Raw genomic sequence first — 228,678 nt, 5'->3', positions numbered from 1 at the left:
CAGCAGTTCGGGATCATCTCGATTTTGTCCAAAAGCGTCCCGCGCCATATGCGCTATATCGGCGCGATGGGGGTGAAGGACCGGCTTGCCGCGGACCTCCCGTTAGAGCTGGGCGTGTTGGAACTTGCGGATGAAACCCGCACGTTTGAACGCCTCAAGGCCGTCGGCACGCGGTTGCGCGACGAGGCTATGGCGAATGTTGTGATCCTTGGATGTGCCGGAATGACGAATTTCCGCACGGACCTGGAAGCATACCTTGGAATTCCGGTGGTTGAACCGTGCCAAGCCGCAACTGCAATGGCGATCGGGCGGGTTGCTCTTCAAAAAACACGATAGGAAAGCTTATGACACGACTAACCACTTCTGCGGCGGGCGTTTTTGTGATTGCGGTAACCCCGTTTCATCCAGACGGACGCATCGACATGGAAAGCTGTGACCGGATGGTTGATTTCTATCTGGACGCGGGCGCGACAGGGTTGACCGTACTTGGCATGATGGGAGAGGCTCCGAAGCTGACGGTTGACGAATCCCGCGATGTTGTTGCGCGTATTCTGGCGCGCGTGAACGGCAGGGTTCCTGTGGTCGTTGGCGTATCGGCGCCCGGTTTCGCGCAGATTGCCGGGCTGACAAAGATGGTGATGGATCTTGGTGCCGCCGGCGTCATGATTGCGCCGCCCGGTGGGTTGCGCACGGATGATCAGATCGTGACCTATTACACCCAAGTCGCCGAGTTGATCGGCGATGTTCCCTTTGTATTGCAGGATTTCCCCTTGGTGACCGGCGTGCAGATGAGCAACAAGGTGATTGCCCGCATCGTGAATGACCTGCCGACATGCGTTTGCCTGAAACACGAAGACTGGCCGGGCTTGGAAAAGATTACGGCCCTGCGCGCTGAGGGTGTTTTGAACAAACGCATATCCATTTTATGCGGCAATGGCGGTTTGTTCCTGCCGGAAGAGATGGTGCGCGGTGCCGATGGTGCGATGACTGGATTTGCCTATCCCGAAATGATGGTGAATGTGGTCGAGCATTTCGCAAAGGGGCAGGCAGAGCGCGGGCGGGATATCTTTGATGCCTATCTGCCGCTTGCACGCTTTGAACAGCAGCCCGGGCTTGGGCTGGCAATTCGAAAATACACTTTGGCAAAACGTGGGATTATCGCCCATGACGCGCTGCGCAAACCCGGTGCAGCGCTTTCAAAACAGTGCCGCGACGAAGTTGATCGACTGATCGCGCGGCAAGAAAAACGCTTGGAGGAGCTTGGTTAATGGATCTTGGTATTGGTGGAAAGCGCGCGCTTGTCTTGGGTGCGAGCCGTGGGCTTGGAATGGCGATTGCGCAATCATTGGCCGCAGAAGGCGTGACCGTTTTTGCAGCCGCCCGCAGTCATGACAAGATTGCTGACTGGGCAAAAGGGATGGAAAATGTACACCCCCTGCAACTGGATCTGAGCAAGCTTGATGAAGTTGATCAAGCCGTTGACGGTTTGTTGGCTGATGGTGGTGTCGATATTATTGTCAACAACAGCGGCGGACCACCCCCCGGTACGGCAGAGAAAACCGAACGCGGGGTATGGCTTGCGAACTTCGAGGCGATGGCTGCCAATCTGTTCCATCTTAACACGAGGTTGTTGCCGATGATGAAAGAGCGCCGTTGGGGGCGCATCATCTCGATCACCTCGTCCGGGGTTGAACAGCCGATCCCCAATCTTGCGGTTTCCAACGGGGTGCGGGCGGCTGTCGTTGGCTGGTCCAAAACACTTGCGAACGAAGTTGCGAGTGACGGCATTACGGTAAATGTCGTGATGCCCGGCCGTATCCACACCCAGCGCGTTGATGAGTTGGATGGGGCCGCTGCCAAACGAACTGGCGCTGAAGTTGAGGAGGTTGCAGCCAAGTCTCGTGCGACGATCCCGGTCGGGCGCTACGGGAAACCCCAGGAATTTGCCGATGTGGTCACCTTTCTTGCATCGGAGCGGGCCGCATATGTGACTGGCTCACGCGTTAGAATTGATGGGGGTGCTATCAAATCGGTTTGATAGGTGCCGTCGGAATCTAAATAATCGGGGTGCGCTTCGTCAACTCCACGCAGAAGCGCACTCCACGGCCGGTCTTGATAAGGGGTTATGCATGTCAGTGGCAGGGCATGATCTATGGTTCGCAGCGAAGGGCTGCTTTCTCAACAGTGCCGATCTTTTGGTCGGAACACCACCTTAGAGGGGCGTTAAAAAAGCCTTCAAGGTCGGCGACATCACCTTTCAATTCGGACGTCACTCAAGTCCGTGAAATAGTATCCCAATCGAGCTTCCGTAACCAAAAAAATCCGACCTAATGCCCGCAAACCCTGCGGGATTTGTCGCACCCACATCCCCCAATGACAAAATCCCCGCCAATTCCCCTTCATGTTCAATGCGGTGACCATGTCGCGCGTCAGCCTCAGGGATCATACGCACCCTGGAAATCAGTCCGCGCAGCGTCTCGGTGGCCTCCATCTTGAGGCATGGATCTTGCAGCGCAGACGACAGATTGCGGATCTTGCTGCGATAGTGAGCCGAAAGGCTCGAATGCAGTCGTAGGGCAAATGACCGTCGAGATGCCTAGTTCGGCGGCAAACCATGGAGATATAGCTCAAAGTTGGTGATGGCCCTTGAGGGGCGGCATATCATGGCGTTGTTCACGCGCCGCAATTCTCGACCGAGAAAAGGATATGCCACATGACGACAACTACCGTTACCCAGCTGACCGATCCACAGGGATTTTCGCATGATCCACTGACGGAGCTGCTCCGATCGGGCGCGCAGCGTCTGATTGAGCAAGCCGTTGAAGCCGAACTTGCAGTTCTGCTGGAGGCCTATGCCTCCGACAAGACGGATGATGGTCGTGCTCGGCTCGTGCGCCACGGTCACCTGCCTGAACGCGAGATTGTGACTGGGGTCGGCGCAGTGCCGGTCAGAGTGCCGCGCGTGCGGGACCGAGGCGATGGCGAAGAGAATGTCCGGTTCGCGTCAACAATCCTGCCGCCCTATTTGCGCAAAACCAAATCCATCGAGGACCTACTGCCCTGGCTTTACCTCAAGGGTATTTCCACGGGCGACTTCCAAGAAGCGCTCGCCGCTCTGCTTGGCCCAAACGCGGCGGGGCTGTCTTCGACGACGATCTCAAGGCTCAAATCTGATTGGTGGGATGAGTATGACCGTTGGCAACGACGCGATCTGAGCGCACGTCGTTTCGTCTACATCTGGGCCGATGGTGTCTACTTCCGCCCCCGAATGGCTGAGGAAAAAACAATGCGTTATGGTGCTGATCGGGGCGCCTCTCGTGGTTTGCAGGCAAACCACTGCCGGTGACAGACGAGTGGTGCCTTGGGCTTCTGGAATGCCCTGCGCGAGGTCTTTGGTTCCACGAAAGAGCAGCGATGTTGGTTCCACAAAACGGGGCAATGCACTGAATGCGATGCCCACGTCGGTTCAGGCCAAAGCAAAGGGCCATCTGCACGATATCCACTGGCCGACAGGGCGTTGCGCAGCAATGGCCCGAGAGGCTGGCAGGCTGAAAGCCGTGTCGACGCTGAGGCTGCATTCGACTACTTCGTCGCGACATATGGTGTGAAATACGACAAGGCCGTCGCCAAATTGACCAAAGACCGCGACGTGCTACTGGCGTTCTATGATTTTCCTGCTGAGCATTGGAAACACATCAGAACTACCAACCCAATCGAAAGCACCTTCGCCACGGTTCGGCATCGCACCGGCAAAACCAAAGGATGCCTCAGCCGCAAAACGGGCCTTGCCATGGCGTTCAAGCTGATGCTGTCAGCCCAGACCAAATGGCGCAAACTCGACGGCGCAAACCGTATGCCTGAGATCATCCAGGGGATTGAATTCAAGGACGGTATCAAGCAACTTAAAAAGGCCGCCTAATCACGCTGTCACCAACTTTCGGGCATAGCTCTCAAACCATGAGAGGGGGGCAATATCCAACAGCCGCCTGATCCGTTTTGATGCGCGCAGCGTCACCTTCCGCGTCAAAGATTACCGTCTTAAAGGCGCAGGCCGCCACACCACCATGACGCTGGCCACAAATGAGTTCATCCGCCGCTTCCTGATCCACGTGCTCCCGAAAGGCCAGCACCGCACCGCCACTACGGGTTCTTCGGAAACGGTAACCGCGCGGCCAATATCGCCAGGATCCGGCAGCTGCTTGGCGCAAACATATCAGACCAAGGTCGCGGTGATGACGACAGCACCAGCGATACCAATGGACCGCCCCGTGTCCTCGCGCTGCCATGCCCGTGTTGCGGTGGCCAGTTGATCATCATCAACACAATCGCACCCGCTCAGCACCCCAGAGCGCCGCACGTCATAAATTGTAGTCTCAGCCGCACGCTACAACGTCTGCGGACCAACGGTCATGCGCAAATCAATATATTGAAGCGACAGAAGTCGATGACACCGATGCGATGCGGTGCATATCCGCCAAAGGTCAGAAAGATTCATAAGGCGTTTGCCCGAAAATGCCCTGTGCAACCAGCCTGTCCAGGCGGATCCAGAGCACCCAAACCCCACAAATCCCCATAGACGCCACTGATCCACCAAGACCAACCCCGCGATTTCTCGCTTGAGCGCTTCTCCGACGCCAGGCAATGATACGCGCCACACAAACGTCCGTGCGGGGCGTCCGAGAAACCTACACCCAAGCCGCCTTGCCAAATTGTCGCTGCGTGTCCACGCAGTATGATACGCGCTGCATTTGCTTTCTGTATGATGTTGCAGCGCAGCGTAAGAATTGGAAATTCAAGCAATTGGCACAAAGAATAGGGCAGCCGAAGATCAGGGCGCAAACACATCGCAATACGGAGAGACTTCTCGTCTTAAGCATAAAGGCAAATCGCCGCGGAACGTGACCTTCGTGAACAAAAGCGACGTAGCGACTTAACAATCACAGAGCAATTCTTGTGGTGAGGTAAAACGATTTGTTCAATTTTGGTAGCTTGCGACCGCTTTTGGGATTCAACAACACAAATCTACGGGGCAGTTCTCTCGGATATTTTTATCGTTTGACGCCTGCGCACGATCCATCTAACAATCTGTTTGAAATCTGTTGGGGTGCCCGTTTCCGGGCTGAGATGCACAAGCTGCGAACCCATTGAACCTGAACCGGTTAGGACCGGCGGAGGGAACAGTTGGCGGACCTTGCGTCCGTTCTGGTCTACACCCGTTGCATCCTGCCCCCTGAAACAAGGGACGATTGCATGGTGGCCAACGCGTTAACGATAGCTGGTTCTGATTCCGGTGGTGGTGCCGGGATTCAGGCAGATCTCAAAGCATTTTCGGCAATGGGAATTTATGGTGCCTCTGTTGTGACTGCGGTTACGGCACAGAACACCAAAGCTGTCACAGCCATTCATCCGATTCCGGATGATGTTGTCGTAGCGCAGATCAAAACTGTTCTGGATGACATTCGGATTGATGCGATCAAGATCGGGATGCTGGGGACACCGTCGCTGATTGAGGCGGTGGCCGACGCCCTGAATGGCTATGAAGGTCCGATTGTGCTCGATCCGGTGATGGTTGCAAAATCGGGTGATACGCTGCTGGAAGACAGTGCCATCGCCGCGTTGAAGTCATCGCTCTTTAGGCGCGCAACATTGTTAACACCCAACCTACCGGAAGCCGCAAAACTGGTGGGCGATGGATCTCTACACGCGCAGGCAAAGGCGCTTTTACACCTCGGTGTCGGCGCGGTTTTGATGAAGGGCGGGCACGCAGACGGTGAGGTCTGCACCGATCATCTGGTGTCGCCAACGGGGAGACATGAATTTTCTGCACAGCGTGTGAACACGCGCAATACCCATGGAACTGGATGTTCCTATTCCTCTGCAATTGCGGCGGGTTTGGCCCAAGGAATGGCGTTGAACGATGCCGTATCGCGTGCGCATGCGTGGCTGCATCAAGCGATCTTGCAGGCCGATAAATTGCACGTCGGACAGGGTCACGGGCCTGTTCATCACTTTCACGCGTTTTGGACATGAGCGACATTTGCACCATCATCGGCGGCGGCGTCTGCGGTCTGGCCATGGCGGCAGAGCTGTCCTCACGCGGTGCGCAGGTGACTGTGATTGACCCAAATGGCGCGCCCGGGGATCATGCCTGTTCATGGTGGGCAGGTGGTATGTTGGCCCCTGATTGCGAAGGGGTGAGTGCGGAACCTGAAATCGTGCGGCAAGGTCGTAAGGCCGCGGCATGGTGGGAAAGCCAAGGCGGAACCGTCCACCACGAAGGGACCATTGTTGTGGCACTGGGTCGCGATCAAAGTGACTTGACGACTTTTGCACGCCGCGCGCCGAACGGACAAACCCTTTCCAAGGCACAGATCGGCGCTTTAGAACCCCATCTGGCCGAACGCTATTCTAAGGCGTTGTTTTTACCTGACGAGGGACATCTTGATCCCCGTGCAACCCTGACCGCATTGCACGAGCGGCTGTCGCAAAGGGGCGTCCGCTTTGGCGGTGATATCGCGGGTCAGGTGATCGATTGCCGTGGGCTTGTCGCGCGCGATACGCTTCGTGATTTACGCGGTGTGAAGGGCGAGATGCTTGTCATCCGCAGCCCTGACGTTACCCTGTCGCGCCCTGTCCGCCTCCTTCATCCGCGGTTTCCACTTTATGTCGTGCCCCGTGGCGATGGTGTTTTCATGTTGGGGGCGACACAGATCGAGACCAGCGAACGGGGCCGTGCGACGTTGCGGTCGGTCATGGAGCTGATGAATGCCGCCTACGCGCTGCACCCCGCTTTTGGTGAGGCAGAGCTGTTGGAAATCGGCGTTGATGCGCGGCCTGCCTTTCCCGACAATCAACCGCGCATTCGCCGGATTGGTGAACGTATTTATGCAAACGGCCTTTTTCGGCACGGGTTTCTGCTTGCACCTGCGGTGGCGCAGATGACGGCGGACCTCGTGTTGGAAGGCAAAATACCGGAGGTTTGGTATGAAGATCATCGTGAACGGTGAAGCACACGAGACCAGTGCGCCCACGCTGGCAGCGCTGTTGGATACCCTTGGAAAAGGCGAGGCCAAAGTTGCCACCTCAGTCAATGAGGCTTTTGTGCCCAAACATCAGCGCGCAGATCACACGCTGCAAGACGGGGATCGCGTTGAAATCGTAGCACCCCGGCAAGGAGGATAATATGCCGACATTCTACGGCACCGAAGTGACATCCCAATTGATGCTGGGCACCGCGCAATATCCGTCACCCGCAATTCTGGCAGATGCCTTTCGCCGTTCCGGCGCGGGCATCGCAACGGTGTCCGTGCGGCGCGAAGCGGGTGGCGATCAGGCGGGGCAGGATTTCTGGACGTTGATACGGGATTTGGGGGTGTCGATCCTTCCCAACACCGCCGGTTGCTATTCAGCGCGCGAGGCGGTGACCACTGCACAAATGGCGCGTGAGCTGTTTGATACCAACTGGATCAAACTTGAGGTCATCGGTCACGCAGATACTTTGCAACCCGACCCCTTTGGGCTGGTCGATGCCGCCGCGCAACTGACCGAGGACGGGTTTGAGGTCTTTCCTTATTGCACCGAGGATCTGGTGCTGTGCGAACGGCTGGTTGAGGTCGGTTGCAAGGTCTTGATGCCATGGGGCGCGCCTATTGGCACCGGACGGGGCCTGAATAATATTTACGGTCTGCGCAGTCTGCGCGCCCATTTTCCAAATATTCCACTGGTTGTTGATGCCGGGCTGGGCCTGCCCTCGCACGCGGCGCAAGCGATGGAGCTGGGGTATGACGCCGTTTTATTGAACACCGCCGTCGCAAAAGCCGGTGATCCCGTCGCGATGGCCCAAGCCTTTGCGCTTGCGGTTGAAGCCGGCGCACTGGCCGCCCAAGCGGACCCTATGGATGCCCGCGATATGGCCGCCCCGTCGACACCCGTTTTTGGAAAGGCCACGTTATGACTCTGCCCCGCTTTTACCCGATTTTTGATGATGTGGTCTGGCTGCGGCGCATGCTGCCTTTGGGTGTAAAGCTGGTGCAAATGCGCCTCAAAGACAAATCCCAAGACGATCTGCGCGCCCAATTAACCGAGGCCCGTGATTTGTGCGCGGCCCATGATGCGGTGCTGGTGGTCAATGACCACTGGCAACTGGCAATCGACTTGGGGTGCGACTGGGTGCATCTGGGACAAGAGGACCTTGATGATGCAGATGTGGATGCAATTCGTGCGGCGAGCCTTAAGCTTGGCATCTCGACCCATGACAAGGCCGAACTGGCCCGCGCGCTTGCACTTGCGCCAGATTATATTGCCCTCGGCCCGATCTATCCGACCATTCTGAAAAAGATGAAATGGCACCAACAGGGCGTTGAAAAGCTGAGCGTTTGGAAGGATCTTGTCGGGGATACCCCCCTCATCGCGATTGGTGGCATGACCACAGAACGCGCGCCGGGTGCTTTTGCTGCTGGGGCCGATATCATCTCTGCTGTCACTGATATTACGCTCCACGACGACCCAGAGGGCCGCGTCAGGGCATGGCTTGAGGCCTGCGCGTGAACCGATATGTTCGACAAACAGCGGTCCTAGGTGACGCCGCGCAAAATCAGTTGGCCGGGGCATCGGTCCTTGTCATCGGTGCCGGAGGATTGGCCGCACCTGTGATGCAGTATCTGGTCGGCGCGGGCGTTGGTCATATCCGTATCGCAGATGCAGATGGCGTGAGCCTGTCCAACCTGCACCGACAAACGTTGTTTCGCGAGGCGGACATCGGCCTGCCGAAGGTCGATGTGATCGCGCAAACAATGGCGGCATTGAACCCCGACACGACCATGGAGCCGGTGCAACAACGCGTCGATCCTGCCAACATTAAAGCACTTTGTGCGGGCATGACACTGATCCTTGATTGTGCAGACAGCTTCGCTGTCAGCTATATCGCGTCTGATCATTGCCTTGAAACAGGCCAACCCCTTGTCAGCGCCAGCGTGGTCGGTCGGGACGGCTATGTAGGTGGTTTTTGCGGGCGTAAACCAGGGCTGCGCGCTGTCTTTCCTGATCTGCCAGATCAGCTTGGGTCTTGCGACACAGATGGTGTTCTGGGGCCAAGCGTTGGTGTCATTGGCAGCCTGCAAGCACAGATGGCCATGGCGATCTTGACCGGTGACACCCAAAGTTTGGGACAGCTTGTGACCTATGATGCCCGCACGCTCAGGTTTGGCGGGTTCCGTTTTGACATGGCACCTGACCCGCGTCCCAATCCTGCCTTTATCGCCGCTAATGATATTGCCGCGACTGATTTCCTGATCGACCTGCGCGCGAGCGGCGAACAGGGACCGGATCTGCCGCAAGCAACCCGTTATGTTGTGTCCGACTTTGGACCACATGGACCCACACCACATGATAACCAACGTGCCGTTCTGGCGTGTCGGTCGGGCCTTCGCGCCTGGCAGGCGGCTGACCGGCTTTCACAACACTGGCAGGGTGAGATCAAACTTCTCGCTCTCGGAGGGTAAGGAAACCCATATGAAACACCTCATCACCGCAGCGGCAATATTGATCGCTACACCTGCCTTGGCGCAAGACAAGATGACCTTGCTATTGGACTGGTTTATCAACCCCGATCACGGACCAATCATCGTGGCCGAAGAGCTGGGCTATTTCGCCGATCAAGGGCTTGAAGTCGAGATCATCGCCCCCGCCGATCCGTCCGCCCCGCCTAAACTGGTCGCGGCCGGCCAAGGCGATATCGCCGTCAGCTATCAGCCAAGCCTGCATTTGCATGTCGCAGAAGGTCTGCCACTTACTCGGGTTGGCACTTTGGTGGCGACACCGCTGAACTGTCTACTGGTTCTCAAAGACGGCCCTATTCAAGAGATCAGCCAGCTGAAAGGCGGGACAATCGGCTTTTCCGTGGCCGGTGTCGAGGAAGCCGTTTTATCGGCGATGTTAGGTCGCCACGGTGTCACGCTGGATGATGTCGAGATGGTCAATGTGAACTTCTCGCTTAGCCCCTCTTTGATGTCGGGGCAGGTCGATGCGGTCATCGGCGCTTACCGTAATTTTGAGTTGAACCAGATGGAAATTGAAGGCGTCGAAGGCCGCTGTTTCTACGTCGAAGAAGAAGGCGTACCGACCTATGACGAATTGATCTATGTGGCGAACCCTGACCGCATGGATACGGATCAAACCCGCCGCTTCCTGCGTGCGACAGAACTGGCGGCGCAGTACATTATCAACAACCCAGAAGCATCATGGGAGCTGTTCAAGGGCTATGCGCCTGAACTGGACGATGAGCTGAATGCAAAGGCATGGGTTGATACACTGCCCCGTTTCGCCCTGCGCCCCGAGGCCTTGGATGAAGGTCGCTATACGCGGTTCGAAGCCTTCCTGTCTGAGAGCGGTCTTGTAGAGGGCACGCGACCGGTGTCAGCACTTGCCGTCGACCTTGGTTCAGAATGACGTACGGCAACACCTTTACGGTCTGGCGCGATAACACGTCCGCCTGGCCAGCATATTCGCGCCATAAGTTCGTGCAGGGTTTGGGTGACGGGACCCTGCCGCACGCCGCTTTCTTGCACTACCTCAAACAGGATTATGTCTTTCTGATCCACTTTTCGCGAGCTTGGGCTTTGGCCATCACCAAAGCCGATACGGTTGAGGAAATGCGCTTCGCTGCGGGCACTGTGAACGGGCTGATCAACGGGGAGATCGCGCTGCACATCAAGACCTGCGCGAAAGTCGGCATTGATGAGGCTACACTGTTTGCCACGCAGGAACGCCAAGAGAACCTAGCCTACACCCGCTATGTTCTGGACGCGGGTCATTCTGGAGATCTACTGGATTTGCTGGCTGCTTTGGCACCCTGCGTCATGGGCTACGGTGAAATTGGTCGCCATCTGGCAGCAACCAAGACCTCGGACACCTACGCAGAGTGGATCAACACCTATGCAAGCGCCGAATATCAGCAGGTTTGCCACGATGTGGGCGTGCTGATTGACGGGGCCGTTGCGCGGCGTTTGGGCAATGACCCGACGGCCAGCCCACGTTGGACCACCCTTCAGGCGCGGTTTGCGATGGCCACACAGTTGGAAGTTGGGTTTTGGGACATGGGGTTAGATCCGTGAACCAATCCCTGCGAATGACAGGATCAGCGGCGATTGAGGGGACGACGATCTTCTCACAGCTTGATCTGACCCTGACACCGCACAGCTGGACCTGCCTTCTGGGGGCAAGTGGGGTGGGAAAATCCACCGTCTTGCGCCTCTTTGCCGGTCTGGCAGAGGGCGTTACCTTTACTGGATACCTTAGCGATCCCGGTCGTGTTGCGATGATGGCGCAGCAGGATTTGTTGCTGCCTTGGTTGAACGTATTGGACAACGTACTGGTCGGCGCACGTCTGCGGGGGGATCGCCCAGACAAGGGCCGCGCCCGTGATAGACTGGCGCAGGTTGGATTGGCGGATCATGCCGAAAAATTGCCCATCGCCCTGTCAGGTGGCCAACGCCAACGCGTAGCTTTAGCGCGCACTTTGATGGAAGATCGCGCGGTTGTCTTGTTGGATGAACCATTCTCGGCGCTCGACGCTTTGACCCGTGCGCAAATGCAGGAACTGACTGCTGAGCTGTTGAGTGGCTGCACCGTGTTGCTGGTCACGCATGACCCGAATGAGGCGGCGCGATTGGGCCAGACAATCCTTATCATGACGCCGTCAGGGCTTGTTGACGTCGCCGCCCCCACAAGCCCCATCCCGCGCGATATAAGCGCCCCAGATGTGCTGCGCGCGCAGACAGATCTTTTTGACCAACTTCGGAGACCGACATGAGTGCCACCCATTATCTACAATTGCTTGCCGCTGAAGACTGGAAGGTCGCAACGCACCACGCATTCACCGATGCCTTGGCGGATGGCACATTAAGCCAAGAAAAGATGGCAGGTTATCTGCAACAGGATTATCTCTTTGTCGAAGGCTTTGTGCGGCTTCTTGCATCTGCCGTCGCAAACGCGCCCACCTTAGCAGACGCGGTTCCCGCAGCGCAGTTTTTGGGTTTGATTTGCGGCCCCGAGAACACTTACTTTTTGCGCTCATTAGAGGCGCTTGAGGTCACATCAACCGCCAAGCCCGCGCCGGAAACGCGCGCCTTCCAAGAGCTGATGGATCAAGCACGGCATTCTGGGCGGTATGAGATCATGCTTTCGGTCCTCGTGGTTGCGGAATGGATTTACCTCGACTGGGCTACGCCGTTCGAGGGCCGAGCAGATGATTTGCCGTTTTGGTTCGGTGAATGGATCACGCTTCACTCAGGCGAAGGCTTTACGCAGGTCGTCGCCTATTTGCGTGGCCAACTCGATACGGCTTGGGAAACACTGGACGATACTGCGCGCGCAGAAGTCTCCGCGACCTTCACGCAAGCGGTGCGCTTGGAACGCGCGTTCTTTGATGCATCCTGGGCTGGCTTTACGGTCGCCAAGTGACGGGTTGGCGCGCAGGCCTTGCAGCAACCTGTCTGGTGTTGGCGCTGTGGCAGATGGTGATCTGGAGCACGGATGTCGCACGTTTCATTCTGCCGCCACCCGCGTTGGTCGCACAAACAATTTGGGAAAGCCGCGCGCTGTTGGCAGAGCACGCTATCATCACGATGATCGAAGTGTTGATCGGCCTCGCATTGGGCGCAGCACTTGGGTTTGTTTCTGCAATCGCGCTGGTCGCATGGCCAACCGCCCGCGCGCTTGTGCGGCCGATCTTGGTGTTCAGCCAAGCGGTGCCTGTCTTTGCACTCGCGCCAATTTTGACACTTTGGTTGGGATTCGGGCTTTGGTCCAAGATCACGATGGCCCTGATCATCATCTACTTTCCGGTGACGTCGTCCTTTTTTGACGCGCTTATGCGGACGAACCGCGATTGGATCGGTTTGGCTAAGGTAATGGGCGCAAGCCCCGCGCGCATCATGTGGCATATCCGGGTGCCCGCGGCCTTACCCGGCTTTGCATCTGGCCTGCGGTTGGCGGCTGTTTATGCGCCGATTGGTGCGATCATTGGCGAATGGGTCGGAGCCTCGAAAGGATTGGGGTATCTGATGCTTTTAGCCAACGGACGTGCCAAAACCGACCTCATGTTTGCCGCTCTAATCGTGCTGGCAGTGTTAACAATACTTCTGCATGCGGCCGTAAACAAGCTATGCGAAAGGACACTGGATCGTTCGGAAGTCTCTTGAAGCCCGCCAACTGGTTCGCAGCTTTTATCGATCGGTTCGGTGACCTGCGCTGCTTTCCAAAAAATTAGGAGCCACACATGCAAACGGCATTGTTGCGCAACTGCAGCCTAAGGGCATGACTTCCCCTTTCCTCGTTGGCTTCAGGCCACGCGAACGATCTCGGCGGTGCCGAGTGCGTTGAAGCGGTTTATGAGGGCGATGCGGACTTGGATTTCGGCAGTTTGCCGGTCTGGGTCTCTCGCGGCGATCCGCTCCCCAAAGGCCTTGAGGCACCGCATCTTTGCCTCGATCCGACTTCGTGCGTGATATCCGGTCCAGCGCTTCCAGAACGCCCTGCCGTAGTGCCGAGTGGCCCGCAGGGTATCGTTTCTCGCAATCGCCGCCGGGCAATCCTCTTTCCACGGCCGCCCATTCTTGCGGATGGGGATGATCGGCGTGGCCTGGCGGTCGATGATGGCCGTGTGGCAGCGGCGGGTGTCATAGGCGCCATCTGCGGTCACCGTGCCGATCACTTCGCCCTCGGGGATCTGGTCGAGCAACTCCGGCAAGACCGGGCTGTCGCCATCGCTGCTGGGGATGTCACCCCACCACTTCCAACGATTGTAGAGATGGGGTGGGTGCCGCCCTCCCAAGACGGCATCGCAAGGTGCCAAAGTGGTGTTGTTCAACGCCACGCGAAGAGGAGGACGGCGAGATGAAGGATATGATGATTGGGGTCGATCTGGCAAAAAATGCTTTTCAGGTTCATGGTCCCCCTCGAACGGGGGAGGTTCGGTTCCGCAAAAAGCTGACGCGAACACAGTTTCCTGTGTTCATGGCTCAGCAGGAGCCCTGCCTGGTCATTTTTGAAGCTTGCGGCAGCGCGCATTACTGGGCGCGTGAGATGGAAGCAGTTGGCCATGAGGTAAAACTGATCGCGCCACAGTACGTTAGCCCGTTCGTTAAACGTCAGAAAAATGATGCTGCTGATGCTGAAGCGATCGTCATCGCTGCCCGCCAGCCGGAGATGCGTTTTGTTGAACCCAAAACGCTCGAACAGCAGTCTCGCGCAGCCTTATTCCGTGGCCGTGAACGACTGGTTCATCAGCGGACCGCGGATCTAAATGCATTGCGGGCGCTTCTATATGAGCACGGACATGTGTTTCCCGTAGGAATGCACCACCTCAATCGCATAACGGCCCTTGTAGAAAGAAGATAAAACCGTCGGGTTGCACGCACTGATCCGCGAGGAGTGCTTGGAGCTACTGGCACCTATTGCAGAAAAAACGGCGCGTGTCATCGAACGCACCACAAAACTCAAGACGCTGGCCGCCGAGTCAGACAGGGCGCGACTTTGCGGCTTGGCTGGGTCTTGTTCCCAAGCAACATTCTTCTGGAGGCAAGGAACGTTTAGGGCGGATGACCAAGGCTGGCCAAGCTGATATCCGACGCCTTCTGATCATTGGCGCAATGTCGCGATTAGGTTGGCTTGTCCAGCGCACCATTTTGAAGGGCAGCTGGTTGTCACGGATATTGGAGCGCAAACCCATGATGCTGGTTGCGATTGTGCTGGCAAACAAGATGGCCCGCCAAATATAGGCTATGCTGACGAAGAACGAAGATTACAGGGATTCGGCGCTGGTGGGCTCGGCATGATGTTCATGTCAAACTGCTAGCGATGGCGCCAAGGGAGTGTAAGTAGAAGACCCGAATGGGCAAAATGATCGAACAGATCCGGATAGGGAAAACCAGTAAGACCCTGAAAGTAAGAAAGCTCGGTGTTGAGATTTGGACCAGATCCGCTGATCACCATCCCGGCCCGCGGTTTTTGAAAATGCCGTATCTTGAGGCCTGACAAAAGTTCGCACTCGATCACAGCCCAACAGGGTCAAAAACTTCTTGCATTATGGACGGCAACCACAGAAAGCGTCTTAGCTGGGCCTACTCTTTCGGAGTGTCGCTCCAACGTAAACCATTGCGATTAATGAATATAATTCCGATTAGAACGCGCTTATCATCCACGCGCGGCTTGCCGTGGCTCTTCGGAAAGAACGGCCGGAGCCGCGCTATCTGGTCTTCCGTCAGCCAATAAAGATTGCTCATAGCGCCCCCAAAATTTGGGCGTTTGAATCATGCAACCATCGCGGCCTCAAGCCGATTACTGGGTCTGGAGCCTAGGTCGACCGGTTTTTGACACACATATCCAGCGACGCTCACCTTGTCCGCACCTTTGTGGATTGTGTTGCCCTTGCTGTCCGGCTTTTTCCTACTCGAAGTAGAAGGCGTGGTCATACGGGCTGGTTTCAGCTGGCGCCTTGTAGGAGGTCGAGTGAGTATTTTTGAGAGCCTCATGTAGAATCTGAGGATTTATGTAATTTTCGACCTCGCGCCCTTCCGTGATCCAAACCAACCCACCTCCACCAGATAGATCGCTCTTTAGGCGGCTGACTGCAGGTTTCAGCTCGGCCCCCGGACTATCTTTATCGCTGTCGAGGATTATAGCCATGTTTTGGTTCAGTGCGCGCAAGTCGACAAACTCTTTCAAGCTTTCCTCATCAACTATTTCACTCGCCCCTAAGTGTCGAACCAAGGCACCCCACTGACCCGCTCCGAGCCGATTTATCCCGCTTTGAGTGGTGTCCAGCTGCGTTGTGGCGACCGCCAATCGATCCCTTCCAACAGCATCGCCAACTGGGAAGCGGTCAGGGAGATTTTGCCCTCCTTCGCAGATGGCCAGACAAATCTACCCCTCTCCAAGCGCTTGCTGAACAGGCATGCTGAAGTGGTCGTGCTTCTCAGGACAGGTTTTCGGCTTGGCTAAGGTGCATTTGGTGTATGTTCATGCCGCTTTTTGTATCTCCGCTTGGGTGAATTATGCGATGTTCGGAGTGCGCTTATCAAGGGCCGTGTGAGGGCGCTCTGAGTTGTAGAACTCAATCCAGTTATCGATGATCCGTTTCGCTTGGAAACCGTCGGTGATTTCATGCAGATAGACGGCCTCCTGTTTCAGCGACCGCCACAGCCGTTCGATGAAGATGTTGTCCAAGTAGCGGCCCCGCCCATCTATTACCGTCAGGGTATTGCATCGCAATATCCCGAGAGGCATCGAGATTTTAATTTCAGCCTTGGTCAAAGTCGTGATCCAGCCCGTGCCTGTGTATTGGCTGCCCTGGCCCGTATTCATTATCTCTGGTTTGCCATATCGGGCGATTGCCTCCTCCAACGCCTCAACACAAAAGCTGGCATCGAGCGTATTGGAAAGCTGCCAGGTCAAAACCTTGCGGGTCGCCCAGTCCATAATCGCCACCAGATACAGAAAGCCGTTCTTGACCGGAATGTAGGTAATGTCGCCGCACCAAACTTGATTGGGCTGCGTGATAGCGAGCTTTCTCAACAGATAAGGATAGATCCGATGTTGAGGATGCTTTTTGCTGGCGTTCGGCCCCTTATAGATGGTCTGCAACCCTAAGGCTGGAGGATCTCGGGCCAAGGTTATGGTCCTGATGCGTATGGAATTGCCTTATAAGTCAGGGTGGTTGTATTGTAAAATATTTTATATCAATAGCTTACGCTTTCGTGGTGAAGGGTCGAAGCAGTAAGGTGCGCACTCTTATGCTCCATCCACATCACTTCGGACCTTCGGCTATCAAGATGCGGATGTCATGCGCGGTTATTCAGATATCCTGATCGGCCTGGGCCCCTTTGGCCCGGTGCAATAGGCCTTGCCCGCCATGCTCGATATCGTGGCAGATCGCGCCGCGGGTCATGGCTTGGTCGCGCCGCCGCAGCCCTTCGAGCACGGTCAGATGCGGATGGGTATCGCTAAACGGGTTGCCGCCGTCATACAGATGCGACAGCAGGGGGCCGCAGCGCACCCAAAGGTTCTCGACGATTTCCAGCAAAATTGGCATCTCTCCCATGCGGCAAAGATGCAGGTGAAACTGTGTGTTGAGGTCAATCGCCTGCGCATAATCCCCGGCCTCAAAGGCACGAGATAGCGCGGCGTGCATGGCCTCAAGCGCTGCGATGTCTTCGGCGCTTGCAAGGGTTGCGGCGGCGGCGGCGGCGCGGCCCTCAAGGTCGACACGGATGTTGCGAATCTCGATCAACTGGTCGCGCGTCAATTCGGGCACCATCGCCGTACCGCGCGCATCCAGGGCCAGCGCATCCAGCGATACGAGTCGCAAAAATGCTTCACGCATCGGGGTTGCGCTGATTCCGAATCGCTTGGACATGGGCCGCAAACGCAGCTTTTCACCGGGTTTAAGCTGCCCGCCCATCAAGGCCGCCCGAAGGGCTAAGTACGCACGATCGCCTAAGTTTTCCTTGGCAATCGGGCTGACCCAATCATGAGTGCCGGCTATTTCACCAGCAGTTTCAAAACTCCGCGTTGACAATTGCGCATCCCCCCTGTTTATTCTTGTTATAACAAATAACGCATTCGCGACCATAGCTAGATATTACGCATAGATCCCCAGCAAAGCGAGATCGAAGCGTAACAAAGCCGTTGGATGCGGGGTGTCTGTCGTTCCGGGGAGGGAGCGCAGGCTTTGCACCCCGCCGAAATGCTGCAAGGGAGGAATAACGATGAGCGAATCGATGAAAGCCGTCATGGCCAGTGGTGCGGGTGGCCCCGAAGTGCTGGACGTGGTGACGGTGCCGCGGCCTACGGCTGCGCCCGGCCAGGTTCTGGTGCGGATCCATGCGGCAGGTATCAACCGCCCCGACGTGATGCAGCGCGAAGGCAACTACCCGCCGCCCCCCGGCGCGTCGGATATCCTCGGGCTGGAAATCGCCGGTGTGGTAGAGGCATTGGGCGAAGGCGCGACACGCTTTGCCATTGGCGACCGTGTGATGGCCTTGGTCCCCAGTGGCGGCTATGCCGAATTCTGCGCTGTCCATGAAACAAACGCACTGCCCGTGCCCGACGGTATGAGCATGACCGAGGCAGGCGCCTTTCCCGAGACTTATTTCACCGTCTGGTCCAATGTGTTCCAGCGCGCAGCCCTGAAAAAGGGCGAGACGATCTTGCTCCACGGTGGCACCTCGGGCATTGGCACGACGACAATCCTTTTGGCCAAAGCGCTGGGATGCCGTGTGATTGTCACCTGCGGCAGCGACGAGAAATGCGAGTCCGCCAAGGCCAACGGCGCGGATGTGGCTATCAACTATAAAACCAGTGATTTCGTGACAGAGGCCAAAAAGGCGACCGATGGTAAAGGGCCAGAGGTTGTCCTCGATATGGTCGGCGGCGAATACATGCAGCGCAATATTGAGGCGGTGGCCATCGACGGCCGTATCGCACAGATCGCATTTCAAAAGCCCCCTAAGGCCGATCTGAACATGCTTCAACTTTTGACCAAACGGCTGACGTGGACAGGCTCCACCCTGCGCGCCCGCCCGGTTGAGATGAAGGCAGAATTGGCCCGCGCGCTGGAGGAGCACGTGCTGCCCCTTCTGGCCAAGGGTATCGCGAAGCCGGTGATCGACAGCACTTATTCCCTTAACGATGTGCGCCAAGCGCACGCGCGGATGGATAGCGGCGGGCATGTCGGCAAAATTGTTTTGACCATGATTGCTTGACCAAGGCGGGCGGCACAGAGGAGTGTCGCTTGCTTATACGAAACCCAAGGGAGGATATAATCCAATGGTAATCCCCCCCGAAAGTAAGGGGCTGCGGAAGTAGAATTTTCTCGGCAAGATGAACGAGGAGATTTTGAATGAAAATGACCAGATATAGCGAACCCCAGATCCTTGCGATCCTGCGCCAAGCCGAAGGTGGTGTGCCGGTGGCCGAGCTTTGCCGTGAACATGGCATGAGCAATGCGTCGTTTTACAAATGGCGTGCGAAGTATGGTGGCATGGATGCATCCATGGTCAGCCAGATGAAAGCCATGGAGGAAGAGAACCGCAGGCTGAAGCGGATGTATGCAGATCTGAGCATGCAGGCGGACTTATTGAAGGAAGCCCTCGGAAAAAAGTAACGGGGCCATCTCAGCGCCGCGAGATGGCCGAAACGGCGGTAGAGCGACGGGGCGTCAGCATCGCGCTGGCGTGCCGGGCCTTCGAGGTCAGCGAGACCTGCTATCGTTACAGCCCGAAGCTGAAAGACGAGAACGAGGTGATCGCCGATCTGCTGACAGGGCTGACGGATGCGCGCAAGACTTGGGGATTTGGCCTGTGTTTCCTGCATTTGCGCAACGTGAAGGGGCATCCGTGGAACCACAAGCGGGTCTACCGGATCTACTGTGAGCTGGAACTGAACCTGCGCATCAAGCCGCGCAAGCGGCTGAAACGGGAGAAGCCTGACGTTCTGGCGGTCCCGAACAGACCGAATGTGACCTGGTCCATGGACTTCATGGCGGATCGCCTCGGCGACGGCAGGGCTTTTCGGCTTTTGAATGTGTTGGACGACTTCAACCGCGAAGGGCTGGGGATCGAGGTTGATTTCTCGCTCCCTGCCGAACGGGTCATCCGCAGCCTTGATCGCATTATCGAATGGCGCGGAAAACCGGGCACGATCAGGGTCGACAATGGGCCGGAATATATCAGCGAAACACTGAGAAAATGGGCTGAGAAACATAGTGTTACGATCCAGCACATCCAACCCGGACAGCCCCAGCAGAACGCCTATGTCGAGCGCTACAACCGGACGGTTCGGCATGAATGGCTGGATCAATACATCATCGAAAGCATCGAGGAGGCTCAGGATCAGGCCACACAATGGCTCTGGACATATAACAACGACCGCCCGAACATGGGCATCGGCGGCATCACACCCGCTATGAAACTGAAAATGGCCGCGTAAGTTCTACAGATGCACCCCGTTAAAAAGGGGGCGATTACCCAATGAAATTGAACAATATTTTGAAGATGACAGCTGCTGCTGGTGCCATTTTGGGCGCTCAGGCCGCCTATGCTGATGTGACCTTCGGCGCGCTTTACCCGTTCAGCGGCCAGCTGGCGCTTTTGGGCGAAGAATCCGCGCGCGGGCTGGAGCTGGCAGTGGATGAGATCAACGCCACCGGCGGTGTGCAGGGTGAGCAGATCGTGCTGGAGCGCGGCGATGCTGTCGACAACAACCAAGCCATCGGTGAGGCCCGTCGCCTGATTTCCCGCGAGGGCGTCAAGGCGATCTTCGGCTCCTATTCCTCCTCGCGCTCTATCGCGGCCAGCCAAGTGGCCGAGCTGTCCGGCATCCCTTATTTTGAGCTGGGCGCCGTGGCGGATGAGGTTACGGGCCGTGGGTTGCAATATCTCTTTCGGGTCAACCCGACCGCCGAGGATATGGCCGATACCGTTATCAACATGATCATCGACAAGGTCGCGCCTGCAGCCGGTAAGGCGCCGGGTGATCTGAAGATCGCTATTATCTATGAAGATAGCAGCTATGGCTCCTCGGTTTCCGGCCATGAAAAGCGTTTTGCCGAAGAGAACGGGCTGAACATCGTGACGTCGCTGGCCTATCCTGCCTCTACGGTTGATATGTCGTCCATCGTGCTGGACCTCAAGCAGCGTGAAGTCGACGTGGTATTGCAGACCTCATATCAGAACGACTCGGTCCTGTTTTTGCAGCAAGCACATGAGGCAGGGTTTAGCCCGCTGGCAATCATTGGTGGCGGTGGCGGTTATTCTACCCAGCCAACAGCCGACGCAGTGGGCCATGACATCATCGAAGGTGTGTTGAATGCCGACTTCACGCAATACGTCGTGAACAAGGAATTTACCCCCGGTATCGATGATTTCCTTGCAGCCTATCAGGCCAAATATGGCACCGAGCCGCGCTCCGGTCACTCCTTGACTAACTATGTTGGCGCGATGGCTGTGCTGCAATCGTTGAACGCTGCTGACGGCTTTGACGCGGATACGATCGTAGAGGCGGTTTCGGCCATCGACATCCCCGAAGGCACGACCGCTGCGGGCTACGGTGTGAAGTTCGGCGAAAATAACCAGAACGAGCGCGCCCGCATGATGGGTCTGCAATGGCAAGACGGCAAGCTGGTGACAGTCTATCCCGACGATGCTGCTGCTGCTGAACTGCGCAGCCGGAACTGATCCCAAAATCAATGATCCCGTAAAGGGGTAAACGGGGCGGGCCTTGAACGGGCCGCCCACATTCTGGACAAGGTGGGAATGTCGATGGACGTGTTTCTTCAAGTCGTGGTGAACGGCCTGCTGTTGGGTGGGCTTTTTGCCATCACCAGCGTTGGCCTGACGCTTATTTTTGGCATCGTGAAGGTGGTGAATTTCGCCCATGGCGAATTTCTGATGATCGGGATGTATGCTACATTTCTGATTAGCTCACGCTTGGGCCTGCACCCCTATGCTGCGGTTGTTGCGGTGGTGCCCTTGCTTTTCGTGCTGGGGATGCTGACGCAAAAACTGCTGATTGAGCCGCTTATGTCGGCGCGCAATCACGACATTCAGATTTTCGCCACCGTCGGCCTTTCGACTGCGCTGATCAATCTGGCGCTGTTGCTTTTCGGGGCTGATATCGCCGCCACGCCCGCCTACGGCTTGCGCACCGCGATTGAAATCGGGCCTGTCCGTATGCTGGTCGGGCAGATCGTCATGTTCGGTGTCGCCACCGCACTGGTCATCGGACTGCACTTCTTTATGCAGCGCACACGGGCAGGGCGGGGCATTCGCGCCGTCGCCCAAAACCGCGCCGCAGCCCAGCTTATGGGCATCAACGTGAGCCGTGTTTACATGATCACCTTTGGTCTTGGGGCCGCTTGCGTGGGTCTTGCCGCCTGCCTCGTCGCACCGCTTTATCCGACCTCGCCGGGGATCGGGACGTATTTCGTGCTGACGGCCTTTGTCGTCGTGGTTCTTGGTGGTCTCGGCTCTATCGGGGGGGCTTTCCTCGGGGCGATGATCATCGGTTTGATTGACAGCCTTTCGGGTTTCTACATCGGTTCTGACATGCGCGAAGTCGCAGTGTTCGGTGTCTTTCTTCTTATTCTAATCCTGCGTCCGCAGGGCCTGTTCGGAGGGCGACTGAAGCTGTCGCATGTATCATGACAGACCAGACCAACACCCCAAAACCCGCCGCCAAAACGGCCAAGCGCACTGCCGGTGCCATCGCAATGGCCGCACTGCTGGCTGCTATTTTCATCACGCCGGTCATCATTGATGACCAGTTCGTCTATCACATCTTTATCACGATCTGTATTTTTGCGGGCTTGTCCACCGCTTGGAACATCGTCGGCGGATTTGCCGGGCAGCTGTCACTGGGCCATGCGATCTTTTACGGGATCGGCGCTTATGCGGGCATCATGCTGACCAATATCGGCATCTCGCCGTGGATCGGCATGTTCGCCGGTGCGGGCATCGCGGCTGCGGTTGCCGCCATCATCAGCTATCCTTGTTTCCGTCTGCACGGGCCTTTCTTTGCCCTGTCGACTATCGCCCTTTTGGAAGTGTTTCGCGTCCTCGCCCTGCATTTCCGTGACTTTACCGGCGGTGCGACGGGCATGATGATCCCGCTGAATATCGGCTGGGAGTGGATGGTTTTCCGGGAACGTCTGCCCGCCCTGATCATCGCTTTCGGGATGATGTGTTTCATCCTTGCGGTGGCATGGTGGATCCGCTCACACCGCCTTGGCTTCCAGCTGGTTGCCACCCGCGAGCGTGAATCTGCAGCGCGTGCAGCCGGTGTTGGCACTGTCAAAGTACGTCTGTTTGCGGTTTCCATCTCGGCTGCTCTGACGGCGATGATGGGCACATTCCACGGCATGTATCTGACGTTTATTGAGCCGGAGTCCGCCTTTTCCCTCGCCTTTTCGATCCAGATCGCGATGTTCGCCCTGATTGGCGGGCTTGGCACGGTCTTTGGGCCGCTGCTGGGGGCGGTTCTTCTGGTCCCGCTGACGGAATTTGCGCGCGGTGCCTTGGGGGCCGAGGCGATCGGCCTGCACGGCTTCGTTTATGGCGCTGTTCTGGTGCTGGTCGTGATCTTTATTCCCAACGGTTTGATGGGCCTTGTCGGGCGCTGGTTTACATCACGCACGGCCACCACCGGCACCCAAGCCGCCGAGATTTCCACCCCTGATGAGGTGCGCACCTTCACCCCGCCAGAGCCGGGCGAAGAGATTATGCGCGTGCGCAACCTCAACAAACACTTTGGTGGTTTGCATGTGACCAATGATGTGTCCTTCACCCTGCGTGAGGGAGAGATCCTTGGCCTGATCGGTCCCAACGGGGCGGGCAAGACCACGCTGTTCAACATGATTTCGGGCTTTCTTGATGCCGATAGCGGCACGGTTGAGGTGAAGGGACCGGATGGCAAATGGCATTCCCCCACCAACCCCGCCGATTTCGCGACCTTGGGTGTCGGGCGGACGTTCCAGATCGTGCAACCCTTTGCCGCGATGACGGTTGAGGAAAACATCATGGTCGGCGCTTTCCACCGCTATCCGCATGTCGATGATGCGCGGGCTGCGGCACGGCGCACCGCCGAAAAGATGGGCCTCGCGCCATATCTTCACGCCGAGGCATCCTCCCTGACCATCGGTGGCCTCAAACGGCTGGAGGTCGCCCGAGTTATGGCAATGGAGCCGCGCGTGCTGTTGCTGGATGAAGTTATGGCAGGCATCAACCAATCCGACGTGCGCCGCGCCATCGACCTGATGCTATCTATCCGCGACGAGGGCGTGTCGATCATCGCGATCGAACATGTGATGCAGGCCGTCATGTCCCTTTCGGACCATGTTATCGTGCTCAGTTCCGGTGAGGTCATCGCCGAGGGCAAGCCGCGCGCCGTGGTCGAAGACCCCCAAGTGATCGAAGCCTATCTGGGCAAGGAGTTTACCCATGCTTGAGCTAAGCGGAATCCATTCGGGCTATGGCCAGACCACCATCTTGCAAGATGTCTCCCTGACCGTAACCGAGGGTGAGGTTGTCACCATCGTCGGCGCCAATGGGGCGGGCAAGACCACGACCCTGCGCACCATTTCGGGGCTGCTAAAACCAACTGCGGGCACGATCCGCTTTGACGGAAAGGATATCACCAAGCTCAGCTCTCATGAGACGGTTGAGCTGGGCATCACGATGATCCCCGAAGGGCGGCAGCTTTTCCCCGATATGACGGTGCGCGAAAACCTGCTGATGGGCGCATACCGCAAGGGCGCGCAGGCCAGCCAGTCGCAATTGATGGAGGAGGTGCTTGCCCTTTTCCCCCGCGTCGAGGAACGGCTGGAGCAAAGGGCAAACTCCCTGTCCGGGGGGGAACAGCAGATGGTCGCCATCGCGCGCGGCCTGATGGCCAAACCGCGTCTGTTGATGTTCGATGAGCCGTCCTTGGGCCTTGCGCCGATCATCGTAAGCCAAGTGTTCGATGTGATCGACAGCATCGTCAAGACCGGGGCGACTGTGCTGATCGTGGAGCAAAACGTGTTCCACACGCTGAAGGCCGCCGACCGTGGTTATGTGCTGGAAAACGGTGAGATTGTCCTGACGGATGATGCCGACGCGCTGCTGGAAAACCCGCATGTGCGCAAGGCTTACTTGGGGATATAAAGTATGGAACGTCACGAGATTACCCCCGAGGCGCTGGACACGCGGCCCAGCCATGCCGGTCGTCATGTTCTGGTGACCGGCGCGGGCAACGGGATCGGCCGCGCCATCGCGCTCGGCTTTGCCCGGCGCGGCGCTGTTGTCGGTGTCGCGGATATGAACGCCGAGGCCATTGCCGAAACATCGGCCCTGATCGCCCAAGCGGGCTTTGGCCGTGCCGTGCCGTTGCCGCTTGATGTCGCCGATTGGGACGCCGTAGAGGGCACATTGGCCAAGGCGGGCCGCGATCTGGGTGCGCCTTTTGATACGGTCATCAATAACGCCGGTATTTCCCCCAAACATGACGGCAAACCGCATGGTGTTTGGCAGATGGACCCTGCCGAATGGCGGCGCGTTGTTGATGTGAATCTGAACGGCAGCTTTAACACCATCCGGGCGCTGACCCCCGCGATGCGCGAGGCGGGGCGCGGCTGGATCGTCAATATGTCCTCGGTTGCGGGCAAGACCCATTCCCCCATCGTGGCAAGCCATTACGCCGCCACGAAATCGGCCATCGTCGGGTTTACCATCCACCTCGCGGCGGAGCTTGGCCCTTTTGGCATCCGCGTCAACGCGCTGGCTCCCGGCCGGATTGAGACACCTATGGTCGCGGGCGCAGGCAAAGTCGCCAATGACGAACAGATCCGCCTGACGCCAATGGCGCGGCTTGGCCAACCCGCCGAGGTTGCCGATACCGCGCTTTGGCTCACCTCTAGCGAATCCAGCTTTGTCACCGGGCAAACCATTGATGTTGCCGGCGGGCTTTACATGACGTGAGGCATGGCCTCGGATAGATATAAGGCAATTACATGAACGAAATTACTGGTAACACCCGCGTATACGGCATTCTTGCCGACCCCATTCACCACGTTAAAACCCCGCAGGTGATGAACGCCCTTTTTACCGAGATCGGCCATGACGGCGTGCTGGTGCCGCTGCATGTGGCCCCCGAAGGGCTGGAAGACGCGGTCCGCGGTTTGCGTCAAATCCAAAGCCTGTCGGGCATCATCGTCACCGTTCCGCATAAAACGGTGATCCCCGCGCTGTGTGATGATCTTACCGATCAGGCGCGTATGGTTGGTGCTGTCAACTGCATCCGCCGTGATGCAGATGGCAAGCTGACCGGTGCGATCCTTGATGGCATCGGCTTTGTCGAGGGGTTGCGCGGCGCGGGGCATGACCCCGAAGGTATGAAGGTTATCCTTGCGGGTGCTGGTGGTGCTGCCAGTGCCATCGCCTTTGCGTTGGCCGATGCGGGGATTGCCGCGCTTACCATCGCCAACCGCACCGAGGCGCGCGCGCGTGATCTGGCGGATGCCGTGGGGCGCGTCTATCCGAAGCTTGTTCTTTCGACCGATGCCAGCGCTGTTGCGGGGGCGGATCTGGTGGTCAATGCGACTTCGCTTGGGATGCGTGAAGGCGATGCCTTGCCGCTTGATATATCCCAGTTGCATAAGGGGCAGCTTGTCGCCGAGGCGATTATGGAGCCTGCCGTCACCCCCCTTTTGGCGGCCGCTGAAAAGGCTGGCGCACGCACCCATCCGGGCCTCCCGATGTTGCAATCACAGGCCCGTCTTATGGCTGATTTCATGGGTGCGCTCTGATGCAAGATGCTGGCCCTTTACTGGAAATGCTGCGCAGCATTTGCGGTGATAGCGCCGTGCTGACCGGTGCGGATATGGCCGGTTATGCCAGTGATTGGCGGGATATGTTCCATGGCAAACCGCTTTGCGTGCTGCGCCCTGCCAATACGGCCGAGGTTGCAAAATCAGTTGTCGCCTGTGTCGGGGCGGGGGTGGGTATCGTGCCGCAAGGTGGCAATACCGGCCTTGCCGGTGGGGCCACGCCAGACGATAGCGGCCGTCAGGTGGTAATTTCATTGGACCGGATGACAGCCATCCGCCGGATCGACTCCATCGGCATGACGGTAGAGCTGGAAGCAGGCGTGATCTTGCAAACAGCAAAAGAGGCAGCGGCGGCAGAGAACCGCCTTTTGCCCATCAGCCTCGCCGCCGAAGGCTCTGCCCGCATTGGTGGCCTGATTGCGACAAACGCAGGCGGCGTTGATGTGCTGCGCTATGGCATGACGCGCGGATTGGTGCTGGGGCTGGAGGTGGTTCTGCCGGACGGGCAAGTGCTTCACCGGCTGCGCCATCTGCGCAAGGATAACGCCGGATATGACCTCAAACAGCTTTTCATCGGCTCCGAAGGCAGTCTTGGCATCATCACGGCCGCTGTTTTGCGCCTTGTGCCTTTGCCGCGTCACCGCACAACCGCGCTGATTTCGGTGCCTGATATTGCCGCCGCGGTGCGCCTTTACGCCCGCGCCCAAGACGATATCGGTGAGGCGCTTTCCGCGTTTGAGCTGATCTCGGGGGACGGGCTTGCTCTTGTGGCCACGCATATGGGGCAAGAGGCCCCCGTCAAAGGGGCCGATTGGTATCTGCTGATCGAAGCGGGGTCCTCCTTGCCCGGTCTGCGCACGGCGATGGAAACCCTGATGGAAGCAGCCTTCGAGGAGGGCTGGGCCACGGACGGCGTTTTGGCGGAATCCGAAGCGCAGGCCGATGGGCTGTGGTCTCTGCGTGAAAGCCTGACCGAGGCCGAGGGCAAGGCGGGCGGCGCGATCAAGCATGATTTGTCGGTGCCGATCCCCGAGATCGCGGATTTTCTGCAAGAAACCGGAAAAATGCTGCGCAGCATGGTGCCCGAGGCGCGGCTCAATATCTTTGGCCATTTGGGCGACGGCAACCTGCATTACAACGTGATGAATGTTGCCAAGGCCGATAGCGCCCGCGTCAATACTGCGGTGCATGACATGGTTGCACGGTATAACGGCTCGATCTCGGCTGAACATGGGCTGGGGCAATACCGCACTGCGGAATGGGCCCGATTGGCGACCCCGCCCGAACATGACCTGACACATCGGATCAAACGCGCGCTCGACCCTATGGGCGTGATGAATCCTGGCAAGGTGGTACCCCTTCATGACTGATAGATTTGACTATATCATCGTCGGCGGCGGCAATGCAGGCTGTGTCCTTGCCAACCGCCTGAGCGCCTCGGGCAAATACACCGTCGCGCTGATAGAGGCAGGCCGTAAAGGCCAGAGCCACTGGGTCGATATTCCGGCAGGTTTTTCAAAATTACTGACCAATCCGCGTCATAACTGGCGGCTGACCAGCCAGCCCGAAGAGGCGACTTTGAACCGCGTGATCTCTATTCCCAAGGGCAAGGGGTTAGGCGGGTCCACCCTTATCAACGGGATGATCTATGTGCGCGGGCAGCCGCAGGATTTCGATGGTTGGGCGCAGCGCGGCTGCACCGGCTGGTCATTTGACGATGTTCTGCCCTTTTTCAAAAAGATTGAGGATTACGACGAGGCCAAGGGCGATTTGCGCGCGCGCGGCGGCCCCTTGCCCCTGACCACGGTCAAAGAACGTCCCGCAATCGGGCGCGCCTTCATTGAGGCTGCAAAGGCGGCGGGCCACCCCGAGAATGACGACTATAACGGCCCGTCACAGGATGGTTTTGGCTATTATCAAGTGAACCAAAAGGATGGCCGCCGTGTCAGCGCCGCCGCCGCCTATCTGGATCCGGTGCGGGATCGCCCCAATCTGACCATCCTGACCGACGCACAGGCCCGCCGCATCCTGCTGGAAGGCGGGCGCGCCACGGGGGTCGAGCTCTGCCAAAAGGGCGTGACCCGGACACTACACTGCAATGCCGAGGTGATCCTTGCAGCGGGGGCCTTCCATTCGCCGCAGCTGCTTGAGCTGTCGGGCATCGGTGATCCTGAGATTCTGTGCAAAGCAGGGATTGACGTGGTGCATGCCGCACCGGGGGTTGGTGCGAATTACATCGACCATTTCTGCACTCGCATGAACTGGCGTGTGACCCAGCCCGTCACGCTTAATGAGATGACGCGCGGGATGTCCTTGGTCAAATCGGTCTTGCAATATGCGCTTACGCGTAAGGGGATCTTGACCTATGGCACCGGCCTTGTGCATGGCTTCTTGCGCACGCGGCCTGATTTAATCGGGCCGGATGTGCAGCTTTTTTTCCTGCATGCCAGCTATGCCAACGCAGCCGAGCGTAAACTGGACAAGCGCCCCGGCATGACGATCGGGGTCACGCAACTGCGGCCGGAATCGCGCGGAACGGTGCATATTTCGGCACCGACGATTGAAACGCCCCCGGTGATTTGCCCCAATTTCCTTGCCACCCCCGAGGATCGCCGCGCCATGGTCGACGGCATGAAAATGACACGCGACGTGGTGGCCCAAGCGCCGATGGACGCCTATCGCGGGCATGAGATCAGTCCCGGAGAGGCCTGCCAGAGTGATGACGACTGGTTGCAATTTGCGCGGGCGAACGGCCAGACGATCTATCACGCCAGCGGCACCTGCCGGATGGGGAGTGACGCGGCCTCCGTCACCGATCCCGCGCTGAAGGTTCGCGGGGTGGAGGGGCTGCGCGTTGTTGATGCCTCGATCATGCCGACCATCGTGTCGGGTAACACGCAGGCCGCCGTTTTCATGATCGCAGAAAAAGGCGCTGACCTGATCCTGCGCGATGCACGCTAGAAAGGCTATGATATGACACGAGAATTTGTGCCTGCCACCTATCCCGGCCTTGCCGGTCGCGCGGTACTGAATACCGGCGGGGCCAAGGGTATCGGCTATGCGATGGCCGAGGCATTCGCCCGCCACGGCGCATATCTGTTGCTGATGGATATGGATGGGGATGCATTGGCGCAGGCCGCGACACGTCTGCGCGCGGCCTATCCTGATGCGAAGGTTGAAACCTACCAAGGCTCTGTCACCGATGAGGCTGATGTCGCGGCGGCCTGTGCGACCTGCAAGGATGTTTACGGCAGTCTTGATATCCTGCTAACCAATGCGGGGATTTCGATGAACCGGCCCAGTATTGACCTGTCGCTGGCCGATTGGCGGCGGGCGCTTGATGTGAACCTGACAGGTGCCTTTATCTGCGCGCAGGCCGCGGCACGGCTTATGATCGCGGGGGACGGAGGGGTCATCTTGAACACGGCCTCGATGTGGGGGTTGGCGGCCTCGGCCAATCGGGCGGCCTATTGCGCCTCCAAGGCGGGGGTGATTTCCCTGACCGAGGTGCTGGCCGATGAATGGGCCGCCCATGGCATTCGTGTCAACGCGATCTGCCCCGGCTATATCCGCAGCGACCTTACCAAAGAGCTGATTGCCCAAGGCAAGCTGGACCTCGACGCCATTGAAAAACGCACCCCGCAAGGCCGTATGGGCACCCCAGAGGAAGTTGCCGAAATGGCGGTTTATCTTGCCTCGGATGCGGCGGTGTTCGTCACCGGACATGCGCATCTGTCGGATGGCGGATTTCTTGCACGGGGGTTTTAAGCCATGAACGCGACATATGATTTTTCGGGGCGCACGCTGCTGTTGACCGGGGCGGCGGGTGGTATCGGGCGCTGCATCGCGCAGGTGTTCCACCGTTCGGGGGCCAATCTGGTCTTGGGGGATCGGGATGAGGGGGCGTTGACCGCATTGGCGGATGAATTGGGCGGCGCGCGTATTGCGACCCTTGCGGGGGATGCCGCCAGTGCCGATGACGCGCAGGCCTTGGTTGATCTGGCAGCGGATCGTTTTGGCGGGATCGATTTCCTGATCCCCGGCGCGGGCATTTACCCCGCACAGCCCTTCGCGCAGATGACGGATGAGGATTGGCGCCGCCTGATGGCGATCAACCTCGACGGTGTTTTCTATATCTGCCGCCGTGCGGTGCCGCATCTGAAGCCGGGGGGGGCGCTTGTGTTCCTGACCTCGCTTGCCCCGCATCGCGGCGCGCAGACAAACGCCCATTACGCCGCGGCCAAAGGCGCCGTGGGCGCCCTGATGCGCAGCCTCACGCGCGAACTGGCACCAAACATCCGCTGTAATGCCATCGCGCCGGGCATCATTGAAACCCCCATGATCGGCGATTTCGTCAAAACCCGCGCCGAGGAAACCTTCAAACTCACGCCGCTTGCCCGTCTTGGCCAACCGCAAGAGGTGGCCAGCGTTGCTGCCTTCCTTGCCTCGGATGCCGCCAGCTTTGTCAACGGTGAAACGATTCAGGTCAATGGTGGCCTCTATATGGTTGCCTGACAACAAAGGACCAAGAACATGCCCGAATTCCGCGACATCCAGCCCCTCGCCCCTTGGCGCGAGGTCATTGTCACCGATGCCGACCGCAATGCCATCGACCCCGAGACCGGCGGCACCATCCTTGCGCAAATGCACCTTATCCGCGCCTTTGAGGAAAAGGTGCTGGAGCTGGCGAGCAAGCAACTGGTCCACGGTCCCGCCCATAGTGCGGTCGGCCAAGAGGGCGGTGCCGTGGGATCGGCCATGACGTTGGGCGACGGCGATCAGGTCAACGGATCGCACCGCGCGCACCACCAGTTTCTGGCGAAATCCTTGCGGCATGTGGCCAAGACCATTTCCGCCACCGATGAATTTTCCGGCGATATCCGCGACCTGTCGAAACGCACCATGGCCGAGATCATGGGCCTTGCGCAGGGGTTTTGTCGCGGGCGTGGCGGCTCTATGCACCTGCGCTGGGAAGAGGCCGGAAACCTTGGCACCAATGCGATCGTGGGCGGCGGCGTGCCGATGGCGGCGGGGGCCGCTTGGGCGCATCGCAACGCAGGCACGGACCGCGTGGTTTACAGCTATTTCGGTGATGGCGCGACCAATATCGGGTCGGTACTGGAAACCATGAACATCGCGGCGGCGTGGAAGCTGCCGATCTGTTTCTTCATTGAAAACAACCGCTATGCCGTTTCCACCAAGGTTGAGGAATCAACCGCCGAACCGCGCCTGTCATCGCGGGGTCTGGCCTTTGGTATCCCCGCTTTCAAGGTTGACGGGATGGACCCGGTCGCGGTCTATCATGCCTCTCTTGCGGCGAATGAGATCATGCGCGGCGGCAATGGCCCGACCGTGATTGAGGCCGATCTTTACCGTTATTTCCACCAGAACGGTGCGCTGCCCGGCAGTGCCTTTGGCTACCGCGACAAGGCCGAGGAGGCCGCATGGCGCGCCCGCGATCCGCTAGACGCGATGGCGCGCAACCTCATGGACCGGCAAGTGTTGGGCGAAGATGCGATTACTGCGCTGCGCAACCGCTCGGTCGCGCTGATGGAGGATGTCGCCGGAGAGCTGATCGAGATGCACGAGGGCCGCCCCCGCATCATCCCCGCCCTTTGGCCCGAAGAAAGTTTCCGTGATGCGGGCCTGCGCGGTGATCTGTCGGAATTCCAAGGTGTGCGCACCGCCGAAGAAGCCAGTTTCGACGGCGCCCTGCAAGAGGCCCGTTTTGTCGATACCGTCGCCGATGTCATGCACCGCCGGATGGAACAAGACGACCGCATCGTGGTGATGGGCGAGGATGTGCACCGCCTCAAGGGCGGCACCAATGGCGCGACACGCGGGCTGGCCGAGGCTTTCCCCACCCGCACCCTTGGCACCCCCATCAGCGAGAATGCCTTTACCGGCATCGCCGCGGGCATGGCCGCCGATGGGCGTGTGCGCCCTGTGATCGAGTTTATGTACCCCGATTTCATGTGGGTCGCCGCCGATCAGGTCTTTAACCAGATCGGCAAGTTCCGCCATATGTTCGGTGGTGATGCCGATATGCCATTGGTCCTGCGCACCAAAGTGGCGATTGGCACCGGCTATGGGTCACAGCATTCGATGGACCCGGCGGGGATTTTTGCCACCGCCCCCGGCTGGCGCATCGTCGCGCCCTCGACCCCCTTTGATTATGTCGGGTTGATGAATGCGGCGCTGCTGTGCCGTGATCCGGTCTTGGTGCTGGAGCATGTGGAGCTTTACAACGCCAAGGGCACCGCGCCGGTTGATGATTTCGATTACATCATCCCGCTGGGCAAGGCGCGTATCGTGCGGCCAGGAACGAAGATGACCATCCTGACCTACCTCGCCATGGTCGAGAAAACCCGCCAAGTGGTTGAGGATTTGGGGCTCGATGCCGAGGTTATCGACCTGCGCAGCCTTGACCGTGCCTCGCTGGATTGGGAAACGATCGAAACCTCTATTCGCAAGACCAACAATGTGCTGATCGTGGAACAGGGCGCGCAGGGCACCTCTTATGGTGGCTGGTTGGCCGATGCCCTGCAACGCCGCGTTTTCGACTGGCTCGATCAACCCATCGCGCGGGTCACAGGGGCCGAAGCATCGCCCAGCATTTCCAAGGTGCTGGAAACCGCCGCAAGTGCTGGCATGCGGGAAATCGATGCAGCCCTGCGCGAGATGATGGTCAATATCGGGGAACCGATCTAGGGGCGGGGTAACCCCGCGGCGATGATCTGATCCGCCAGATCGGACAGGTCATCCGAGACAAAATCGGGTTGTGGAACATCGGGGAGGTTCAGCACGCTGTTATGGGGCCGGGCAATGAACGCGCCCTTATAGCCCACGGCCTGCGCCCCGATGGTATCCCAATCGTGACAGGCAAGCATACACAGCTCTGATGTGTTGAGGCCCAATTTATCCGCCACCAGTTGGTAGGTCGCGGGGTGGGGTTTGAACTTTTTGACCGCGTCGACGCTGAAGTGATGGTCAAAGAGCGCCGCGATTCCGGCCTTTTCCAGCGGCGTCGGCGATGCAGATGGCGCGGAGTTCGTAAGGGTGACAAGCCTGAAGCCCGCCTCGCGCAACTTGGTCAGGGCAGGGGCCACGTCGGCATAGGCGGGCATGGACCCGATAAGCGATTTCAGCCCAGAGATGTCATCCTCGGTGATCACAATTTGTTTGTTCTTTGCGACCATTCGCAGAACGCCGCCCGCCAGATCGGCAAAAGGCGTATAATGCCCCGACAGGGTAAGCGTCTGGGAATAGAGGACAAGCTCGGCAAACCACTCTCGCATAACATCCGCGGTGCCAAAGAGCCGCTGAAAAAGCGGGGCCAGCGTGGTGAGGTCAAGCAGGGTTTCATTGACGTCGAAAACGATTGTGGAAACGCGTTTATGATCTGACATGGTCCGGCCTTCTTCCCTGTTGTTTTATTGGGGGGCGACGCTCTTCTTGTTTTTGGGGGTACGCAACAGCAGATAAAGCCCGTTCGCCGCAATCATTGCAATGCCGCCAAGCTCCATGACCCAATTCATGCGAATATTGTTGATTTGATAGCCGATAAGCCGGTCAATGTGATGGAAGCCTGCCGCGCGAATGGCAACGAACGCAAGCAAAAAGACAAGCCCGAGCAGCGCCAGCCATATATGCGCCAGCTCCCGCCGCATCGTCCAGATCAGGAATGCCGCGATCAAGAAACTCGTTAGCACGATGAAAATGATGAACTTTATCTGGAAGGGTCGACGTTCGGCATACCAGCCTTGGGCCTTTGCGACGCAGCGACCGATGGCCGTGAGTGCGGATTGCAAATCAAGCTGCTTGTTAACCGTCAGTGCAAATAAAATGACGGCCAGGATCAGCCAGAAGATGCGTTGCCGCCCGGTTTTCCTGAAAAACACCAGTACCGAAAGAATACCGGCCAGAAGATAGCTGGCCACAGTCACCCAGCCCATGACTGTTGGATCACCGATTGTCGGTGACCATGTCGTGAAAACGCAGGTCCATGGGATATTCAGTGCCAAGGTGCTTCTCCTCTTGCGGGCCCATTTAAGACACAGGCGCGCAGAATACCAGAGAAGCCCTGGAACACTCGCGTGATCCCTCGCAGGTTGGTTAGAGGGCTGTGCTTGCTTCGAGACGGGCGCCTTTGAAATGGGCGATGCATCCCTCGATCTCTGCTCGGGACGGGTACAGGCAGGCGGCCGTCGACAGGGCATCTGCAAGCGCGGCCGAGTCTGCCGACACCGTGATTTCCCGCCAGTTGGTGCGTGACGGCCGTCCTGTTCTAGGGTCAAGAATATGGCCAACTGTTGCGGCCTCGTCAAAGGTGGTGCCCAGTGGTGCAGAAGTTGCCAGCGCGCGCGCCTCAAGCGGCACTTCGCCGCCTGCAGCCAGCTTGACGGGCCATGCGGTGCCATCAGGCTGTGGGCCAAGGGCACGAAATTCGCCCGTATCGATCAAAATATTTGTCAGGCCTTCGGCTTGCAGCAATCCCGCCACGCGGTCCGCGATATAGCCTTGCGCAATGCCGTTCAGGGTCAGCGCCATACCGGGCTGCATGGTAATGCCCGAACTGTCGAAGGTGATGCTTTGCCAGCCTGTAAGCGCCTGTGCTTTGCGCAAGTTGCTGTCTTTGGGGGGCAGGCCCTTTGCCGAGGCTTCGGCATAAACCGCCCAGAGCGGTTGAATGGTCGGGTCAAACCGGCCGCCACTGGCGCGGTAAACGGCACTGACTATCGAAAGACACTCAAGCATCTCGAAAGGTGCCATTTGCAAATGACCGGTGCGGTTCAGCTGCGAAAGGGCGCTGTCTGTACGGTAAAGGCTGAAAATATCTTCCAGACGTGAGATTTCGGCAGCGACGCGGGCACTGATCGCCTTGGCATCCGGATGTTGAAGCCGCAACGTGGCGCGCGCGCCAAGCGCCGTGCCGGTCCAAGTATGGATAGGCTTTGCCGAAAGGGCTGCGGGAAAGGCAAGGGCTGCGGCGCTGATGGCCAGAAAACGGCGACGGTTGGTCATGGCTTTACTCTCCGAATTCGCGCGACAAGGCACGCAGGCGTTTTTCAAAGTCTGTATCTGTGGTGTCATTATCCAGAACGACAGGGGCCAGAACGGCGCTATCGGGTATGTCAGCCAGTCGCATGACTTCTCCGCCATTGGCCCCGGCAAAACTGGCCGCTTTTCCGGCGTCTAGAAAGGGCACGATTTCTGGCGCCCCCATGCCGCCAACAACATGCCCGCCCACAACATAAAAGGCCTGATCGGCCTCAATCCAGTTGGTGGCGCCGGGTGCATCCCACTTTGCCCCTGCCGCGCCCATGTCGTTGACCCAGATGGCCATAATGGCATGGTTTTGTTCCGGCATCCGCAAGAAGGCCACGGCGTCGCGCACCTGGCTGAAAAACAGCGGCGCGCCGGGCAAGCCCTCTAGGTGGGCCTGCGCCTTTGGGCCGTCATGTTCCAGCAGGTTCATCTGGCAATAATGGCCGACGGAGTCCTCGGACAGGGGCACGGCGCTGGTGTCTTGCTGGACGGTGTCTTGGCAGGCGGTCAGGGCCATCAATGCGATTATGCATGAAAAATGTCTCATGGCTCCACCTTGCGGAAAGCTAGGGCGGCCAAGCCAAGCGACAGTAAGGGCCAGACCAGAACAGACAGCAATGATTGCCATTGCGGGATGGCGTTGGCAGCCCCGCCCACACCCGATGCGGCCCCTGTGGCTTGTGATGCCGTCAGGTTGAACAGGCGAAAGGCGTCCGCAGGATTGGCAAGCAGCGCAAACGGGAAGACGGTGGTCGTGAATGTCCCGCCGTCATCGGCAACGACGGCCGCCAATAGCCCCAGATCATAAAGAACAACCATGCCCAACCAAAGCCCGATGGCCAAGCCAGCAGCCCCTGAAACACGGCCCGCGAGGGATGAAAGCGCATAGCCTATCCCCAAGAAAGTGGCCCCCAACAGAACCGATGTCCATGTCAGCCGCCAAAGCGCTGTCAGCCCCGTCATCGCCGCCGAATCTGCCGCAATGGTCACGGCCGCAGCCACGCCATATCCGGCAACAATTGCCACGATCAAAATGGCGGTATGCGCCACAAGCTTACCCGCCAGCACCTCCCACCGCGCCACAGGATAGGTAAGCAGCAGGGGCAGGGTTCCACGCTCTACCTCGCCGGCCACGGCATCAAACGACATAAGCAGTGCCACCAAAGGCACGAGGTAAACCGACAGGGACGTCAGCGAGGCAACAACAACAGACAGGCGGTCCGCCCCCAGCGCACCTGTGGGGGCCGATCCAGCCGCGGATAATACGAGCGAGAAAATCACCATCAGTAGCACCGCAATCAGCACCCAACGGTTGCGTCGTGCGATGTGTATTTCGGTTGTTGCAGTGGCAAGGATGCGGTCGATCATTGGCCGTCCCTCCGGCTGAAATGGCTGTAAATATCTTCGAGGCTTGGCGGAATGATGTCGACATCGGCAAGTTTGCTTTGCAGGGACGCAACCTTGGCCAGCGTCGCAAGTTTCTCATCCTGACGGCAGTGCAGATGCAGCGCGCCGTTCACGCGGATTGCCTCTGGCAAGGCGGCCATGATGTCGCTGTCATAACCGTTAAGCGCCGTGATCTGCATCGAGACGGGCAGATCAGCCGCGCGCCGCAAATCCGATAACGTGCCCGTTGCAGCCATCTTTCCACCGGATAGAATAAGCAGGCGGTCAGTGCGGGCCTCTACCTCTGTCAAGGCGTGGCTTGAAAGTAGGATCGCCGCGCCATCTGCGGCAAGCCCGTCAAGCAGCGCATAAAAGTCGCGGCGCGAAATCGGATCAAGGCCGCTTGTCGGCTCATCCAGAACCAAAAGCCTTGGCTGCCCTATCAGGGCTTGGGCAAGGCCCACCCGCTGACGCATCCCTTTGGAATAAGTGCCGATCCGGCGCTTGGCAGCATGGCCAAGGCCCACCCGATCCAGCAGATCCATTGCGCCTGCGGTGTCAACACTGCGCAGGCGCATGTAATAGGTGATCTGTTCCAGCCCGGTCAAAGCCGAATGAAAAGCTGCATTCTCGGGCAAATAAGCGACATGCGCGCGGGCTTGTTCATTGCCGGGGCGCGCACCGCAAACCGAAATCTCGCCGCTGTCTGGTGCGATCAAACCCAGCACCAGTTTCATCAGCGTGGATTTGCCCGCGCCATTATGGCCAAGCAGGGCCACACGCTCACCCGCGGCGACGCTTAGCGACACGTTGCTGAGGGCTTTGACCCCGCCAAACGCCTTAGTGAGATGAGAGATCGTTAATGTCGAAGTCATCAAGTTGTCTTTCGTTGCGGTTGGCAGCGGCTTTCGCCTCAAGCGCGGTGTATTCGGGGGGAACGGGAATGGAGGGGGCGACCATCAACGGCGCGCTATCAACCACCCCGCCGGGCAGGGTTGCGGGAAAGCTGGATTGTGCCCAGCGGATAAGCTGCACCGCAGGCGCGCCGGTCAGGAGTGATGCGGCAGGTTGTGACCACAAGATGTGATCCATCAAGTCGTTTGGCCGAAAGGCGCTGTCGGCGATGCCATCACCGCCCAAGTCAAAGCCGGGGTGATCGGACCAGTAATTGCCGCGTCCCTCAAAGCTCCATTCAATGTCGCGCGTGCCGACATATTTCACTTGGGTGCGGTTGCCGATGAAGGCGTTGCCGGTCAGCACATTGCGTTCCGATCCGGCGGTGAAATGCACGCCGATATTGCAGCCCTCAAAGCGGTTGCCGTAGATGATATTCTTGTGCGCATTATAGATGAACGTACAGCGATCCGCCCCGCCACGCACCAGATTGCCCGACACGTCGGCATTATTCGCAAAGTTCAGCATCACGCCGTGGCTGATGTCGGACAGGCTTAGGTTGTCTTTCAGGACCACGCGGTTGGAAAACATGATGGCAAACCCGAGGTGGTTGCCGATCGAGACATTCCCCGACACTTCGGAGTCGTTGGTATACATATAATGCACCGCAAAGCGCAGGTCGCGGAACAGGTTGTTGCGGTAGGTGCCATCACGCGAGGTGTTGGAGAAAATACCGTCACGCCCCCAACGCACAGAGTTGTTTTCGATAACTGTACCGGGGGAGTTCCACACATAAATGCCGTTGCCGCGATCATTCATACGCGGGTTTTGCGTGCCCTCAATGGTGTTGCCGCGCACGATGGCATCATGCCCGCCATGAACGTCAACGCCGTGCAGGTTGCCCAAAACGCGGTTGTTTTCAACCAAGGCCCGGTCGGCTTTTTTCAAGATTTTGATGCCGGCATCGGTGTCTTCGCTATTGAGCCCGGAGCCGGTGACGGTAAGCCCCTGAACGGTAACGTCCGGCGCGTCGATGGTGATGACGGTGCCTTGTCCCAAGCCATCGATGATGGCCTCGGGCGGACCGATGAGTGTCAGGGGGCGGTCAATGATGATCGGGCCTTTGTAGCGGCCCGCCTCAAGGATTAGCACATCGCCGGGGGCCGCCCCGGCGATGGCAAGGGCAAGGCCCCCTGATGTTGGCGTCACGCGCAGCTCTGCCGCCCAAAGGGGCAGAGCCATCATGGCAGCCAACAGATATATCAGGGGGCGAAGCATTTTTATGCGTCCTTTGGTTCAACAAACATCCGGCCGCGCATCTCCATGTGGAGGGCGTGGCAGAACCACTGGCAATAGTACCAGAAAACACCCGGAGTGGCCGCAACGAAGGTGACCGAAGCGGTCGCCTGAGGTGCCACTTCCATCGCGACACCGTGGTTGCCCATGGTAAAGCCGTGTGTCAGGTCGTCGATGTCATCAAGGTTTGTCACATAGACGGTGACTTCGTCGCCTTGCTTCACAGTAAAGCTTTCCAGCGCAAAGTTTGGCGCCTGGCTTGACATGTAAACGCGTACTTTGTTGCCATCGCGAATGACGGTGTCTTGCCAGTCGTCAAGGTCAATCCCGTCGGCCTCTGCCTGCGTGCGCGCATCTGCCCACATCGGATCATTCCGGTCCCAGACCGATTTTGGATTGATCTTTGAGGGATCAACGATAATCGCATCATGCGGTTCGGCAAATGTCGGGCCATCATGGATCAGCGTCAGCTTGTCACCGTCGATTGCGAACAACTGCTCGTTCTCGGGCTTCAGCGGGCCAACATTGAGGTAACGGTCCTTGGAGAATTTGTTCATCGTCAAATAGTACTTGGCCGATGCTTCCAAGGTTTCGCCCATCACGGTAGAGTTGTGACCGGGCTGATAGTGCACATCCTCTTTCGTGATGATGGGATCAACATCCGCGCCATTGTAAAGCTCGATCGCCTTGGCAATGTCCCAAACAACAACCTGGCTGTCCAGGAACAGCGTGGTATAGGCGCGACCGGCACCGTCAAAACAGGTGTGCAATGGCCCAAGGCCCAGCTCCGGCTCGGCCACGACAACGCTGCGTGGATCGGCATCTTCGTCGAACACAGCATCAAGTTTGCGCACATCGATTACCGAGACCGTGGGCGACAGTTTGCCCGCGATGCAAAGGTGGATCTTGTCCGGTGCCATGTTACAGCCGTGCGGGTTGTTCGGGATCGGGATGTAGCGGGTGTATTTCTTGTTTTGCCCCTTACGCCCGTCCAGCACCTTAACGCCGTTCAGTTCGATAAAGTCACCGGCTGCGATGCCTGCCTCGATCTCTTTGATGTTGAACACAACAACATGGTCCATGTCGGACTCGGTCATATCGGCAAGGGTCATGCCCATTTCCGAGTTGTAAGAGGTCGAGAAGGCATATTTGCCGTCATAATCGCAATCGGTGTTGTCGAGGTTGCCCGACACCATCACCTGCCACGCCACTGTCATTTCATCAGCGTTCACAGCGGTGTAGAAGTTCACGTATTTTTCGGGCTCGTCCAGAATTTTGCCGTCGTTGATCATCGGCACTTCGTCTTCGCCGTTGCAAAAGACGTAATCCGTGCGGGGCCAGCGTTGGGGGCGCAGACCGTGGATCGCCTTGGCATTGGGGATCTCGATGATCTTGTCGCATTTCATCACGTCACAACGAACGCGGGCAACGCGGGTGTTGGCCTTGTCATTCATGAACAAGAAGCGTCCGTCATATTTGCCCTCGGTGAAGGACATATGCGGGTGGTGCAAGTCGCCGTTTGGCGGGAACAGATGACCGTTGGCCGCAAGCTGGTCTTTGGTCTTTTGTGTCAGACCTTCGGTCAGGATTTTCTTGGATTCGTTGGTGATGCCCCAACCGGTTGCGGAGCAGGTGTTGAACACTGGTACGCGCATCAGCTCACGCATGGAGGGCAGGCCCAGAATACGCATTTCACCGCATTGGCCCGAAGACCAGAAGCCGTAGTATTCGTCAAGCTGGCCGGGGGCGACACTGGCACCATCGGACGCTTTTGCACTTGTGGCGCTGGCCAAAGTCGCCGCACCGGCAACGGCCCCGCCGGCAAGCATCGCGCGCGAACCGAATGCGCCGGCAAGGGCAGCACCCCCTGCAGTCGCACTCAGCAGGCTTCGGCGTGAAATCGGCAGTCTTTTATCCTCTGACATGGTTTTTCCTTTCATGTTGTAGGAGGTTTAGGGTGTTGGTTGGGGTGCCCGACATAGCGTGTCAGGTCCGGCCCGCTTGCGTCTTTGCTGCGCCGCTTCATCTTTTTGATGACAACGGGGCAAGTTGTTTTTGACTGGTAAAGCACTTGGCAATGCAGGCAGTTGATGCATTCGTTGGGGTTAATCTCACCGGTTGGGTGGATTGCCTGAACGGGGCATTGATGGGCGCAGGTCTGGCACGGGTTGCCACACTCATGGTAGCGCTTGAGCCAGTCAAACATGCGCAACCGCGCAGGAATGGCCAGCGCCGCGCCAAGCGGGCAGAGGTAGCGGCAAAAGAACCGTTCTACAAACAGACCCGCAACCAGCAGCGCCCCGACATAGGCGACAAACGGCCATGCCCGCACGAAGTTGAGGATGATTGCCGTCTTGAACGGCTCCACCTCGGCCAGACGTTCGGCCTGCTCGATGCTGGTCAGGGATACGCCGAACAGTCCAAGGAAGATCATGTATTTCAGCGGCCACAGGCGTTCGTGCAGGCCCCATGGCAGGGTCCATTGCGGGATGTGCAATGCGCGCCCGATCCGGTTGAGCAATTCCTGAAGCGCGCCAAAGGGGCAAAGCCAGCCGCAATAGGCCCCGCGCCCCCAGAACAGCAGCGCCGCAGCAACGGCAAACCACAAGATGAAGGTCAGCGGATCAAGCAAGAACGCCTGCCAGCTAAAGCCTGAAATCAACGAGCCGAACAGGGCCATCAGGTTGACGACCGACAGTTGCGCATTGGCATACCAGCCCAGATAAACCAGCGTGACGGTAAGGAACGTCATGCGGAACCAGAAGAACCAACGCTCGTTGCGGGTGGCAAAGGATTGGAAAAAGAACACCACCGTAAGAATGGTCAACATCACGCCCAGCACGATGATCTCGGTGGTTTTGCTTTCCCAGATGCGCTTCCAAAGGGCTTGTTGCGCGTCCAGTTCGGACTGATCGGTGACTTGCGCAACGGCGGCCGGTACCGCGGCGGCTTCTGGCGGTGCAACAGCACGGACGTAGATGGGCGGAAGTTGATAGCCCAGATCGAAGGTCGTAAAGACCTTTTCAATGGCGGCCACGTCACGGTGCACCAACAGCTGGATGCGGAACGGTTGGGTTGGGTCAAACCCGCTGTCTGCAGGGATCTTGAACAGGTCAGCCTCGTTAAAGGCGGGCGCGCCGTCAGCGGCTATGGTGTTGATCCGCTTGTGCATCCGGTCACGGAACCGCACCGAGACATCGTTTTGGATCAGCACGATACGGTCAAAAATTCCGCCGCGCACATAGCCGGAACCCTTGAACGAATAAAGCCCGCGCCCGACGATCGCGATCGCGTGGTCGCCCTCGTCAAGCCAGTCTTCGATATTCTGTGCAACAGCGTCCCCCAATATCGCGCGCCCGATTGCAGGGTGTGACACCAATGCGACCTGCATTTCGATAAAGGTGGTTTCAGGCGCTTCGGTCAGCGCGCGTTTGGCGGCGCGCGGGTCATCCATCGCGGCAAAGGCGGCATTGACCTGCCCGACATCCAGCGACAGGCGGCGCAGCGTGCCGTCCCCCTCAAGCGTCATCCAGTCAGACGCGGCTTTTGCATCGGGGTTGATCTCGAATTGAGGGCCGGTGCCTGCCTCTTCGACCGCCAGCCCGCCAAGCCCGAGTTGCCGTGCAACTTTCAGGCCCGACCGAACGATGGAATCGTCGATCACCATAATGGTCACTGTGGCGCCGGAAATAATATCAAGCTGGTGTGATGATCCGCCAGACTCGGCCTCGGCCACCAGATCCAGCCCGGTGTAGCCATGCACCAGCGCTTTGATCTTGGAATCAGGGATGCCGATCAGGATAATCGGCTCTGAGTGTTTGACAAGTTCAACACCGATAACCTGTGCGGCGTCATCTACCGCAACCATGGTGTGAATTGGCTTGCCCGAATAGCCTGTCGTCGAAACATAGTCCGAGGTGACAAAGGCCCAGCCGATACGCTCCCCCCCTTTGAGAACCTCAACCGCTGCAACTTCGGGATGGAGGGCGCCGAATGCGTCAGCCCCCTCTACCAATTCCCCGGCTTTAACATCGGGCAAAAGTTTGGACAGGACCGTTTCAGCCATGGCCGGAAGCCCGCAAAAGAGCAACAGAACGGCAAATGCAATCGTTTTGAGAAGGTGGGGAAGGATCTTCATGCGGTGGCGTCCTTGAGAACTGGGCGCCCGTCGCTGCGTGTTTTATGGCCGTACCGCACCTGATCAATCAGGTACAGCTTTGGCGTGGTCAGCATCGTTTTGTGCATGGCCGGGGGGCCACGCGGCATGGGGCGTGTATTTCGTTTGTAGATATAAGGCGTATCGAGAAGCGGCAGCGCGTCTATGGCTTTTGCCGAGAAGACGTCCTGGGGCCTATCCCCCAAAAGCGTTGCCTGCGCGGCGAACAGGTCACAGCAAACAGGGCAATCGGGACAACCATCGGCGGGCTCAACAGGCACGCCGTCAAAATCGACACGCACAACCTTGGAAACACCGTCAGCGCAGATTTCCATGGTAAAGGCTGAGTCGCTGCTAATAGCTGCAGCTGTGCGTGATGGGCCATACAAAGTAAGGCTCATTGCAAGTAGCAAGCTGAAAATGAGAGAAGCGGCGCGTTTCATAGCGCCCACACTAGAGGTGTTCCGGCCCGTTCACATTGACATATCTCAAGTGGCATATTGGGGGCGTATTTAATTGTGCTTGAATGCGCCCCCGCGGCGGGCGGCACAATGTCCGCGTTCTGCCTGATCGGCGGGGCTGTCCCGAAAGGGTAGGGGTCTTGGTGGATGTTTAAAAATCCAGACCAAGATCAACGGTACGGGCCGAATGTGTAAGCGCGCCTGAGGATATGAAATCAACGCCCGTCGCGGCGATGGAGGCAATCCGCTGTCGGGTGACGTTTCCGCCAGCCTCGATAATCAGGCGGCCATCGACCACAACCAGCCCTCGTCGGTCCAGATGTAGGATATGTCTCCAGCCCATTTTTGATTGGGACCAGTGGCTAAGAAATCTTGATCCAGCAGATTAGGCGCAATATTGAAGCGATGATTGCCGTCAGTCGTGACTTTATGTTTGCGGGTTCGAACAAGTGTAAGCATCCGCCGAAGGCCGCTGACGTGCCCTATTGATCAAACGGGTTTTGGAACTGCCTTTGGTTTGCGGGGTTTTGGGGTCCACTTTTTGGCGAGGCGCTCGAAGTTGTCGAGGATGCGACCGATCTCTGCCTCTTCAGGGCCGAACTTTTCCCCATACCATTCCAGCATTCGGTGGTGTTTTTCGTGTTTGGGGTCGGCCATGGCGTCAACGAAGTCGGCATATCCGGGGAATCCACCCACATCTTCAGGGGGGCATGCCCCGATGGCCCTGACAAGGCGCGGATATGCAGCACCTGGGATGGCATCATCGATTTTCTCGACCTTGATCACATGGTGCCAGTTGTCGCCGAAGTCATAGATGGCCTTGGTGCCGACATCTTCGACGACATCCAGCAGGCTGGATTTGTTCGCGGGCAGCGGGCCATCGTAATAGCCGTCAGGATCTGGCGCGCCCCAGCCAACACCGCCGGCCCGGAACTCATAAAGGTGGCTGTCGGTCCATCCCATCGCGGCCTGGATCACGTCGTGCAGGCGGTTCAGCTTGATCTTGAGTGGCACATCGAAGCGCCGCAGCACCTGAGGCTCTACATCGGATAATGTCACCTTGAGACGTGCGACCAGCGTCATGCGGCAATCCTCTTCAATTCTGTTGCGGTCTTCCAATACCAAGGCAGCAATTCATGCACGCGCGAGATCGGGATATCCGGCAGACGGGCGAGCACATCGACCAGCCATGCCTGAGGGTCGATGTCGTTCATCTTTGCCGTGACGATGAGGCTATACATGAAGGCTGCCCTGTCGCCACCACGTTCAGACCCTGCAAAAAGCCATGATTTTCTGCCCAATGCGATGCCGCGCAGGGCACGCTCGGCGGCATTGTTGGTCAGGCAGAGGCGCCCATCATCAAGGAAGGCAGTAAAGGCGTCCCAGCGACCTGTCCCGTCGAGCATGTAATTGATCGCCTTAGCGACAGGGTTGTGCTTTGACATCCGTGCCCGCTCGGCCCGCATCCAGTCATGCAGATCATTGACCAGCGGCGCGACCCGCTGCTGGCGAACTTCATGACGCGCTGCGGCTGACAGGCCAGTGATTTCACGCTCGACAGCGAAGATGGCATCGATCCGCGTCACGGCGTCGAACGCAATGGGCGAGATCTCTTCTGCAACCTTTTTGCCCTTGCGGGCGATGGCTTTGATATCGGCTAGCTCGAAAAACTTGCGCCTTGCATGGCTCCAACACAGCGCAGAGCGCACCGGACCCGGGCTGCGATCTGCCAGATACAGGTCATTGTAGCCGCCATAGACGTCCGACTGCAGCACACCACACCATCCGGCCAGATGCCGGGTCGGATGTTCTTTCCGACGATCTGTTGAGAACTTGAAGAAGGCGGCAGGCGGCGCGCCGCTATCCCATGGGCGGTCATCACCATGCAGGCGGCCGCCGTCCAGCACATGACGCTCGATCAGCGCATGGATCGGGGCCAGCGCGACACAGGCATGACCAATCAGATCAGCCAGAGTGGACAGGCTGAGGTCGATACCTTCTCGTGCAATCCGTTCGGATTGTCTGTTCAGCGGCTGGTGCTGTCCGTATTTATCAAAGGCGATCATGGCGATCAGTTACGGTCCTGCCCATCCACGCGGGATCGCATGGAACGGGGCGGGTGGCTGATCTTCTCGCAGGCCCGACAGGTGAACTTCTCGCGGACCGTTTGGATCACCTTCCACTGACGCGGGATCACTTCCAGCGTCTCGGTGACATCCTCGCCCATCTTCACGATGCGGTCCGAACCACAGCAGGTGCAGCTGGTCGGCGCCTCGACCACCACACGTTCGCGCGGCACCCTCCCACGGTTTGCAGGCAAACCGCTGCCGGGCAATGGATGGTCGGGAAAGGGTTTGCGCACAGGCTTGCGCCGCGTGAAGGCGCGCACGGTGCTGATCTTGTCTGCAGCAGCGGCTGCTTGAGTCGCCAACGCATCCTCGGTGGCGGTGGCTTCCAATTCTTCAAGCTGCAATTCCAGCTGATCGATCAGTCGCGCGCGGCGCTCGGAGGAGATGCCGTATTTGTCGCGCCGCAGCTTGGCGATCTCCAGCTTCAATTCCTAGATCATCGCGTCCGTGCAGGATGCCAAAGCGCGGGCCTGCGCCAATTCGGCTTCCGCAGCCTGCGCACGGGCGGTCTGCGCGGCAAGTGCAGCGCTTAATCCGGCGATTTGCAAGGCGGCATCTGACATGGCAGATGTCTACCATGAACGCCACGAAAGGCCAATAAAGACAGGTGCCTCACCGCAAATTATCCAGCCGTTCTGGGCCTTTGCGTCCAACGCGGATTACGCCAGTCGATCCCTTCCAGAAGATAACCGAGCTGGGCAGATGATATCGCCACAGCCGTCCCGTCCTGGCTCACAGGCCAGATGAACTTGCCCGCCTCAAGCCGTTTCAGATACAGCGACATGCCAACCCCGTCATGCCAGAGCAATTTCACCAAGTCGCCTTTACGCCCACGAAAGCAGAATATCTCACCGGCATGCGGGTCACGCCCAAGTCCCTGTTGGACAGACAACGCCAAGGTGTTCATCCCGCGCCGCATATCCGTCACCCCACCCGCAATCCAAACCTTCGTGCCCGCCGGAAGCGCGATCATGGCCGCCCCGTCAAACTGTTCAGCAAACGTGCTGCTGCCTCCATGTCAAAGCCGGATGGGATCGACACACGACACCGAGGGCCAAGGTTTATCGTCAATACAGGCGCTGGCGGCGCTGGAACATCCGTACGGCCAGAACCGTCTTCGACCTGAAAAACGCGCAAAAATTGCGGGCCCGCCGCAAGCAGCCCATTCTTGTGCCTATATCGCCAATCGTAAAGCTGTGATCGCGAAATATCATGGCGTCGCGCAACCTCGGCCAATGTCACGCCATCGCCAAAGTTTTCCTCAACGATCCGGATCTTCTCATCATCCGTCCAACGGCGTCGACGACCCGTGTCAGAGACAGATAAAACTTGCATGCGGGGGGTGTTCTCGTGTGCGGCCATAAGGACACTCCGTAACCGATCAGAACCCAGCCCATCCAGACGGCCCTCGGCGTAGGTTTACGAACAATCTTTATCCCGTTCTCACGCATCAACCGTCCAACTCTACGGTGGCCAACACTCAATCCCAGTTCCTGCAATTCTTCGGTCATGCGCGGACGGCCATAGCTTTGCAGGCTGAGCCGATGCTGCTCACGGATATGGGCCAAAAGCACCATATCGCTCCGTTGCGTTTGGCTGATCGGTCGTGTTCGCCAAGCACGAAAGCCTCGAGAGGAAACCCGCAAGACATGACACAGAAACTCTATGGACCAGATCTTCTTCCATGTGTCGATAAAGGCAAACCTTACGGCTTTTGGCTCGCGAAGAAGATCGTGGTGAGTTCAACCGGTCAGCGCAATAGGGTGTATTTGGCTCTGCCCTGAAAGGATTGCGCTTGGTCGCTCCGGCTTATCCGCCGAACAGAAGTTGGAACTCTGGACACGTTGGAAGAACGGAGAGTCGCTCAGCGACATCGGCCGCGCTTTGGACAAACATGCAGCTTCGGTTTTTGATATTGTCGTGGCTAAAGGCGGCATAGCGCCGGCGATTAGACGACGACGACCGGGGTCCCTGACGCAGTCGGAGCGTGAAGAGATCTCGCGTAGTTTGAGTGCTGGCCATTCACAGCAGCGCATTGCGTCTGACCTTGGACGCTCAGCATCGACGGTAAGCCGAGAAATTACTCGCAATGGTGGGCGCAAAGCATACCGCGCCGCGAAAGCTGAGGAGAGAGCGACGCATTCTGCTTTGCGCGCCATGGTGGCACAGAAGTTGCAGGAGCAATGGTCACCTCAGCAAATAGCGGGATGGCTCAGGATCACGTTCGACGGAGACGAGACCATGCATGTCAGTCACGAAACGATCTATAAAAGCCTGTTCATTCAAGCCCGTAGTGTACTGAAGAAAGAGCTGATGGCACATCTACGCAGCCGTCGGATCATGCGTCGGGGTAAAACGGCCACCACAGCGGGGCAGACCCGTGGCAGATTATTGATGCGGTGTCGATCCGGGACAGACCGGCAGAGATTGAGGATCGCGCGGTACCAGGCCATTGGGAAGGCGATCTGCTGAGCGGAGCCAAAAATAGTCACATCGCCACGCTGGTAGAAAGGACTTCCCGCTTTGTCATGCTGGTTCAGGTGAAAGGCAAAGATAGCAACACCGTGGTGGACGCACTCATCCGGCAGGTTGGCCAACTTCCCAAAACTGTCATGGCATCGCTGACTTGGGATCGTGGCACTGAGCTGGCATATCATACCAGGTTCAGCGTCACGACGGATATCTCTGTCTACTTCTGTGATCCTCAAAGCCCTTGGCAACGCGGAAGCAACGAAAATACCAATGGGCTTTTGCGACAGTATTTTCCTAAGGGCACCGATCTATCATCCTTCAGCCAAGACGATCTCGACCAAGTGGCGCTGAAGCTGAATACGCGCCCAAGAAAAACACTTGGTTATGTGACACCCGCTGATAGGTTCAATGCAGCCCTTGCGCTGACCGGTCGAACTCACCACCGCCTTTTTTAAGATTTCCCGCTCCTCGCGCCGAAGCCGGTCATTCTCTTGGACCAGTCCCAAATCCTCATTCGACACTACGTCCGTGTCTCGGTGTGCCGTGATCCACTTGTTCAGCGTCGACATACCGACACCCAGATCGTCAGCCACCTGTTTGCGTGTCAGCCCACTGGTCGTCGTTATGCGAACCGCATCTCGTCTAAACTCGTCACTGTATCTCGGTGCCATTCTTCATCTCCTTCATTGCGAATATCGCTCGAAAGAGACAGGAACTAAATCCGGACAGGTCCAAGTCCAAATAGCCCCGATATCCTGAGCATTCATGCCAAAACCCATCGCCCCGAGTGGTACGATCAACAGAAGCCCGATAATCTCAAAGCAAAGTGCATGACGAATGCGATCATAAGATGTTCGCATTTTCTTTTCCCATCTGATGATCGGGCAGTCCCGATAAAATGCTCGATGGGGAGGTCGTCTTCCACGAGAATCTATATAGAGATTCGGGTAAGGTTTTCAATGCGGCAAGGATAAAATGGTGCTATTGGCCAAAAGTTCGGGAGCTGCCGCCATCCTCCCGCGGTACAGTAAGCGTGGTCTCAAAATACGCAAGCTTCACCGCCGTTAAGTTCGAGCATTTGACCGATGCAAGGCTATGCAGAAAGGCCGGATCGCTTTGCAGATAGTGCAGGAAAAAGATTTTATCAAAAACTGCGGAAAGGTTCTGGACGTCCCTGAATTCTGTTGCTAGATAGCCCTCACGGTTCCGGCGTAGCTCAGCGGTAGAGCAGTTGACTGTTAATCAATTGGTCGTAGGTTCGATCCCTACCGCCGGAGCCAATTTCAGTGTAAGTTGTTGAAATACCTAACGAAGCCACGGCGTGGCTTCGTAGGTGCGGCATCAGGGTGTTACATCCCCCTGTAGCCAGATGGCATGACCGTTTCGTATCCGTCTCAACCGGATCTGAAACGAATGTTGAACCAACCTCATCTCTCAAAACGCGGAAATACCTATCAGTGGCGGCGTCGTTTGCGCCGACAATCCACAGGAATCGTCGATATCAAGCTCTCGCTGGGGACGACAGACCTGCGCTGCGCACATATCTTATCCCGCAGGATCAGTGCGGAAAGCGATATCGTCATGGAACACCTCAGCCACCAACAGATCACGCCGGATATGGCGCGGCGCTGGCTTGCCAGTGTCATCACCAAAGAGCGGGAGAAGATCGAGAAGCTCAAACTGCTGCATCGTTTTGATTCCCGCGATCCCGCCGATGACCAGCGCCACGATCAGGCAACGGCGGATGCTTGGGCAAAGGTGAATGCGGATGGTTTGCATGGTGCGACGTCTGATCATCCCTTGGTCTCTTTGCATTTGGACATCATCCGCGATGACCTCACCAGCGAAGCCCGCCAGAACCTCATTCAACGCGATTTCAAGGCGTTAACGGGTCATCCTCAGCTTTCGGCCTTTGACCGTGCGAAGTTGATCTCCTTGCTGATCGCTGGAAAATCCGCGGCCTGGAACCGGCACGAAGAGGCCTTGGCTGATATCGACACGGCGGCGGATGATCTTTGGGACGGCGCCTCTCATGTGCTTGCACCAGAGCCGGAGTCGCCAGCCGTTCCCCCGTTGCTGTGTCCTGAGGTGGACGCGGGCACCCTCGATCCCGACATGCAGGCCGTTGTGTCGCGCATGAACGAGATGAAGCGCAGCGAAGGCATCGAAGAAAAGACCCTGCGCCAATACGAGAGCTTTGTTGGCCTCTTTACCACGCTGACCGGCATCAGTGACGTGCGCCTAATCCGGCAGGCCGATGCCACGGGGTTTCGCGCGGCGCTTTACAAGCTGCCGAAAAGCTGGGGCAAAAGTCCCGCTGACCGCAATGCCACCCGTGAAGAGATCATGGCCCGCGCCGCCAAACTTCCGCCGGAAAAGGTCGGGCTCTCCATCGGCACGATCAATCGCCATCTTGAGCATCTGGGCCAGATTGTCGAGTGGGCCTCGGATGAGGGCATTGCCGTCAATCCCAAGCTCAAACCCGGTAAATTGCGGCGCAAGGACACCGTTCGCGACTGTGACAAGAAACAGGCCTTCACCGAGGCAGAGCTGCACCTTCTGTTCAAATCCCCGGTTTGGACCGGATCGAAGTCCGAGTATCACCAGACCGATCCGGGCACAGAGGTTTACCGCAACGGCATCTATTGGTCGCCTGTGATCGGCGCGTTTACAGGGGCGCGGCGCGAAGAGATCGCAGGGCTGGCCCCTGCTGACATTGTCGAACGTGATGGCATCCCTTGCCTCAGCATCGAGGATTCCGAGCTGCGGCGGATCAAGAATATCTCGTCGAAACGGCTCGTGCCGATCCACAGCCGTTTGATCGCGCTGGGTTTTCTGGAGTTCGTGGACGAAGCCCGCGCAAAGGAACAAGCCGAGCTGTTCCCCGATCTGCGCGAGCCTGCAACGGGGAAACATGGCCGCAAGCTGGGCCGCCGGATGCGCCAGATCGTCGACAAGACCTTTGGGATCGAAGGCGCTGGCCTGTCATTCCACAGCCTGCGGCACTATGTTCAGGGCACGTTGGAGCACGTTCCGGAAGTGACCGACAAGGTGCTGCGCGACATCGTCGGCCATGAAGGTAAAGACACCCATGAGCGCACCTATAGCAAGCCTGCGCCGCCCGCTGTGTTGCAGGCGGCCATTGAGAGGTTGCCAGCCGTGATCTGATCAGACCCCTGGCCCGTCAGACGTCGGGTCGGTTTGCGCATGTGCGTTCAGAATGCGGGTCAACTCGGCCCGCTGCTCCGCCTCCAAAGTCTCGCGCTGTTCGAGAACATAGGCGGCATCTGCGGCAATCTCTGCGCGCTCAAAGCTCAGGGTTTCGTCAATCGTGCGGCGGATGGATTGCGCGAGCGGGACCAGCTTCGGCATTACCGGCCGCATGCGTGTCTCGATCCGCTTGTGCTCGTCTTTGGCTTTCGGCGCATTAGGCCCCCAGCCCAGCTTTTCCTCGCTCGGGTTGGGCGCTGTAATCCAGCGCAGCACGGCACTGCCAAGCATATCGATGCCTTCAACCAACACCTTCATCAAAGACTCCGCCTTTGAGAGTTTTGCCTCTGCAGTCACCACCTTGGCTTCAATATCCGCCAGCTCAGATTTTGCTACCTCCCGCTTCTTTTTCACCCCGTCCAAAGCCTGCGTTTCAGCCTGCCTTTCTGATTTCAGCGATTGAACCTGCCCCGAAGTCGCGGCCAAATCCGTCGTTTTCTTTTTCGCCAACGACTTCAGCCGATCAAGATTCTCGCCTTGTGTCACGACCTCAGCTGTAACCTGATCCCGTCTTAACGAAGCCTTCTCAACCTCTGCCTGCACATCCGTCAGCCCCTTTTCTGCATTTATTATTTCCGTTTTCACCCCCTGCAATTTCTCGGCCTCAACACCCGTCTCTGCCCTCACCTCCTGAAGTGTTGCCGTTGCCACCTGCGCTGCCTCAGCACTATTTGCCGACTTTTCTTCTATGGTGACGAGCGCAGCCTCGGCATCAGCCCTCGCTTTGCGGGCGGCATCCGCTGCCCGTTCCTCTTCTTTGCGGTGGCGCTCTGCCGCCGCCACCTCGCGCGTCGCCGCCTCTTTCCTGCGGCGCGCCTCCTTGATCGCGCGTTTGCGCGATTTCCGGATCGTGGCCTTGCCCATGATCCGCCCGTAAGCGATCATCTCTTTGGCTTTGTGCTGAGCAGCCTCCAAAATCTCGCTGGATTTCTCATGGCCCGCTGCCTGCTGATCGGCACGCCATTCCGATGGCGGGATATGGCGACGCTTTTTGGGCACGTCCTCGCCAGCCTCTTTCGTAACCCGCCGCGCCTCGGCCCGCCGTTCTCCTCGGGCAATGCCAAGGGGCGCAAACGCTTCCCCAGCCAAATCCTGCGCATGCTCATAGTTCTTCAAGAGCGGATTCATTGAGGCCTGCAACAGCATCTGCCGCCCGCGATTTGCCGTCACTTTCTCTGTCCAGACCACTGCAACGAAATGGATATGAAAGGCCTCCTCGTCATGATGCGCATTGGCATAGCGCAGCTGACCGTCAGGGAAGTGATTCCGCAGAAAGTCCATCGCCGCTTTCTTGAACGCAGCGACCTTCTCCGCATCCCATTCGGCTTGCCCCGTCCCGCCAAACCATTCCTTGTTGACCGTCAGGATGCCCTCACGCAAGGGACCACCGGAACAGCGCCGCCAAGGGTCGCTTTCCCCTTCAGCTTGCAGTGCCTCCCGTTCGGCTTTGCGGCCCTTCTTGCGCAAGGCCTCCATCCGTTCCCGAAAGTTGTCGCGCCTGGCTGCAGCGACTTCTGCCTTGATCGTCGCTTGCCATTTGGGTTCGCAATGCAGAACTTCATTCAGCTCTGACGCATTCAGATCAACATGGGAGAGATCGCCACCGTTACGATGATCATGCATATCAAAGCGGCCGAGGTTGTCCGGATGCAGCCCTTGGAACCGCAGCACAATCGGCGGCTTTGGGGCATTGACGGGTTGGGGATTGTCAAATCTGGCATGAACGGACATGGTGAACCTCGGGTTATCTGCTTCCCCCAAGAATACGCGGTACCCCCGAAAATCCCGGCACAGGTCGCGGCGGTTTTTTCTGGATTGCGCATCACGAACCCGTGAGAATTGCCGCTGCGCTACTCACTAGTCTTGTTGCAATTTCGGGCACCCCGAAATGACAACAAGACCGCTCGCTCGGGGGATACCCCCGAGACCCCTTCTCGAAATCGCTCAATGGGGCACCCCCATTTCACGATCCCTGCGACCAGCAGCCTGCTGGACCCGTGGCGTTATGCGAAATTGTTTTTCGATTATCTTTTCTGGAATGAGGCTGACTGGGCATGCCTATACCCGCCTGCGCTCAATGGGATCTATCCGTAACACTGCAGGGTATCCGGGATTGGGCGAACATCGGTGCTCAGGCCGATCATGCGGCTTCCACCGTTCGGCGATTTAGCTTCCAACCACCAGCGACGCTTATCGTATCACCTTTGCTCGCGCGTACGAAACACAAGTTCGGGCAAGACCGCCTCCCACTCATCGTGCTTGATGTAGGTATCGCACTCCCCGGAGCCGCCCTACGAAGAGTGATGCAGCATAATTGGGGAGGGACTTGGCAGCACAAAGGGATGACCCTGCCGCTCGCTGCGCCCAATTTTTCCCCGGGACTTACCTCAAGGCAGCGCGCAGACTGCCCAGTCTCAGACTATTTCGTGCAAAAATCCGGCAACTCACCACTGGGCAATATCGCCCCGCCCGGTGTCAGCACAACCTCAGCCCGTGGCACCGGCCCATCTTCATTCTCAGAGGTCATAATCAGTGAGATCCCTACCCTTTTCGAACGCCTCCCTTCTTGTCGTGATGGGGGACCTAATAACGATGAAGCAGAAAATGGGCCAGGCTGCTAACCAGAAGTATGCAGCCGGTCGCGATGGCCAAGAAAACAGTTCGGCCTGTTCAGATACGTCGCTTTTGGCTTCCTGAACGCTTCCATGATTTGGCAAGGTTGAATTCGCGCGTGCCGTGCAGGTCGGTTCTCCGGCCTACCTACAGGAACGTAGCGACCGGCCCTTTCCTGCCATTCGGGGCAATCGTCAACGCTGCGATGCAGCTTGCTCTAACCAGTCGTGGGCTAGTCCGATCCGATTGAGTTAGGCACTACTTGTTTGATCCCAGGGCTGGATGGTGCGATCTTTTCTCAGGAATGGAAGGAAGTATTATGGGACAAGTTCGTCATGGGAGCGCCACGACCAAGTACGCCGTCAAAGCTGCAATACAGCGATCGCAAGCTTCGATCTCGGCGTTAATCAAAGAACGCGGCATTAATCCAAAGACGGTTGCCAAGTGACGGAAGCGGGCAATGGCCTATTTTAATAGGGTGACTGGATTATAAGTGATGAACCGACGTTTGCACGACCACTCCAGACAGTCCGAATTTGGAAATGTAACGGGTTCGCGACCCCAAAATATACTCGTAAAAGCGTAGCGCAGAGCGACTGTTTGCACCATCTAGCGGGGTTTCGATGGTGCGAACACTGGATCGTCCAATGATTGCTCTTGGCTTTCGTATTGGGATGTGAAAGGTTTTGCGTTGTCACGGTTCCGCGCAAGCGGATGAAAAGGGAACGCAGGACGGGATTTATCCCTCTCTGCGGCTGCCCTCGCAACTGTAGGCGGCGAGTTTGATATCATGCCACTGGCTGCGACGCCGGGAAGGGATCATCAAACATTTGAGCCGCGAGCCAGGAGACCTGCCATGACAAACGCAAACGCCGACGAGGTGATCGGCTAGGAGGTAGCAATGGCTGGACCACGAGTACTGGGCGGAGTTCCGTTCGGACGCAGATCAAAGCTGCCTGCATTCTCGATCACCTTTGGCATTTTTCCTGATCGAGGTGATCTATGTTCTACAAATCCATCCTGTCCACCACATGTGTGTTGGTGGCGTGCTCTTCGGCTGTCCTTTCTGAAACCATCATTGACGATGTTGGCCGTTCGGTAGAGGTTGACCTGCCCATCGAACGGGCGGTGATTTTTAACCGCTATTCAGTCGAATTTGCGCGTGCCATCGGTGCGATTGATCAGGTCGTCGGGACCGGTGCCAGCACCTATCGTGACCCGGATTATTGGCCCCAGTTCACCCAAGCCAACGTCGTGGGGCAAGGCCAAAACGACTTGAACTATGAAGCAATTATTGCCAAAAATCCAGATCTGGTGATCCTGCCCCGCAATGGCGTCTATGAAGAAGCCGCGCGGCAGCTGGAACCCTTTGGAATTCCCGTGATGGTCATTACCGCATGGGATGCACTGAAACACGTCGAAAACGTAGAGCTGATGGGCCGTTTGTTCGGGCATGAGGAACAGGCCGAAGAGTTGGTCGATTTTTACACCGGGTATAAAGAGCTGTTGGCAGAGCGGCTGGAGGGTGTGCCAACTGTGCCAGTTTATTTTGAAGAAACGCGCCCGCTGGTGACCGTCACACCGGGGTCCGGCTGGCATGACATGATTGCTGCGGGCGGAGGCGCGAATGTTTTTGGTGATATCGTGATCGAGGACGAAGCAGCCGCGCGTGGCAATCCCAACGCCTTTACGATTGACCCAGAGGAGATCGTGCAACGGGCGCCTGCTGTGATTGTTAAACTGGAGCCCGGTTCGTACACCGCAATCCCTGAGGATCAGTTTTCCCGCACTTGGCAAAATCTGATCGGGCGGGAAGAGATCAAGTCGACACCGGCCGCGAAATCGGACAACGTTCATGTCATCAATTACTATCTGGCGGGTGGATCCTCAAAAATCACCGGCGCACTTCAGATCGCCAAATGGGCGCATCCCGACCTATTTGCTGACATCGATCCCGAAGAGGCCATGCGCCAGTGGATCGAGGATTTCCAAGGTCTGCCATATCAGCCCGGCATGACATACCAGAGCGGTTTTTGAGAAAACCCATGGTCTCCATCACTGAACACGGGGCGGCGATGACCGCCCCCACCTCGCTGGATGGCGCCTTGGGCGCTAGGTATCTGGCTTCGGGTCGGCGTCGCGCAGTCATCGTGGCGTTGTCATTTGCCCTGCTGATTGTGGCTGCGGCGGCAGTCACTGTGCAGGGCATCAATGAAACAAGCATTGGCACGCTCGCGCTGGTGCTGATCGAGAAAGCCAGCTTTGGTCAGCTTGATCTGGTCACGGATGACCAATCAGCGCGCGTTCTTGTGTACTTGCGCCTGCCGCGGGTGGTTATGGCGATCGTAGCTGGCGCTGCTTTGTCAGTTTCGGGTGTTTTGATGCAGGCGATCACTCGCAACCCGCTGGTCAGCCCCTATACCATCGGCGTGTCTTCGGCGGCGGGGTTCGGCGCCTCTATCGCCATCATGTTTGGTGTTGGCCTGCAATCTGCGGGGATCTATTTTGTCCCGCTTTCTGCATTTGCCTTCGCCCTGCTTTGTGCGGTCTGTGTCTTTTCGCTGGCGTGGTGGCGCGGAATGGGCGCGCAGGCGATGATCTTGACGGGCATCGCGCTGATGTACCTATTCAGCGCCATGACAGCCGCCGTACAGTTCGTCGCGACCGAGGAACAGTTGGCGCGGGTCGTTCATTGGACGTTTGGCAGTCTGAACGGCGTGCAATGGGATGCGGTCGGGTTATGCGCGGCAGTGCTGATCATTGTGCTGCCGGTCATGCAGGCCAAGGCATGGCAACTGAACGCATTGACGGTGGCGGGCGATGATGTCGCGCAGTCGCTGGGGATGAACGTCCGGCGACTGCGCGGTACGGCTATCTTGTTGTCGGTCGTTGCAGCGGCAGCGGTCATCAGTTTTGTGGGGGTAATTGGCTTTGTTGGCCTGATCGGGCCGCACCTTGCCCGAATGATCATCGGGGGTGATCACCGCTTTTTGTTGCCATTCTCTGCAATTTGCGGCGCGGCGATGCTGCTTGTCGCCGATACTGTCGGGCGGTTGGCGTTCAGTCCAACGGTTCTGCCGGTAGGGATCGTTGTGGCCTTTGTTGGTGTGCCGGTCTTTCTGCATTTGATTATTTCACGCAAGCGGGAGACATTCGCATGACCGGATTACATGCCCATAATCTACGGCAGATGATCGATGGGCGGGCTGTGCTGGATGATGTTTCCCTGTCAGTAACGCCGGGCGAGATTGTCGGCCTTGTCGGCCCGAACGGCGCGGGGAAGTCCACATTGGTCCGGGCGATGCTGGGCCAGTCCCGCCTTGCACACGGCGAGGTGCAGTTAGGCGGGCAGGACATTAGCACACTATCCGCTCGCGAACGCGCTCGGCACATTGCATACGTGCCCCAGCGCGCGCCGGACGGATTTCCCGTCAGCGTTTTCGACACCTGTCTGCTGGGACGTACGCCTTACATGGGGTCAAGACCCGCTCGCAAAGACATCGCCATTGTCGAGCAGGTACTAGACCAGTTGCAGCTTGCCGATCTGGCCTTTCGCACCATGGATGCCCTAAGCGGGGGTGAAAGACAGCGCGTCATGCTGGCTAGGGCGTTGGCGCAGCAGACGCCACTTATCGTGCTGGACGAACCGACGAGCGCGCTGGATATCGGAAACCAGCTTTTCACTCTGCGGCTTCTGGCTGATCAGGTGCGCGACCAGGGCATTGGCGTACTGGTCGCGATCCATGACCTTTCACTTGCCGCACGGTTCGCAACGCGGGTTGCCCTTCTTCATCGCGGCAAGATGCTCGCCGAAGGCGCGTGGCGCGACACCCTAACGACACAGACCATTCGCCAATCTTACGGCGTAGAGGCCGAATTCGGACAACTGCGCGACGCCCCGATTATCGCTCCGTTCGAGGTGGGCGCATCATGAGGATCGACATTGCTGGATTTGGGCGCGGCGGGCGGGAGTTGCCACACGAAAAACTGATGGAGATATGCGAACTGGCGGACGATCTGGGTTTTGGCGGTATCTGGTTTAACGAATTTCACTTTCAGACTACCCCACAAGCCTATCCGTCGACGTTGCTTCTAGCGTCTGCCGTGCTGGCGCGTACCCGTCGTCTTCGCGTTGGCACATCTATTGTGGTTCTTCCGCTCTATCATCCGTTGTTGCTTGCCGAGATGGTTGCGCAGCTGCATTGGCAAAGCGGCGGACGCTTTGATCTTGGCATCGGTCGTGGAACGCACCCCGATACATTGGCCCGGTTGGGAATCAGCCCCTCAGAAACCCGCACGCGTTTCGAAGAGGCCTTCACGATCCTGACGAATGCGCTGTACGACACTGCCACAATCGATATGGGCATGTCTTGGCCCTCCTCGGGCGCCCCTGTCGGCCCGCTGCTCAACGATGAGCGTGTCCCGATCTATATTGGCGGGTCCACAGATGAAACCATCGGTTTTGCTGCCAGAAACGCGCTGCCGCTGCTTCTTAGCCTTGAGCCTCCCGAAGCCGCGCAATTCGAAACCTACCGCCGGATTATTGCAACTGAAGGACTGACAGACCGCAGTGCTGATTCCTCCTTGTCGCGTTTCGTATTCATCGCTCGAACGCGGCCGGAGGCGCAGCGCTTACTGACGGACCGTTACGCCGCGCTGCATCAACGCCGAATAGACGCAGCCCGGCGCGCCGGGCGGGATCCAAGCCGTATCGCCCCGCCAGATTTGCATCGTTTCCGCGAAGCGCAGGCGATCGTTGGGGCGCCGGACGACTGCATCAGGCAAATCGCATCCCTTAAAGCGCGTTCTGGGGTGGAGTCTCTAAGGCTTGTTTTCAACGGCAACGGCGCGTTCGACACAGACGAGGCGATAGACGAGATGCGCCTATTTGGCGAAGCGGCATTTACGTAGTTCTGCCATGCCGATCTTTGGCACCGGATTTTCAGGATTTTGGATCCGTTTTACTTTGGTGATAAATGCGGTGGCATGTGAATCTTATGGGAATGGGGTTGTTCTGTTGAAAGTACTCTAATGTGGAATATATTCTGAGATCGCGTATGCAGCGAATGTCCGCATTCCGCCCTTGTTGTCGAAAGTAGCTCACGACCCAAACCATACCTACTTCAGTTGCGTCATTTGTTAGCATACGCTACAAAGTGCTACATCATACTGCGGCATCACCTACGGTTACGTTGCGGTCATATCTATATTTTTCAATGACTTACATAGGCATTGAAGATGGCTCCAATCCCTACCGCCGGAGCCAATAAATCTTAAATACCTGATTTATATGGCATTTCTCTCCTTAGAGTCGGAGGGTTAGTCACTTGGCACAAAGCCTGTCCCTCCGCTTGGCACAATCGCTGGCACAGGAGTCGCAGACTTGCGCATCTCAATCACATCACAGATTCATCTCGAATACCGAAAAACCGGTTTTCATTGGCGCAGACGCCTCCCACAGGCCCTACGGGCCTGGGGTGGAACCCCGTCGTGCAAAAAAATGTCACTGATCTTTCCACTTCGTTCCCATGTCATTCCCGAGGCCAAGGCACTCGCTCTGAAATTGACCCTTCTGAGCGATATCGCCTTCGCCGGGTTGACGGAGAGAACGATGGCAATTGCGCCCTACACAATGGAATCAATTCTGACCGAGCTCTGCCGCTTCATCATTGATGCAGCCGAAGCCGCGCGTGAGATTGCACCATGCCGCACTCCTGAGGTCGCAGCTTATGAGTTGGCCTGCGTAAACGCCGCCATCGATACACTCCGCCATGCAATTGCAATGCGCGATCGCCAATCAGCACGAGGCCCATTACAGGAGGTCGCAAATCGCCTCGGTCTTGTCCTCGATGAGAACGACCCCGATTGGCAAAGACTTGCCTTTCGTGCCCTTCGGGTCATTTTGGAGGCACAAGAAGAGAATCTGAGCCGTGAGCAGGGAATTTATGAATGCTCAACACAATATCGATCACTGCCCACTCAACCCGTGGCGCAACTGCAACGGACAGTAATTGCTCACGCCCACTTTCCCGCACCGATCACTGTCCCTCCTGTGCAAGCACACCAACCGTCCGTTAACGCTGCACCCTCTGGGGGATCTGCCCCTCTTCAAACTCAGAACAATGCTCTCATTGCACAAGCGGTTCCAACAGCTGCAACGGCGACCAACCCGCAGATGCCTCAACCTACCACAAAAAAGTGCAGTAAAATCAATGAGATCGTAAAGCAGTACGTCGAACTGAGATCCCAAGGGCATTCCAAATTCAAAGCCAGCGAGACGCTCAATAAAGACGCTGGTGCAAGCTGGGCGAAAAACTCCAGCCCAAACGTGTTCTCGACAGGACGGTTGATGACCCGGACATTCGATGACCGCCCTCTGGACCAAATTTCCGATAACGACCTAACTGCCGCCTTTAACTCGCTCCAGCGGATCCCGCGAAACTATCAGGCTGCGACAAGCAAACTCAGCCCGCAGGAAACCGGCCTGACTCTGGCGGGGGCGGGCATCGTGCGCTTCGCTATTACGTCTTGTTCGGCCGCCGGTGCCATTGTGGAGTCCGCGCCGGAGAAGGCCACTGATGACCTGTCTGTACTACGGTTGTACTTGACGGCAGAAACGGTTTGCGAATTGGCGCTTGAGCTCGACGACGGACGTTGCCTGCTCTTGCCGGTGATGCAGGGCTACCCTCATCGCCTTTCCAATCGTTGCGTCCGATAAGAAACCACCCCGCGGTGCCCAAAAAACATTTGGACAACCAGCGCGTCTGGGCAGCGCATTGAGAAAAGCTATTCCTTTCTCGGTAAGCACGACTTTTTTTGCTTTGTCATTGAAGGATACTTTGGATGCTTTCCGCCCCGGCTGAATCGTCCAGACTCCCCGTTCGAGATCAAACTCATCCCAAGTGGCGTACCTGACTGCTCCAGTCCTTGTTACAGTCATGGCTTGAAAGCGTAGCGCCGCAGCGCCCATACCTTCCGGGACCGCAAGGTCCCGCCACCACCGAGCCGCGTCTTTAACTTGAAGTGCCGGATAGTTCTGTTCTTTGCTGACCTTTGAGGGTGCCCCAAGCACGATAGAGAGATTTCCCTGCCATCGAGCTGGATTGTCGCCAGATTTGTAACCGTGAACGGTCGCGTAAGCGAGGGTTGGGGGATAGACGGAAAAAAGGTTGTGCCGCAGGCATTTGGGGCGGATGGACTAAGCCGCTCCGCGGCATTGGCGCCCAGTCGCGGCGTTCAGGATCATTTCAGCATTTTACTTTGTGATTGGCCTTTCTGGGCTGACGATCTGGGTCTTTCCCACCGTCAGACAGGAGGTTCCCATGAAGGAGGAAAAGACCACCGCGCTGCGTCAGCGCATGATTGAGGACATGCAAATTCGTGGCCTCGGCGAGAAGGCCCAGAAGGCCCACATCCGGAACGTGAAGCACTTTGCCGCCTTTCTCGGACGGCCACCTGACACAGCCACCCCTAAAGACCTGCGCGCGTATCAGTTACAGATGACCAACGACGGAGTATCTGCAAGCACCTACAACGTCAGGATCATCTCGCTCCGGTTCTTCTTCGGCTTCACCTGCGGTCGCGAAGAGATGAAGCGGTTCATGCAGTTCCACCGCAAACCCCGGAAACTGCCAATTGTCCTGAGCGTCGAGGAGGTGGCTGACCTGATGGCCGCTGTGCCTGGCCCGGGGCTCAAGTATCGCGCAGCGCTTGGGATCAGCTATGGTGCAGGATTACGGGCCGCCGAGGTCTGCAACCTCAAGGTCAAGGATATCGATAGCGATCGGATGCTGATCCATGTCGATGACGGCAAGGGCGGGCGCGATCGCAAGGCCATGCTGTCGCCCAGCCTGCTGGACCTGCTGCGGGAGTATTGGCGCGAGTCCCGCCCTGAGGGGTGGCTATTTCCGGGCAAACCGAAGATCAGTCCGCTCTCGCCACGCCAGTTGAATCGGGCCTTCACCTCAGCCAAACACATGGCAGGGATTAATAAACTGGCGACCCTGCACACATTGCGACACAGCTTCGCCACGCATCTGCTGGAGGCGAACACGGACGTGCGGGTGATCCAGGTGTTGCTCGGGCATGCCAAGCTGACCACCACGGCGCGCTACACCCATGTGGCGACAAAGACGATCCAAAGCACCGTGAGCCCCTTTGAGCATATGAAACTATTGCAGGATGAAACCCTTCGACGAGGGTTGGAGTAGTGATCGTGGCCGGTGAACCGGCCAAAGCTGGAAATCGCTGACATCTTCCGTGCCCATGGCCCTGCGTGGCGACAGGCCAATGCCGGGCATATCAGCCTCAGCCAGCTCAAGGTGATGTCGGCGATTGAAGCCTGCCGGACCGAGGCGCTCGGCGGGCATGTGGCTGGCTGCGCCAAATGCGGCCACCACCATATCGCCTACAATTCCTGCAAGAACCGACACTGCCCCAAATGCCAGGGTCCGGCGGCGCGGGACTGGATGGCCGCACGGGCCGAGGATCTGCTGCCGGTCGAATACTTCCACGTCGTCTTCACTCTGCCAACCGAGATCGCGCAGATCGCCTACTGGAACAAGAAGGCGGTCTATGGCTTGCTGTTGAGGGCGTCGGCCGAAACGGTGATAACCATCGCCGCAGATCCGAAGCGCTTGGGCGCGCGGGTTGGCATGACCAGTGTGCTGCATACTTGGGGTTCAGCACTGACCCATCACCCTCATGTCCACATGATCGTTCCCGGCGGTGGCCTGTCGCCGGACGGTACCCGGTGGGTCTCCTGCAGGCCGGGGTTCTTTCTCCATGTGCGGGTGCTCTCCCGGCTGTTCCGGCGCCTGTTTCTGGAGGGACTGATGGCTCTGCATCACGCAGGTGAGTTGGCCTTCTTCGGCGATCTCACCGGGCTGGCGGGTGCCGATGCTTTTGCCCGTTGGCTCGCGCCGTTCCGCAAATCCGAATGGGTCGTCTATGCCAAACCGCCCTTCGGCGGGCCTGACGCGGTGCTGGCCTATTTGAGCCGATACACCCACAGGGTGGCGATCTCCAACACCCGTCTGGTCAGCGCCGATGCAGAGACGGTCGCCTTCCGATGGAACGATTACCGCATCAAGTCTGGTGACAGACAAAAGGTAATGCGGTTGACCACCCCCGAGTTCATACGCCGCTTCCTGATCCATGTCCTGCCCGATGGCTTCCACCGCATCCGGCACTATGGGTTTCTGGCCAACGCGACCCGCAAGGCCAATATTGCGAAGATCCGCACCCTGCTCGGGGCACCGCGCCCTGAACACGAGGCCGTGCAGCAGGAGACCGAGACCGTGCCACTCACCCTGCGCGAACCCTGCCCATGCTGCGGCGGCCCCATGCGCATCATTGAGATCTTCCGGCGCGGCCAGAAACCCTGTTCCCGCGCGCCACCGAGGGAGCAGGCAGCATGACGAAACGCCCGATCACCGCATTGATGAAACCTCGGATCTCCCCGCAGTTCCGGCCAGGAAGCCATTTGCAAAGCGCGCCGGTCTGTAGACCGATACGCCCTGCGAACCTTCAAGTGTCGATAAATCCGCAGGCCATGCGCCTGGACCCAGTTGCAAAATGGGTCCAGGCTCCTTCCAGCCTCACGCCAGCTGCGGACACAGCCCCGACCGTCAGAGGTCTTTCCCCATAGGCTGATCCCAGACCCCCGCGGCTTCCTCCTTCCGAGGTTTGTCAACGCGGGCCGCCACCTCATGGCAGCCAACGTCATGCTGCGGCCCGCATCGAAAAACCTTCAGGAAACCGGACCTTAGCTGTATCTGCGAAGGTTCTGTGCCAGAATTGCAAAAGCGGCCATTAAAGCCGCAGCAGACCGAAGCCTCCATGCTGAGCTGCACGCCAAGGTCGGTTGTGCGCAGTTAGTGAGCTTTGCATATGTCCTGCGGATAACTGATACATGTAGAGATAGAATGGCCCTTGTTGGGACTATTTCTTGCAGGAGAATGCCTTTGTCAGAACCAAAGTTTCATCACTACGTTTCGAATTTTTATCTCAAAGGGTTTGCTGCCGAAGATAGAAAAAAGAAACATGCAATTCAGGTGTTTGACAAGTTTGAATTAAAAACTTTTGAAAAGCGCACTGACAAAACTGGCGGAGCAAAGAATTTTAACAGGTCCTTTTCGAAAGCCGATCCAAACAGTGTCGAAAAACTTTACTCTTATGCTGTGGAGGAACCTGCGGGCGCAGCTTTGAAGAAAGTTCTCCAATCGAAGAGTCTCTCATCGAGGGAAGATCTAGAGAGGCTTTTGCTGTTCTTCGCAATGACGACAGCCCGCAATCCAAAGCAACGTTCAATGCTTGAGGCGCCCATGCGGCAGCTTGACGGACTGCTGATCAGATCTGCTCTTGGCGACGATGGAAACGATATTCTAAAGAAGCGCAATAGTCGTAACTTGTTTTCTGAAGAACATGTCGGAATGGAACTACCGCTAATCGAACCAATTTTTGATAGTTTATGCTCAAAAAGTTGGGCTATCTTGGAGGCTGGCGACGACGCAGGGGAGTTCGTTACGAGCGACTTTCCACTACAGATCGCAACCGCGAACGAAGATCCACCGTGGGGGTTTGAGAGCCCTGGAGCAACAATCTTCGTGCCTTTGTCGAAAAATCTTGCAATACTGGGTCAGAGCGGCTCGCTAAAAGCCTCTAAGCTAATTCTCGACAAGACAATGGTCGCGTCCTTCAATTTTGGCACACTTGTGAATGCACATCGAAATATTTTCTTCAAAACGGATGACTTCCTTATACTCGACTGTGATTCCTCTTGTGTGCTTGATGGGCGAGAATTTTTCAGAAAATGCATTGGATAGACGCCAAAAATTCTTTCTCGGGAACGGTTGCCTACCGTCCGCTTCGGGCTGGGACCGGTCATCCGGTTGGTCGCGCAGAAGCCTGCAAGGTCAAGATTTGCCTGCCGCACCGCCGCAAGTCCGGTTTGAGCCCATTGTGTCCGATGCTGCGCATTGCACGAATGTCCGTCATCATGAAAGTTTCCAAAAACCTCCAACAACCACATGGATTTTGAACGGGGTTTTTGGCAGCGTAGATCGGCGTGGTTTTTGCCTGTGCCAAAAAGGAGCGTTTTTGGAATGGCCTTACCCATGAATCGTTACTCTCTGGTCACGAGACACTACTTTAGGTTAAATAAACCTCTATAGCCTCAATCGAAAAGCTCTCCATGTCCGATATTCAACCAGCTGCGCCAAAGGCGTTTTGAACCGCCCCGGGTTTACCGGAGAGTAAAACTCTCCAAGGATAACCCTTATGACACAACGCAAACATATCCCGTCTTATACGGCTGAGTTCCGCGCGCGCGGCGTTCGGCTTTTCAATGAACAACGCTCGGAATATCGCAGTGACAATGCTGCTTATCAGGCAATTGCACCCAAGCTGGGCTGTGCTCCTGATAGCCTGCGGGGATGGTGCCGTCAGTCTGAACGCGATGCTGGTGCCCGCAACGGTCCCACCTGTGAGGAGAAGGCCCGGATCAAAGAGCTTGAGCGTGAGGTTCGGGAACTGCGCCAAGCAAATGAGATTCTGAAGAAGGCTTCTGCGTATTTTGCTCAGGCGGAACTCGACCGCCCGTTCAGGAAATGATTTCATTCATTGAAGATTACCGCACGGACTTTGGTGTCGGGTCGATCTGCAAGATTTTGCGGGTCGCACCATCGTCCTACTATGCAAATTCGGCGATCAGACGAGATCCCCGGCTCGCCTCAAACAGGGCGCGCCAAGACGTAACGGACAGCGTGGAAATCCGGCGCGTTCACGATGAAAGTCGTGGCCGCTATGGCGCCAGAAAGGTCTGGCACCAACTGCGCCGTGAGAGCAAGGACATCGCCCGATGCACTGTCGAACGCTTGATGAAAGTTATGGGATTACAGGGCGTTGTTCGCGGCAAGCCAGTCATCACGACGAACCCCGATGCCTCTCAGCCGTGTCCGGACGATAAAGTGAACCGCGAATTCAAAGCACAATCCCCAAACCAGCTCTGGGTCAGTGACTTCACTTATGTTTCCACATGGCAGGGCATGGTTTACGTCGCATTTGTTGTCGACGTCTTCTCTCGAAGGATCGTCGGCTGGCGGGTCTCAACATCGATGACAACAGCCTTTGTGCTCGATGCCTTGAACCAGGCGATCTGTCAGCGCAGCCCTGAAAAAGGCGGCGGGTTGATACATCATTCCGACCGCGGATCTCAATATTTGTCCATTAAATACACTGAGCGATTGGCGGACGCTGGGATCGATCCATCTGTCGGAACCGTGGGAGATTCCTACGATAATGCCCTCGCTGAAAGCATCATTGGCCTGTTCAAAACTGAGGTTACAAAGTTGCTCGGCCCATGGAAATCAATGGGCCAGCTTGAATGGGAAACGCTGAAATGGGTCGATTGGTACAACACCAAGCGCCTGCACAGTGCCATCGGATATGTCACGCCGCATGAAGCAGAGGAGATGTTCTATGCAACCTTGAACCCAAATGAAAAAGCAGCCTAACATTCGAAACAAACGCTCTCCGGCAAACAAGGGGCGGTTCATTTATCTCCTACAGTTGGAGTAGCCCCGACCATGAAGCTCGGGTCTTAGATCTTGCGACCGACCTTCGTTCGGCTGGAGTTGATGCAATCCTTGACAAGTGGGATCTGCGCGAGGGCCAAGAGTCCACTGCTTTTATGGAGCAGATGGTTACAGATAAAGACATTCAGAAAGTCATAATCGTCTCTGACCGAGTTTACGCTGAGAAATCAGATCAGCGTTCTGGTGGCGCAGGAACCGAAGCGCAGATCATATCCCCAAAGCTCTATAGTGGCGAAGACGAAGGCAAGTTCGTCGCGCTTGTGTTTGAGCGGGATGAACACGGAAACGCCTGCTTGCCTACTTACTATACGTCGCGTATTTTTATTGATTTTACGGATTTGACCAGAGCGACAGATAGCTTCGAGCAACTTGTCCGTTGGATTTTTGACAAGCCACTTTACAAGAAGCCAGACGTAGGGCGTCCGCCAGCCTACCTGAAATCAGATGAAGCGACGATCACGCTTGCCACGAGCGCGGCGCACTGAACCGCCCCTTGTTTGCCGGAGAGCGTTTGTTTCGAATGTTAGGCTGCTTTTTCATTTGGGTTCAAGGTTGCATAGAACATCTCCTCTGCTTCATGCGGCGTGACATATCCGATGGCACTGTGCAGGCGCTTGGTGTTGTACCAATCGACCCATTTCAGCGTTTCCCATTCAAGCTGGCCCATTGATTTCCATGGGCCGAGCAACTTTGTAACCTCAGTTTTGAACAGGCCAATGATGCTTTCAGCGAGGGCATTATCGTAGGAATCTCCCACGGTTCCGACAGATGGATCGATCCCAGCGTCCGCCAATCGCTCAGTGTATTTAATGGACAAATATTGAGATCCGCGGTCGGAATGATGTATCAACCCGCCGCCTTTTTCAGGGCTGCGCTGACAGATCGCCTGGTTCAAGGCATCGAGCACAAAGGCTGTTGTCATCGATGTTGAGACCCGCCAGCCGACGATCCTTCGAGAGAAGACGTCGACAACAAATGCGACGTAAACCATGCCCTGCCATGTGGAAACATAAGTGAAGTCACTGACCCAGAGCTGGTTTGGGGATTGTGCTTTGAATTCGCGGTTCACTTTATCGTCCGGACACGGCTGAGAGGCATCGGGGTTCGTCGTGATGACTGGCTTGCCGCGAACAACGCCCTGTAATCCCATAACTTTCATCAAGCGTTCGACAGTGCATCGGGCGATGTCCTTGCTCTCACGGCGCAGTTGGTGCCAGACCTTTCTGGCGCCATAGCGGCCACGACTTTCATCGTGAACGCGCCGGATTTCCACGCTGTCCGTTACGTCTTGGCGCGCCCTGTTTGAGGCGAGCCGGGGATCTCGTCTGATCGCCGAATTTGCATAGTAGGACGATGGTGCGACCCGCAAAATCTTGCAGATCGACCCGACACCAAAGTCCGTGCGGTAATCTTCAATGAATGAAATCATTTCCTGAACGGGCGGTCGAGTTCCGCCTGAGCAAAATACGCAGAAGCCTTCTTCAGAATCTCATTTGCTTGGCGCAGTTCCCGAACCTCACGCTCAAGCTCTTTGATCCGGGCCTTCTCCTCACAGGTGGGACCGTTGCGGGCACCAGCATCGCGTTCAGACTGACGGCACCATCCCCGCAGGCTATCAGGAGCACAGCCCAGCTTGGGTGCAATTGCCTGATAAGCAGCATTGTCACTGCGATATTCCGAGCGTTGTTCATTGAAAAGCCGAACGCCGCGCGCGCGGAACTCAGCCGTATAAGACGGGATATGTTTGCGTTGTGTCATAAGGGTTATCCTTGGAGAGTTTTACTCTCCGGTAAACCCGGGGCGGTTCACACCGTCGGGCAATGGATGCTGTTCAAAATAGCAAACCACATGCCTTTGCCGCGACGCAAGAGTACTTAGAAACCCTGACTGATCAGCTAGAGGCATTCCGCATCAATGTCGAAACTGATCCACTGTCAGATGAAATATCAAGCAATTACGCTTCATTTCTACCATATAGGGATGAAGTAATAACGCTGGTGCGTGCAATTGCTCGAGCAGAACCTGAAACCCGTTACGGAGATGCGTTACACGCTTTTCTAGAACGGTTCATTCCCTATTTCCACGCGACGCCAGAGAGTGGCAGGTTGAAGTGGTCCGGCAAATTCAGACAGCGTGCTAAGATGTATCCAGCATTGACGACAGGATACAGAAATGACGACGAGACGTAGTTTTTCGGACAAGTTTAAGGCCACGGTAGCGCTTGAGGCACTTCGCGGAGACAAGACGGCGCAAGAGATTGCAGCCAAGCACAAGATCCACCCAACGCAGGTGACGACATGGAAGCGTCAGGCAATTGACGGCCTGACCGGCGTGTTTTCCGACAAGGCAAAGAAGGTCGAAGACAACGAGGCCCAAGTCAAAGAGCTTCATGCCAAGATCGGGAAGCTGGCGGTGGAGAACGATTTTTTGTCACAAGGGCTGAAGCGATGAGCCCGTCTGAACGCAAGGCTATGATCAACGCTGATCGCACTGACCTGAGCCTGACGAAGCAATGTAAACTTCTGAAGATCAGCCGGTCATCGTTGTATTATGCGCCGGTCGGTGTGAATGCCGAGACCCTGAAGCTGATGAATGAAATCGATCGGGTGTTCATGAAATACCCGTTCTTTGGCAGCCGCCAGATCGCAGCCTACCTGCCGCGAAACGGGTTTCATGCTGGTCGCCACCGCGTGCGCCGCTTGATGGGCGTTATGGGGTTGCAGGCGATCTATAAGGGCCCAAACACCAGCAAGAAGCATCCCCAGCACCCGATCTATCCATACCTGCTGAGGAAACTGCCAATCACGCGCCCAAACCAAGTTTGGTGCAGCGATATCACCTATATTCCGGTCCGGCGCGGATTCCTTTATCTGGTGGCAATCATGGATTGGGCGACGCGTAAGGTGCTGGCGTGGCGGCTCTCGAATACGTTGGATGCCAGCTTTTGTGTCGAGGCTTTGAAGGAGGCCATCGCCGAATACGGCAAACCCGAGATAATGAATACCGACCAAGGATCGCAGTTCACAGGGACGGCCTGGATCACCACCCTGACCGACGCCAAGATCAAAATATCAATGGATGGCCGAGGACGTTATCTCGACAACATCTTCATCGAAAGGCTGTGGCGTTCACTGAAACAGGAGGCTGTCTACCTGCACGAATTGCAGGACGGGTTCCAAGCCAAACGCGTCATCGACGAATGGCTCGAATTCTACAACGCCGAGCGGCCGCACACCGCGCTTGATAAACGGACACCAGACGACGCATACTTTGACCCAATACAGATGAACCAAGCAGCATGAAACTTAACCCCGATGCACCTTAGCTGAGCCGCAAACCTGTTCAGAAAAGCAGGACCACTTCAGGTATCGCAAATTTGATTTCGATAACTACAAATTCTTTGCACACGAATTCTTGCTGTATTTCTGTACAATTGCGATGACTGATGGCCGTTCTGACCTATTCGATGCAATCGCTGGACGACCCTATTACGACACCGTGCGTGGAGAGAACGGCGGTAACGCAGTGGGAACTTATGACGTGTTTTCCTTTCACGACAGCCTCCTTGACCATCGCAACAAACAACTAGGACTAAGGCGGTATTCGCTTCATGCTGATCTTCTCAAGGAAAGGGCTGCGGGAAGCGGATTGAACCGCCCCGGGTTTACCGGAGAGTAAAACTCTCCAAGGATAACCCTTATGACACAACGCAAACATATCCCGTCTTATACGGCTGAGTTCCGCGCGCGCGGCGTTCGGCTTTTCAATGAACAACGCTCGGAATATCGCAGTGACAATGCTGCTTATCAGGCAATTGCACCCAAGCTGGGCTGTGCTCCTGATAGCCTGCGGGGATGGTGCCGTCAGTCTGAACGCGATGCTGGTGCCCGCAACGGTCCCACCTGTGAGGAGAAGGCCCGGATCAAAGAGCTTGAGCGTGAGGTTCGGGAACTGCGCCAAGCAAATGAGATTCTGAAGAAGGCTTCTGCGTATTTTGCTCAGGCGGAACTCGACCGCCCGTTCAGGAAATGATTTCATTCATTGAAGATTACCGCACGGACTTTGGTGTCGGGTCGATCTGCAAGATTTTGCGGGTCGCACCATCGTCCTACTATGCAAATTCGGCGATCAGACGAGATCCCCGGCTCGCCTCAAACAGGGCGCGCCAAGACGTAACGGACAGCGTGGAAATCCGGCGCGTTCACGATGAAAGTCGTGGCCGCTATGGCGCCAGAAAGGTCTGGCACCAACTGCGCCGTGAGAGCAAGGACATCGCCCGATGCACTGTCGAACGCTTGATGAAAGTTATGGGATTACAGGGCGTTGTTCGCGGCAAGCCAGTCATCACGACGAACCCCGATGCCTCTCAGCCGTGTCCGGACGATAAAGTGAACCGCGAATTCAAAGCACAATCCCCAAACCAGCTCTGGGTCAGTGACTTCACTTATGTTTCCACATGGCAGGGCATGGTTTACGTCGCATTTGTTGTCGACGTCTTCTCTCGAAGGATCGTCGGCTGGCGGGTCTCAACATCGATGACAACAGCCTTTGTGCTCGATGCCTTGAACCAGGCGATCTGTCAGCGCAGCCCTGAAAAAGGCGGCGGGTTGATACATCATTCCGACCGCGGATCTCAATATTTGTCCATTAAATACACTGAGCGATTGGCGGACGCTGGGATCGATCCATCTGTCGGAACCGTGGGAGATTCCTACGATAATGCCCTCGCTGAAAGCATCATTGGCCTGTTCAAAACTGAGGTTACAAAGTTGCTCGGCCCATGGAAATCAATGGGCCAGCTTGAATGGGAAACGCTGAAATGGGTCGATTGGTACAACACCAAGCGCCTGCACAGTGCCATCGGATATGTCACGCCGCATGAAGCAGAGGAGATGTTCTATGCAACCTTGAACCCAAATGAAAAAGCAGCCTAACATTCGAAACAAACGCTCTCCGGCAAACAAGGGGCGGTTCAGATTTAGGTTCGAACAACTAATACAAACTGACTTTGTTCTGTTTCTGCGCCACCGCCTGCTCCACGCAGAACCCTACTACTTCTGGTTTCCGGTTACGATGTATCTTCTCTCCCGTGGCCATCGCCCGTTTGAGATATTTGCTCGAGCTCAATCGACACGAGAACTTATGCGCTTGTTTCCTATGCTTGGGATTGAAGATCGCGTGCCACTTGACGAGTTGGTCAAGGTCTATTCTGACGATCCGCAAAAAGCGCCAATTTTTAACGGTGGATGGGATCGCCTAGATATTGGGAGATTGACGGGGCACGATCAGCTAGGCACTCGACCTTGACCGCCAGCGCACGCGCTCCAAAAACGACCGTTTTTGGTGCTACGCCTGTGCCCGGAAGCGGCGCTGACATGACAACCACAGATGCATAGACCAAGGTGCGTTGTTAGCGAAGAAAATGGTCGCCGCACGCTTGTTCTTCTTGCTGGATCGGCGTCCCGCATTCTTGAAGTGCCACAGTTTCCCAGTTGAGCAACTGACGTCATTATAAATAGCCGCCGGCAGCTTTTGAATTGTCAATCCATGGGCATGACCGACCCCCGGGCCCGCCTTAATGTCGGCATCCTCAAGAACATCACTAAGGGCCATTTGATCACTTTTATCATCGATGCCGCATTCCGCCTCCCAAAATTTTACGACCTTCTGCACGGCGGGGGTGTTCTTGAAAAAAATAACGCCCGAGTTCAGCGTGCCGTTTAGAAAGGGGGACGGTGAACGCAGTTCTATGGGGTGGCGCGGCGTAACACAGAGATCCCCACCCAAGAACTCATCGGAGTAAATTGTTTCAAGAACAACGACATCAGCGTCTATATACAAAACATCTTGCGCGTAATTCTCCAGAAAATGCTGAATGCACCGCGGCTTATGTGTAGCTTTAATAGCACCACTAGAAGCTTGGAGCTTATAGCGGTCTGGCGGAGTGACTTTAATGACCTCGCTCTTGAGGCATGCCACTTGCGCTGGCGTCATTCCCAAATCGTATATCACGGGATATTCCCCCTGACGTTTGAGGATATTCTCTTCAAGCGAAGGCAGAAAATGAAAGAATCCTGCATCAGCACATAGCAAAATACGAAAGCTGTTTTGCGTCATCGGTGAGCCTTTCTTGTCGATAATAGGTTGTTGGGCTACATCTTGAACTACCCATGGCTGTGTGACAAACCATTATCTACCGCAAAACAGCCTCCCAAAAGCCACCGTTTGTTGAACGGTTCGCTGAAACCGACATTGGCGCACTTGCGGCGAATGTCAGAAAAGTCCGCAGACCGACGTTCTGGCCGACAAAATGCTGCACGATCCACGAATGTCTCCTTCAACGGACCGCACCGCAGCATAGTTAGGTGGTGGCCAACGGCAGCAATGGGCCGTTCACGTCGCTCGCCTCCATGTGCGGAAATCCTCCCTTGCGCCCGGCAGGTCGGTCCCGTTATGCTCCGTGGGTGATACACATGACCAAACCAAGGGGTAATCGCCCCCTTTTTAACGGGGTGCATCTGTAGAACTTACGCGGCCATTTTCAGTTTCATAGCGGGTGTGATGCCGCCGATGCCCATGTTCGGGCGGTCGTTGTTATATGTCCAGAGCCATTGTGTGGCCTGATCCTGAGCCTCCTCGATGCTTTCGATGATGTATTGATCCAGCCATTCATGCCGAACCGTCCGGTTGTAGCGCTCGACATAGGCGTTCTGCTGGGGCTGTCCGGGTTGGATGTGCTGGATCGTAACACTATGTTTCTCAGCCCATTTTCTCAGTGTTTCGCTGATATATTCCGGCCCATTGTCGACCCTGATCGTGCCCGGTTTTCCGCGCCATTCGATAATGCGATCAAGGCTGCGGATGACCCGTTCGGCAGGGAGCGAGAAATCAACCTCGATCCCCAGCCCTTCGCGGTTGAAGTCGTCCAACACATTCAAAAGCCGAAAAGCCCTGCCGTCGCCGAGGCGATCCGCCATGAAGTCCATGGACCAGGTCACATTCGGTCTGTTCGGGACCGCCAGAACGTCAGGCTTCTCCCGTTTCAGCCGCTTGCGCGGCTTGATGCGCAGGTTCAGTTCCAGCTCACAGTAGATCCGGTAGACCCGCTTGTGGTTCCACGGATGCCCCTTCACGTTGCGCAAATGCAGGAAACACAGGCCAAATCCCCAAGTCTTGCGCGCATCCGTCAGCCCTGTCAGCAGATCGGCGATCACCTCGTTCTCGTCTTTCAGCTTCGGGCTGTAACGATAGCAGGTCTCGCTGACCTCGAAGGCCCGGCACGCCAGCGCGATGCTGACGCCCCGTCGCTCTACCGCCGTTTCGGCCATCTCGCGGCGCTGAGATGGCCCCGTTACTTTTTTCCGAGGGCTTCCTTCAATAAGTCCGCCTGCATGCTCAGATCTGCATACATCCGCTTCAGCCTGCGGTTCTCTTCCTCCATGGCTTTCATCTGGCTGACCATGGATGCATCCATGCCACCATACTTCGCACGCCATTTGTAAAACGACGCATTGCTCATGCCATGTTCACGGCAAAGCTCGGCCACCGGCACACCACCTTCGGCTTGGCGCAGGATCGCAAGGATCTGGGGTTCGCTATATCTGGTCATTTTCATTCAAAATCTCCTCGTTCATCTTGCCGAGAAAATTCTACTTCCGCAGCCCCTTACTTTCGGGGGGGATTACCAGGGGATTGCGGTTAATCCCAAGCTCAAACCCGGCAAATTGCGCCGCAAGGACAATGTGCGCGACTGCGACAAGAAACAGGCGTTCACCGAGGCAGATCTGCACCGCCTGTTCAAATCTCCTGTTTGGTCTGGATCGAAGTCAGAATATCACCAGACCGACCCCGGTCCCGATATCTATCAAAACGGCACCTATTGGACGCCTTTGCTGGGCGCTTTTACGGGCGCGCGCCGTGAAGAGGTCGCGGGTTTAGCCCCCGCTGATATTGTTGAAATCGATGGCATCCCCTGCCTGAACATCGAAGATTCCGAGTTGCGGCGGATCAAGAACATATCGTCAAAACGGCTCGTGCCGATCCACAGCCGTCTGATCGCGTTGGGTTTTCTGGATTTCGTGGAAACAGCCCGCGCCAAGGGGCAAGCCGAGCTGTTCCCCGACCTGCGCGAACCTGCAACGGGGAAACATGGCCGCAAACTTGGCCGCCGGATGCGCCAGATCGTCGATAAAACCTTTGGGGCCGAAGGTGCTGATCTGTCGTTCCACAGCCTGCGGCACTATGTTCAGGGCACGTTGGAACATGTTCCGGAAGTGACCGACAAGGTGCTGCGAGACATCGTCGGACATGAGGGCAAAGACACCCATGAGCGCACCTATAGCAAGCCTACGCCGCCCGCTGTCTTACAGGCGGCCATCGAGAAGTTACCAGCCGTGATCTGATCATACCCCCGGCCCGTCAGATGTCGGGTCGGTTTGCGCATGTCCGAAGTTTGCGCCGTAGTTCCTTTTGAAGGTTGCGCAATTTGACCAAGTCCTGGTCCCGCGGTAGCACCGTGTCGAGACCGCGGCAAAGATGGGTCAGGCGATGGTACATCGTCGCCGGAGCCAATTTTTTTCCGAAAATGCCTTCGGGAAGCCGTTTTGAAGGGCACACTTCATCTGATCGTTGCTTCCAGCGAAAGAAACAATCCAGTTCACGAATGACAAACTTTCGATTGGATATCTCCATGTTAGACGCCAGGATGCGAGGGATGTGCGGCCACCATGGGCCCAACATCATTTCTTCCGGTGTCCTTCTGTCCGGAAAAGTTGCAAACAGAAAATCCCTGAGGACTAAATCGGGGCCGAAAATCCCTTCGTCATAGAGGTGACGCATGATTCCGCGGACGGCCACCGAAGAATGTGAACGCAAAAGCTCTTTCTTGAACTCTAAATAGTTCGACATCGTGACTGTCTGGGAATAACCGCGTGCCGAGCACCACGACGAAAACTCTTCCAATATCTTCTCTTTATCTGATCTGATTTTCCGAGTGTTTGATAGATTTCCTAACGGCACGGTGTCAGATAGTCCTGTTGCGAAATGTTTCATGATCAAACTCCGAGATTTCTGTAAATATTAGCTTGCGCTTGCATTACGTTTTGAATGACCGCATTTCTTGCTACGAAAGCATAACTTTTTTCGGCCACTTGCACGCTGATGCAGAGAAGTTCGGCAATATCTTCGATAGCTATGCGTTCCATGTCTCCCCATGGCGCGGTTTTCCATGGGAGCAGGTCATCGACGCGGTTGATCTTGTAGTCCGGGATGCGGGCAGCGTCGTGAACCCGCGTCGCATGTCGGTCACGCCAGCCGCAAGCCAGACCCGTGTGTTTGCCGGGACCGGGATCATGCTGAAAGGCCTCGGATCAAACGGGCCAGTGCCTCGGGGTCATAACCACCGATGATCCTAAGCCGGTGGCCACCCGCAATGTCGATCTCAATGGCGTTCTGCACGGGCAGGGTCGAAAACGTCAGTTTGATTGGGCAGCCTTCTAAAGGCGGTTGTGCAACCCGATCAGCTCCACCTGACTGTTCACCTGCATCTTCTCGAAAACCTGTTTGAGCCTCTGGCGCACAGTGGAGGCTTTGACGCTGAGCAATTCGGCGATCATGTTCGGTGTCTTGCCTCCGACCAGAAGCTCGACCGTTGTGATCTCCGCGGTGGACAGCCCGTAGGTCTCGCGCAGGCAGCTTTGCTTGAGCGCGGTGGTGTCGCTGCATTCGGTACGGATCGCGCAGACTTTGAAGTGCATAAAGAAGTGTCGCAAATTCGGCGGGATCTGGATGATCAGCACGCTGCTGCTCTTGGCGGCGATGTTGAACTGATAGGCGCGGCTCATCGAGAGGTTTGGATCACTGGAACACAGCTCCCTGATCTCGGCCCCGAGTGCCGCGCTCATCTCGTCGGGGATCACATCCCTCAAGCGCGCGCGGGTCTGAATCTTCCCGCTGTTGTTGATGCTGAAGCATTCTTTGCCATCGACATCGAGCACAAAGACCTCGGACTCCGTCCCTTTGAAAAACTGTGCGAAGGCGGCGATGCGTTTGCGGGCGATCTCGTCGGCCTGTGCCGTGGAATTGGCAAACATCGCCTGAATGCGTTCGATCAAAGCCACGTCTTCGGCGCTGATCGGCGCATGGTCGTTGTCGAAATGCACCGTCATCGCCCAATAGCCGTTGGGCGTCAGGATGCGGATGCAATAATGCACTCCGAAATTCAGCGGATAGAGATAGTCGCGGTAGATCGGGATCATGTCCCGCTCTGCACGGTCCGCGAATACGTCATGGTCGCAGGCATAACCGCGCTCCATCATCAGCCCGAGCACCGCCTCGCGCGGATCGTTGCGCACCCAGCCCTCGTTGATGTAGCTGGGCAATGCCTCTTTCATTTCCTTGGTGCCCGCCATCCATGTGCCGCGAAAGAACTGGTCCGTGGCGGGAATAAGTGCCCCCGTGCCCCCCAGAATTTCCACAACGAATTTGAGTGCCGTATCCCAATACCGAGCGTCTTCGGTTGCCCGATCCAGCGTGTCTTCAAGCTTTTGAAACAGGGTGTTCAAAGTTGGTCCTTGTCGTCGTGACGCCCCGAACAGGGCAGCGAAGCCACAGAGGGCAAATGGAGATTGCTAGTCGCCCGCCTGTCAACCCCTCAAAACGGGAGGTCCGAACAAAGGATAGCGCGTCTCTGATTCAACCCTAGGGTGATTCTAGACCATTTGGAAAATTTTTTTTCAGATATGACCCGACAACTCCCGTTTGGTAGTTCGCTTCGGTTTTTTTGCAACATACGCAAGCCTTAGCCCCGCGCACTGGGGGTCCGTTTTTTTACGATAGGAACTCCCATGGCCCGACGTTTTGCGACTGCCTCCTTGCGCTGTATTTTGATGACACTGGCGATGAGCGGCGGGGCGCCCACATTGGCGGTGGCGCAGAACCTGATCGTCAATGGTGACTTCGAGTCGCCCGTCGTGCCCAATTACGGGGACAATATTCTGGTTTTTCCAGCCCCATGGCTCACGACCTATTCGATGGGAAGCGGCGCTGGCCCGTTCACGTTGCAGGGGTCATTGGTGCGCGTTGATGGCGTGGGCGGTGCCACCAGCGTTGCCGAACCGGGGGTCAATGGTGGAGATGTTTTGCTTCAGGCCCTGCCGCAAGAGGATGCGTCCAATGGGCCTGACGGACAGTATCTTCGTTGGGTGAGCAATGACAGCTGGCAGACGGTCTACTGGCGGCAGTTTGGCCAACGGGTCGAGATGCCTCAAGACGGCTGTATCAAATTCGGGGCGGATATTGCCCGCGCAGCGCCGCCATCGGTGCCCGTCTGGCAGATCTCGAATTGGGTGAGGTTTGAAATTCATGAAATGTCGCCGTTAGATCTTCAGGAGATACAAGCCAACCCGAATCCGCCGCACATGGACCCTAGAATTGCACGTGGGGACGCGTTCGTTAACGAAGTGTTCACACTGACGCCAGACGGGCGCTGGCATGAAAAGGCCATACGGATGAACGTCGAGGCGGGCAAAACCTATGCTTTGAGTGCGTTTAGCTATTCGGGCGTCGCGATGGATGACGTCTATGCCGAATTTGTGCCCGTGGAACAATGCGTTCCCGGATGGACGCCACCAATCCCCACATTGGAGGCCAGCGATATCTCTCTCACCAAATCCTGCACGCCCGCGACCTCGGCCCAGCACAACGGCCAAGTCGGGCAGATGTGGGAATGTTCTGTGGATGTCACCATACCGAGCGCGCCTTTTGCGGGCACGTTGATCGTCACGGACCTCTACACCCCGAATTCGACCACCGCGAGCGAAATGATCTCTGCCAGTTCCGCTTCGGGCGATTTCGACTGCACGACGGGGGGGAGTTGCAGCATCGACGGGGCGGATTTTGATATGAGCGGCACAGACATGCTCGACTTTACGACCTTTGTCACCAGCACCGAGTTGCAGGACACCTACCCGATGCAGAACTGCGTCGAGGGCAGCTATGACGACGGGACGGGCGCGGTCACCCCTGTCGCGGGCACCTGTGTGAACGCAGAATGGATTCCGCGCAGCTCCATCGAGAAGACCTGCGACCCTCTCGAGACGGTCACATCGGGTCCGATGACGATGAATTGTCAGATCGAGGTCATGGGCACGGACCTTGCGACAGGGAGCTATATTCTCGCAGCGGATATGTTTAGCTCTTTGGCCCCCATGACCACGACGATTACGGGCACGATGATGAATGTCACCTCGACCGAGCCGTGGTCCTGTGTGGATCAGAGCGTCAATAACCCCGGATCGATCGGAGTGTGTGAACTCACTGCGTCCGATATGCTGGCCGCAGGCGGGGCGTCGACGATCAACGTCAGCTTCGATTTCGCCGCAAGTCAGACAGAAGGCCAAGTGCTCAACTGTCCCATGACCGACCTTCTGCCCGCTTCCTTCCATAGCGCTCCGGGCCAGCGCAGCGCCGCCCCTGACATGGACGCGCCGCAGCCCGACACGATTGCGGGCCTACCCGACAACTGCGTGGTTCTGGACCTGCCCGTGCCAACAGCCCCGCCGGAATTTTCCTTGAAAAAGGGCTGTCGTCTGGGCGGGGTGCAGGATGGAAACGCCTTTTATGCCTGCACGATCTACATCAGCCAGAGCAGCGGCGCGCCGATCACCGATCCGCTGACCTTTGACGAGCTGTTCTCGACCACATCGGGCAATCCCGCGACGCAATATATGCTGAACATGCAAGGCACCCCCGCCATGCCGAACGGGTGGGATTGCCAGCAGCCACCCTATGCCAATGGCGCAAGCTGCACGATTGCCGCCGCCGATTTTAACGCCAACCCGAGCCACCGGATTGATGCCTATCTGTCGATCCCGACGAGCGCCTTTGGCGACGAGGGGTTCAAGAACTGCGCGCAGGTGCGGATCGGGGATCAGGTCGTCGGCGCGGCGGATTGTATCGAGGTTGACGAGCCGCCCATTGAGACCGTCTTTGATGTCTCGAAACAGTGTAAGGAGGCCGGCCCGCGTCAGACATTCGGTTCCTCGGTCTGGTTCCAGCCCTATCAATGCACCCTCACTGTCGCGACCAATGGCGCGCCTTTTACGGGGCCGCTGTGGCTCTCGGAAAACCTGTCTTTCGGGCAGAACCCTGGCGCGGGCTCGATCCAGAACATCACCTCCGCCGATCCGTGGATCTGTTCCACCCCGCCCTATGCGCCTGCGGGCCAAGGCACGACACCGGAGTGCAGCATCGACGGCGCGCAATTCCCCGCCTCGGGCCATTCGACTCTGACCGTTGATCTGATGATGAACGGCGCGATGGACATGTTCGGCGCAAAGAACTGCGTCTCGATCGGTCTGGGCAAAGCGGTCGGAGAGGGCAAACCGCTGGCCAGTGATTGTTTCGAGATCGCCCCGCCGCCCGCGCCTGAGCCCGACCTCGACATCACCAAGGCCTGCGCCCCCGCGGCGCAGGGCGACGATGGCATCTGGACCGCAGAGTGCGAGATCAGCATCCATTTCCAAAACTTCGACACCGCGACCAACCATCAATTCTACATCTATGACGAATTGGGAGGCAGCGGTCCGCAAACACCTCTGACCTCGCTGATGCCGTTCAATACAATGGGCGCGGGCGGATGGGGCCCTCCATCAGGCACGCCCGCAGGGTTCAATACCGCCACCGGAATGCTCCTGAACTATCTGCAAGCCAATGGCAGCGCCACGATTACACAGCCCTATACCGCGACCTTCTCCGGTCCTGCGGGACAGCTCCTCAACGGCGGACCGATCACAAACTGCGCTTGGGTGACGATCCCGTCGCTCTCCCTGCGCGCGCCTGCGGGGCCTGTGGGGGACGAAAAGGTCTGCACGCCGATCACCTTCCCAATAAGTACCGTGGCGGGTGCATGGGGCACAACTGACCCCGCCGCGCCCGACACGCCCGTTGGCCCCGCCATCGGCACGGGCAGTATCGGATCAACCCGACCCGACATCGCGTTCCCGTCCCCCGTGCCCGCTGTGCCGCGTCCCGAATTGACCATGGTGAAGGAACAAACAGGAAGCTGTGATCCCGATCGCATCAGCCAGACCTATGACTGCGGCTTCCGCCTGCGTGTTACCAATACGGGCGACGGGGCCTATCTCGGGCCGCTGGTGCTGACCGATACGAGCAGCGCACCGGGGATGGTGGCGGCGCAGGTGGTGTCGGGCAATGGCTGGACCTGTGGCGCGGTGGTGAATGCGGCGCTGTCGTGTTCCAATCCCGCGCTCAACCTTGCGCCCGGCGCGTCTACCCATATCGACCTGCGCACGACGGTCAACGCCCTGCGCAAAGGCGGCACGTTCCAGAACTGCGCGGCGGTCGGGGTTCCGATTAACCGCACGGAGCGCGTGGCCCTGATCCAGAAACTCATGAATGATCGCGGCCTCAACGCGGGGCCTGTTGATGGCAAGCCGGGGCAAAAGACCTACACCGCTCTGTCCAAACTGCGTAGCGATCTTGGCCTGCCTGACAGCCGCGACTTTGACGATGCGCTGTTTGAGGCCCTCGGCTTGCCCCTGCAAGACAACGCCGTGAGCTCTTGTGTCACGGCCAAGCTTCCCGCCATGCCCGCGCCGCCCTTGCGTTGCGATGCGGCCAGCACGGTGAAACGGGGCGAAAGCTGTGCCTGTCGCTATGACAACATGACCGCCAACAGTGCCACCTCCTGCCAATGCGTCAAAGGGTTTGAACTGGTGAGAGGCAAGGGCTGCGTCGAGGTCAAAACCGACACACCTTCGCCAGCGCCACCCCCTACGCCCAGGCCCGCGCTGCAATGTGACTTGCGCTCGACCTATGAACGCGGTGACATCTGCGCTTGTATCGACCATAAAAACGCCAAGAATGTCTCTGCCACGCAATGCGGTTGCACCAATGGCCTGCCGATGATCAACGGCAAATGTATTCCTTTGGTGATCAAACCGGCAGACCCCGTCAAAGACGGGGAGAGCGCCGAGAAATGCAAAATCGAGATCAACGGAATTTGCATTAAATAACAACGAAGTAAAAAACATAAGCCCCATGCTATCCAATAACGTGGGGCTGATATCGCATTATTTCCGGTGATGAGGAATGACAGTCAGGCCAACAAGATCCGGAGCAAGCGCGACAGAACGCGGTCCGGCACCACGGTTCGGCATTGACACAAAAAAGGATAGGATCATGACTTTGAGACGCACATTTTTACTTGGCGCAGCCGCCTTCGGGATGAGCATGATGGCGGGGCTTTCCCCCGCACTGGCCATCGGCGGGAATGATCCCATTCCGGGCATCGATATTATCATTAAGAAAGACCCCGGCAGTCAGCCAATCAAGCCATTTTCACTAAACGGTGGCGAGATCAAAATGCTCAACGGCCTCAAAGGCGCGGATCGACCGGCCTTTGTTCTGAAAACCGTCGCCAAACACATCGGTGAGGATGGAGAGTTTGTAGGCTCTGGCATGAAGGCGCTTGGCGATATCTGGTGCGCTCCGTGTAAGATGGTCAATGACATCTCGGTGAAATTCCCCGTGGGCAAGACCACCTACATGCTGGACCTGCACATTTACGGCGATGGCATGGACGCACGCATGAACAAGGCGCAGTCGATCAAGGGGCACACCAGCCGTGGTAAACTCACCAACGACGGGGCCGTCGCCGACTGATCCCCGTCATCATCCGCATGATTGATCACATGCGCGGGCCTCGCGTTGTGCCCACGCAAACGAAATTCCAAACCGACGCTTTATCTCCATTTCCAATAAGGACAACACTATGACCCTTTTCATCACAAAAAACCTTCTCGCCGCAGCCACGCTTGGCCTCATCCTGCCGCTGTCTGCACAGGCACGCCCCTATGACGTGTGCTATGCCGAGAACAAGGACGCGATCGGCTGCTGGCTCTCGGAAGCGCTCGGTGGGGATTATATCCACTTTGGTGATCCGGGTACGCCGGAAGAGCAGGCCGAAGTACAAACCCTCAGAGCGAAGGGATACATGAAGCTCGACCCGATCAAAGGCGAGATGATCGAGAAGAAGGCGGGAACAATGAAAATCAACCCGATCAAGGGTGAGTCACCGACGGGTAAAGCACAAGCCAAGGGGGCAAAACACGTTCAGGTTTGCAAAACCGGCGAGATCATCGAGATGATCAAAGGGAAAGTCCCCGCCGAGAAGATCGCGGCAAGCTGCTACAAATAACATGACAGGGCGCGGCCCGCGTTGCTGCGGGTCGCGCTTTTGCCTATTCTTTTCAATTCGAGGTTTCCCGCATGTCCCGTCTCTTCTCCGCCGCGCATATGTCGCTTCTCGCCCTTAGCCTGACCGTCTCCGCCTCGGCGGCCTCTGCCGAGATGATGGAGGTTGTCGGCATTGCAGACGGCGACACATTGAACGTCCGCCAAGGCCCGAGTGCGTCCTCCGCCGATATTGGCGATCTGGAGGAGCATACGATGGTCGAAGTGCTGGGTCGGAACTTTGCGCAAACATGGGCGCAGATCCAGTATCGCGGCCAGTTGGGCTGGGTCTCAACGGCCTATCTCGCCTCCTCCGCACCGCCCCGTGCGGTGATCGGTGTCAATGTCGTGACAGGCATTGCCGCAGACGATCCTGACGGCGGGCTGGTGGTACGCGGTGGTGCGGGCACGGAATTTGCTGCCATCGGCGCGCTGCGCAACGAGACCTTGGTGCATGTCATCCAGATGGCCGAGGGCGGAACATGGGCGATGATCGGTTTCGGTGGCAATGTGGGCTGGGTCAGCACGGCCTATCTGACGGCGGCCAACACCCTGTCCACCCCGAGCGACGGAGTTGATCCGTATATCGCCCCCGATGGTGGCCCCCTGCCTGCGGTGTTTACCGTGACGGGCGTGGCAGCAGGCGACAAGCTCTGGGTCCGCGATGCGCCAAACATAACTGGCACGCGGCTCGGCGGGCTCTCTCCTAATTCGGTGGTCAGCCTCAACAGGCGGGCGTCCGGGGATTGGGGACAGATAACGCTCAACGGCCAGATCGGCTATGTCCACATGGGCTACGTCACCCGTGCCTCTGAAGGCGGTGGCAACACGACCGTAAACGGCTTTCCGCTGGGTCTAACCTGTCGCGGGACGGAGCCGTTCTGGACCCTGACCATCGCAGAGGACCGCACGGTGGAATATACCTCGCTCGTCAACGGCGCGGACCCGATCACCTCGCTCACCCAAACCACGCCTTCCATCGGTGGCGGCTATCCCTACACCTTCGGCGCGCAGCGGTATTCGGGCACGCTTGATCAAACGGCCTGTTCCGATGGCATGTCCGACATCAGCTACTCCATGTCCCTGACCCTGACCCGCGTGATCAACGGCGGCGGATCGGAAACGCTCTACGGGTGCTGCAACGTCGAATAGAACGGCGAGGACACGGCGCTGTACGAAGAACAGCGCCATGTCCATGTCCATGACAAAGCATATGCCTGCAAGCACTGAACCAGTGTGACGAGGAATAAGCCGATGCGCTGCTAGAGAAGGCGGTTAAATTCCGTGAGAAAAGGGTGTTTTAGCCAAGATGTCCCCAAAGGCGCAACCGGCGGTACGCTTCTCATCAATAGGTTGGAGGCGAATGCTTTTGAAGTTCTGAGTATCGCATATCATGGCACCAAGGGCCTTACGTAGGTAATGTCACCAGCCCATTTCTGGTTTGGTTGGTCCGCTGAGAACTCACGGTCCAGCAAGTTCGGCGCAATATTGAACTTATGATTGCTGTCCGTCGTGGCTTTATGTTTGCGCGTTCTGACCACAGATATACTGTTCTGGCGCATCAAACGCCCCACGCGACGATGGCCAATATCCAAGCCTATCTCTTTCAGTTCTTCAGTCATGCGCGGCCTGCCATAGCTGCCAAGGCTGAGACGGGATTGTTCTTTGATATGTGCCAAGGTGACCATATCAGACCGTTGTCTGCGACTGCCTGGGCGGTTAGGCGAGCGCCCGTAATCCGCGCGCGCTGACATTCATGACATGGCACATCCGTCCAATGGAAAATGCAAATTGGTGTTCTTCGATGAATCTAAACCTCACGGCTTTTGACTCGCGAAGAACACCGTGGCCTTTTTTAAGATTTCCCGCTCCTCCTTGAGGATGCGGTTCTCACGCCGAAGCCGGTCATTCTCCTGAGCCAGTCCCAAATCATCTTTCGACACCACACCCGTGTCTCGGTGCGCTGTAATCCACTTGTTCAGCGTCGACATACCGACACCAAGATCATCAGCCACTTGCTTGCGTGTAAGCCCGCTGGTCAGCGCTATACGCACCGCATCTTGCCTAAATTCGTCTGTTCGTTTCAGTCCCATAGTCAGTCTCCTTTGTTGCAATAAATGCTATCAAAGGAGCGGCATCAAACCGCGACAGGTCCAGAGCGAGCATCGCCAGAACGGTCGCTGGCAGGGGATTGCTGACCATCCCCGCGTTGCCGAGATGATCAACGTTTGGGGAGATGATGTGGCAAGATCGCCTGAGCCGCCCGCAGCAGAAGAACTCGACACGTTGTTGCGGCTTGCTCATGGAAATCGCAGCGAGCGGAAAGCTTGGTATGCCGCCCGAGAAAACTGGCGACCCAGCTTAGAGCCCGAACTGTTGTCGCGGTTACTTTGCAAACCAATTGATCCTGACCTTCGCTCCGAGCTTGCGTACTGCGGTCTCTGCGTTGCTCCACATACCCTCATAGACGCGATAGAGGCGCTGAAAGACCAACCTGCCGATCAGCTAATGCTGATTGTTGACGTCTGGGCTGCGCGGGGGCACGTCACATCTAAAAAACGCACAGCACGATTTAAGAAGATCGCGTTTGCCATTTCACCGGAACTCCGAGAGATCGCAGATGCCTTGGCCTATAAGAACCGTCCCGCGAAGGGTGTCCGGTCTCAGGCACTTTCGCATCTTCAAACGAATGCTGGATATTTGTCGATAGATGCGCTGGAAGCGGTCGTCCCAGTCATTCTGGCGAGTGGTGGCGACGCGACCGAGTCTATACGTCGCTGGCTGTTGGAGACGGAGGATAGTGCTTCAGCGCTTAAAGCCACGGAAACCGCCCAAGCGTCTGGATACCAAGAGCTCTTGCAGGTCGCGTTGGAACACAAGCGCGCCGAAGCGCGCTGTGCCGCACTTATCGGACTCGCCCCGACTCTGAGCGACCCTTTGCCGGACCATATACTTGCCATGGCGAAGGACCCAGGTAGCAGAGTTCGCCGGGCGCTCGTCTCTATCCTTTCAGATCGCCTCCATCCTGAACATCAGAAGGTGCTGCTCCGCCTAACAGCAGACACCTGGTCAGGTGCCGATGTCTTTGACAATGAGCGTGAATACTACTTGATCGCGCAGGAGGCCGTTAAAGCCCTCGCAGAATATGTCTCTCTGGATGACGACGTCGGCCTGCACCTCCTTGACCTATCGGATCGTACGCCAGATCGAAAGCTCAGCCAGTTTGCGCTCACCGTCGCCGCACACTCTTGCAGCCCCGAAATCCGTGCCAGAATCTGGGAGATGGTTCACATCCCTGCGGCGCGATGGATTCGCCTCGACGCGCTGGCAACCGCCGATCTGGTTGAACCCGCGATAGCATCGCGGGTCACCACGCAACTTCTACTCTCGCTACCGCCAATTCTTGCCGTCCCTGCAACGGTACTTCTGGCCAACCATGTACCAGTCGCGGATGTTATTCGAACCCTCGAGCGCGTCGCGAGCTCGAACAAGCACAGGGCACTGGTACTTATCGGTGCAGAGACCCTCAATTCAAAAAACATTGAACCGCCCCTTGTTTGCCGGAGAGCGTTTGTTTCGAATGTTAGGCTGCTTTTTCATTTGGGTTCAAGGTTGCATAGAACATCTCCTCTGCTTCATGCGGCGTGACATATCCGATGGCACTGTGCAGGCGCTTGGTGTTGTACCAATCGACCCATTTCAGCGTTTCCCATTCAAGCTGGCCCATTGATTTCCATGGGCCGAGCAACTTTGTAACCTCAGTTTTGAACAGGCCAATGATGCTTTCAGCGAGGGCATTATCGTAGGAATCTCCCACGGTTCCGACAGATGGATCGATCCCAGCGTCCGCCAATCGCTCAGTGTATTTAATGGACAAATATTGAGATCCGCGGTCGGAATGATGTATCAACCCGCCGCCTTTTTCAGGGCTGCGCTGACAGATCGCCTGGTTCAAGGCATCGAGCACAAAGGCTGTTGTCATCGATGTTGAGACCCGCCAGCCGACGATCCTTCGAGAGAAGACGTCGACAACAAATGCGACGTAAACCATGCCCTGCCATGTGGAAACATAAGTGAAGTCACTGACCCAGAGCTGGTTTGGGGATTGTGCTTTGAATTCGCGGTTCACTTTATCGTCCGGACACGGCTGAGAGGCATCGGGGTTCGTCGTGATGACTGGCTTGCCGCGAACAACGCCCTGTAATCCCATAACTTTCATCAAGCGTTCGACAGTGCATCGGGCGATGTCCTTGCTCTCACGGCGCAGTTGGTGCCAGACCTTTCTGGCGCCATAGCGGCCACGACTTTCATCGTGAACGCGCCGGATTTCCACGCTGTCCGTTACGTCTTGGCGCGCCCTGTTTGAGGCGAGCCGGGGATCTCGTCTGATCGCCGAATTTGCATAGTAGGACGATGGTGCGACCCGCAAAATCTTGCAGATCGACCCGACACCAAAGTCCGTGCGGTAATCTTCAATGAATGAAATCATTTCCTGAACGGGCGGTCGAGTTCCGCCTGAGCAAAATACGCAGAAGCCTTCTTCAGAATCTCATTTGCTTGGCGCAGTTCCCGAACCTCACGCTCAAGCTCTTTGATCCGGGCCTTCTCCTCACAGGTGGGACCGTTGCGGGCACCAGCATCGCGTTCAGACTGACGGCACCATCCCCGCAGGCTATCAGGAGCACAGCCCAGCTTGGGTGCAATTGCCTGATAAGCAGCATTGTCACTGCGATATTCCGAGCGTTGTTCATTGAAAAGCCGAACGCCGCGCGCGCGGAACTCAGCCGTATAAGACGGGATATGTTTGCGTTGTGTCATAAGGGTTATCCTTGGAGAGTTTTACTCTCCGGTAAACCCGGGGCGGTTCACATTGAAGCAGCGTACGGGGTCCTTGACCTTCTCGAGCCAGACCATCCAGCCCGTGCGCTTCTGGACACTAAAGTTCCGCTTCCCTCCTCGATCCTCGACGATCTCGGCAAGGTGCGTCTAAGACGAGCAGTGCGCGAATGGTTCGGAGATCGCCTTCTCGACCCCTCCCCCGTCGACTTGGTGCGGTAGCGGTGCAGATCGTTTTCCTACAATCGTTTGAATTGTCCGCCACCAGCGATTGAGCGTTGTGCTATAAGCCAGGAACGATCCTACACGCATCCTACTGCGAACGGCTGTTTTCCGCCTCGTCTGGCGCTTGTAAAAGTGAAATCGGCAAGACGCAGATCTCACACCGAAACCGCCTTCGTGAGTGCTTTTGAGAAATATGATATTGAAACTAAAAGCCTATTTGTGGAGGATGCGTCCATGGACCATGCGCCTGCTTTCATGGGCAATAGCCAAAGGTTGACCGAAGGCTAACCTGAATTTTCTCTGGAGTTTGAGAGGGAATCGGGGAATTTTTGCGCACTCCTCAAGTCGGGTGTCTTGGGGATCACACTGTAAGTTATTGATTATATGAGTTTTTAGATAAAAATACTCTATCCGCGACGCGCAAGGTTATACGCGCCGCGCAATTTTATGTGCTTCCCTACACTGGCTTAAAAATCGAGATTTTCGACGCTAAGCGCATTTTGCTGAATGAACTCGCGGCGGGGCTCCACAACATCGCCCATCAGCTTGGTGAAGATATCATCGGCATCCGCCAGATCTTCGACCTTCACCTGTAGCAGCGTCCGCGCTTCGGGGTCCAACGTGGTTTCCCAAAGCTGCTCGGGGTTCATCTCTCCCAAGCCTTTGTAGCGCTGTAGGGAGAGGCCCTTTTCGCCCTCGGCCAGAATTGCTTTGAGCAAGTCGATCGGGCCGTGAATGGATGTGTTGCGATCCTTGCGGACAAGGTTGCTTTCGTTGCCGGCATAGACATCGCGGTGTGGGGTAGAAACCTGTGACAGACGCCTCGCCTCGCCAGAGCGTAGAACCGCACCGTCCAAAGTCCGGATTTCCTCTACGCCGCGCAGCACACGGGCAAGACGGATGCCGTGATCTTGGGTGATGCGGCCTTGCCAGCCACGCTCATATTCGGTGGCGACAGCGTCCAGGCGTTTGGCGACATTATCCGCCACGGCCTGCAGGTCAGCATCGGCATTGCCTGCATCAAACGCACCGGCAAGGGCGGCTTGTTCGAGGATGTTTCGGGGGTAATGCGTTGGAAAGGCTTCCAAAATTCGGCGAAACTGACGGGCACCCTCAATTACGCGAACAAGGTCTGCACCGGCCAGTTCCTCGCCCGAGGACATGCGTAAAATAGCACTGTCAATGCCTTGGTGGATCAAATAATCATCCAGCGAGGCTTGGTCTTTCAGGTAAACCTCGGACTTGCCGCGCGCCACTTTGTAAAGCGGCGGCTGGGCGATATAGAGGTGCCCCGCCTCGATCAACTGCGGCATCTGGCGGAAGAAGAAGGTCAGCAAAAGCGTACGGATATGCGCGCCATCCACGTCAGCATCGGTCATGATGATGATCTTGTGGTAGCGAAGTTTTGCCAGATTGAACTCATCCCGACCAATGCCGGTGCCCATCGCAGTGATCAGCGTGCCAATTTCCTGACTGGACAGCATCCGGTCAAACCGCGCACGTTCCACGTTGAGGATCTTACCCTTCAAGGGCAAAACAGCCTGATTCTTACGGCTACGCCCTTGCTTGGCCGACCCACCAGCAGAGTCACCCTCCACCAGGAACAATTCGGCCTTGGAGGCGTCTTTTTCCTGACAATCGGCCAGCTTGCCGGGCAGGTTGGAAATGTCCAAGGGCGACTTACGGCGCGTTAGATCGCGGGCCTTGCGCGCAGCTTCGCGGGCGAAGGCGGCCTCGATGATTTTGCCAACGATGATTTTTGCAAGGGCCGGATTTTCCTCAAACCATTCAGACAGCTTTTCGTTGACCATGCCCTCAACCGCCGGACGCACCTCGGATGAAACCAGCTTGTCTTTGGTTTGGCTCGAAAATTTCGGGTCTGGCGCTTTGACAGACAACACACAAGTCAGCCCTTCGCGGGCATCATCACCGGTGAAGTCGATCTTTTCCCTCTTCGCGATCCCGGTGGATTGCGCGTAGTTGTTGATCGTGCGCGTCAACGCGCCACGCAGGCCCGCAAGGTGGGTGCCGCCGTCGCGCTGTGGGATGTTGTTGGTGAAGGGCAGAACGTTTTCATGATAGCTGTCATTCCACCACATCGCGATTTCCACCACGATGCCATTGCGTTCACCGATGATATAGATCGGCTCCGGCAGGATCGAGGTTTTGGAGCGGTCAAGGTATTTGACGTATTCGCGCACGCCACCTTCGTAGAAAAGTTCAGTTTTCAGCGGCTCGGCGGGGCGCTCATCGATCACGATGATCCGCGCACCAGAGTTGAGGAAGGCCAGTTCGCGCAGCCGGTTTTCCAGCGTCTTGAAGTTGTATTCGAGGTCTGAGAAGGTGCCATCCGGCCGGTTGGTCTTGGCCGAGGCCATAAAGCGTACTTCGGTACCCTTTTCGCCGGGGGCGGGGCCAACCTCACGCACGTGTTCAACGCATTCGCCGTCTTCAAACCGCGCGTAATACTCCTTGTCATTGCGCCAGACGCGCAGCTCCAGCCAATCGGACAGGGCGTTCACGACCGAAACGCCAACCCCGTGCAGACCGCCGGAGACCTTATAGGCATTGCCATGATCATCGGTGTTGTTGAACTTACCGCCCGCATGCAGCTGGGTCATGATAACCTCGGCGGCGGAAACGCCCTCTTCCTTGTGGATATCCACCGGAATTCCGCGCCCGTTATCGCGCACAGAAACGGAGTTGTCGGCGTGGATTTTGACGGTGACGGCGGTTGCGTGACCTGCAAGTGCCTCGTCAATTCCGTTATCGACCACCTCATAGACCATGTGGTGCAGGCCAGAGCCGTCGTCGGTATCACCGATATACATTCCGGGGCGCTTACGAACAGCCTCTAACCCCTTGAGAACTTTGATGGAATCAGCGCCGTATTCTGCGGGCTTGTTGGCTTCTTCAGTCATGCGGACTTTCCTTGAAATCTAACCCTTTTTATAGGGGTTTTGTCCCGGATTGTCACGCCCTAGACACAAGATTTAGCTGTCGGTTGGCAAAGTCAGGCTGCCGTCCGCGGCAAGCGTCCAGAAGGGGTTCATTGCAACCTCCCAGACGTGCCCGTCGGGGTCCGCCCAATAGCCGGAATAGCCGCCCCAAAAGACTTTCTCGGGGGCCTTGAGCGCGGTGCCGCCAGCGGCTAGGGCTGCGTTAAAGGCCTCGTCGACCTCGGCCTCGGTGGCGAAGTTCTGGGCCAGTGTTGTGGCCCCCACGCCCAGAGCCGCATCGGGCCGCCCTTGGTCCTTGGCCAGCTCTTTCAGCGGAAACAGGCCCAGTACCACGCCGTGAAGCTGGAAAAATACTACCGTTCCCTGACTTTCGCCATGCTCTTGCCAGCTAAGACGCGCGTAAAAGGCCCGTGATGCCGCCAGATCGGCCACGCCGAGGGTGATCAAGGTAACACGTTGCGGGGTCATAGGGAGATCTCCTCTACCACGGATTCGCGGGATGTTTCGGATATGACGAAAGCTTGGGCGCGTGGCCCGAGGCTGTCAAACAATGCAGCTTCGGTGCCCGTCATGATCGCCTGCGCACCAAGGGCGCAAAGCTCGTCATAAAGGGCGGCACGGCGCTGGCTGTCGAGATGGGCGGCCACCTCATCCAGCAACAAGATCGGGGCCGCGCCCATATCCGCAGCCAAGGCGCGGGCGTTGGCAAGGATCAGGCTGATCAACAGGGCTTTTTGTTCACCGGTGGAACATTGATCGGCCGCGACGCCCTTGTCGGTAAAAACGGCCGCAAGATCGGCGCGGTGCGGCCCGACCAGCGTGCGACCGGCCGCCATATCCCGCCGCCGCCCTTGCGCAAGCGCGGTTGCCAGATCGTCAACCGGTTCGGGCGTTGTCAGCGCAAGGGTGGCACTTGGGAAACTCGTATCCGCCCCCGCTTGGGCATGGGCAAGCCGTGCCAGCGTATCCGCTCGGTTGGTTTCTATCATCATGGCGGTTTCGACCATCCGCGCCTCAAGCGCCCTGTACCAATGGGCGTCCTGCACTTGATCTTTCAAAAGTCGGTTGCGGTCGCGCATTGCTTTTTCATAGCCCAAAACCGCCTCGGCATGATCGGGGGCAAAGCTAAGGGTCATGCGGTCCAAAAACCGCCTGCGGCCCTCGGCGGCCTCGATCCACAGACGGTCCATTGCGGGCACCAGCCACAAAATCCGGGTGAGACGGGCGAGGGCTACCTGCGTGGCAGATTTGCCGTCAATGCGAACCTGTCGTGGCTGCCCCGGCTCTGCCCAGGTTTCGACCTCATGCGCGCTGTCCAAGCCGCGCAGATCGGCAGAGATTTTCCAGCCCAAGGCTTCGGGCTTGCGGGCAAACTCCTCAACCGTGGCGCGGCGAAATCCGCGACCGGGAGAGAACAATGAGATAGCCTCTATCAGATTGGTTTTTCCGGCCCCATTGGCACCGATCAGGGCCACAGGCCGCCCGTCAAAGCCGATCCGCACCGCGCGGTGGCTGCGGAAATGCGAAAGGGCAAGATCGGTGATCACAAGTCCCGACATTCCTGCCCTTCACTTCAATGGGTTGGCGCGTCTTAAACGCGCATCGGCATCACGACATAGATGGCAGAGGTGTCATTCCCCTCACGCATCAAGGTCGGATCGCCCGATGAGTTGAACATGAAGACCGCGTTTTCACGGTCAACCTGACTGGCGATTTCCAGCAGGTACTTGGCGTTGAAGCCAATTTCCAGCCGCTCATCACCGTAAGCCACGGCCAGCTCTTCTTCGGCCGCGCCGGAATCGGGGGCGTTGACCGAAAGGACCAAGCGATCCTCATCCAGCGACAGTTTGACCGCACGGGACCGTTCCGATGAAACCGTGGCCACACGGTCCACCGCCTTGGCGAACTCAGCGGCATCAACTTCCAATCGCTTGGTGTTGCCGGTTGGAATGACGCGGGTGTAATCGGGGAAGGTGCCATCAATGACCTTGGAGGTCAGTGAGATCACATCCGTCGCAAAGCGCACCTTGGTTTCCGAGACCGAGACCGCGATGATTGCATCATCATCATCCAGCAGCTTGCGCAGCTCGTTCACGGTTTTACGCGGGATGATAACGCCGGGCATATCGCTGGCATTCTCGGGCAAAGGGGCATCAATGCGTGCAAGACGGTGGCCGTCGGTGGCGACACAGCGCAGAACAGGCCCATCCTCGGAGGTGGCGGTGTGCATATAGACACCGTTGAGGTAATAGCGGGTTTCTTCTGTCGAGATCGCAAATTTGGCCTTGTCGAACAGGCGGCGCAAGACTGGCGCCTTGGCCGAGAAGTTTGACGAATAGGCCGAATTGGCCATGACGGGGAAATCTTCTTTGGGCAGGGTCGCAAGGTTAAAGTTCGACCGCCCCGCCGTCACCGTCAACCGACCAGAGGCGGCATCTTCGGACAAGTTGACCAAGGCCCCATCGGGCAGTTTGCGAACAATCTCGTGCAGCATTACGGCCGAAACCGTGGTGGCACCGGGACGTTCAACCACGGCTGCCGTGCGATCAACCACCTCGATATCAAGATCGGTGGCGCGGAAAGAGACGGTATCGCCCTCGGCCTCAATCAATACGTTGGCAAGGATCGGGATCGTATTGCGCCGCTCAACCACGGATTGGGCCTGACTGACCGCCTTAAGAAGCGTGCCGCGTTCGATGCTGATCTTCATGTTCCGTCCTTTGCCCGTCTTGCTGCTGGCTGTATACCCGCCACGGCTATACCGTAGGGAGGGCCGAAGTTAGCGGATTTAATGCGCCCCACAAGGGGTAAGACGCCATAAGCTTGTTTTCAAGGCTGAAATTTCAGCCCTTGTGGCTTTGGTGCCGCCGTTAGCCTTGCAGCAACCGCTTGAGCATCTGCAGATCATCCGAAAGCTGGCTGTCGGCTGTCATCAGCTCTTCGATTTTTCTGACGCCATGCATGATGGTTGTATGGTCGCGCCCGCCAAAGCGGCGGCCAATGTCGGGCAGGCTGCGGCTAGTCAATTGCTTGGAAAGATACATGGCGATCTGGCGGGGGCGGGCGATGGTGCGCACCCGCTTTGGCCCGATCATATCTGACAGGCGAATGTTGAAATGCTCTGCCACTTTGCGCTGGATTTCCTCAATCGTGACCTTGCGGTCAGAGGCGCGCAGGATGTCGGCAAGGCAATCTTGGGTCAGTTCCAGCGTGATTTCGCGGCCAACGAGGCTGGCAAAAGCAAACAGACGGGTCAAAGCGCCTTCAAGCACGCGCACGTTGGTCGAGATGCGGTGGGCCAGAAATTCCAGCACGCCGGGGGCAATCACCAGATCGCGGTATTGGGTGTGATAAAACTCGGCCTTTTGCTGCAGGATGCCAAGGCGCAATTCATAATCGGTCGGGTGCAGGTCAACCACAAGGCCGCATTGCAGGCGGGATTTGATCCGCTCTTCCAGACCCTTGATTTCACCGGGGGCGCGGTCGGCAGAGATGATGATCTGTTTGTTCTGATCAACCAGCGCGTTGAAGGTGTGGAAAAATTCTTCTTGGGTGCTTTCCTTGCCCGCGATGAACTGCACATCATCGACCATCAAGACATCGACCGAGCGGAACAGCTCTTTGAAGTCCATGACCTGACGTTCGCGCAAGGCCTGCACAAAACGGTACATGAATTGTTCGGCAGACAGATAAAGCACGCGCAGGTCGGGCTGGCGAAGCTGTAGCTCATGGGCGACGGCGTGCATCAGGTGGGTTTTGCCAAGGCCGACGCCACCATAAAGAAACAGTGGATTGAAGGTGACGGGGCCGCCCTCGGCCACGCGGCGTGCGGCGGCATGGGCCAGCTCATTCGGTTTGCCGACGACGAAACTGTCAAAGGTAAAGCGGCCATCGAGCGGCGCACCGGGCACTTCTTTTTCTTCGGGGGCGCGTTTGCGCGCAGCGGCTTTAGGCAGGGCGGGGGCGTTGCGTTCCAGCACGAATTCGACACGCTCAACCGCAGCGCCGGAGCGGTGGAGTTGGTGCAGAATCTGATCGGCAAAATTGCGCGACACCCAGTCGCCAAAGAACGTCGTGGGAACGGCAAAGCTGGCAACCCCATCGTCCAGCGCAGAAAGCTTCAGCGGCTCAATCCAAGTAATGTAGTTGTCTTTGCCAACCCGCGTACGCAAGTTTTCGCGGATATCTGCCCAGCCTTCGTTCGTCATTGCACTACCTGTTCCACGGCTTCCCCATGCCCCGTCCCGTGACGGGGCCTTGATGCGACAAACTTGTGCTGGACTGATTCCATGGCTAAGGGCCACAAAATTTTGGGACGAAAGAAACCATCCGGTACAGCAGCGCTGTATCGGTTGATATCTCAAGTGACGATACTTGCAGCCTGTGCAAATACCGCAATCGAGCAAACCCGTTCGTAGGAAAAGGCACCACAAGATATGTGGAGCAAAGCAGCCTGACCCTTTTTGAACGCGGTCACATCTTGTCCCCCAGGACGAAGTGAATCGCTTGATGAAGTTACCAACCTGTTAGGGTGGGGGGCAACCGATCTTCGCTGTTGACAGAGAAAAGGTCTGAGCGAATCTAGGAGCCTCGGCAAATAGGCCACGATCGGTTACTTCTCTGTGTCTGAAAATGCAAAAAGGCGCATCGGGGATGCGCCTTTCGTTAACCTTTGCAGGGCGTTAGGCGAAAAACCCTTCGCCGTCCCCCGAATCTCCGGGCGTTATGCCGCAGTTTTATCTAGCGCTTTGACGCGCGATGCCAAGCGCGAGATTTTGCGCGAAACGGTGTTCTTGTGCAGAACGCCTTTGGTTACGCCCCGTGCCAGTTCCGGCTGTGCGAGACGAAGAGCTTCGACTGCAACGGCATGATCTCCGGCGGTAATTGCCTCTTCGACCTTGCGCAGGAACGTACGGATGCGCGAGCGGCGTGCCTTGTTGATGTCATGACGTGCATCAGCTTGGCGTGCGCGTTTTTTGGACTGGGACGTATTTGCCATGGGATAGAATTCCTATTCGTCTGGTTCGATTATGATTTGCGATGCACAATAGCCCCAGACCTTCCGCCCATATCAGCGGAAATGATTCTTGCCTTAAGCGGGCCCACGCGCATTTCAACTGCCGCGTATAAGGCAAGAACCTGTGTTAGGGAAGGGCTATTCGCTATTTATCGCGAAACTGCGGGGTGCGCTTTTCAAGGAAGGCGGCCATGCCCTCTTTCTGGTCCTCGGTCGCGAACAGCGAATGGAACAGACGGCGTTCAAACAGCAACCCTTCGCGCAGCGTGGATTCGTAGCTGCGGTTTACCGCTTCCTTGGCAGCAGAGACCGAGATCATCGATTTCTCGGTGATCTTGGTCGCGGCTTTTTTCGCCTCTTCGATCAGGCTCTTTGCCGGCACAACACGCGATACAAGGCCGCTGCGCTCTGCCTCGGCGGCGTCCATGTTGCGGCCCGTCAGATGCATTTCCATGGATTTGGATTTGCCCACAAAACGGGTCAGGCGCTGGCTGCCGCCGAAACCGGCAATAACGCCGAGGTTGATCTCTGGCTGTCCGAATTTCGCCGTGTCGGAGGCGATGATGAAGTCACAGGCCATCGCCAATTCGCAGCCGCCACCCAAGGCATAGCCCGATACAGCGGCGATGATTGGCTTGCGAATCTCCAGGATCGTGTCGCTGATTCCGCCAAAAAGGTTCTTGGAATACACGTCGACAAAGCTTTGTCCGGCCATTTCCTTGATGTCTGCACCGGCGGCAAATGCCTTTTCCGATCCGGTGATGATCATGCAGCGCACTTTGTCGTTGGCGTCTGCGGCTTGCAGTACTGTCGCAAGCTCTGTCAGCATCTTGGAGTTGAGGGCATTCAGCGCCTCGGGCCGATTGAGGCGAATCAGCGCGACATAATCCTCGATCTCAACGATCAGCGTTTCATAGGCCATCTGAGTTTCCTTTGGCTTGTTCTTGAACGCGACTCTCTAACAGGCCGGCGGGCAGGATCAAGTCATCTCTGGCAGGCAGGGCAGAAGAAGGAGGAACGCCCCGATTGCACAATACGCCCGATGGTGGCGGTGCAGCCGGGCGTGGTGCAGGGTTCGCCCTCGCGGCCATAAGTTCGGAAACGATGCTGGAAATAGCCCAATTCGCCATCTGCCTGCCGATAGTCGCGCAAGGAGGATCCGCCCGCCTCAATCGCCTCGGCCAAGACCTCTTGGATGAGGGGGACAAGACCCGCCACAACCTTTTGCGGCAGCTCGCCGGCAGGGCGGGCAGGGTGCAACCCCGCGCGGTAAAGCACCTCACAGACATAGATATTTCCCAAACCGGCGACGGTCTGTTGATCCAGAAGTGCCGATTTTATCGGGGTGGCGCGGCCTTTCAGTCGTTCTGTCAGATAGGTTTCGTTGAAGCTGTTGCCAAAGGGCTCAGGCCCGATCTTGGCAAGCAAGGGGTGGTCATCCCCCAGCGCCGTGTCCAGCAGGTCCATCGCGCCAAAACGGCGTGCATCGTTAAAGGTAATCCGCGCACCGTTGCCGAGCGTCATGACAACATGGTCATGTTTTGCGGGGGCAGGGTGGTCATGGTAAAAATCCCCCTGCATCGCGCCCGAAATCAGGATGCGCCCCGACATTCCCAGATGGATCAGCAGTGATTCCCCCGTCGAAAGATCGGCCAGAATGTATTTCGACCGGCGGCGCAGGCCCAAGACCTGTGCGCCCGTTAACCGCTCGGCCATTCGTGGCGGAAAAGGCCAGCGCAGATCGGGCCGGTTGACGGCTGCGGTTGTGATGGTTTGGCCGGTCATTACGGGTTCCAGCCCCCGCCGGACGGTTTCAACTTCGGGCAGTTCGGGCATATGGGACGCCTTTCGGACAGATGGGCGCATTGCAGCGCCGCGCCATCCCCCTATAAAGAGCGGTGAGCGACCAAACGCAAGAGTATCAGGACCATGACCGAGACTGACGATAAGACCACCCACTTCGGCTTTCAAACCGTGGATGAGGGCGCAAAGGCCGGTATGGTGCATGGCGTCTTTACCAAGGTTGCCAGCAAATACGACGTGATGAATGACGCGATGTCCTTTGGCATCCACCGTATCTGGAAGGATGCGATGATGGATTGGCTGGCCCCGCGCCCCGGCCAAAAACTGCTGGACGTTGCAGGCGGGACGGGGGATGTGTCGTTCCGGTTTCTGAAACGCGCGCCGGGGGCACATGCGACGGTTTGCGATATGACCGAAAGCATGCTGGTGGAGGGACGGCAACGGGCCGACGCTACCAGTATGGCCGATGCCTTGGATTGGGTTGTCGGTGATGCGATGGCGCTGCCCTTTGCCGACAACAGTTTCGACGTCTACACGATCTCTTTCGGAATTCGGAACGTGACCCGTATCGGTGATGCGCTGGCAGAGGCCTACCGTGTGCTGCGTCCCGGCGGGCGTTTGATGGTGCTGGAATTCAGCCAATTGCCCAATCCGGCTATGCAAAAAGCCTATGACCTCTATTCGTTCAATGTGATTCCCGTGATGGGTCAGGTGATCGCAAATGACCGTGACAGCTATCAGTATCTTGTTGAAAGCATTCGTAAGTTTCCGGATCAAGAAGCATTCGCGACGATGATCCGGGATGCGGGCTTTGATCAGGTGAAATACCGTAATCTGACGATGGGCGTGGCTGCGCTACATTCGGGCTGGAAGCTGTAAGGGGTGTTGTAGATGCGTGGGCCACATAATATTATTCGCTTGGTTCGCACGCTTGCGACCTTTGAGCGGACAGGGGCGATAAACCTTTTGCTGGAGGCGCTTGATGCCCCGCCGCGCCTGCGTTTTGTTGCGCGCGTGTTGGGCTGGCCCTTTAAATGGTTGGGCTTGAAGGGAGATCCCGCATTGCCGCCCGCCACCCGCGCCCTGACGGCATTGGGGCCTGCCTATATCAAGTTTGGCCAAATCCTTAGCACCCGTCCCGATGTTGTGGGCGATGATCTGGCGCTGCAATTGCAATACCTGCAAGACAAACTGCCACCCTTTCCTTTGTCCGTCGCCAAAGAGATGGTCGCGGCGGAACTGGGGGTGCCGGTTGATCAGGTTTTTTCAACCTTTTCCGAACCAGTTGCCGCGGCATCAATCGCGCAGGTGCATCGGGCACGGATGCTGGACACGGGGGCGGATGTTGCCGTCAAGGTTTTGCGTCCGGGGATTGAGCGGGCTTTTCGCAAGGATATTGATGCCTTCTATTTTGCTGCCGGGATAATCGAGTTTCTCTCTCCCGCCTCTCGACGGCTGCGGCCGATGGAGGTTGTCAAACATTTTGACGGCGTCGTGCAGGGGGAGCTGGACCTGAGGCTGGAATCGGCGGCGGCGGGTGAATTTGCGGCAAACACCGAGAAAGATGAAGGGTTTCAAGTCCCCAAACCGGTGTGGCATCTTTCGGGGCGGACTGTGCTGACGATGGATTGGGCAGAAGGCGTTAACATGGCCGACAATGCCGCGATTGATGCGGCGGGTGTTGACCGGAATGTTCTTGCCTCTCGGGTGTTACAGTTGTTCTTGCAGCATGCGCTGCGCGATGGCTATTTCCATGCGGATATGCACCAGGGCAATTTGAAGGTTGCCGCAAACGGAAACATAATTGCCTATGATTTCGGGATCATGGGGCGGTTGGATGAGTATACCCGCCGTGTCTATGCCGAGATCCTGTATGGCTTCATTCGCCGTGATTACCGCCGCGTGGCCGAGGTTCATTTTGAAGCAGGTTATGTGCCCGCCGATCGCGATATAGATGAGTTTGCCCGTGCATTGCGTGTCGTGGGGGAACCGATCTTTGGTATGGATGCCAACCGGATTTCGATGGCACGGCTTTTGGCATATTTGTTTGAGGTTACCGAGCGTTTTGGCATGGAGACCCGAACAGAGTTGATCCTTTTGCAACGCACGATGGTTGTTGTCGAAGGTGTGGCCCGTAGCCTCAACCCGCAGATCAATATATGGCAGGATGCCCGCCCCGTTGTGGAAAGCTACATCAAAGACAATATTGGCCCCAAAGCCTTGCTGCGCGACCTGCAAAAAACAGCAATGGTCCTTGCGCGGTTTGGCCCAAAACTCCCACGCTTGGTGGAAACCCAGCTGGCGCGCCAAAACCGTCCGATGGGCGAGCCCGTTAACAAAGCGGCCCTGCACCCCCTGATCTGGATTGCGCTAGGGGCCGTAATTGCTTTGTCCGGTGTCGTTTTAGGCCAGACCCTTTAAGCGGTTTTGTTCGTCAAGTGTCTTGGCGCGAGATGTCTGAGATGAGGATGCCTTGTGCAATATCACCAAGGACCTTTTGGGCGACTTCAAGCAGTGCATGGCGCAGGAGTGTGAGGTTGGCACCGTCGGTGAACACCCCTTTAAAGCCACCTACATTTGCATGATCAAACATCACTTGTAAAAGTGCATCGCGTAGCTTCGGTTCTTGTACATATACGGTTTCGGTGCCGCCGATGGTCACCTCGACACTTAGCGACATAATAACCAAGGAAGCGACCCGCCCGTCCTCGACAACAGGGATAACGAATTGATTGTTGAGCTTGGCAAATTCAGTTGCCGGCGGGGCCTCCTCTATGGGGGTTTCTGCGGTTTCGGTATGTTCCTCTGCCGGGCGAAGCGCGATGCCTGCACCGATACCTGCGCCCAGGCCGACAAGGATGAGAATGAGGGGGAGAATTTTTGCTATCATGGGATCAGAACGGTAAAATGGTGTCGGTGATCTGCTGACCGTAACGAGGCTGCTGCACATCAGAAATCTGTCCGCGGCCGCCGTATGCTATGCGTGCGCCAGCTATGCGATCATAGGTGATCTCATTTTGTCTTGAAATGTCCGCCGGGCGTACATAGCCGGTTACAATTAATTCTCTTATTTCAAAGTTCACACGGACCTCCTGTTGCCCTTCAATTCGCAATACGCCATTAGGCAGTTTCTCCACCACGGTCGCTGCGACACGAAGCGTTAGTTCCTCATTCCGTTGAACAGATCCTTGTCCGGAAAACTGTGAATCCGAAGCGGTTGATACAGCGTCAGCCATTGAGGCCCCATCAGGCAGCACTTTATCCAGTCGCTGGGGAATGCCGAAGAGCGAAGGAATACCCATGCTTTGCGACCCCGAACGACTACGCCCGGATGAGTTGGAAATCTCAGCCTTGTCGTCAATTTCGATGACAACGGTTAAGATATCCCCTCTTTTACCAGCACGCCGGTCCCCAAAAAGCGAACTGCTATTGGCGGACCACAAAGAGGATGCCTCGGTCGGGCCATTCGGCTCTGTGTATTCAGGCAATAGGGACGAATACATGGCGTGGTGCTGGTAGCTGCCCTCCAAAGGCGAAAAGGCCGGTTCTTTGCCAACCTCACTGAGCTTGGAGCAGGCCGGAACGAGTAGGAGTGCCAGAAGCAAAATCCGCATTGAGTTTCCTTTAGTGGTGGGCGCCGACATGAACGGTGCCATCATTGGCCACGCGGCCATTCAAAACCGTGCGCGATGACAAGTTCATCACACGAATCACATCCCCCAGCCCTGCACGTGCCAAGGCTCTGCCATCTGCTGTGATGCCAAGTCCCCCCACCCGGTAAACCAGGGTTACGATTTGATTGCGATCTATGAGCGCAGGGGGGCCGATATCTTGGAGGCGTATTGCGCGACCGGGATAGAGAGTGACCTTGGCCTCAAGGCCAAGCGCTTGAGAGGTTTCGGTTAGCGCCCCCGGGATTTTGGCCGCAACCAAAGTTACGTCGGTGTCAGACAGGACAGTCTGTGCCCGCACGATACGGGTTGCGATCAGGCTGTCGGCCATCGCAGGCCACGCCACCAGTGAAATAAGGGCTGCAAACTTTAACATTAGCGTAACGTCGTGGTGGCTGACAGCATTTGGTCCGCAGCTGTGATGACCTTGGCATTCAACTCATACCCACGCTGCGCTTTGATCAACTCTGTCACCTCGCGCACGGCATCGACCGAGCTTTCCTCAAGGTAGCCCTGCCGCAATGTGCCCAACCCGTCTTCTCCGGGGGTTCCTTGCAGGGGGGGGCCTGATGCAGGTGTCTCAAGGAACAGGTTAGAGCCCATGGCCTCTAGCCCTTTGTCGTTTGTGAACCCAGCCATATTGAACTGGCCCAGAAGCTGCGGTTGAACCTGATCTGTGAAATAAGCGTAGACTTCACCTTCGCCATTGATCGACAAACTACGCGCATCTGAAGGGATGGTGATACCGGGATTAACTTGATAGCCCTCCGTCGTTACGATCAGGCCGTCTCCGGTGCGTTTCAAACCACCATCGCGCGTGTAGGCATTGATGCCGGAGGGCAGCGTCACCTCAAGATACCCGCTGCCTTCAATGGCAACATCCAAGTCGCCGCCTGTCGCAGAAAGTGAGCCTTGGGCCAGAACTACCGATACCGCAGCCGGCCGTACGCCAAGGCCAACCTGCACACCTGTTGGTAGCATGGAGCCGTCTTGCGCTGAAATGGTGCCAGGGCGTGCGACTTGTTGATAATGCAGATCGGCAAAATCGGCGCGTCTTGTGTTATATCCTGTTGTCGACATGTTCGCGAGGTTGTTGGATACCACGTCAACACGCATTTGCTGCGCGGCCATCCCGCTTGCTGCGATTTGTAAGGCTTTCATAGCATTCTCCTATCGACCGAGGGTTTGAGTGACACTGCGCATGCGTTCGTCTTCTTTTTCCATGAACCCTTGGCCAAGCTCATAGGCGCGTTGTACGGCGATCATTCGGGCAATTTCTGAAATCGGGTTAACGTTGCTTTCTTCAAGGAAGCCCTGAAGGATGGTAGCGTCTTCAGATGGTGCAATGTCATCGCTGACAAAAAGGGTGCCGCCCTGGTGGGTCATTTTAAGGGGGTCTGCCGGTTGCCATAATCCGATTTGGGCGAGAGGCTGGCCATTGGCGGAAAGGGTTCCGTCAGACGAAAGGGCAACTGGGCCGGCATCCGGGGGGACAAAGATTGGCGCACCACCCAAATCGAGTAGGCGATGACCATCATTGTTGACCAACTCCCCTTCGGCGCTGGGCGTAAAGCTGCCTGCACGGGTCATGGCCTGCCCTTGCGGTGTCTCAAGCAAGAAGAACCCTTCGCCCTGGATGGCGAAATCGAATGCCGCGCCGGTTTGTGACAAGCCTGCCTGACGCAAATCCATATGCCGGTTGTTCCCATTTGCCATGGAGAGCGAGGGAGCATCGTCCATCCGCGTGACGTGTTCGGAAAAGATAACACCCTCACGGCGGAACCCCGTTGTCGAAATATTTGCGATGTTATGCGCGACAACCTGCATCTCGCGCATCAGACCGGCTTGGCGGGTCAAGGTCGTATAAATGCCGGATTCCATAGTTAGCCTCCTGCGATCAAAGGTATAATACGGTCAGTAAAGAAGCTGAGGAGTGTCGAGGTCATGAAACTCATAGAGACCCAAAAGACGATCAGCATCGCCCCAACTTTTGGTACGAAAGTCAGCGTCATCTCTTGTACCGAGGTAAGCGCCTGGAAAAGGCCCACGGTCACACCCGCGATCAAAGCCACCGAGAGCAGCGGGGATGAAATCATCACCGCAATCCAAAGTGCCTGCCGCAAGGTGTCAAAGATCAGACCTTCGGTCATACCGGCATCCGCAAGAGTTCTTGGTAGGCCTCAACAACCTTGTCGCGTACGGTTACGACTGTCTCGATCGCGGTCTCTGTCGCGGCCAGTGCCTGCACAAGAGAATGAGGATCGGCGTCGCCGACAAGCGCCGCTTTGGCGGTCGTTTCGCCTGTAACCAAAGTGTTGGCGAAGCTTTCCGCCATTTTGGTAAACGCGTTGTCGGCGCCTTCTGTCTTTGGTTCGGGGAGGGCCGCCTGACGTGCTATGGCATAGGATTGGGCGGCAACTGATGTCTTGATATCCATTCTGGATCTCCTTTATCGACGTAAAATCTCAAACAGGCTCTGGTTCATCTGGCGTGCTTGATCGAATAGTTTGAGGTTGGCATCATAGCTTCGCTGCGCTTCACGAGCGTCAGCGATCTCGACCACCAGATTGACGTTAGAGCCATCATAGTGCCCGCTGTCATTCGCCAGCGGATGTCCAGGATCGTAGATGCGTGTCAGTTCGCTTTGATCAAGCCGCACAGGCCCGGGCTTCACTCCGCCGCCATCGATTTCATCGCGAAAGCTTATGGTTTTGCGGTGATAGCCCGGGGTGTCTGCGTTCGCGATATTTTCTGAGACATGGCGCAATCTTTGTGCCTGCGCTTCCATACCTGAGGCGGCGATTGACAGGCTGCTGATGAGGTCGGTCATGGCTTACCTCCCCCGCCCAAGCGCTAGTTTCAAAATATCAGAGGTGCTGGTGTAAACCGCCAGAGCCATGTCATGGTCTTGCCGTACCGTCGCGGCCTTCACCATCTCCCCTTCAAGAGAGACAGAGTTCCCGTTAGGAGCGCCTGGCCCCCGAAGAATCATTGGCTCAATCTTATTGGTTGCACCGGCATCAAGATGTCCGGGCCGTGTCGCCCGCAGCCCTTGGCCATGCTGATCTGCGTAGGTTTTCGCAAAATCGGGCAAGTCCCGGGTTTTATACCCTGGTGTGTCCGCATGTGCGACATTCTTTGCGATAACGCCCATTCTCTGTCCGGCATGGGACGCCAAAGCCTGCGCCATTCTGGTTATTTCGAGCTTTTCAAGCATCGGGGCTTCTCCCTCGATTTCGGTTCACTAAGACTTAAGGGTGATTCCTTTAGAAAGAGTAAGCACGAACATAAGAGGAACCATATGACGGACATTTTTGAGAATCTTCGGACACGAATTTCCCAAACCTCTATAACCAAGCGCATTGGACGCATTGCGGAGCTGGCGGGTGGGACCCTGCGTGTCACGGGATTGTCTGCAGGCAGCAGTCTTGGCGACAGGGTTCTGATTCGTGGTGAATCTGGCACAATGGGCGGGGAGGTATTGCGCCTTTCAAAGGAAGGGATCTCTGTTCTTCCCGATGGTTCCGGGGAAGGGTTGGCAATCGACGATACTGTTGAAATTGTTGGCCGAGCCGAGATTTCGCCGGATCAAAGCTGGATTGGCAGAATTATTGACCCCTTTGGCAAGCCGATTGATGGCAAGCCTTTGATGCCGGGGCAGAGCGCCCGTTCGGTGCGTGCAGCGCCACCGTTACCGGCGGAGCGCCGAGGCTTGGGGGAAAGACTTGAGACCGGCACCTCTATTTTCAACACAATGCTCCCCTTGGTGCGCGGACAGCGAATCGGGTTGTTTGCGGGGTCCGGTGTTGGGAAGTCGTCGCTTCTTGGTAAATTTGCACGAGGGGTAGATGCCGATATCGTTGTGATTGCCCTCGTGGGGGAACGGGGCCGTGAGCTTAGAGAGTTTACCGAGCGGGTGCTGGGGCCGCAGGGGATGGCCCGTGCGGTTGTTGTTGCGGCGACCTCGGACCAATCTCCGTTGGTGCGACGCCGGTGCATGTGGACTGCGATGACCGTTGCCGAGCATTTCCGAGATCAAGGTTTGCACGTTCTTTTGCTTGCTGACAGCATCACCCGGTTTGCCGAAGCACATCGCGAAGTGGCGCTTGCCGCGGGTGAGCAGGGCAGTCTACGTGGTTTCCCGCCTTCAACGTCTCATACGATCATGTCATTGGCGGAACGCGCGGGGCCGGGCGTGGAAGGTGCCGGGGACATTACGGCAGTCTTCACCGTTTTGGTTGCGGGTTCGGATATGGAAGAACCTGTTGCCGATATTCTGCGTGGGGTGTTGGACGGGCACGTCGTTATGGACCGTGCAATTGCAGAACGTGGTCGCTTTCCGGCGATTGACGTGTTGCGGTCGGTATCGCGTAGCTTGCCAGATGCCGCGACGGAGCCTGAAAACGGACTTATATCAGAAGCGCGCCGCCTTCTGGGTGCTTATGAACGAGCTGAAATGATGATCCAGGCGGGCTTGTATAGCAGCGGCTCTGATCCTGCGGTGGATGCCGCAATCAAAGTCTGGCCTGCGCTGGATGAATTCTTTGCCAAAGATGCTGCAGATGGCATCGAGGGCAGTTTCCAGAGATTGAATCACTGCCTCAGCCTTGGCCGCAAATAAGAAGGCTATTGCCCTATCCCTGTAAAAGGGTCAGGGCAATAGAAGCGCCGGAAGTAGAGGAAAAACTCGCCATCGCCTCGGACCGGATGAGGAATTTCTTGACCAAATCGTCTAGGTTTGCCGGATCAGAGAATTGCGCGACGCTGCTGTCTCCAAAAGCCTTTTCCGTTTTTGCCTTTAGAGTTTTCAGCTGCATATCAAGATCAAGGGTCGCGAAACTGGAGGGCAGCCCGAGTGCCTTCTCGAACACTTGCCGTAGTGGTTCGTTTCCCATCACGGTGAACCACTTGGTATCCTCACTGCTGTCACGAGATGCCAGCACTGCCAGCTCCCTTTCTGCGTTCAGGGCAAAGCGCAGATTTTCATCTTGTTCGCCCACGGCAGTTTCAAACTGGCGATCTTGATAGGCTGTCAGGATCTCATCTGCGAAACCCGGATTTTGCGTGCTGGGAATTGCCGAATCCCCGAATCCGAAGCTGGCGGAGAGGGCGAGATATTGTTTGTCGGCGAGTTTATTGCCTAAGGCCGACGAATCCAACGTACCGTCTTTCAACACCTTCTTGATGAAAAAACGATTGTTGATATCGTCATCCAAGCCGAAAGCCCCAAGCGCTACTGTGAGCAATCGGTGGTCTGACACCAAGTCCTCTGCAGTTTGGATCGACCCGATCTTGGCCCGGAAATAGTCTTCATCGCGTGCCAATGTTGCTGATGCCTGAAACGCTTCCTTTTGCTCGGGCAGGGTACGTTTCAGAAAGGCCCAGCCGGAATAACCACTAAATGGAACGACCGGCGAAAAGCTCATTGGGAACAAGCAGCAAAGAGCCGCTCCTCCCTAGGCAGAAGGCTGCGAAGTGCTTTCAGGGCTTGATAGAAGTTATCTGCCAGAACGCTCTCGGTTGCCAGATTGAGCTGAAACCGGCTGTCGTGATCAGTCAAGGCCTGGCTCAATTGTTCAATCCCGCGCAAAAGCTGCATCCGTGCGCCTTCAGCTTCGGCATCTCCGGAAAGAACCAGCTGCGCAATGTAGCAGACCCGGCGTACGGGCGTTGTTACTTCTTCGGGGTGAATAGCATCACGCAAGCGCAAAATATTCGCGTTTGGCGTCATCACGGCGAGCTTGGACCGCCGGTCGCCATTTTCGATGACTGCACCGTTGATCAAGACACGCTCATGCGGGCCTAGTTTTAAGACCAAACCCGTCATTTCGAGCCACCGTTTCCCCGCAATCCGCGCATGACGGCAGTATTGATGTCAACCAACGCGTCGGCGCTCGCTTTGCCATCCAGTACGTTTTTGCTGTGAACTGTGGTAAACTTGTAAAGATAAAAGAGCTGGGCACGCAGGGGCGCGGGCAGGCTGTTTCCTTCATCCGCGACGTCGATGGCCAGTGTGCGCCACATTGTTCCGTTGTCGTGCAAGGCACGTACGAGTGCCGCGTGATTTTCTTTGCGTTGCGCCCAGGCAGCCGAGAGTCTGCGGGTCATGCGTGCGAACAGATCGTATTCGATGGCGCGTGCATCCCGGCTAGGTGCGTCAGGGCGGGCGTAAGCTTCATTTACTCGTGCGGTCATCATATTCACGGTGGTGTCCTTCCAGTCATGGGGTGATCAGCGAGGGGTTCGGGGCGCGCCTAAGCGCGCCCCGATTCGGCTGGATTTACTGGAACAGCGACAGGATCGACTGCGGCGACTGGTTCGCAATCGACAGAGCCTGAACACCAAGCTGCTGCTGGACCTGAAGCGCCTGCAAGCGTGCAGAGGTTTCTTCCATGTCCGCATCAACCATAGAGCCGATACCCGCTTCCATCGCATCCGAAAGTTTGCTGACAAAATCAGATTGGATATCGATCCGCTTTTGTGCAGAACCGAATGACGCAGCCGCATCGATTGCGCTGTTGATCATGGTTTCGATATTGGTAAGTGCCGCAGCTGCACCCTCATTGGAGGTGACGTCGAGGTTATCAAGCCCGAACAGACCGCCCGAAGCCGTACCATCCTGCGTCACCGAGAGTGTCAAGGCTTCTAAGCCATCACTCTCTGCGGAATCCACTGCCAGGGACCATTGGCCAGTTGTCGCATCTTTCTGGACCTGTGTCGTCACCCCTGTAGGAGGGTTGGAATCAATGGCCGTTTTCAGACCTTTGGCCACATCCTCCAGCGTTTCGCCTTTGCCCGCAATATAGTCAAAAGACTGTGAGCCGATGGTTACTTTGTAGCTATCCCCTTCCTTGACACCAGCAGTCGCTGAAAAGTCGATGGTCTCAGCACGCTGTTCGATTGTGGCAGCGTCTGGATCGGTTGGTGCACCACCACCATTGATGTCAGTCATTTCAAGATTGGCATCGGTAGACGAATTGGTCGCGATGCTGACCGAAGAAAATGCGTTGGTATTAGAAATTTCCAACACACCCGCAGCACCTGCCGTAGCAGTGATCCCTTCTAGCCCCAAAGCATTAATGGCACCTTGGAAATAGTCACGCACATCATCGGCGCTGGGGGTGCCGACCGCGGTATAGTTCAATTCGCTGCCGTTGATCTTGATAGAATAGGTATCGGCGTCAGCTGCGCCCGCAAATGTCAGTTCAGCAGCCTTGCCAGCAGAATCGGTTGTAACCCCAGAAGCTGCAGCAACCCCACCCGGCGCGGTGATGGTTCCATAGTCGGTTACCGATCCCGCGATCGCGGTGCCACCGATAACACCTGCTTTAGCGCTCAGATCCATACGGTTGACTGTGATCTGTGATGCGGTGACGCTGCCATCATTTGAACGATCAAGCGAAGACAGGATGCTGACGTCATCCGTCCCTGTGACCATGTTCAAGCCATTGAACTGTGCCCCGCCAACCACCGTTTTGATCTGATCACGCAACGCGGAAATGTCGGTTTGGATCTTTTCGCGGTCAACGTTTCCTTCCTGCGCTGCAACGATCTTACCTTTGATCTCTGTCAGCAGGTCGGTCACGCTTTCCGAAGCCTGACGGGCAACCGAAAGGGTCGAGGACCCCAGCGAAAGACTGTCAGAAATCCCAGCAAAGCCTTTTACGTCACTTTCCATAACCTTGGAAATTGCCCAAACGGCCGCGTTGTCTTTTGCAGTTGCAACCGATTTACCAGTCGAGATCTCGTTCTGGACCTGTGTCATGCTTTTGTTGATCGACTTCAACGTCTGCAAGGCCACCATGGAGCTGTTATTCGTCAAGATAGAAGACATGTTTAGTCCCTTTATTTTGCCGGCGCTTTGCGCTCGGCGGATAACCGTCCACAGACGGCAAGAAGGGCATTTTGCCATTGCCTCCGGTTTTTGTGTCCGGGGCGCCACCCCGTTGTGGGATGCAGGTACATTGATCGGCGCAAAGAGCTAATAGAGTCCTAAAGTGAAAGTTCTTGAGCGAATACAATATGATGCATTTTATTCAAACGGCGCATTATTCCGCTAGAAGCGCGCCTTGAGCGTCCCTGCCGGACCACCGATTTTCTGGGTTTTGCCTGTGTTGTCATAAGTCTGTACACCTGCGCGTACGGTCGTCACCTCTAGCAGGCGGCGGCGTGCGGCACGGATGCCTTTTGCGGCCGCTTGCAAAGCCAAGGCGTTGCGCCCCGCCAAATCGCGCAGCGCGGTCAGTCGTGCGGCATCGGTCTGGGGATCAAGGTCATCCAAAGCAGATTCTGCACGCTGGGCCAGCTCTGCCATTGCGACAAAGTCACCTGCACGAATCGCGGCCGCGGTGTCTTTGGCCGTCGTTTCCAGCCGTTCGATAGCACTTTGTGTATGTGTCATTGCGCGTCTCCTGATTCGCTGCTGGACATTGCCCGGAACAGAACTTCCGTCAGTCCGATACCCCCGGCTTTCACCATGGCGGTGGCTTGTTCCTGCCGTAGGAAGGACGAAAACTGCTCTTCGCCAATGCCGCCGCCAAAGCCGTCTCTCGCGGCGCCAAGTCCCGCATGGCCAAGCATTTCTGCAAGAAAGGCAGCTTCAAGTTCCGCTGCTTTTTCACGCAGTGGATTGGGTTTCGGTGGTTGCACTAATTTTTGCGCTACTGGAGACACATCCATATCGAATCCTCTTTTGTTTAATTTTCTTGATTGTGCTGGTTGGCGGTAAACAACCGGTAACTAGTTTCAAAGATACTGGCATGACGCGAAAGTAGGGAGCGGCAGAAGCCGGGAGAAAATTGGACAATATCAATTTCAGCGGCGCGACGGTAAGCAAGTCGCAGGTGGCTCCTGCCAATCAGGCGGGCGTGCAGGTATCAGCCGAGCAGGATTTCTCTGCCTTTATGCAGATAGCGAAGGCCACGCATGTTCCCTTGACGGTTTCGCAGATCATTCCGCAGGCGGGGGGGGCATCTTCAACTGGGCAGCCCGCCATTGTGAAGGGGGAAGACGCACCGGAAGTGGTGGACTTGCCTGTCTCTGTGGAGGATGAGGCTGTTGAGGGCGAGGTTGTGCCCATGCCTCTTGTGCCGGTTTTGGCCGAAACACAGGATCCAGAATTGGCGACCACGCTTCGGGTGCCTGTGCAAGACGCTCCTTTGTCTGAGGCGGATACTTCGGTTCGCGATCCGGAAAGCGTTCCCGGCAAGCAAGATACGGTTCCGTCACAGGCGATTCTGCCCCAAGAACCAGATAGCGTTCGGCCACCTCTTCGAGAGGGCCAGGCATTGGAACTTGGAAAGACGGATCCTGTTGCGGCGGTAGAAGCCGATACCAAAGCCACGGCTGAGGTCAAAGCGAGTGAAAGCAGTGTGCAGGGGGCTGATTCTTCGGCACCCGTTCAGATCAGGGCCGAGGATGGACTTCCGGCAGGTGTCACAAAAGATGCTGTTATACGCCCTGAGGCCGCTCCGCGTGAGGTGCAGTCGCGCGGGCCGGACACTGTGCCTGTAATGACATCTGTGAAAGCTACGCCTTTAACCGCCACGCCAGACCCGGTTGTCGGGAAAGTAGCGCCACAACCGGGCCCGCTTCAGGTCGTGTCTTGGTCCAGCGCGGCTGCCGATCCGGAAGGTAGTGGTGATTCGTCCGGGCGTATTGATGTGACGGCGTTTCGAAAAGTTGATGGCCCGGCCATGTATATGTCGGCCAATGTCCCGGTTGAGGGTAAGATCATTCAGCCTGTCACACCGCTTCAATCTTCCCAAAAGCGGGACGCCAATTTGAAGACTGTTAGCATCTCCTATTCGACTGCAGTTCCGGTGGCTGAGGCTGGCTTCACTTCCGAAGCTGCCCCTTTGGCTGCAAGCGTATCGCCATCCAATAACAATTTGTCTGCGCCGCCTGTAGTGTCGCAAACACCAGTTCCGGTTCAGGAAATTCCTGCCCAGATCGTGGCGCATGCGCAACCGGGCAAACCTGCCGCGATGGAGCTTATTCTTGCGCCTGAAGAGCTGGGCAAGATCCGAATCCACCTCACACCCGACGGCGACAACATGAGGGTGGTTATCCAGGCGGAACGTCCGGAAGCGATGGAGCTTATTCGCCGCAATATTGAGGCGCTTTCGGCCGAACTGCGCCAATCCGGCTTTGCCAGCACATCTTTCAGCTTTGAGGGCTGGGCTGGCGATGCGGAGGGCAGACAAGTCAAAAAGTCGACAGTCGCAATTGAGAACACAATGGATATTGCGCCCGACGAGGCAACTTTGAATCAACCTACCAATAGCATGCAAAGCAGCGCGGGATTGGACCTTCGGGTCTGACGGCGCTCCTTGAAAGGAAGATCATGGACGTTACTGCAACAAATTACTCAACAACGACAACAAAAACGGCAGATTCGGCGGATACGAGCAAAATCTCTTCTGATTTTGATACGTTTCTGAAGATGCTGACCGCCCAAATACAAAATCAGGACCCGATGAATCCGGTCGAATCGTCTGATTTCGCGGTACAGCTTGCCACTTTCTCCAGCGTTGAACAGCAAAGCCTGACAAACCAGAAACTGGATACCCTCTCTGGGTTGATGGGTGTGCAGGGCATGACGCAACTTGCACCTTGGGTTGGCCAAGAGGCGCGCAGCGCTGGCCCCGTTTACATGAATGGAACCCCCGTTACGATCGCGCCCGATCCGAATGTGACGGCGGATCGTGCTGTCTTGGTTGTAAAGGATATTAGCGGGAATACGCTTGCACGAGAGGATGTCCCCGTCTCTGGCGGAACATATGAGTGGACGGGAAAAGACATCTCTGGGGCAGATCTGCCCAGTGGGGTTTATACACTGAGCTTGGAAAGCTACCGGGACGGGGTCGAGATCGAAACCTCCGCAGTCGAGAGCTACGCAAGCATTCAAGAAGTGCAAATGGCTGCCACTGGTCCGCAATTGATTCTGGCAGGCGGTGTTTCGATCAGTGCCGAGCAAGTCACAGCATTGCGGCAAGCAGCCTAGCTGGCAGAATTGATGGGGCATGAGGGTGTGGCTGATCCGGTATGAAAAAGACATGCGGACCGATAGAGAAACCGCAACGCATGTTGGATATCTCGCGGGGCGCGTCCGGTATCGCGGTCTTGAATTCGTAGCTTATAGTGCGGGCTTGACGGTTTGTTGACATGGCATCAAACGGGCCGCCAGACCTCGGCACTATTTCCGGGGTGTGGTACACCGCGTCCAGACAGATATCGTTTATGTCGCGCATCAAACAGTAGGCTTGCGTGAAATGGCCTGTAGTTTGGGGGGCTCTTTCCATTAAGCTAACAGACCCAAGGTGTCGCCAAGCCGACTGTGTTCGCCTTGGCTGCGGCACTTGCAGTCGTGATCTGGAAACGGTTTCGGTTTGTTGTATGCGCAGAGATAAAATGCAATATATAAATTGTGTGGTTATCTGGGCGGGTCATGTATGCGGCGTACTAAAACTCAGCGGGTGCTCTGGACGGCGTTTTGGTTTGGGCTGGGCGGTGCGACATGTCCGGCACTGGCATTGGAGCCGATTACGTTCGAGGTCGCGGGCGGGGATGAGGATGTAGAGAGTGCTTTGCGGGGGGCTTCGTTGCTATTGGCTGCGCAGGCCGAGGGTACAGATAACGATCAGGACCTCTTTGCAACAGCACGGGCCGATTATGGCCGCCTTTTGGGCGCGCTTTACGCGATGGGCCACTATTCGGGCGTGATTGCGATCGGTATTGACGGGCGTGAGGTGGCCTCGATACCGCTACTCGATACGCCCTCCAATATTCGCAAGATCACATTGCGCGTTGATCCCGGACCGGCATTCAAGTTTTCCAAAGCGAGGGTGGCGCCACTGGCCGAGGGGACGGAACTACCCGACGGCTATGCCGTGGGAGAGACTGCGAAAAGTGAAGTGATTTCAGCCGCCGCAGGGGCGGCGGTGGACGGTTGGCGCGCCGCGGGCCATGCTAAGGCTGCGGTGGCCGGTCAGGATTTGTTGGCGGATCACGACAAGGCAACGATGTCTGCTGATCTTGCGCTGAATGCGGGGCCGCGGCTGCGCTTTGGGCCGTTGCGTGTGACCGGGCAGGACCGGATGGAATTACGCCGGATCATCAAGATCGCGGGCCTGCCTGAAGGCGCGCAATACGACCCGGAGGAGCTGGAAGATGCCGCAGAACGCCTGCGCCGCACCGGCATTTTCCGCTCTGTCGCCTTGGTGGAGGATGAGGCGATTACCGCGCCGGATCAGCTTGGCATCACCGCGAAACTCGTCGAAGAAAAGCCAAGGCGCTTTGGGTTCGGGGTCGAGGCGGCCAGCAGCGAGGGTGCGCGGGTCAGCGGCTATTGGCTGCATCGCAACCTGCTCGGTGGCGGTGAGCGGTTAAAAGTGGATGCCGAAGTTGCGCAAATCGGCGCGCAAGACAGCGGGATGGATTACAGCCTCGGGGTTACGCTTGACCGCCCTGCGACGCTGAGTGCCGATACCACCGCAACCGCCTTTTTCCGTATCGGGCGTGAGGACGAAGAGGATTACGTTCAGGATTTCGCGGAAGCTGGCCTGGGGTTCACGCATTATGTCTCTCGTGAGATGACGGCACGGGTTGCAGTGGAATATTCGCGCTTTTGGGTGAAATACCCGAGTGAAGAGATCAATTTCAGTAGCCTCGCCTTGCCCGTCGGCATCAATTGGGACAAGCGGAATTCTAAAACTGATGCCACCGAAGGGTTTTATATCGACGCAGAAATAGCCCCGTTCCTTGGGTTTGATACGACCGATTCCGGCTTGTTATTAAGCTTCGATGGCCGCGCCTACAAAGGTTTCGGCAAAGATGACCGGGTGACAATCGCGGGCCGTTTGCAGGCCAAGGGCACTTTGGGTGCCTCTATCGACAACTTGCCGCCGGACTATCTGTTTTATTCGGGCGGGGGCGGCACGGTGCGCGGGCAGGCGTATCAGTCGCTTGGCTTCACGTCATCGACAACGGGGCGCGATTCAGGGGGGACCGGGTTTATCGGTGCCTCGCTGGAGGTGCGCACCAAGGTCACGAACAGCATCGGGGTCGTCGGTTTTGCCGATTACGGCCAGATCTCCTCGGACGGGTTGTTTGGTGGGGACACGCTGGACCATGCAGGCGCGGGGCTGGGGCTTCGCTATGCGACGGGGTTTGGCCCGATCCGGCTTGATATCGGTGTGCCGGTTTCGGGTGAGGATAAAAAACCGCAGGTTTACATTGGCATAGGGCAATCTTTCTGATGCGTAATTTTTTTATCGTTTTGCTTTGCCTATGTGTTTTGCCCATCGCCGCGATGGCGCAAGAGGATGATCGTGGCTTCCTGACCGAGTTTCTGGAAGAGAACCTGTCCGGCGCGGGTCGCAAGGTTGTCGTGACCGGCTTTACCGGTGCGCTTTCCTCTCAGGCGCAGATCGAGCAGCTGACGATTGCCGATGATGATGGCATCTGGCTGACGCTGAACAATGTGGTGCTGGATTGGAGCCGCGCCTCGCTGTTGCGCGGTGTGGTCAGCGTGACCGAACTTGTCGCGGATGAAATCATTCTGGCCCGCAAGCCTTTGCCTGCCGCCGATGCGGCCCCCACGCCCGAGGCGACAGGATTTTCCCTGCCAGATCTGCCCGTTTCCATCAATGTCAAAAAGCTGGAGGCAAAGCGGATTGCATTGGGCGAATCCCTGATGGGGCAGGCGCTCGAAGGCTCGCTTTTGGCAGCACTTAGCCTTGACGGGGGTGAGGGCAGCGCCGATCTGCAGCTTTTACGGACCGATGACGGACCGGATGGGCGTGTGGCCCTAAAGGCAAGCTATGCAAATGACAGCCGGAGCCTTGCGCTTGATCTTGAAGTTGTCGAGGCGGCGGGGGGCATCGCCTCAAGCTTACTTGGCCTGCCGGGCACGCCTTCGGTCGGGCTGATAATTGCAGGCAGCGGTCCTTTGGATGATTTTGCCGCCGATTTGGATTTACGCACGGATGGCAAGGAGCGCCTTCTGGGCAAGGTTACGCTGAAGGGCCAAGAAGACGGTGCGCAGCGTCTTGGCGTGGATTTCGCGGGCGATGTTGCCCCGCTGTTCCTGCCGCAATACGCCGACTTCTTTGGCCCCGAAATCAGCCTGAAGGCCGAGGCGTTGCGTCAAACCTCGGGGCAGGTTGACCTGTCACAACTGTCGCTCAAGGCGCGGGCGATCAGCCTGGAGGGTGCCGCCACCATCGCCGCTGACGGCTTGCCTGAACGGTTTTCCTTGACCGGCCAGCTGGGCCTGCCGGGGGCAGAGCCTGTGCTTTTGCTCTTTGGGGGCGATGCGCAAACGCGGGTTGCTTCGGCGGAACTGGCCGTGGCCTTTGATGTCGCGCGCGGTGATGGCTGGGCGGCAGAGGTCACGCTTCAGGGGCTGTCTCGTGCCGATGTTGCGGTGAAAAACGCCACAATCACGGGGGCTGGCCGCATTGACCGCGCGGCAAGCGGCGGCGCTATTGTCGACGGGACTTTGAAGTTCGGCGCGGAGAATGTCGACTTGACCGACCCTGCGCTGGCCGCGGCCCTTGGCCGCGATTTGCGCGGGCAGGTTACGTTTGATTGGCAGCAGGGTGGCCTTGGCCTGCGTATTGGGCGGCTGGAACTGGCCGAGGACGGCTATGACATTGTCGCCTCTGCACGTTTTAACGATCTTGCAGCGGGCTTTCGGACCAGTGGTAAAGTTGAGGCCCGCTATAACGATCTGTCGCGGCTTTCTGCTTTGGCGGGGCGGCCTTTGGGCGGCGCAGGCGCGCTGCGTGTCAGTGGTCAGATCATTCCCTTGGGCGGCCAGTTTGATGCCGAGGGCAGCGTGACCGGCACCGATATTTCTGTTGGCATCGCCGAGGTGGACAATCTGCTTGCGGGCAAGTCCACCATTGATTTTGCAGCGGGCCGGTCCACAAAAGGCACGTTTCTGCGCAAACTGGATGTGACGGCAGGGACGCTTGGCCTGACGGCTTCGGGCAAACTGGCGTCGGATGGCAGCGACATAACCGGCAAGCTGCGGTTTTCCGATCTGTCAGTGTTGGGGGCAAAATATGGCGGCAGCCTGATCGCCGATGCGGGCTTTAGTGGCACGCTGGACCAAGGGCGCGTCACGCTTGACGGGACGGGGACTGACTTGAAAATCGGGCAGGCCCAAGCCGATGCGCTGACCAGCGGCGAAAGCCGTTTGTCGGTGGCGATTGGCCTGCAAGGCAAGCGGCTGGAAATTGAGAAAGCCCAGATCACCAACCCACAGATCAATGTCGATGCCACGGGTTTTTATGACCCCGAGGATAGCGATGTTTCGGCCAAGCTCTCCTTGCCCGATCTGGCGCCACTTGGCCCGGGGTATCGTGGGTCGTTGCGCGCTGATGTAACGGCGACGGGCACGCTGGACGCGGGGCATGTGGTGCTGGCGGGGCGGGGTGACAACCTCGCGATTGGCAACACTCAGGCGGACGGTTTGCTGCAAGGTCAAAGCACCCTGAATGTGAGTGCCAGTTTTCGGGATCGCAAAGTCCAGATTGACAACGCCAACCTGTCCAACCCGCAGCTTTCGGTCAAGGCAAATGGCAGCATGACCGATGATGTCCGGCAGGTGCAGATGGAGGCACGACTGGCCAATCTTGCACTGTTGGTGCCGGAGTTTCCGGGCGCGGTGACGATTGCGGGCAGTGCAAGCGAGGATGGCAATGGCGTTCAGCTTGACCTGAAAGGCACCGGCCCCGGCGGGATTGACGGGCGCATTTCAGGCCGCATCGCGGAAGGGTTTGGCAGTGCGGATCTTTCGATCAAGGGGTCTTCACAGGCGGGGCTTGCGAATGCGTTTTTGGGCGGGCGCTCTATTTCCGGGCGGACCGAGGTTGATTTGCGCTTGAACGGCCCCTTTGCTCTGTCGTCGATTTCAGGACAGGCGCGGCTGTCAGGGGGGCGGTTCTCTGCGCCAAAGCTGCCGTTCGGCTTGAACGATATCGCGGCGACCGCCAATCTTGGCGCCAATGCCGCGCGGATTTCGGTTACGGCCAGCCCCAGCACGGGCGGCAGCCTGACGGTCAATGGCAGCGTGGACCTTGCTGCGCCGAATACTGCCGACCTGCAAACAACGCTGCGCGACGTGGTGTTGAAGGACCCGGACCTCTACAACATTATGCTAAGTGGCAATGTGACCGTGCAGGGTCCGTTGACAGGTGGCGCGGTGATCGGCGGGGAGGTGCGCATCCGCGAGGCGGAGTTTCGCGTGCCGACCTCGGGCTTTACGGCGATCGGCTCTTTGCCGGATTTGAAGCATCGCAATGAGCCTACGGACGTGAGGGCCACGCGATTCAAGGCCGGGTTGATTGACCTTGGTAGCAGTCAGGAAAGTGCCGCACGGCGTCCTTTTGGCCTAAATTTGACGATCTCGGCGCCGTCACGCATGTATGTGCGCGGTCGCGGGATTGATGCCGAACTGGGCGGGCGTGTTGTGATCCGGGGGGATACGAATAACGTGATCCCCAGCGGCAGTTTTGACTTGATCCGCGGGCGGCTGGATATTTTGGGCAAACGGCTTGTGCTGGATCAGGCACAGCTTTTGTTGCAGGGCGATCTGATCCCGACGCTTAACATCGTGGCCAATAACGAAAGCGACGGGGTGGTTACCTCTGTCGTGATCGAGGGGCGCGCGGATGATCCGGAAATCACGTTCCGCTCGGTCCCTGACTTGCCGCAAGAAGAGGTTCTGGCGCGTTTGCTGTTCGGGCGGGATATCCAGAACATCTCGGCGCTTCAGGCCGCCCAGCTTGCCAATGCCGTGGCCACATTGGCGGGCAAGGGCGGGGAGGGCATTATAAGCAAGCTGCGTAAAGGGTTTGGGCTTGATGACTTTGATGTCAGCACCGATGCAGATGGCGAAGTCTCGGTCAAGGCCGGTAAATATATTTCCAAGCGGGTTTATACCGAGGTGGAGGTGGACCAAAAAGGCCGCAGTCAGGTTAACTTGAACCTCGACCTTAAAAAGGGCGTCACGGTGCGCGGATCTGTCGGCGCGGATGGGCAAGCGGGCTTGGGCGTGTTCTTTGAGAAGGATTACTGAGCTTTTCGGGCCTCAAGCTCTGCATTGATGGCCGCGCCCAAAAGCACGGCAAAAGCCGATAGGTAGAACCACATCAAAAGCGCCACCACTGCCCCGATGGAGCCGTAGACCTGATTGTAATTCGCAAAATCCGTCAGGTAAAATACCAGCCCGCGCGACACCGTAACCCAAAGGCCGATCGCCAGAAACAGCCCCACCGTGAAGAAAGGCGGACGTGTTGTGCCCTGAGCGCGGTTCGGGCCAAGGCGATAGGCCAAGGCAATGCTGACCATAACAAACAGCATTCCCACCAGAAAGTTCGCGGTGCTCAGCGCGATTTCGGTGGCCTTGCCCAGATCAAAGAAGCCCAGCACCACAGGCACGACAACGGCCAAGGTCATCCCGGCCAGCACTAGCCCGACCAGCACCAACGTCAGCACGAAGGCGCGCAAGACATGGCGAAGCCCGCTGCGGCCGGGCAGACGGTAGATCGTGTTGAGGCCGGTGATCAGCGCGCTGACGCCCGCGCGGGCCGACCAAAGCGCAAACACGGTCGAAAGCAATGTTGTGATACCAAGGCTGCGGGAATTGGTTGCCAGAATGCGCCCCACCTGCCCGCTTAGCAAATCATAGGCCTCGGGCGGCAGGTAGCCTTCGGCCAGTGCGAGCTGTGTTTGGACAACAACGGGGTTCGCGGCAAAGCCCCATATAGTGATCACGGCGGCCAGAGCCGGAAAAATCGCCAAAAAGCCGAAAAAGCCAATACCGGCCGCGATCAGCCCGATCTGCGCCTCTGTCACCCGGTGCCAAACGCCGAGGGCCACCTCATATAGCTTTGTCATCCGGGGTATTGTTCCGTTCTTTTGTGCGTGCTCAAACCTCAGCCTTGGTTAACGCAGTCGGGCCTTGATGTCGATTGCACGGCGCCGCGTTTATTGCGCAATAGCCGTCTTATGGGGCGGGGCGTATTCCTCAACATAGGTGCTGATGACGCCAAGGGCTTCGGTTGCGGAACCTGTTGCGACGGCAGCCCGCAGGCTGCGCAAGGCCGTTGCCATCTGTAATTCCGTCAGGCTGCCCTCTTGTGCGCGCAGGATCTTCGGATGGGGGGTGGTCAGCAGGCCTTCCCCGATCAGCAATTCCTCAAATAGCTTTTCACCGGGCCGCAGGCCTGTGACGGCAATCTCTATATCGCCGTTCGGGTGATCTGCGTCGCGTACGCTGAAACCTGCCGCCTCGATCATCTGACGGGCCAGATCGCGGATTTTCACCGGCTCCCCCATATCAAGCACAAAGACATTGCCACCGAATTGGCGATCGGCATAAGAGCCCGCCAGCAAAACCAGCCGCGCGGCCTCGGTGATGGTCATGAAATAGCGGGTGACATCTTCATGCGTCAGGGTGATGGGGCCACCTTTGGCGATCTGCTCTTTGAACAGCGGAATGACAGAGCCGGAGGACCCCAGAACATTGCCAAACCGCACGATGGAAAAGGCGGTGCCTTGCGACCGCTTGGCCAGATCTTGCACCACAAGCTCAGCCAGACGCTTTGATGCGCCCATGACATTGGTTGGGCGTACGGCCTTATCGGTGGAGATCAGAACGAACTTCTTGACGCCGGTTTCATGCGCGGCATCGGCAAGGGTGCGTGTGCCCAGCACGTTATTGGCCAGCCCCGCAATCGGGTTTGCCTCTACCAATGGGACATGCTTGTAGGCGGCGGCGTGCAGCACGATATCCACCTTATGATCGGTCATCACCATGCGTGTCATGCGGCTGTCGTTGACAGAGCCGAGAACGGCCACGATACGGGTATTCGTGCCAACGCTCATTTCAATCAGTTTGCGTTCAATGGTGTAGAGCGCGATCTCGCTGAACTCGAACAAGACGATACAGTCGGGCCTGCCAGCCAGAAGCTGACGGCACAGCGCCGAGCCGATAGAGCCGCCTGCGCCCGTGACCAGCACAACGCGGTCTTGATAGGATGAGCCCCCCGGAAACATATCATCGTCAAGCTGCTCGCGGCCCAGAAACGAGGCCGGCGATACAGGGGTAAGCGTATCGACCAAACGTTCCACCCCGACAAGCTGCGCGAATGAGGGCACTGTCATCACCGTCAGGCCCATCACCTGAAGCCTGCGGGCGATCTGTTCCAGCTTGGGCGGGGAAACTGACGGCATGGCCAGCAAAACACGGTCTACTTCCAGTCGGGCGGCCAGATCCAGAATCCATTCCGAGCCATAAATCCTAAGGCCGCCCGCCGATATCCCGTGCAGGCCTGGATTGTCGTCAACAAAGGCGACCGGCAAAATGCTGTCATGCGACCGCAGCGCGGCCAGAAGCTGCATACCAGTTGGCCCGGCACCATAGATCAACACACGGCGGCGCATCCGACCTTCGCGCAGCACCCACAGCAAGATATGCAATAACGCGAACCGCGTGCCGACGGTGCCAAGGAAAAACACCAGCCCAAACAGGATAATCCCGATCCGGGGCATCTGTAAGTTAGTGAAGGCCATGATCGCCGCAAAGGAGAAAGTCACCAGCAGAGCCATGATCCCTGTTCGCAGGATGCCACCGGATTCGTAAGCATTCAGCTTGATATTCTGCAATTTCAGGGCAAGGGAAAAGCCGCCGGCCAGTGCCGCCAGAACTGCCAGTGAAATCCAGTTGCCCTGCACGAATGTCAGGCCTGGAAAACTGTTGTATAGCACCGCAGCAGAGATCAAATACGCAACCGGTGCGAGGATGATATCCACCAAGGACAGAAAAGCCTTCTTTTGCGGCCGCGACATCCTGTCGACGATCTTGAACAACGGTGGACGTATGAGCGGCATCGGCATCCTCATAGCGATTTTGCGGAGCAAAATGCGACTTGATATTCATAACGTGAATCCGCGATGGGTAGAATCTATGCCTAAAATCCTTTTGTCACAAGGTTGTGCGGAAGGTATTTCTGCTTTTGATGGTTTTACGTAAAGTATTTCGTGCATGACGTGTGTCCCGCCACCTGCGGGCATCGGTGATGTGCCTCTGTGGTGTTTTCGGAAGACATCACTCTAAGGGAGGGGCTCCATGCTAGCGTTTACCATGAACGGCATAGACCTTGCAAAACGCGTGTTCAGCGTCTTGCATTTATGAGCCAAGAGCACAGTTGCGATGCAGGCCTGACCTACGGCTCATTGTTGGGGCCGCGAGATTGAGAAGATATGCCATTTGGGCGACGGATTGCACCGAACTATGTGAGCCCGTTTGCAAAAAGACAAAAGAACGGTGTTACTGATGGGTTCGTTTGTTGAAATCTGAGACTCAGCAGGCGCGTGCCATGTTGTTCTGAACACGACAGATATTTATCCGTCGGCGCACTCAGACGATGAACGGGCTGCGCGGCTATCGAGCCGAATACGGCGTCGTTGTGCCGAAGGGAGTCAATTAAGGCAAATGCTCGGCCGCCGCAAATGCAGAGGTCATCGGGTGCAGCGGCTGAGAAGGATGATGTTGCTGGTGACGATCTACCGGGAGCCGAAGACCCGCGAAAGAGCATCTTGAACACAGAATCTATCCGTACCTACTCAGGGACTTGCCTATCACCCGACCCAATCAGCTCTGGTGCTTGCTGAGCCGAGGGACCCCGCACCGAAATACGAATGCGTCGAACTCAATGCCTTCGCGGTCGGATCCGAGGTAAGAGCTGGGAACAGCGCCGCTCTCATCGTACGGCTTTCTGATGCCGAGCGAGGCCTATAAGTTTGATGCGGTGATCTGCCCCGCTGCTGTGTCAATCGCCGCAATGAGAGGCCTGATACATGATCGCCTCTGATCACACACTCAAACAGGTCAGACATTTCTTGCACCAACAGGGGCACCCATACATGGCTCACAACCATCTTGTTTGGCGAAAAGGCGATCCCCTATGGAGTCATCCGAACAAACCCCATACGTTGCCCGAGAGATGGGGGGAGTTTATGATGTTTAATCTGTGGCAGCCTGTAAATGCGGGCAATCGCATGCGGCTCTGTTTGGGCGGCACGAACCCTCAGGGCTCGGATATTATGGGGGGTTCGCCCTACTGTCTGAGCGGCAATATGGTCGAGGTGTCATAATGCGGCCCCCTCAAGCGCGCGTAGATAATCCGATGTTCGGCCTTGGCGGCATGTGTGTGGCGCTGGCGATTTTCACCGCGACGGACACTTCGGCAAAATGGCTGCTTTTGGCGGGGCTGCCGGTTCTTCAGGTGGTTTTTGTACGCTTTTCCGTGCACTTTCTGCTCGCAAGCCTGATCTGCATTCCGCGTGAGGGCATGGGGGTGTTTCGATCCCATGCACCACGATTTCAGGCCGCGCGGGCGGCGCTCTTGCTGGGAACCACGGCGTTCAACTTTGCCGCGCTGAAGTATCTGCCAATCACGATTACCACCGCGATCTTCTTCTCCTCTCCGATTATGATCACCATCATGTCGGTGCTGTTTTTGGGGGAACGTGTCGGGGGACGGCGGGTTATGGCCATTCTGGTTGGCTTTGCCGGGGTCTTGGTGGTGGTGCAGCCATGGGGTGCAGGGTTTCATCCGGCAATGGCCCTGTCATTTTGCGGGCTTATGTGCGCTTCGGGTTATTTCGTGCTTACGCGGCGGCTTGCAGGGGTAGAGAGCAACGCGACCAGCCAGCTTTGGGCGTCGGGGCTGGCGATGGTCGTTTTGACTCCTTTCGGGCTGTCGGTTTGGGTTTGGCCCGAAACGGCATCGGCTTGGGCGGTTCTGGGGCTGATTGGGGTTTTCGGCGCATCGGGGCATGCGATTGCGGTTGCGGCACACCGTTATGCAGATGCCTCGAACCTTGCGCCGATGACCTATATTCAGGTGATATATGCGACCGCAGCGGGGTATTTCATTTTTGGCAACCTGCCCAGCTGGGCCACTGCGATCGGCACCGCGATCATCATTGCCTCGGGAATTTACATCTGGCGAAGAGAGCGTTTCCTTATGCTGCAACGCAGGCGGGTAGAGGTGCCCGCATCGATCTAGGCCAGAACGCGTATCTATTGTTGCAAACAACCCGAAAGAGCTCTGCCCATGCCCCTTCCAGCCATCATTCTTGCAGGTGGAAAAGCCACGCGGATGGGCGGCGGGGATAAGGGGTTGCTTTTGCTGGCAGGGCGGCCGCTCTTGTCCCATGTCATCGCACGGCTTGCGCCGCAATGTGCGCCCATTGCGATCAACGCCAATGGTGACCCTGCACGTTTTGAAGCCTTCGGCCTTCCGGTGCTGGGCGACCCTTTGCCAGACAACCTTGGCCCATTGGCGGGCATTCTGGCCGGGATGGACTGGGCGGCAACCCTTGGTGCGCCTGCTGTTATCAGTGCGGCGGCGGACACCCCGTTTTTCCCGTCGCAGCTTGCAACGCAGTTGCAACAAAACGCAGGCCCCCGTGGGCTTTGCCTTGCGGCAAGCAGGGCGGGTGAACGAACCTATCTTCAGCCCACATTCGGCCTTTGGCCAACGGCGCTGCGCCATGACCTGCGTCATGCGCTGGAGGGCGGTCTGCGTAAGGTTCGCCTTTGGGCTGCCAACCATGAGGCAGGCACAGCCACATTCGCCGCCCTACCGTTCGATCCGTTTTTCAACATCAACACGCCTGAGGATCTGGAAAAGGCGGCGGCGCTAACCCCTTAGCCCCTGCGGATCAAATAGGTTTGGGCACCGTCTTCGTCTTCTACGCCCAAAAATGAGTGACCGGCCTCGGCGCAAAAATGCGGGACGTCGATCACGGCGGCAGGGTCGGTTGCCCGCAGGCGCAACACCTCTCCCTGCGCCATCGCCAACAAGCGTTTGCGCGCCCGCAGTACCGGCAACGGGCAAAGCAGCCCGCAGGCGTCAACTTCTTGATCCCACTCCATCCCTTATCGCCCCTTACCCGTTTCCAGCCGCCGAAACAGCAGCGATAGCCCGTAACACAGCACGAAATACATCAATGCGGTCGTGATCCACGCCTCAAATATCATACGGGTAGAGGCGACAAGTTCCAGCGTTTTATAGGTCAGTTCCTGAACCGAGATCAGCGAGATTATGGAGCTGTCCTTGACCAGCGAGATAAACTGGTTCGACAGCGGCGGCAGCACCTTGCGCATGGCTTGAGGCAGTACGATGAACCGCATCTCATCCGTCCAAGTCATCCCGATAGAGCGGGCGGCTTCGCGTTGGCCGCGCGGGATGGACTGGATGCCTGCGCGCACAATTTCCCCGACAAAGGCAGATTCAAAAAGCGCCAGCACGATCACACCCGAGATTAACGAGGGAAATCGCCGCATATCGCCAAAGAAAAACTCCCACAGGGCGATGTTATCTTGTCGCGCAATACCGCGTGCCCAGCGTTCCATATTCAACGCGGCGATCAATTGTTCGGACAAGAAAAAGAAGAAGATAAACACCACCACGACCGGCGGGATGTTTCGCAATAATTCCAGATATGTCCGCGCGAGCATCCGTATCGCAAGGTTATTCGCCGTGCGTGCAATGCCCAAACTCACCCCCAGCACCAGCGCCAGAATGCCTGAATAAACGGCAATCCGTATGGTATTGATTAGCCCCTGCAGCAAAAGATTGGTGAACCAGCGCCCTTCATCGGCATCCCAACGCAGGATGTAATTGGGGATGCGGTCCCATTGCCAGTTATAGTTAAGCGCGCCCGATATGCGAAACCAGATCACCGCCGCAAAGGTGATGATCACGGCAAGGATCAGATAGTCCAGCCACTGCAGTCTTTGGCGTTTTTTGTGGCGCATGGGCACCCCCGAATTGGCCCGACGTTTACAGCCGGGCCGATGGCCTTACTGGTCGACTTGGTCAGCCCAATCACGGCCCTTGAACCAATAATCATTACGCTCTTTCAACCAGCCGTTGGACCAGTTCACGGCAATCCAGTTGTTGAAGAAGTTGGTCGTATCCGGGTCACCCTTGCGGTAGGCAAACCCTTCGCCTGCCGCCAGAAACGGCTTGTCAAAGGGCACGCTGATGGTTTCGGGATAGTCGCGCGCCGCATCCGAGGGGCTTGGCTCGGACATCATCGTGGCATGGGCATTGCCGTTCAGCACTTCTTGTGTCGCGGCGCTGTCCTCATCGAAAAGCAGCAGGTTTGCCTCGGGGAAGAGTTGCGCGATAACGGTGGCGGGTGTGGCACCGCGGCGGGCGGCAAAGGTCACGTCCTTGTTGTTGTAATCTTCCAGCGTCATGCCTTCGGTCATGGCCTTATTGGCCATGATGGTCAGCCCGGAATAGGCGTAGGGGTCAGAGAAATTAACGGTCAGGTTACGCTCTGCCGTGATCGACATGCCGGAAATGATAACGTCGAACTTGCCCGAGACCAGCGCAGGCACAATGCCATCCCAAGCGGTCGGGATGAATTCGACATCTACGCCCATATCTTCGGCCAGCTTGCGCCCTACGTCCAGCTCAAACCCGATCAGATCGCCTTTCTTGTCGCGCATCGACCATGGCACAAAGACGGAAAGGCCGATTTTGATAACGCCATTCTCCTTGATCTGCTCGATGACGCTGGTTTGCGACAGGGCCGCGCGGGCGTCTTGTGCTGCTGCGGGCAGGGCAAGGCTGGCAGCAAGCGCCATCCCCAGCGTGGCGGTCATCATACGTCTTGTCAGTTTCATCGTGCGCGCTCCGTTTTTATGTGTCAGTCCTGTACGGCATAACGCCGTTCCAGATAGCTGGCGAAGGTCGAGATAATAAGCGTAACAATCATATAGACCGCTGCAATCGTAAACCAAATCTCGAAACTCATATAGGTGTCGGAAATGATGTTGCGGCCCACGGTTGTCAGTTCCATCACCGCGATCACACTGACGATGGCTGAGGATTTGATCACATTGACCACCTCGCTTGTCATCGGTGGCAGCATGAAGCGGATGGATTGCGGCAGGATGATATAGGTATAAATCTGGCCTGTGGTCATGCCGATGGATTTCGCGGCCTCCCACTGGCCTGCGGGAATAGAGGCGATGCCGCCGCGAAAGATCTCGGATATCAGCGCGCCGTGGAATACCGCAAGGCAAAGCACGCTGGCGGTATAACGGTCCATCCCGAAGATCGGGCCAAGCACATAGTAAAACACATAGAGCAGCACCAAGAGCGGCATGTTTCGGACGATTTCCAAGAACACCCGCGCTACGGCCCGCCCGATAACCAGCTCCGACAGCCGCAAAAGCGCCACCAGCAGCCCGATACCCAACGCCAATAGGAAGGCGAGCGTGGACAGGGTAATCGTGCCGACCAGCCCCCAAGGGATCTCGCCCAAGGTGATGCCGCCCTCGGTATGGTCAAAGAAGTATTGCGGGATGCGGTACCATTGCCAGTTATAGCCCATCGCCTCGGCACCCCTAAGCGCCGACGCAATCAGGGCAGCCATGACAGACAGATAAATCAGCACCGAGACCGGACGTGACGATAAGGCCCGTTTTAGCCGTTTGGCAGGATGCGCAGGCACTTAATGCTCCAGTATCTGGTCAAGGAACATGCGCGCGCGGTCGCTTGCGGGGTTGGTGAAGAATTTGGCGGGCGGGGCGGTTTCCACAATCCGGCCGGCCTCCATAAACACCATTGTATCGGCGACGCGGCGAGCAAAGCCCATCTCATGCGTCACACAAACCATGGTCATGCCCGTATCGGCAAGCTCTACCATCACGTCCAGAACCTCGCTGATCATCTCGGGGTCAAGCGCGCTGGTGGGTTCGTCAAAAAGCATGATCCGTGGCTCCATGCACAAGGACCGCGCGATGGCCACGCGCTGCTGCTGCCCGCCCGAAAGCTGGCTGGGGAATTTCTCGGCCTGTTCAGGGATGCGCACGCGGTCAAGATAGGTGCGGGCCAGGGCCTCGGCCTCGGGTTTGCCCATTTTGCGCACGCGGATTGGCCCGATGGTCAGGTTTTCCAGTACCGTCAGATGCGGAAACAGGTTGAACTGCTGGAACACCATGCCCACGTCTTGGCGGACCGCGCGAATATCTTTGGTGTCATCGCCCAGCTCTATCCCGTCGATGGTGATCGTGCCCTCGTCATGCTCTTCCAGCCGGTTTAAACAGCGGATCAGGGTGGATTTACCCGAGCCCGAAGGTCCGCAAATCACCACCCGTTCTCCCTGCCGGACAGAGAAGTTGATATCGGCTAGCGCTTGGAACGGGCCAAAAAACTTGGCTACATTCCGCATGGATATGATCGGAGGGGCGTCGGGCGTAACCATGTTTCTTCTTACTTCATGCTGCAACGTGACCCTTGGTTCTAGGGGGGTACCGGAAAAAATCCAGCTTTACCCAAAAGGCATGTGTAAGACTCTGGCAATGCGCGGCGATTGTAAAGGGTTATGCGGCGGGCCGGAACCGCGCCGTGGCCTGATCGCAGCAATAGCGGTCGGCCATCGGATAGGGGTTGCGTGCCAGCGCATCCACCGCGTTGATCACACGGTCCGCCTTGGCATCATCCATCAGCGCCGAAAGGTTAAGCCGTGTCCAGCCGGGCTTCTCCATTTCCTCGCCGCGTTGGATAGCGGCACGGATGGTCTCGGATTCGGCCGGTTCAATCCCAAGCAAACGGTGCGCATAGGGGCCGGCACAAGCACAGCCGCCACGCGCCTGAATGCCGTAAGCATCCGACAAGAGACGGGTAAAGAGCTGGTGGTGCAAATAGCCCCCCCGCGCCCCGTCCCGTACCCGAAACGAGAAAATCGGCAGGGCAGGGGCATCGCTGTTGCCCATCAGCTCAAGGTTGGGGTTCTTTTTCCAAACATCCAGCGCGCGCTGGCGCAGTTCGGCATGGCGTGTATCCAGTTGCGCCTGCCCAATGGCGGCTTTGACCATAAAACACAGCGCCGCGCGAATATCGCCGACGACATTGGGGGTTCCGGCCTCTTCTCGGGTGGCGATGTCGGTGCTGTAATCATGTGCCGTGGGCGACACAAACCGTACCGTTCCGCCGCCGGGTTGGAACATGCGGCTGCAACAAACGGCCCCCTTGCGCACGATCATCACCCCTGACGCCCCCGGCCCGCCCGGAAACTTATGGGCTGAAATAACCACCGCATCCTTGTGCGCGTCAGTGCCCGCGCGCATATCAATCGTAAGGTAAGGCCCGCCGCCCGCATAATCCCAAACTGCCATCGCGCCGTAGCGTTTGAGCAGCCGCGTCACCGCATCGGTATCGGTTAGAATGCCGGTCACATTGGAGGCGGCGGAAAACGCGCCCACAATCCGGCGTCCCTTTGCGGCGTTCAGGATCGCCTCAAGCTGTGCCAGATCCGGCCCGCCCTTGGGGGCCTCATTGATCTCGATCACCTCGGCCCCGTATTCGCGCCAAGGCAGGATGTTGGAGTGATGCTCATAGGGGCCGATCAGCACGAGCGGCTGCTCTTTCGCATCTGCAACACCCAAAAGATGCACGAGCCGGTTCAGGCCCGCCGTGGCCCCCGATCCGGCAAAGACAGTGGCATAGCTGTCATCGGCGCCGCAATGCGCTGCAATCAGGGCGCGGGCCTCGCGGCGCATCCGGGTCATCTCGCCGCCGCAATGGGAGGCTTCTGTATGGCTGTTGGCGTAAAACGGCAGCACCCGTTCCATCACAAAGTTTTCCACCTGCCGCAGCGCCCGCCCCGAGGCAACATAATCGGCATAGACTAGCTTTTGGGTGCCGAAAGGTGTTTCAAACGCCGCCCCCTCACCAATCACGCCATCGCGCAGCTGTTGGATGATGTCATCCTGTCGCAGGCTGGCAGCGAAATCTTGCAGGGCGGTTTGCATCGGGGGCTCCATCAGTTGTGCTATCTGACAATCATAAGTGAAGTCGGTCGGGGTAAACTCTATCTTTTTACATTGCCAATTGGCTATTAATTGGGTCAAATGACCACATGGATACAGTAAAGCTAGATCAGATTGATCGCGCCTTGTTGCGCGCCCTTCAACGGGACGCCAGCCAGTCGCAGCGCGAATTGGCCGAGGTGGTGGGCCTGTCGCAAAACGCCTGTTGGCGACGGTTGAAGGTTTTGCACGAAAGTGGGCTTATATTGGGGCAAACCCTGCGGCTTGATGCGCAAAGGGCGGGGCTGGGGCTTACGGTTTTTGTGATGGTGCGCACGCGTCATCACAGCGGCGACTGGCTGGCGATCTTCCGGCGAGAGGTTCTTAACATTCCGCATGTAATTGATTTTTACCGCATCGCGGGGGATTATGATTATATGCTGAAGGTCGTGGCCGAGGATATGAACGCCTTTGACCAGATCTACCAACGTTTGACCGCACGGGTGGAACTGGAAACAGTCTCTTCCTATATCACGATGGAGGCGATCGCAGACGCCCGCGACCTACCCGTTTAGCCAGTTCCAACTGATAAACAACCCGATCAGCACCGGTTGGTGGATCAGGTAGATAACCAAGCTGTGCCGCCCGATAAAGCTGACCCGTTCCATCGCAGGTGTCGGGGTGCTGCGCGCCATCGGCCCAGCCGACAGCATCAGTTTCGCGACAGCCATGCCGATCAGGAACGCCCCGAACCAAGGGAAAAACGGCTCAAAATCTATGGAGGGCCGCACATGTGCAGACAGGCCGACAAACCAAAGCGGAGGCGCATCAAAGATCACGTCCCGCCAGACTTGGGGCAGGGCAATCACCGCAGCCGCAAGCCCCAGCATCCCCACCCAATGGAGCCGCAAAAACGCCAACCCGATCACGGATGATAGCGCGATAGAATGCAGGATACCGAAAAAGACGAATTGGCCGGGCATCACAAACCAAGTGGCAAGCGATACCAGTGCCGCCCCTGCAGCGACGATCCCCAATCGCCGCCAAAACCGCCGCCAGCCAATGCCGCGCCAATGGGCCAGCACAAGGCCAAAGCCCGCCAGTGCAATAAAGCTGCCCGCGACTGCGCGTGCGAAAATCGCCCAAAATCCGGTGACGGGTGTGGGGGCGGGGATATAGCCAAACATCGCCAGATCGAAGGTGAAGTGATAAACCACCATGCCAACCACGGCCAAAGCCCTCGCCATATCCAGCCAGAGGATGCGTTCTTGCTGTTGCCTCACTTTGCCTCCGTTTGCAGATCCCCTTGCCATACCGCAAGTTTCGAGGAATTCCGATTAAAAAAACCGTTAAGGCTGGATTATCCCGCCAAAGGATAGCGCGCCAGCACGTCATAGCGCGGCCCGTCTGCGGTCAGGGTGGAATGGTAGAGCAGCATCTCCGCCACCTCCCACGGGCCTGCCCGAAAGCCCGCACCGGCGATTACAGCGCGTTCCAGGGGTGCAGCCTCTTCCATCCCCATCGGGGCAAAGCGGCCTAGCGTGATATGGGGGGTGAAGTTGCGTGCAGGGATCTTGGCCCCGGCCAGCCGCCCTGCGCGAGCGACCTTGGCGTGTAACCGCGACAGGGGCTTGGAGGGGGCAACGGCGGCCCAAACCGCATTCGGCCGCGCCTTGCCAAAAAGCCCGAACCCGCTGAGCGACAATTCAAACGTCCTCATCCGCAAGGCGGTCAGCCCCTCATCCAAGGCCTCTAGGGCGGCGTCCGGCAGATCCCCCATGAAGGCCAAGGTGATGTGGAACTGATCGCGCGCCACTTTGCGGGGGATGGGCAGCAAGAACTGCTGTACCGCCAACTGGCTTTTGAGATCCTCGGGTACGTCTAGGGCGACAAAGGTTCTCAAGTCCGTGCCTCCAAGAATTTGATCCGTTCCGATACTTCGGGCCGCAGTGACCCTTCGCGTGGCGCATCTTTTAGCGTGGTGAACATTGCCTCGGCGGGCGCCCGTCCGGCCCCTAGCCATGAGAGGTTGCGCAAGATCGCCTCTGCCGTCGAGGGCAAGCGATCAGGGACGTCGGCGCCCGAAAGCTCTGCCCAGACGCGTGACCAGCAACGCCCCACCGACCACGGGTTGTAGCCGCCCCCGCCCAGCACCAAAAAGCGCGGCGACAGCCCCCGCAGCGCGCGAACCACCGCAACATGCGCGTTATTGGAAAGCGAGAGCCGCGCCAAAGGGTCTTCCTCTAGCGCGTCGGACCCGCATTGCAGCACCACTGCATCAGGGCGGAAGGCCGCCACACGCGGTATGATAAACTGCTCCAACACGGCGCGCATTTCAGTATCGTTGAAGCCGCGCGGCACCGGCAAGTTGAAACAATTGCTGCCGCCGTCATCGGTCAGCGCTCCGGTAAAGGGCCAGCGCTTTTCCTCGTGAACCGAGATGAGCAGGGCGTCGGGATCCCCTGCAAAACCGGCCTCGACCCCGTCGCAATGATGCGCGTCGATGTCGACATATGCGATGCGCCGAACCCCGTTCAGCCGCAAAACTTTCATCCCCAGAACCACATCATTGAGGTAGCAAAACCCGTTTGCCTGCCCGGGAAGCCCGTGATGTGTGCCTCCCCCCGGAACATAGATCACGCCACCGTCCCGCAACATCTCGGCCGCGAGCATCACACCACCCGCACCGGTGGCGGGGCGGCGGAACATCGCCTCGAAAACCGGGTTGGAATGGGTGCCCAGATGAAAGCGCGCCTGCATGGCCGCAGTGGCCACGCCCGTTGCCTCGGCCGCTTGGAGGGCTGCGATATAATCGGGTTCATGCCAAAGATGCAGGGCCGCCGGTTTGGCGCGCGGGCTGTTGACATAGCGCCCCGCAAGCCACCCCATCGCGCCGCACAGGTCCATCACGGTCGAAACGCGTGGCACCCGCAACGGGTGCCCCAACCCGTAAGAGGAGCCGCGGTAGATCTCTGATCCGATAAATATTGGCCCCATGGCACCCCAGCCATTTTTACCCAAGGTGCCTGCCATAGCCCTGTTTCGCAAGGGGGTGCAGCTTGAAACGATTGGAATTTTTTCTATATGTTAACGCATAAGCCGCAAGGTGGTCGCCATATTGGCAGGCTCGGCACAACAGGTAACGACAGGCAGATTTATGGGCAAGAAACGCTCACTTTTGGACGATGAAGTCTACAGTCAATTCGGCGCATTATGCTGGCGGATCGGCAAGAATGGGGCGGAGGTATTGCTTATCTCCAGTCGTGAAACCGGGCGCTGGGTCATTCCCAAGGGTTGGCCGATGAAAGGGCGCAGTGGTGCTGAGGCCGCCGAGATTGAGGCTTGGGAAGAGGCCGGTGTCAAAGGGCGGATCGCGGGGGACAAGCTGGGTCAGTTTACCTATGAAAAGGTTATCAAGCGCGACACCAAGAAAGAACATGCCCAGGCCTGTACGGTCGATGTGTTCCCGCTGGAAGTCGCAAAGCTTGCCAATGATTTTCCCGAACATCGCCAACGTCGCCGCAAATGGTTTGCCCCGCAGGATGCTGCGCGAAAAGTGCGCGAGGCGGGGCTGAAAGCGCTGCTCTCTACCTTCGCGCCGCCTGCCTCGGGTGGGGCCGCGTAAGGCTTGCGTCCGCGCGCAAATAGCTTAGGTAAACACATGGTGGATTTGACCGCCGACCTATCTTCTAGCAAGGCCGAAAATGATCCGCTATTCGCTCAAATGTACCGCCGATCACAACTTTGACAGTTGGTTTCAATCGGCTGCCGCCTTTGACGCTTTGGCGGCAAGCGGGCATGTTACCTGCCCGACATGTGGCAGCGCAGAGATTGTCAAAACCCTGATGGCCCCCGCGGTAACGTCCGCGCGCAGCGCAACCCCGAAGGCGGGGGTGCTTTCCACGCCGACCAATCCACAGGAAGCGGCGCTTTCGGCCTTGCGCGCAGAGGTGGAAGCCAATTCCGATTACGTTGGCAAGAACTTTGTAAGCGAGGCGCGCAAAATGCATGAAGGCGACGCGCCGTCCCGTGCGATCCACGGCGAGGCGCGGCTGGAAGAGGCGAAGAAGCTGATCGAAGACGGTGTTCCGGTCCTGCCCATGCCTTTCATCCCGCCGCGCAAGGTGAATTGACGCCTTAGGCGGCTTTCACGCTTGCGGTGACATAGTTCACCGACAGATCCCTATCCGAAAGTGACCAGCCCCAAGTGATCGGGTTAAACACCATCCCCTTGCGATCCACAGGCCGAAGCCCGGCTTTTTCCAACAGGGTATAAAGCTCATCTGGGGTGATGAATTTTGACCAGTCATGCGTGCCTTTGGGCAGCCAGCGCATTACCCATTCGGCGCCGACAATCCCCATCATGAAACTCTTGGGATTGCGGTTGAGGGTAGAGCAAATCATCAACCCGCCGGGCTTCAAAAGGGTTTGGCAGGCCGTTAGAAACGCTTGCGGATCGGCGACATGCTCAACCACTTCCATATTCAGGACGACATCGAAAACTTCACCGGCGGCGGCCAGATCCTCGGCGGCGCAGTGGCGGTAATCGATGGTCAGGTCCATCTGTTCGGCATGAAGCTGTGCCACCGGAATGTTCCGCGCGGCGGCATCCGCCCCCACAACCGTCGCGCCCAAGCGAGCCATCGGCTCTGACAAAAGTCCGCCGCCGCAGCCGATATCCAAGAGGCGCAGCCCTTTGAATGGCATCGGCGCGGTCAAGTCACGGTCAAACTCTGCCGCGATCTGGGCGGTTATGTAGTCCAATCGGCAGGGGTTGAGCATGTGGAGCGGCTTGAACTTACCCGCCGGATCCCACCATTCGGCGGCCATCGCCTCAAATTTTGCGACCTCATCGGGATCAATTGTGTTCAAAGTCATCTCTCGCTCCTTGCGGTTTCGCGCCGGGACAGGCAGGTTTGGAAAAGTATATAGGACAATTATGGATCATAGATCAGGCCAAATGAGCGCAGCTCAGTATTTATATCCCCCGTTGGAGCCTTTTGATCAACGCATGTTGGACATGGACAACGGCCACCGGATTTATGTGGAGCAAAGCGGCCGCCCTGACGGGCTGCCCGTTATGGTTGTTCATGGCGGACCGGGGGGCGGGTGTAGCCCCGCGATGCGGCGTTTCTTCGATCCTGATGTGTACCGGATTATCTTGTTTGATCAGCGCGGCTGCGGTCGTTCGCGCCCCCATGCCAGCGTTGAAGCGAATACGACATGGCATCTGGTCGCCGATATGGAGGCGATCCGGCACGCGCTGGGGCTGGATCGCATGGTCCTGTTTGGCGGCAGCTGGGGGGCGACGCTGGCGCTGATCTATGCGATCACCCATCCCGAAGCTGTAGCGCATATGGTTTTGCGCGGCGTTTTCACCATGACAGAGGCAGAGCTGGACTGGTTTTACGCGGGCGGCGCGGGCCGGTTTTTCCCCGAGCTTTGGGCCCGCTTCTCGGATGCGATCCCGGAAGCAGAGCGTGGCGATTTGATCGGGGCATATCACCGGCGGCTGTTTTCAGGGAATGTGATGGAGGAAATGCGCTTTGCCCGGCTGTGGGCGAATTGGGAAAACGCATTGGCATCGATTGCCAGCAATCCGGTCGGAGGCGAGGGGCCTTCCGATTATGCGCGGGCCTTTGCGCGGTTGGAGAACCACTACTTCGTTAACAAGGGTTTCTTGGAGGGGGACGAGTGGATCCTGAAAAACCGGCACCGGATCGAGGGGGTCGGGGCCGATATCGTTCAGGGCCGATATGATATGGTCTGCCCGCCGGTTTCGGCGTACCGTCTGGCCGATGGCTGGGAAAATGCCCGGTTGCGGATGGTGCCGCTGGCGGGCCATGCCCTGTCAGAGCCGGGGATCTCCGCAGAGCTTGTCGCGCTTATGGATGCGCTGGCGCAGCGTTAGGGGCTGCGCCAGCGCCCAAGGCGCGGGTATTTCTTAGGGCGATGGGTTGGTTGCGTTCGGATTTGCGGCGACTTTCATGAACGCATCTGCGTGGGCAAGGTCGGGCTTGGTGGCCAGACTGATGCCGACGAACAGTAAGGTTGCAACGGGCAGGCCCAGAACGCCGACGTTCAGCCCGAACAGGGAATTGCCCGTCAGATACATGGTCACAACAAATATGACGCCCCCGATGATGGAGGCAAGCGCCCCTGCGGCGGTGCCGCGCCGCCAAAAGAAGGCCCCGATTGTGGCCGGAACCATCAGCACCAGACCGACCGAGGCCGCGACCGACAGGATCGCGATCATGCTGAACTCCATCCACGCAAAGACCAGTGCGAGCAGTGAAATGACCGGAATGACCAGCTTGCCGATCAGCAGCAATCGTTTGTCGGTCAGATCACCGCTCAGGTTTCCATAAATATCGCGCGCAAAGATGGAGGAGAGCGTGAGCAAGATCGAGTCGATGGTCGAAACCGCCGCCGCCAGAATGCCGATCATGACGATGACCCCCAGAACCGGTGGCACGAGGTCCGAGGACAAAAGCACCGATGTTGCAAGGTCAGGACGCTCCAGCCCCGGAAAGGCGACCAGTGCCGCAAAGCCCCAGATCACGGAAACCAACGTATAGATCAGGCCGAAGCACAGGAATATCAGCAACATTTGACGCATGGCCCCCAGCGAGGAGGGCATGAAAAGCCGCTGGCTTACCTGCGGGTTGGAGATGGAGAAAAACGCCCAAGGCAGGGTTAGCCCCAAGAAAGTTGTAAAGCTGAAAAATCCGGTTCCCGGAACGCTAAGCATCTCGGGACGGGTTTCGGAAATGGTGTCGAACATTGCACTAAAACCGCCTAGTTTTGAGACCACCAGCCCCGTAACCAGCACCGCCGCGACGATCATCACCACGGCTTGAAGGCTGTCGGTCCACATGACCGAGCGGATACCGGCAATATAAGAAAACACGATCGCCAGAACCGTTGCGACCAGAATACCGACCCCGAAAGGAATGGCACCGTCCGTCATCCCCGAGAGCAGATATCCAACGCCTGCAAGCTGCACCGCCGAATAGGGGATCAGGAAAACCAGACTGACCAGCCCCGCCGCCAGTGCCACGCCGCGGTTGCTGTAGCGGTTTCCAAGCATCTCATAGGGTGTGACAAAACCGTATTTGCGCCCCACCGCCCAGAAGCGCGGGCCAAAGATGGCCACCAAGGACACGCCGGCAAAATAGATGATCTCGAACCCCAAGGCACCGACGCCGCCACGGTAGGTGAGCCCGGCAAGCCCCACCATCATGAAGGCCGAATACGTGGTTGCCGAATAGGAAAGCGCGGAAACGACGCCCCCCATTTTGCGCCCGCCCAGAAAATAATCCGACATCGAAGAGGAGGGCCCGCGGCGCGAAAGATAGGCCACAAAAAGCGAAAGGGCGATATATGTCACCACCCCCCAGATCACGAGGGAAAGGGTCATTTGGCATCTCCGTTAAAACCGGCTGTCGCCAATATGTTCAAAATAATCACAAGAACGCCAACCAAGGCCCAGAACAGAAAGCTGCCGTGCCAAGTTTCGACCGAGTCCAGTACCAGATAGGGGACTGCGTAGGCCGCGACCACCAACAGGCCGATGAGTGTAAAAGAGATTTTTTGTAACATTAGCCCATTCCGTATAAGTGCGACCGGTTCCGGGCAGTACCCATCAGGAACGATCGTCTTTGTGTGTTTTTCTATTGGGTGGGGGCGTATACCCTTTACGGGCCCCACCGGCTAGTAATCTTTTTTTCCAAGATACATCTTAAGTCGTGAAGTGAGGGGCTGTCGGTGGTTCGTCGGGGGTAGGTAAGGCCCGGCCAAGGCGGTGTTGGTCGATGTGGTGTGGCCCGCCTTCCTTGATGCTTAGGCCCGGCATGACGGGTTGCTTGGGGGCAAATCCGGCTGCGGGCTTGAAACCTTGGCCGTAAAAGCGTATCTGCCGATAAAACAGCGAATAGTCAGGATGTGACGATGGCAAAGGCCAACCCTCTTCAGTTCATTCAACAAGTGCGGAGCGAAGTTTCCAAGGTTGCTTGGCCTAACCGTCGTGAAGTGGTCTTGACCACCGTTATGGTGTTCATCATGGCTGCGTTGACGGCGACATTCTTTTCGTTGGTGGATCTGGGTATCCGCACTGCGTTGAGTGCAGTTATCAACGGGTTGGGCTGAATACCGTCTTACCCCCTTGAAATCAGGGGGGCGGCGCTGTATTCGGTCAGTTAATCAGGAATGAAAACGCGCGGCGATTCGGTCCGCGCGTTGTTTTTTGTTCCAAGCGGGGCGTGCGAAGCCGCCTTGAGGTAAAAGAATCACCGGGGTTTCGGCTCTGGATTTAGATAGGTGAAGCAGGCATGGCGAAGCGTTGGTATTCGGTAAGTGTTCTCTCTAACTTTGAGAAGAAGATTGCCGAGCAGATCAAAACGGCCGTAGTCGAAGCCGGGCTTGAGGAAGAAATCGAAGAAGTGATGGTTCCCACCGAAGAGGTGTTGGAAGTCCGTCGCGGCAAGAAAGTAACCTCAGAGCGTCGCTTTATGCCGGGCTATGTGCTGGTGCGCATGGAGATGACCAACCGCGGCTATCACCTCGTTACATCGATCAACCGCGTAACCGGTTTCTTGGGGCCGCAGGGCAAGCCGATGCCTATGCGCGATGAGGAAGTTAACTCGATCCTGAACCGTGCAGAAGAGGGTGAGGCCGCGCCGCGCAACCTGATCCGCTTTGAGGTCGGTGAGCAGGTGAATGTTACGGACGGGCCGTTCGAAGGCTTTGCCGGTTCGGTTGAGGAAGTTGATGAAGAGCATAGCCGCCTGAAGGTGACTGTCTCTATCTTTGGCCGGGCAACCCCGGTCGAATTGGAATTCACGCAGGTTGCCAAAATCGCCTGATGTGATCTCGTGGGAGGCGACCGTACGCGGGGACCGAACCACTAAACCATGCGTCCCAAGGTGGGGCGCGGTGATAAAAGGAGAGGCCAAATGGCCAAGAAGATTATCGGGCAGCTCAAGCTGCAAGTTAAAGCGGGTCAAGCGAACCCATCCCCACCCGTCGGTCCAGCTTTGGGTCAGCGCGGCTTGAACATCATGGCGTTCGTAAAAGAATTCAACGCCAAGACTGCTGATCTGGAGCCGGGTACGCCGACGCCAACGATCATCACCTATTATCAGGATAAGTCGTTCAGCCTTGAGACCAAGTCTGCACCAGCCGCTTACCTGTTGAAAAAAGCTGCTGGCCTTCCACCTGTTGGTAAGCGGAATCGCACCAAAGGTTCGCCGAAGCCCGGTCGTGAGACTGCAGGTTCGGTGACTGTTGCGCAAATTCGCAAAATTGCCGAAGAGAAGATGAAAGATTTGAACGCAACGGACGTTGATGGTGCGATGCAGATCATCCTTGGTTCGGCCCGCTCTTGCGGTATCGAGGTGAAAGGATAAATCATGGCAAAGTTTGGAAAACGTACGCGCGCGGCGCGGGAAGCTTTTGCTGGCAAAGATTTGATCTCGGTCGATGATGCTGTTGAACTGATCAAGTCCAACGCGAAGGCCAAGTTTGACGAGACGCTGGAAATCTCGATGAACCTCGGGGTTGATCCACGTCACGCTGACCAAATGGTTCGCGGTGTTGTGACATTGCCGAACGGCACTGGTAAAACAGTTCGTGTGGCTGTGTTTGCGCGTGGCCCGAAAGCTGATGAAGCAACGGCTGCTGGTGCTGATATCGTTGGTGCCGAGGATCTGATGGAAGCTATTCAGGGCGGCAAGATCGATTTTGATCGTTGCATCGCCACACCTGACATGATGCCATTGGTCGGTCGTTTGGGCAAAATCCTTGGCCCACGCAACCTGATGCCAAACCCGAAGGTCGGGACGGTAACGATGGATGTGGCTGGCGCTGTTGGCAATGCCAAGGGTGGCGAAGTACAGTTCAAAGTCGAAAAAGCAGGCGTTATCCATGCTGGTATCGGCAAAGCGTCGTTTGATGCTGCGAAACTGGCTGAAAACGTTCGCGCTTTTGTTGACGCTGTCACCAAAGCACGTCCTGCCGGTGCAAAAGGTGCATATGTGAAGAAGGTTTGCCTGTCTTCAACTATGGGCCCTGGCGTCGCTGTGGATCTCGCATCGACTGCTGCGAAGTAATTTTGGGGGCGGGCGAAAGCCCGTCATCCAAGCAAGAATTCCAACCCTTCGGGGAAGGAGTGATGGGGCCGCTAATTAGGCCTTGTCCTGTCCGAGACGGTGGGTGGGCCTAGGCCCTTAATCTCCTGCCTGAGATGGGGAACGAGACAAATTTCCGGGGGCTGTCCCTCGGGTGATCTGGCCTCGGGACCCGTAAAGGACCCGAACGCCCTTTCTTCGGAGGGGGCAAACATGAGCCGGAGGGAAACCTCCAAACTTGGAGTGAAACTGTGGATAGAGCACAAAAAGAGAACGTGGTCGAGGAACTCGGCCAGATCTTTGAAAGCTCTGGCGTCGTAGTGGTTGCCCACTACGCCGGGATCACGGTTGCACAGATGCAGGACCTTCGCGCGCAAATGCGTGAAATCGGTGGTTCTGTACGCGTTGCCAAGAACAAGCTCGCCAAGATCGCCCTTGAAGGGACGCCTGCTGCAAAGCTGGCCGACCTGCTTACGGGCATGACCGTGATGGCCTATTCCGAGGACCCTGTCGCTGCTGCGAAGGTCGCGGATGCATATGCCAAGAAAAACGACAAGTTCGTTATTCTTGGTGGTGCTATGGGCGATACACTGTTGGATACCGCCGGTGTGAAAGCCGTCGCAGCGATGCCGTCGCGTGAGGAGCTTATTGCTTCGATCGTGTCTTGCATCGGTGCGCCAGCATCGAACATCGCCGGGGCCATTGGCGCGCCTGCTTCGAACATCGCCGGCATCTTGTCCACGATTGAGGACAAGGCTGCCGCCTGAGCAATCTAATGATCCGGCGTGGTTGTTAATACCGACGTTGGAACCCATCTTAACTGAACGGAACAGAAAATGGCTGATCTGAAAAAACTCGCCGAAGAGATCGTAGGTCTTACCCTTCTCGAGGCACAAGAACTGAAAACCATCCTGAAGGATGAGTATGGCATCGAGCCCGCTGCTGGCGGCGCTGTGATGATGGCTGGTCCTGCTGCTGCTGGTGAAGCTGCAGAAGAGCAGACCGAATTTGACGTTGTTCTGACCGAAGCTGGTCCTAACAAAATCAACGTCATCAAAGAAGTTCGCGGCATCACTGGTCTTGGTCTGAAAGAAGCCAAAGACTTGGTTGAAGCTGGCGGCAAAGTCAAAGAAGGCGTTTCCAAAGCTGATGCTGAAGAGCTGAAGACAAAATTGGAAGCTGCTGGCGCGAAAGTTGAACTGAAGTAATTCGGTTTGGCGCGTCGCTGGTCGACCGCGTAAAAACAAAGCTGGGTGCGATGAATTTCGCGCCCAGCTCTCTGCGTCTAAAGCAGGTCTTGGCAGGGGTTTGGCCCCAAATCCCTTCCAAGGTGTGTTATCCAAGTTCGGGAGCCTTCCGGTGGGACGGAAGGCATGAATAGAACCGGTAATCCCTCTATCGCCAAGCGGCGTATGCTCGTGGCCCGACGAGCCTGCGCCGGCGAAAACGATGAAAGGTGACTATGAGCATGGCTCAGAGCTACGTAGGTCAAAAGCGAATCCGCCGCTACTTTGGCAAAATCCGTGAAGTTTTGGAGATGCCGAACCTTATCGAGGTTCAGAAATCCTCCTATGACTTGTTCCTGAAGTCGGGCGAAGGCCCGAAACCCGCCGATGGCGAGGGGATTCAGGGCGTTTTCCAATCGGTATTCCCGATCAAGGATTTCAATGAAACCGCTGTTTTGGAGTTCGTGAAATACGAGCTCGAAAAGCCGAAATATGATGTCGACGAATGCCAGTCGCGCGACATGACATACGCAGCACCGCTTAAGGTGACACTGCGTTTGATCGTGTTTGATGTCGACGAGGATACCGGCGCGCGTTCGGTCAAGGACATCAAAGAACAAGACGTATTCATGGGCGACATGCCTTTGATGACGCAAAACGGCACATTTGTGGTCAACGGCACCGAGCGCGTGATCGTAAGCCAGATGCACCGTTCGCCGGGCGTGTTCTTCGACCACGACAAGGGCAAGACCCATTCGAGCGGCAAGCTGTTGTTTGCTTGCCGGATCATCCCTTACCGCGGTTCATGGCTGGACTTTGAGTTCGACGCCAAAGACATCGTATTTGCGCGCATCGACCGTCGCCGCAAACTGCCGGTGACGACGCTTTTGTATGCGCTTGGCATGGGCCAAGAGCAGATCATGGACGCGTATTACCAAACCGTCAGCTACAAGTACGAAAAGAATAAGGGCTGGGTTACCAAGTTCTTCCCCGAGCGTGTGCGCGGTACCCGTCCGGCCTATGACATCGTTGACGCCGATACCGGCGAAATTCTGTGCAAAGCCGGCGACAAGATGACGCCGCGGATGGTCAAACAGATCATCGATGCTGATAATGTTAAAGAGTTGTTGCTGCCTTTCGATCAAATCCTGGGCAAGTTTGTCGCCAAGGACATCATCAACGAAGAAACCGGTGAGATTTGGGTCGAAGCCGGTGACGAACTGACGATGGAATACGACAAAGACGGCGAAATCAAGGGCGGTAGCCTGAAGGTTCTGCTGGATCAAGGCATCACGGATATTCCGGTTCTCGACATCGATAACGTCAATGTCGGCCCCTATATCCGCAACACCTTGGCCGCCGATAAGAACATGGGCCGCGACACCGCGTTGATGGACATCTACCGCGTTATGCGTCCAGGTGAGCCGCCAACTGTTGAGGCTGCGTCCAACCTGTTCGACACGTTGTTCTTTGATAGCGAGCGTTACGACCTTTCGGCCGTTGGTCGCGTGAAAATGAACATGCGTCTGGACCTGGGCAAGCCCGACACCCAGCGTACATTGGACCGTGACGATATCGTGGCCTGCATCAAGGCCTTGACCGAGCTTCGCGATGGCAAGGGTGAGATCGACGATATCGATCACCTCGGCAACCGTCGTGTGCGCTCCGTTGGCGAATTGATGGAAAACCAGTACCGCGTTGGCCTTTTGCGCATGGAACGTGCGATCAAAGAGCGGATGTCGAGCGTCGAGATCGATACGATCATGCCACAAGACCTGATCAACGCGAAACCGGCTGCGGCTGCGGTGCGTGAATTCTTCGGCTCTTCGCAGCTGTCGCAGTTCATGGACCAAACCAACCCGCTGTCGGAAGTCACCCACAAGCGCCGTCTTTCGGCTCTTGGGCCAGGGGGCTTGACGCGTGAGCGTGCGGGCTTTGAGGTTCGCGACGTTCACCCGACCCACTACGGTCGGATGTGCCCGATTGAAACGCCGGAAGGTCAGAACATTGGCCTGATCAACTCTCTCGCGACATTTGCGCGGGTGAATAAATACGGCTTTATTGAGACCCCATACCGCAAGGTTGTGGACGGCAAGGTAACCGACGAAGTGGTTTACATGTCGGCCACCGAGGAAATGCGGCATACGGTTGCGCAGGCGAACGCGCAGCTTGATGATGAAGGCCGTTTTGTGAATGATCTGGTTTCCACACGGAAAGCCGGCGACTTCATGCTGAACCCTTCTGACGCAGTGGACCTGATCGACGTTTCGCCAAAGCAGCTTGTGTCTGTTGCGGCATCCTTGATCCCCTTCCTTGAAAACGACGACGCCAACCGTGCCTTGATGGGCTCGAACATGATGCGTCAGGCGGTACCTTTGGTGAAATCCGATGCGCCATTCGTTGGCACGGGGATCGAAGGCATCGTTGCGCGTGACAGTGGGGCGGCCATCATGGCGCGCCGCGCGGGCATCATCGATCAGGTGGATGCACAGCGTATCGTTGTGCGTGCAACCGAGATGATGGAACCCGGAGAGCCGGGCGTGGACATCTACCGTCTGCGCAAGTTCAAACGTTCGAACCAGTCGTCCTGCATCAACCAGCGTCCGCTGGTGAAGGTGGGTGATACCGTTGTTCGCGGCGAAGTTGTTGCCGATGGTCCAAGCACGGATATGGGCGAACTGGCTGTTGGCCGGAACGTCATCGTGGCCTTCATGCCGTGGAATGGTTACAACTACGAAGACTCCATCCTGATTTCGGAACGCATTCTGAAAGACGACGTATTCACCTCGATCCACATCGACGAATACGAAGTTGCGGCGCGCGATACGAAACTGGGCCCGGAAGAGATCACCCGCGATATTCCCAATGTCGGTGAGGAAGCCTTGCGCAACCTCGACGAGGCCGGGATCGTTTATATCGGTGCCGAAGTGCAGCCGGGTGATATTCTGGTCGGTAAGATCACGCCAAAGGGTGAAAGCCCGATGACGCCGGAAGAAAAGCTGTTGCGCGCGATCTTTGGTGAAAAAGCCTCGGACGTTCGCGATACATCCCTGCGCTTGCCGCCGGGTGCTTTCGGGACAATCGTCGAAGTGCGTGTGTTCAACCGTCACGGGGTCGACAAGGACGAACGCGCCTTGCAGATCGAACGTGAAGAGGTGGAACGCCTTGCACGTGACCGTGACGATGAGTTGGTCATTCTGGAGCGGAACATCTATTCGCGCCTCAAGACCCTGATCATGGGCAAGACCGCTGTTAAGGGGCCGAAGGGCATCCGCGCAGGATCGACCATCGATGAGGATCTGCTTGGCACGCTTAGCCGTGGTCAGTGGTGGCAGTTGGCGCTTGGCGAAGAAGCCGAAGCCAAAGACGTCGAAGCGCTGCACGAGCAATTCGAGAGCCAGAAACGCGCCTTGGATCACCGTTTTGACGATAAGGTCGAAAAGGTACGGCGCGGCGATGACTTGCCTCCGGGCGTGATGAAGATGGTCAAAGTGTTCGTGGCTGTGAAGCGCAAGCTGCAGCCGGGCGACAAAATGGCTGGTCGTCACGGCAACAAAGGTGTTGTGTCCAAAGTGGTACCAATGGAAGACATGCCGTTCCTCGCTGATGGGACGACCGTGGATATCTGTTTGAACCCCTTGGGTGTGCCTTCGCGGATGAACGTTGGTCAGATTCTTGAAACCCACATGGGTTGGGCCGCACGCGGCTTTGGGATGAAGATTGACGAGGCATTGTCGGCTTATCGTCGTTCGGGGGATATGACCCCGGTGCAGGAAGCGATGCGCTTGGCTTATGGGGATGAAACCTATGAGGCAGCCTTTACCGACCGCACAGACGAGGAGTTCTTGGAGCTGGCAGGCAATGTGACGGCAGGTGTGCCGATTGCAACGCCAGTCTTTGACGGTGCGAAGGAAGCGGATATCAATGACGCGTTGAAACGGGCAGGGTTCGCAGAATCCGGTCAGTCGATCGTGTTTGATGGCCGCTCGGGTGAACAATTCGCCCGTCCGATCACCGTGGGCGTCAAGTACTTGCTGAAGCTGCACCACCTTGTGGATGACAAGCTGCACGCACGTTCAACCGGCCCGTACTCGCTTGTGACCCAGCAGCCGCTGGGTGGTAAGGCGCAGTTCGGTGGTCAGCGTCTTGGGGAAATGGAGGTCTGGGCCCTTGAGGCTTATGGCGCTGCATATACCTTGCAAGAGATGTTGACTGTGAAGTCGGATGACGTCGCAGGCCGGACCAAAATGTATGAGAGCATCGTGAAGGGTGAAGATAACTTTGAGGCCGGTGTGCCTGAAAGCTTCAACGTTCTGGTGAAGGAAGTACGTGGCCTTGGCCTGAATATGGAACTCCTGGACTCGGAAGAAGAATAAACGGGCTGCCCCGGCTTTTGGCCGGGGCGCCTCGTTCGCCTTCCGACGCCCCTTTTCAAGGATTGAGACATGAACCAGGAACTTTCGACTAACCCGTTCAACCCGGTAGCCCCGGTCAAGACGTTTGACGAGATCAAGGTCTCTCTGGCCTCGCCAGAGCGGATCTTGTCGTGGTCTTACGGTGAGATCAAGAAACCGGAAACCATCAACTACCGTACGTTCAAGCCAGAGCGTGACGGCTTGTTCTGCGCGCGTATCTTTGGCCCGATCAAAGATTACGAATGCCTGTGCGGCAAATATAAGCGCATGAAATATCGCGGCGTTGTCTGCGAGAAATGCGGTGTGGAAGTTACGCTGCAAAAGGTCCGCCGTGAGCGGATGGGCCATATCGAATTGGCAGCACCCGTTGCCCACATCTGGTTCCTCAAGTCGTTGCCATCGCGCATCGGGTTGATGCTGGATACAACGCTGCGCGATCTTGAGCGCATCTTGTATTTCGAAAACTATGTGGTGATCGAGCCCGGCTTGACCGACCTTACCTATGGTCAGTTGATGTCCGAGGAAGAGTATCTTGACGCGCAAGATCTTTACGGTGCCGACGCCTTTACCGCCAATATCGGTGCCGAGGCCATCCGCGAGATGCTGGCCGCGATCGACTTGGAAGCGACGGCTGAACAGCTGCGCGAAGAGTTGAAAGAAGCCACTGGCGAATTGAAGCCGAAAAAGATCATCAAGCGTTTGAAGATTGTGGAATCTTTCCTCGAGTCGGGCAACCGTCCCGAATGGATGATCTTGACCGTTCTGCCGGTGATCCCGCCAGAGCTGCGCCCGCTGGTGCCGCTGGATGGTGGCCGCTTTGCGACCTCCGACCTTAACGATCTGTATCGTCGGGTTATCAACCGGAACAACCGCCTCAAGCGTCTGATCGAGCTGCGTGCGCCCGATATCATTGTGCGTAACGAAAAGCGGATGTTGCAGGAATCGGTCGATGCGCTGTTTGACAACGGTCGTCGCGGTCGTGTGATCACGGGCACCAACAAGCGCCCACTGAAATCGCTTTCGGACATGCTGAAGGGTAAGCAGGGTCGCTTCCGTCAGAACCTTTTGGGGAAACGCGTCGACTTCTCGGGGCGTTCGGTCATTGTGACCGGCCCGGAATTGAAGCTGCATCAATGCGGCTTGCCGAAAAAGATGGCCTTGGAGCTGTTCAAGCCGTTCATCTATTCGCGTCTTGAGGCGAAGGGTCTTTCCTCGACCGTCAAGCAGGCGAAGAAGCTGGTCGAAAAAGAGCGTCCCGAAGTTTGGGATATTCTGGATGAGGTGATCCGCGAGCATCCGGTTCTGTTGAACCGCGCGCCAACCTTGCACCGTTTGGGCATCCAGGCGTTTGAACCGATCCTGATCGAAGGTAAGGCTATTCAGCTGCACCCGCTGGTTTGTTCTGCCTTTAACGCTGACTTTGACGGTGACCAGATGGCGGTCCACGTGCCGCTGTCGCTAGAAGCGCAGCTTGAAGCCCGCGTTCTGATGATGTCGACGAACAACGTGCTTTCGCCTGCAAACGGTGCGCCAATTATCGTGCCATCGCAGGATATGATCTTGGGTCTGTACTATACGACCATGGAACGTAAGGGCATGATTGGCGAAGGCATGGCCTTTGCTGACGTCACCGAGGTAGAGCACGCGTTGCAAGCGGGTGCTGTCCACTTGCACACCAGCATCAAGGCCCGGATCAAACAGATCGACAACGAGGGCAATGAGATTTGGAAGCGGTATGAGACCACGCCGGGCCGTTTGCGCCTTGGTGCGATGCTGCCGCTGAATGCCAAAGCGCCGTTTGATCTGGTTAACCGTTTGCTGCGGAAGAAGGACGTCCAGAACGTTATTGATACGGTTTACCGTTATTGCGGGCAGAAAGAGTCCGTGATCTTCTGTGACCAGATCATGACCATGGGCTTCCGCGAGGCGTTCAAGGCCGGTATTTCGTTTGGTAAAGACGACATGCTGATCCCTGACACCAAGTGGCCCATCGTGAACGAAGTCCGCGATCAGGTTAAAGAATTCGAACAGCAATATATGGACGGTCTGATCACTCAGGGCGAGAAATATAACAAAGTTGTCGATGCTTGGTCGAAATGTTCGGACAAGGTTGCTGCTGAGATGATGGCCGAGATCTCGGCTGTTCGCTACACCGACGAAGGTGTGGAGCAGGAGCCGAACTCGGTCTATATGATGTCGCACTCCGGTGCGCGTGGTTCGCCTGCTCAGATGAAGCAGCTGGGCGGGATGCGCGGCTTGATGGCCAAGCCAAACGGCGAAATCATCGAGACGCCGATCATCTCGAACTTTAAAGAAGGTCTGACCGTGTTGGAGTACTTTAACTCCACCCACGGTGCCCGTAAGGGTCTTGCGGATACGGCTTTGAAGACTGCGAACTCGGGCTATCTGACACGTCGTTTGGTGGATGTTGCCCAAGATTGCATCATCCGGGCGCATGATTGTGGCACCGAAAACAGCATCACCGCTTCGGCTGCCGTGAATGACGGGGAGGTTGTTTCCTCCTTGGCAGAACGCTTGCTGGGTCGTGTGGCCGCCGAGGATATCCTCGTTCCCGGTCAGGATGAGGTGATCGTGGCCCGTGGAGAGTTGATCGACGAACGTACTGCTGATCTGATTGATCAGGCAAGCGTTGCCTCGGCACGTATCCGCAGCCCGCTGACCTGCGAAGCCGAAGAGGGCGTTTGCGCCCAGTGCTATGGCCGTGACTTGGCCCGTGGTACTTTGGTGAACCAAGGCGAAGCTGTCGGCATCATCGCCGCACAGTCGATCGGTGAGCCCGGCACACAGCTGACGATGCGGACGTTCCACATCGGCGGTATTGCGCAGGGTGGCCAGCAGTCGTTCTTGGAAGCTTCCCAGGAAGGCAAGGTGGAATTCCGCAATGCCAACCTGTTGGAAAACGTCAATGGCGAGCAGGTTGTCATGGGTCGTGCGATGCAGATCGCGATCATCGACGAGGCCGGCCAAGAGCGGGCAGCGCATAAGGTGTCTTACGGCGCCAAAGTGCACGTCAAGGATGGCCAGATGGTCAAACGTGGCGCCAAACTGTTCGAATGGGACCCCTACACCCTGCCGATCATCGCTGAAAAAGCCGGTGTCGCGCGGTTTGTGGATCTGATCTCGGGCATCTCGGTCCGTGAGGATACCGATGATGCAACAGGCATGACACAGAAAATTGTGTCTGACTGGCGGTCGGCGCCGAAGGGCAACGAACTTAAGCCTGAAGTTATCATCATGGATGAAGCCGGTGAGCCTGTGCGCAACGATGCGGGCAATCCGATTTCCTATCCGATGTCGGTTGATGCGGTTCTGTCGGTCGATGATGGTCAAGACATCAAGCCCGGTGACGTTGTTGCCCGTATTCCGCGCGAAGGCGCCAAGACCAAGGACATCACCGGGGGTCTTCCTCGTGTGGCAGAATTGTTCGAGGCCCGTCGTCCGAAAGATAACGCGATCATCGCGGAATCTGATGGTTATGTGCGGTTCGGCAAGGACTATAAGAACAAGCGCCGCATCACGCTGGAGCCACTGGACGACAGCTTGCAGCCGTTGGAATACATGGTGCCGAAGGGCAAGCACATTCCTGTTCAGGAAGGTGACTTTGTCCAGAAGGGCGATTACATCATGGACGGCAACCCCGCCCCGCACGACATCTTGCGGATTCTTGGCGTGGAAGCTTTGGCCAACTACATGATTGACGAAGTGCAGGACGTGTATCGTTTGCAAGGCGTTAAGATCAACGACAAGCATATCGAGGTGATCGTTCGCCAGATGCTGCAAAAGTTCGAGGTTCTTGACTCGGGCCAGACCACGCTTCTGAAAGGCGAAAACGTCGATAAGACGGAGTTGGATGAAGCCAACGCCAAGGCGCATAAGCTGGGTGTTCGCCCTGCTATTGCAGAGCCGATCTTGTTGGGGATCACCAAGGCGTCCTTGCAGACGCGCAGCTTTATCTCGGCTGCGTCCTTCCAGGAAACCACGCGGGTTCTGACCGAGGCTTCGGTACAGGGCAAGCGCGACAAACTTGTCGGCCTGAAGGAAAACGTCATCGTGGGTCGTTTGATCCCGGCAGGGACGGGCGGTGCAACCAGCCGCGTGAAGCGCATCGCCGCTGAGCGTGACCAGAAGGTTGTCGATGTCCGTCGTGACGAGGCCGAGCAGGCAGCCGCACTGGCCGCGCCCGAAGTTGTTGTGGCCGAACCGGTCGTAAACAGCGAAGAGTAAGCTTTTCAAGCTTGAAAATATGGCCCCCCGCAGGAAGCTGCGGGGGGCCTTTTTTATGATGGCAGCAAGTGGTGCAACCATCGGATGTGACACCGGCCCAGTGTTGACATCTTCCGCGACTCCCCCTACAAGCCGCATCACCTGAAGTGTGCGAAGGCATGTCCGATGGTCTCAAAGACTGAAGTGGTCAAGATCCGGGCCGACGATTGCCCCGATCCTCTGTAATTCCACCGCACCGTCGCCCGAAAGGGATGGCGACTGCGGTTTTGGTGTTTTGTGAAGGCACAAGATGCCGTCGAGAAGCAGTGTACCGGAACGACGAACCGGTGCGAGTATTGACAGATGCAACACGAGGAACGTGAATGCCAACGATCCAACAGCTAATCCGCAAGCCGCGCGAACCGCGCGTAAAGCGGTCCAAGTCTATGCACTTGGAATCCTGCCCTCAAAAACGTGGCGTTTGTACGCGCGTTTACACAACCACCCCGAAAAAGCCTAACTCGGCTATGCGGAAAGTCGCAAAAGTGCGTCTGACCAACAGCTTTGAAGTTATTTGCTACATTCCAGGTGAAAAGCACAACCTTCAGGAACACTCCGTTGTCCTGATCCGCGGCGGTCGTATCAAAGACCTTCCGGGTGTCCGTTACCACATCCTGCGCGGTGTGTTGGATACCCAAGGTGTTAAAGATCGTCGTCAACGTCGTTCGAAATACGGCGCAAAGCGGCCGAAGTGAGGGGATAAGATATGTCACGTCGTCACGCCGCTGAAAAACGCGAGATTCTACCCGACGCCAAATATGGCGATAAGGTTCTGACAAAGTTCATGAACAACCTGATGATCGACGGCAAGAAATCTGTCGCCGAATCCATCGTCTATAACGCGCTGAGCCGCGTTGAAGAGCGCCTGAAGCGCGCCCCGATCGAGTGCTTCCACGAAGCGCTGGAAAACGTGAAGCCATCCGTCGAAGTACGGTCGCGCCGCGTTGGTGGTGCTACCTATCAGGTGCCTGTTGACGTGCGCGTTGAGCGCCGCGAAGCTTTGGCCATCCGCTGGCTGATCATCGCTGCCCGCAAGCGCAACGAAAACACCATGGAAGAGCGCCTTGCAGCCGAGCTTTCGGATGCGGTGAACAACCGTGGTACCGCCGTTAAAAAGCGGGAAGACACTCACAAGATGGCCGACGCAAACAAAGCGTTTAGCCATTATCGTTGGTAAGGGGATCCTGAATGGCTCGCGATTTTTCAATCGACCACTACCGCAATATCGGGATCATGGCGCATATCGACGCGGGTAAAACCACGACGACCGAGCGTATCTTGTTCTATACCGGCAAAAACCACAAAATGGGTGAGACGCATGATGGCGCCTCGACCATGGACTGGATGGAGCAAGAGCAAGAGCGCGGCATCACAATTACCTCCGCTGCGACCACAACTTCGTGGCAGCGTCAGGAAGATCCGACCACTGATGGCACTAATGAAACGAAATACCGTTTCAACATCATCGACACCCCCGGCCACGTTGACTTCACAATCGAAGTTGAGCGTTCGTTGGCGGTTCTGGATGGTGCGATTTGCTTGCTTGATGCCAACGCTGGTGTAGAGCCGCAGACCGAAACTGTTTGGCGTCAGGCTGACCGCTACAAGGTTCCGCGTATCGTTTTTGTCAACAAGATGGACAAAGTCGGCGCTGACTTCTTTAACTGCGTTAAGATGATCAAAGACCGCACCGGTGCGACCCCGTTGCCAATCGCTTTGCCGATTGGTGCCGAGGACAAACTGGAAGGCATCATCGATCTGTTGAAGATGGAAGAATGGGTCTGGAACGGCGAAGACGTTGGCGCTTCCTGGTCCCGTGGTCCTATCCGTGACGAGCTCAAGGAAGTTGCAGCCGAATGGCGCATGAACCTACTTGAAATCGCTGTGGAGCAGGACGACGCTGCAATGGAAGCGTATCTGGAAGGCAACGAGCCTGACGATGCGACCCTGCGCGCGCTGATCCGTAAAGGTACTCTGGCGCTGGACTTCGTTCCGGTAACTGCTGGTTCGGCGTTCAAAAACAAAGGCGTTCAGCCATTGTTGAATGCGGTCATCGACTTCCTGCCTTCACCGCTCGACGTGCCTGCCTATATGGGCTTTAAGGCCGGTGACGAAACGGAAACACGTGACCAGCCACGCTCGGCAGATGACGGCATGCCTTTCTCGGCTCTGGCATTCAAAATCATGAATGACCCCTTTGTTGGCTCGCTCACATTTACCCGGATCTATTCGGGCATTGTGAAAAAAGGCGACCAAATGGTCAACACTACGAAAGGCCGCAAAGAGCGCGTCGGTCGTATGATGATGATGCACTCGATCAACCGTGAAGAGATCGAAGAAGCCTATGCGGGCGACATCATCGCTTTGGCCGGTCTGAAAGAGACGACGACTGGTGATACCCTGTCCGACCCGAACAATCAGGTCGTTCTGGAAACCATGACCTTCCCCGAGCCGGTTATCGAAATCGCGATCGAACCGAAGACCAAGGCTGACCAGGAAAAAATGGGTATCGCGTTGGCGCGTTTGGCTGCCGAAGATCCATCCTTCCGTGTGGAAACCGATTTTGAGTCGGGCCAGACGATCATGAAGGGCATGGGCGAACTTCACCTCGACATCTTGGTTGACCGTATGAAGCGGGAATTCAAGGTTGAGGCGAATATCGGTGCGCCGCAGGTGGCTTATCGTGAAACCATCTCTCGTGAAGCTGAGATCGATTACACGCACAAGAAGCAGTCCGGTGGTACCGGTCAGTTCGCGCGTATCAAGATGATCATCATGCCAACCGAGCCTGGTGAAGGTTACTCGTTTGAGTCCAAGATCGTTGGTGGGTCTATTCCTAAAGAATATATCCCTGGCGTTGAAAAGGGCATCAAGTCGGTTATGGACTCCGGTCCATTGGCAGGCTTCCCGGTTATTGACTTCAAGATTGCACTGATCGACGGTGCTTTCCATGACGTTGACTCCTCGGTTCTGGCTTTTGAAATCGCGGCACGTGCCGGGATGCGCGAAGGCTTGAAAAAAGCGGGTGCCAAGCTGTTGGAACCGATCATGAAGGTCGAAGTTGTAACGCCGGAAGAATATACCGGCGGCGTCATCGGCGACCTTACCTCGCGTCGGGGTATGGTTACGGGGCAAGACAGCCGCGGCAACGCCAACGTGATCGCATCGATGGTGCCTTTGGCCAACATGTTCGGCTACATCAACACGTTGCGCTCGATGACTTCGGGTCGTGCTGTGTTCTCGATGACCTTTGACCACTACGATACGGTTCCACAGGCCATCTCGGACGAGATCCAGAAGAAATACGCTTAACCGGTGTGGCGGGGATTACCCCGCCCTACCACCCCGTAGGGTTGGGGCTTGTCCCCACCACAACCGAAATGACAGGAGGCCATAATGGCAAAGGCAAAGTTTGAACGTAACAAACCGCACGTAAACATCGGCACGATTGGTCACGTTGACCACGGCAAGACGACGTTGACGGCAGCGATCACGAAATATTTTGGCGATTTCAAAGCCTATGATCAGATCGACGGCGCGCCCGAAGAGAAGGCTCGTGGGATCACGATCTCGACCGCGCACGTTGAGTATGAATCCGAGGCACGCCACTACGCCCACGTTGACTGCCCCGGCCACGCTGACTATGTGAAAAACATGATCACCGGTGCTGCGCAGATGGATGGCGCGATTTTGGTTGTGAACGCAGCTGACGGCCCTATGCCGCAGACACGTGAGCACATCTTGCTTGGCCGTCAGGTTGGCATCCCTTACATGGTTGTCTACATGAACAAGGTTGACCAGGTTGACGACGAAGAGCTGCTGGAACTGGTGGAAATGGAAATCCGCGAGCTTCTGTCTTCGTATGACTACCCCGGCGACGATATCCCGATCATCCGTGGGTCTGCTCTGCACGCCATGAACGGCACGCGTCCTGAAATCGGCGAAGAGTCGATCAAGGCACTGATGGCCGCTGTGGATGAGTATATCCCAACTCCTGCACGTGCTGTTGACCAGCCGTTCTTGATGCCTGTCGAGGACGTGTTCTCGATCTCTGGTCGTGGGACTGTTGCAACGGGCCGTATTGAGCGTGGCATCGTGAAAGTCGGCGAAGAGATTGAAATCGTTGGTATTCGTGACACGAAGAAGACGGTTTGTACCGGCGTTGAAATGTTCCGCAAGTTGCTGGATCAAGGCGAAGCCGGCGATAACGTTGGTCTCTTGCTGCGCGGTGTTGACCGTGAGGGCATCGAGCGTGGTCAGGTTCTGTGTAAGCCTGGTTCGGTCAAGCCACACACGAAGTTTGAGGCTGAGGCCTACATTCTGACGAAAGAAGAAGGCGGTCGTCACACACCGTTCTTCGCGAACTACCGTCCACAGTTTTACTTCCGTACCACGGACGTAACCGGGACTGTGTTCCTGCCGGAAGGCACTGAAATGGTTATGCCGGGCGACAACTTGAAGTTCGAAGTCGAACTGATCGCCCCAATCGCCATGGAAGAAAAACTGCGCTTCGCCATCCGTGAAGGCGGCCGTACCGTCGGCGCTGGCGTCGTTTCGAAAATTATCGCTTAATTCTGGCAGAGGGATCCGGCCCGCAGGTGCAAACCTACGGGCCGGGTTTCCCGCCAAGCCTAAAGGGCAACAAACTATGTCAAGTCAAACGATCCGTATCAGGCTGCGTGCCTTCGATTACCGGGTGTTGGATGCGTCCACACAGGAAATCGTAAACACAGCGAAGCGTACTGGCGCCACCGTGCGCGGTCCGATTCCACTGCCCAACAAGATTGAGAAATTCACGGTTCTTCGTGGTCCGCACATCGACAAGAAGTCGCGCGACCAGTGGGAAATCCGTACGCACAAGCGTCTTCTCGATATCGTCGATCCAACACCCCAGACCGTGGACGCGCTTATGAAGCTCGACCTCGCTGCCGGTGTTGACGTCGAAATCAAAGTATAAGGGGGCATCAGATTATGCGCTCTGGCGTTATTGCAAAGAAGCTGGGCATGACCCGGCTGTTCCTCGAAGACGGCAAACAGATCCCTGTAACCGTTCTTCAACTCGACAACCTGCAGGTTGTGGCACAGCGTACGGCTGATCGCGACGGTTATACCGCCGTTCAGTTGGGTGCTGGTTTGGCCAAAGCCAAGCGGACCACTGCTGCGATGCGCGGCCATTTTGCGAAGGCGAACGTTCAGCCCAAGCGCAAGATTGCCGAATTCCGCGTCACAGCGGATTGCATGATTGATGTTGGTGAAGAGATCACTGCTGACCATTACTTTGAAGGTCAGTATGTGGACGTCGCCGGTACATCCATCGGTAAAGGTTTCCAGGGTGCGATGAAGCGTCACAACTTTGGGGGCCTTCGGGCTACTCACGGTGTGTCGATCAGCCACCGTTCGCACGGCTCCACGGGCCAGTGTCAGGATCCGGGCAAGGTCTTCAAAGGTAAGAAGATGGCTGGTCATATGGGTGCTGCCCGTATCACCACGCAGAACCTGCAAGTGATGAAAACCGACAGCGAGCGCGGTTTGATCATGGTCAAAGGCGCTGTACCCGGCTCCAAAGGTGGTTGGGTTACGGTCAAGGATGCGGTCAAGAAAGCCGTGCCTGAGAACGTGATTTTGCCGGCAGCTTTGCGGTCGGCTGGTGAAGCTGCCAAGAAAGCAGCGGAAGCAGCGGCAAATGAAGCAGCGGAAGAAGAAGCAGTCCGCGCGGCAGCTTTGGCAGCAGAAGCGGCAGCAGCCGAAGATGCAGCGGAAGCCGCAGCAACGGATGCTCCGGCTGATGGAGGCGATAAAAATGAAGGCTGATGTCATCAAGCTGGACGGCGGCAAAGCCGGTTCCATCGATCTGAATGAAGCACTGTTTGGCCTTGAGCCACGCGCCGACATCCTGCACCGTGTGGTGCGCTGGCAGCGGGCACGTGCCCAAGCTGGCACACACTCCACGCTGGGTCGTTCGGACGTAAGCTACTCGACCAAGAAGATCTATCGCCAAAAAGGCACTGGTGGCGCTCGTCACGGTGACAAAGGCGCGCCGATCTTCCGTCACGGTGGTGTCTACAAGGGTCCAACCCCGCGTAGCCACGCACATGAGCTTCCAAAGAAGTTCCGTGCGCTTGGTCTGCGTCACGCGCTGTCGGCTAAGGCCAAAGCGGGTGAGCTGATCATTCTGGACGCGGCGACGATGGCCGATGCCAAGACCTCTTCCCTTGCCAAAATGGCGAAGGAACTGGGTTGGAAGCGCGTGCTGATCATCGACGGTGCCGAAGTTGACGGTAACTTTGCCCTTGCGGCGCGTAACATCGATTCTATCGATGTGCTGCCAAGCATGGGTGCGAACGTCTATGATATCCTGAAGCGGGATCAGTTGGTGATCACCAAAGCAGGGATCGAAGCACTGGAGGCTCGTTTGAAATGAGCGTGAAAGCAAACCATTACGATGTGATCCGCAAGCCGATCATCACCGAAAAGGCAACCTTGGCTTCTGAAGCCAATGCCGTTGTTTTTCAGGTGGCGATGGATGCAACCAAGCCGATGATCAAAGAAGCTGTTGAGGCTGTCTTTGGCGTAAAGGTGAAGGCCGTGAATACGACCATCACCAAAGGTAAGGTCAAGCGGTTCAAAGGACGCCCCGGCGTTCGTTCCGACAAGAAAAAAGCCTATGTGACCCTCGAAGAGGGAAATACTATCGACGTCTCTACCGGGCTTTGATAGAAGGCAACGAATCTCACGGCCCCGGGACTTCTCGGGGCCGTGGGTTTTTTCGCGATGCAGGGATTTGGCAACCGATGCCTACCCTGTAAAGACCCCCGGGGATCTACGGAGCCCTATAACCTCGGCCACACGTTGTGGCCCTCTAGCTGACGGAAGACAGAGAGCATGGCACTCAAGTCGTACAAACCGACGACGCCTGGCCAACGCGGGTTGGTTCTGATCGACCGTTCGGAGCTGTGGAAAGGCCGCCCGGTCAAAGCCCTAACTCAGGGTTTGACCAAGACAGGTGGCCGGAACAACACCGGACGTATTACGATGTGGCACAAGGGCGGTGGGGCAAAGCGCCTTTACCGTATCGTGGATTTCAAGCGCACCAAGCACGACATGGCTGCGGTGGTTGAGCGGATCGAATATGACCCCAACCGCACGGCTTTCATCGCCTTGGTGAAATATGAGGATGGTACACTTAACTACATCCTCGCACCGCAGCGTCTTGCTGTTGGTGATAGCATCGTCGCTGGTGCGAAAACGGACGTTAAGCCTGGTAATGCGATGCCGTTCTCCGGCATGCCTATCGGTACGATTGTCCATAACGTCGAAATGAAGCCGGGCAAAGGCGGGCAGATTGCTCGTGCTGCTGGCACCTACGCACAGTTCGTAGGTCGTGACGGTGGTTACGCGCAGATCCGTTTGTCCTCGGGCGAATTGCGGATGGTGCGTCAGGAATGCATGGCCACCGTTGGTGCCGTGTCGAACGCTGACCACTCGAACCAGAACTTCGGTAAAGCGGGCCGTATGCGTCACAAGGGCGTTCGCCCAACCGTTCGCGGTGTGGCAATGAACCCGATCGATCACCCTCATGGCGGCGGCGAAGGCCGTACATCTGGCGGTCGTCACCCGGTTACACCATGGGGCAAGGGCACCAAGGGCAACCGTACCCGTTCGAACCGGACCACCGACAAGTATATTGTGCGGTCGCGTCACGCCAAGAAGAAGGGCCGTTAATCCATGGCACGTTCAATCTGGAAAGGCCCTTTCGTTGATGGCTACGTCCTGAAAAAGGCCGAAAAGTCGCGCGAAGGTGGCAAAAACGAAGTGATCAAGATCTGGTCGCGTCGTTCTACCATTCTGCCGCAGTTCGTCGGTCTGACGTTCGGCGTTTATAATGGCAAAAAGCACGTTCCTGTTAACGTGAGTGAAGAAATGATCGGCCAGAAGTTTGGTGAGTATTCGCCGACACGGACCTATTATGGTCACGCCGCCGATAAAAAAGCTAAGAGGAAATAAGTCATGGGCAAGGCAAAAAATGCGCGCCGCGTGGCCGACAACGAAGCAATGGCAGTTGCCAAAATGCTTCGTACCTCGCCGCAAAAGCTTAACCTCGTCGCCGGTCTGATCCGCGGTAAGAAAGTTGATAAGGCTATGGCCGACCTCACTTTCTCCAAAAAGCGTATCGCGCAGGACGTTAAGAAATGCTTGCAGTCGGCTATTGCCAACGCAGAAAACAACCACGGTCTTGACGTGGATGAGTTGATCGTTGCGGAAGCCTATTGCGGCAAGAATCTGACGTTGAAGCGTGGCCGTCCGCGGGCACGTGGCCGTTTCGGCAAGATCATGAAGCCGTTCAGCCAGCTGACGATTTTGGTACGTCAAAAAGGGGAGTCCGCATAATGGGTCAGAAGGTCAATCCGATCGGTATGCGCCTCCAGGTTAACCGTACCTGGGACAGCCGTTGGTTCGCGGAGTCGAAAGACTATGGCGACCTGCTGCTCGAAGATTTGCGCATGCGCGAATTCATCCACAAGGATTGCGTCCAGGCGGGCGTGTCCAAAGTCATCATCGAGCGTCCGCACAAAAAGTGCCGTGTGACCATTCACACTGCGCGTCCGGGCGTCATCATCGGCAAAAAAGGCGCTGACATCGAAACGCTTCGCAAGAAGCTGACAGCGTTTACCGACTCCGAACTGCACCTCAACATCGTTGAGATCCGCAAGCCGGAGATGGATGCCAAGCTGGTAGCAGAATCGATTGCACAGCAAATGGAGCGTCGGGTTTCTTTCCGTCGTGCCATGAAGCGTGGCGTTCAGAACGCGATGCGCATGGGAGCCTTGGGCATCCGTGTGAACGTGGCTGGCCGTTTGGGTGGTGCTGAAATCGCGCGTACCGAATGGTACCGTGAAGGCCGCGTTCCTTTGCACACATTGCGTGCTGATATCGACTATGCACACCATGAAGCGCTGACTGCCTATGGCATCATCGGCGTGAAAGTGTGGATCTTTAAGGGCGAAATCCTTGAGCATGATCCGCAGGCACATGATCGTCGTCACGCCGAGGCACAGGAAGGCGCTGTTCCGCGTCAACCGCGCCGCGAACGCACGTAAGGGAGCAAAGAGATGCTGCAACCTAAACGGACCAAGTTCCGCAAACAGTTCAAAGGCAAGATCAGTGGCGAGGCCAAAGGCGGCTTTTTGCTGAACTTCGGCACTTACGGGCTGAAAGCGACCCAGCCGGAGCGTGTTACAGCGCGCCAGATCGAAGCTGCACGTCGTGCCATCACCCGCCACATGAAGCGTCAAGGGCGTGTCTGGATCCGGATTTTTCCAGATGTTCCAGTTTCATCCAAGCCGACCGAAGTGCGGATGGGTAAAGGTAAAGGCTCTGTCGATTATTGGGCAGCCAAGGTTAAACCTGGTCGCGTGATGTTTGAAATCGACGGTGTTTCCGAAGTGATCGCCCGTGAGGCGCTTCGCCTTGGCTCGATGAAACTTCCAGTTCAAACGCGTGTTGTTGAGCGCGAAGACTGGTAAATTCGTGCGGGGAATTCCCAACCGATACTTGATACTGAAAGACCCCGCCATGATTGGCGGGGTCTTTTCGATTTGAACCGAGGCGTCTTGGGGCGGTTGGAAGGGTTAGATTCTGGCGCGGCGCAATCTCCCCTTGCTCTATTCGGTGTAGGGCCGTATACGAACCCATCTGCCGATTCCGAGGCTCTCGGATTCGGCAGTTTATCATTGTCTCCATCGGGATCAGGGTAACCCTCACGGGCCCTCCGGTGATGTGAAGAAGGAAAAGGGTATATGGCCGCAAAAGCCACCGCGAAAACCAAGAAGGACGCTGCAAAATCCGCAGTTTCTGAATTGATCGCAAAAACGCCTGACCAGCTGCGCGATCAGTTGGTTGCGTTGAAAAAAGAAGCGTTCAATTTGCGCTTCCAGCAGGCGACTGGCCAGCTTGAGAATACCGCGCGTATGCGCAATGTCCGCCGCGATGTTGCCCGTATCATGACGGTTTTGAACCAAAAGGCGGCTGAAGCCGCCATCGCGAATTAAGGAGCCTCGATTATGCCCAAACGCATCCTGCAAGGCACCGTAACTGGCGACCAGAACAACCAGACCATCACGGTATCGGTTGAGCGCCGCTTCAAGCACCCGCTTCTGCATAAGACTGTTCGTAAGTCCAAGAAGTACCGGGCGCATGACGCAAATAACCAATTCAAAATCGGTGACTCTGTTCGTATCGAAGAGTGCGCGCCAATTTCGAAATCGAAACGCTGGACGGTGGTACTGGACGCGTAAGCGACAGGTCATCTATAGCTATTTTACGAAACCCTGGGGGATGGGCCCCCAAAGGTCGGGAGAAACCAAATGATCCAGATGCAGACCAACCTGGATGTTGCTGACAATAGCGGCGCTCGTCGCGTTCAGTGCATTAAGGTTCTGGGCGGTTCGCACCGTCGGTATGCTTCGGTCGGCGACATTATTGTAGTGTCGGTGAAAGAAGCCATTCCGCGCGGTCGTGTTAAGAAAGGTGACGTGCGTAAAGCCGTCGTCGTTCGTACCGCCAAAGAAGTCCGTCGTGAAGACGGCACCGCAATCCGTTTTGACCGCAATGCTGCCGTCATCCTGAACAATCAGGGTGAGCCCGTTGGCACCCGTATTTTCGGGCCAGTGGTACGTGAGCTTCGCGCGAAAAACTTTATGAAGATTATCTCGCTGGCTCCGGAGGTGCTCTGATGGCTGCGAAACTTAAAAAAGGCGACAAGGTCGTCATTCTTACGGGCAAGGATAAGGGTAAAGAGGGCGAAATTTCCTCGGTTAACCCAACTGTCGGTAAGGCTGTTGTTGATGGCTTGAATTTGGCCATCCGTCACACCAAGCAAAGCCAGGGCAACCAGGGCGGCCGTATTTCCAAGGCTATGCCGATTGCGCTTTCCAACCTTGCGTTGGTTGATGCGAACGGCAAAGCAACGCGCGTTGGCTTTCGCATGGAAGACGACAAGAAGGTGCGTTTTGCCAAGACCACGGGGGATGCAATCTGATGTTGGATCAAGCAACTTATACCCCGCGCTTTAAGGGCATCTATGCGGATACGATCCGTGCTGCTCTCAAAGAAGAGTTCGGCTACAAGAACGACATGATGATCCCGCGTCTTGATAAGATCGTGATCAACATGGGCGTTGGCGAAGCTGTCAAGGACACCAAGAAAGTGAAAAAGGCCGCTGAAGAGCTTAGCCTGATCGCTGGTCAAAAAGCTGTTGTCACACATGCAAAGAAATCCATCGCTGGTTTCCGTGTGCGTGAAGAAATGCCGCTGGGCTGCAAGGTGACCTTGCGTGGCGACAAAATGTACGAATTCCTCGATCGTCTGATCACTATCGCTTTGCCGCGCGTGCGCGACTTCCGCGGTGTGAAGCCGACCTCGTTTGACGGTCGTGGCAACTATGCCATGGGTCTGAAAGAACAGCTCGTGTTCCCGGAAATCAACTTCGACAATGTCGACGAAGTTCTGGGTATGGACATCATCATCTGCACCACCGCGAATACCGACGCGGAAGCGAAGGCACTGTTGAAAAACTTCAACATGCCCTTCACGGCGTAAGCGGGAGGAAGAGAGATATGGCTAAAAAATCCATGGTAAACCGCGAAGTAAAGCGCGCAAAACTGGTCGCACGTGATGCAGCCAAACGCGCAGCACTTAAAGAGGTTATCAATAATCAAGAGCTGCCGATGGAAGATCGCTTTAAGGCGACTTTGAAATTGGCATCGCTTCCTCGTAACGGTTCGGCTGTGCGTCTGCACAACCGTTGCCAGTTGACGGGTCGTCCGCATGCGTATTACCGCAAGCTTAAACTTTCGCGCATCATGCTGCGTGATTTGGCCTCCTTTGGTCAGATCCCCGGCATGGTCAAATCCAGCTGGTAAGGAGGTCGCACGATGATGATGAACGATCCTCTCGGCGATATGCTGACACGCATCCGCAATGCGCAGATGCGAGGCAAATCGACCGTTAAAACGCCAGCTTCCAAGCTGCGCGCATGGGTGCTGGATGTGTTGGCCAATGAAGGCTACATCCGGGGTTATGAGAAAGCCGAGACCGCTGACGGTCAGGGCGAGATCATGATCAGCCTCAAGTATTTTGAAGGCACACCTGTCATTCGCGAACTTAAGCGCGTCTCCAAGCCGGGTCGCCGGGTCTATATGGGTTCGAAGGGTGTTCCTTCGGTTCGTAATGGCCTCGGTGTCTCAATCGTCTCCACGTCGAAGGGCGTCATGTCCGATGCAGCAGCACGATCCGCCAACGTTGGCGGCGAAGTGCTCTGCACCGTGTTCTGAGGAGGGCAAGATGTCTCGTATTGGCAAGAAACCGCTCGAGCTGCCCAAGGGCGTTACCGCGTCCCTGTCCGGCCAGACGATCGAAGTAAAAGGGCCGAAAGGCACTCGTACTTTCGGCGCTACCGACGATGTGACGATCGCGATCGAAGACAATGTTGTGACGGTTACTCCGCGCGGCATGTCCAAGCGCGCCCGCTCGCAATGGGGTATGACGCGTAAGCAAATTGAAAACCTTGTAACTGGTGTTACAGTGGGTTTCAAAAAGGAGTTGGAAATTCAGGGCGTTGGTTACCGTGCCTCTATGGCTGGTAATGTTCTGAAACTGTCACTTGGCTACAGCCATGACGTGAACTTTGACGTTCCGGCTGGCGTAACTGTGACGGCTCCGAAGCAAACCGAAATCATTGTGGAAGGCATTGACCAACAAGTTGTTGGCCAAGTTGCTGCGAACATCCGTGAATGGCGTAAGCCCGAGCCTTATAAAGGCAAAGGTATCCGCTATAAGGGTGAATTCGTGTTCCGCAAAGAAGGCAAGAAGAAGTAAGGGGCGTAAAAATGGCGAACACAAAACGACAGCTGTTCCTCAAGCGCCGCTTGCGCGTTCGGAACAAAATCAAGGCGATGGCGAATGGACGTGCGCGTCTTTCCGTTCATCGGTCCAGCAAGAATATCAGCGTACAGTTGATCGACGACGTAAACGGCGTTACTTTGGCCGCAGCTTCGACCCTCGAAAAGGATCTGGGCTGTTTGGGCAAGAACAACGTCGAAGCGGCGACGAAAATCGGTGCGGCGATTGCCGAGCGGGCTAAGAAGGCTGGGGTCGAAGAATGCTATTTCGACCGTGGTGGTTTCCTCTTTCACGGTAAGATCAAGGCTTTGGCCGACGCTGCCCGTGAAGGCGGCCTGAAGTTCTGAGGAGTAATCAGATGGCAAGAGAAGAAAACCGTCGGGACCGTCGCGATAGCCGCGAAGAAACCCCGGAATTCGCAGATCGTCTGGTTGCGATCAATCGTGTGTCTAAAACCGTTAAAGGTGGTAAGCGCTTTGGTTTCGCAGCCCTCGTGGTTGTGGGCGATCAGCGTGGCCGCGTAGGTTTTGGCAAGGGTAAAGCCAAAGAAGTGCCGGAAGCCATTCGTAAGGCAACCGAGCAGGCCAAGCGTCAGATGATTCGTGTGCCGTTGAAAGACAGCCGCACGCTTCATCACGACATGGAAGGCCGTCACGGCGCAGGTAAGGTGGTCATGCGGACTGCCGTTGCCGGTACCGGGATCATCGCTGGTGGTCCGATGCGTGCTGTTTTTGAAATGCTGGGCTTGCAGGACGTGGTGGCGAAATCCACCGGTTCGCAGAACCCGTATAACATGATCCGCGCAACCATCGACGGCTTGAAGCAAGAGTCGAGCCCACGTCAGGTCGCGCAGCGTCGCGGCAAGAAAGTGGCTGACATTCTTGGCAAGCACGATGCCCCTGCTGAAACTGTGGAGGCATAATGATGGCTGATAGCAAATCCGCTGGCAAAACCATCGTCGTAAAGCAGATCCGTTCTGCCGCACGTCGTCCGGCAATCCAGACAGCAACTTTGAAGGGCCTTGGCCTGAACAAGATGAACCGCACCCGTGAGCTGGAGGATACTCCTTCGGTGCGCGGTATGGTCAGCAAGATCTCGCATCTTGTTGAGATCATCGAAGAGCGCGGCTGATTGGCCTCTGTGGATTTTTTTCCACACGATAATTCTTAAGAACGCCCTGCGGGAAACCGTGGGGCGTTTTTATGTGGGGTAGGGCGCAGCCATAGTTTGTGTTGGCCTGACGGGATAGTTGTGCTTGAAACCTTAGCGAGCACGGCCTATACGCCTTCAGTGGCCTGTTCGGCCCGAAAGAATCAAGAAACGCCGTGTTTGGCCACTCCCGTCGCTGGGGGTCACATCCGGCAAAAGGAGAAGCGACATGAAACTGAATCAACTTTCCGACAATGCCGGTGCGGCCAAGAAGCAAAAACGTGTTGCGCGTGGCCCCGGCTCGGGCAAAGGTAAAATGGGTGGCCGTGGTATCAAGGGCCAGAAATCACGTTCGGGCGTGGCAATCGGTGGTTACGAAGGCGGGCAAATGCCGCTCTATCGTCGTCTGCCAAAGCGCGGCTTTACCAAGCCGAATGCAAAGCACTATGCCGTTGTGAACCTGGGCTTGATCCAGAAGTTCGTTGATGCGGGCAAGCTCGACATCAAAGCTGATATCACCGAAGATGCGATCATCGCTGCCGGTCTGACCAAAAACAAACTGGATGGTATCCGCGTTTTGGCCAAAGGCGAACTGAAAGCCAAGATCACGCTGATCGTAACGGGTGCCTCGGCTTCGGCGATCGAAGCAGTAGCAAAAGCGGGCGGAAGCCTCACTGTTACGGCACCTGCAGCGGTTGCAGCAGAATAAGAGGTTGTGAGCCGACGCAAGACGGCTTACATCTTCGGTTAAGTTTTCTCGCGCCGCCGACCGGAAAACGGTTTGGCGGCGCTTCCTTTAGTGCCTGCGGAGATAGTTAACCATGGCCTCAGCTGCGGAACAAATGGCGGCAAATCTTAGCTGGGGGGCGCTTGGAAAAGCGTCTGACCTGCGTCAACGCATCTTTTTCACCATCGGTTTGCTGATCGTGTACCGTATCGGGACCTATATCCCGGTGCCGGGCATTGATGGCACTGCGCTGCGTGATTTTATGGCCGATCTGACGACCGGTATTGGTGGCATGTTGAACATGTTTACCGGTGGTGCGATTTCCCGGATGGGTATTTTTGCGCTGGGGATCATGCCTTATATTTCGGCCTCGATCATCGTGCAGCTTCTGACGGCGATGGTGCCGCGACTGGAGCAGCTGAAGAAAGAGGGCCAACAGGGCCAGAAGAAGATCAACCAATACACGCGTTATGGCACGGTTTTGCTTGCGACGTTCCAAGCTTATGGAATCGCGGTTAGCCTGCAAAGCGGCAGCTTGGTGACTACGCCGGGTTGGTTCTTTATCGGTGCATGTGTGATCACCTTGGTCGGTGGTACGATGTTCCTGATGTGGCTGGGCGAACAGATCACTGCGCGCGGTATCGGTAACGGCATCTCACTGATCATCTTCGTCGGTATCGTGGCTGAGATCCCCGCTGCATTGGCGCAATTCTTTAGCCAAGGACGTTCGGGGGCATTGTCGCCTGCGATTATTATCGGGGTTTTGATTATGGTCGTGGCCGTGATCGCCTTTGTGGTGTTCATGGAGCGGGCCTTGCGCAAGATCCACATCCAATACCCGCGCCGTCAGGTGGGTATGAAGGTCTATGATGGCGGTTCAAGCCATCTGCCTGTCAAGGTGAACCCGGCTGGCGTTATTCCTGCGATCTTTGCCTCTTCATTGCTGTTGTTGCCTGCGACGATCTCGACGTTCTCGGGCACGCAAACAGGGCCGATTATGTCGACGATCTTGGCCTATTTCGGGCCGGGGCAGCCGCTGTATCTGGTTTTCTTTGTCGGCATGATCGTTTTCTTTGCCTATTTCTATACAGCCAATGTGGCGTTCAAGGTGGAAGACGTGGCCGAGAACCTCAAAAGCCAGAACGGTTTTGTTCCTGGTATTCGCCCCGGCAAGCGGACCGAGGAATATCTGGAATATGTGGTGAACCGCATTCTGGTTCTTGGTTCCGGTTATCTTGCCTTGGTCTGCCTGTTGCCCGAGATATTGCGTCACCAGTTGGGTATCCCCTTCTATTTTGGCGGGACTTCGGTGCTGATCGTGGTTTCGGTTACGATGGACACGATCAATCAGGTGCAATCGCATTTGTTGGCCCATCAGTACGAAGGGCTTATCGAGAAATCCAACTTGCGCGGGAAGAAGCGTGGCAAGTCGGCACCGGCCCGTCGCTAAGGAGGATATATGACGAATATCATTTTGTTGGGGCCTCCCGGTGCGGGTAAGGGCACGCAAGCAAAGCGTTTGGTTGATGCGCGCAACATGGTGCAGCTTTCAACGGGCGACATGCTGCGCGAAGCGAAGACCTCCGGTTCCGAGATGGGGCGCAAGGTTGCTGCCATCATGGAGCGGGGAGAGCTTGTTACCGATGAGGTCGTGATTGGCCTGATTCGTGAAAAGCTGTCTGGCGCCGCCGGTGGTGGGTTTATCTTTGATGGTTTTCCGCGGACCTTGGCGCAGGCCGATGCTTTGGGGGACCTCTTGGCTGAGGTTGGTCAAAATCTTGACGCGGTGATCGAGATGCAGGTGGACGATGCGGCTTTGGTAGCGCGGATCACGGGGCGCTATACTTGCGGCGCTTGTGGCTCGGTCTATCACGACCAGACACGTCCAGCAGCTGTGGAGGGTGTTTGCGATGATTGTGGCGCCTCGCAGATGGTACGCCGCGCAGATGACACCGAGGAAACGCTTCGGACCCGTTTGATGGAATACTACAAGAAAACCTCGCCTTTGCTTGGCTATTACTATGCTAAAGGCGCGTTGACTCCGGTAGACGGGCTGGCGGCGATGGATGAAGTTGCAGGCGCAATTGCTGCTGTTCTTGACAGTAAAAATTAATCCGGCTGCCCGGGCCTTGACGGGCCGGGCAAAACCCCATATTGCACGGCGTCCCCTAGGGGAATCGTTTTGCTCGGGATTCCGAAAATTTTAAACGAAGACATCAGGGACGGGTTCGCCGTTCTTGGGTTGTGAAAAAAGGTTCTGGTATGACGGAACCGCAACGAAAGGAAGCGCGCGTGGCTCGTATTGCTGGCGTAAACATTCCGACGGGGAAACGTGTCCCCATCGCATTGACATATATCACCGGGATCGGTTCCCAGAGCGCAGAGTTGATCTGCGAAGCTGTTGGTATTGACCGCACCCGTCGCGTGAACGAGCTTTCGGATGCCGAAGTGCTTGCGATCCGCGAACATATCGACGCTAACTTCACCGTTGAAGGTGACTTGCGTCGTGAGACCTCGATGAACATCAAGCGTCTGATGGACCTTGGTTGCTACCGTGGCTTGCGTCACCGTCGTAACCTGCCAGTTCGTGGTCAGCGGACCCATACCAACGCTCGTACCCGTAAAGGCCCTGCAAAGGCCATTGCTGGCAAGAAGAAATAAGGGGCGCTGAGATATGGCACGCGAAAAAACACGTATGAAGAAAAAGGAACGCAAAAACATCGCCGCTGGCGTTGCGCATGTGAATTCCTCGTTCAACAACACAAAAATCCTGATCTCCGACGTTCAGGGCAACGCAATTTCCTGGTCCTCTTCGGGCACCATGGGCTTTAAGGGGTCGCGTAAATCGACACCTTATGCCGCCCAGATGGCAGCCGAAGATGCAGCCCGCAAGGCGCAGGAACATGGCGTGAAGACGCTTGAAGTTGAAGTTCAAGGTCCAGGTTCGGGCCGCGAATCCGCGCTTCGCGCCTTGGCTGCTGCTGGCCTTAACATCACGTCGATCCGTGACGTGACGCCAATGGCACACAACGGCTGCCGCCCGCCAAAGCGTCGCCGCGTCTAAAAGATCTCTATTCGGCCGGGCTGGGTGCTTTATGCGCTCTGCCCGGTTTCGGCATTATACATCCTCGGGCGTCGACTGCTTAGGGACATGGGCAGAAGACAGGTATGGAGGCTATCCGCATGATCCACAAAAATTGGGCCGAATTGATCAAACCGACGCAACTGGTGGTAAACCCCGGTACAGATGCGTCGCGCATTGCGACCGTCATCGCTGAACCGCTGGAACGCGGCTTTGGTCTGACGCTGGGCAATGCTTTGCGTCGTGTGTTGATGTCATCTCTGCAGGGTGGCGCTATCACCTCCGTGCAGATTGACAATGTGTTGCATGAGTTTTCCAGCGTTGCCGGTGTGCGTGAAGACGTAACCGATATCGTTTTGAACCTGAAGGGCGTCAGCCTGCGTATGGAAGTTGAAGGTCCTAAGCGGCTTTCGATCTCGGCCAAGGGTCCGGGCGTTGTTACCGCTGGGGATATCTCGGAAACTGCCGGGATTGACGTTCTGAACAAAGAGCATGTGATTTGCCACCTCGATGATGGTGCTGATCTGTTCATGGAACTGACTGTAAACACCGGTAAGGGCTATGTTTCCGCCGATAAAAACCGTCCGGAAGACGCGCCGATCGGGTTGATTCCGATCGATGCGATTTACTCGCCGGTGAAAAAAGTCAGCTACGAAGTGCAACCGACCCGCGAAGGTCAGGTTTTGGACTATGACAAGCTGACCATGAAAATCGAGACAGACGGGTCCCTGACGCCGGATGACGCAGTGGCCTATGCCGCGCGCATCTTGCAAGACCAACTCTCGATCTTCGTTAACTTCGATGAGCCTGAGTCGGCTACGCGTTCGGATGTTGACGACGGGTTGGAATTCAACCCGCTGTTGCTGAAGAAAGTGGACGAGTTGGAACTTTCTGTCCGCTCTGCGAACTGCCTGAAGAACGACAATATCGTTTATATTGGCGATCTGATCCAGAAAACCGAAGCCGAAATGCTGCGTACGCCTAACTTTGGCCGTAAGTCCTTGAATGAAATCAAGGAAGTGCTGTCAGGTATGGGCCTGCACCTTGGCATGGACGTTGAGGATTGGCCGCCAGAGAACATCGAAGATTTGGCGAAACGTTTCGAAGACCAGTTCTGATTGGCGGCGGCACCGGTCCTGTGCGGAACGGTGCCATCGCAACCAAGAAATGCCCATGTTGATGGGGAAGTACCGGGTCACATGACCCCAAGGTGAGTGGGCCCAAAAGCAGGACCTGCCGGACAAAGTAAAACGCGACGATAGGAGAATTTATATGCGTCACTCTCGTGGATACCGCCGTCTAAACCGTACACATGAACACCGCAAAGCGCTGTTCGCGAATATGTGCGGCTCGCTCATTGAACATGAGCAGATCAAGACCACTTTGCCAAAAGCAAAGGAATTGCGTCCGATCATCGAAAAGCTGATCACGCTTGCAAAGCGTGGTGATTTGCACGCACGCCGTCAGGCCTCTGCCCAGTTGAAGCAAGAGCAATATGTTGCCCGCTTGTTTGAAATCCTCGGGCCACGCTACAAAGAGCGCCAAGGTGGTTACGTACGCGTTTTGAAAGCTGGTTTCCGTTACGGCGACATGGCGCCTATGGCGATCATCGAGTTTGTTGACCGTGATCCAAATGCCAAAGGTGCTGCTGATAAAGCACGTGTCGCTGCGGAAGATTCCGCCGAAGGTTAAGGTGCCATAGGTTTCGTTGTTATAAGGCCCGCCGTTTTTGGCGGGCCTTTTTTTTGTCCGGCACCTGCCTTATAATATTTGGATGGAGTTGATTGTCCTAAACAGAAAATTAATGAAGATGGTGGTATCACACGCATGATGCTTTAGTGCCAGAATGGTGCCAGTAGGGCTTTGTCGGGAATGATGTCATTGCAAACGAAACTGTCAGATTTATATACGGAATTAGGTATCCTTGCGCCTCAAGGCTACGCCGTAGGTTTGCATATTCGCTTCGCTTCGCCGATGATTTACCATAGCCGCTACCCTGAGGAATGGGTCGCCTATTACAATGAAAATTCCTATTATCTGCGTGACCCACTTGTGTTTTGGGGGATCGGAACGACAGGAACAGCCCGCTGGAGCGAGATCCAGCTTCCCGACCCGTTCAATGTGCTAAAAAAAGCCGCCGCATATGGGCTGAACTATGGGGCTGTGTGTTCTTACGGGCCGATCACATCGCGTTCTATGGCAGGTATTTGCAGCGCGGATCGAGAGTTCTCGGATGACGATCTTGCCCGGCTGACTGAGATTACCGCGCGCCTTCACATCGAAGCCAAGCCGCCGACAGAGCTGACCAAAGCACAAATTGAAGCATTGCACTGCATTGCGAATGGCGACCGCCACACTGCCGCGGCTGCCAAACTGGGGATATCGGAAAGTGCCTTCAAGGCGCGCCTTACATCGGCGCGCACGCGGCTTGAAGCGCGCACCACTTCCGAAGCGTTGCGCAAAGCGCGAGAATATCGACTGCTTTAGGGCGAATGGCGCCCTTTTGATCGGTTTTCAACCCCAGAAGGAGTACTAAAATGGAAGTCACAACACTCTCGTATGAGAATTTGCACAATCATGGTGAACTGTTCGCGAATATGTTTCGTGCCCGTCATCGTTCATTTATCCTGCAAAACAAGTGGGACTTGCCGCAGGCCAACGGGATGGAATTTGACCAATATGACACGCCGGCAAGCCGGTGGGTTGCGGTCCATGAAAATGGACAGGTTCTTGCGGGGATCCGGTTGACGCCGACCACTCACCGCTGTGGAATTTATTCCTATATGATCCGTGATGCGCAGCTGGGGTTGTTGAACTCCATTCCCGGAACCTTGCTTTATGAGGAGGCGCCCGTCGCGGATCACATCTGGGAAAGCAGCCGGGTGTTTGTGTCGGATCTGGTTCCGGCCAATATGCGGCTGCGGGTGCAGCTTCAACTGCGCCACGAGATGGTGGTCTCAGCGCGGAGTTTGGGCGCTACCTCGGTTCTGGGGCTTATTCCTGAAAATTCGCGGCGGCTTGGCCGCAGGGTCGGTCTGGATTGTGAACCGGCCGGTCCAATCATGGATATCGACGGTGTGGATTGTGTTTGCGTGACCATCAATATGGCCGCAAAACTGCACTGACGGCGATCTTGGGCGGTCTGTCGAAGACGCGGTTATTGGCGGGTAAGAGATTGCCCTTCCTAACCTGAAACGAGGGGCGTAAGATTGCGGCTATGAGCGATCTTTTTGACAAAACCCCTCTGCCCACAGCAAGCGGCCCGCGCCCTTTGGCGGACCGCTTGCGCCCGCGCAAATTAACCGAGGTGATCGGGCAGGCAAAGGTTTTGGCGGAGGACGGGCCCTTGGGGTCGATGCTCTTGTCGGGCTCTTTGTCGTCCTTGATTCTTTGGGGCCCGCCGGGGGTGGGCAAGACCACGATCGCCCGGTTGCTCGCCGATGAGACAGACCTTTCTTTCGTGCAAATATCGGCGATTTTTACGGGCGTACCGGATTTGCGGAAGGTTTTCGAATCAGCGCGGTTGCGGCGGCAAAACGGCCAAGGCACTTTGTTGTTCGTAGATGAGATCCACCGCTTCAACAAAGCCCAGCAAGACGGGTTTTTACCTTATATGGAGGATGGCACCATCCTTTTGGTCGGTGCCACCACCGAAAACCCCAGTTTTGAATTGAACGCCGCTTTGCTCTCACGCTCTCAGGTCATCGTCTTAGAACGATTGTCTCTGGCGGAGCTGGAGCTGCTGGCCCAACGTGCCGAGCATGAGCTGGGCAATGCCTTGCCGCTTAAGGGCGACGCGCGTGAGGCGATGCTGGAGATGGCGGATGGCGATGGCCGGGCGTTGTTGAATCTGATCGAGCAGATCGCCGCTTGGAAGCTGGACACCCACCTGACCCGTGACCAGCTTGCGACGCGGCTGATGCGGCGCGCCGCGAAATACGATAAATCGGGTGAGGAACATTACAATCTGATATCCGCGCTGCATAAATCGGTGCGTGGTTCGGACCCGGATGCCGCCCTTTACTGGTTCGCGCGGATGCTGGAGGGTGGGGAGGACCCGCGCTTTCTGGCCCGTCGCATCACACGGATGGCGGTTGAGGATATCGGTTTGGCCGATCCGCAGGCCCAAGACATCTGCCTGCAAAGCTGGCAAACCTATGAGCGGCTTGGCAGCCCCGAAGGGGAGTTGGCGCTGGCACAGGCCTTGGTCTATCTGGCGCTCGCGCCCAAATCCAACGGGGTTTATACGGCTTATAAGGCGGCGCGCGCTGCGGCCAAGCAAACCGGATCGGAGCCGCCGCCAAAACATATCCTGAATGCGCCGACCAAGATGATGAAGGATATCGGCTATGGCACGGGTTATGCCTATGACCATGATGCCGAGGATGGTTTTTCGGGGCAAAATTATTTCCCTGACAACATGAAACGCCCTGTCTGGTACTCCCCCCCCGAACGCGGGTTTGAGCGGGAGCTGAACAAGCGCATCGACTATTTCGCCAAGCTGCGCGCCAAGCGTCAATCTTAGGGTCGGCCTTGTGTGGTTGACAAAACGTCCCCACGGGCACAGATAGCGGCGATGATGATAACGCTTTTTCAAGTGGCGCTTGGTGGTGCCTTGGGGGCTTCGGCCCGCTATCTTACGAATACCGCAGTAATGCGCTGGATCGGGCCGGGGTTTCCCTATGGCACGGTTTTGGTCAATATTGTCGGGTCATTCCTGATGGGGGTGCTGGTGGTCTCATTGGCGCATAAGGGGGGCATGCGCTATGCGCCCTTGTTGATGACGGGGCTGTTGGGCGGGTTTACCACTTTTTCGGCCTTTTCGTTGGATGCGTTTACCCTTTGGGAACGCGGACAGGAGGCTTTGGCTGGGGCTTATGTGTTTGGCTCGGTCATCGTGTCGATCGCGGCTTTGATTGCAGGAATTTTAACAATGCGGGGGATACTGGCATGAGTGCGGTAAAACTATTGACCGTGTCGGTGGATGAGGGCGAGCAGCGCCTTGACCGCTGGTTCAAACGGCGCTTTCCGGAACTGACCCAAGGGGCGGTTGAAAAGCTGTGCCGTACGGGACAGGTGCGGGTTGATGGCGGGCGGGCCAAAGCGTCCGATCGCGTGGCTCCGGGGATGGAAATTCGCGTTCCCCCCTTGCCCAAGAATGACGCGCCCTCACGCCCGACGGCGGGGCGTATTACGGCGGCCGATGAAAAGATGATCCAGTCTTGTGTGGTCTTTAAGGACGAGCATCTGATCATCATCAACAAACCGCCGGGCTTGCCAAGCCAAGGTGGCTCGGGGCAGGGGGACCGGCATGTTGACGGGCTGACCGAGGCGCTGAAGTTCGGCTATAAGGACCGCCCAAAGCTGGTGCACAGGTTGGACAAGGATACCTCGGGTCTGTTGATGCTGGCCCGCACAGACCGTGTTGCCCGCGCCCTGTCAGAGGCTTTGCGCCACCGCAACACACGCAAGATTTACTGGGCGGCCGTCGCAGGTGTGCCGAACCCGCGCAAAGGCTCTATCAAATATGGCTTGATGAAATCGGGGGGCAGGGGCCGCGGTGGCGAAGGCGAAAAGATGATCTGCATCCACCCCGCCAAGATGAATGAATACCCGGACGCCAAGCGCGCCCATACGGATTTCTTTGTGCTTTGGTTCCTCGGTTCACGTCTGTCGTGGATGGCATTGGAGCCGGTGACAGGCCGCACCCACCAGCTGCGCGCCCATATGGCCGAGCTTGGGCATCCGATCCTTGGTGACGGGAAATACGGCGGTTCTGGTGCGGAAAATCAGGGCGATGGCTGGGGCGCGTCGATTGGGGGCGAGGTCAGCCGCAAGCTGCATCTGCACGCGCGTTCGTTGACGATCGAACACCCGATCTCCAAGAAGCTGATGACCTTCACCGCACCGTTGCCGGACCATATGGCGCGCACATGGAAATCGCTGGATTGGGGGGTCAAAGATGTGCCCGCCGATCCATTCGGGGGCAATGCATGAGCAGTTGGGCACCAAAACGGTTCTGGAAACAGGCAGAGGCGACCGCGGCAGAGCAAGGCTTTACCGTGACGCTGGACGGTCGGGGTTTGAAAACGCCGGCCAAGACCGCTTTTTGGGTGCCCAGCATGGATCTCGCGCAAGAGGTTGCGCGTGAGTGGCAGGCGCAAGAGGATTTCGTGCGGCCTGAAACCATGCCTTATACCAGAACGGCGAATTCCGCGCTGGATAAGGTGACGCCGCAATTTGCCGCCGTGGCCGATATGCTTGCGGCTTATGGCGGGTCGGATTTGCTGTGCTACCGTGCTGAGGCCCCGCAAGAACTGGTGGCCCGTCAGGCGCAGGCTTGGGACCCGCTGCTGGATTGGGCGGCGGAAAGTTTTGGCGCGCGGTTGACTGTAACGCAGGGCCTTATGCCGGTAGAGCAACCGCCCGAATGTGGCGCGCTTTTGGCTGGGGCCGTCCATGCGCAGACGCCGTTCCAGCTTGCAGCTTTCCATGATCTTGTCGCGATTTCGGGGTCCTTGGTTCTAGCGCTTGCCATTGCGCGGGGGCATCTGACGCCGGATGAAGGTTTTGCGTTGTCGCGGATTGATGAGGATTGGCAATCCGGACTCTGGGGCGTTGATGATGAAGCCGCCGCATTCGAGGCCCAGAAGCGCCAAGGCATTTCCCATGCAGCGCGGTTTTTCGAATTGTGCGGGTAACAATCTTGCAAGAACCCTTGTTCTAAAGACGCCTTCTTCCTAAATACCTTGAATAAACTCAAAAAATCATGGTTTTTGCCGGGTTTCGTAGGGTTCTGCTTGACCTTTTAAAGAGGTTCGGGGGAAACTACCTTAAACTGAGGCAGGGGTTCCGTTATCAGTTTTGTCCTCAACAGGGGCTAGGGAGAAATAATTCCGCCTGAAATTGGGCGGCAATCAGGAAGAGGTAATAAATGAAGAAAACCGTACTTGTTGGAGCAATGACCGCCGCCGCGACTTTGGTCACCGGTGCTGCGTCTGCGACCATATTGGAAGAGGTCCAAGGCCGCGGTGAATTGCACTGCGGTGTGTCGACCGGTGTTAACGGTTTTTCGGCACCGGATTCGACGGGCGAATGGCAAGGCTTTGACGTTGCGATTTGCCGCGCCGTTGCAGCAGCCGTGCTGGGCGATCCGAATAAGGTGAAGTTCACCAGCACCACGGGTCAAACCCGATTCTCCGCACTTGCTTCGGGTGAAATCGATATTTTGACGCGGAACACGACTTGGACCATGAGCCGTGATGCCGATCTGAAATTCAGCTTTGCGGGCGTCAACTATTACGACGGCCAAGGCTTTATGGTGAACAAGGCCCTTGGCGTTTCGTCGGCCAAGGAGCTTGATGGCGCGACTGTGTGCATTCAGACCGGCACCACGACCGAGTTGAACCTGGCAGACTATTTCAAAGCCAACAATATGAGCTATGAGCCGGTTCCAATTGAGACCAACGCCGAGGCGCAGCAGCAATATCTTGCTGGCGCTTGCGATGTGTACACCACTGACGCTTCCGGTCTTGCCGCGACGCGTGCAACCTTTGCAGATCCGGAAAACCACGCTGTGTTGCCCGAGATCATCTCCAAAGAGCCGCTTGGCCCCTTGGTAGCGCATGGGGATGACCAGTGGGGTGACATTGTTCGCTGGACGATGAACGCATTGGTGGCAGCCGAAGAGCTTGGCATCACTTCGGCCAATATCGAGGAGCTGTCCAAAGGCACGGCCAATCCTGAAATCAACCGTATGCTCGGGGCGTCCGATGATGATCTGGGTGCAATGGTTGGTCTGGATAAGGAATGGGCCAAGCGCGCCATTTCTGCCGGCGGCAACTACGGTGAGATTTTCGCAGCTAATATTGGCGAATCCACCCCAATTGGTTTGGCACGCGGCTTGAACGCGCTGTGGACGCAGGGCGGCCTGCAGTACTCTCCGCCCTTCCGGTAAGGCGCGACAATATCAAAAGGGCGCATCCAAAGGTGCGCCCTTTTTTGAACCAATCGAATGTTTGGCAATGCATGGGAATACCCCAGTAGCATCAGAGCGCGAAAACGCGCCGGACCAGACGCAGGGAGAACATAATGGCGACAACGTCAGAAAATCCGGGCACCTCGTTTCGGCTGGGTATGCTTATCTATGATACACGTTACCGTTCGATAACCATCCAAATTGTATTTCTGTTTCTGTTCATGGCCGGGTTTGCCTGGTTGGTGGACAACACTTTGACGAACCTTGCCGATAAGGGAAAAGACATTGATTTTAGTTTCCTCGGCATGCGTGCGGGGTACGACATCAATCAGCGACTGGTAGATTATACCAATGACAGCAGTCATGCGCGCGCCTGGATCGTGGGGCTGTTAAATACGCTGGTTCTGGCATTTTGTGCCTGTGTCACTGCCACAGTGATCGGTGTGATTGCGGGGGTTTTGCGGCTTTCAAAGAACTGGATCGTGTCGAAATTGATGACGCTCTATGTGGAGCTGTTTCGCAATGTGCCGCTTTTGCTGTGGATTATCGTTATATTCGCGGTTCTGACCGAGGTAACGCCGGCCCCGAATGCGTTTCGCGGTGAAACGCCATCTGCCTCTATGATGTTATTTGACAGTGTTGCCGTGACCAACCGCGGGACCTATGTCCCCAGCCTGCTGTTCGGGCGGAGCCTTGGGGACGTGAACCTTGGGCTGATGACCGTCAGCATGAATTACTTCATCCTTTTGTTCATCATTGTCGGAAGCATTTGGGGATACCGCAAGCTGCAACGTGATGCGTTGAAGCAACAAGAAGCAACCGGCGCCCGCCCGACAACGTGGTGGAAATCAGCCTTGGTTCTTATCGCACCACTGTTGATTGCTTTGATCGCGATGGGGACCCATCTGGAATATCCGGCGCTGAAGGGGTTCAACTTTCGGGGCGGCGGTTATATCCGCAATTCCTTTATCGCGATGTGGCTGGCGCTTACGGTCTATACCGGCGCGTTCATCGCCGAGAATGTGCGCTCTGGTATCCTTGCTGTGTCACGCGGGCAGTCAGAGGCCGCCTTTGCGCTTGGGCTGCGGCCGGGGCGGACGATGTCGCTTGTGGTTTTGCCGCAAGCCTTGCGGGTGATTATTCCGCCGCTGATTTCGCAATATCTCAACATCACCAAGAACACCTCGCTGGCGCTTGCGGTCGGTTATATGGACCTTCGGGCCACGCTGGGCGGTATTACGCTAAACCAGACGGGACGAGAGTTGGAAAGCATGTTGTTGATGATGCTGACATATCTGGTCATCAGCCTGTTAATCTCTGGCGGGATGAATGTTTACAACAATGCCGTCAAATTGAAGGAGCGTTGAGATGACAGATAAAACGATCTCTTTCGTCCGTACGGATATGCTGCCGGAAAAAGCTCCGCCGAGTAGTCAGGTCGGGCCGGTGCGCTGGGTTCGGGAAAACCTGTTCTCCGGTCCGTTCAATACGATTTTGACGCTTCTGGGTATTCTGATCCTGTACTTTCTGACCGTCCATATCGGTCCTTGGTTCCAGAATTCTATCTGGAATGCCAATTCGCTGGCTGAGTGTCGCGAGATCCTTGCCGGACAAAGCGGCGCCTGTTGGGGGGTTATCAAGGACCGCTGGCACCAGCTTATCTTTGGCTTCTACCCGTCCGAGGAATACTGGCGCCCGACGATCACCTTCTTTTTGATGTTGGTCGCAGTTGCGCCGATCTTGTTTGGCGCATTGCCCCGCAAGCTGCTGTGGTTCTCGGCGATCTTTCCTGCGTTGGCGTTTTGGCTACTGTGGGGCGGAAGCATCTGGTATTCGGTCTTTGTGATGCTGGGCTTTGTGGTTGCCTATGTGGTCTTCAGGGCTTTGCAGCAGGTTTCCAGCGTGGTTGCCATGGTTGTCGCAATTGCAGCGGCTGTCATTTGGTGGCTGTTCCTTGCCGGGCCACTGGGGGATATGGTCGCCTCGGTGGTGCCGGTGGCGCTGCCCTACATCCGGTCGGATGATTTTGGCGGCTTCATGATTTCCATTATCATCGGGGTTACAGGCATTGCGTTTTCGCTGCCCATTGGCATTTTGCTGGCCCTTGGGCGCCAGTCCGATATGCCCTTAGTCAAGTGGATCTGTGTTGGCTTTATCGAGTTTATCCGTGGCGTGCCGCTGATCACCTTGCTGTTCACGGCCAGCTTGCTGTTGAACTACTTCCTGCCACCCGGAACGAATTTCGACATCATCTTGCGGGTTATCATCATGGTAACGCTGTTTGCCGCGGCCTATATGGCCGAGGTCGTGCGCGGGGGCTTTGCGGCCCTGCCACGCGGCCAGTACGAGGCGGCGGATGCGCTTGGCCTTGATTATTGGAAGGCACAGCGGCTTATCCTGCTACCGCAGGCGTTGAAGATTTCCATTCCGGGGATCGTGAACACCTTTATCGGGCTGTTCAAGGACACCACGCTGGTTGTGTTTATCGGCATTCTGGACCCGATTGGCCTGTCCAATGCGATCCGTGCGGATAGCAATTGGAACGGCATCATCTGGGAACTCTACGCCTTTATCGCGCTTTGTTTCTTCATCTTCTGTTTCGGCATGTCCCGGTATTCCCAATACCTTGAAGGCAAGCTGAAAACCGATCACCGCTAAAGGAGCCCGCTATGCAAGATACCATGGCAGAACGTACCGTCGATCGCAGCCACATGCAGGTAAGCGATGAGGTGGCGATTCAGATTTCGAAAATGAACAAATGGTACGGCACATTCCACGTGCTGCGCGATATTGATCTGACGGTAAATCAAGGGGAGCGGATCGTGATCGCGGGCCCCTCCGGTTCGGGGAAATCGACGCTTATCCGCTGTATCAACCGGTTGGAGGAACATCAGGCCGGTCAGATCATCGTTGATGGCACCGAGTTGACGAGCGACCTAAAGAACATCGACAAAGTGCGCTCAGAGGTGGGGATGGTGTTCCAGCACTTCAATCTGTTCCCGCATCTGACCATTCTGGAGAACCTGACCTTGGCCCCGATCTGGGTGCGTAAAACCCCCAAGAAAGAGGCCGAAGAGGTGGCGATGCACTATCTCGAAAAGGTAAAAATCCCGGAACAAGCGCATAAATTCCCCGGTATGCTGTCGGGTGGGCAGCAGCAGCGGGTTGCCATCGCGCGCTCTCTTTGCATGAAGCCGCGGATTATGTTGTTTGATGAGCCGACATCAGCCCTTGATCCCGAGATGATCAAAGAGGTCTTGGACACGATGATCGAGTTGGCCGAGGAAGGCATGACAATGCTGTGTGTGACCCATGAGATGGGCTTTGCGCAGGCGGTGGCCAACCGCGTGATCTTTATGGACCAAGGGCAGATTGTGGAACAAAATAACCCGCATGACTTCTTTAACAATCCGCAGTCGGATCGCACGAAATTGTTCTTAAGCCAGATTTTGGGTCATTAAACAGGGAAAAACCCAGCCTTCGGGCTGGGCTTTTACAAGTTCAGGCGGCTATTTCACGCGGGATCACAAAATCCAGCGTGGCCCCTGCGCCAAAGGCCACACCTTTCCAATCATCTTCGGTAAAGTCGACAACCAGCGTGGCCCCGGTGGGATAGCGCGGGAATTCGGCATTGGCAGGCGCACGGGCCACCAGGCGGGCTGCGAACTCTGCGATGCCGGGGTTATGCGCGATGATCATAACGGTTTCGGCAGTGGCCTTGCGCAGCACGGCAAGCAAAACATCCGGCCCGGCATTATAAAGCGCGGGCTTCAATGTCACCGCTGCGGCATCGGGCATTTCGGCGGCAATGCGGACATATGTTTCTTGCGTGCGCAGGGCGTCAGAGCAAAGCACCTCCCCCGGAATATAGCCGCGCGAGGCAAGCCATTGGCCAAGATCGGCCGCCGCCACATTGCCCCTATCGTTGAGGGGGCGATCATGGTCGGACATCAGCGGGTCGTCCCAGCTCGATTTGGCGTGACGGGTTAGGATCAGGCGTTTGGTCATGCTTATTGCCTCATATGATCAACGTTGTGTCACATCAGTGTTGCACAGGCGCAGGCAAGTGGGCAAGCACGACCGACCGCTATCCGTCGCTGGATGTGACGCGTGCGGGTGTGTTGGGGGACCGGATCAAAGAGCCGGCACCGTGATCGGTAAACAGCTCCAGCAAACATGCGTTCTGTATGCGGCCGTCAAGGATGACCACGGCGCGAACACCTTGCTCAATCGCCATCAGCGCGGTCTCGGTTTTGGGAATCATACCGCCCGAAATAACGCCCTGTTCTGTCAGGTCGCGGACCTCTTGGGTGGTGAGCTGGGTGATCACCTCGCCCTCTGCATCCTTTACGCCTGCAACATCGGTCAGCAGCAACAAGCGATCGGCCTGCAGCGCGCCCGCAATTGCACCAGCGGCGGTATCACCGTTGACGTTAAAGGTTTCGCCATTGTCGCCGGGGGCAACCGGGGCCACGACGGGAATGATCCCGACGCTGAACAAATCGCGCAAGACCTGCACACGCATATCGCGGGGGCGGCCGACAAAGCCCAGCTCCGGATCGTCATAGTCGCAGACCATCAGATCATCATCCTTGCCGGAAATCCCGACAGCGCGCCCGCCTGCATCATTGATCGCCTGCACAATGCGCTTGTTCACAAGACCAGAAAGCACCATCTCCACCACCTCGACGGTCGCGGCATCGGTGATGCGCTTGCCGCGCAGAAACTCGGATTTGATGCCAAGCTTGGCCAAAAGGCTGTTGATCATCGGCCCGCCGCCATGCACGACCACAGGGTTCAAGCCAACTTGGCGCATGAAAACGATGTCTTGAGCAAATTCCTCCATCGCGTCGTCGTCGCCCATCGCATTCCCGCCGAATTTCACGACGACGGTCGCACCGGAATAGCGCTGCAAATAGGGGAGTGCCTCATTCAAGGTGCGGGCGGTGGCAATGGAATCACGCATATTGAGTAACTGCTTTTTCATGGCTGGGTCCCTTTGGGGTTTGCTTTTGGTAGCGGTTTTACGCCCCCATGCCAAGTGGTCAGAGCAGCGCTTGCACCTGCCGCGCATAAGCTTAATCTGACCGCAAGACGATAAGGGAGACACGTGATGACAGAGCAGAAAACACTGGTTTTAACCGGGGCAAGCCGTGGGATTGGCCATGCGACGGTGAAACGATTCTCTGCCGAGGGGTGGCGGGTGCTGACCTGTTCGCGCCAGCCGTTTGATCCGCGCTGCCCGTGGCCAGGCGGCGAGGAGAACCATATTCAGATCGACCTCGCCAACCCAACCAAAACAATCGCCGCAATTGAGGTGATTCGGGAAAAAGTGAACGGCAAGCTTGATGCGCTGGTCAATAACGCTGGCATTTCACCCAAAGGGGAGGGCGGCGGGCGGCTGAATACGCTTGAGACGGATCTGATGACTTGGGGCCAGGTCTTTCACGTCAACTTTTTTGCATCGGTCGTTCTGGCGCGTGGGTTGCAGGCGGAATTGGTCGCGGCAAAAGGCGCGATTGTGAATGTGACATCGATTGCGGGGGTGCGGGTACATCCTTTTGCGGGCGCAGCTTATGCGACATCAAAGGCGGCGCTGGCCGCGCTTACGCGCGAGATGGCACATGATTTCGGGCCGATGGGCGTACGGGTGAATGCCATCGCGCCGGGGGAGGTGGAAACTGCCATCCTTAGCCCCGGCACGGATAAAATTGTGGAACAACTGCCGCTTCGTCGTTTGGGCCAACCCTCAGAGGTGGCCGATGCGATCTGGTTCCTGTGCTCGCCCCAGTCCAGCTATATCTCAGGAACGGAAATAGAGGTGAACGGCGCGCAGCACGTTTAGCCGTTAGATCAACGTGGCGATCGTGGCGCGCAGCGTCTCGATCCCAAGGCCTTTTTCCGAAGAGGTCACGATCAATTCGGGAAACGCGGCGGGGTGCTTGGCCAATGCGGCGCGGGTCTGGTCGATATTCTGATCCAGCTCTACTTTGCTGATCTTATCGGCTTTGGTCATCACGGCCTGAAAAGTGACGGCCGAACGGTCCAGAAGGGTCATGATCTCATGGTCCACATCCTTTACCCCGTGCCGCCCGTCGATTAGCACAAAGGCGCGGCGCAAGGTTTGGCGACCGGACAGATAGCTTTTCAGCAAAGCCTGCCATTTCGCGACGACCGGAAGCGGGGCGGCGGCATAGCCATAGCCCGGCAAGTCGACCAGATAGCGTTGCGTGCCAAGGGCGAAATAGTTGATCTCTTGTGTCCGGCCGGGGGTGTTGGACGCGCGTGCGACGTTTTTGCGGTTGGTCAACGCATTGATCAGGCTTGATTTTCCGACATTTGAACGGCCCGCAAAGCAAACCTCCAGCCGGTCGGCAGGGGGCATGCCCGACATGGCAACCACGCCTTTGACAAAGTCGACGGGGCCGGCAAACAGCAGCCGCCCGGCCTCACGCGCGGCGGGTTCCGGTTCTTCGGCAAGGGGAAAGGGAAGTTGGGTCACGACAGGCTCCACTCATCGTTGAGGGTGATTGTGCCACCCTGTTTCACCACTGCATAGACGCCAAAATCCTGATGTCCATAGCCGGTTTTCAGGGCGGCAAGTGTATCTGCATCAACCTGTCCGGTTTCGGGGTTGGTCATCGTGGCACGGCATCGGGTGATGCGTTCTTTGATCGTTAAAATAGCGTCGCCGAGAGCAATATCACGCCCGATCCAGTCAAATTCGGCAAAGGGTTCTGCCCCGTTTAGCCAAAGATTGCCGCGGAAACGATCTGCCGACAGGCATGTTCCCATGCTCTCTGACAAGGTTGCCAGAGAGCTTGAAGACAAGATGGAAACAGATGGAAATGCGCTATCCGTCATGCCCACCGGCGCCGAAACGATCTGTTTGGGTTGCGCGCGCTCTTTCGGGGAAAGCGGTGCGATCCAATCCAGAAAGCCGAGGAGATCGGCGGGATCATCGGGATGGAATGTCAAATCCGGGCGCTGCGGGTGACGCAAGGTGACTGCATTGCCCTGTAGCTCTGCGGTGATGGCCATAAGCTGCGGGGCTTTTGCACCGCGATGGAAATTACTGCAAGGGTTCCATCCGGGAACCAGCTTTGCCGCCTCATGTGCGACGGCCCAGCGACGATCCCCGGGAAGACAGGCCCCCGCCGAAAGCAGAACGGACGCGAGATCCTCGCGTCCGTGTGCCTTGATCGGGTGGCGGCAAATGCGAGCCAGCCGTTGTGTCATTTTTTACCCGGTTTCTTGGCCGCCGCGGCAGGTGCTGCTGCGGGTTTGCGTTTAAAGCTGGCCTTGATGTTGCCGAAAATATCCGGCGTATGGCCATGGCTTTTCATGATGATGAACTGCTGGGTGAAGGTGATCACGTTGTTGGTGATCCAGTAAACAACCAAGCCACTGGCAAAGCTCCCGAGCATGAACATGAAGACCCATGGCATCCAGGCAAAGATCATCGCTTGTGTCGCATCTGTCGGTGTCGGGTTCAGCTTTTGCTGCAACCACATCGAGACCCCCAAAAGCAGAGGCAGCACGCCGATAAACACCAGCGCCATCATCGTTCCCGGTTCTGGTGCCGCCCAAGGCAGGGCGCCGAACAGGTTGAACAACGAGGAGCTGTCCGGGGCCGAAAGGTCGTTCAACCACCCAAAGAAGGGCGCGTGACGCAGCTCCAGCGTAACAAAAATCACCTTGTAGAGAGAGAAGAAAATCGGAATCTGGATCAGGATCGGCAGGCAGCCCGCAGCTGGGTTGACCTTTTTTTCCTTATACAGCGTCATCATTTCCTTCTGAAGCTTTTGCTTGTCGTCGCCGGTGCGCTCTTTCAACGCTTCCATTTCCGGCTGCAATTCCTTCATCCGCGCCATGGAGACGTAGGATTTATAGGCAAGCGGGAACACCAGCGCTTTGAGCAGGAAAGTCAGGGCAATAATTGCAAGACCCATATTGCCGATCATAGCATTCAGCCAGTGCAACACAGCAAAGATCGGCTTGGTGAAGAAGAAAAACCAACCCCAGTCGATGACGTCAATGAAACCGTCGATACCGCCGGTTTTCTCGTAGTTGCGCAGCGTTTCCCACTCTTTCGCCCCTGCAAACAGGCGCGAATTCGTTGTTGAGGTCGTACCGGGTGCTACGCTGACCAAAGGTTGGCGGGTTTCCGTTTGGAAAATATCGGCGCTTGCGACGTACTTGGTGACGGCGGTGAAGGGCTTGCCCTGTTCGGGAATCAGCGCGGTCATCCAGTATTTACTGGTAAACCCGATCCAGCCGTCTGTGGTGGCTTGGTTCACCTCGGCCAATGCGGCCTCACGTTCAACCAGTGGAAGTTTTGCCGCGGCTTTATATTTCACTTCTTCCAAAGTGCCATCGGTCCGCTGCACAATGCCTTCGTGGCTTAGGTAAAACCCTTCGAGGTCATCCGGAATGCCGTGCCGTGCCACGATGCCGTAAGGTGCAAGGCGGACCTCGGCGCCGGTCTGGTTTTCGACGCTTTGCTCGACGTTGAACATATAGCGGTCGTCGACCGAGAGAACACGTTTGAACACCAGCCCTTTGCCATTGTCCCATTGCAGGGTGATCGGCGTTTCCGGGGTCAGGGTGTTTGAGCCGACCTGCGACCAAAGCGTATTCGCGCCCGGCACATCGTCAAAGCCAAGATTTCCGGCCGGGGTCCAACCATAAAGCGCGTAATAGGCATGTGGCTGGCCAACGGGCGAAAGCAGCGTGACAATTTCGGAGGCGGGATCAATCGTCTCATGATAATTGCTCATCGCCAGATCGTCGATACGCCCCCCCAACAAGGAGATTGTGCCTTTCAGGCGTGGAGTGTCGATGGCCAGGCGGGGGGCCGCTGCCTTTTCCGCGGCCGCAGCCGTTTCGGAATTGGCGACCGTTTCCGCAGGCGGCGTTATCGCCTCTGTCGCCGTTGTGACTGCGGCCGGCGCGTTTGGATCAACGACCGGCTCGGCTGGTGGGAAAAATACAAACCACACCAGAATCACAAGGAAACTGAGGGCTGTTGCGAGGATGAGATTTTTGTTCTGATCGTCCATCTGGGACCAACACCGTTCCTGTTCAGGTTCAGCGGTGGTTCAACGATAGGGGGGGGCAAAGGTCAAGGGCTTTTCCCCCGATTTGCCCTGTTCGCCTTCGATTACATCCCTAAATTTGCTCTTGACGGACCAACAGGCGTGCGCAGCGGGGATGGCTGGCGGTTGCTTGACTTCCCCGAAGGGCAATTCTGGTTTGGCGCATCAGCGGGTCCGGGTGCCTATTTGAGGGAGCTTCGCGCGGCGGGACTGATGCTGGATGATCCAGTCTTGCGTGGCCTCGAAAGCCATTGGTTTGGCAATCAGGAAGCCTTGTACATGGCCACAGCCAAGCTGCGCCAGCATGGCGTGTTCCCCTACACTTTCTATGCCTTCGGCCAGGGTTTCCAACCCCATCCGTTCGGCCAGTGACAAAATGCCAGAAACTAGCTTTTGTTGCTCACGGTCTTCGTCCACTTTCCGCACAAAACTGCGGTCAATCTTGATTCGGCGCACCGCAAAGCGCCTGATGTTGGTGATTGAGGAATGGCCTGTCCCGAAATCATCCAGATCGATTCCGCAGCCGAGCTTGGAAAGTTCCAGAATGTTGCGGACAATTACGTCATTATCGGTTTCGGCGATCACGGTTTCCAGAATTTCAACGCAAAGCCGGTCCGGGGTGAGGTCAAAACGGTCCAACTCCCATTTCAGTTTTTCTGCCAAACGTGGGTTGCGCAATTCCGCGGCCGAGAAGTTCACCCCGACGTTCGGGACGCGCAGCCCTGCTTTGTCCCAGCTGACTATGGCTGCTAATGCGTGATACAGCATGACTTCGCCAAGACGTTCACAAAGCCCGGCCTCTTCAATCGCGGGGAGGAATTCAGAGGGGGAGATAATGCCACGGTCTGCATGATGCCAGCGGGCCAATGCTTCAAACCCCGAGATTTCGCCTGTGTCCGTGCAGATCTGTGGTTGGTAGTGGGGCCGAATGTCGCCCTCTTCCATCGCGCGCTCTAACTCATTGCGCAGGGCGTCGCGGTCCGAGCGTTTGCGGGCCATGCCGGGGATATAGGCACGGATGGCGCCGGGGCCGTTGCGCCGGGCCTCATCTGCGGCAACCTGTGCGGCATCCAGCAAGGCCGCTCCGATCGGCTGTGGTGATCTTGCACCAAGGCAGAACCCGATCGAGCAATTCACATAAAGTTTTGCCGCGTCGATACTGATGGGGGGGGTTAAGGCCTCTTGCAGACGGGCGGCAACCTGAATCATCCCTTCCAGATCAACGCGGCGCATTGGGGCGAGTGCAACCGCGAAGCCGCCACCTTCCAGACGCGCGACGGAGTCACCATCCCGCAATGCGGCGCACAAACGTTCGGCACTGCGAATCAATACTTCGGTTTGTACCGCGCGACCGTGGCGGTCCAATAGCTCATCGGCATCGTCAAACTGGATTACAAAGCAAGCCGTGGTCCGGCCCGTGGTATCGGCCTCTTGCAAGGCATGATCGAGGAACTTTGTGATCTGGGGACGATGCGCGATGCTGCCGGGGGGATCAATATCTGTGACAGAAAAGGTATTCGTGCCACGAAGCACCCCTGCAAAAAGAAAAATCAACGGCAGCCCCAAGGCTGTCATCATCATTATCGACTCTCCGCCCACCCAATAGGCCAAGAGAGAGATTGCGGGCAAGAAGACCAGTAATTCCGGACGGCGTAACCAGGGCTTTATGCGTGCAGCAAAGCCGGGCCTGGAAACGGCGGTTGATTGATGTGACGGTCTCGGCATGCACGTGTCCCCTTAGTCATCTGAAACAGAGTTCTGGCCCCTGTGATCTTTGACGCTAAGGTGGATAAGCTAAGTGGAAGGTTAATAGTCGCCTGTAAGTTGTAGAAAATTCTACCTATCGTCCTGCGGTCGCGGCGCCAGCGATTTGAAGTCAAACAGCGTCGGATCCAGCAAATGGGACGGATTGGCATTTTGCAGAGCCCGGAACATGATCTGGCGGCGACCGGGGCTTCGGGCCTCCCATTCATCCAGCATCGCCTTTACCTGTTGACGCAAAAGCCCGTCCTGACTGCCGCAAAGGTCACATGGAATGATCGGATATTGCATCCCGCTCGCGAATTTCTCGCAATCAGCCTCGGCGACCAGCGCCAAGGGACGCAAGAGCAAAAGGTCACCATCCTCGTTCAAAAGCTTTGGCGGCATGGTCGCCAGCCGTCCGCCATGGAACAAATTCATGAACAGAGTTTCTAACATATCGTCACGGTGGTGCCCCAAAACCACCGCCGAACAGCCTTCTTCGCGGGCGATTCGGTAAAAATTTCCGCGGCGCAAACGTGAACAGAGCGAACACATGGTTCCCCCCGGCGCGATTTTATCCATAACGATGGAATAGGTGTCGGCATATTCGATGCGGTGTTCCACCCCCATCCGCGATAAGAAGTCCGGCAGAACCGTCGCCGGAAAGCCGGGCTGCCCCTGATCGAGATTGCAGGCCAGAAGCTCCACCGGCAGCAGGCCACGCCATTTCAGCTCATGCAGAATGGCCAATAGGGTATAGCTGTCCTTGCCGCCCGACAGGCACACCAACCAGCGCGCGCCGGGTTGGATCATGCCGTAAACCTCAATCGCCTCACGCATGTTCTGCACGATGCGCTTGCGCAATTTTTTGAATTCGGTGGTTTTGGGCGCGCCGTGGAAAAGCGGGTGAATGTCGTCCATCTTGTCCAGCATCGCTTAGCCTCGCTTTGGTTTTTTATCCGGCACAGGGTCATAACCATCGCCGCCCCAAGGGTGGCAGCGGCAAATGCGGTGCGCGGTCAGATAGCCGCCCTTGATCCCGCCATGCTTTTCCAGCGCCTCCATCGCGTAGGCCGAACAGGTGGGTTGAAACCGGCAGCCATGACCGACCCAAGGGCTTAGCAATAAACGATAAGTGCGGACGGGCAGGGCAAGCACATGGGCAAGCGGTGTCATTTCCGCGGCTTTCGGGGGGCGTGGAGCTGTGCCAAGGCGGTTTCGAGATCCTGCAGAAGGGCTGCGAAATCGCGGTCGATCGTCACTTTGGGGCGTCCGACAAGCACGTAATCCCAACCGGCGTGGCCCAAGGTTGGCAAAATGGCCCGCGCAATTTCACGCAGCCGCCGCTTTGCACGGTTGCGCGCCACGGCATTGCCAATTTTCTTGGAGCAGGTGAAACCGACGCGCATATCGCTGCTGTCATCCCCGCGGGCGCGTCCTTGAAGCAAAAAGCCTTGGGCCGCTTGGCGGCGTGCAGAGGCTGCGCGCAAGAAATCTGCGCGTTGGCGCAAGGTCTCGGGCATCAACCCCGAGGATTTTGCGCATGATGAAACCGCCGAGGGCGGTCGGGTTGTGACATTGCTGTCGTCTCCCTGTGCCTTCGGCGGTGTCATGTTATTTGTCCTTCAAAAAGCGGGGCGTAAAAAGGCCCCAGCCAATTAGGCCGACAGCTTCTTGCGGCCTTTGGCGCGGCGCAGGTTCAAGATATTGCGGCCAGCCTTGGTCGACATACGCAGGCGGAAACCGTGGCGCCGCGTACGGACCAGGTTCGACGGTTGAAAGGTACGCTTCATCGCGGTTCTCCATCACATGTGCTACAACAGGTATTCGGGCGGGAGTCGCCACAAACCGATCCGTTGCGCTTATTCCAAGCCCGTCCTTTACGCATCCGATTGGCCCAAGTCAATTCGGCTGGGGCGCATTTTCTGCAACATTTCCGCCCTGACCGCGATTTTATGCCGCAACAGGTGGTCAAATGTTTCAATCGGGCGGCTCTTAATGCCGAATCTGTCATCTGCGATCAACGCCGCGTGAGAGGGGTGTCACGAAAGCAATATATTGCGCATCTTCCCCAAAGCCAAATTGGGCATATCGCCGGAGAAGAAGATGACAAATACGCCTGTTAGCCAGATAAAACCTACTGCCAAAGCCGGATGGGCGCAAAAGATGCCGATTCTGATCATTTTGGCCGTTGCCGCGGTGGGGGCGTTTTTACTGGGCGATCTCATCAGCTTTGAGGCGCTTGCCGCGAACCGCGAGGCTCTGATTGCCTTTCGCGATGCCAATTACGTGCTTGCCGCATTGGGCTTTGTTGCGGCCTATACGCTAGTTGTGGCGTTTTCGTTGCCGGGTTCGTTGATCGCCACGCTGACGGGGGGCTTTTTGTTTGGCACCTTTCCGGGCGTCCTTTTTAATGTGACGGGCGCCACTATCGGCGCGATTGCGATTTTTCTGGCAGCCCGCAGCGGATTTGGCGCGCGCTTCTCGCAAAAGCTTGAGGGTAAGGGCGGCGCGGTGGCCAAGCTTCAGGCGGGCCTGCGCGAAAACGAATGGTCGGTGCTGTTCTTGATGCGGCTGGTGCCGGTGGTGCCGTTCTTTCTGGCCAATCTGGTGCCGGCCTTTGTCGGCACGAAGCTGCGGCGTTTTGCGATTTCGACCTTCCTTGGCATCATGCCCGGTGGGTTGGTTTATACCTCGGTCGGGGCAGGGCTGGGTGAGGTCTTTGCACGCGGCGAGACACCGGATTTCTCCATTATATTTGCCCCGCATGTGCTGGGCCCAATTCTGGGGTTGGCGGCATTGTCGGCCCTTCCGATTCTTTTGAAATTTTTACGCAAGAAAGCGAGCTGATCCATGGAAATGATTGAAACCGATATCTGCATCATCGGGGCAGGCTCTGGCGGGTTGTCGATTGCGGCGGGTGCTGTGCAAATGGGCGCGCGGGTTGTGTTGATCGAAGGCGGCGAGATGGGCGGGGATTGCCTTAATGCGGGCTGTGTCCCCTCCAAGGCGCTTATTGCATCGGCAAAACATGCCCATGCGATGACCACGGGCGCCGCGTTCGGCATTGCCCCCGTCACGCCGGAAATTGATTTTGCAGCGGTGAAGGATCACGTTGCCGAGGTGATTGCAGGCATCGCCCCTTTGGACAGTCAGGAGCGGTTCGAGGGGCTGGGTGTGCGGGTTATTCGGGCTTGGGCCAAGTTTACCGGCCCCAAAGAGGTTGAGGCGGGCGAGTACCGCATCAAGGCCCGCCGCTTTGTGGTGGCCACAGGCTCGCATCCCTTTGTGCCGCCCATTCCGGGCATAGAGGCGGTGCCCTATCTAACGAATGAGACGATCTTTGCGCAACGGGAACGGCCCGACCATCTGATCGTTATTGGCGGTGGCCCGATCGGGATGGAAATGGCGCAAGCGCACCGCAGGCTTGGCTGTAAGGTGACTGTGGTGGAAGGGGCCAAGGCCTTTGGTCGTGATGATCCCGAAGCGGCGGCCGTTGTTCTGACGGCAATGCGCAATGAGGGTGTCGAGGTGCTGGAGGATGCGCCGGTTGTGCGCGTCGGTGGGCAAGAGGGCGCGATAGAGGTGGAGATAAAAGACGGCCGTGTTGTCCATGGCTCCCATCTTTTGATGGCTGTGGGGCGGCAGGTCTCGCTTGACGGGCTGGGGCTTGAGGCGGCGGGCGTGGAGTTCACCCGCAAGGGTGTGACCGTGGGCGCCGATCTGCGGTCGAGCAACCCCAAGGTCTATGCCGTTGGTGATGCTGCGGGCGGGCTGCAATTTACCCATGTTGCGGGCTATCATGCGGGGGTTGTTATCCGCCAGATGCTCTTTGGCCTGCCATCCAAGGCCAGCACGGCGCATATCCCTTGGGCGACCTATACCGACCCGGAACTGGCGCAAGTTGGCCCGACCGAGGTCGAGGCCCGCAAGATCCATGGCGATGCCCTAACCGTGCTACGGTTTGAGTTTGCCGAGAATGACCGCGCCCGCGCGATGCGTGAAACCGAAGGCCTTATCAAGGTGATGGTCGTCAAAGGCCGTCCCGTTGGTGTCACCATTGCCGGCGCACAAGCCGGTGAATTGATCGGGCTTTGGGCGATGGCGATTGCGGCCAAAATAAAAATTAGCGCGATTGCGGGAACCGTATTGCCCTATCCGACGTTATCAGAAGTATCCAAACGCGCAGCGGGGGCCTATTTCTCGCCCAAGCTTTTTGATAATCCAATGGTAAAGCGTGTGGTGGGGGTGGTGCAACGCTACTTACCTTGAATTTTGCGCCCGATAGGGATTGTTTACCCCTATCGGGTTAACTGGACGAAAAAGAAAGCGGGTGCGAACTTGGCGAAAAAACGGTCTGGGTTTCTGAATACGCTTTCGGGGCGTTTCTTGCTGCTGACCGTGGCCTTTGTTATGCTGGCCGAAGTGCTGATTTTCGTACCTTCTATCGCCCGGTTCCGCGAAGATTACCTGCTTTTGCGGCTGGAGAAGGCTCAGATCGCGTCTTTGGCCCTTCTGGCTACTGACGGTATGATCAGCACTGAGCTGGAGACAGAGCTTCTGGCAAATGCCGACGTCTATAACGTGGTGCTTTGGCGCGATCAGATTCGGCAGCTGATCCTCTCCTCTCCGGTTAATAGCGATATATCGGCGACCTATGATTTGCGTATCGCAACACCGTTGCATTTGATGCGGGATGCCTTGGTCGTTTTGGTGGACAGTCAGGATCATGCGGTCCGGGTGATCGGCCATCCGGTGCAGGATGCAGGTTTTCTTATCGAAGTGACCATGCCGACGGCCCCTTTGCGCAAAGCAATGCTGGACTATGGGCTGCGCGTTTTCATGCTTTCCGCGCTGATTTCGGTCGTGACGGCGTCGCTGCTGTTCTTTGCTGTGCGGCGCTTGCTCGTCTTGCCGATTCGCCGGGTGGTGGAGCACATGGCCCTATATGCCGACGCCCCCGAGGATGCGCGCCGCGTGATCGCCCCCACCTCGGGTGTGGTGGAGGTGCGCGAGGCCGAGGAGGCATTGCAAAGCCTGCAAACCCAGATGACAGGTGCCTTGCGACAAAAGGAGCGCTTGGCCCAGCTTGGGTCGGCTGTTGCAAAAATCAGTCATGATCTGCGCAATATCCTGACAACCGCCCAGCTTTTTGCGGATAGAATCGAACATAGCGTTGATCCGGTGGTCGCGCGGATCGCCCCCAAGCTTGTCGGCTCCATCACCCGTGCTGTTTCCTTGTGCGAATCGACATTGGCGTTTGGTAAGGCCGAAGAACCTTCGCCGCGTTTGTCCCGCTTTGCCTTGGGTCCCTTGGTCGAAGAGGTGATCGAGGCCGAAGCGCTGGGCGAGCGGCCGGGGGTGAGCTGTCTGGTTGATATCCCCGCAGGGTTGATCCTGCGTGCGGATGCCGAGCAGTTGTACCGCGTCTTGGCCAACCTGATGCGCAATGCGATGCAGGCGTTGGAGGCGACCGGAAAAGAAGGCGTGATAGAGGTGTCCGCCGGCGAGACAGATAGCGCATGGTGGATCAGGGTGGGTGACACTGGCCCCGGCTTGCCGCTGCGCGCCCGTGAGCATCTGTTTACTGCCTTTCAGGGCAGCGCGCGCAAGGGTGGGTCAGGCTTGGGCTTGGCGATTGCATTTGAATTGGTGCGCGGACATGGCGGACGGCTGGAGTTGCTGCGCAGTGACGAGGCCGGAACGGAGTTCATTATACATTTGCCTAAGATGGACGGTTTGGAAGACGCGGGCCAATAAGACAGGCTTGGCGGCCTGATTTATTTTAGAACATCCAATCCGATGATGTCGGGTTGATGTCATTCCTGGATTAAGCGCACGGCAGCCCCCATGCTCATGGAAATCGCAGGGTAGTTCGCCGGACGTGGGCAGAATCTGGTAGGCGGAAAACGAGCCCATGTGGCAATCAAACGAAAAGATCGAAGAAATTTTGAAAGATTTGCTTTTAACCTCTTGCGCCCGGAGGTGTGGGGCGGTAAATCGCCCCTACTGCACCCGTAGCTCAGCTGGATAGAGCATCAGACTACGAATCTGAGGGTCGGGCGTTCGAATCGCTCCGGGTGCACCAATTTTCCTTTTTGTTATAAATGCTTACGCCCTAACGGGCGAAATGTGTTTTTGCTACCGCTACGATAATGCTACGCTCATTATTATGCTGTAGCAGCACCGGTACAGCCCTCCTTCGATCTCCTATGTGATTCTGTTTTTGGGATTCAGTTATTCTTGCACAGATGCCTTAAACCGGCACGGGCTGCGTCAGCCGCAATCTTACAATGAACTGCGACGAAAATTATCCGGTTCTGGTGTTCGGATGTCTCGTTACTGTAGTCCCTGCGATGGGTTTCAAGTTCACGCCGTCCAAAGACGCGGCATGCTGGTAGATGTTGGGTCATGCAGGGTAAGTGCACTTCTAGTCAGCCATATTGAAACAAGGTCGGGTAGCGTACCTTAGCTGCAGCACGCAGCAAAGACCGCTGTGCGGGCATTGTTGCTGTTGACTGCGTGTGCTCGGCCTTCGCTATGACTGCGAAGATCATCGGTGACAAAGGCTCTAGGAGCTATTCGCTGCACCACCACAAAAAAAACTGAACTTACGGCGCTAGCGAGCTGGCGGCTTTCGCATTATGTTACGCGGAAGCTGACATATGACGCTAGTCCACCGAATTCGCAGTGACGAGGCCCGCGCACCTGCAACTAGATGTCGTGGGGCGAAAGTGTGTATGGCGTGCCTTGATAAGGCCAATGGTTGTAAGAATTTCAGAGCTTGTGGAGCACCCTCATGATTATCGCACTCCTCTTCAACTGGCGAGCGTATCCGGAAAATGACAACTACTGGGAAAAAATCCGTGAAGTAGTATTCAAGACTGGGATCATCCAAAAGTCTGGTCGCCACATGAAGCTTGCGGTGGGCGACATCCTAGTCGGCCTCACGCGAGGACAGGACCCGGAGGTGATCTATCGCAACGCCTTTGCTAAAAGCGACTTTAGTCTCGTTGACGACTACAGACTCTGTGATGGCTTCCCGACCGTTTTTGGCATGGTGTTTGAAAACATGCCTCGAATGCTTGCTGTTGAGCTGGACGCAGCCCTTCTTCCGCACGATTGCTATCTGGGTGCTCTATCGGTCCACCTTGAATTTCCACCCCACCGTGTGCTTTATAGATCGCGCTTAAGTCCACAATATCGAATCCATGGCACCCGTCTCCGCAGGTTTTTCTCTATGGGCAATGAGGAGTGCTACGACCCTGAAGAAATTTCGGAGATGCAGTTGCTCGGGTTCTCCGACGTCGCCCTCGAAGACACCGGCATGGCTCGGACGGTCCTCGACGACTTTGATACGCTTCGCCATTTTGAACGCATCGCCGCCTTTCGGGAACTGCTATCTTCAGCGGTTGACCTTAATGAAGACGAAATCTACCAACTGACGATGTTGCTCGAAGATCTCAGTCCTAAGCTCTTCAATGCACTTGGCGCAGCAGCGGAGCGCCTCAAAGTTGCAGAAAATGAGGAGGACCTAGCGCAAGTCGCTCTGTCAGGTCGGCGGTATATGGAACAGCTAGCCGATGCCTTGTTTCCCGCTGTTGAATGCAAGCGTCGGGGGCGTGCGCTCACTGCCGCAGCGTATAAGAACCGACTGTGGGCTTTCGTGGAGGATCATGACACAAATGGGCCTGCGAGGCTTCAGGAAATTGGTGCGGAGATCGATCGGGTGGTTGGGGAACTCAATGGCGGACTTCACAGTAACCGCTCGAAGAAGCGTGTAGCAGCAGCCATCTGCGACGCAGCCATCCTCACCGCGAGATTGTTCTCTCTCGCGCCGGAGATGGTCAGGAATGGCTACCTTGCCTATATGGAGGGCTGGCGAGGCTTCGTTGAGGAGCTTGCCGTTCAAAATGATAGGGTCGGTCACTAGCGCGAAAGTGGATGCCGAGCCAAAGGAGTTCGAATGCTAGCTCCGGGCTGCTCGCTTTGCAGCACGTATCGAGGTAATTGAAAAACCACTAGGCACGCCTCGGTCAATTTGGGCTCGGGCCTGCCGTTAGCTGCGGCGGGCTTGAACGGCTGCGTTGGGCCTATCATGTAGATTGACACGAAAAGGGGACAGCCAACCGATTTCAGTGCAGCTTGGCGCGCTCAGCATCCGCGAACAATTAGCTGCTCTTGCTAACCCTAGCGAGCAGTTATCAATGAAGGTCTTGCCGTAATTGCGGCACAACGCCGAGAGTTACTGCTACAGATAGCGGCTATCAAAAAAAGGCATAGGACGGGTCTGCGGCTGCGCACAACGCAAAGGACTCCGATCCCGGGCGGACATTGACCAATCGGCGGGAAATCGTTGAATATTTTTGTGCTGGCGGGCCTGATCCCCGCGAGACCACAACTTTTACGCGGCGAGATGCGGCAATAGCTGGCCAAAGTTAGCCTAATTCGGTAGCAGTACTTAGTATCTTCAAGGGAGTGACGGTAGTGGCAATAGACAGCAAGATTGCGGGCGATCAGCTCAACCGCATCCTCACCTTCTTTCCGCGTGTGGATAACCGTGCTTCTATGCTTTTCGCCGCAAACTCCGCCATCCTTGGGGTGCTCGCGGCGCGAGTCCGCGTCGAGCATTTACAGAATTGGCAAGTGTTAATCCCCGCGGGCTTGACCCTTGCGGCCTTGGTTTATTCCTTCGGGAGCCTCTACCTTTGCGCCTATCCGAACACTGGACCTGTCGCGCTTTCGTGCCGCTCCAAGTGCTCGTTTAAGCCACCTTTCGTTCAAAAGCGACCGGACTTTTCCAACCCAATGCTGAGTGGCGTCGTCGCGGATTGTAGAAGCCGTGTGTGGATGCCCCTTTCAATGCAAGAAGTTTTTCAGATTGCTTGGAACAAGTGATCAGTGCAGTCGTGTGTCCGGCCTTTGAATGCGGCTTTCACACGCCGCTGGCCTGTATGGTGTCCGTGGATCGGGTCCAAATCGTTGATGCGAGCACAAGGCTCCTGGCTTCTATCTGGTTTTCCCAACCCCGTCTTATGACCGTTGTTCCTTACTCTCCTTCGCCCTTCTCACATTGCCGGTTTACTCCAACGCATGGTGCAAAGCTTATGTAGCCAGCGGTGGAATTCGATAGTTCTCTTTTGTGGTTGTTAACGCCCAAACGGTACGGGCAAGCTTGTTTGCCAGGGCAGTCGCCACCAGCATACGAGGCTTGCGCGCCAGCATCTTGGCAAGCCATGATCCAGGTGGTGGACCTTTCCGGATGGCCCAACGGATGACGGCCATTGCGCCTGTGATCAGCAATCGCCTTATATCGCGCTGCCCCATTTTTGAGGTTCTACCCAGGATTTGTCGCCCACCGGTCGACTTCTGCCTTGGTACAAGCCCGCACCAAGCTGCAAACTCACGCCCATTAGAAAATTCTTCCATTGGTGGCGCGAAGGCCTGAATGGTCGTAGCACACATAGGCCCAACTCCGGGGATCGTCATAAGCCGTGATGTTGCTTCATCTGTTTTTGCTCGGCCTTTGATCTCGTGATCCAGCACCACAATCCTTTCGTCAAAAAGAGCGATCTGATCAATGTATGCTTGGCAAAGGCTTAGAATTTGCGCGGGCAGGTCAACCGCGACTTCATCAAAGCTGGCTATTATTCGTCTAAACTGAACCATCCCTTGAGCGACGACGACACCGTATTCTGCTAAATGACCCCGCAAAGCGTTTACCAACTGGGAGCGTTGGCGGACAAATAAATCGCGTGTTCGAAAGACCATGCCCTGCGACTGTTGTTCTGCGCTTTTGACCGAGACGTAGCGCATCGTCGGGCGCGATGCCGCCTCAGCGATCGCTTCTGCGTCATTTGCGTCGTTCTTTTGACGCTTCACAAACGGCTTAACGTAAACAGGTGGAATAAGGCGCGCCTCGTGGCCAAGCTTGCCAATCTCACGCCCCCAATAATGGGATGTAGCGCAAGCCTCCATCGCAACAACGCACTTTGGAAGCTCACTCAGGAACGCGGTAAGCTGAGGGCGCGACAATTTCTTGCGGAACACGACAGAACCATCAGCGGCAGCCCCGTGCAGCTGGAAGCTCCGTTTTGCTAAATCAATTCCTACTATGCTAACATTCTCCATGGATGCTCTTCCTTTGTATGACAGTTTAAGCTGCTATCATTCTGGCACATTGCGATGCCGCCGGGTGGGGCATCCACCCCATCATTGATGTATTCAAAGATCGCCATCTCGGCCTGCCTGCGCGTTTCCCAAGATCTGCGCCAGATCAGTTCCGCTTTGATGGTTTTGAAGAACGTCTCAACAGCCGCATTGTCATAGCAATTTCCTTTGCCACTCATGGACACTTTGAAGTCGTGCTGTCGCAGGATTTTCTGATAGTCGTGCGAACAATATTGCGATCCGCGATCCGTGTGATGAATGCAGCCCTTCGGCGGCGCTAGGAAGGCTATTGCCATGTTCAATGCCCGGATCGCCAGATCCCGTTTCATGCGGTTACTTATGGCCCAGCCGATCACGCGCCTTGAATGCAGGTCCAGTATCACAGCGAGATACAGCCATCCCTCACGCGTCCAAATATAGGTAATGTCACCAGCCCATTTCTGGTTTGGTTGGTCCGCTGAGAACTCACGGTCCAGCAAGTTCGGCGCAATATTGAACTTATGATTGCTGTCCGTCGTGGCTTTATGTTTGCGCGTTCTGACCACAGATATACTGTTCTGGCGCATCAAACGCCCCACGCGACGATGGCCAATATCCAAGCCTATCTCTTTCAGTTCTTCAGTCATGCGCGGCCTGCCATAGCTGCCAAGGCTGAGACGGGATTGTTCTTTGATATGTGCCAAGGTGACCATATCAGACCGTTGTCTGCGACTGCCTGGGCGGTTAGGTAATCCCCCCCGAAAGTAAGGGGCTGCGGAAGTAGAATTTTCTCGGCAAGATGAACGAGGAGATTTTGAATGAAAATGACCAGATATAGCGAACCCCAGATCCTTGCGATCCTGCGCCAAGCCGAAGGTGGTGTGCCGGTGGCCGAGCTTTGCCGTGAACATGGCATGAGCAATGCGTCGTTTTACAAATGGCGTGCGAAGTATGGTGGCATGGATGCATCCATGGTCAGCCAGATGAAAGCCATGGAGGAAGAGAACCGCAGGCTGAAGCGGATGTATGCAGATCTGAGCATGCAGGCGGACTTATTGAAGGAAGCCCTCGGAAAAAAGTAACGGGGCCATCTCAGCGCCGCGAGATGGCCGAAACGGCGGTAGAGCGACGGGGCGTCAGCATCGCGCTGGCGTGCCGGGCCTTCGAGGTCAGCGAGACCTGCTATCGTTACAGCCCGAAGCTGAAAGACGAGAACGAGGTGATCGCCGATCTGCTGACAGGGCTGACGGATGCGCGCAAGACTTGGGGATTTGGCCTGTGTTTCCTGCATTTGCGCAACGTGAAGGGGCATCCGTGGAACCACAAGCGGGTCTACCGGATCTACTGTGAGCTGGAACTGAACCTGCGCATCAAGCCGCGCAAGCGGCTGAAACGGGAGAAGCCTGACGTTCTGGCGGTCCCGAACAGACCGAATGTGACCTGGTCCATGGACTTCATGGCGGATCGCCTCGGCGACGGCAGGGCTTTTCGGCTTTTGAATGTGTTGGACGACTTCAACCGCGAAGGGCTGGGGATCGAGGTTGATTTCTCGCTCCCTGCCGAACGGGTCATCCGCAGCCTTGATCGCATTATCGAATGGCGCGGAAAACCGGGCACGATCAGGGTCGACAATGGGCCGGAATATATCAGCGAAACACTGAGAAAATGGGCTGAGAAACATAGTGTTACGATCCAGCACATCCAACCCGGACAGCCCCAGCAGAACGCCTATGTCGAGCGCTACAACCGGACGGTTCGGCATGAATGGCTGGATCAATACATCATCGAAAGCATCGAGGAGGCTCAGGATCAGGCCACACAATGGCTCTGGACATATAACAACGACCGCCCGAACATGGGCATCGGCGGCATCACACCCGCTATGAAACTGAAAATGGCCGCGTAAGTTCTACAGATGCACCCCGTTAAAAAGGGGGCGATTACCGTTAGGCGAGCGCCCGTAATCCGCGCGCGCTGACATTCATGACATGGCACATCCGTCCAATGGAAAATGCAAATTGGTGTTCTTCGATGAATCTAAACCTCACGGCTTTTGACTCGCGAAGAACACCGTGGCCTTTTTTAAGATTTCCCGCTCCTCCTTGAGGATGCGGTTCTCACGCCGAAGCCGGTCATTCTCCTGAGCCAGTCCCAAATCATCTTTCGACACCACACCCGTGTCTCGGTGCGCTGTAATCCACTTGTTCAGCGTCGACATACCGACACCAAGATCATCAGCCACTTGCTTGCGTGTAAGCCCGCTGGTCAGCGCTATACGCACCGCATCTTGCCTAAATTCGTCTGTTCGTTTCAGTCCCATAGTCAGTCTCCTTTGTTGCAATAAATGCTATCAAAGGAGCGGCATCAAACCGCGACAGGTCCACACCAGAGGCGGCAACGGGTCGAACGTGTTCTTCGGCTCCATCGCGCAGAAGACCGAAAGTGCGTTCGTTGATGGTTTCCGGAAGCTTGACGAGGAGGAGTGGCTACGTGACCTTGCGGCCCAAATCTGGCGGAACTCAGAAATTCTCTGCCTCAAATACAAATACCTGAAACATTCGATGTTCAGCACCATGGTCGGCCTGATGCCGTGGGCCATATTTATATCACTTACAAGGTTCGGTTAGTACATGGCGCTTGGAGAAACATTCATCGCTAGCCGCGTCGATACTATCCTCGGTACGACATTTAACGAACGAGAGGGGCGAGTAGTCCCAACCACAGACGACGTGACGCTCAAAGATGGCGCGGTGAAAATCAACGCTACGTTCCTTTATGCCGACTTGGCTGGTTCTGCGAATCTGTCCGACGTCTGCCCTTGGAACACGACCGCGAAGATCATCCGTGCCTTCTTGGAAATATCCACGCGCCTTATTGTTGCTCACGGGGGCGCGATACGCAGTTTCGATGGGGACCGTGTGATGGGGGTATTCATCGGGGGGACAAAGAACACTAGCGCTGCCTTGTGTGGCAGGGAAATACATTGGTCTGTTCGGAATATTTTAGCCCCCAAGGCCAAGGCGAAATTTGAGTCCATCCGCAATAATAGCATTGAGATCCGGCATTGCGTCGGTATCGATACCGGTGATGTTCGGGCAGTCCGGTCTGGCGTTCGGGACCACAATGACCTGATTTGGATCGGCAGAGCGGCAAGTTTCTCCGCGAAGCTTTCCGACCTCCGTGACCCTCCTTACCATACATACATATCAAGCCGAACCTACGGCTCACTCCTCGACAGCGCAAAGCTCGTGGATGGTAAAAATGCGTGGACCTCAACCAAGTTTACCTTCGCGGGCAAAGAAGAGACTGTTTATAAGTCGAACCACTGGAAGAAGCCTTGATTTTGTCGGCCAGCCGTCTGCCACTATTGGCTGGCTGCCGGACTTTGGCCTACGTTTTAAGGTGGCCCATTCCCGGGCTACCGGTCGCGCATCGCTACCATCTCAACGGGTAGTATGCTGCAAGGCTGCTTGAACGGCGGCTTCGGGGACCGCCGCCCCGCGGATCGCTCAGGTCCGTCCGGCAGCAATGGGCCGTCAACGGCCACGGATTACGTTTTTCTTCCCTAATGACGCCTCTTTGGCATGATGGAGCCGCGAACCCAATCAAGCAATTCGTTCGGTGGCGGGTGGCATTTTAAAATCTGAGGGGAGAGGGCTATGCACGCCAGCATTTCAGGTTGGGTTAAAAAATGGGTGGCGGGCAGGGAGAAAAAACACCCGCCACCCAGCAGGCATGGCGACCTGATGTGTTACAATATAACGCTAAAAATCCCGAAAAATCAATATTTGGGATGGGTCAAAACCGGGTCGAAAAATGAGAATGAGTCCCCGGTCGTGCAAGATTCTGCACGGCCAGATACAACTTTTTATCATCTGATAAAAATTTTCTGGGGCGGAATCGAGAATCAAACAGGGGTCGTCCGGTTTCGGCTGGGTCCCCGGTAGATTTTTCGGGGTTGGGGCGTTTGAAGGAGTGGTAGTTGCACAAAAGTTGCACAGCAACCTGCTCACTGGTACTGGGCCACGCGAGAAGGACTAGGGGTAGTACCCTTCATGGGTCCCCTCGGGAATAAATGCACTATATGTGGTGCACTTGAGCGCTAACGCGCCTCGTACCAACATCATCCCGCTGACGCGGGCGTCCACCATCACGCCGCCAACCTATCAAGAGCATTTTTAACGCTGGTCGGATACCATTTCCGCCCGCACCGGGGTGTCGGCACATTGGCAGCGTTCAGGGCGTCTGTGACGGGTCTTAGCATACTCCGACCTGCCGGTGCCCGCGTCAGCGGGTCACATTACCAAGGATGCGGTAGACGCTCGTACCCTCAAGCAGGACCTCCAACAGCTTGCGTGACGTTGGGCGCATGGAGTGCCACCCCATCAGCTTGCGTTCGGGTGTCTCGGGCGCGGTCCTTACGGCATCCCAAATCAGTCCCGCTGACGCTGGGTCATACCCTTCCAGAAAATGAAGAAGACCCGCCATTTCCTTCCCGTCAATTGCCTCCCGTACATGTGAAAAGTAGGCGAGGTTCTGCTTTACTGCCGTGCTGATCTCCATCACAAAATACCGCCGTTTAGAACCGTTGCCCTCAATCAGCACGGGCAAGGAGTTGTTCGAGTTGATGTAAAGGCGGATGAACGAAAGTACGGTGATGACGCTAAGCCCCTTCTGGTCACGCGGCGCAAGCTTATCCCCGCCGAGGCGATGGTGGTCAGGGTGGAATGGCACCGACAATATTGATGCCGCGCGGGGTGACAAGCTGTTGGGCGTTCTGCACGGGGCCAATATCGGTATTCCGGCGGCCTGTGGCGGGTCTGACACCTGCGGGCTGTGCCGTGTGGTGGTCGAAGGTGCTGGTGCGGGCGAGGCGCTGGCGACCGAAAAGGGCATCCTTTCGGCGGCCGAGCGCAAGGCCAATGTGCGCCTTGCCTGTCAGACCATGCTGCGCGGCCCCTGTGAGGTGACCGTCCCGCAAGAGTTTCTGGGCGACGGGGTTTACCTGCACGGCGGTGTCCAACCGTCAGCTTGCGCCTTTGATCCGCGAGCTGGTGCTGGAGCTGCCCAAGGACCAGCCCTTTGATTTCCGCGCAGGCGGGTTCTTGCAGATGACAGCCCCCCCCCCTATGATCTGGATTTCAGCACGATAGAGGTCGATGATGCCTTTCGTGATATCTGGCGCTTGGCGGATTGGCCACAGATGCGGTCAAGCTCGGCTGTTGCGGTGACGCGGGCCTATTCCATCGCCAACCGTCCCGAGGACGTCGGGCGTGCGGTGTTCAACATCCGCCTTGCCGTGCCGCCCGCGGGTCAGGAACAAGAGGTCCCGCCGGGTGTGGTATCCTCATGGCTTTTTGCACGGCGCCCCGGCGATAAGGTTGAGGCCTCGGGCCCCTTTGGCGATTTCCATGTGCAACCGACCCAGCGCGAGATGGTCTTTATCGGCGGCGGGGTCGGCATGGCCCCCTTGCGCGCGATGATCCATGAACAAATCGGGGCGGGGACTGATCGCAAGATGCGGTTCTTTTACGGCGCGCGCGCACGGCGGCTGATCTGTTCTATGTCGATGAGTTTGAGACGATTGCGCAAGCGATCCGAATTTCACATGGACACCGGCGCTTTCCGATCCCGCGCCCGGCGACCGTTGGCAGGGGCGACCGGATTTATCCATGATACGGTGCGCGCGGCCATGTCGAAACATCCGGCACCCGAGGATTGCGAATATTACCTTTGTGGGCCGCCGATCATGATTTCGGCGGTGCTGCACACGCTTGCGAAACTGGGGGTGGAACCTGCATCCATCTTTAATGACGATTTTGGAGGTTGAGCCATGAGCCACCTGGCCAGACGAGGGATGATTGCCCTGACGGGGGCCGCACTGTGGGCGGGGCGCGCCCATGCGGCGCCGACCCATACGATTGAGGGGCGCGCCTTTGCAAGCCATTGGCGGGTTACCGTGCCGGACGGTACTGATCTGGAAAAGCACCGCGTGGCGATTGATGCCTTGCTGGCGCAGGTGGACCGGCAGATGTCGCCTTGGCGCGATGACATTGAGATTACGCGGTTCAACACCAGCGTAACCGAAACTGCGATTTCGCCCGAGACGGCAACGGTTGCCCGTGCGGCGCTTGCGCTTGCGGGTGACAGCGGTGGCTGGTTCGATCCGACCGTGGGGCCACTGGTGGCGCAATGGGGCTTTGGCCGGATTTCAGGCGCGGATGTCGGCCATTGGCAAGGGCTTGATGTGACGGGCGACAGCCTGCGCAAGGACGTGCCCGAGCTGACGCTGGATCTTTGCGGTATCGCCAAGGGGTATGCGCTGGACCGGATGGCCGCAATGCTTTTGGAGCGCGGGGTAGAGGATTTCCTGATCGACCTTGGCGGAGAGTTGAAAGCCGCAGGGCTGCATCCGTCGGGGCGTGACTGGCAGGTGGCGGTCGATGATCCGCGCCAAGCCCATGACGGGGCTGCGGTTGCCGTTGGACCTCTCGGTCGCGACTTCGGGGTTGCGGGCGCAAAGCTATGCCTTGGGCGGTACGGAATATGGCCATATCATCGACCCGCATCTGGCCCGCCCTGTTGTGGGGGGGGCGGCCTCGGTACTCCGGGCTAGCGCGATGGAGGCTGACGGTTGGGCGACGGCATTGGCCGCGGCAGGGGCGCAAGGCCCGCAGATCGCGCAATGGATATTCTTTTGGGGTTTTGCATTATCCTGCTGCCCATCGGGGGGCTTGGCCTTGGTATGCTTTTCGGGCGGGGGCCGGTGAAAGGGTCCTGCGGGGGGATGTCTTGCATCAAGGATGTTGCCTGCGAAGGATGTCCCAAACGCAACAGCCGGAGCCAGACATGAGCGCGCCTGAAACCCTACGGGCGCTGGTACGGACAGATACGCCCTTGCTGACCCCTGAAATGCCCATTCGCCGCGCCGTTGCCATTCTGTTGCAAGAGCAGGCCACCGCTGCCGCCGTAATTGACGACAGCGGCATTTTGCGCGGCATCCTGAGCCAGAAAGACTGCTTCCGTCCCGCATTGAATGCCGGTTACTATCAGGAATGGAAGGGGGCGGTCGGTGATTTTATGACACCGAACGCCATGACGCTGTCAGTCAGTCTCGACATTATTTCCGCCGCCAAAGCGTTTCTGGAGCATTCCTATCGCCTGTTTCCCGTCGTTGACGGCGAAGAATTCGTCGGCATGTTAGGACGCTCCGATGTGCTTGCACATTTTGTCGAGATGGGATGACGGCGCTAGCCCCTAGGCAAGATATTTCCTGAAGTGGGCAAGCGTGCGGTCCCACGACAATTCTGCCTTCGCCTCATCATAGCGGGGGGTGCTGTCATTGTGGAACCCGTGATTGGCCCCTTCATAGATATAGGCCTCGTAGGTTTTGCCATGTTCCTTGAGAGCCGCCTCATAGTCCGGCCAGCCTGCGTTTACACGCTCGTCCAGCGCGCCATAGTGCAACATAAGGGCTGCCTGAATTTTCGGCACATCCTCGGCGCTTGCCTGACGGCCGTAATAGGGTACAGCGGCCTTGAGCTCGGGATAGGCAACAGCCGCAGCATTTGCGACACCACCGCCATAGCAAAAACCGGTAATGCCGACATTGCCGGTCGAATCCTCATGCGTCATCATGAATTCAACAGCCGCAAAAAAGTCGTTCATCAGCTTTTCGGGATCAACGGTTTGCTGCAAATCGCGGCCTTCGGTATCATTGCCGGGATAACCGCCGACCGAGGTCAGACCATCCGGCGCCAGCGCAAGAAAACCCGCCTTGGCAAGGCGGCGCGCGACATCCTCGATATAGGGGTTGAGGCCGCGGTTTTCATGCACCACCACCACGGCAGGTAGCTTGCCCTCGACCCCGGCGGGGCGCACCATATAGCCGCGCACCTCACCGTGGCCTGCGGGGGAAGGGTAGGTGATATATTCCGCCGTAATATCAGGGTCGTTAAAGGATACCTGCTCTGCCATGGCATAATTGGGCGACATCAGGCCCAAAATGGTAGAGGCCGTCATCCCTGCGACCACAAATTTTACCGCGCCATCAAGGAACTGACGTTTGGTGATTATGCCATGGGCATAAAAGTCATAAAGTTCGAGGAGCTTCGGGTCGAAATCCTTTGCCGTTAAACGGGTCATTGAAACGTCTCCTTGTTGGGGGCCAAGTTAAAAGCTATCCCGACTTGGAAATGTTTCAAGACTTATTGCGTGGCATAGGCAGCAAAGCCCGCAAGTGGATCACAGATCCTTTTGAACCTGACGAGAGCTTTCGGTAATCACTTCTCCGGTATTACCAACATCGCGGCCGACACCTTTTACGGTTTCACAGGCGGTCAACGTGATCAGTGCGAGGACTGGCAGAATAAACAAAGGGCTGCGCATCAAATTTCCTTTCAGGTGGATTTGTACAGTGTAACGCCCGAGGGGTGCATTCGGTTCCCAAGTATGCGATTTTTTTGAGGCCCACGCTGAAATCTGTGCCCGTCCTCGACCGTTAAGCATGCGTTAACCAATCGTCAGCATAACTCGTGGCCATGAAAGCCCTCATTCTGTTCCTTGCCCTCGCCGGATGTGGCGCGCAACCGACCCCGCAGATGTGGGGGGCTGAGCGTACGGATGTCACCCGCGACGGGCGCAGCTATACGGTGTTCCAAAAGGGACGACAGGTCGAGGTGATCCGCTTGGGCTGGGCCGCGCGCGGTGAACATCAGGCGATTCGCGCCACCATGATCGCTTTGGTCCAAGAGGTGACGGGCTGTCGCCTGGCGGAAACCACCCTGCAAGGTGATAGTGGCGAGATGCGCGGCCGGGTCTCTTGTCCGCGTAAATAGACCCGATGCATTTCCTTGTAAGCGGTGCTATGCTGCACCGCAGAAACGAGGGAATCACATGGCGCATATCATCACCATCGCCCAGCAAAAGGGCGGAGCAGGGAAAACCACTCTTGCGGTAAATCTGGCCATTGCTTTTGTAAAGCAGGGCCAAAAGGTCGCAATCCTTGATACGGATCCGCAAGGTTCCCTTGGACGGTGGTTCATGGCTCGGCGCGAATTTCTGGGTGATCCGGGGTTGGAATTTGCGACTGCCTCGGCTTGGGGTGTCGGCTATGAATGTGAAAAGCTAAGCAGAACCAATGACATCGTGATCATCGATACGCCGCCCAAAGTGGATAGTGACCTGAAACCTGCTTTGCGGGCTGCCGATCTGGTGCTGGTGCCGGTGGGGTCCTCGCTTGTGGATCTTTGGGCGACGGACGGGGTTGTGGATTTGGCGCAGCGGGTTGGAAAACGCTGTGTTATCGTGTTGAACCGTGTGAAATCTGGCACCCGCCTGGCCGAAGAGGTCGCCACAGCCGCTGCAGAGGTAGAGGCAGGTGTTGCCCCGACACGTTTGGGGCAGCGGGTTGTTTATGCTGAAACGCTGGGCAAAGGGCTTGCGGTTCTGGAGGCCGGGAAATCCGCCGCCACGACGGAGGTGATGGCCCTTGCAAAGGACGTTTCCGCCCTTCTGGCCGACCAAGAATAAGGCCGCCCGAAGGCGGCCAATTCGCTGTTTTCAAATGAAAAGCCGCGCTTAGCGGCGACGATCCCGCCGTGCGGACATTGGCTGGAATGCCACGCCGACATGCGCCTCGCAATAGGGTTTCCCCGCAGTGGAGGGCAGGCCGCAGAACCAGAACTCTTCGGTTGCCGGGTCCCCGATAGGCCATTTGCAGGTGCGTTCGGTCAATTCCATCAAGCTGATTTTTTTGGCACCTTTTTCGACTTCGCGCACAGACGCCAGCGCCTCGGGGCTGATCTCATTGGCCGAAGGTTGGGGTGGCAAAGGCTGGCCCGCAGGCACGATGGATTTGCGCAGCGGCAGCGGGGTGACGTTGTTGACCACCTGCGCCATCGTCGGATTGACGACTGCTGCTGCAGGGCGCGGCGCGGGGGCTGCGGGTTTGGGCGCGGGTGCCGCCGACGCTTCCTCGCGTTTTGGCGGGGCTGCTTTGGCTACCGGCTCTTCCTTTTCGGGGGTGGTGGCCGCGGCACGGTTGGAGAGGCCAAGCCGGTGTACCTTACCAATGACGGCATTGCGCGTAACACCGCCCAATTCCTTGGCGATCTGGCTCGCGCTTTGGCCTTCGGACCACATTTTCTTCAGCGTTTCAACACGCTCATCTGTCCAGGACATGCCTATCTCCGGTGTTGGGGGGCGCGCAAAGGGCGCGCTTTCGCCAATTTAGCTGTGACGGGCATAGATACAATCCTAAGGCCGTGGATACAAGGGCCGCCGGCCCTGCGGAATGGGGAAACTGACGAAATCGTGCTTTACAAGTCCTTGGGATGGTCTTACGAATTCATCCATGATCACCAAGGCCCGCCTTTTTTGCTTGCCCCGACGCCGACGCTAACCCGCGTTTCCGGCCGATCATTCTTGCCGTTTTGGCACCCCCACACTTTCATATATGCGTTGACTTGGCGGCCTGCTTTTGGCACGGCTTGACCCTTCACAAAAGGATATAGCAATGATCCCTTCCGTATTGCCCACCTATAATCGTGCGCCTCTGGCTTTTGCCAAGGGCGAAGGATCTTGGCTAACCACGGTGGAGGGCGCGCGATATCTTGATCTGGGCGCGGGCATTGCGGTGAATGCGTTGGGCCATGCGCATCCCGATCTGGTTGCCGCACTGACGGCGCAGGCGGGGCAGCTTTGGCATGTTTCTAACCTTTACCAGATCCCGCAACAGCAAAAATTGGCGGATCTGCTGGTGGATAACAGCTTTGCCGATACGGTGTTCCTGACCAACTCGGGGACCGAGGCGGCAGAGCTTGCGATCAAAATGGCCCGTAAGTACTGGTATGACAAAGGCCAGCCCGAGCGGATCGAGATCCTGACATTCGAGGGCGCGTTTCACGGCCGCTCTACCGGGGCGATTGCCGCCTCGGGGGCCGAGAAGATGGTCAAGGGCTATGGCCCGTTGATGCCGGGGTTCAAGACCTTGCCCTTTGGCGACCTTGATGCGCTGCGGGCCGCGATCTCGGATAAAACCGCCGCCGTGATGCTGGAACCCATTCAGGGTGAGGGCGGCATTCGGGTATTGTCGGACGCCTATCTGAAGGGGCTGCGGGATCTGTGTGATGAGGTCGGCGCGCTGGTTGTTTTCGATGAGGTGCAATGCGGCGTTGGCCGGTCGGGCAAGCTTTTCGCGCATGAGTGGGCAGGGGTTACCCCTGACATCATGATGGTGGCCAAGGGTATCGGCGGCGGCTTTCCGCTGGGTGCGGTGTTGGCCACGGAAAACGCGGCCTCGGGCATGGGGGCGGGGACGCATGGCTCCACCTATGGCGGCAATCCTTTGGGCTGTGCCGTAGGGGCGCGCGTGATGGAGATTGTGACGGATCCTGCCTTTCTGGCCGAGGTCAATCGCAAGGCGTCGCTGTTCCGGCAGGGGCTGGAGGGGCTTGTGGCGTCATATCCCGAGGTGTTCGAGGGTGTGCGGGGCACGGGGTTGATGTTGGGGCTGAAGTGCAAGGCACCCAACGCAGATATTGTCGCGGCAAACTACGGTGAACACCTACTGACGGTGCCTGCCGCCGATAATGTTATCCGTCTGCTGCCCGCGCTCAATATTCCTGATGCGGATATAACCGAGGCCTTGGCCCGCCTTGATCGCGCCGCATCCTCTCTCACCCTGTCCTGATACAATTAGGCCCAAATATCCCGGCGGCAGGCACCATCGCTTGACCCCCAGAAAGAACAATATGACTGATTTCCTTGATATCCACACCACAAATGCCAGCGACCTTCGGGTGATGATCGACAGCGCCCATGCGATGAAGGCGGCACGCAATGGTCGCCCCAAGGGCACGCCGGATGACGACCAGCCGCTTGCGGGTCATATGGTCGCGCTGATCTTTGAGAAACCCTCGACCCGGACGCGCGTTTCCTTTGATGTCGGTGTGCGTCAGTTGGGTGGGCAGACGATGGTGCTTTCGGGCAAGGAAATGCAATTGGGCCATGGCGAGACCATTGCCGATACCGCCCGCGTTTTGTCGCGCTATGTTGATCTGATCATGATCCGTACGTTCGAGGAGGCCACCTTGCAAGAGATGGCCGAGCACGCGACGGTGCCGGTCATCAACGGGCTGACGAACCGCACGCATCCGTGTCAGATCATGGCAGATGTGATGACCTATGAGGAACATCGCGGCCCGATCGCGGGCAAAAAAGTGGTCTGGTGCGGGGATGGCAATAACGTCGCGGCCAGCTTCTTGCATGCAGCGGGGCAGTTCGGTTTCGACTTCACCTTTACCGGCCCGCAAACCCTGGACCCCGAGGCGGAATGGCTGAATTTCGCCCGCGACAAGGGCGTGAATATCGCGGTAGAGCGCGACCCCGCCAAGGCCGTTGCCGGTGCCGATCTGGTGGTGACGGATACTTGGGTGTCGATGCATGATCCGGAATCGGCCAAAGAGCGGCGTCATAACCAGCTGCGCGGCTATCAGGTGAATGAGGCCTTGATGTCGCTGGCCAAGCCGGACGCGCTGTTTATGCATTGCCTGCCTGCGCACCGCAATGACGAGGCGACATCGGCGGTCATGGACGGCCCGCATTCGGTGGTCTTTGATGAGGCGGAAAACCGGCTGCACGCGCAAAAGGCGGTTATGCGCTGGTGCTTGGGCGTTTAAGTCACGTCCCGCGAGGCTTGGCGCGCAGGGTCGGGTCGGCATCTCGCGGGTTTTCGGGCCAAGGGTGGCGCGGATAGCGCCCCCGCATATCCTTGCGCACATCGGCATAGGAATTGGTCCAGAACCCCGGCAGATCCATCGTGACCTGCACGGGTTTGCCGCCCGGCGACAGCAGCGTGATGCGCAGCGGAAGTGCCTTTGGCCCGACACAAGGGTGTGTCGTCACGCCAAACATCTCTTGCAGGCGCAGCTCTATCTCCGGTGCCTCACCGTCATAGTTTATCGGGATGCGGCGGCCCAAGGGGGTCGTGAAATGGCTCGGCGTCAGACGGTCCAGAAGCTGGATCGCCTCCCACCCCAGATAGGCACGCAGGGCATCCGTCAGGTCCAGATTGCGCAGCTGACCTTCGGATTTCAACCCGCTCAGATACGGCAGCAACCAATCGGGGTTTTCCAGCAGGGCGGCATCCGACAGGTCCGGCAGCTCGCTCCCGTCTTGGCGACACAGATCCACCCGCGCCCTGAGCCGCGCGGCGGCGGGCGTCCACGGCAGGCCAATCACCCGCAGGCCGTCAAAACCGGCGCGCGCCATGGCTTCGGGCGGGGCATCGGGCCAGATCCGGTCATCCAGGATCAGCGCCCCGAAACGCTCTTGCCGCCTTGCAATGATCTTGCCATCGCGGCGCGACCATTCGCAGACATCCACCCATGCGATCTGATCGGCGTAAAGCGCGCGCAACTCGGCATCCATCAAGGGGGCAGCTTGGCGGATGCGGGCCTCTCGGGTGTCGCCGTCCAGATCGGTGGCGACGATCAGGCGGTGATTGGCCAGCGGTGTGCCCTCTTCCATGATCGCTCCTTTGCCACCCGCAAGGATAAAGCGCGGGGCATCGCCTTTGCGCCGCATCCCGATGCGATCGGGATAGGCGAGGGCGGCAAGCTGGGCGGTGCTGAAATCGCTGGGTTTGTCATTGCGTTTCAGGCGCTTGGCCTCTTGCTTGATGCGGTCCACCACGCCGCGGTCGGCATTGTGTTCAGCCGCAGCCCGCGGGTTGGTGATGGCCGCAATCCGCCGCCCCAGATCGGGCGGGGCACCGCGCAAGGGGTCGCGCTCGGCCAAAAGGGCGGCCAGCGTTGCGGCATCCGGCCCGCCCCCCGCAGTTTGCAGCATATGGCCAAGGCGGGGATGCAGGGGCAATGCCGCCAAGGCGCGCCCGTGGTCGGTGATGCGCCCGTCCTTGAGCGCGCCAAGCGCGGTTAGCAGAGCTTGCGCCTCGGCCATCACACCCGGATTTGGCGGGGTCAGAAACCCCAGCCCCTCGGCGCTGCCCCAAAGCGCGAGTTCCAGCGCCAAGGGGGTCAAATCGGCGGCCTCAATTTCAGCGGGGGGGAAGGGGGCGAGCCCGCCTTCTTCGCCCTTGGTCCAAAGCCGGTAGCAGGTGCCTTGCGCCACACGGCCCGCGCGGCCGCGGCGTTGTTCGGCCTCGGCCTTGGTGGCGCGTTCGGTGATAAGGCGCGACATGCCGGAATTCGGGTCAAACCGTGCGCGGCGGGATCGGCCCGCATCCACCACCACGCGGATATCGGGCAGCGTCAGCGAGGTCTCGGCAATGGCGGTGGCCAGCACGATCTTGCGCCCCGAGGCTTGGGGGGCAAGGGCCGCGCGCTGGTCGGCAAAGCTCATATTGCCAAACAGGGGCCGGATTGTGCAACCGTCGGGGAGTTGGTTTTTCAGAGCGGATTCAGTGCGCCGGATCTCACCCTCGCCGGGCAGAAAGGCCAGCAAGCCACCTTCGGGGCATTCCTTTAGCGCCTGTAGGATAAGGGCGGCGGTCTCGGTTTCCAGCCGCGCGCGGGCGGGAAGGGGGCGGGGCAGCCAGCGGGTTTCTACCGGAAAGGCGCGGCCTTGGGATGTGATCAGCGGTGCGTCGCCCATCAATGCCGCAACGGGGGCGGCATCCAGCGTGGCGGACATGACCAAAAGTAGAAGATCTTCGCGCAGGGCGCTGCGGATTTCCAGCGAGAGGGCAAGGCCAAGATCGGCGTTCAGGCTGCGCTCGTGGAACTCGTCAAAGATCAGCGCGCCGATGCCGTCAAGGCCGGGGTCGGATTGGATCATGCGCGTCAGGACGCCCTCGGTGACCACCTCGATTCTGGTGGCGCGGCTGGTTTTCGCCTCACCGCGCACACGGTAGCCGACGGTCTGGCCCACGGGCTCACCCAAGGTTTCGGCCATCCGTTCTGCCGAGGATCGCGCGGCAAGGCGTCGCGGCTCCAGCATCAGGATACGGCCGGTGCAGAGCTTGGCCTCCAGCATGGCCAAGGGCACACGGGTGGTTTTGCCCGCACCGGGGGGGGCCTGAAGCACGGCCATATTGCGGGCGCGCAGGGCGTCCAGCAGGCGGGGCAATGCCTCATCAATCGGGAGGGGAGCAGTTGGTTTCACAGCATTCTTATCGACGTTTCATCGCGGCTTTGCCATAGATGGATTGCATCGCCACCTCGGTCACCCGCATCCGGCCATTGTCCAGGGGCTGATAGGTCAGGGTGAAGGGAAAGACGGTGCGCTCGGCCATTTCCTCGGCGGAAAAGCCTTGTATGCGGATGTATTGGCCTGAGCAGATAACCGCGTTTCCTTGCCTTGACAGATTGGCAAGGGCGATGGAGCTGACATAGCGGCCATCGTACATTTTCAGGGAAACCTTGCATTCCTGCCCCACATCCACATCGCGCAAAATCGCATAGAGGGCAGTTAATGTATCGACGGTGCCACCCATTGTGGCGGGGTTTACATCCTTGTCGCGGCCCTTGCGGGGGGGCGTGTATTGCACCGCATTGGGGACACCGCGCGAATAGGTCATTGTGCTGGTGGATTGCGTTTTGCCGTTGTCGGCCTCTTCGACATAGCTTGAAGGGGTATATCTGGTGCCGTTAACGGTGCCCTTTGCGGTGGCGCGGTAGCTGATCTTGCGAAACAGTGCAGCAATTCCGGCGCTTTTGAGCAGGCCAGAGACGGCATAGCGGTTGCCTTCCTCGGCCCCCGAAAAGCTGAGGGAGGCGGCGCTGATGCCGCGGATGACCACGTCAAAGGTGGCCTTGTCCTCTATGCGCTGGGCATGGGCCATTCCGGGCAGCACAAGCATGAGACTAAGGGCAAGGGTACGAAATGATGCTGTCATACGGTCCTTCTGGGGCGGCCTCGGGGAAACGGAGTGCGGCTTTTTGGACATTTTTCCCCCTTTGCTCTGGCATATAGGGAACGGACGGGGCAAAAAACCCCAAACCATGGCGGAGAGGGTGACAATGGCGTCAGCTTGTCCGAATACAAGCGAAACCTTGCCGGAGCTGTCGTATGAATATTTCAGAACTTGCACAAAAAGTGGCTGCGGGCGACCGGCGGGCCTTGGCGCGGGCGATTACTTTGGTGGAATCAGCGCGCGCCGATCACCGTGCGCAGGCGCTGGAGCTGGCAGACGCGTTGCGCAGCACACAGCGCCAAGCGCTGCGGATCGGGCTTTCAGGCACGCCGGGGGTGGGGAAATCGACCTTCATTGAAAGCTTTGGCCTGATGTTGGTGGCGCAGGGATTGCGCGTGGCGGTGTTGGCGGTGGACCCGAGTTCGGCGCGGTCGGGGGGATCGATCCTTGGCGATAAAACCCGGATGGAGCGTTTGAGCCGTGAGCCTATGGCCTTTATCCGCCCCTCTCCCAGCCGGACGCATCTGGGCGGCGTGGCGCGGCGCACGCGTGAGGCGGTGGCCTTGTGTGAGGCGGCGGGCTTTGACGTGGTGCTGATCGAAACCGTGGGGGTCGGGCAATCCGAAACCGTGGTTGCGGAGCTGTCGGATCTGTTCATCTTGCTACTTGCGCCTGCGGGCGGGGATGAGTTGCAAGGGGTCAAGCGCGGTATCATGGAGATGGCGGATATCATCTTGGTCAACAAGGCCGATGGCGATTTGAAAGCGGCCGCCACACGGACCCGTGCCGATTATTCCGGTGCGTTGCGTCTTTTGCGCCGCCGCCCCCAAGACCCGCCGGATTTCCCCAAAGCCTTGGCCGTTTCCGCGTTGGAGGATGAAGGCCTTGCGAACGCTTGGGAAGAGATGCAATCGCTGACGGAATGGCGGCGCGAACATGGCCATTGGGACCGACGCCGCGCCGTTCAGGCCCGGCATTGGTTCGAAGAAGAGGTCCGCCAAGGGCTTTTGGCCGCACTAACTGCCAGCCCCGATATCCGGGCCGCGATGCAAGCGACGGGCGATGCAGTCGCACGCGGAGAGGCCACCCCGGATAGCGCCGCCGCCAAGGTTCTGGCGCAGATGGCCGCCCGCAACTGATCTGGCTCGGGTACCAGCGTACGCTACCGTTAAGCTGAATTAACCCCGCATTGTCATTCTGGCCGCTGTCATAGCAGGCTCGGATCGGGCTCGTCTTGCGATTGGCGCAAAAGAATGAGGGTTTGGATCAATGAATATGGCGATTACCGACGGGCTGGTGCTGACGCCCCCCCCGTTTTCAGCTGGGCTTGACCTGTGGTCGCGCGAAGACGGCACACCGGGAACGGGCAGCTATGCCGGGCAAGCAAATGCGGCTTTTGTGCCGGCGGATCAGGATTTTGGCGGCTGTCTGGAGCTGACGAAAACCTCAAACACCCAGAAGCTGCGATCTTATGGTGAAACGCCGATTATTCCGGGGCTGTATTTGCGGGTCTCTGCCAAGGTGAAGGCGGTTTCGGGCAATTTCCCAACGGTACGGATCGCGGGTTGGGCCGGCGCGTCGGATAATAGCAACGTGTCGGGTGTGCCTCAGGTGGGGCCGGCGGTTACGCTGACGACCTACGGCGAGATCGTTACGGTTTCTGCAATCATCGCCACCGGCAATCGCTCGGGCGTGGATATGCCTTGGGGTCCGACACCGGTTTACGGCCATTTCGGGCTGGATCTGACCGGCTCCAACGGGGGCGTGGTGCGCATTGATGACATCGAGATCGAAGATGTCACCGGTGCCTTCTTGCGCGATCTGATGGACTGGGTGGATGTGCGCGACTTTGGCGCGCGAGGGGATGGCGTTACCGACGATTCCGCCGCCTTTGACGCCGCCGACATCTATGCGAGCGGTAACGGGGTTTCCATTTTGGTCTCCAAGGGGACGTATTTCCTGAATACGAATGTCACCTTCAACAACAAGGTCCGGTTTGAGGGTACGGTTTCCATGCCCGATGAGTTCCGCCTGTCTTGTACGCGTGACTACAATCTCGACACCTATGAGGCGGCCTTCGGTGATGAGGAAGAGGGCTTTCGCCGCGGGCTTCAGGTGCTGTTCTATTTCACCGACCATGCGACCTTTGACCTGAGCGGTCGGCGCGTTCTTTTGACCCGGCCTGTGGATGTTGCCGCCGTGGCAGGAATGGACAAACTTGTGCAGCGGCGGGTGTTGAGCAATGGCCAGATCGAGGCGGAAATCTCATCCGAGTGGGAAAGTGAAACCGCAACATCGGTTGCGACCTATACGCCGACATCAAATGCGATGCGGCTGACCAATGTGGCAAATGTGGCCAATATCATTGTCGGATCGCGGGTGACGGGCACAGGTGTGGGGCGTGAGATTTACGTCGCATCCAAGGATGTCGGTGCAGGCACGATTGAGTTGAACCGCCCGCTTTGGGGGGCTGCCGGCTCGCGGACCTATACGTTCACGCGTTATAAGTATCTGCTCGACTTCAGCGGTTTTGTTAATCTGGGCCGGTTTGAAATGACCGATATCGAGTTCAAATGTAACGGTCGCTCCAGCGGGGTGATGTTGCCCTATGCAGGTATCGGCACCCGTTTTGCCGATTGCGTGTTCAACAGCCCCAAAGACCGTGGCATCACCTCGATCTTTGAAGGCTGTCAGGGTCTGTTTGTGGACCAGTGCCAGTTCTTGTCGAATGAGCAGCCGTTGCGGGTTCAGGATCGCACCACCATCGCGCTGAACGTGAATGCCAATGATCCAAAGCTGCGGGGGAACCGCATTGTCCGCTTTGCGCATTTTGCGGTTCTGGCCGGTTCTGGCAATATGATCATCGGCAACCACTTCTTTCAGGGCGATGATCAGCCTGCGGGCGTGCGGCGTGCAGGGATCGTTTTCACCTCGACCAATGTGAAAACGCTGATCACGGGCAATTACATCGATAACTGCTATATCGAATGGGGCAATGAACATGACGCCGAACCGGAGTTCAACTCGGAGTACTCCTTTGGCGGGCTGACGGTTACTGGCAATATCTTTACCTCTACCGATACGTCGACATCGTTCAACTACTTCATGATCAAGCCTTACGGGCCGGGCCATTTCATCAACGGGTTGACGTTCAATGACAACGTGTTCCGCACGGTGAATGGCAATATCGATAGGGTTGAGGCGGTCGATACAACGCACTCAACGCTTGATTACAGCCGTTTCCGCAATGTGGTCTTTGAGTCGAACGCCTTTAACGGGGTCGACCAGATCACGCAAAGCCCGGTGACGATCCAGCATGATCAGAACACTGAATCCGAAGTTTGGGTGGTGGATACGGCGGGCTTCCTGCCCTTTGGGGCGCGGGCACGAAATGTGCAATCCGTGGTGGCTGAAGGTGGTATCCGGACGGTCAGCAATGTGCTCGATTACTCGATGCCCTATGTCGAGATTGAAAAAGGCGTGGACTCGCGACAGATCCATGTCCGATGGCCTCGCGCCTTGAAGGGGCGGGTTCAGGCAGTGATCCGCTGCGACAACCCGAACTAGATTTGAATTGATGGAGGGGCGGGCCGAAATTGGCCCGCCCTTTGCTTTGGAAGGCTGTAGGATTCGTGCGGCACGAACAACGATGGTCGCAGGGATGCTCAGGGACGAATCACTCGAATCACTTAGGTAGGTACCGTGGAAATCAGGCCGCGGTCTGTTTGTTCGCGCTTGACGTCTAACCTAGGGTCAGGTTGCATTACTGCACGCGTTCTGGGCAGTTCGGCATATTTTATCACCGCTTTGTGAACGCCTATCGTTTTGAAAAACAATGTCAAAAAATTGTCACAATTTTCTAGATTTACAAAATATATGACCTTTTGGTAAATGAATTTACAGAAATATCATTGTTTCAAAAAGAGTTACGTAAAAGTTGACGGATGGGCTATAGTGAACTCCAGACCATAGCGGCCGCTGCAGGCTGTAATGGTTCGCGCCAGGGCAGAGTGATGCCCGCAAAGAGGAGGAATTGTAATGTCGCAGCCCGTCCAGGCCCCTTCGGTCTATCCCGCTTCTGATGAGTTTGTCGCATCGGCGCATGTTGATGCTGCCGGTTATGAAGCGATGTATTCGGCCTCTGCCGCTGATCCGGCTGCTTTTTGGGCCGAGCACGGCAAACGAATTGACTGGATCAAGCCTTATACCAAGGTGAAGAACACCAGCTTCGAGCCGGGGAATATATCGATTAAGTGGTTTGAGGACGGGCAGCTGAACGTTTCGGCCAATTGCGTTGACCGGCATATGACCACCCGCGCCAACCAAACCGCGATTATCTGGGAGCCGGATCACCCCGACACCCCCGCGCTGCACATCACCTATGCACAATTGCTGGAAAACACCTGCCGTATGGCCAATGTGCTCAAGGCGCATGGCGTGACCAAGGGTGACCGCGTTGTGATTTATCTGCCGATGATCCCCGAGGCTGCCTATGCCATGTTGGCTTGTGCGCGGATCGGTGCCATCCATTCCATCGTTTTTGCGGGTTTCTCGCCCGATGCGCTGTCCAACCGGATCAATGATTCCGAGGCGAAATGCGTGATCACCGCTGACTTTGCCCCTCGTGGCGGGCGCAAGACCGCGCTCAAGGCCAATACCGATGCGGCCTTGCTGCATTGCGACGACCGCGTGAAATGCCTTGTCGTCAAGCATACCGGCGACCAGACCTCGTGGGTTTCTGGGCGCGATATCGACGTAAAGGCCGAGATGGCCGAGGTTAGCCCCTATTGTTCCTATGTTGAGGTGAACGCCGAAGACCCTCTGTTTATCCTTTATACCTCTGGCTCTACGGGCAAACCCAAGGGCGTTGTGCATACTTCGGGCGGCTATCTGGTTTACGCCTCAATGACGCATCAAATGACGTTCGATTACCATGACGGCGATGTGTTCTGGTGTACCGCGGATGTGGGTTGGGTCACGGGGCACAGCTACATCATCTATGGTCCGCTGGCCAATGGCGCCACCACGATCATGTTCGAGGGCGTTCCGACCTATCCCGATGCGGGGCGCTTCTGGGAGGTTTGCGCCAAGCATAAAGTCAATCAGTTCTACACCGCCCCCACCGCCATCCGTGCGTTGATGGGTCAGGGTGCCGAATGGGTTGAAAAGCATGACCTGTCCAGCCTGAAGCTTCTCGGCTCGGTGGGTGAGCCGATCAACCCCGAAGCGTGGAATTGGTACAACACCCATGTCGGCAAGGGTAAATGTCCGATCGTCGATACCTTCTGGCAAACCGAAACCGGTGGTCACCTTATCACCCCGCTGCCGGGCGCTGTTCCGCAAAAGCCGGGATCTGCGACCATGCCGTTCTTTGGCGTCAAGCCGGTGATTCTGGATGCTGCAACCGCAGAAGTGCAAACCGAAACCGCCGCCGAGGGCGTGTTGTGCATCACGGACAGCTGGCCGGGCCAGATGCGCACCCTGTGGGGCGATCATGCCCGCTTTGAGGAGGCCTATTTCAGCCAGTATCCGGGCTATTATTTCACTGGCGATGGCTGTCGCCGTGATGCCGATGGTTACTACTGGATCACGGGCCGCGTCGATGATGTGATCAACGTCTCCGGTCACCGCATGGGCACTGCAGAGGTCGAAAGCGCGCTTGTCGCCCATTCGATGGTGGCCGAGGCTGCGGTCGTTGGTTATCCGCATGAAATCAAGGGGCAAGGTATTTATGCCTATGTCACCTTGATGAATGATGTGGAGCCGACGGATGAACTGCGCAAAGATCTGGTCAAATGGGTCCGTCAGGAAATCGGCCCGATTGCCAGCCCCGATCTGATCCAATGGTCGCCGGGCCTGCCCAAGACACGTTCGGGCAAGATCATGCGCCGTATCCTGCGCAAAATCGCAGAGAACGATTATGACGCGCTGGGCGATATCTCCACGCTTGCCGATCCGTCTGTGGTCGAAGAGTTGATCGCCAACCGTATGAACCGGCGCTGATATGGGGGCGCAAACAACACCCCCCGCAGTCTTTATCTTGCTTGGCCCCCCCGGGGCCGGCAAGGGCACCCAAGCGCGGATGCTTGAGGAAAAATTTGGCCTCGTGCAGCTTTCAACCGGTGATTTGCTGCGTGCGGCTGTGGCGGCCGGAACCGAGGCGGGCAAACAGGCCAAGGCGGTGATGGAGGCAGGTGGGCTGGTGTCGGATGATATCGTTCTGGCGATCCTGCGGGACCGTATGGGCGATGCAGATACCAAACGCGGCGTTATTCTGGACGGCTTTCCCCGTACTGCGGGGCAGGCGGAGGCGCTTGACGGTTTGCTTGCCAGCACCGGTCAGCGCGTGAATTCGGTGATCTCGATGGAGGTCGAGGATGCACCGATGATTGCCCGCGTTGCGGGCCGCTATACCTGTGCCGATTGCGGCGAGGGGTATCACGATACGTTCAAACAGCCTGCAAAAGCGGGGGTTTGCGACAAATGCGGCGGTACGGATTTCAAACGCCGCGCCGACGATAATGCCGAAACGGCGGGGGCGCGCTTGAACGCCTATCACGCCCAGACGGCGCCGCTTATCGCCTATTACAAAGGCCGGGGCGTGTTGGAAGAGGTCGATGCTATGGCAGATATCGCAACGGTTCGCGATGCCATGCAGGCCCGCGTTGCGCAGGTGGTCGGCTAAAACGGGAAGGCCGTTTTTCCATTTCGGAACAACGGTGAGGGACTAAAAACAGGGAGTATACACAATGGCGGACAAATCATCGTCCAACGCCTATTGGGCTGCAAACATCAGGATCATTCTTATCAGTCTGGTCATCTGGTTCACATGCTCATTCGGCTTTGGCATTCTTCTGCGCCCGATGCTTTCGGGTATCTCGGTCGGAGGCACGGATCTGGGCTTCTGGTTCGCACAGCAGGGATCAATCTTGGTCTTTTTGGTGCTGATCTTCTTCTACGCGTGGAAGATGGGCAAAATTGACGCCGAACACGGCGTGGACGAATAAGGGAAAAGCAGAAAAATGGATCAGTTTACCCTCAATATTATCGTGGTTGGTGCGACTTTCGCGCTATACTTCGGTATCGCCATTTGGGCGCGCGCAGGTTCCACCGCCGAGTTCTATGCAGCAGGGCAGGGTGTTCACCCGGTTTTGAACGGCATGGCAACCGGTGCGGACTGGATGTCTGCGGCCTCCTTTATCTCCATGGCCGGCATCATCTCTTTTGGCGGCTATGACACTTCGGCTTATCTGATGGGCTGGACCGGCGGCTATGTGTTGCTGGCGATGTTGCTGGCGCCATACCTGCGCAAATTCGGCAAGTTTACCGTGCCGGAATTCATCGGTGACCGTTTCTATAGCCCGACCGCGCGTCTGGTGGCTGTTGTCTGCCTGATCGTTGCTTCGGTGACTTATGTGATCGGCCAGATGACCGGCGTTGGCGTTGCCTTCTCGCGCTTCCTGGAGGTCGAGGTTTCGACCGGCCTGTTCATCGGTGCGGGGGTTGTATTCTTCTATGCCGTTCTTGGTGGCATGAAGGGCATCACCTATACGCAGGTTGCGCAATATGTTGTTTTGATCACCGCCTATACCATTCCGGCTGTGTTCATCTCGCTGCAACTGACGGGTCAGTTCCTGCCACCGATCGGCCTGTTCTCGGAGCATACAGCATCGGGTATGCCACTTCTGGCCAAGCTGGACCAAATCGTGCAAGAGCTGGGCTTTAATGCCTATACCGGCCACACCGACACCACGTTGAATATGTTCTTGTTCACCATGTCACTGATGATCGGTACTGCGGGTCTGCCTCATGTTATCGTGCGTTTCTTCACGGTTCCAAAGGTGTCTGATGCGCGGTCTTCGGCCGGTTGGGCGCTGGTGTTTATTGCGCTGCTGTACACGGTTGCCCCCGCACTTGGTGCGATGGGCCGTCTGAACATCACTGATACCATGTGGCCAGAAGGCACCGCAGGCGAGGCACTTTCGCTTGAGGCGATCCAGACCGAACCCGATCTGGCATGGATGAAAAACTGGGAACTGACAGGCCTGCTGGCGTTCGAAGACAAGAACGGCGACGGCAAGATCCAGTACTACAACGACAAGTCCACGGATGAAGCCTTTAACGCGAGTGTTGCTGAAAAAGGCTGGGCCGGGAACGAGCTGACCGTGAACAACGACATCATGGTTCTGGCCAACCCCGAAATCGCGAACCTGCCATCCTGGGTTATCGCGCTGATCGCGGCGGGTGGTCTTGCGGCTGCTCTGTCCACTGCGGCGGGTCTGTTGCTGGCGATTTCTTCTGCCATCAGCCATGACTTGATCAAAGGCCAGCTGAACCCCAACATCTCGGAAAAGAACGAGCTGTTGGCCGCGCGTATCTCGATGTCGGTTGCCATCGTGGTTGCGACCTATCTGGGGCTTAACCCTCCGGGCTTTGCGGCGCAGACCGTGGCACTTGCCTTCGGTCTGGCGGCATCGTCGATCTTCCCGGCACTGATGATGGGCATCTTCTCAAAGCGCATCAACAACTCGGGCGCTGTGGCAGGGATGTTGGCCGGTCTGCTGGTGACCATTGTGTATATCTTCTTGCACAAAGGTTGGTTCTTCGTTGCAGGCACCAACAGCTTTACCGATGCTGATCCGCTGTTGCTGTCGATCAAATCGACTTCCTTCGGGGCGGTTGGTGCGATGGTGAACTTCGGTGTGGCTTATCTGGTGTCTAACGCCACCAAAGCGCCACCTGCACATATCCAGGAACTGGTTGAAAGCATCCGCGTGCCGAAAGGTGCCGGTGCCGCAACCGGCCACTAAAATCACGGCCCCCCCGGCGATCATGTCGGGGGGGGTGTTTCCCTTTGTATTTCAGGACGTGAACCAAAATATGACGCAATCAGCGATCATCAGCTTTTTGGAGACCGTTCACCCCTATGACACGTTGTCAAAGGATGATCTGGTGCAGGTTGCGGGCGTGTTCGATCGCCGCGAATTTGCTGCCGGAGACGAGATTTACCATATCGGCCAACCGCTTGAAGGACTGTATCTGGTCAAGCGCGGCTCGATAGAGGTGCTGGACCCTTCGGGCGGGCTTGTCTCGCTGCTGGGCCCCCGAAATTCCTTTGGTGAGCGCGGCATAATGCGCGACGGTTTGGCCGTGACCACCGCGCGCTGCATCGAAGAGACCGTCACCTTGATGCTGCCGACCACCGAATTCAAACGTCTTATCGCCAATTCCCCCGCCTTTGCCCGCTTTTTCAGCCGAGGCCGCGGGGCCGAAGGGCGGGGTGCCGATCTGACAACCCAAAAAGTTGCGGACCTGATGGCGCGCAAGCCTGTCTGGATTGATCCTGATGCCAGCATCCGCACTGCGGCGGCCAAGATGCGGGACCATCACGTCTCCAGCCTTGGTATTGTTGAGGACGGCGTGTTCCAAGGCATCGTCACCACCCGCGATATGACCAATAAGGTGATGGCCATCGGGCTGGACCCGAACAGCCCCGTTGCGGGCATTATGACCCGTGACCCCGTAACCCTGACGCCGGATGATCTTGGCTCTGATATCTTGCATATCATGTTGGAACGTCGCATCGGCCATCTGCCGGTGGTCGAGGGCACGCAGCTGGTGGGGATGGTCACGCAGACCGATCTGACACGGTTTCAGGCGGTCTCTTCGGCCAGCCTTGTGCGCGATGCGGCCATGGCCGAAACCGTGGCCGAAATGGCCGAGGTCACCGGCCGCATTCCCGCCCTTCTGGCGCAGCTTGTTGGCTCCAAAAGCCCGCATGAGGTGGTAACGCGGCTGATCACCGACATCGCCGATACCGTTACCCGCCGCCTTTTGGCGCTGGCCGAAGTAACGCTTGGGCCGCCGCCGGTGCCCTATCTGTGGCTGGCCTGCGGGTCGCAAGGGCGGCAGGAACAGACCGGTGTTTCGGATCAGGACAACTGCCTGATGCTGGATGATGCCGCCACCCCCGACGACATGCCCTATTTCGCGGCTTTGGCGAAGTTTGTCAGCGACGGTCTGGATGCGGCGGGCTATTTCTATTGCCCCGGCGATATGATGGCGACGAACCCGCAATGGTGCCAACCTGTTAGCGTCTGGCGCGGGTATTTTCACCAATGGGTTTCGCGGCCCGACCCCAAGGCACAGATGCTGGCCAGCGTGATGTTCGATTTGCGCCCCATCGGTGGGGCGGTTAGCCTGTTCCGCGATCTTCAGGACGAAACCCTTGAAATGGCCGCGAAAAACTCGATCTTCGTGGCGCATATGATTGCCAACAGTCTGACCCACTCCCCCCCGTTGGGCCTGCTGCGGGGCTTTGCGACCATCCGCTCGGGGGAGTTTAAAAACCACATCGACCTGAAGCACAGCGGCGTGGTGCCGGTTACCGACTTGGGGCGCGTTTATGCGCTAATCGGCAAGGGGGTGGCGGTGAACACCCGCGCGCGGCTTTTGGCGGCCGAGGAGGCGGGCGTTATCTCCACCTCGGGCGCGCGCGATCTGGTAGAGGCCTATGACATGATCGCCGAGATCCGGCTGGAAAATCAGGCGCGGTTGATCCGTTCGGGGCGCAAGCCCGATAATTTTATGGCACCCTCCGATCTGTCGGATTTTGAGCGTTCGCACCTACGTGATGCGTTCGTTGTGGTGCGGACCATGCAATCGGCCATTGGACAGGCCAGAGGGGCGCGTAGATGAACCCGTACAAGAAAGAGACTTACCTATGCTGATGGATCTGATCGCCACCTTTGCGGCGGGGGGCGGGTTCGTCGGTTTCGTCATTATTCTGCGCCACCTGACCAAGAACCGTATCCCGAAATGGGCAATCCCCGCCGCGTTCGGGCTTGGGATGCTGCTGTTTTCGATCTGGAACGAATATTCTTGGTACGGGCGCACCACGGAGGCCTTGCCCGAGGATGTGATCATCCTGTCGACCCCGACCGATAAGGTGATCTACCGCCCGTGGACCTATATCTTCCCGGTCTCGCTGCGTTTTGCGGCGCTGGACCGCACCGGCATGGTCACCAGCCTTGAGGACAGCGGCTTTCGCCGTGCCGAGGTGATGCTGGTGCAACGCTGGGCGCCGACACGCCGTGTGCCGCTGGCCTTTGATTGCGCAGGCGCGCGCCGTGCCGATCTGGTTGAGGGGGCTGCCCTTGCGCCTGATGGCACGCTTTCGGGCGGCGCGTGGGTGGACGTCGGGCCGGATGATGAATTGCTTCAGGCTGCATGTCGGAAAGGGTAAGGTCATGGTATCAGATGGAGTAAAACAGCACAGCGTTTTGGTGGTCGAGGATGAGGATAACATCGCCCTCGCGCTGGATTATCTGTTGACGCGCGAAGGCTATTCCCATGACCGCGTCGCCAATGGCAGCGAGGCCCTGCCGCGCATCCGTGACATGCAGCCCGATCTGGTCTTGCTTGATGTGATGCTGCCGGAAATGTCGGGCTATGAGATTTGTCAGGCGATGCGGCTGGACCCCGATATGGGCGCGATCAAGGTCTTGATGATGACCGCGCGCGGCTCCGCGATTGAACGTAAAAAGGGCCTCGCGCTGGGGGCGGACGGTTTTATTTCCAAGCCGTTCGAGCTGGGAGAGCTGCGGGCGGAGGTGCGGCGTTTGCTGGAAGGCTAAACAGGCAACAGGGGGGCGAAGATGACAGGTAAGGCCAAAGCTTTCGCGCTGGACCATCTCGGGCTGCGGCTGCGGGTATTTTTGTTCTTTGCCGCCCTCGGGCTTGGCGCTGTGGTGCTGTTGGGCTTGGGGCTTGGGCTTGGCTACCGGCGGCTGGGATCGGCCGATAGTTTGAATGCCTTTGTGCAGGCGGGGGTAATCGGCAGCTTTGGCGTGCTGGGGCTGACGGCGGGTGTGTGGTATCTGTTTGATGTGAACGTCTCTAAACCCATCGACCTTTTGGCGGGGGCCTTGCGCGCCCGCGCCCATGCCAGCGTGGACAGCGCGTTGGACCAAGGTGCCGCGCGCTATTTGGGCGATCTGGCCCCCGCGGCCCAAGCCACCGCCCTTACCCTGTCGGAAACGCGCAATGCGCTGGCCGAGGCTGTTGCCCGCGAAACCACCCGTCTTTCTGCGGAAAAGGACCGGCTGGCGGCGCTATTGTCGGATGTGCCGGTGGGGGTGATCCTGTGTTCAGGCGATCATCAGCTGGTGTTTTACAACGGTACGGCGGTGGATTTGATCGGCGCGGACCAAGGGCCGGGGCTGGACCGCAATCTGTTTGATTATTTGCGCGAAGGCCCGATCCGCCATGCCCACCGCCGCCTGATCGAGGCCGAGGATGCCGATGCCGCCTCGGACCTGCTCTGTGCCACTCGCCACGGGGCAGAGATCCTTGCCGCGCGGATGCGGTTGTTGCCGGATGACAGTGCCGCGCCGGGCTATGTGCTGACCCTGCGCGATGTCACCGCCGATCTGGCCGCCCATGCCAAACGTGAGGCACTGCTGGCCGATGTTCTGGACCGTATCCGCCGCCCCGCCGCCAATCTGCGCGCTTTGCTGTCGGTGCTGCCCGAAGGCACGCCGCCGCCTGCCGCGATGGATGTGGCCCTGCGTGCCGAGGCCGAGAGCCTGACCGCAACCGTCACCGATCTGGCCGCCCAACAAGAGGAAGGCCGCGCCGAGGCGATCCCGCGCTCCCCCCTACGTGTGGCCGATATCGCCGACAGCCTGCGCGCCAAGCTGGAGGCGCAGGGCCTGACCCTGAAGGCCTGCGATGTGCCCTTGCTGCTGCGCGGTGACGGGTTTGAGGTGGTCGGGCTTTTGGCGCGATTGGCGACGGGCGTGGCCGAACTGCATGAGGTCAGGGAATTCGCGTTGACGGTGGAAGAAGACAGTGGCAACGCCCTGCTGCGCCTGTGCTGGGACGGTGCGCCCTTGCTGTTGGCCCCTCTGGAGGGCTGGCTGGATTCGGTGCTGGATGCCGATGTGCCGGGGGTGACAGGGCGTCATGTTCTGATGGGACACGCCACAGAGATCTGGCCCGAAACCGATGCCGAAGGTCGCCAAGCCATCTGCTTGCCCCTGCGCATTGCGCGGCGCAGCGGCCCGCGCCCCAAGCCGATTGCCCGCGCCGTGGTCTATGATTTCGACCTCTTGGGCAAGGCCCGCAACGAGGCGGTTGCCGATACCGCGCTGTCGGATTTGACCTATGTGGTGTTCGATACCGAAACCACGGGGCTGTTGCCCGCGCAAGGCGATGAGATCGTGCAGATCGCGGCGGTGCGTATCGTCAACGGCAAACGTGTGGCGTCTGAGGTGTTTGACACTTTGGTCAATCCGGGGCGTTCTATTCCTGCGGCTTCAACGGTGGTGCATGGTATCACCGAGGCGATGGTACAGGACGCCCCCGATATAGGCACAGTCGGGCGGGCGTTCCACAGGTTTGCACAAGGGGCGGTGTTGATCGCCCATAACGCGCCCTTTGATATGGAATTTCTGCGCCGCAATGAGGCCAGTATTGGCGCGACTTTCGATAACCCGATCCTCGATACGGTTCTGCTCTCGGCGGTGGTATTCGGCCAGCATGAGGATCACAGCCTCGATGCGCTGACGCACCGTCTCTCGATCACCATCCCCGAAGAGGCGCGCCACACCGCCATTGGCGATACGGTCGCGACGGCAGATGCGTTTCTGAAGCTGCTGCCGATGCTCAAGGGGCGGGAGCTGAACAGCTTTGGCGATGTTCTGGCTGAAATGCGCCGCCATGGTCGGCTGCTCAAGGATTTGAACTGATCTCATGCGAAGGGATCAAACGGATAACCGGCCTCACGCAGGTAAAGCCCTTGTGGCGGGCAGACGGGGCCGCAGGCGGGGCGATGCGCCGCCTCCAGCACTTGCCGCACCTTGTCGGGTTCCCAATTGCCTGCGCCAACACGTTCCAACGTGCCGACGATGGATCGCACCTGATTGTGCAAGAATGAGCGCGCCCGCAGCGCAAAGCGGTATTCCTGCCCACCGGGATAATCGATCTGGGTGATCGTAATCTCATCCAGCGTTTTGACTGGAGAGGCCGATTGGCACATGCTGGACCGGAAGGTGGTGAAATCATGCAGGCCGATCAAATGCGCAGCCCCCTCACGCATCGCGCCAATATCCAGATCATGCCCAACCTGCCAGACAAGCCCGCGGTCATGGGTCACAGGCGCCCGCCGCGCCACCAGCCGGAACAGATAGCGCCGCTCCATCGCCGAAAACCGCGCGTGGAAATCATCGGGCACCTGCGCGCAGGCCACGATGCTAATTGGCAAAGGGCGCAGATGTGCGTTGATGGCTCCGCCCAACCGGAACGGGTCCCAATCCTTGGCCAGATCACAATGGGCGACCTGTCCCAGCGCATGCACGCCCGCATCGGTACGCCCGGCGGCGGCAATGGTGTGGGGACCGGGTTGCAGCCGGCCAAGGGCCGCCTCAACCGCGCCCTGAACCGTCAGCTGCCCTTCGGGCTGCCGTTGCCAGCCGTTGAATGGCCCGCCGTCATATTCGATTTTCAGTGCATAGCGTGGCATGGCCTTGGGTTACCCCGCCCGATTTGTCCTGACAAGGCCCTCCATGCCGCTTTCCCCCTTTGATCCGAGCGGCAGAGTGCCTATCTTGAGGCACAAAGATAAGGGGCATTTCGTGCTGGGTAGAATAACAGATGGCATCAGCCGCAGTGCCGAAACCGCGATTTCCGGCGTATCCGAGGCACTGTTTGAACCCGTGATCCGGCTGGGCGTGACGGGGCTTTCGCGGGCGGGCAAGACGGTTTTTATTACCAGCCTTGTGGCCAATCTGCTTGATCGCGGGCGGATGCCGCAATTCGGCGCGGCCCCGCGGGTCGAGGCCGCGTTTTTGCAACCGCAGCCCGATGACACCTTGCCCCGCTTTGAATATGAGACACATCTGGGTGCGATTACGGGGGCAGCCCCCCATTGGCCCGCCTCTACGCGTGCCATATCGGAACTGCGCCTGTCGTTGCGCGTGCGCCCTTCGGGGTTTCTGGGGGGCTTGCGGGGGCCGCGTACCATCCATCTGGATATCATCGATTACCCGGGCGAATGGTTGCTGGATCTCTCGCTTATGGGCAAGACTTATACCGAGTGGTCCGAGGCGACCTTGGAGCGTATCGCGCATCGGACGCAGGCCGAAGCCTTCATGGCACAGGCCCGCGCCGAGGATGCCAGCCTTAAGCTGGACGAACCGCGCGCCCAAACGCTTGCCGCCAGTTTCACCGCTTATTTGCAAGAGGCGCGGGCGGCGGGCTGGTCCGATTGCACGCCGGGGCGGTTCTTGTTGCCCGGTGATCTGGCGGGCAGCCCGGTTTTGACATTCGCACCACTGCCCAAGCCGCTGGAGGCCCCGCGCGGCAGCCTTTGGCGCGAAATGGATCGCCGGTTTGAGGCCTATAAATCCCGCGTGGTCAAACCCTTCTTTCGCGATCACTTTGCGCGGATTGACCGGCAGGTGGTGCTGATGGATGTGCTGGGGGCGATCCACGCAGGGCCGATGGCGCTTGAGGATATGCGCCGCACCATGGCCGAAATTCTGGGCGCCTTTCGGCCCGGAAATAATGGGTTTCTGACGTCTTTGTTGCTGGGCAAACGGGTGGATAAAATCCTGTTCGCCGCGACCAAGGCCGACCACCTTCACCATTCCCAACACCCGCGCCTGACCGCGATCACCGAGGCGCTTTTGCGAGAGGCGCGCGACCGTGCCGCCTTTGCCGGTGCCGAAACCCGCGCGATGTCGCTGGCCTCGCTGCGCGCCACCATTGAGGAAACTCGCGAGCACAACGGCGCCACCCTTGATCTGGTGCGCGGCACCTTGCTTGACACCGGCAAGCAGGCGGCGATGTACGCAGGCCAGTTGCCCGAGGACCCCAACCACCTGCTGTCCCCCGCCCGCAAGGGAGAGGCGGCCTGGCTTAATGCCGATTACTCCATCATGTCATTCGCACCCGCCCGCCTGACCTTGCGCCCCGGTGACGGGCCGCCCCATATCCGGCTGGATCGGGCGGCGGATTTTCTGTTGTCAGACCGGCTGGGCTAAGGATTTCACATGGCAAAACCTGTATTGATCGACCTTGACGACACCCCCACGCTGACCCCGTCTGATGCGCCGCCGGTGCCGGATTTAGGGCTGCCGGACGGGCGCGCCGTCAAGGCAGCGGCGGCTTTGGCCGTGGCGCGACCCTCGCGCATCACACGCTTCGCGGTTTGGGCTTTGGGGGCTTTGTTCAGCCTGATGATCTCGGTTGCGGTCTATGATTTCGTGACGGGGCTTTTGGCGCGCAACAGCTGGCTGGGCTGGTTGGCCTTCGGGCTGACGGGGCTGGCCGTCTTGGCGCTGTTGGGGTTGGCCATTCGTGAGGGGATGGGGTTTTACCGTCTTGGCCGTCTGGACGGGTTGCGCGCCGAGGTGGCGGTGGCCCGTAAGGCGGGCGATCTGAAAACCGCGGGCAAAGCCACGGATCACCTGCTGGGGCTTTATAAATCCCGTCCTGACCTGCGCTGGGGTGCGGCCAATCTGGCCGAGCGTCGCGCCGAGGTTCTGGATGCCGATGCTTTGCTGAACTTGACCGAGGCCCAGCTTCTGGCCCCGCTGGATCTGGCCGCCCGCGCCGA

Annotated in this window: 218 protein-coding genes, 2 tRNA genes, 20 pseudogenes, 2 riboswitches and 4 other annotated features (2 of these 246 only partly in view); of the genes and pseudogenes, 148 read left to right on the top strand and 92 right to left on the bottom strand. The window is 57.3% G+C overall.

Annotated features, from left to right (window positions below):
• The 16 genes and pseudogenes from EOK75_RS06295 to EOK75_RS06220 form a co-directional block, all read left to right on the top strand.
• Positions 1-336, top strand: partial view of an aspartate/glutamate racemase family protein gene (locus EOK75_RS06295; protein WP_137193084.1) — the 3' portion only. 324 nt of this gene lie to the left of the window's left edge; only the last 336 of its 660 coding nucleotides appear in the window; its start codon lies off the left edge, out of view; its stop codon occupies positions 334-336.
• Between the two features lie 8 nt (positions 337-344).
• Positions 345-1,268 (top strand): dihydrodipicolinate synthase family protein, encoded by a 924-nt coding sequence (locus EOK75_RS06290; RefSeq protein WP_137193083.1) that lies wholly within the window; start codon positions 345-347, stop codon positions 1,266-1,268.
• Positions 1,268-2,038 carry an SDR family oxidoreductase gene (locus EOK75_RS06285; RefSeq protein WP_137193082.1) on the top strand — a complete coding sequence of 257 codons (771 nt, stop codon included), beginning with the start codon at positions 1,268-1,270 and terminating at the stop codon, positions 2,036-2,038. Before EOK75_RS06290 ends, EOK75_RS06285 begins: the two co-directional genes overlap by 1 nt.
• Positions 2,039-2,713: 675 nt before the next feature.
• Positions 2,714-3,919: pseudogene (locus EOK75_RS06280) on the top strand (transposase).
• Positions 3,920-3,962: 43 nt separating this feature from the next.
• Positions 3,963-4,354, top strand: a pseudogene (locus EOK75_RS21825) (transposase); the annotation flags it as partial.
• A gap of 736 nt (positions 4,355-5,090) precedes the next feature.
• A riboswitch (TPP riboswitch) is annotated at positions 5,091-5,194 on the top strand.
• Positions 5,195-5,250: 56 nt separating this feature from the next.
• Complete coding sequence (gene thiD, locus EOK75_RS06270; protein WP_137194311.1) at positions 5,251-6,030, top strand: bifunctional hydroxymethylpyrimidine kinase/phosphomethylpyrimidine kinase; 780 nt, start codon at positions 5,251-5,253, stop codon at positions 6,028-6,030.
• Entirely contained in the window at positions 6,027-7,007 is a 981-nt protein-coding gene (locus tag EOK75_RS06265) for an FAD-dependent oxidoreductase (protein WP_137193081.1), read from the top strand. Before thiD ends, EOK75_RS06265 begins: the two co-directional genes overlap by 4 nt.
• Positions 6,985-7,182: a sulfur carrier protein ThiS gene (gene thiS, locus EOK75_RS06260; protein WP_137193080.1), complete on the top strand. Its 198-nt coding sequence runs from the start codon at positions 6,985-6,987 to the stop codon at positions 7,180-7,182. Before EOK75_RS06265 ends, thiS begins: the two co-directional genes overlap by 23 nt.
• Position 7,183: 1 nt before the next feature.
• Entirely contained in the window at positions 7,184-7,954 is a 771-nt protein-coding gene (locus EOK75_RS06255; RefSeq protein ID WP_137193079.1) for a thiazole synthase, read from the top strand.
• Positions 7,951-8,547 (top strand): thiamine phosphate synthase, encoded by a 597-nt coding sequence (locus tag EOK75_RS06250; protein ID WP_137193078.1) that lies wholly within the window; start codon positions 7,951-7,953, stop codon positions 8,545-8,547. The genes EOK75_RS06255 and EOK75_RS06250 overlap by 4 nt, the downstream gene beginning before the upstream one ends.
• Entirely contained in the window at positions 8,544-9,500 is a 957-nt protein-coding gene (locus EOK75_RS06245) for a HesA/MoeB/ThiF family protein (RefSeq protein WP_137193077.1), read from the top strand. The genes EOK75_RS06250 and EOK75_RS06245 overlap by 4 nt, the downstream gene beginning before the upstream one ends.
• A gap of 10 nt (positions 9,501-9,510) precedes the next feature.
• Positions 9,511-10,446 carry an ABC transporter substrate-binding protein gene (locus tag EOK75_RS06240; RefSeq protein ID WP_137193076.1) on the top strand — a complete coding sequence of 312 codons (936 nt, stop codon included), beginning with the start codon at positions 9,511-9,513 and terminating at the stop codon, positions 10,444-10,446.
• Positions 10,443-11,111, top strand: coding sequence for a thiaminase II (gene tenA, locus EOK75_RS06235; RefSeq protein WP_137193075.1), 669 nt, complete (start codon positions 10,443-10,445; stop codon positions 11,109-11,111). The genes EOK75_RS06240 and tenA overlap by 4 nt, the downstream gene beginning before the upstream one ends.
• A complete protein-coding gene (locus EOK75_RS06230; RefSeq protein WP_240793930.1) occupies positions 11,108-11,809 on the top strand; it encodes an ABC transporter ATP-binding protein in 702 nt (233 codons plus the stop codon). The genes tenA and EOK75_RS06230 overlap by 4 nt, the downstream gene beginning before the upstream one ends.
• Positions 11,806-12,459: a TenA family protein gene (locus EOK75_RS06225; protein ID WP_137193074.1), complete on the top strand. Its 654-nt coding sequence runs from the start codon at positions 11,806-11,808 to the stop codon at positions 12,457-12,459. Before EOK75_RS06230 ends, EOK75_RS06225 begins: the two co-directional genes overlap by 4 nt.
• Entirely contained in the window at positions 12,456-13,199 is a 744-nt protein-coding gene (locus tag EOK75_RS06220) for an ABC transporter permease (protein WP_137193073.1), read from the top strand. The genes EOK75_RS06225 and EOK75_RS06220 overlap by 4 nt, the downstream gene beginning before the upstream one ends.
• A gap of 140 nt (positions 13,200-13,339) precedes the next feature.
• On the opposite strand, the pseudogene EOK75_RS06215 reads toward EOK75_RS06220, so the two are convergent.
• Positions 13,340-13,771: pseudogene (locus EOK75_RS06215) on the bottom strand (IS5 family transposase); the annotation flags it as partial.
• A 122-nt stretch (positions 13,772-13,893) separates the two neighbouring features.
• Between EOK75_RS06215 and EOK75_RS21820 the strand changes: the two are divergent.
• Positions 13,894-14,777: pseudogene (locus EOK75_RS21820) on the top strand (IS110 family RNA-guided transposase).
• 325 nt (positions 14,778-15,102) lie between these two features.
• Here EOK75_RS21820 and EOK75_RS06205 read toward each other — a convergent pair.
• The 5 genes and pseudogenes from EOK75_RS06205 to EOK75_RS06185 form a co-directional block, all read right to left on the bottom strand.
• Positions 15,103-15,281: pseudogene (locus tag EOK75_RS06205) on the bottom strand (transposase); the annotation flags it as partial.
• Between the two features lie 163 nt (positions 15,282-15,444).
• Positions 15,445-15,843, bottom strand: coding sequence for a hypothetical protein (locus EOK75_RS06200; protein WP_168199159.1), 399 nt, complete (start codon positions 15,841-15,843; stop codon positions 15,445-15,447).
• Positions 15,798-15,956 (bottom strand): annotated as a pseudogene (gene tnpB, locus EOK75_RS06195) (IS66 family insertion sequence element accessory protein TnpB); the annotation flags it as partial. The pseudogene tnpB (EOK75_RS06195) and the gene EOK75_RS06200, both read right to left, overlap by 46 nt.
• Before the next feature lie 94 nt (positions 15,957-16,050).
• Positions 16,051-16,647 (bottom strand): annotated as a pseudogene (locus EOK75_RS06190) (IS3 family transposase); the annotation flags it as partial.
• Between the two features lie 205 nt (positions 16,648-16,852).
• Positions 16,853-17,575 (bottom strand): GntR family transcriptional regulator, encoded by a 723-nt coding sequence (locus tag EOK75_RS06185; RefSeq protein WP_276612477.1) that lies wholly within the window; start codon positions 17,573-17,575, stop codon positions 16,853-16,855.
• A 190-nt stretch (positions 17,576-17,765) separates the two neighbouring features.
• Between EOK75_RS06185 and EOK75_RS06180 the strand changes: the two genes are divergently transcribed.
• From EOK75_RS06180 to EOK75_RS06120, 13 genes are all read left to right on the top strand, one after another.
• Positions 17,766-18,761, top strand: a complete 996-nt coding sequence (locus EOK75_RS06180) for an NAD(P)H-quinone oxidoreductase (protein ID WP_137193069.1) — start codon at positions 17,766-17,768, stop codon at positions 18,759-18,761.
• A gap of 137 nt (positions 18,762-18,898) precedes the next feature.
• Positions 18,899-19,986, top strand: a protein-coding gene (locus tag EOK75_RS06175) for an IS3 family transposase (protein ID WP_137192138.1) whose coding sequence is annotated in 2 segments (ribosomal slippage) — positions 18,899-19,160 and positions 19,160-19,986 — 1,089 coding nt in all. Because the reading frame shifts where the segments join, the coding sequence is not laid out codon by codon here.
• A 41-nt stretch (positions 19,987-20,027) separates the two neighbouring features.
• The gene (locus EOK75_RS06170; protein ID WP_137193068.1) at positions 20,028-21,233 is read left to right on the top strand and encodes an ABC transporter substrate-binding protein; all 1,206 of its coding nucleotides are present in this window, start codon (positions 20,028-20,030) and stop codon (positions 21,231-21,233) included.
• Between the two features lie 84 nt (positions 21,234-21,317).
• Positions 21,318-22,202, top strand: coding sequence for a branched-chain amino acid ABC transporter permease (locus tag EOK75_RS06165; RefSeq protein ID WP_137193067.1), 885 nt, complete (start codon positions 21,318-21,320; stop codon positions 22,200-22,202).
• A complete protein-coding gene (locus tag EOK75_RS06160) occupies positions 22,199-24,001 on the top strand; it encodes a branched-chain amino acid ABC transporter ATP-binding protein/permease (RefSeq protein WP_137193066.1) in 1,803 nt (600 codons plus the stop codon). The genes EOK75_RS06165 and EOK75_RS06160 overlap by 4 nt, the downstream gene beginning before the upstream one ends.
• A complete protein-coding gene (locus EOK75_RS06155) occupies positions 23,994-24,698 on the top strand; it encodes an ABC transporter ATP-binding protein (RefSeq protein WP_137193065.1) in 705 nt (234 codons plus the stop codon). The genes EOK75_RS06160 and EOK75_RS06155 overlap by 8 nt, the downstream gene beginning before the upstream one ends.
• A gap of 3 nt (positions 24,699-24,701) precedes the next feature.
• Positions 24,702-25,511: a 3-oxoacyl-ACP reductase FabG gene (fabG, locus tag EOK75_RS06150; protein ID WP_137193064.1), complete on the top strand. Its 810-nt coding sequence runs from the start codon at positions 24,702-24,704 to the stop codon at positions 25,509-25,511.
• Between the two features lie 32 nt (positions 25,512-25,543).
• A complete protein-coding gene (locus EOK75_RS06145; RefSeq protein WP_137193063.1) occupies positions 25,544-26,338 on the top strand; it encodes a shikimate dehydrogenase family protein in 795 nt (264 codons plus the stop codon).
• Positions 26,338-27,729, top strand: coding sequence for an FAD-binding oxidoreductase (locus tag EOK75_RS06140; RefSeq protein WP_137193062.1), 1,392 nt, complete (start codon positions 26,338-26,340; stop codon positions 27,727-27,729). The genes EOK75_RS06145 and EOK75_RS06140 overlap by 1 nt, the downstream gene beginning before the upstream one ends.
• The gene (locus tag EOK75_RS06135; RefSeq protein WP_137193061.1) at positions 27,722-29,320 is read left to right on the top strand and encodes a GMC family oxidoreductase; all 1,599 of its coding nucleotides are present in this window, start codon (positions 27,722-27,724) and stop codon (positions 29,318-29,320) included. Before EOK75_RS06140 ends, EOK75_RS06135 begins: the two co-directional genes overlap by 8 nt.
• 12 nt (positions 29,321-29,332) lie before the next feature.
• Complete coding sequence (locus EOK75_RS06130) at positions 29,333-30,127, top strand: SDR family NAD(P)-dependent oxidoreductase (RefSeq protein WP_137193060.1); 795 nt, start codon at positions 29,333-29,335, stop codon at positions 30,125-30,127.
• 3 nt (positions 30,128-30,130) lie between these two features.
• Positions 30,131-30,874 carry an SDR family NAD(P)-dependent oxidoreductase gene (locus EOK75_RS06125; protein WP_137193059.1) on the top strand — a complete coding sequence of 248 codons (744 nt, stop codon included), beginning with the start codon at positions 30,131-30,133 and terminating at the stop codon, positions 30,872-30,874.
• An 18-nt stretch (positions 30,875-30,892) separates the two neighbouring features.
• Positions 30,893-33,070: an alpha-ketoacid dehydrogenase subunit alpha/beta gene (locus EOK75_RS06120; RefSeq protein ID WP_137193058.1), complete on the top strand. Its 2,178-nt coding sequence runs from the start codon at positions 30,893-30,895 to the stop codon at positions 33,068-33,070.
• Here EOK75_RS06120 and EOK75_RS06115 read toward each other — a convergent pair.
• From EOK75_RS06115 to EOK75_RS21280, 17 genes and pseudogenes are all read right to left on the bottom strand, one after another.
• Positions 33,067-33,768 (bottom strand): haloacid dehalogenase type II, encoded by a 702-nt coding sequence (locus EOK75_RS06115; RefSeq protein WP_137193057.1) that lies wholly within the window; start codon positions 33,766-33,768, stop codon positions 33,067-33,069. The genes EOK75_RS06120 and EOK75_RS06115 overlap by 4 nt on opposite strands.
• Before the next feature lie 24 nt (positions 33,769-33,792).
• Complete coding sequence (locus EOK75_RS06110; protein ID WP_137193056.1) at positions 33,793-34,383, bottom strand: isopropylmalate isomerase; 591 nt, start codon at positions 34,381-34,383, stop codon at positions 33,793-33,795.
• A 91-nt stretch (positions 34,384-34,474) separates the two neighbouring features.
• Complete coding sequence (locus tag EOK75_RS06105; protein WP_137193055.1) at positions 34,475-35,383, bottom strand: FAD:protein FMN transferase; 909 nt, start codon at positions 35,381-35,383, stop codon at positions 34,475-34,477.
• Between the two features lie 4 nt (positions 35,384-35,387).
• Positions 35,388-35,954, bottom strand: coding sequence for a nitrous oxide reductase accessory protein NosL (locus tag EOK75_RS06100; protein WP_137193054.1), 567 nt, complete (start codon positions 35,952-35,954; stop codon positions 35,388-35,390).
• Entirely contained in the window at positions 35,951-36,775 is an 825-nt protein-coding gene (locus EOK75_RS06095) for an ABC transporter permease (protein WP_137193053.1), read from the bottom strand. The genes EOK75_RS06100 and EOK75_RS06095 overlap by 4 nt, the downstream gene beginning before the upstream one ends.
• Entirely contained in the window at positions 36,772-37,668 is an 897-nt protein-coding gene (locus EOK75_RS06090) for an ABC transporter ATP-binding protein (protein ID WP_137193052.1), read from the bottom strand. The genes EOK75_RS06095 and EOK75_RS06090 overlap by 4 nt, the downstream gene beginning before the upstream one ends.
• Entirely contained in the window at positions 37,634-38,965 is a 1,332-nt protein-coding gene (locus EOK75_RS06085; RefSeq protein WP_137193051.1) for a nitrous oxide reductase family maturation protein NosD, read from the bottom strand. The genes EOK75_RS06090 and EOK75_RS06085 overlap by 35 nt, the downstream gene beginning before the upstream one ends.
• 2 nt (positions 38,966-38,967) lie before the next feature.
• Positions 38,968-40,908: a TAT-dependent nitrous-oxide reductase gene (gene nosZ / locus EOK75_RS06080; RefSeq protein WP_137193050.1), complete on the bottom strand. Its 1,941-nt coding sequence runs from the start codon at positions 40,906-40,908 to the stop codon at positions 38,968-38,970.
• A gap of 11 nt (positions 40,909-40,919) precedes the next feature.
• Positions 40,920-43,121 carry a NosR/NirI family protein gene (locus tag EOK75_RS06075; protein ID WP_137193049.1) on the bottom strand — a complete coding sequence of 734 codons (2,202 nt, stop codon included), beginning with the start codon at positions 43,119-43,121 and terminating at the stop codon, positions 40,920-40,922.
• On the bottom strand, positions 43,118-43,582 hold the full coding sequence (locus tag EOK75_RS06070) for a hypothetical protein (protein WP_137193048.1): 465 nt from the start codon (positions 43,580-43,582) through the stop codon (positions 43,118-43,120). Before EOK75_RS06070 ends, EOK75_RS06075 begins: the two co-directional genes overlap by 4 nt.
• Positions 43,583-43,751: 169 nt before the next feature.
• A pseudogene (locus EOK75_RS06065) lies at positions 43,752-43,892 on the bottom strand (carboxylating nicotinate-nucleotide diphosphorylase); the annotation flags it as partial.
• Positions 43,893-43,894: 2 nt separating this feature from the next.
• A pseudogene (locus tag EOK75_RS06060) lies at positions 43,895-44,038 on the bottom strand (IS3 family transposase); the annotation flags it as partial.
• A gap of 51 nt (positions 44,039-44,089) precedes the next feature.
• On the bottom strand, positions 44,090-44,683 hold the full coding sequence (locus EOK75_RS06055) for a plasmid pRiA4b ORF-3 family protein (protein WP_137193047.1): 594 nt from the start codon (positions 44,681-44,683) through the stop codon (positions 44,090-44,092).
• Positions 44,680-46,292: pseudogene (tnpC, locus tag EOK75_RS06050) on the bottom strand (IS66 family transposase). The gene EOK75_RS06055 and the pseudogene tnpC overlap by 4 nt, the downstream one beginning before the upstream one ends.
• A gap of 59 nt (positions 46,293-46,351) precedes the next feature.
• Positions 46,352-46,702 (bottom strand): IS66 family insertion sequence element accessory protein TnpB, encoded by a 351-nt coding sequence (gene tnpB / locus EOK75_RS06045; RefSeq protein ID WP_137193046.1) that lies wholly within the window; start codon positions 46,700-46,702, stop codon positions 46,352-46,354.
• Positions 46,699-47,091, bottom strand: coding sequence for an IS66-like element accessory protein TnpA (tnpA, locus tag EOK75_RS06040; RefSeq protein WP_137193045.1), 393 nt, complete (start codon positions 47,089-47,091; stop codon positions 46,699-46,701). Before tnpA ends, tnpB (EOK75_RS06045) begins: the two co-directional genes overlap by 4 nt.
• Before the next feature lie 59 nt (positions 47,092-47,150).
• Positions 47,151-47,465 (bottom strand): annotated as a pseudogene (locus tag EOK75_RS21280) (IS3 family transposase); the annotation flags it as partial.
• Positions 47,466-47,496: 31 nt separating this feature from the next.
• On the opposite strand from EOK75_RS21280, the pseudogene EOK75_RS06030 reads away from it, so the two are divergent.
• Positions 47,497-48,656 (top strand): annotated as a pseudogene (locus EOK75_RS06030) (IS30 family transposase).
• Here EOK75_RS06030 and EOK75_RS06025 read toward each other — a convergent pair.
• Positions 48,645-48,872 (bottom strand): annotated as a pseudogene (locus EOK75_RS06025) (transposase); the annotation flags it as partial. The pseudogenes EOK75_RS06030 and EOK75_RS06025 sit on opposite strands and share 12 nt — an antisense overlap.
• Before the next feature lie 12 nt (positions 48,873-48,884).
• The gene (locus EOK75_RS21275; protein ID WP_137193043.1) at positions 48,885-49,061 is read right to left on the bottom strand and encodes a chlorhexidine efflux transporter; all 177 of its coding nucleotides are present in this window, start codon (positions 49,059-49,061) and stop codon (positions 48,885-48,887) included.
• Positions 49,062-49,406: 345 nt separating this feature from the next.
• On the opposite strand from EOK75_RS21275, the gene EOK75_RS06015 reads away from it, so the two are divergent.
• Positions 49,407-49,481, top strand: a tRNA-Asn gene (locus EOK75_RS06015).
• Between the two features lie 133 nt (positions 49,482-49,614).
• Complete coding sequence (locus EOK75_RS06010; protein ID WP_137193042.1) at positions 49,615-51,369, top strand: site-specific integrase; 1,755 nt, start codon at positions 49,615-49,617, stop codon at positions 51,367-51,369.
• On the opposite strand, the gene EOK75_RS06005 is transcribed toward EOK75_RS06010, so the two are convergent.
• Positions 51,370-53,202, bottom strand: a complete 1,833-nt coding sequence (locus EOK75_RS06005) for a plasmid recombination protein (RefSeq protein WP_137193041.1) — start codon at positions 53,200-53,202, stop codon at positions 51,370-51,372.
• A 1,201-nt stretch (positions 53,203-54,403) separates the two neighbouring features.
• On the opposite strand from EOK75_RS06005, the pseudogene EOK75_RS21270 reads away from it, so the two are divergent.
• From EOK75_RS21270 to EOK75_RS05950, 11 genes and pseudogenes are all read left to right on the top strand, one after another.
• Positions 54,404-54,529, top strand: a pseudogene (locus EOK75_RS21270) (IS481 family transposase); the annotation flags it as partial.
• Positions 54,530-54,765: 236 nt separating this feature from the next.
• A riboswitch (cobalamin riboswitch) is annotated at positions 54,766-54,957 on the top strand.
• Between the two features lie 129 nt (positions 54,958-55,086).
• Complete coding sequence (locus tag EOK75_RS05995) at positions 55,087-56,121, top strand: ABC transporter substrate-binding protein (RefSeq protein WP_137193040.1); 1,035 nt, start codon at positions 55,087-55,089, stop codon at positions 56,119-56,121.
• A 38-nt stretch (positions 56,122-56,159) separates the two neighbouring features.
• A complete protein-coding gene (locus EOK75_RS05990) occupies positions 56,160-57,245 on the top strand; it encodes a FecCD family ABC transporter permease (RefSeq protein ID WP_137193039.1) in 1,086 nt (361 codons plus the stop codon).
• On the top strand, positions 57,242-58,018 hold the full coding sequence (locus EOK75_RS05985) for an ABC transporter ATP-binding protein (protein WP_137193038.1): 777 nt from the start codon (positions 57,242-57,244) through the stop codon (positions 58,016-58,018). Before EOK75_RS05990 ends, EOK75_RS05985 begins: the two co-directional genes overlap by 4 nt.
• Positions 58,015-58,995 (top strand): LLM class flavin-dependent oxidoreductase, encoded by a 981-nt coding sequence (locus tag EOK75_RS05980; RefSeq protein WP_137193037.1) that lies wholly within the window; start codon positions 58,015-58,017, stop codon positions 58,993-58,995. The genes EOK75_RS05985 and EOK75_RS05980 overlap by 4 nt, the downstream gene beginning before the upstream one ends.
• 589 nt (positions 58,996-59,584) lie before the next feature.
• Positions 59,585-60,802: a hypothetical protein gene (locus EOK75_RS05975; protein ID WP_137193036.1), complete on the top strand. Its 1,218-nt coding sequence runs from the start codon at positions 59,585-59,587 to the stop codon at positions 60,800-60,802.
• Between the two features lie 604 nt (positions 60,803-61,406).
• Complete coding sequence (locus EOK75_RS05970) at positions 61,407-62,294, top strand: tyrosine-type recombinase/integrase (RefSeq protein WP_137192357.1); 888 nt, start codon at positions 61,407-61,409, stop codon at positions 62,292-62,294.
• Positions 62,295-62,306: 12 nt separating this feature from the next.
• Positions 62,307-63,503: an IS91 family transposase gene (locus EOK75_RS05965; RefSeq protein WP_137192358.1), complete on the top strand. Its 1,197-nt coding sequence runs from the start codon at positions 62,307-62,309 to the stop codon at positions 63,501-63,503.
• A gap of 546 nt (positions 63,504-64,049) precedes the next feature.
• Positions 64,050-64,910 carry a DUF4238 domain-containing protein gene (locus tag EOK75_RS05960; protein ID WP_168199156.1) on the top strand — a complete coding sequence of 287 codons (861 nt, stop codon included), beginning with the start codon at positions 64,050-64,052 and terminating at the stop codon, positions 64,908-64,910.
• A gap of 454 nt (positions 64,911-65,364) precedes the next feature.
• Positions 65,365-66,599 (top strand): IS3 family transposase gene (locus EOK75_RS05955; RefSeq protein WP_137192325.1). Its coding sequence is split into 2 segments (ribosomal slippage): positions 65,365-65,659 and positions 65,659-66,599, totalling 1,236 coding nucleotides; the frame shifts between segments, so codons are not numbered across the junction.
• Positions 65,652-65,768, top strand: a sequence feature (AL1L pseudoknot). It overlaps the preceding gene by 117 nt.
• A gap of 44 nt (positions 66,600-66,643) precedes the next feature.
• Complete coding sequence (locus EOK75_RS05950; protein ID WP_137193034.1) at positions 66,644-67,165, top strand: SEFIR domain-containing protein; 522 nt, start codon at positions 66,644-66,646, stop codon at positions 67,163-67,165.
• Positions 67,166-67,203: 38 nt separating this feature from the next.
• Here the strand turns inward: EOK75_RS05950 and EOK75_RS05945 are convergent.
• Positions 67,204-68,438, bottom strand: a protein-coding gene (locus tag EOK75_RS05945) for an IS3 family transposase (protein ID WP_137192325.1) whose coding sequence is annotated in 2 segments (ribosomal slippage) — positions 67,204-68,144 and positions 68,144-68,438 — 1,236 coding nt in all. Because the reading frame shifts where the segments join, the coding sequence is not laid out codon by codon here.
• Positions 68,035-68,151, bottom strand: a sequence feature (AL1L pseudoknot). It overlaps the preceding gene by 117 nt.
• Before the next feature lie 62 nt (positions 68,439-68,500).
• On the opposite strand from EOK75_RS05945, the gene EOK75_RS05940 reads away from it, so the two are divergent.
• The 3 genes from EOK75_RS05940 (at position 68,501) to EOK75_RS05930 (ending at position 71,614) form a co-directional block, all read left to right on the top strand.
• The gene (locus EOK75_RS05940) at positions 68,501-68,869 is read left to right on the top strand and encodes a hypothetical protein (RefSeq protein WP_137193033.1); all 369 of its coding nucleotides are present in this window, start codon (positions 68,501-68,503) and stop codon (positions 68,867-68,869) included.
• Positions 68,853-69,982 (top strand): IS3 family transposase gene (locus EOK75_RS05935; protein WP_420821923.1). Its coding sequence is split into 2 segments (ribosomal slippage): positions 68,853-69,102 and positions 69,102-69,982, totalling 1,131 coding nucleotides; the frame shifts between segments, so codons are not numbered across the junction. Before EOK75_RS05940 ends, EOK75_RS05935 begins: the two co-directional genes overlap by 17 nt.
• A gap of 397 nt (positions 69,983-70,379) precedes the next feature.
• Positions 70,380-71,614 (top strand): IS3 family transposase gene (locus tag EOK75_RS05930; RefSeq protein ID WP_137192325.1). Its coding sequence is split into 2 segments (ribosomal slippage): positions 70,380-70,674 and positions 70,674-71,614, totalling 1,236 coding nucleotides; the frame shifts between segments, so codons are not numbered across the junction.
• Positions 70,667-70,783, top strand: a sequence feature (AL1L pseudoknot). Its footprint overlaps the gene before it by 117 nt.
• A 412-nt stretch (positions 71,615-72,026) precedes the next feature.
• Here the strand turns inward: EOK75_RS05930 and EOK75_RS05920 are convergent.
• Together EOK75_RS05920 and EOK75_RS05915 are read right to left on the bottom strand one after the other, a co-directional pair.
• Entirely contained in the window at positions 72,027-72,797 is a 771-nt protein-coding gene (locus tag EOK75_RS05920) for a putative nucleotide-diphospho-sugar transferase (protein ID WP_137193031.1), read from the bottom strand.
• Between the two features lie 410 nt (positions 72,798-73,207).
• Positions 73,208-74,295, bottom strand: a protein-coding gene (locus EOK75_RS05915) for an IS3 family transposase (RefSeq protein WP_137192138.1) whose coding sequence is annotated in 2 segments (ribosomal slippage) — positions 73,208-74,034 and positions 74,034-74,295 — 1,089 coding nt in all. Because the reading frame shifts where the segments join, the coding sequence is not laid out codon by codon here.
• A 127-nt stretch (positions 74,296-74,422) separates the two neighbouring features.
• Here EOK75_RS05915 and EOK75_RS05910 point away from each other — a divergent pair.
• Positions 74,423-75,082, top strand: a complete 660-nt coding sequence (locus EOK75_RS05910; RefSeq protein WP_205965487.1) for a site-specific integrase — start codon at positions 74,423-74,425, stop codon at positions 75,080-75,082.
• A 16-nt stretch (positions 75,083-75,098) separates the two neighbouring features.
• Here the strand turns inward: EOK75_RS05910 and EOK75_RS05905 are convergent, their stop codons facing one another.
• The 4 genes and pseudogenes from EOK75_RS05905 to EOK75_RS05890 all read right to left on the bottom strand — a co-directional run bounded on the left by EOK75_RS05905 (position 75,099) and on the right by EOK75_RS05890 (position 77,242).
• Positions 75,099-75,731, bottom strand: coding sequence for a hypothetical protein (locus EOK75_RS05905; RefSeq protein ID WP_137193030.1), 633 nt, complete (start codon positions 75,729-75,731; stop codon positions 75,099-75,101).
• Between the two features lie 2 nt (positions 75,732-75,733).
• Positions 75,734-75,883 (bottom strand): hypothetical protein, encoded by a 150-nt coding sequence (locus tag EOK75_RS20760; protein WP_168199155.1) that lies wholly within the window; start codon positions 75,881-75,883, stop codon positions 75,734-75,736.
• Positions 75,884-75,948: 65 nt separating this feature from the next.
• Positions 75,949-76,032 (bottom strand): annotated as a pseudogene (locus EOK75_RS21265) (IS66 family insertion sequence element accessory protein TnpB); the annotation flags it as partial.
• Positions 76,033-76,174: 142 nt separating this feature from the next.
• Complete coding sequence (locus EOK75_RS05890) at positions 76,175-77,242, bottom strand: helix-turn-helix transcriptional regulator (protein ID WP_137193029.1); 1,068 nt, start codon at positions 77,240-77,242, stop codon at positions 76,175-76,177.
• A gap of 282 nt (positions 77,243-77,524) precedes the next feature.
• Here EOK75_RS05890 and EOK75_RS05885 point away from each other — a divergent pair, with 282 nt between their 5' ends.
• The 4 genes from EOK75_RS05885 to EOK75_RS05870 all read left to right on the top strand — a co-directional run bounded on the left by EOK75_RS05885 (position 77,525) and on the right by EOK75_RS05870 (position 84,086).
• The gene (locus tag EOK75_RS05885; RefSeq protein WP_137193028.1) at positions 77,525-81,715 is read left to right on the top strand and encodes a peptidoglycan-binding domain-containing protein; all 4,191 of its coding nucleotides are present in this window, start codon (positions 77,525-77,527) and stop codon (positions 81,713-81,715) included.
• A gap of 166 nt (positions 81,716-81,881) precedes the next feature.
• Positions 81,882-82,364 carry a hypothetical protein gene (locus EOK75_RS05880; RefSeq protein WP_137193027.1) on the top strand — a complete coding sequence of 161 codons (483 nt, stop codon included), beginning with the start codon at positions 81,882-81,884 and terminating at the stop codon, positions 82,362-82,364.
• 109 nt (positions 82,365-82,473) lie between these two features.
• Complete coding sequence (locus EOK75_RS05875) at positions 82,474-82,899, top strand: hypothetical protein (protein WP_137193026.1); 426 nt, start codon at positions 82,474-82,476, stop codon at positions 82,897-82,899.
• Positions 82,900-82,970: 71 nt separating this feature from the next.
• Entirely contained in the window at positions 82,971-84,086 is a 1,116-nt protein-coding gene (locus EOK75_RS05870) for an SH3 domain-containing protein (protein ID WP_137193025.1), read from the top strand.
• Between the two features lie 257 nt (positions 84,087-84,343).
• Here the strand turns inward: EOK75_RS05870 and EOK75_RS05865 are convergent.
• Positions 84,344-85,027 (bottom strand): annotated as a pseudogene (locus tag EOK75_RS05865) (IS3 family transposase); the annotation flags it as partial.
• A 124-nt stretch (positions 85,028-85,151) separates the two neighbouring features.
• Here EOK75_RS05865 and EOK75_RS05860 point away from each other — a divergent pair.
• On the top strand, positions 85,152-86,582 hold the full coding sequence (locus tag EOK75_RS05860; RefSeq protein ID WP_137193024.1) for a hypothetical protein: 1,431 nt from the start codon (positions 85,152-85,154) through the stop codon (positions 86,580-86,582).
• Here the strand turns inward: EOK75_RS05860 and EOK75_RS05855 are convergent.
• The 9 genes from EOK75_RS05855 to mutM all read right to left on the bottom strand — a co-directional run bounded on the left by EOK75_RS05855 (position 86,518) and on the right by mutM (position 97,808).
• Positions 86,518-87,752, bottom strand: a protein-coding gene (locus tag EOK75_RS05855; RefSeq protein ID WP_137192325.1) for an IS3 family transposase whose coding sequence is annotated in 2 segments (ribosomal slippage) — positions 86,518-87,458 and positions 87,458-87,752 — 1,236 coding nt in all. Because the reading frame shifts where the segments join, the coding sequence is not laid out codon by codon here. The genes EOK75_RS05860 and EOK75_RS05855 overlap by 65 nt on opposite strands.
• Positions 87,349-87,465, bottom strand: a sequence feature (AL1L pseudoknot). It overlaps the preceding gene by 117 nt.
• 710 nt (positions 87,753-88,462) lie before the next feature.
• Positions 88,463-90,916, bottom strand: coding sequence for a DNA topoisomerase (ATP-hydrolyzing) subunit B (gene gyrB / locus EOK75_RS05850; protein WP_137193023.1), 2,454 nt, complete (start codon positions 90,914-90,916; stop codon positions 88,463-88,465).
• Positions 90,917-90,988: 72 nt separating this feature from the next.
• The gene (locus EOK75_RS05845; RefSeq protein WP_137193022.1) at positions 90,989-91,423 is read right to left on the bottom strand and encodes a VOC family protein; all 435 of its coding nucleotides are present in this window, start codon (positions 91,421-91,423) and stop codon (positions 90,989-90,991) included.
• Positions 91,420-92,514, bottom strand: a complete 1,095-nt coding sequence (gene recF, locus EOK75_RS05840) for a DNA replication/repair protein RecF (protein ID WP_137193021.1) — start codon at positions 92,512-92,514, stop codon at positions 91,420-91,422. Before recF ends, EOK75_RS05845 begins: the two co-directional genes overlap by 4 nt.
• Positions 92,515-92,546: 32 nt before the next feature.
• On the bottom strand, positions 92,547-93,665 hold the full coding sequence (dnaN, locus tag EOK75_RS05835) for a DNA polymerase III subunit beta (RefSeq protein ID WP_137193020.1): 1,119 nt from the start codon (positions 93,663-93,665) through the stop codon (positions 92,547-92,549).
• 160 nt (positions 93,666-93,825) lie between these two features.
• Complete coding sequence (dnaA, locus tag EOK75_RS05830; RefSeq protein WP_137193019.1) at positions 93,826-95,163, bottom strand: chromosomal replication initiator protein DnaA; 1,338 nt, start codon at positions 95,161-95,163, stop codon at positions 93,826-93,828.
• A 515-nt stretch (positions 95,164-95,678) separates the two neighbouring features.
• On the bottom strand, positions 95,679-95,954 hold the full coding sequence (gene rpsT / locus EOK75_RS05825; RefSeq protein ID WP_137193018.1) for a 30S ribosomal protein S20: 276 nt from the start codon (positions 95,952-95,954) through the stop codon (positions 95,679-95,681).
• Positions 95,955-96,117: 163 nt separating this feature from the next.
• Positions 96,118-96,894 carry an enoyl-CoA hydratase gene (locus EOK75_RS05820; RefSeq protein WP_137193017.1) on the bottom strand — a complete coding sequence of 259 codons (777 nt, stop codon included), beginning with the start codon at positions 96,892-96,894 and terminating at the stop codon, positions 96,118-96,120.
• Positions 96,895-96,956: 62 nt separating this feature from the next.
• Positions 96,957-97,808 (bottom strand): bifunctional DNA-formamidopyrimidine glycosylase/DNA-(apurinic or apyrimidinic site) lyase, encoded by an 852-nt coding sequence (mutM, locus tag EOK75_RS05815; RefSeq protein ID WP_137193016.1) that lies wholly within the window; start codon positions 97,806-97,808, stop codon positions 96,957-96,959.
• A 93-nt stretch (positions 97,809-97,901) separates the two neighbouring features.
• Here mutM and ubiE point away from each other — a divergent pair, with 93 nt between their 5' ends.
• Together ubiE and ubiB are read left to right on the top strand one after the other, a co-directional pair.
• Entirely contained in the window at positions 97,902-98,654 is a 753-nt protein-coding gene (ubiE, locus tag EOK75_RS05810; RefSeq protein ID WP_137193015.1) for a bifunctional demethylmenaquinone methyltransferase/2-methoxy-6-polyprenyl-1,4-benzoquinol methylase UbiE, read from the top strand.
• Between the two features lie 12 nt (positions 98,655-98,666).
• On the top strand, positions 98,667-100,196 hold the full coding sequence (gene ubiB, locus EOK75_RS05805; protein WP_137193014.1) for a 2-polyprenylphenol 6-hydroxylase: 1,530 nt from the start codon (positions 98,667-98,669) through the stop codon (positions 100,194-100,196).
• Positions 100,197-100,209: 13 nt separating this feature from the next.
• On the opposite strand, the gene EOK75_RS05800 is transcribed toward ubiB, so the two are convergent.
• From EOK75_RS05800 to EOK75_RS05760, 9 genes are read right to left on the bottom strand one after another with little or no spacing between them, the layout of a single operon-like run.
• On the bottom strand, positions 100,210-100,665 hold the full coding sequence (locus EOK75_RS05800; protein ID WP_137193013.1) for a flagellar basal body-associated protein FliL: 456 nt from the start codon (positions 100,663-100,665) through the stop codon (positions 100,210-100,212).
• A 4-nt stretch (positions 100,666-100,669) separates the two neighbouring features.
• Positions 100,670-101,389 carry a flagellar basal body L-ring protein FlgH gene (flgH, locus tag EOK75_RS05795; protein ID WP_137193012.1) on the bottom strand — a complete coding sequence of 240 codons (720 nt, stop codon included), beginning with the start codon at positions 101,387-101,389 and terminating at the stop codon, positions 100,670-100,672.
• 10 nt (positions 101,390-101,399) lie between these two features.
• Positions 101,400-101,822, bottom strand: a complete 423-nt coding sequence (flgA, locus tag EOK75_RS05790) for a flagellar basal body P-ring formation chaperone FlgA (RefSeq protein WP_137193011.1) — start codon at positions 101,820-101,822, stop codon at positions 101,400-101,402.
• On the bottom strand, positions 101,822-102,607 hold the full coding sequence (gene flgG, locus EOK75_RS05785; RefSeq protein WP_137193010.1) for a flagellar basal-body rod protein FlgG: 786 nt from the start codon (positions 102,605-102,607) through the stop codon (positions 101,822-101,824). Before flgG ends, flgA begins: the two co-directional genes overlap by 1 nt.
• Before the next feature lie 9 nt (positions 102,608-102,616).
• Positions 102,617-103,327, bottom strand: a complete 711-nt coding sequence (locus EOK75_RS05780) for a flagellar hook-basal body complex protein (RefSeq protein WP_137193009.1) — start codon at positions 103,325-103,327, stop codon at positions 102,617-102,619.
• A gap of 2 nt (positions 103,328-103,329) precedes the next feature.
• The gene (locus tag EOK75_RS05775; RefSeq protein ID WP_137193008.1) at positions 103,330-103,596 is read right to left on the bottom strand and encodes a flagellar biosynthetic protein FliQ; all 267 of its coding nucleotides are present in this window, start codon (positions 103,594-103,596) and stop codon (positions 103,330-103,332) included.
• Complete coding sequence (gene fliE / locus EOK75_RS05770; protein WP_137193007.1) at positions 103,593-103,883, bottom strand: flagellar hook-basal body complex protein FliE; 291 nt, start codon at positions 103,881-103,883, stop codon at positions 103,593-103,595. Before fliE ends, EOK75_RS05775 begins: the two co-directional genes overlap by 4 nt.
• Positions 103,884-103,895: 12 nt before the next feature.
• Positions 103,896-104,276 carry a flagellar basal body rod protein FlgC gene (flgC, locus tag EOK75_RS05765; protein WP_137193006.1) on the bottom strand — a complete coding sequence of 127 codons (381 nt, stop codon included), beginning with the start codon at positions 104,274-104,276 and terminating at the stop codon, positions 103,896-103,898.
• A 3-nt stretch (positions 104,277-104,279) separates the two neighbouring features.
• A complete protein-coding gene (locus tag EOK75_RS05760) occupies positions 104,280-104,636 on the bottom strand; it encodes a FlgB family protein (protein WP_240794035.1) in 357 nt (118 codons plus the stop codon).
• A 111-nt stretch (positions 104,637-104,747) separates the two neighbouring features.
• On the opposite strand from EOK75_RS05760, the gene EOK75_RS05755 reads away from it, so the two are divergent.
• Entirely contained in the window at positions 104,748-106,067 is a 1,320-nt protein-coding gene (locus tag EOK75_RS05755; RefSeq protein WP_137193004.1) for a FliI/YscN family ATPase, read from the top strand.
• A 13-nt stretch (positions 106,068-106,080) separates the two neighbouring features.
• On the opposite strand, the gene EOK75_RS05750 is transcribed toward EOK75_RS05755, so the two are convergent.
• From EOK75_RS05750 to EOK75_RS05735, 4 genes are all read right to left on the bottom strand, one after another.
• The gene (locus EOK75_RS05750) at positions 106,081-106,872 is read right to left on the bottom strand and encodes a DUF1217 domain-containing protein (protein ID WP_137193003.1); all 792 of its coding nucleotides are present in this window, start codon (positions 106,870-106,872) and stop codon (positions 106,081-106,083) included.
• Positions 106,869-107,273: a flagellar biosynthesis repressor FlbT gene (gene flbT, locus EOK75_RS05745; protein WP_137193002.1), complete on the bottom strand. Its 405-nt coding sequence runs from the start codon at positions 107,271-107,273 to the stop codon at positions 106,869-106,871. The genes EOK75_RS05750 and flbT overlap by 4 nt, the downstream gene beginning before the upstream one ends.
• Entirely contained in the window at positions 107,270-107,644 is a 375-nt protein-coding gene (flaF, locus tag EOK75_RS05740; protein ID WP_240794034.1) for a flagellar biosynthesis regulator FlaF, read from the bottom strand. The genes flbT and flaF overlap by 4 nt, the downstream gene beginning before the upstream one ends.
• Before the next feature lie 82 nt (positions 107,645-107,726).
• Entirely contained in the window at positions 107,727-109,250 is a 1,524-nt protein-coding gene (locus EOK75_RS05735) for a flagellin N-terminal helical domain-containing protein (RefSeq protein WP_476705435.1), read from the bottom strand.
• Between EOK75_RS05735 and EOK75_RS21050 the strand changes: the two genes are divergently transcribed.
• Entirely contained in the window at positions 109,210-109,431 is a 222-nt protein-coding gene (locus tag EOK75_RS21050; RefSeq protein ID WP_205965505.1) for a hypothetical protein, read from the top strand. The two genes, EOK75_RS05735 and EOK75_RS21050, sit on opposite strands and share 41 nt — an antisense overlap.
• Positions 109,432-109,502: 71 nt before the next feature.
• Here EOK75_RS21050 and EOK75_RS05730 read toward each other — a convergent pair whose 3' ends face one another.
• Together EOK75_RS05730 and EOK75_RS05725 are read right to left on the bottom strand one after the other, a co-directional pair.
• Positions 109,503-109,847 (bottom strand): hypothetical protein, encoded by a 345-nt coding sequence (locus tag EOK75_RS05730; RefSeq protein WP_137193001.1) that lies wholly within the window; start codon positions 109,845-109,847, stop codon positions 109,503-109,505.
• Positions 109,844-110,125 (bottom strand): rod-binding protein, encoded by a 282-nt coding sequence (locus EOK75_RS05725; RefSeq protein ID WP_137193000.1) that lies wholly within the window; start codon positions 110,123-110,125, stop codon positions 109,844-109,846. The genes EOK75_RS05730 and EOK75_RS05725 overlap by 4 nt, the downstream gene beginning before the upstream one ends.
• 119 nt (positions 110,126-110,244) lie before the next feature.
• On the opposite strand from EOK75_RS05725, the gene EOK75_RS05720 reads away from it, so the two are divergent.
• The 4 genes from EOK75_RS05720 (at position 110,245) to EOK75_RS05705 (ending at position 118,535) form a co-directional block, all read left to right on the top strand.
• The gene (locus EOK75_RS05720) at positions 110,245-111,768 is read left to right on the top strand and encodes a flagellar hook-length control protein FliK (protein ID WP_137192999.1); all 1,524 of its coding nucleotides are present in this window, start codon (positions 110,245-110,247) and stop codon (positions 111,766-111,768) included.
• A 23-nt stretch (positions 111,769-111,791) separates the two neighbouring features.
• On the top strand, positions 111,792-112,451 hold the full coding sequence (locus EOK75_RS05715; protein ID WP_137192998.1) for a flagellar hook capping FlgD N-terminal domain-containing protein: 660 nt from the start codon (positions 111,792-111,794) through the stop codon (positions 112,449-112,451).
• Positions 112,452-112,899: 448 nt separating this feature from the next.
• Positions 112,900-114,705, top strand: a complete 1,806-nt coding sequence (locus EOK75_RS05710) for an autotransporter assembly complex protein TamA (protein ID WP_137192997.1) — start codon at positions 112,900-112,902, stop codon at positions 114,703-114,705.
• Positions 114,705-118,535, top strand: coding sequence for a translocation/assembly module TamB domain-containing protein (locus EOK75_RS05705; protein ID WP_137192996.1), 3,831 nt, complete (start codon positions 114,705-114,707; stop codon positions 118,533-118,535). The genes EOK75_RS05710 and EOK75_RS05705 overlap by 1 nt, the downstream gene beginning before the upstream one ends.
• Here EOK75_RS05705 and EOK75_RS05700 read toward each other — a convergent pair.
• Together EOK75_RS05700 and EOK75_RS05695 are read right to left on the bottom strand one after the other, a co-directional pair.
• The gene (locus EOK75_RS05700) at positions 118,529-119,356 is read right to left on the bottom strand and encodes a YihY/virulence factor BrkB family protein (RefSeq protein WP_137192995.1); all 828 of its coding nucleotides are present in this window, start codon (positions 119,354-119,356) and stop codon (positions 118,529-118,531) included. The genes EOK75_RS05705 and EOK75_RS05700 overlap by 7 nt on opposite strands.
• 90 nt (positions 119,357-119,446) lie before the next feature.
• Positions 119,447-121,342, bottom strand: coding sequence for a polysaccharide biosynthesis protein (locus EOK75_RS05695; protein WP_137194307.1), 1,896 nt, complete (start codon positions 121,340-121,342; stop codon positions 119,447-119,449).
• A 1,274-nt stretch (positions 121,343-122,616) separates the two neighbouring features.
• On the opposite strand from EOK75_RS05695, the gene EOK75_RS05690 reads away from it, so the two are divergent.
• On the top strand, positions 122,617-123,534 hold the full coding sequence (locus EOK75_RS05690; RefSeq protein ID WP_137192994.1) for a DMT family transporter: 918 nt from the start codon (positions 122,617-122,619) through the stop codon (positions 123,532-123,534).
• A gap of 48 nt (positions 123,535-123,582) precedes the next feature.
• Entirely contained in the window at positions 123,583-124,182 is a 600-nt protein-coding gene (gene mobA, locus EOK75_RS05685) for a molybdenum cofactor guanylyltransferase MobA (RefSeq protein ID WP_137192993.1), read from the top strand.
• Here the strand turns inward: mobA and EOK75_RS05680 are convergent.
• From EOK75_RS05680 to EOK75_RS05655, 6 genes are all read right to left on the bottom strand, one after another.
• The gene (locus EOK75_RS05680) at positions 124,179-124,406 is read right to left on the bottom strand and encodes a sulfurtransferase TusA family protein (protein WP_137192992.1); all 228 of its coding nucleotides are present in this window, start codon (positions 124,404-124,406) and stop codon (positions 124,179-124,181) included. The genes mobA and EOK75_RS05680 overlap by 4 nt on opposite strands.
• Positions 124,407-124,409: 3 nt before the next feature.
• Complete coding sequence (locus EOK75_RS05675; RefSeq protein ID WP_137192991.1) at positions 124,410-125,291, bottom strand: amino acid ABC transporter permease; 882 nt, start codon at positions 125,289-125,291, stop codon at positions 124,410-124,412.
• A 45-nt stretch (positions 125,292-125,336) separates the two neighbouring features.
• Entirely contained in the window at positions 125,337-126,170 is an 834-nt protein-coding gene (locus EOK75_RS05670) for a transporter substrate-binding domain-containing protein (protein ID WP_137192990.1), read from the bottom strand.
• A gap of 23 nt (positions 126,171-126,193) precedes the next feature.
• Complete coding sequence (locus EOK75_RS05665; RefSeq protein WP_240794029.1) at positions 126,194-127,003, bottom strand: amino acid ABC transporter permease; 810 nt, start codon at positions 127,001-127,003, stop codon at positions 126,194-126,196.
• A complete protein-coding gene (locus EOK75_RS05660; protein WP_168199154.1) occupies positions 127,004-127,756 on the bottom strand; it encodes an amino acid ABC transporter ATP-binding protein in 753 nt (250 codons plus the stop codon).
• A gap of 118 nt (positions 127,757-127,874) precedes the next feature.
• Positions 127,875-129,305 (bottom strand): aminotransferase class V-fold PLP-dependent enzyme, encoded by a 1,431-nt coding sequence (locus tag EOK75_RS05655; protein ID WP_137192989.1) that lies wholly within the window; start codon positions 129,303-129,305, stop codon positions 127,875-127,877.
• Positions 129,306-129,412: 107 nt separating this feature from the next.
• Between EOK75_RS05655 and EOK75_RS05650 the strand changes: the two genes are divergently transcribed.
• Positions 129,413-129,877: an Lrp/AsnC family transcriptional regulator gene (locus tag EOK75_RS05650; RefSeq protein ID WP_137192988.1), complete on the top strand. Its 465-nt coding sequence runs from the start codon at positions 129,413-129,415 to the stop codon at positions 129,875-129,877.
• Here EOK75_RS05650 and EOK75_RS05645 read toward each other — a convergent pair.
• The 3 genes from EOK75_RS05645 to EOK75_RS05635 all read right to left on the bottom strand — a co-directional run bounded on the left by EOK75_RS05645 (position 129,866) and on the right by EOK75_RS05635 (position 132,335).
• Positions 129,866-130,585, bottom strand: a complete 720-nt coding sequence (locus EOK75_RS05645; RefSeq protein WP_168199153.1) for a heparan-alpha-glucosaminide N-acetyltransferase — start codon at positions 130,583-130,585, stop codon at positions 129,866-129,868. The genes EOK75_RS05650 and EOK75_RS05645 overlap by 12 nt on opposite strands.
• A gap of 77 nt (positions 130,586-130,662) precedes the next feature.
• Positions 130,663-131,205: an RNA 2',3'-cyclic phosphodiesterase gene (gene thpR, locus EOK75_RS05640; RefSeq protein ID WP_168199095.1), complete on the bottom strand. Its 543-nt coding sequence runs from the start codon at positions 131,203-131,205 to the stop codon at positions 130,663-130,665.
• Positions 131,202-132,335 carry an acetoin utilization protein AcuC gene (locus EOK75_RS05635; RefSeq protein WP_240794028.1) on the bottom strand — a complete coding sequence of 378 codons (1,134 nt, stop codon included), beginning with the start codon at positions 132,333-132,335 and terminating at the stop codon, positions 131,202-131,204. The genes thpR and EOK75_RS05635 overlap by 4 nt, the downstream gene beginning before the upstream one ends.
• A gap of 124 nt (positions 132,336-132,459) precedes the next feature.
• On the opposite strand from EOK75_RS05635, the gene EOK75_RS05630 reads away from it, so the two are divergent.
• A complete protein-coding gene (locus EOK75_RS05630; protein WP_137192985.1) occupies positions 132,460-132,927 on the top strand; it encodes an NUDIX hydrolase in 468 nt (155 codons plus the stop codon).
• A 79-nt stretch (positions 132,928-133,006) separates the two neighbouring features.
• The gene (locus EOK75_RS05625; protein WP_137192984.1) at positions 133,007-133,435 is read left to right on the top strand and encodes a DUF1178 family protein; all 429 of its coding nucleotides are present in this window, start codon (positions 133,007-133,009) and stop codon (positions 133,433-133,435) included.
• A gap of 4 nt (positions 133,436-133,439) precedes the next feature.
• On the opposite strand, the gene ubiG is transcribed toward EOK75_RS05625, so the two are convergent.
• Entirely contained in the window at positions 133,440-134,180 is a 741-nt protein-coding gene (gene ubiG / locus EOK75_RS05620; RefSeq protein WP_137192983.1) for a bifunctional 2-polyprenyl-6-hydroxyphenol methylase/3-demethylubiquinol 3-O-methyltransferase UbiG, read from the bottom strand.
• Between the two features lie 61 nt (positions 134,181-134,241).
• On the opposite strand from ubiG, the gene pip reads away from it, so the two are divergent.
• Positions 134,242-135,213 carry a prolyl aminopeptidase gene (gene pip, locus EOK75_RS05615; RefSeq protein WP_137192982.1) on the top strand — a complete coding sequence of 324 codons (972 nt, stop codon included), beginning with the start codon at positions 134,242-134,244 and terminating at the stop codon, positions 135,211-135,213.
• Between the two features lie 33 nt (positions 135,214-135,246).
• On the opposite strand, the gene EOK75_RS05610 is transcribed toward pip, so the two are convergent.
• Together EOK75_RS05610 and EOK75_RS05605 are read right to left on the bottom strand one after the other, a co-directional pair.
• On the bottom strand, positions 135,247-136,722 hold the full coding sequence (locus tag EOK75_RS05610; RefSeq protein ID WP_137192981.1) for a sodium:solute symporter family protein: 1,476 nt from the start codon (positions 136,720-136,722) through the stop codon (positions 135,247-135,249).
• Positions 136,719-136,904 (bottom strand): hypothetical protein, encoded by a 186-nt coding sequence (locus EOK75_RS05605; RefSeq protein WP_137192980.1) that lies wholly within the window; start codon positions 136,902-136,904, stop codon positions 136,719-136,721. The genes EOK75_RS05610 and EOK75_RS05605 overlap by 4 nt, the downstream gene beginning before the upstream one ends.
• Positions 136,905-137,252: 348 nt before the next feature.
• On the opposite strand from EOK75_RS05605, the gene secE reads away from it, so the two are divergent.
• The 49 genes from secE to EOK75_RS05360 all read left to right on the top strand — a co-directional run bounded on the left by secE (position 137,253) and on the right by EOK75_RS05360 (position 178,651).
• Positions 137,253-137,450: a preprotein translocase subunit SecE gene (gene secE, locus EOK75_RS05600; protein WP_137192979.1), complete on the top strand. Its 198-nt coding sequence runs from the start codon at positions 137,253-137,255 to the stop codon at positions 137,448-137,450.
• 182 nt (positions 137,451-137,632) lie between these two features.
• A complete protein-coding gene (nusG, locus tag EOK75_RS05595) occupies positions 137,633-138,166 on the top strand; it encodes a transcription termination/antitermination protein NusG (RefSeq protein ID WP_137192978.1) in 534 nt (177 codons plus the stop codon).
• Between the two features lie 90 nt (positions 138,167-138,256).
• Positions 138,257-138,709 (top strand): 50S ribosomal protein L11, encoded by a 453-nt coding sequence (gene rplK, locus EOK75_RS05590; RefSeq protein ID WP_137192977.1) that lies wholly within the window; start codon positions 138,257-138,259, stop codon positions 138,707-138,709.
• A 3-nt stretch (positions 138,710-138,712) separates the two neighbouring features.
• Positions 138,713-139,411 (top strand): 50S ribosomal protein L1, encoded by a 699-nt coding sequence (gene rplA, locus EOK75_RS05585; protein ID WP_137192976.1) that lies wholly within the window; start codon positions 138,713-138,715, stop codon positions 139,409-139,411.
• Between the two features lie 269 nt (positions 139,412-139,680).
• The gene (rplJ, locus tag EOK75_RS05580) at positions 139,681-140,196 is read left to right on the top strand and encodes a 50S ribosomal protein L10 (protein ID WP_137192975.1); all 516 of its coding nucleotides are present in this window, start codon (positions 139,681-139,683) and stop codon (positions 140,194-140,196) included.
• A 69-nt stretch (positions 140,197-140,265) separates the two neighbouring features.
• A complete protein-coding gene (rplL, locus tag EOK75_RS05575) occupies positions 140,266-140,637 on the top strand; it encodes a 50S ribosomal protein L7/L12 (RefSeq protein WP_137192974.1) in 372 nt (123 codons plus the stop codon).
• A 260-nt stretch (positions 140,638-140,897) separates the two neighbouring features.
• On the top strand, positions 140,898-145,031 hold the full coding sequence (gene rpoB / locus EOK75_RS05570) for a DNA-directed RNA polymerase subunit beta (RefSeq protein ID WP_137192973.1): 4,134 nt from the start codon (positions 140,898-140,900) through the stop codon (positions 145,029-145,031).
• Positions 145,032-145,100: 69 nt separating this feature from the next.
• Entirely contained in the window at positions 145,101-149,315 is a 4,215-nt protein-coding gene (rpoC, locus tag EOK75_RS05565) for a DNA-directed RNA polymerase subunit beta' (RefSeq protein WP_137192972.1), read from the top strand.
• Positions 149,316-149,677: 362 nt separating this feature from the next.
• On the top strand, positions 149,678-150,049 hold the full coding sequence (gene rpsL, locus EOK75_RS05560) for a 30S ribosomal protein S12 (RefSeq protein WP_050526162.1): 372 nt from the start codon (positions 149,678-149,680) through the stop codon (positions 150,047-150,049).
• Between the two features lie 11 nt (positions 150,050-150,060).
• Positions 150,061-150,531 carry a 30S ribosomal protein S7 gene (rpsG, locus tag EOK75_RS05555; RefSeq protein WP_137192971.1) on the top strand — a complete coding sequence of 157 codons (471 nt, stop codon included), beginning with the start codon at positions 150,061-150,063 and terminating at the stop codon, positions 150,529-150,531.
• Between the two features lie 11 nt (positions 150,532-150,542).
• Positions 150,543-152,666 (top strand): elongation factor G, encoded by a 2,124-nt coding sequence (fusA, locus tag EOK75_RS05550; protein WP_137192970.1) that lies wholly within the window; start codon positions 150,543-150,545, stop codon positions 152,664-152,666.
• Positions 152,667-152,750: 84 nt separating this feature from the next.
• Positions 152,751-153,926 carry an elongation factor Tu gene (gene tuf / locus EOK75_RS05545; RefSeq protein ID WP_137192969.1) on the top strand — a complete coding sequence of 392 codons (1,176 nt, stop codon included), beginning with the start codon at positions 152,751-152,753 and terminating at the stop codon, positions 153,924-153,926.
• A 76-nt stretch (positions 153,927-154,002) separates the two neighbouring features.
• On the top strand, positions 154,003-154,311 hold the full coding sequence (rpsJ, locus tag EOK75_RS05540; RefSeq protein ID WP_050525460.1) for a 30S ribosomal protein S10: 309 nt from the start codon (positions 154,003-154,005) through the stop codon (positions 154,309-154,311).
• Positions 154,312-154,322: 11 nt separating this feature from the next.
• The gene (gene rplC, locus EOK75_RS05535; protein WP_137192968.1) at positions 154,323-155,165 is read left to right on the top strand and encodes a 50S ribosomal protein L3; all 843 of its coding nucleotides are present in this window, start codon (positions 154,323-154,325) and stop codon (positions 155,163-155,165) included.
• Positions 155,155-155,775 (top strand): 50S ribosomal protein L4, encoded by a 621-nt coding sequence (rplD, locus tag EOK75_RS05530; RefSeq protein ID WP_137192967.1) that lies wholly within the window; start codon positions 155,155-155,157, stop codon positions 155,773-155,775. The genes rplC and rplD overlap by 11 nt, the downstream gene beginning before the upstream one ends.
• Entirely contained in the window at positions 155,772-156,068 is a 297-nt protein-coding gene (locus tag EOK75_RS05525) for a 50S ribosomal protein L23 (RefSeq protein WP_137192966.1), read from the top strand. Before rplD ends, EOK75_RS05525 begins: the two co-directional genes overlap by 4 nt.
• A gap of 168 nt (positions 156,069-156,236) precedes the next feature.
• Positions 156,237-157,076, top strand: a complete 840-nt coding sequence (gene rplB, locus EOK75_RS05520; protein WP_050525457.1) for a 50S ribosomal protein L2 — start codon at positions 156,237-156,239, stop codon at positions 157,074-157,076.
• A gap of 3 nt (positions 157,077-157,079) precedes the next feature.
• Positions 157,080-157,358: a 30S ribosomal protein S19 gene (gene rpsS, locus EOK75_RS05515; protein ID WP_050525456.1), complete on the top strand. Its 279-nt coding sequence runs from the start codon at positions 157,080-157,082 to the stop codon at positions 157,356-157,358.
• Positions 157,359-157,361: 3 nt separating this feature from the next.
• Positions 157,362-157,742, top strand: a complete 381-nt coding sequence (gene rplV, locus EOK75_RS05510; RefSeq protein ID WP_137192965.1) for a 50S ribosomal protein L22 — start codon at positions 157,362-157,364, stop codon at positions 157,740-157,742.
• Positions 157,742-158,452, top strand: coding sequence for a 30S ribosomal protein S3 (gene rpsC / locus EOK75_RS05505; RefSeq protein ID WP_137192964.1), 711 nt, complete (start codon positions 157,742-157,744; stop codon positions 158,450-158,452). The genes rplV and rpsC overlap by 1 nt, the downstream gene beginning before the upstream one ends.
• 12 nt (positions 158,453-158,464) lie before the next feature.
• Positions 158,465-158,878 carry a 50S ribosomal protein L16 gene (gene rplP / locus EOK75_RS05500; protein WP_137192963.1) on the top strand — a complete coding sequence of 138 codons (414 nt, stop codon included), beginning with the start codon at positions 158,465-158,467 and terminating at the stop codon, positions 158,876-158,878.
• A gap of 273 nt (positions 158,879-159,151) precedes the next feature.
• Positions 159,152-159,403, top strand: a complete 252-nt coding sequence (gene rpmC / locus EOK75_RS05495; protein WP_137192962.1) for a 50S ribosomal protein L29 — start codon at positions 159,152-159,154, stop codon at positions 159,401-159,403.
• 12 nt (positions 159,404-159,415) lie between these two features.
• Positions 159,416-159,649, top strand: coding sequence for a 30S ribosomal protein S17 (rpsQ, locus tag EOK75_RS05490; RefSeq protein WP_137192961.1), 234 nt, complete (start codon positions 159,416-159,418; stop codon positions 159,647-159,649).
• 69 nt (positions 159,650-159,718) lie between these two features.
• A complete protein-coding gene (gene rplN / locus EOK75_RS05485) occupies positions 159,719-160,087 on the top strand; it encodes a 50S ribosomal protein L14 (protein WP_022705624.1) in 369 nt (122 codons plus the stop codon).
• Positions 160,087-160,392: a 50S ribosomal protein L24 gene (gene rplX, locus EOK75_RS05480; protein WP_137192960.1), complete on the top strand. Its 306-nt coding sequence runs from the start codon at positions 160,087-160,089 to the stop codon at positions 160,390-160,392. The genes rplN and rplX overlap by 1 nt, the downstream gene beginning before the upstream one ends.
• Positions 160,392-160,952, top strand: coding sequence for a 50S ribosomal protein L5 (gene rplE, locus EOK75_RS05475; protein ID WP_137192959.1), 561 nt, complete (start codon positions 160,392-160,394; stop codon positions 160,950-160,952). The genes rplX and rplE overlap by 1 nt, the downstream gene beginning before the upstream one ends.
• 17 nt (positions 160,953-160,969) lie before the next feature.
• Positions 160,970-161,275 carry a 30S ribosomal protein S14 gene (gene rpsN / locus EOK75_RS05470; RefSeq protein WP_137192958.1) on the top strand — a complete coding sequence of 102 codons (306 nt, stop codon included), beginning with the start codon at positions 160,970-160,972 and terminating at the stop codon, positions 161,273-161,275.
• A 12-nt stretch (positions 161,276-161,287) separates the two neighbouring features.
• A complete protein-coding gene (gene rpsH / locus EOK75_RS05465; protein ID WP_137192957.1) occupies positions 161,288-161,686 on the top strand; it encodes a 30S ribosomal protein S8 in 399 nt (132 codons plus the stop codon).
• Between the two features lie 10 nt (positions 161,687-161,696).
• Positions 161,697-162,230: a 50S ribosomal protein L6 gene (gene rplF / locus EOK75_RS05460; RefSeq protein ID WP_137192956.1), complete on the top strand. Its 534-nt coding sequence runs from the start codon at positions 161,697-161,699 to the stop codon at positions 162,228-162,230.
• An 11-nt stretch (positions 162,231-162,241) separates the two neighbouring features.
• On the top strand, positions 162,242-162,601 hold the full coding sequence (gene rplR / locus EOK75_RS05455) for a 50S ribosomal protein L18 (RefSeq protein ID WP_050525446.1): 360 nt from the start codon (positions 162,242-162,244) through the stop codon (positions 162,599-162,601).
• Positions 162,602-162,612: 11 nt separating this feature from the next.
• On the top strand, positions 162,613-163,176 hold the full coding sequence (gene rpsE, locus EOK75_RS05450) for a 30S ribosomal protein S5 (RefSeq protein WP_137192955.1): 564 nt from the start codon (positions 162,613-162,615) through the stop codon (positions 163,174-163,176).
• Positions 163,177-163,178: 2 nt separating this feature from the next.
• Positions 163,179-163,385 (top strand): 50S ribosomal protein L30, encoded by a 207-nt coding sequence (rpmD, locus tag EOK75_RS05445; protein WP_137192954.1) that lies wholly within the window; start codon positions 163,179-163,181, stop codon positions 163,383-163,385.
• 247 nt (positions 163,386-163,632) lie between these two features.
• Positions 163,633-164,112: a 50S ribosomal protein L15 gene (rplO, locus tag EOK75_RS05440; protein WP_137192953.1), complete on the top strand. Its 480-nt coding sequence runs from the start codon at positions 163,633-163,635 to the stop codon at positions 164,110-164,112.
• A gap of 112 nt (positions 164,113-164,224) precedes the next feature.
• Positions 164,225-165,580, top strand: a complete 1,356-nt coding sequence (gene secY / locus EOK75_RS05435) for a preprotein translocase subunit SecY (protein WP_137192952.1) — start codon at positions 164,225-164,227, stop codon at positions 165,578-165,580.
• A gap of 9 nt (positions 165,581-165,589) precedes the next feature.
• Positions 165,590-166,243 carry an adenylate kinase gene (locus EOK75_RS05430; protein WP_137192951.1) on the top strand — a complete coding sequence of 218 codons (654 nt, stop codon included), beginning with the start codon at positions 165,590-165,592 and terminating at the stop codon, positions 166,241-166,243.
• Between the two features lie 179 nt (positions 166,244-166,422).
• A complete protein-coding gene (gene rpsM, locus EOK75_RS05425) occupies positions 166,423-166,791 on the top strand; it encodes a 30S ribosomal protein S13 (RefSeq protein WP_050525466.1) in 369 nt (122 codons plus the stop codon).
• Between the two features lie 13 nt (positions 166,792-166,804).
• Positions 166,805-167,194, top strand: coding sequence for a 30S ribosomal protein S11 (gene rpsK, locus EOK75_RS05420; protein WP_137192950.1), 390 nt, complete (start codon positions 166,805-166,807; stop codon positions 167,192-167,194).
• A 119-nt stretch (positions 167,195-167,313) separates the two neighbouring features.
• Positions 167,314-168,330: a DNA-directed RNA polymerase subunit alpha gene (locus EOK75_RS05415; RefSeq protein ID WP_137192949.1), complete on the top strand. Its 1,017-nt coding sequence runs from the start codon at positions 167,314-167,316 to the stop codon at positions 168,328-168,330.
• 154 nt (positions 168,331-168,484) lie between these two features.
• The gene (gene rplQ, locus EOK75_RS05410) at positions 168,485-168,904 is read left to right on the top strand and encodes a 50S ribosomal protein L17 (RefSeq protein ID WP_137192948.1); all 420 of its coding nucleotides are present in this window, start codon (positions 168,485-168,487) and stop codon (positions 168,902-168,904) included.
• A 180-nt stretch (positions 168,905-169,084) separates the two neighbouring features.
• Positions 169,085-169,699: a helix-turn-helix transcriptional regulator gene (locus EOK75_RS05405; RefSeq protein WP_338053349.1), complete on the top strand. Its 615-nt coding sequence runs from the start codon at positions 169,085-169,087 to the stop codon at positions 169,697-169,699.
• 50 nt (positions 169,700-169,749) lie between these two features.
• Positions 169,750-170,337 carry an acyl-homoserine-lactone synthase gene (locus EOK75_RS05400; RefSeq protein ID WP_137192947.1) on the top strand — a complete coding sequence of 196 codons (588 nt, stop codon included), beginning with the start codon at positions 169,750-169,752 and terminating at the stop codon, positions 170,335-170,337.
• A gap of 92 nt (positions 170,338-170,429) precedes the next feature.
• On the top strand, positions 170,430-171,737 hold the full coding sequence (locus tag EOK75_RS05395; RefSeq protein WP_137192946.1) for a replication-associated recombination protein A: 1,308 nt from the start codon (positions 170,430-170,432) through the stop codon (positions 171,735-171,737).
• 51 nt (positions 171,738-171,788) lie between these two features.
• Positions 171,789-172,166: a fluoride efflux transporter CrcB gene (crcB, locus tag EOK75_RS05390; protein WP_137192945.1), complete on the top strand. Its 378-nt coding sequence runs from the start codon at positions 171,789-171,791 to the stop codon at positions 172,164-172,166.
• Positions 172,163-173,209: an RluA family pseudouridine synthase gene (locus tag EOK75_RS05385; RefSeq protein ID WP_137192944.1), complete on the top strand. Its 1,047-nt coding sequence runs from the start codon at positions 172,163-172,165 to the stop codon at positions 173,207-173,209. Before crcB ends, EOK75_RS05385 begins: the two co-directional genes overlap by 4 nt.
• Positions 173,206-173,913 (top strand): ATP12 family chaperone protein, encoded by a 708-nt coding sequence (locus tag EOK75_RS05380; protein WP_137192943.1) that lies wholly within the window; start codon positions 173,206-173,208, stop codon positions 173,911-173,913. Before EOK75_RS05385 ends, EOK75_RS05380 begins: the two co-directional genes overlap by 4 nt.
• Positions 173,914-174,146: 233 nt before the next feature.
• On the top strand, positions 174,147-175,169 hold the full coding sequence (locus EOK75_RS05375; protein ID WP_137192942.1) for an amino acid ABC transporter substrate-binding protein: 1,023 nt from the start codon (positions 174,147-174,149) through the stop codon (positions 175,167-175,169).
• Positions 175,170-175,303: 134 nt separating this feature from the next.
• Positions 175,304-176,557: an amino acid ABC transporter permease gene (locus EOK75_RS05370; RefSeq protein ID WP_137192941.1), complete on the top strand. Its 1,254-nt coding sequence runs from the start codon at positions 175,304-175,306 to the stop codon at positions 176,555-176,557.
• Position 176,558: 1 nt separating this feature from the next.
• Complete coding sequence (locus EOK75_RS05365; protein ID WP_137192940.1) at positions 176,559-177,848, top strand: amino acid ABC transporter permease; 1,290 nt, start codon at positions 176,559-176,561, stop codon at positions 177,846-177,848.
• An 11-nt stretch (positions 177,849-177,859) separates the two neighbouring features.
• On the top strand, positions 177,860-178,651 hold the full coding sequence (locus tag EOK75_RS05360; RefSeq protein WP_276612521.1) for an amino acid ABC transporter ATP-binding protein: 792 nt from the start codon (positions 177,860-177,862) through the stop codon (positions 178,649-178,651).
• A gap of 40 nt (positions 178,652-178,691) precedes the next feature.
• Here the strand turns inward: EOK75_RS05360 and EOK75_RS05355 are convergent, their stop codons facing one another.
• Together EOK75_RS05355 and argB are read right to left on the bottom strand one after the other, a co-directional pair.
• A complete protein-coding gene (locus EOK75_RS05355) occupies positions 178,692-179,198 on the bottom strand; it encodes a SixA phosphatase family protein (protein ID WP_137192939.1) in 507 nt (168 codons plus the stop codon).
• Positions 179,199-179,277: 79 nt separating this feature from the next.
• Positions 179,278-180,177 (bottom strand): acetylglutamate kinase, encoded by a 900-nt coding sequence (gene argB / locus EOK75_RS05350; protein ID WP_137192938.1) that lies wholly within the window; start codon positions 180,175-180,177, stop codon positions 179,278-179,280.
• A gap of 126 nt (positions 180,178-180,303) precedes the next feature.
• On the opposite strand from argB, the gene EOK75_RS05345 reads away from it, so the two are divergent.
• On the top strand, positions 180,304-181,035 hold the full coding sequence (locus tag EOK75_RS05345) for an SDR family oxidoreductase (RefSeq protein ID WP_137192937.1): 732 nt from the start codon (positions 180,304-180,306) through the stop codon (positions 181,033-181,035).
• Positions 181,036-181,038: 3 nt separating this feature from the next.
• Here EOK75_RS05345 and yihA read toward each other — a convergent pair whose 3' ends face one another.
• The 8 genes from yihA to rpmH form a co-directional block, all read right to left on the bottom strand.
• Positions 181,039-181,692, bottom strand: a complete 654-nt coding sequence (gene yihA / locus EOK75_RS05340; RefSeq protein ID WP_137192936.1) for a ribosome biogenesis GTP-binding protein YihA/YsxC — start codon at positions 181,690-181,692, stop codon at positions 181,039-181,041.
• Positions 181,689-182,429, bottom strand: coding sequence for an MOSC domain-containing protein (locus EOK75_RS05335; protein ID WP_137192935.1), 741 nt, complete (start codon positions 182,427-182,429; stop codon positions 181,689-181,691). The genes yihA and EOK75_RS05335 overlap by 4 nt, the downstream gene beginning before the upstream one ends.
• Positions 182,426-184,252: a membrane protein insertase YidC gene (gene yidC / locus EOK75_RS05330; RefSeq protein WP_137192934.1), complete on the bottom strand. Its 1,827-nt coding sequence runs from the start codon at positions 184,250-184,252 to the stop codon at positions 182,426-182,428. The genes EOK75_RS05335 and yidC overlap by 4 nt, the downstream gene beginning before the upstream one ends.
• A 201-nt stretch (positions 184,253-184,453) precedes the next feature.
• Entirely contained in the window at positions 184,454-185,869 is a 1,416-nt protein-coding gene (locus EOK75_RS05325; RefSeq protein WP_240794027.1) for a putative bifunctional diguanylate cyclase/phosphodiesterase, read from the bottom strand.
• A gap of 255 nt (positions 185,870-186,124) precedes the next feature.
• The gene (gene ttcA, locus EOK75_RS05320; RefSeq protein ID WP_137192932.1) at positions 186,125-186,964 is read right to left on the bottom strand and encodes a tRNA 2-thiocytidine(32) synthetase TtcA; all 840 of its coding nucleotides are present in this window, start codon (positions 186,962-186,964) and stop codon (positions 186,125-186,127) included.
• 3 nt (positions 186,965-186,967) lie between these two features.
• The gene (yidD, locus tag EOK75_RS05315; protein WP_137192931.1) at positions 186,968-187,207 is read right to left on the bottom strand and encodes a membrane protein insertion efficiency factor YidD; all 240 of its coding nucleotides are present in this window, start codon (positions 187,205-187,207) and stop codon (positions 186,968-186,970) included.
• Positions 187,204-187,644, bottom strand: a complete 441-nt coding sequence (rnpA, locus tag EOK75_RS05310; RefSeq protein ID WP_137192930.1) for a ribonuclease P protein component — start codon at positions 187,642-187,644, stop codon at positions 187,204-187,206. The genes yidD and rnpA overlap by 4 nt, the downstream gene beginning before the upstream one ends.
• 45 nt (positions 187,645-187,689) lie before the next feature.
• Positions 187,690-187,824 (bottom strand): 50S ribosomal protein L34, encoded by a 135-nt coding sequence (gene rpmH / locus EOK75_RS05305; protein ID WP_137192929.1) that lies wholly within the window; start codon positions 187,822-187,824, stop codon positions 187,690-187,692.
• 313 nt (positions 187,825-188,137) lie between these two features.
• On the opposite strand from rpmH, the gene EOK75_RS05300 reads away from it, so the two are divergent.
• The 6 genes and pseudogenes from EOK75_RS05300 to EOK75_RS21935 all read left to right on the top strand — a co-directional run.
• Positions 188,138-188,881, top strand: coding sequence for a TVP38/TMEM64 family protein (locus EOK75_RS05300; protein ID WP_137192928.1), 744 nt, complete (start codon positions 188,138-188,140; stop codon positions 188,879-188,881).
• Between the two features lie 3 nt (positions 188,882-188,884).
• Entirely contained in the window at positions 188,885-190,303 is a 1,419-nt protein-coding gene (locus tag EOK75_RS05295) for a dihydrolipoyl dehydrogenase family protein (RefSeq protein ID WP_137192927.1), read from the top strand.
• Positions 190,304-190,444: 141 nt separating this feature from the next.
• Entirely contained in the window at positions 190,445-191,791 is a 1,347-nt protein-coding gene (locus tag EOK75_RS05290) for a sensor histidine kinase (protein ID WP_137194301.1), read from the top strand.
• A gap of 251 nt (positions 191,792-192,042) precedes the next feature.
• A tRNA-Arg gene (locus EOK75_RS05285) sits at positions 192,043-192,119 on the top strand.
• Positions 192,120-192,830: 711 nt separating this feature from the next.
• Entirely contained in the window at positions 192,831-193,964 is a 1,134-nt protein-coding gene (locus tag EOK75_RS05280; RefSeq protein ID WP_137192926.1) for a hypothetical protein, read from the top strand.
• A 545-nt stretch (positions 193,965-194,509) separates the two neighbouring features.
• Positions 194,510-194,743 (top strand): annotated as a pseudogene (locus EOK75_RS21935) (Pycsar system effector family protein); the annotation flags it as partial.
• A gap of 393 nt (positions 194,744-195,136) precedes the next feature.
• On the opposite strand, the gene EOK75_RS05270 reads toward EOK75_RS21935, so the two are convergent.
• Both EOK75_RS05270 and EOK75_RS05265 read right to left on the bottom strand, forming a co-directional pair.
• Positions 195,137-196,162 carry an IS110 family RNA-guided transposase gene (locus EOK75_RS05270; protein ID WP_137192924.1) on the bottom strand — a complete coding sequence of 342 codons (1,026 nt, stop codon included), beginning with the start codon at positions 196,160-196,162 and terminating at the stop codon, positions 195,137-195,139.
• 83 nt (positions 196,163-196,245) lie between these two features.
• Positions 196,246-197,091 (bottom strand): annotated as a pseudogene (locus EOK75_RS05265) (IS3 family transposase); the annotation flags it as partial.
• Here EOK75_RS05265 and EOK75_RS05260 point away from each other — a divergent pair.
• Positions 196,999-198,086 (top strand): IS3 family transposase gene (locus EOK75_RS05260; protein ID WP_137192138.1). Its coding sequence is split into 2 segments (ribosomal slippage): positions 196,999-197,260 and positions 197,260-198,086, totalling 1,089 coding nucleotides; the frame shifts between segments, so codons are not numbered across the junction. The pseudogene EOK75_RS05265 and the gene EOK75_RS05260 sit on opposite strands and share 93 nt — an antisense overlap.
• Before the next feature lie 49 nt (positions 198,087-198,135).
• Here the strand turns inward: EOK75_RS05260 and EOK75_RS05255 are convergent.
• Positions 198,136-198,500: pseudogene (locus tag EOK75_RS05255) on the bottom strand (transposase); the annotation flags it as partial.
• Here EOK75_RS05255 and EOK75_RS21815 point away from each other — a divergent pair.
• From EOK75_RS21815 to EOK75_RS05245, 3 genes are all read left to right on the top strand, one after another.
• Positions 198,382-198,807 carry a Pycsar system effector family protein gene (locus EOK75_RS21815; protein ID WP_420821922.1) on the top strand — a complete coding sequence of 142 codons (426 nt, stop codon included), beginning with the start codon at positions 198,382-198,384 and terminating at the stop codon, positions 198,805-198,807. The pseudogene EOK75_RS05255 and the gene EOK75_RS21815 overlap by 119 nt on opposite strands.
• Before the next feature lie 3 nt (positions 198,808-198,810).
• A complete protein-coding gene (locus tag EOK75_RS05250; protein ID WP_137192923.1) occupies positions 198,811-199,521 on the top strand; it encodes an adenylate/guanylate cyclase domain-containing protein in 711 nt (236 codons plus the stop codon).
• 318 nt (positions 199,522-199,839) lie between these two features.
• Positions 199,840-200,127, top strand: coding sequence for a hypothetical protein (locus EOK75_RS05245; RefSeq protein ID WP_137192922.1), 288 nt, complete (start codon positions 199,840-199,842; stop codon positions 200,125-200,127).
• A 340-nt stretch (positions 200,128-200,467) separates the two neighbouring features.
• Here EOK75_RS05245 and EOK75_RS20755 read toward each other — a convergent pair whose 3' ends face one another.
• Positions 200,468-200,668, bottom strand: coding sequence for a hypothetical protein (locus EOK75_RS20755; RefSeq protein WP_168199152.1), 201 nt, complete (start codon positions 200,666-200,668; stop codon positions 200,468-200,470).
• A 151-nt stretch (positions 200,669-200,819) separates the two neighbouring features.
• Here EOK75_RS20755 and EOK75_RS21045 point away from each other — a divergent pair, with 151 nt between their 5' ends.
• The 5 genes and pseudogenes from EOK75_RS21045 (at position 200,820) to EOK75_RS05210 (ending at position 203,425) form a co-directional block, all read left to right on the top strand.
• Positions 200,820-201,266, top strand: coding sequence for a 2Fe-2S iron-sulfur cluster-binding protein (locus EOK75_RS21045; protein WP_205965485.1), 447 nt, complete (start codon positions 200,820-200,822; stop codon positions 201,264-201,266).
• A 117-nt stretch (positions 201,267-201,383) separates the two neighbouring features.
• Complete coding sequence (locus EOK75_RS21040; protein ID WP_205965484.1) at positions 201,384-202,010, top strand: FAD-binding oxidoreductase; 627 nt, start codon at positions 201,384-201,386, stop codon at positions 202,008-202,010.
• Between the two features lie 3 nt (positions 202,011-202,013).
• Positions 202,014-202,950: pseudogene (locus EOK75_RS05225) on the top strand (FAD:protein FMN transferase).
• A complete protein-coding gene (gene nqrM, locus EOK75_RS21810; protein ID WP_276612523.1) occupies positions 202,926-203,033 on the top strand; it encodes a (Na+)-NQR maturation NqrM in 108 nt (35 codons plus the stop codon). The pseudogene EOK75_RS05225 and the gene nqrM overlap by 25 nt, the downstream one beginning before the upstream one ends.
• Positions 203,030-203,425 carry a CBS domain-containing protein gene (locus EOK75_RS05210; protein ID WP_137192917.1) on the top strand — a complete coding sequence of 132 codons (396 nt, stop codon included), beginning with the start codon at positions 203,030-203,032 and terminating at the stop codon, positions 203,423-203,425. The genes nqrM and EOK75_RS05210 overlap by 4 nt, the downstream gene beginning before the upstream one ends.
• A 12-nt stretch (positions 203,426-203,437) precedes the next feature.
• On the opposite strand, the gene yghX is transcribed toward EOK75_RS05210, so the two are convergent.
• Both yghX and EOK75_RS05200 read right to left on the bottom strand, forming a co-directional pair.
• Positions 203,438-204,325, bottom strand: a complete 888-nt coding sequence (gene yghX, locus EOK75_RS05205) for a YghX family hydrolase (RefSeq protein WP_137192916.1) — start codon at positions 204,323-204,325, stop codon at positions 203,438-203,440.
• 99 nt (positions 204,326-204,424) lie between these two features.
• Positions 204,425-204,568 (bottom strand): entericidin, EcnA/B family, encoded by a 144-nt coding sequence (locus EOK75_RS05200; protein WP_137192915.1) that lies wholly within the window; start codon positions 204,566-204,568, stop codon positions 204,425-204,427.
• Between the two features lie 152 nt (positions 204,569-204,720).
• Here EOK75_RS05200 and EOK75_RS05195 point away from each other — a divergent pair, with 152 nt between their 5' ends.
• The gene (locus tag EOK75_RS05195; protein ID WP_137192914.1) at positions 204,721-205,017 is read left to right on the top strand and encodes a hypothetical protein; all 297 of its coding nucleotides are present in this window, start codon (positions 204,721-204,723) and stop codon (positions 205,015-205,017) included.
• 58 nt (positions 205,018-205,075) lie between these two features.
• Positions 205,076-205,711, top strand: a complete 636-nt coding sequence (parA, locus tag EOK75_RS05190; protein ID WP_137192913.1) for a ParA family partition ATPase — start codon at positions 205,076-205,078, stop codon at positions 205,709-205,711.
• Between the two features lie 48 nt (positions 205,712-205,759).
• On the opposite strand, the gene EOK75_RS05185 is transcribed toward parA, so the two are convergent.
• Positions 205,760-206,362, bottom strand: a complete 603-nt coding sequence (locus EOK75_RS05185; RefSeq protein WP_137192912.1) for a GcrA family cell cycle regulator — start codon at positions 206,360-206,362, stop codon at positions 205,760-205,762.
• A 334-nt stretch (positions 206,363-206,696) separates the two neighbouring features.
• Between EOK75_RS05185 and EOK75_RS05180 the strand changes: the two genes are divergently transcribed.
• Both EOK75_RS05180 and argF read left to right on the top strand, forming a co-directional pair.
• Positions 206,697-207,872, top strand: a complete 1,176-nt coding sequence (locus tag EOK75_RS05180) for an aspartate aminotransferase family protein (RefSeq protein ID WP_137192911.1) — start codon at positions 206,697-206,699, stop codon at positions 207,870-207,872.
• Between the two features lie 61 nt (positions 207,873-207,933).
• Entirely contained in the window at positions 207,934-208,860 is a 927-nt protein-coding gene (argF, locus tag EOK75_RS05175) for an ornithine carbamoyltransferase (protein ID WP_137192910.1), read from the top strand.
• Position 208,861: 1 nt separating this feature from the next.
• Here the strand turns inward: argF and hrpB are convergent, their stop codons facing one another.
• The gene (gene hrpB, locus EOK75_RS05170) at positions 208,862-211,306 is read right to left on the bottom strand and encodes an ATP-dependent helicase HrpB (RefSeq protein ID WP_137192909.1); all 2,445 of its coding nucleotides are present in this window, start codon (positions 211,304-211,306) and stop codon (positions 208,862-208,864) included.
• A 7-nt stretch (positions 211,307-211,313) separates the two neighbouring features.
• Positions 211,314-212,039 (bottom strand): DUF3108 domain-containing protein, encoded by a 726-nt coding sequence (locus EOK75_RS05165; RefSeq protein ID WP_137192908.1) that lies wholly within the window; start codon positions 212,037-212,039, stop codon positions 211,314-211,316.
• 173 nt (positions 212,040-212,212) lie between these two features.
• Between EOK75_RS05165 and meaB the strand changes: the two genes are divergently transcribed.
• The 10 genes from meaB to EOK75_RS05115 all read left to right on the top strand — a co-directional run bounded on the left by meaB (position 212,213) and on the right by EOK75_RS05115 (position 225,808).
• Positions 212,213-213,196 carry a methylmalonyl Co-A mutase-associated GTPase MeaB gene (gene meaB / locus EOK75_RS05160; RefSeq protein ID WP_137192907.1) on the top strand — a complete coding sequence of 328 codons (984 nt, stop codon included), beginning with the start codon at positions 212,213-212,215 and terminating at the stop codon, positions 213,194-213,196.
• A 130-nt stretch (positions 213,197-213,326) separates the two neighbouring features.
• Complete coding sequence (locus EOK75_RS05155) at positions 213,327-215,624, top strand: glycosyl hydrolase family 28-related protein (protein WP_137192906.1); 2,298 nt, start codon at positions 213,327-213,329, stop codon at positions 215,622-215,624.
• 471 nt (positions 215,625-216,095) lie between these two features.
• On the top strand, positions 216,096-218,060 hold the full coding sequence (gene acs / locus EOK75_RS05150) for an acetate--CoA ligase (RefSeq protein ID WP_137192905.1): 1,965 nt from the start codon (positions 216,096-216,098) through the stop codon (positions 218,058-218,060).
• A 1-nt stretch (position 218,061) separates the two neighbouring features.
• On the top strand, positions 218,062-218,742 hold the full coding sequence (locus EOK75_RS05145) for an adenylate kinase (RefSeq protein ID WP_137192904.1): 681 nt from the start codon (positions 218,062-218,064) through the stop codon (positions 218,740-218,742).
• A 64-nt stretch (positions 218,743-218,806) separates the two neighbouring features.
• Positions 218,807-219,064, top strand: a complete 258-nt coding sequence (locus tag EOK75_RS05140) for a DUF4212 domain-containing protein (RefSeq protein ID WP_137192903.1) — start codon at positions 218,807-218,809, stop codon at positions 219,062-219,064.
• Positions 219,065-219,079: 15 nt separating this feature from the next.
• Positions 219,080-220,867: a sodium:solute symporter family protein gene (locus EOK75_RS05135; RefSeq protein ID WP_137192902.1), complete on the top strand. Its 1,788-nt coding sequence runs from the start codon at positions 219,080-219,082 to the stop codon at positions 220,865-220,867.
• Positions 220,868-220,937: 70 nt separating this feature from the next.
• A complete protein-coding gene (locus EOK75_RS05130) occupies positions 220,938-222,755 on the top strand; it encodes a DUF294 nucleotidyltransferase-like domain-containing protein (RefSeq protein ID WP_137192901.1) in 1,818 nt (605 codons plus the stop codon).
• Positions 222,756-222,780: 25 nt separating this feature from the next.
• Positions 222,781-223,302 carry a hypothetical protein gene (locus EOK75_RS05125; RefSeq protein ID WP_137192900.1) on the top strand — a complete coding sequence of 174 codons (522 nt, stop codon included), beginning with the start codon at positions 222,781-222,783 and terminating at the stop codon, positions 223,300-223,302.
• Positions 223,303-223,306: 4 nt separating this feature from the next.
• Complete coding sequence (locus tag EOK75_RS05120; RefSeq protein WP_137192899.1) at positions 223,307-223,693, top strand: response regulator transcription factor; 387 nt, start codon at positions 223,307-223,309, stop codon at positions 223,691-223,693.
• 21 nt (positions 223,694-223,714) lie between these two features.
• The gene (locus EOK75_RS05115; protein ID WP_137192898.1) at positions 223,715-225,808 is read left to right on the top strand and encodes a 3'-5' exonuclease; all 2,094 of its coding nucleotides are present in this window, start codon (positions 223,715-223,717) and stop codon (positions 225,806-225,808) included.
• A gap of 2 nt (positions 225,809-225,810) precedes the next feature.
• On the opposite strand, the gene truA is transcribed toward EOK75_RS05115, so the two are convergent.
• Positions 225,811-226,581, bottom strand: coding sequence for a tRNA pseudouridine(38-40) synthase TruA (gene truA, locus EOK75_RS05110; RefSeq protein ID WP_137192897.1), 771 nt, complete (start codon positions 226,579-226,581; stop codon positions 225,811-225,813).
• A gap of 112 nt (positions 226,582-226,693) precedes the next feature.
• Between truA and EOK75_RS05105 the strand changes: the two genes are divergently transcribed.
• Both EOK75_RS05105 and EOK75_RS05100 read left to right on the top strand, forming a co-directional pair.
• Positions 226,694-228,103 carry a YcjX family GTP-binding protein gene (locus EOK75_RS05105; RefSeq protein WP_240794026.1) on the top strand — a complete coding sequence of 470 codons (1,410 nt, stop codon included), beginning with the start codon at positions 226,694-226,696 and terminating at the stop codon, positions 228,101-228,103.
• A gap of 9 nt (positions 228,104-228,112) precedes the next feature.
• Positions 228,113-228,678, top strand: partial view of a YcjF family protein gene (locus tag EOK75_RS05100; protein WP_137192895.1) — the 5' portion only. The gene runs 442 nt beyond the window's last position; only the first 566 of its 1,008 coding nucleotides appear in the window; its start codon is at positions 228,113-228,115; the stop codon falls past the right edge of the window.

It is taken from the genome of Pseudorhodobacter turbinis (assembly GCF_005234135.1).
GTDB classification, from domain to species: Bacteria; Pseudomonadota; Alphaproteobacteria; order Rhodobacterales; family Rhodobacteraceae; genus Pseudorhodobacter; species Pseudorhodobacter turbinis.
The sequence above is the reverse complement of the archived record's forward strand: the minus strand, read 5'-3'. Positions and strand labels throughout refer to the sequence as shown.

Coding starts and splice junctions, on each gene's coding strand:
- rplN (WP_022705624.1), top strand. CDS start 159,719: ATGATCCAGATGCAGACCAACCTGGATGTTGCTGACAATAGCGGCGCT.
- EOK75_RS05670 (WP_137192990.1), bottom strand. CDS start 126,170: ATGAAACTGACAAGACGTATGATGACCGCCACGCTGGGGATGGCGCTT.
- yghX (WP_137192916.1), bottom strand. CDS start 204,325: ATGACCCGTTTAACGGCAAAGGATTTCGACCCGAAGCTCCTCGAACTT.
- ubiB (WP_137193014.1), top strand. CDS start 98,667: ATGCGTGGGCCACATAATATTATTCGCTTGGTTCGCACGCTTGCGACC.
- EOK75_RS05655 (WP_137192989.1), bottom strand. CDS start 129,305: ATGCAAACCGCCCTGCAAGATTTCGCTGCCAGCCTGCGACAGGATGAC.
- EOK75_RS05905 (WP_137193030.1), bottom strand. CDS start 75,731: ATGAAACATTTCGCAACAGGACTATCTGACACCGTGCCGTTAGGAAAT.
- EOK75_RS05375 (WP_137192942.1), top strand. CDS start 174,147: ATGAAGAAAACCGTACTTGTTGGAGCAATGACCGCCGCCGCGACTTTG.
- EOK75_RS05360 (WP_276612521.1), top strand. CDS start 177,860: ATGCAAGATACCATGGCAGAACGTACCGTCGATCGCAGCCACATGCAG.
- EOK75_RS05385 (WP_137192944.1), top strand. CDS start 172,163: ATGAGTGCGGTAAAACTATTGACCGTGTCGGTGGATGAGGGCGAGCAG.
- EOK75_RS06225 (WP_137193074.1), top strand. CDS start 11,806: ATGAGTGCCACCCATTATCTACAATTGCTTGCCGCTGAAGACTGGAAG.
- nusG (WP_137192978.1), top strand. CDS start 137,633: ATGGCGAAGCGTTGGTATTCGGTAAGTGTTCTCTCTAACTTTGAGAAG.
- EOK75_RS05710 (WP_137192997.1), top strand. CDS start 112,900: ATGCGGCGTACTAAAACTCAGCGGGTGCTCTGGACGGCGTTTTGGTTT.
- EOK75_RS05885 (WP_137193028.1), top strand. CDS start 77,525: ATGGCCCGACGTTTTGCGACTGCCTCCTTGCGCTGTATTTTGATGACA.
- EOK75_RS05250 (WP_137192923.1), top strand. CDS start 198,811: ATGGCGCTTGGAGAAACATTCATCGCTAGCCGCGTCGATACTATCCTC.
- EOK75_RS05290 (WP_137194301.1), top strand. CDS start 190,445: ATGCTGGCCGAAGTGCTGATTTTCGTACCTTCTATCGCCCGGTTCCGC.
- EOK75_RS05605 (WP_137192980.1), bottom strand. CDS start 136,904: ATGTTACAAAAAATCTCTTTTACACTCATCGGCCTGTTGGTGGTCGCG.
- EOK75_RS06005 (WP_137193041.1), bottom strand. CDS start 53,202: ATGTCCGTTCATGCCAGATTTGACAATCCCCAACCCGTCAATGCCCCA.
- rpsJ (WP_050525460.1), top strand. CDS start 154,003: ATGTCAAGTCAAACGATCCGTATCAGGCTGCGTGCCTTCGATTACCGG.
- rpoB (WP_137192973.1), top strand. CDS start 140,898: ATGGCTCAGAGCTACGTAGGTCAAAAGCGAATCCGCCGCTACTTTGGC.
- rplV (WP_137192965.1), top strand. CDS start 157,362: ATGGGCAAGGCAAAAAATGCGCGCCGCGTGGCCGACAACGAAGCAATG.
- EOK75_RS05400 (WP_137192947.1), top strand. CDS start 169,750: ATGGAAGTCACAACACTCTCGTATGAGAATTTGCACAATCATGGTGAA.
- EOK75_RS05715 (WP_137192998.1), top strand. CDS start 111,792: ATGGACGTTACTGCAACAAATTACTCAACAACGACAACAAAAACGGCA.
- EOK75_RS05130 (WP_137192901.1), top strand. CDS start 220,938: ATGACGCAATCAGCGATCATCAGCTTTTTGGAGACCGTTCACCCCTAT.
- fliE (WP_137193007.1), bottom strand. CDS start 103,883: ATGGATATCAAGACATCAGTTGCCGCCCAATCCTATGCCATAGCACGT.
- EOK75_RS06155 (WP_137193065.1), top strand. CDS start 23,994: ATGCTTGAGCTAAGCGGAATCCATTCGGGCTATGGCCAGACCACCATC.
- rplO (WP_137192953.1), top strand. CDS start 163,633: ATGAAACTGAATCAACTTTCCGACAATGCCGGTGCGGCCAAGAAGCAA.
- EOK75_RS05370 (WP_137192941.1), top strand. CDS start 175,304: ATGGCGACAACGTCAGAAAATCCGGGCACCTCGTTTCGGCTGGGTATG.
- thiS (WP_137193080.1), top strand. CDS start 6,985: ATGAAGATCATCGTGAACGGTGAAGCACACGAGACCAGTGCGCCCACG.
- rpsT (WP_137193018.1), bottom strand. CDS start 95,954: ATGGCAAATACGTCCCAGTCCAAAAAACGCGCACGCCAAGCTGATGCA.
- rpmH (WP_137192929.1), bottom strand. CDS start 187,824: ATGAAGCGTACCTTTCAACCGTCGAACCTGGTCCGTACGCGGCGCCAC.
- EOK75_RS05405 (WP_338053349.1), top strand. CDS start 169,085: ATGATGTCATTGCAAACGAAACTGTCAGATTTATATACGGAATTAGGT.
- EOK75_RS06125 (WP_137193059.1), top strand. CDS start 30,131: ATGAACGCGACATATGATTTTTCGGGGCGCACGCTGCTGTTGACCGGG.
- EOK75_RS05140 (WP_137192903.1), top strand. CDS start 218,807: ATGGCGGACAAATCATCGTCCAACGCCTATTGGGCTGCAAACATCAGG.
- EOK75_RS05860 (WP_137193024.1), top strand. CDS start 85,152: ATGATCAACGTTTGGGGAGATGATGTGGCAAGATCGCCTGAGCCGCCC.
- EOK75_RS05995 (WP_137193040.1), top strand. CDS start 55,087: ATGTTCTACAAATCCATCCTGTCCACCACATGTGTGTTGGTGGCGTGC.
- rpsK (WP_137192950.1), top strand. CDS start 166,805: ATGGCACGCGAAAAAACACGTATGAAGAAAAAGGAACGCAAAAACATC.
- rpsL (WP_050526162.1), top strand. CDS start 149,678: ATGCCAACGATCCAACAGCTAATCCGCAAGCCGCGCGAACCGCGCGTA.
- EOK75_RS05940 (WP_137193033.1), top strand. CDS start 68,501: ATGGATGCTGTTCAAAATAGCAAACCACATGCCTTTGCCGCGACGCAA.
- EOK75_RS05630 (WP_137192985.1), top strand. CDS start 132,460: ATGGGCAAGAAACGCTCACTTTTGGACGATGAAGTCTACAGTCAATTC.
- EOK75_RS06165 (WP_137193067.1), top strand. CDS start 21,318: ATGGACGTGTTTCTTCAAGTCGTGGTGAACGGCCTGCTGTTGGGTGGG.
- EOK75_RS05120 (WP_137192899.1), top strand. CDS start 223,307: ATGGTATCAGATGGAGTAAAACAGCACAGCGTTTTGGTGGTCGAGGAT.
- rplA (WP_137192976.1), top strand. CDS start 138,713: ATGGCAAAGTTTGGAAAACGTACGCGCGCGGCGCGGGAAGCTTTTGCT.
- crcB (WP_137192945.1), top strand. CDS start 171,789: ATGATGATAACGCTTTTTCAAGTGGCGCTTGGTGGTGCCTTGGGGGCT.
- EOK75_RS05660 (WP_168199154.1), bottom strand. CDS start 127,756: ATGGTTACGCCCGACGCCCCTCCGATCATATCCATGCGGAATGTAGCC.
- EOK75_RS05300 (WP_137192928.1), top strand. CDS start 188,138: ATGACAAATACGCCTGTTAGCCAGATAAAACCTACTGCCAAAGCCGGA.
- flgC (WP_137193006.1), bottom strand. CDS start 104,276: ATGACCGACCTCATCAGCAGCCTGTCAATCGCCGCCTCAGGTATGGAA.
- EOK75_RS05115 (WP_137192898.1), top strand. CDS start 223,715: ATGACAGGTAAGGCCAAAGCTTTCGCGCTGGACCATCTCGGGCTGCGG.
- dnaN (WP_137193020.1), bottom strand. CDS start 93,665: ATGAAGATCAGCATCGAACGCGGCACGCTTCTTAAGGCGGTCAGTCAG.
- EOK75_RS05185 (WP_137192912.1), bottom strand. CDS start 206,362: ATGTCCTGGACAGATGAGCGTGTTGAAACGCTGAAGAAAATGTGGTCC.
- EOK75_RS06075 (WP_137193049.1), bottom strand. CDS start 43,121: ATGAAGATCCTTCCCCACCTTCTCAAAACGATTGCATTTGCCGTTCTG.
- EOK75_RS05395 (WP_137192946.1), top strand. CDS start 170,430: ATGAGCGATCTTTTTGACAAAACCCCTCTGCCCACAGCAAGCGGCCCG.
- EOK75_RS06250 (WP_137193078.1), top strand. CDS start 7,951: ATGACTCTGCCCCGCTTTTACCCGATTTTTGATGATGTGGTCTGGCTG.
- meaB (WP_137192907.1), top strand. CDS start 212,213: ATGAATATTTCAGAACTTGCACAAAAAGTGGCTGCGGGCGACCGGCGG.
- EOK75_RS05355 (WP_137192939.1), bottom strand. CDS start 179,198: ATGACCAAACGCCTGATCCTAACCCGTCACGCCAAATCGAGCTGGGAC.
- EOK75_RS05845 (WP_137193022.1), bottom strand. CDS start 91,423: ATGACCCCGCAACGTGTTACCTTGATCACCCTCGGCGTGGCCGATCTG.
- EOK75_RS05820 (WP_137193017.1), bottom strand. CDS start 96,894: ATGGCCTATGAAACGCTGATCGTTGAGATCGAGGATTATGTCGCGCTG.
- acs (WP_137192905.1), top strand. CDS start 216,096: ATGTCGCAGCCCGTCCAGGCCCCTTCGGTCTATCCCGCTTCTGATGAG.
- ubiE (WP_137193015.1), top strand. CDS start 97,902: ATGACCGAGACTGACGATAAGACCACCCACTTCGGCTTTCAAACCGTG.
- EOK75_RS05415 (WP_137192949.1), top strand. CDS start 167,314: ATGATCCACAAAAATTGGGCCGAATTGATCAAACCGACGCAACTGGTG.
- EOK75_RS06265 (WP_137193081.1), top strand. CDS start 6,027: ATGAGCGACATTTGCACCATCATCGGCGGCGGCGTCTGCGGTCTGGCC.
- EOK75_RS05525 (WP_137192966.1), top strand. CDS start 155,772: ATGAGCGTGAAAGCAAACCATTACGATGTGATCCGCAAGCCGATCATC.
- rpsH (WP_137192957.1), top strand. CDS start 161,288: ATGATGATGAACGATCCTCTCGGCGATATGCTGACACGCATCCGCAAT.
- rpsE (WP_137192955.1), top strand. CDS start 162,613: ATGGCAAGAGAAGAAAACCGTCGGGACCGTCGCGATAGCCGCGAAGAA.
- EOK75_RS05650 (WP_137192988.1), top strand. CDS start 129,413: ATGGATACAGTAAAGCTAGATCAGATTGATCGCGCCTTGTTGCGCGCC.
- EOK75_RS05875 (WP_137193026.1), top strand. CDS start 82,474: ATGACCCTTTTCATCACAAAAAACCTTCTCGCCGCAGCCACGCTTGGC.
- EOK75_RS05210 (WP_137192917.1), top strand. CDS start 203,030: ATGAGCGCGCCTGAAACCCTACGGGCGCTGGTACGGACAGATACGCCC.
- EOK75_RS21050 (WP_205965505.1), top strand. CDS start 109,210: ATGCTTTTGTTGATCGACTTCAACGTCTGCAAGGCCACCATGGAGCTG.
- rplL (WP_137192974.1), top strand. CDS start 140,266: ATGGCTGATCTGAAAAAACTCGCCGAAGAGATCGTAGGTCTTACCCTT.
- EOK75_RS06055 (WP_137193047.1), bottom strand. CDS start 44,683: ATGACGCTGGTCGCACGTCTCAAGGTGACATTATCCGATGTAGAGCCT.
- rpsC (WP_137192964.1), top strand. CDS start 157,742: ATGGGTCAGAAGGTCAATCCGATCGGTATGCGCCTCCAGGTTAACCGT.
- rpsS (WP_050525456.1), top strand. CDS start 157,080: ATGGCACGTTCAATCTGGAAAGGCCCTTTCGTTGATGGCTACGTCCTG.
- EOK75_RS05135 (WP_137192902.1), top strand. CDS start 219,080: ATGGATCAGTTTACCCTCAATATTATCGTGGTTGGTGCGACTTTCGCG.
- rplK (WP_137192977.1), top strand. CDS start 138,257: ATGGCCAAGAAGATTATCGGGCAGCTCAAGCTGCAAGTTAAAGCGGGT.
- rplX (WP_137192960.1), top strand. CDS start 160,087: ATGGCTGCGAAACTTAAAAAAGGCGACAAGGTCGTCATTCTTACGGGC.
- tenA (WP_137193075.1), top strand. CDS start 10,443: ATGACGTACGGCAACACCTTTACGGTCTGGCGCGATAACACGTCCGCC.
- EOK75_RS05245 (WP_137192922.1), top strand. CDS start 199,840: ATGCACGCCAGCATTTCAGGTTGGGTTAAAAAATGGGTGGCGGGCAGG.
- EOK75_RS21040 (WP_205965484.1), top strand. CDS start 201,384: ATGCGGTCAAGCTCGGCTGTTGCGGTGACGCGGGCCTATTCCATCGCC.
- EOK75_RS05145 (WP_137192904.1), top strand. CDS start 218,062: ATGGGGGCGCAAACAACACCCCCCGCAGTCTTTATCTTGCTTGGCCCC.
- EOK75_RS06160 (WP_137193066.1), top strand. CDS start 22,199: ATGACAGACCAGACCAACACCCCAAAACCCGCCGCCAAAACGGCCAAG.
- EOK75_RS05725 (WP_137193000.1), bottom strand. CDS start 110,125: ATGGATGTGTCTCCAGTAGCGCAAAAATTAGTGCAACCACCGAAACCC.
- rnpA (WP_137192930.1), bottom strand. CDS start 187,644: ATGACACCGCCGAAGGCACAGGGAGACGACAGCAATGTCACAACCCGA.
- EOK75_RS05325 (WP_240794027.1), bottom strand. CDS start 185,869: ATGATGATGACAGCCTTGGGGCTGCCGTTGATTTTTCTTTTTGCAGGG.
- rpsN (WP_137192958.1), top strand. CDS start 160,970: ATGGCTAAAAAATCCATGGTAAACCGCGAAGTAAAGCGCGCAAAACTG.
- EOK75_RS05990 (WP_137193039.1), top strand. CDS start 56,160: ATGACCGCCCCCACCTCGCTGGATGGCGCCTTGGGCGCTAGGTATCTG.
- recF (WP_137193021.1), bottom strand. CDS start 92,514: ATGTCGGGACTTGTGATCACCGATCTTGCCCTTTCGCATTTCCGCAGC.
- rplE (WP_137192959.1), top strand. CDS start 160,392: ATGTTGGATCAAGCAACTTATACCCCGCGCTTTAAGGGCATCTATGCG.
- flgG (WP_137193010.1), bottom strand. CDS start 102,607: ATGAAAGCCTTACAAATCGCAGCAAGCGGGATGGCCGCGCAGCAAATG.
- EOK75_RS06070 (WP_137193048.1), bottom strand. CDS start 43,582: ATGAAACGCGCCGCTTCTCTCATTTTCAGCTTGCTACTTGCAATGAGC.
- argF (WP_137192910.1), top strand. CDS start 207,934: ATGACTGATTTCCTTGATATCCACACCACAAATGCCAGCGACCTTCGG.
- pip (WP_137192982.1), top strand. CDS start 134,242: ATGGATCATAGATCAGGCCAAATGAGCGCAGCTCAGTATTTATATCCC.
- EOK75_RS05880 (WP_137193027.1), top strand. CDS start 81,882: ATGACTTTGAGACGCACATTTTTACTTGGCGCAGCCGCCTTCGGGATG.
- EOK75_RS05125 (WP_137192900.1), top strand. CDS start 222,781: ATGCTGATGGATCTGATCGCCACCTTTGCGGCGGGGGGCGGGTTCGTC.
- EOK75_RS06290 (WP_137193083.1), top strand. CDS start 345: ATGACACGACTAACCACTTCTGCGGCGGGCGTTTTTGTGATTGCGGTA.
- secE (WP_137192979.1), top strand. CDS start 137,253: ATGGCAAAGGCCAACCCTCTTCAGTTCATTCAACAAGTGCGGAGCGAA.
- yidC (WP_137192934.1), bottom strand. CDS start 184,252: ATGGACGATCAGAACAAAAATCTCATCCTCGCAACAGCCCTCAGTTTC.
- EOK75_RS06120 (WP_137193058.1), top strand. CDS start 30,893: ATGCCCGAATTCCGCGACATCCAGCCCCTCGCCCCTTGGCGCGAGGTC.
- argB (WP_137192938.1), bottom strand. CDS start 180,177: ATGAAAAAGCAGTTACTCAATATGCGTGATTCCATTGCCACCGCCCGC.
- gyrB (WP_137193023.1), bottom strand. CDS start 90,916: ATGACTGAAGAAGCCAACAAGCCCGCAGAATACGGCGCTGATTCCATC.
- EOK75_RS05345 (WP_137192937.1), top strand. CDS start 180,304: ATGACAGAGCAGAAAACACTGGTTTTAACCGGGGCAAGCCGTGGGATT.
- EOK75_RS06130 (WP_137193060.1), top strand. CDS start 29,333: ATGACACGAGAATTTGTGCCTGCCACCTATCCCGGCCTTGCCGGTCGC.
- EOK75_RS06180 (WP_137193069.1), top strand. CDS start 17,766: ATGAGCGAATCGATGAAAGCCGTCATGGCCAGTGGTGCGGGTGGCCCC.
- EOK75_RS05975 (WP_137193036.1), top strand. CDS start 59,585: ATGTCACTGATCTTTCCACTTCGTTCCCATGTCATTCCCGAGGCCAAG.
- rpmD (WP_137192954.1), top strand. CDS start 163,179: ATGGCTGATAGCAAATCCGCTGGCAAAACCATCGTCGTAAAGCAGATC.
- EOK75_RS06170 (WP_137193068.1), top strand. CDS start 20,028: ATGAAATTGAACAATATTTTGAAGATGACAGCTGCTGCTGGTGCCATT.
- EOK75_RS06240 (WP_137193076.1), top strand. CDS start 9,511: ATGAAACACCTCATCACCGCAGCGGCAATATTGATCGCTACACCTGCC.
- EOK75_RS05295 (WP_137192927.1), top strand. CDS start 188,885: ATGGAAATGATTGAAACCGATATCTGCATCATCGGGGCAGGCTCTGGC.
- EOK75_RS05270 (WP_137192924.1), bottom strand. CDS start 196,162: ATGGAGAATGTTAGCATAGTAGGAATTGATTTAGCAAAACGGAGCTTC.
- EOK75_RS06255 (WP_137193079.1), top strand. CDS start 7,184: ATGCCGACATTCTACGGCACCGAAGTGACATCCCAATTGATGCTGGGC.
- rplD (WP_137192967.1), top strand. CDS start 155,155: ATGAAGGCTGATGTCATCAAGCTGGACGGCGGCAAAGCCGGTTCCATC.
- EOK75_RS05625 (WP_137192984.1), top strand. CDS start 133,007: ATGATCCGCTATTCGCTCAAATGTACCGCCGATCACAACTTTGACAGT.
- fusA (WP_137192970.1), top strand. CDS start 150,543: ATGGCTCGCGATTTTTCAATCGACCACTACCGCAATATCGGGATCATG.
- tnpA (WP_137193045.1), bottom strand. CDS start 47,091: ATGGCCGCACACGAGAACACCCCCCGCATGCAAGTTTTATCTGTCTCT.
- EOK75_RS20760 (WP_168199155.1), bottom strand. CDS start 75,883: ATGGAACGCATAGCTATCGAAGATATTGCCGAACTTCTCTGCATCAGC.
- EOK75_RS05705 (WP_137192996.1), top strand. CDS start 114,705: ATGCGTAATTTTTTTATCGTTTTGCTTTGCCTATGTGTTTTGCCCATC.
- rpsG (WP_137192971.1), top strand. CDS start 150,061: ATGTCACGTCGTCACGCCGCTGAAAAACGCGAGATTCTACCCGACGCC.
- EOK75_RS05800 (WP_137193013.1), bottom strand. CDS start 100,665: ATGATAGCAAAAATTCTCCCCCTCATTCTCATCCTTGTCGGCCTGGGC.
- nqrM (WP_276612523.1), top strand. CDS start 202,926: ATGCTTTTCGGGCGGGGGCCGGTGAAAGGGTCCTGCGGGGGGATGTCT.
- EOK75_RS05335 (WP_137192935.1), bottom strand. CDS start 182,429: ATGACACAACGGCTGGCTCGCATTTGCCGCCACCCGATCAAGGCACAC.
- EOK75_RS21045 (WP_205965485.1), top strand. CDS start 200,820: ATGAACGAAAGTACGGTGATGACGCTAAGCCCCTTCTGGTCACGCGGC.
- rplF (WP_137192956.1), top strand. CDS start 161,697: ATGTCTCGTATTGGCAAGAAACCGCTCGAGCTGCCCAAGGGCGTTACC.
- yidD (WP_137192931.1), bottom strand. CDS start 187,207: ATGACACCGCTTGCCCATGTGCTTGCCCTGCCCGTCCGCACTTATCGT.
- rplR (WP_050525446.1), top strand. CDS start 162,242: ATGGCGAACACAAAACGACAGCTGTTCCTCAAGCGCCGCTTGCGCGTT.
- EOK75_RS05635 (WP_240794028.1), bottom strand. CDS start 132,335: ATGGCAGGCACCTTGGGTAAAAATGGCTGGGGTGCCATGGGGCCAATA.
- mutM (WP_137193016.1), bottom strand. CDS start 97,808: ATGCCCGAACTGCCCGAAGTTGAAACCGTCCGGCGGGGGCTGGAACCC.
- EOK75_RS05730 (WP_137193001.1), bottom strand. CDS start 109,847: ATGACACATACACAAAGTGCTATCGAACGGCTGGAAACGACGGCCAAA.
- EOK75_RS05180 (WP_137192911.1), top strand. CDS start 206,697: ATGATCCCTTCCGTATTGCCCACCTATAATCGTGCGCCTCTGGCTTTT.
- rplB (WP_050525457.1), top strand. CDS start 156,237: ATGGCACTCAAGTCGTACAAACCGACGACGCCTGGCCAACGCGGGTTG.
- EOK75_RS05280 (WP_137192926.1), top strand. CDS start 192,831: ATGATTATCGCACTCCTCTTCAACTGGCGAGCGTATCCGGAAAATGAC.
- EOK75_RS06095 (WP_137193053.1), bottom strand. CDS start 36,775: ATGATCGACCGCATCCTTGCCACTGCAACAACCGAAATACACATCGCA.
- EOK75_RS06285 (WP_137193082.1), top strand. CDS start 1,268: ATGGATCTTGGTATTGGTGGAAAGCGCGCGCTTGTCTTGGGTGCGAGC.
- fabG (WP_137193064.1), top strand. CDS start 24,702: ATGGAACGTCACGAGATTACCCCCGAGGCGCTGGACACGCGGCCCAGC.
- parA (WP_137192913.1), top strand. CDS start 205,076: ATGGCGCATATCATCACCATCGCCCAGCAAAAGGGCGGAGCAGGGAAA.
- nosZ (WP_137193050.1), bottom strand. CDS start 40,908: ATGTCAGAGGATAAAAGACTGCCGATTTCACGCCGAAGCCTGCTGAGT.
- EOK75_RS05365 (WP_137192940.1), top strand. CDS start 176,559: ATGACAGATAAAACGATCTCTTTCGTCCGTACGGATATGCTGCCGGAA.
- flaF (WP_240794034.1), bottom strand. CDS start 107,644: ATGATGACCGCACGAGTAAATGAAGCTTACGCCCGCCCTGACGCACCT.
- tnpB (WP_137193046.1), bottom strand. CDS start 46,702: ATGATCGCGCTTCCGGCGGGCACGAAGGTTTGGATTGCGGGTGGGGTG.
- secY (WP_137192952.1), top strand. CDS start 164,225: ATGGCCTCAGCTGCGGAACAAATGGCGGCAAATCTTAGCTGGGGGGCG.
- ubiG (WP_137192983.1), bottom strand. CDS start 134,180: ATGACTTTGAACACAATTGATCCCGATGAGGTCGCAAAATTTGAGGCG.
- EOK75_RS05735 (WP_476705435.1), bottom strand. CDS start 109,250: ATGGTGGCCTTGCAGACGTTGAAGTCGATCAACAAAAGCATGACACAG.
- EOK75_RS05610 (WP_137192981.1), bottom strand. CDS start 136,722: ATGACCCTTTCCCTCGTGATCTGGGGGGTGGTGACATATATCGCCCTT.
- dnaA (WP_137193019.1), bottom strand. CDS start 95,163: ATGACGAACGAAGGCTGGGCAGATATCCGCGAAAACTTGCGTACGCGG.
- EOK75_RS05970 (WP_137192357.1), top strand. CDS start 61,407: ATGAAGGAGGAAAAGACCACCGCGCTGCGTCAGCGCATGATTGAGGAC.
- EOK75_RS05980 (WP_137193037.1), top strand. CDS start 58,015: ATGAGGATCGACATTGCTGGATTTGGGCGCGGCGGGCGGGAGTTGCCA.
- flgH (WP_137193012.1), bottom strand. CDS start 101,389: ATGCGGATTTTGCTTCTGGCACTCCTACTCGTTCCGGCCTGCTCCAAG.
- mobA (WP_137192993.1), top strand. CDS start 123,583: ATGCCCCTTCCAGCCATCATTCTTGCAGGTGGAAAAGCCACGCGGATG.
- EOK75_RS05155 (WP_137192906.1), top strand. CDS start 213,327: ATGAATATGGCGATTACCGACGGGCTGGTGCTGACGCCCCCCCCGTTT.
- EOK75_RS06090 (WP_137193052.1), bottom strand. CDS start 37,668: ATGACTTCGACATTAACGATCTCTCATCTCACTAAGGCGTTTGGCGGG.
- EOK75_RS05680 (WP_137192992.1), bottom strand. CDS start 124,406: ATGGAGTGGGATCAAGAAGTTGACGCCTGCGGGCTGCTTTGCCCGTTG.
- EOK75_RS05870 (WP_137193025.1), top strand. CDS start 82,971: ATGTCCCGTCTCTTCTCCGCCGCGCATATGTCGCTTCTCGCCCTTAGC.
- EOK75_RS06115 (WP_137193057.1), bottom strand. CDS start 33,768: ATGTCAGATCATAAACGCGTTTCCACAATCGTTTTCGACGTCAATGAA.
- EOK75_RS05430 (WP_137192951.1), top strand. CDS start 165,590: ATGACGAATATCATTTTGTTGGGGCCTCCCGGTGCGGGTAAGGGCACG.
- EOK75_RS06135 (WP_137193061.1), top strand. CDS start 27,722: ATGACTGATAGATTTGACTATATCATCGTCGGCGGCGGCAATGCAGGC.
- EOK75_RS05165 (WP_137192908.1), bottom strand. CDS start 212,039: ATGACAGCATCATTTCGTACCCTTGCCCTTAGTCTCATGCTTGTGCTG.
- flgA (WP_137193011.1), bottom strand. CDS start 101,822: ATGTTAAAGTTTGCAGCCCTTATTTCACTGGTGGCGTGGCCTGCGATG.
- EOK75_RS05755 (WP_137193004.1), top strand. CDS start 104,748: ATGACGGACATTTTTGAGAATCTTCGGACACGAATTTCCCAAACCTCT.
- EOK75_RS05675 (WP_137192991.1), bottom strand. CDS start 125,291: ATGCGCCACAAAAAACGCCAAAGACTGCAGTGGCTGGACTATCTGATC.
- rpoC (WP_137192972.1), top strand. CDS start 145,101: ATGAACCAGGAACTTTCGACTAACCCGTTCAACCCGGTAGCCCCGGTC.
- EOK75_RS06145 (WP_137193063.1), top strand. CDS start 25,544: ATGAACGAAATTACTGGTAACACCCGCGTATACGGCATTCTTGCCGAC.
- EOK75_RS06140 (WP_137193062.1), top strand. CDS start 26,338: ATGCAAGATGCTGGCCCTTTACTGGAAATGCTGCGCAGCATTTGCGGT.
- rpsQ (WP_137192961.1), top strand. CDS start 159,416: ATGCCCAAACGCATCCTGCAAGGCACCGTAACTGGCGACCAGAACAAC.
- EOK75_RS05690 (WP_137192994.1), top strand. CDS start 122,617: ATGCGGCCCCCTCAAGCGCGCGTAGATAATCCGATGTTCGGCCTTGGC.
- EOK75_RS05200 (WP_137192915.1), bottom strand. CDS start 204,568: ATGCGCAGCCCTTTGTTTATTCTGCCAGTCCTCGCACTGATCACGTTG.
- thiD (WP_137194311.1), top strand. CDS start 5,251: ATGGTGGCCAACGCGTTAACGATAGCTGGTTCTGATTCCGGTGGTGGT.
- EOK75_RS05760 (WP_240794035.1), bottom strand. CDS start 104,636: ATGGCGCAGGCTTTGGCGTCCCATGCCGGACAGAGAATGGGCGTTATC.
- EOK75_RS05750 (WP_137193003.1), bottom strand. CDS start 106,872: ATGAGCTTTTCGCCGGTCGTTCCATTTAGTGGTTATTCCGGCTGGGCC.
- EOK75_RS06010 (WP_137193042.1), top strand. CDS start 49,615: ATGTTGAACCAACCTCATCTCTCAAAACGCGGAAATACCTATCAGTGG.
- EOK75_RS05380 (WP_137192943.1), top strand. CDS start 173,206: ATGAGCAGTTGGGCACCAAAACGGTTCTGGAAACAGGCAGAGGCGACC.
- rpmC (WP_137192962.1), top strand. CDS start 159,152: ATGGCCGCAAAAGCCACCGCGAAAACCAAGAAGGACGCTGCAAAATCC.
- EOK75_RS05775 (WP_137193008.1), bottom strand. CDS start 103,596: ATGACCGAAGGTCTGATCTTTGACACCTTGCGGCAGGCACTTTGGATT.
- EOK75_RS21275 (WP_137193043.1), bottom strand. CDS start 49,061: ATGCGAACATCTTATGATCGCATTCGTCATGCACTTTGCTTTGAGATT.
- EOK75_RS05780 (WP_137193009.1), bottom strand. CDS start 103,327: ATGGAATCCGGCATTTATACGACCTTGACCCGCCAAGCCGGTCTGATG.
- EOK75_RS05195 (WP_137192914.1), top strand. CDS start 204,721: ATGAAAGCCCTCATTCTGTTCCTTGCCCTCGCCGGATGTGGCGCGCAA.
- EOK75_RS20755 (WP_168199152.1), bottom strand. CDS start 200,668: ATGGCGGGTCTTCTTCATTTTCTGGAAGGGTATGACCCAGCGTCAGCG.
- ttcA (WP_137192932.1), bottom strand. CDS start 186,964: ATGCTGGACAAGATGGACGACATTCACCCGCTTTTCCACGGCGCGCCC.
- EOK75_RS05985 (WP_137193038.1), top strand. CDS start 57,242: ATGACCGGATTACATGCCCATAATCTACGGCAGATGATCGATGGGCGG.
- truA (WP_137192897.1), bottom strand. CDS start 226,581: ATGCCACGCTATGCACTGAAAATCGAATATGACGGCGGGCCATTCAAC.
- flbT (WP_137193002.1), bottom strand. CDS start 107,273: ATGACGGGTTTGGTCTTAAAACTAGGCCCGCATGAGCGTGTCTTGATC.
- rplQ (WP_137192948.1), top strand. CDS start 168,485: ATGCGTCACTCTCGTGGATACCGCCGTCTAAACCGTACACATGAACAC.
- EOK75_RS06085 (WP_137193051.1), bottom strand. CDS start 38,965: ATGCTTCGCCCCCTGATATATCTGTTGGCTGCCATGATGGCTCTGCCC.
- EOK75_RS05920 (WP_137193031.1), bottom strand. CDS start 72,797: ATGACGCAAAACAGCTTTCGTATTTTGCTATGTGCTGATGCAGGATTC.
- EOK75_RS05700 (WP_137192995.1), bottom strand. CDS start 119,356: ATGACAAAGCTATATGAGGTGGCCCTCGGCGTTTGGCACCGGGTGACA.
- EOK75_RS06105 (WP_137193055.1), bottom strand. CDS start 35,383: ATGACCAACCGTCGCCGTTTTCTGGCCATCAGCGCCGCAGCCCTTGCC.
- EOK75_RS06100 (WP_137193054.1), bottom strand. CDS start 35,954: ATGAGACATTTTTCATGCATAATCGCATTGATGGCCCTGACCGCCTGC.
- rplP (WP_137192963.1), top strand. CDS start 158,465: ATGCTGCAACCTAAACGGACCAAGTTCCGCAAACAGTTCAAAGGCAAG.
- tuf (WP_137192969.1), top strand. CDS start 152,751: ATGGCAAAGGCAAAGTTTGAACGTAACAAACCGCACGTAAACATCGGC.